The organism is Friedmanniella luteola (assembly GCF_900105065.1).
GTDB lineage: Bacteria > Actinomycetota > Actinomycetes > Propionibacteriales > Propionibacteriaceae > Microlunatus > Microlunatus luteolus.
In genome coordinates this window covers 2,550,461-2,780,297 of sequence record NZ_LT629749.1, presented here as the reverse complement: position 1 = coordinate 2,780,297, position 229,837 = coordinate 2,550,461, and the positions used below count along the sequence as shown (strand labels likewise).

At 74.3% G+C, this 229,837-nt stretch carries 203 protein-coding genes, 2 tRNA genes, 1 other RNA gene and 1 pseudogene (1 of these 207 only partly in view); 113 read left to right on the top strand and 94 right to left on the bottom strand.

From position 1 onward, the window contains the following. Positions 1-284, top strand: the final stretch of a protein-coding gene (locus BLT72_RS13055; RefSeq protein ID WP_091413336.1) for an inositol monophosphatase family protein. It extends 490 nt beyond the left edge of the window; 284 of the gene's 774 nt are visible here — the last part of the coding sequence; the start codon falls outside the window, past its left edge; its stop codon occupies positions 282-284. Positions 285-342: 58 nt separating this feature from the next. Here the strand turns inward: BLT72_RS13055 and aceE are convergent, their stop codons facing one another. Further along, complete coding sequence (gene aceE, locus BLT72_RS13050) at positions 343-3,105, bottom strand: pyruvate dehydrogenase (acetyl-transferring), homodimeric type (RefSeq protein WP_091413334.1); 2,763 nt, start codon at positions 3,103-3,105, stop codon at positions 343-345. A gap of 342 nt (positions 3,106-3,447) precedes the next feature. Between aceE and BLT72_RS13045 the strand changes: the two genes are divergently transcribed. Both BLT72_RS13045 and BLT72_RS13040 read left to right on the top strand, forming a co-directional pair. Further along, positions 3,448-3,882: a DUF3052 domain-containing protein gene (locus BLT72_RS13045; RefSeq protein WP_231930041.1), complete on the top strand. Its 435-nt coding sequence runs from the start codon at positions 3,448-3,450 to the stop codon at positions 3,880-3,882. Then, entirely contained in the window at positions 3,879-4,343 is a 465-nt protein-coding gene (locus BLT72_RS13040; protein WP_091413332.1) for a peroxiredoxin, read from the top strand. The genes BLT72_RS13045 and BLT72_RS13040 overlap by 4 nt, the downstream gene beginning before the upstream one ends. A gap of 22 nt (positions 4,344-4,365) precedes the next feature. Here the strand turns inward: BLT72_RS13040 and BLT72_RS13035 are convergent, their stop codons facing one another. Beyond that, a complete protein-coding gene (locus BLT72_RS13035) occupies positions 4,366-5,298 on the bottom strand; it encodes a serine/threonine dehydratase (protein ID WP_197677022.1) in 933 nt (310 codons plus the stop codon). A gap of 76 nt (positions 5,299-5,374) precedes the next feature. Between BLT72_RS13035 and BLT72_RS13030 the strand changes: the two genes are divergently transcribed. The 4 genes from BLT72_RS13030 (at position 5,375) to BLT72_RS13020 (ending at position 8,275) form a co-directional block, all read left to right on the top strand. Next, positions 5,375-5,851, top strand: a complete 477-nt coding sequence (locus BLT72_RS13030) for a nitroreductase family deazaflavin-dependent oxidoreductase (protein WP_091413330.1) — start codon at positions 5,375-5,377, stop codon at positions 5,849-5,851. Next, positions 5,848-6,705, top strand: coding sequence for an aldo/keto reductase (locus BLT72_RS13025; protein ID WP_091413327.1), 858 nt, complete (start codon positions 5,848-5,850; stop codon positions 6,703-6,705). Before BLT72_RS13030 ends, BLT72_RS13025 begins: the two co-directional genes overlap by 4 nt. A gap of 266 nt (positions 6,706-6,971) precedes the next feature. Then, the gene (locus tag BLT72_RS23320) at positions 6,972-7,100 is read left to right on the top strand and encodes a hypothetical protein (protein ID WP_280949221.1); all 129 of its coding nucleotides are present in this window, start codon (positions 6,972-6,974) and stop codon (positions 7,098-7,100) included. Beyond that, positions 7,094-8,275 carry a right-handed parallel beta-helix repeat-containing protein gene (locus BLT72_RS13020; RefSeq protein WP_157720477.1) on the top strand — a complete coding sequence of 394 codons (1,182 nt, stop codon included), beginning with the start codon at positions 7,094-7,096 and terminating at the stop codon, positions 8,273-8,275. Before BLT72_RS23320 ends, BLT72_RS13020 begins: the two co-directional genes overlap by 7 nt. A gap of 59 nt (positions 8,276-8,334) precedes the next feature. Here the strand turns inward: BLT72_RS13020 and BLT72_RS13015 are convergent. Next, positions 8,335-8,408: transfer RNA gene (locus BLT72_RS13015), tRNA-Val, on the bottom strand. A gap of 191 nt (positions 8,409-8,599) precedes the next feature. On the opposite strand from BLT72_RS13015, the gene BLT72_RS13010 reads away from it, so the two are divergent. Continuing rightward, complete coding sequence (locus tag BLT72_RS13010; RefSeq protein WP_091413323.1) at positions 8,600-9,049, top strand: hypothetical protein; 450 nt, start codon at positions 8,600-8,602, stop codon at positions 9,047-9,049. 189 nt (positions 9,050-9,238) lie between these two features. Here BLT72_RS13010 and BLT72_RS13005 read toward each other — a convergent pair whose 3' ends face one another. Continuing rightward, on the bottom strand, positions 9,239-10,165 hold the full coding sequence (locus tag BLT72_RS13005; protein WP_091413321.1) for an ROK family protein: 927 nt from the start codon (positions 10,163-10,165) through the stop codon (positions 9,239-9,241). A gap of 181 nt (positions 10,166-10,346) precedes the next feature. On the opposite strand from BLT72_RS13005, the gene prfB reads away from it, so the two are divergent. From prfB to BLT72_RS12970, 7 genes are all read left to right on the top strand, one after another. After that, complete coding sequence (prfB, locus tag BLT72_RS13000; RefSeq protein WP_231930634.1) at positions 10,347-11,420, top strand: peptide chain release factor 2; 1,074 nt, start codon at positions 10,347-10,349, stop codon at positions 11,418-11,420. A 135-nt stretch (positions 11,421-11,555) separates the two neighbouring features. Beyond that, positions 11,556-12,242, top strand: a complete 687-nt coding sequence (gene ftsE / locus BLT72_RS12995) for a cell division ATP-binding protein FtsE (RefSeq protein WP_091413319.1) — start codon at positions 11,556-11,558, stop codon at positions 12,240-12,242. Between the two features lie 65 nt (positions 12,243-12,307). Further along, entirely contained in the window at positions 12,308-13,222 is a 915-nt protein-coding gene (ftsX, locus tag BLT72_RS12990; RefSeq protein WP_091413317.1) for a permease-like cell division protein FtsX, read from the top strand. Between the two features lie 208 nt (positions 13,223-13,430). Further along, positions 13,431-14,948, top strand: coding sequence for a M23 family metallopeptidase (locus tag BLT72_RS12985; protein WP_091413315.1), 1,518 nt, complete (start codon positions 13,431-13,433; stop codon positions 14,946-14,948). A 31-nt stretch (positions 14,949-14,979) separates the two neighbouring features. Next, the gene (locus BLT72_RS12980; RefSeq protein WP_231930040.1) at positions 14,980-16,038 is read left to right on the top strand and encodes a Gfo/Idh/MocA family protein; all 1,059 of its coding nucleotides are present in this window, start codon (positions 14,980-14,982) and stop codon (positions 16,036-16,038) included. Positions 16,039-16,163: 125 nt separating this feature from the next. Continuing rightward, the gene (smpB, locus tag BLT72_RS12975; protein WP_091413312.1) at positions 16,164-16,643 is read left to right on the top strand and encodes an SsrA-binding protein SmpB; all 480 of its coding nucleotides are present in this window, start codon (positions 16,164-16,166) and stop codon (positions 16,641-16,643) included. After that, positions 16,640-18,508 (top strand): DUF2207 domain-containing protein, encoded by a 1,869-nt coding sequence (locus BLT72_RS12970; RefSeq protein ID WP_091413310.1) that lies wholly within the window; start codon positions 16,640-16,642, stop codon positions 18,506-18,508. Before smpB ends, BLT72_RS12970 begins: the two co-directional genes overlap by 4 nt. A 30-nt stretch (positions 18,509-18,538) precedes the next feature. On the opposite strand, the gene BLT72_RS12965 is transcribed toward BLT72_RS12970, so the two are convergent. Then, entirely contained in the window at positions 18,539-18,913 is a 375-nt protein-coding gene (locus BLT72_RS12965; RefSeq protein WP_091413307.1) for an FKBP-type peptidyl-prolyl cis-trans isomerase, read from the bottom strand. Positions 18,914-19,055: 142 nt separating this feature from the next. Between BLT72_RS12965 and BLT72_RS12960 the strand changes: the two genes are divergently transcribed. The 4 genes from BLT72_RS12960 (at position 19,056) to BLT72_RS12945 (ending at position 23,461) form a co-directional block, all read left to right on the top strand. Then, entirely contained in the window at positions 19,056-19,661 is a 606-nt protein-coding gene (locus BLT72_RS12960) for a DUF1707 and DUF4870 domain-containing protein (RefSeq protein ID WP_091413305.1), read from the top strand. A gap of 190 nt (positions 19,662-19,851) precedes the next feature. Continuing rightward, positions 19,852-20,219: a transfer-messenger RNA gene (gene ssrA / locus BLT72_RS12955) on the top strand. Between the two features lie 306 nt (positions 20,220-20,525). Then, on the top strand, positions 20,526-22,571 hold the full coding sequence (locus tag BLT72_RS12950; protein ID WP_091413303.1) for a HelD family protein: 2,046 nt from the start codon (positions 20,526-20,528) through the stop codon (positions 22,569-22,571). Positions 22,572-22,606: 35 nt separating this feature from the next. After that, positions 22,607-23,461, top strand: a complete 855-nt coding sequence (locus BLT72_RS12945; protein WP_091413301.1) for a DUF817 domain-containing protein — start codon at positions 22,607-22,609, stop codon at positions 23,459-23,461. A 12-nt stretch (positions 23,462-23,473) separates the two neighbouring features. On the opposite strand, the gene BLT72_RS22255 is transcribed toward BLT72_RS12945, so the two are convergent. Beyond that, on the bottom strand, positions 23,474-23,617 hold the full coding sequence (locus BLT72_RS22255; protein WP_157720476.1) for a hypothetical protein: 144 nt from the start codon (positions 23,615-23,617) through the stop codon (positions 23,474-23,476). Positions 23,618-23,875: 258 nt separating this feature from the next. Between BLT72_RS22255 and BLT72_RS12940 the strand changes: the two genes are divergently transcribed. Continuing rightward, positions 23,876-25,144 (top strand): uracil-xanthine permease family protein, encoded by a 1,269-nt coding sequence (locus tag BLT72_RS12940; protein WP_091413299.1) that lies wholly within the window; start codon positions 23,876-23,878, stop codon positions 25,142-25,144. Between the two features lie 33 nt (positions 25,145-25,177). On the opposite strand, the gene BLT72_RS12935 is transcribed toward BLT72_RS12940, so the two are convergent. Next, complete coding sequence (locus BLT72_RS12935; protein WP_091413297.1) at positions 25,178-26,767, bottom strand: alkaline phosphatase D family protein; 1,590 nt, start codon at positions 26,765-26,767, stop codon at positions 25,178-25,180. A gap of 343 nt (positions 26,768-27,110) precedes the next feature. Between BLT72_RS12935 and BLT72_RS12930 the strand changes: the two genes are divergently transcribed. Genes BLT72_RS12930 through BLT72_RS12920 form a run of 3 tightly spaced genes read left to right on the top strand, consistent with a single transcriptional unit; the run spans position 27,111 to position 30,812 of the window. Further along, positions 27,111-28,766 (top strand): FAD-dependent oxidoreductase, encoded by a 1,656-nt coding sequence (locus tag BLT72_RS12930; RefSeq protein WP_091413295.1) that lies wholly within the window; start codon positions 27,111-27,113, stop codon positions 28,764-28,766. Next, complete coding sequence (locus tag BLT72_RS12925; RefSeq protein WP_091413293.1) at positions 28,766-30,154, top strand: sensor histidine kinase; 1,389 nt, start codon at positions 28,766-28,768, stop codon at positions 30,152-30,154. Before BLT72_RS12930 ends, BLT72_RS12925 begins: the two co-directional genes overlap by 1 nt. Before the next feature lie 46 nt (positions 30,155-30,200). Further along, the gene (locus tag BLT72_RS12920) at positions 30,201-30,812 is read left to right on the top strand and encodes a class I SAM-dependent methyltransferase (RefSeq protein ID WP_091413292.1); all 612 of its coding nucleotides are present in this window, start codon (positions 30,201-30,203) and stop codon (positions 30,810-30,812) included. Between the two features lie 35 nt (positions 30,813-30,847). On the opposite strand, the gene BLT72_RS12915 is transcribed toward BLT72_RS12920, so the two are convergent. The 3 genes from BLT72_RS12915 to BLT72_RS23085 form a co-directional block, all read right to left on the bottom strand. Then, positions 30,848-31,333 carry a thermonuclease family protein gene (locus BLT72_RS12915; RefSeq protein ID WP_197677021.1) on the bottom strand — a complete coding sequence of 162 codons (486 nt, stop codon included), beginning with the start codon at positions 31,331-31,333 and terminating at the stop codon, positions 30,848-30,850. A 171-nt stretch (positions 31,334-31,504) separates the two neighbouring features. Then, on the bottom strand, positions 31,505-32,113 hold the full coding sequence (locus BLT72_RS12910) for a DUF805 domain-containing protein (protein ID WP_091413288.1): 609 nt from the start codon (positions 32,111-32,113) through the stop codon (positions 31,505-31,507). Between the two features lie 84 nt (positions 32,114-32,197). Continuing rightward, positions 32,198-32,548, bottom strand: a complete 351-nt coding sequence (locus BLT72_RS23085; protein WP_231930039.1) for an MmcQ/YjbR family DNA-binding protein — start codon at positions 32,546-32,548, stop codon at positions 32,198-32,200. Between the two features lie 112 nt (positions 32,549-32,660). On the opposite strand from BLT72_RS23085, the gene BLT72_RS12900 reads away from it, so the two are divergent. From BLT72_RS12900 to BLT72_RS12815, 18 genes are all read left to right on the top strand, one after another. Then, positions 32,661-34,091 carry an MFS transporter gene (locus BLT72_RS12900; RefSeq protein WP_231930037.1) on the top strand — a complete coding sequence of 477 codons (1,431 nt, stop codon included), beginning with the start codon at positions 32,661-32,663 and terminating at the stop codon, positions 34,089-34,091. 28 nt (positions 34,092-34,119) lie between these two features. Beyond that, entirely contained in the window at positions 34,120-35,019 is a 900-nt protein-coding gene (gene folP / locus BLT72_RS12895) for a dihydropteroate synthase (RefSeq protein WP_231930036.1), read from the top strand. Positions 35,020-35,126: 107 nt separating this feature from the next. Continuing rightward, complete coding sequence (locus BLT72_RS12890) at positions 35,127-36,461, top strand: SWIM zinc finger family protein (protein WP_091413282.1); 1,335 nt, start codon at positions 35,127-35,129, stop codon at positions 36,459-36,461. Continuing rightward, complete coding sequence (locus BLT72_RS12885) at positions 36,461-37,360, top strand: DUF5691 domain-containing protein (protein ID WP_157720475.1); 900 nt, start codon at positions 36,461-36,463, stop codon at positions 37,358-37,360. Before BLT72_RS12890 ends, BLT72_RS12885 begins: the two co-directional genes overlap by 1 nt. Further along, the gene (locus tag BLT72_RS12880) at positions 37,357-38,475 is read left to right on the top strand and encodes an ATP-binding protein (RefSeq protein ID WP_091413278.1); all 1,119 of its coding nucleotides are present in this window, start codon (positions 37,357-37,359) and stop codon (positions 38,473-38,475) included. The genes BLT72_RS12885 and BLT72_RS12880 overlap by 4 nt, the downstream gene beginning before the upstream one ends. Further along, entirely contained in the window at positions 38,472-40,904 is a 2,433-nt protein-coding gene (locus tag BLT72_RS12875) for a DUF5682 family protein (protein ID WP_231930034.1), read from the top strand. The genes BLT72_RS12880 and BLT72_RS12875 overlap by 4 nt, the downstream gene beginning before the upstream one ends. Beyond that, positions 40,901-42,088, top strand: coding sequence for a VWA domain-containing protein (locus tag BLT72_RS12870; RefSeq protein ID WP_091413276.1), 1,188 nt, complete (start codon positions 40,901-40,903; stop codon positions 42,086-42,088). Before BLT72_RS12875 ends, BLT72_RS12870 begins: the two co-directional genes overlap by 4 nt. An 85-nt stretch (positions 42,089-42,173) precedes the next feature. Then, on the top strand, positions 42,174-43,595 hold the full coding sequence (locus BLT72_RS12865; RefSeq protein WP_091413274.1) for an NAD-dependent malic enzyme: 1,422 nt from the start codon (positions 42,174-42,176) through the stop codon (positions 43,593-43,595). 4 nt (positions 43,596-43,599) lie between these two features. Further along, entirely contained in the window at positions 43,600-44,067 is a 468-nt protein-coding gene (locus BLT72_RS12860) for a VanZ family protein (protein ID WP_197677019.1), read from the top strand. Further along, positions 44,064-44,633: a YqgE/AlgH family protein gene (locus BLT72_RS12855; RefSeq protein ID WP_091413272.1), complete on the top strand. Its 570-nt coding sequence runs from the start codon at positions 44,064-44,066 to the stop codon at positions 44,631-44,633. The genes BLT72_RS12860 and BLT72_RS12855 overlap by 4 nt, the downstream gene beginning before the upstream one ends. A gap of 141 nt (positions 44,634-44,774) precedes the next feature. Next, entirely contained in the window at positions 44,775-45,497 is a 723-nt protein-coding gene (gene mtrA / locus BLT72_RS12850; RefSeq protein WP_280949220.1) for an MtrAB system response regulator MtrA, read from the top strand. 31 nt (positions 45,498-45,528) lie between these two features. Beyond that, positions 45,529-47,247: an MtrAB system histidine kinase MtrB gene (mtrB, locus tag BLT72_RS12845; RefSeq protein WP_091413271.1), complete on the top strand. Its 1,719-nt coding sequence runs from the start codon at positions 45,529-45,531 to the stop codon at positions 47,245-47,247. Next, positions 47,244-49,010 carry an LpqB family beta-propeller domain-containing protein gene (locus tag BLT72_RS12840; protein WP_091413269.1) on the top strand — a complete coding sequence of 589 codons (1,767 nt, stop codon included), beginning with the start codon at positions 47,244-47,246 and terminating at the stop codon, positions 49,008-49,010. The genes mtrB and BLT72_RS12840 overlap by 4 nt, the downstream gene beginning before the upstream one ends. A gap of 78 nt (positions 49,011-49,088) precedes the next feature. Then, entirely contained in the window at positions 49,089-49,847 is a 759-nt protein-coding gene (locus tag BLT72_RS12835) for a ComF family protein (protein ID WP_091413267.1), read from the top strand. A gap of 251 nt (positions 49,848-50,098) precedes the next feature. Next, on the top strand, positions 50,099-50,734 hold the full coding sequence (gene hpf / locus BLT72_RS12830) for a ribosome hibernation-promoting factor, HPF/YfiA family (protein WP_091413265.1): 636 nt from the start codon (positions 50,099-50,101) through the stop codon (positions 50,732-50,734). A gap of 205 nt (positions 50,735-50,939) precedes the next feature. After that, entirely contained in the window at positions 50,940-52,163 is a 1,224-nt protein-coding gene (locus BLT72_RS12825; RefSeq protein WP_091413263.1) for a winged helix-turn-helix domain-containing protein, read from the top strand. Positions 52,164-52,354: 191 nt separating this feature from the next. Continuing rightward, positions 52,355-55,288, top strand: coding sequence for a preprotein translocase subunit SecA (gene secA, locus BLT72_RS12820; protein ID WP_197677018.1), 2,934 nt, complete (start codon positions 52,355-52,357; stop codon positions 55,286-55,288). A 93-nt stretch (positions 55,289-55,381) separates the two neighbouring features. After that, entirely contained in the window at positions 55,382-56,407 is a 1,026-nt protein-coding gene (locus BLT72_RS12815) for a DUF3048 domain-containing protein (protein WP_157720474.1), read from the top strand. Between the two features lie 14 nt (positions 56,408-56,421). On the opposite strand, the gene BLT72_RS12810 is transcribed toward BLT72_RS12815, so the two are convergent. Further along, positions 56,422-57,156: a DUF5995 family protein gene (locus tag BLT72_RS12810; protein ID WP_091413257.1), complete on the bottom strand. Its 735-nt coding sequence runs from the start codon at positions 57,154-57,156 to the stop codon at positions 56,422-56,424. A gap of 145 nt (positions 57,157-57,301) precedes the next feature. Between BLT72_RS12810 and BLT72_RS12805 the strand changes: the two genes are divergently transcribed. Continuing rightward, on the top strand, positions 57,302-57,817 hold the full coding sequence (locus BLT72_RS12805) for an Rv3235 family protein (protein ID WP_091413255.1): 516 nt from the start codon (positions 57,302-57,304) through the stop codon (positions 57,815-57,817). Positions 57,818-57,923: 106 nt separating this feature from the next. Further along, complete coding sequence (locus tag BLT72_RS12800) at positions 57,924-58,412, top strand: phosphoribosyltransferase (RefSeq protein ID WP_091413253.1); 489 nt, start codon at positions 57,924-57,926, stop codon at positions 58,410-58,412. A 21-nt stretch (positions 58,413-58,433) separates the two neighbouring features. Here the strand turns inward: BLT72_RS12800 and BLT72_RS12795 are convergent, their stop codons facing one another. From BLT72_RS12795 to BLT72_RS22530, 3 genes are all read right to left on the bottom strand, one after another. Further along, positions 58,434-59,189 carry a GntR family transcriptional regulator gene (locus tag BLT72_RS12795; protein WP_091413252.1) on the bottom strand — a complete coding sequence of 252 codons (756 nt, stop codon included), beginning with the start codon at positions 59,187-59,189 and terminating at the stop codon, positions 58,434-58,436. Between the two features lie 79 nt (positions 59,190-59,268). After that, positions 59,269-60,579: a hypothetical protein gene (locus BLT72_RS12790; RefSeq protein WP_231930032.1), complete on the bottom strand. Its 1,311-nt coding sequence runs from the start codon at positions 60,577-60,579 to the stop codon at positions 59,269-59,271. Positions 60,580-60,587: 8 nt separating this feature from the next. Continuing rightward, positions 60,588-61,037: a hypothetical protein gene (locus BLT72_RS22530; RefSeq protein ID WP_172825991.1), complete on the bottom strand. Its 450-nt coding sequence runs from the start codon at positions 61,035-61,037 to the stop codon at positions 60,588-60,590. A gap of 199 nt (positions 61,038-61,236) precedes the next feature. Here BLT72_RS22530 and BLT72_RS12785 point away from each other — a divergent pair, with 199 nt between their 5' ends. From BLT72_RS12785 to BLT72_RS12775, 3 genes are all read left to right on the top strand, one after another. Continuing rightward, complete coding sequence (locus BLT72_RS12785; RefSeq protein ID WP_425349243.1) at positions 61,237-61,701, top strand: DUF6912 family protein; 465 nt, start codon at positions 61,237-61,239, stop codon at positions 61,699-61,701. A 122-nt stretch (positions 61,702-61,823) separates the two neighbouring features. Further along, positions 61,824-62,630: a non-homologous end joining protein Ku gene (gene ku / locus BLT72_RS12780; protein ID WP_091413249.1), complete on the top strand. Its 807-nt coding sequence runs from the start codon at positions 61,824-61,826 to the stop codon at positions 62,628-62,630. A 64-nt stretch (positions 62,631-62,694) separates the two neighbouring features. Beyond that, positions 62,695-63,075 (top strand): hypothetical protein, encoded by a 381-nt coding sequence (locus BLT72_RS12775; protein WP_091413248.1) that lies wholly within the window; start codon positions 62,695-62,697, stop codon positions 63,073-63,075. Between the two features lie 38 nt (positions 63,076-63,113). Here the strand turns inward: BLT72_RS12775 and corA are convergent, their stop codons facing one another. Both corA and BLT72_RS12765 read right to left on the bottom strand, forming a co-directional pair. Beyond that, complete coding sequence (gene corA, locus BLT72_RS12770) at positions 63,114-64,169, bottom strand: magnesium/cobalt transporter CorA (RefSeq protein WP_342587373.1); 1,056 nt, start codon at positions 64,167-64,169, stop codon at positions 63,114-63,116. A 4-nt stretch (positions 64,170-64,173) separates the two neighbouring features. Next, the gene (locus BLT72_RS12765) at positions 64,174-64,644 is read right to left on the bottom strand and encodes a DUF2505 domain-containing protein (RefSeq protein ID WP_091413247.1); all 471 of its coding nucleotides are present in this window, start codon (positions 64,642-64,644) and stop codon (positions 64,174-64,176) included. Positions 64,645-64,765: 121 nt separating this feature from the next. Between BLT72_RS12765 and BLT72_RS12760 the strand changes: the two genes are divergently transcribed. The 3 genes from BLT72_RS12760 to BLT72_RS12750 all read left to right on the top strand — a co-directional run bounded on the left by BLT72_RS12760 (position 64,766) and on the right by BLT72_RS12750 (position 71,016). Beyond that, on the top strand, positions 64,766-69,634 hold the full coding sequence (locus BLT72_RS12760) for an NAD-glutamate dehydrogenase (protein ID WP_091413246.1): 4,869 nt from the start codon (positions 64,766-64,768) through the stop codon (positions 69,632-69,634). 136 nt (positions 69,635-69,770) lie between these two features. Further along, entirely contained in the window at positions 69,771-70,616 is an 846-nt protein-coding gene (locus tag BLT72_RS12755) for a PHP domain-containing protein (RefSeq protein ID WP_091413245.1), read from the top strand. 1 nt (position 70,617) lies between these two features. Next, entirely contained in the window at positions 70,618-71,016 is a 399-nt protein-coding gene (locus BLT72_RS12750; protein ID WP_197677016.1) for a TraR/DksA family transcriptional regulator, read from the top strand. Here the strand turns inward: BLT72_RS12750 and BLT72_RS12745 are convergent. Next, positions 70,976-71,857 (bottom strand): oxidoreductase, encoded by an 882-nt coding sequence (locus tag BLT72_RS12745; protein WP_091413244.1) that lies wholly within the window; start codon positions 71,855-71,857, stop codon positions 70,976-70,978. The two genes, BLT72_RS12750 and BLT72_RS12745, sit on opposite strands and share 41 nt — an antisense overlap. 47 nt (positions 71,858-71,904) lie before the next feature. On the opposite strand from BLT72_RS12745, the gene BLT72_RS12740 reads away from it, so the two are divergent. The 3 genes from BLT72_RS12740 to BLT72_RS12730 all read left to right on the top strand — a co-directional run bounded on the left by BLT72_RS12740 (position 71,905) and on the right by BLT72_RS12730 (position 73,801). Continuing rightward, on the top strand, positions 71,905-72,252 hold the full coding sequence (locus tag BLT72_RS12740) for an MmcQ/YjbR family DNA-binding protein (protein ID WP_091413242.1): 348 nt from the start codon (positions 71,905-71,907) through the stop codon (positions 72,250-72,252). Positions 72,253-72,380: 128 nt separating this feature from the next. Continuing rightward, positions 72,381-73,154, top strand: coding sequence for a DUF4397 domain-containing protein (locus BLT72_RS12735; protein WP_091413240.1), 774 nt, complete (start codon positions 72,381-72,383; stop codon positions 73,152-73,154). A gap of 191 nt (positions 73,155-73,345) precedes the next feature. Beyond that, positions 73,346-73,801 carry a class F sortase gene (locus tag BLT72_RS12730; RefSeq protein ID WP_231930031.1) on the top strand — a complete coding sequence of 152 codons (456 nt, stop codon included), beginning with the start codon at positions 73,346-73,348 and terminating at the stop codon, positions 73,799-73,801. A gap of 42 nt (positions 73,802-73,843) precedes the next feature. Here BLT72_RS12730 and BLT72_RS12725 read toward each other — a convergent pair whose 3' ends face one another. Next, positions 73,844-75,232 (bottom strand): DEAD/DEAH box helicase, encoded by a 1,389-nt coding sequence (locus tag BLT72_RS12725; protein WP_342587402.1) that lies wholly within the window; start codon positions 75,230-75,232, stop codon positions 73,844-73,846. A 495-nt stretch (positions 75,233-75,727) separates the two neighbouring features. On the opposite strand from BLT72_RS12725, the gene BLT72_RS12720 reads away from it, so the two are divergent. Then, the gene (locus tag BLT72_RS12720; protein WP_231930029.1) at positions 75,728-76,429 is read left to right on the top strand and encodes a ferritin-like fold-containing protein; all 702 of its coding nucleotides are present in this window, start codon (positions 75,728-75,730) and stop codon (positions 76,427-76,429) included. A 109-nt stretch (positions 76,430-76,538) separates the two neighbouring features. Here the strand turns inward: BLT72_RS12720 and BLT72_RS12715 are convergent, their stop codons facing one another. From BLT72_RS12715 to BLT72_RS12705, 3 genes are all read right to left on the bottom strand, one after another. Further along, the gene (locus BLT72_RS12715) at positions 76,539-76,763 is read right to left on the bottom strand and encodes a DUF3107 domain-containing protein (RefSeq protein WP_091413236.1); all 225 of its coding nucleotides are present in this window, start codon (positions 76,761-76,763) and stop codon (positions 76,539-76,541) included. Positions 76,764-76,917: 154 nt separating this feature from the next. Next, positions 76,918-77,715, bottom strand: a complete 798-nt coding sequence (locus BLT72_RS12710; RefSeq protein ID WP_091413234.1) for an FHA domain-containing protein — start codon at positions 77,713-77,715, stop codon at positions 76,918-76,920. After that, the gene (locus BLT72_RS12705) at positions 77,712-78,998 is read right to left on the bottom strand and encodes a vWA domain-containing protein (protein WP_091413233.1); all 1,287 of its coding nucleotides are present in this window, start codon (positions 78,996-78,998) and stop codon (positions 77,712-77,714) included. The genes BLT72_RS12710 and BLT72_RS12705 overlap by 4 nt, the downstream gene beginning before the upstream one ends. A gap of 130 nt (positions 78,999-79,128) precedes the next feature. Between BLT72_RS12705 and BLT72_RS12700 the strand changes: the two genes are divergently transcribed. Further along, positions 79,129-80,181, top strand: coding sequence for a M48 family metallopeptidase (locus tag BLT72_RS12700; protein ID WP_091413231.1), 1,053 nt, complete (start codon positions 79,129-79,131; stop codon positions 80,179-80,181). Positions 80,182-80,296: 115 nt separating this feature from the next. Here BLT72_RS12700 and BLT72_RS12695 read toward each other — a convergent pair whose 3' ends face one another. From BLT72_RS12695 to BLT72_RS12640, 12 genes are all read right to left on the bottom strand, one after another. Next, on the bottom strand, positions 80,297-81,406 hold the full coding sequence (locus BLT72_RS12695) for a PP2C family protein-serine/threonine phosphatase (protein WP_091413230.1): 1,110 nt from the start codon (positions 81,404-81,406) through the stop codon (positions 80,297-80,299). Continuing rightward, positions 81,403-83,847, bottom strand: a complete 2,445-nt coding sequence (locus BLT72_RS12690) for a serine/threonine-protein kinase (RefSeq protein WP_091413229.1) — start codon at positions 83,845-83,847, stop codon at positions 81,403-81,405. The genes BLT72_RS12695 and BLT72_RS12690 overlap by 4 nt, the downstream gene beginning before the upstream one ends. Next, positions 83,844-85,091 carry a hypothetical protein gene (locus tag BLT72_RS12685; RefSeq protein ID WP_197677015.1) on the bottom strand — a complete coding sequence of 416 codons (1,248 nt, stop codon included), beginning with the start codon at positions 85,089-85,091 and terminating at the stop codon, positions 83,844-83,846. Before BLT72_RS12685 ends, BLT72_RS12690 begins: the two co-directional genes overlap by 4 nt. Then, entirely contained in the window at positions 85,088-86,083 is a 996-nt protein-coding gene (locus tag BLT72_RS12680; RefSeq protein WP_231930028.1) for a glutamate ABC transporter substrate-binding protein, read from the bottom strand. The genes BLT72_RS12685 and BLT72_RS12680 overlap by 4 nt, the downstream gene beginning before the upstream one ends. Then, a complete protein-coding gene (locus BLT72_RS12675) occupies positions 86,080-87,405 on the bottom strand; it encodes a hypothetical protein (protein WP_091413222.1) in 1,326 nt (441 codons plus the stop codon). The genes BLT72_RS12680 and BLT72_RS12675 overlap by 4 nt, the downstream gene beginning before the upstream one ends. Further along, on the bottom strand, positions 87,402-88,601 hold the full coding sequence (locus tag BLT72_RS12670; protein ID WP_231930027.1) for an AAA family ATPase: 1,200 nt from the start codon (positions 88,599-88,601) through the stop codon (positions 87,402-87,404). Before BLT72_RS12670 ends, BLT72_RS12675 begins: the two co-directional genes overlap by 4 nt. Further along, on the bottom strand, positions 88,598-89,176 hold the full coding sequence (locus BLT72_RS12665; protein ID WP_231930026.1) for a hypothetical protein: 579 nt from the start codon (positions 89,174-89,176) through the stop codon (positions 88,598-88,600). The genes BLT72_RS12670 and BLT72_RS12665 overlap by 4 nt, the downstream gene beginning before the upstream one ends. Beyond that, entirely contained in the window at positions 89,163-90,404 is a 1,242-nt protein-coding gene (locus BLT72_RS12660; protein ID WP_091413218.1) for a toxic anion resistance protein, read from the bottom strand. The genes BLT72_RS12665 and BLT72_RS12660 overlap by 14 nt, the downstream gene beginning before the upstream one ends. A gap of 128 nt (positions 90,405-90,532) precedes the next feature. Next, entirely contained in the window at positions 90,533-91,771 is a 1,239-nt protein-coding gene (gene larC / locus BLT72_RS12655; RefSeq protein ID WP_091413217.1) for a nickel pincer cofactor biosynthesis protein LarC, read from the bottom strand. Then, positions 91,768-92,478, bottom strand: coding sequence for a nickel pincer cofactor biosynthesis protein LarB (gene larB / locus BLT72_RS12650; RefSeq protein ID WP_091413216.1), 711 nt, complete (start codon positions 92,476-92,478; stop codon positions 91,768-91,770). Before larB ends, larC begins: the two co-directional genes overlap by 4 nt. A gap of 2 nt (positions 92,479-92,480) precedes the next feature. Then, complete coding sequence (larE, locus tag BLT72_RS12645; RefSeq protein ID WP_231930025.1) at positions 92,481-93,383, bottom strand: ATP-dependent sacrificial sulfur transferase LarE; 903 nt, start codon at positions 93,381-93,383, stop codon at positions 92,481-92,483. Positions 93,384-93,444: 61 nt separating this feature from the next. Further along, a complete protein-coding gene (locus tag BLT72_RS12640; RefSeq protein ID WP_197677014.1) occupies positions 93,445-94,434 on the bottom strand; it encodes a LacI family DNA-binding transcriptional regulator in 990 nt (329 codons plus the stop codon). A 226-nt stretch (positions 94,435-94,660) separates the two neighbouring features. Here BLT72_RS12640 and BLT72_RS12635 point away from each other — a divergent pair, with 226 nt between their 5' ends. The 3 genes from BLT72_RS12635 (at position 94,661) to BLT72_RS12625 (ending at position 97,704) form a co-directional block, all read left to right on the top strand. After that, positions 94,661-95,767 (top strand): substrate-binding domain-containing protein, encoded by a 1,107-nt coding sequence (locus BLT72_RS12635; RefSeq protein WP_091413215.1) that lies wholly within the window; start codon positions 94,661-94,663, stop codon positions 95,765-95,767. An 81-nt stretch (positions 95,768-95,848) separates the two neighbouring features. Next, a complete protein-coding gene (locus BLT72_RS12630) occupies positions 95,849-96,880 on the top strand; it encodes an ABC transporter permease (protein ID WP_091413214.1) in 1,032 nt (343 codons plus the stop codon). Between the two features lie 2 nt (positions 96,881-96,882). After that, the gene (locus BLT72_RS12625) at positions 96,883-97,704 is read left to right on the top strand and encodes an ATP-binding cassette domain-containing protein (protein ID WP_091413213.1); all 822 of its coding nucleotides are present in this window, start codon (positions 96,883-96,885) and stop codon (positions 97,702-97,704) included. 90 nt (positions 97,705-97,794) lie between these two features. Here the strand turns inward: BLT72_RS12625 and BLT72_RS12620 are convergent, their stop codons facing one another. Both BLT72_RS12620 and ligD read right to left on the bottom strand, forming a co-directional pair. Next, a complete protein-coding gene (locus BLT72_RS12620; protein WP_231930024.1) occupies positions 97,795-98,430 on the bottom strand; it encodes a TetR/AcrR family transcriptional regulator in 636 nt (211 codons plus the stop codon). A 5-nt stretch (positions 98,431-98,435) separates the two neighbouring features. Beyond that, entirely contained in the window at positions 98,436-99,458 is a 1,023-nt protein-coding gene (gene ligD, locus BLT72_RS12615; RefSeq protein ID WP_091413212.1) for a non-homologous end-joining DNA ligase, read from the bottom strand. Between the two features lie 32 nt (positions 99,459-99,490). Between ligD and BLT72_RS12610 the strand changes: the two genes are divergently transcribed. Beyond that, entirely contained in the window at positions 99,491-100,402 is a 912-nt protein-coding gene (locus BLT72_RS12610) for an aminoglycoside phosphotransferase family protein (RefSeq protein ID WP_091413211.1), read from the top strand. Positions 100,403-100,517: 115 nt separating this feature from the next. Further along, entirely contained in the window at positions 100,518-101,708 is a 1,191-nt protein-coding gene (moeZ, locus tag BLT72_RS12605; protein ID WP_091413210.1) for an adenylyltransferase/sulfurtransferase MoeZ, read from the top strand. A 108-nt stretch (positions 101,709-101,816) separates the two neighbouring features. Here moeZ and BLT72_RS12600 read toward each other — a convergent pair whose 3' ends face one another. The 3 genes from BLT72_RS12600 to BLT72_RS12590 form a co-directional block, all read right to left on the bottom strand. After that, the gene (locus BLT72_RS12600) at positions 101,817-102,020 is read right to left on the bottom strand and encodes a cold-shock protein (protein WP_091413209.1); all 204 of its coding nucleotides are present in this window, start codon (positions 102,018-102,020) and stop codon (positions 101,817-101,819) included. Positions 102,021-102,210: 190 nt separating this feature from the next. Further along, the gene (locus BLT72_RS12595) at positions 102,211-102,567 is read right to left on the bottom strand and encodes an MGMT family protein (RefSeq protein WP_091413208.1); all 357 of its coding nucleotides are present in this window, start codon (positions 102,565-102,567) and stop codon (positions 102,211-102,213) included. Next, positions 102,564-103,064: a DUF427 domain-containing protein gene (locus BLT72_RS12590; RefSeq protein ID WP_091413207.1), complete on the bottom strand. Its 501-nt coding sequence runs from the start codon at positions 103,062-103,064 to the stop codon at positions 102,564-102,566. Before BLT72_RS12590 ends, BLT72_RS12595 begins: the two co-directional genes overlap by 4 nt. A 49-nt stretch (positions 103,065-103,113) precedes the next feature. On the opposite strand from BLT72_RS12590, the gene BLT72_RS12585 reads away from it, so the two are divergent. The 6 genes from BLT72_RS12585 to BLT72_RS12560 all read left to right on the top strand — a co-directional run bounded on the left by BLT72_RS12585 (position 103,114) and on the right by BLT72_RS12560 (position 114,553). Beyond that, on the top strand, positions 103,114-103,848 hold the full coding sequence (locus tag BLT72_RS12585; protein WP_091413206.1) for a pirin family protein: 735 nt from the start codon (positions 103,114-103,116) through the stop codon (positions 103,846-103,848). After that, positions 103,845-105,059, top strand: a complete 1,215-nt coding sequence (gene serB / locus BLT72_RS12580) for a phosphoserine phosphatase SerB (RefSeq protein WP_091413205.1) — start codon at positions 103,845-103,847, stop codon at positions 105,057-105,059. The genes BLT72_RS12585 and serB overlap by 4 nt, the downstream gene beginning before the upstream one ends. A 392-nt stretch (positions 105,060-105,451) precedes the next feature. Continuing rightward, positions 105,452-108,739 (top strand): ATP-dependent helicase, encoded by a 3,288-nt coding sequence (locus tag BLT72_RS12575; RefSeq protein WP_091413204.1) that lies wholly within the window; start codon positions 105,452-105,454, stop codon positions 108,737-108,739. Further along, positions 108,736-112,068, top strand: a complete 3,333-nt coding sequence (locus BLT72_RS12570) for an ATP-dependent helicase (RefSeq protein ID WP_231930022.1) — start codon at positions 108,736-108,738, stop codon at positions 112,066-112,068. The genes BLT72_RS12575 and BLT72_RS12570 overlap by 4 nt, the downstream gene beginning before the upstream one ends. 68 nt (positions 112,069-112,136) lie before the next feature. Beyond that, the gene (gene nudC, locus BLT72_RS12565) at positions 112,137-113,009 is read left to right on the top strand and encodes an NAD(+) diphosphatase (RefSeq protein WP_091413203.1); all 873 of its coding nucleotides are present in this window, start codon (positions 112,137-112,139) and stop codon (positions 113,007-113,009) included. 119 nt (positions 113,010-113,128) lie between these two features. Continuing rightward, a complete protein-coding gene (locus BLT72_RS12560; RefSeq protein WP_091417338.1) occupies positions 113,129-114,553 on the top strand; it encodes a nucleobase:cation symporter-2 family protein in 1,425 nt (474 codons plus the stop codon). A 13-nt stretch (positions 114,554-114,566) separates the two neighbouring features. On the opposite strand, the gene recD is transcribed toward BLT72_RS12560, so the two are convergent. The 6 genes and pseudogenes from recD to BLT72_RS12525 all read right to left on the bottom strand — a co-directional run bounded on the left by recD (position 114,567) and on the right by BLT72_RS12525 (position 125,229). Then, positions 114,567-116,501: an exodeoxyribonuclease V subunit alpha gene (gene recD / locus BLT72_RS12555; RefSeq protein WP_231930021.1), complete on the bottom strand. Its 1,935-nt coding sequence runs from the start codon at positions 116,499-116,501 to the stop codon at positions 114,567-114,569. Then, positions 116,498-119,932 (bottom strand): UvrD-helicase domain-containing protein, encoded by a 3,435-nt coding sequence (locus BLT72_RS12550; protein WP_091413201.1) that lies wholly within the window; start codon positions 119,930-119,932, stop codon positions 116,498-116,500. The genes recD and BLT72_RS12550 overlap by 4 nt, the downstream gene beginning before the upstream one ends. Further along, a complete protein-coding gene (gene recC / locus BLT72_RS12545; RefSeq protein ID WP_091417334.1) occupies positions 119,929-123,357 on the bottom strand; it encodes an exodeoxyribonuclease V subunit gamma in 3,429 nt (1,142 codons plus the stop codon). Before recC ends, BLT72_RS12550 begins: the two co-directional genes overlap by 4 nt. Before the next feature lie 58 nt (positions 123,358-123,415). Beyond that, positions 123,416-123,993: pseudogene (locus tag BLT72_RS23080) on the bottom strand (HAD family hydrolase). Between the two features lie 86 nt (positions 123,994-124,079). After that, positions 124,080-124,346, bottom strand: coding sequence for a mycoredoxin (locus tag BLT72_RS12530; RefSeq protein WP_091413198.1), 267 nt, complete (start codon positions 124,344-124,346; stop codon positions 124,080-124,082). 28 nt (positions 124,347-124,374) lie between these two features. Beyond that, a complete protein-coding gene (locus BLT72_RS12525) occupies positions 124,375-125,229 on the bottom strand; it encodes an alpha/beta fold hydrolase (RefSeq protein WP_091413197.1) in 855 nt (284 codons plus the stop codon). 74 nt (positions 125,230-125,303) lie between these two features. Between BLT72_RS12525 and BLT72_RS12520 the strand changes: the two genes are divergently transcribed. The 4 genes from BLT72_RS12520 to BLT72_RS12505 all read left to right on the top strand — a co-directional run bounded on the left by BLT72_RS12520 (position 125,304) and on the right by BLT72_RS12505 (position 128,986). Then, positions 125,304-125,978: a TetR/AcrR family transcriptional regulator gene (locus BLT72_RS12520; protein WP_091413196.1), complete on the top strand. Its 675-nt coding sequence runs from the start codon at positions 125,304-125,306 to the stop codon at positions 125,976-125,978. 10 nt (positions 125,979-125,988) lie between these two features. Beyond that, complete coding sequence (locus BLT72_RS12515) at positions 125,989-128,118, top strand: ATP-dependent DNA helicase UvrD2 (protein ID WP_091417331.1); 2,130 nt, start codon at positions 125,989-125,991, stop codon at positions 128,116-128,118. Positions 128,119-128,275: 157 nt separating this feature from the next. After that, positions 128,276-128,521 carry a hypothetical protein gene (locus BLT72_RS12510; RefSeq protein ID WP_091413195.1) on the top strand — a complete coding sequence of 82 codons (246 nt, stop codon included), beginning with the start codon at positions 128,276-128,278 and terminating at the stop codon, positions 128,519-128,521. A 144-nt stretch (positions 128,522-128,665) separates the two neighbouring features. Beyond that, complete coding sequence (locus BLT72_RS12505; RefSeq protein ID WP_172826068.1) at positions 128,666-128,986, top strand: WhiB family transcriptional regulator; 321 nt, start codon at positions 128,666-128,668, stop codon at positions 128,984-128,986. A gap of 345 nt (positions 128,987-129,331) precedes the next feature. Here BLT72_RS12505 and BLT72_RS12500 read toward each other — a convergent pair whose 3' ends face one another. From BLT72_RS12500 to BLT72_RS22520, 3 genes are all read right to left on the bottom strand, one after another. Then, entirely contained in the window at positions 129,332-130,648 is a 1,317-nt protein-coding gene (locus BLT72_RS12500) for an ABC1 kinase family protein (RefSeq protein ID WP_091413193.1), read from the bottom strand. Further along, a complete protein-coding gene (locus BLT72_RS12495) occupies positions 130,645-131,589 on the bottom strand; it encodes a hypothetical protein (protein WP_091413192.1) in 945 nt (314 codons plus the stop codon). The genes BLT72_RS12500 and BLT72_RS12495 overlap by 4 nt, the downstream gene beginning before the upstream one ends. Positions 131,590-131,777: 188 nt before the next feature. Then, on the bottom strand, positions 131,778-131,936 hold the full coding sequence (locus BLT72_RS22520; protein WP_091413191.1) for a DUF5679 domain-containing protein: 159 nt from the start codon (positions 131,934-131,936) through the stop codon (positions 131,778-131,780). Between the two features lie 562 nt (positions 131,937-132,498). Here BLT72_RS22520 and BLT72_RS12485 point away from each other — a divergent pair. From BLT72_RS12485 to BLT72_RS12475, 3 genes are read left to right on the top strand one after another with little or no spacing between them, the layout of a single operon-like run. After that, complete coding sequence (locus BLT72_RS12485) at positions 132,499-133,092, top strand: M48 metallopeptidase family protein (protein WP_091413190.1); 594 nt, start codon at positions 132,499-132,501, stop codon at positions 133,090-133,092. After that, positions 133,076-133,732, top strand: coding sequence for a hypothetical protein (locus BLT72_RS12480; protein ID WP_091413189.1), 657 nt, complete (start codon positions 133,076-133,078; stop codon positions 133,730-133,732). Before BLT72_RS12485 ends, BLT72_RS12480 begins: the two co-directional genes overlap by 17 nt. Beyond that, positions 133,732-134,850 carry a DUF2332 domain-containing protein gene (locus tag BLT72_RS12475; protein ID WP_091413188.1) on the top strand — a complete coding sequence of 373 codons (1,119 nt, stop codon included), beginning with the start codon at positions 133,732-133,734 and terminating at the stop codon, positions 134,848-134,850. Before BLT72_RS12480 ends, BLT72_RS12475 begins: the two co-directional genes overlap by 1 nt. Here BLT72_RS12475 and BLT72_RS12470 read toward each other — a convergent pair. Together BLT72_RS12470 and BLT72_RS12465 are read right to left on the bottom strand one after the other, a co-directional pair. After that, positions 134,840-135,268 carry an SRPBCC family protein gene (locus BLT72_RS12470; RefSeq protein WP_091413187.1) on the bottom strand — a complete coding sequence of 143 codons (429 nt, stop codon included), beginning with the start codon at positions 135,266-135,268 and terminating at the stop codon, positions 134,840-134,842. The two genes, BLT72_RS12475 and BLT72_RS12470, sit on opposite strands and share 11 nt — an antisense overlap. Before the next feature lie 88 nt (positions 135,269-135,356). Continuing rightward, on the bottom strand, positions 135,357-136,937 hold the full coding sequence (locus BLT72_RS12465; RefSeq protein WP_091413186.1) for a zinc-dependent metalloprotease: 1,581 nt from the start codon (positions 136,935-136,937) through the stop codon (positions 135,357-135,359). A gap of 176 nt (positions 136,938-137,113) precedes the next feature. Here BLT72_RS12465 and BLT72_RS12460 point away from each other — a divergent pair, with 176 nt between their 5' ends. The 4 genes from BLT72_RS12460 to BLT72_RS12445 all read left to right on the top strand — a co-directional run bounded on the left by BLT72_RS12460 (position 137,114) and on the right by BLT72_RS12445 (position 142,159). Next, positions 137,114-137,554, top strand: a complete 441-nt coding sequence (locus tag BLT72_RS12460) for a molybdenum cofactor biosynthesis protein MoaE (RefSeq protein WP_091413185.1) — start codon at positions 137,114-137,116, stop codon at positions 137,552-137,554. Continuing rightward, positions 137,551-138,597 carry a YlbL family protein gene (locus tag BLT72_RS12455; protein WP_091413184.1) on the top strand — a complete coding sequence of 349 codons (1,047 nt, stop codon included), beginning with the start codon at positions 137,551-137,553 and terminating at the stop codon, positions 138,595-138,597. The genes BLT72_RS12460 and BLT72_RS12455 overlap by 4 nt, the downstream gene beginning before the upstream one ends. Before the next feature lie 56 nt (positions 138,598-138,653). Beyond that, positions 138,654-139,202: a PPA1309 family protein gene (locus tag BLT72_RS12450; RefSeq protein ID WP_091413183.1), complete on the top strand. Its 549-nt coding sequence runs from the start codon at positions 138,654-138,656 to the stop codon at positions 139,200-139,202. Positions 139,203-139,318: 116 nt separating this feature from the next. Further along, positions 139,319-142,159, top strand: a complete 2,841-nt coding sequence (locus BLT72_RS12445) for a UPF0182 family membrane protein (protein WP_091413182.1) — start codon at positions 139,319-139,321, stop codon at positions 142,157-142,159. A 100-nt stretch (positions 142,160-142,259) separates the two neighbouring features. Here the strand turns inward: BLT72_RS12445 and BLT72_RS12440 are convergent, their stop codons facing one another. Both BLT72_RS12440 and BLT72_RS12435 read right to left on the bottom strand, forming a co-directional pair. Further along, a complete protein-coding gene (locus BLT72_RS12440; RefSeq protein ID WP_091413181.1) occupies positions 142,260-143,606 on the bottom strand; it encodes a M16 family metallopeptidase in 1,347 nt (448 codons plus the stop codon). Further along, positions 143,603-144,892: a M16 family metallopeptidase gene (locus BLT72_RS12435; RefSeq protein WP_091413180.1), complete on the bottom strand. Its 1,290-nt coding sequence runs from the start codon at positions 144,890-144,892 to the stop codon at positions 143,603-143,605. The genes BLT72_RS12440 and BLT72_RS12435 overlap by 4 nt, the downstream gene beginning before the upstream one ends. 80 nt (positions 144,893-144,972) lie before the next feature. Between BLT72_RS12435 and BLT72_RS12430 the strand changes: the two genes are divergently transcribed. Next, positions 144,973-145,647 carry a GOLPH3/VPS74 family protein gene (locus BLT72_RS12430; protein WP_157720473.1) on the top strand — a complete coding sequence of 225 codons (675 nt, stop codon included), beginning with the start codon at positions 144,973-144,975 and terminating at the stop codon, positions 145,645-145,647. A 103-nt stretch (positions 145,648-145,750) separates the two neighbouring features. Here BLT72_RS12430 and BLT72_RS12425 read toward each other — a convergent pair whose 3' ends face one another. After that, on the bottom strand, positions 145,751-146,353 hold the full coding sequence (locus tag BLT72_RS12425) for a mismatch-specific DNA-glycosylase (protein WP_091413178.1): 603 nt from the start codon (positions 146,351-146,353) through the stop codon (positions 145,751-145,753). A 29-nt stretch (positions 146,354-146,382) separates the two neighbouring features. On the opposite strand from BLT72_RS12425, the gene BLT72_RS12420 reads away from it, so the two are divergent. Continuing rightward, on the top strand, positions 146,383-146,940 hold the full coding sequence (locus BLT72_RS12420) for a hemerythrin domain-containing protein (protein WP_091413177.1): 558 nt from the start codon (positions 146,383-146,385) through the stop codon (positions 146,938-146,940). A gap of 36 nt (positions 146,941-146,976) precedes the next feature. Here BLT72_RS12420 and BLT72_RS12415 read toward each other — a convergent pair whose 3' ends face one another. After that, the gene (locus tag BLT72_RS12415) at positions 146,977-148,143 is read right to left on the bottom strand and encodes a PucR family transcriptional regulator (RefSeq protein WP_197677013.1); all 1,167 of its coding nucleotides are present in this window, start codon (positions 148,141-148,143) and stop codon (positions 146,977-146,979) included. Between the two features lie 210 nt (positions 148,144-148,353). Between BLT72_RS12415 and BLT72_RS12410 the strand changes: the two genes are divergently transcribed. Together BLT72_RS12410 and BLT72_RS12405 are read left to right on the top strand one after the other, a co-directional pair. Beyond that, positions 148,354-150,183 carry an amino acid permease gene (locus tag BLT72_RS12410; protein ID WP_091413175.1) on the top strand — a complete coding sequence of 610 codons (1,830 nt, stop codon included), beginning with the start codon at positions 148,354-148,356 and terminating at the stop codon, positions 150,181-150,183. 27 nt (positions 150,184-150,210) lie between these two features. Next, positions 150,211-151,080 carry a universal stress protein gene (locus tag BLT72_RS12405; protein ID WP_091413174.1) on the top strand — a complete coding sequence of 290 codons (870 nt, stop codon included), beginning with the start codon at positions 150,211-150,213 and terminating at the stop codon, positions 151,078-151,080. Positions 151,081-151,095: 15 nt separating this feature from the next. Here the strand turns inward: BLT72_RS12405 and BLT72_RS12400 are convergent, their stop codons facing one another. Continuing rightward, complete coding sequence (locus BLT72_RS12400; RefSeq protein ID WP_091413173.1) at positions 151,096-152,076, bottom strand: proline dehydrogenase family protein; 981 nt, start codon at positions 152,074-152,076, stop codon at positions 151,096-151,098. After that, a complete protein-coding gene (pruA, locus tag BLT72_RS12395; RefSeq protein WP_091413172.1) occupies positions 152,076-153,755 on the bottom strand; it encodes an L-glutamate gamma-semialdehyde dehydrogenase in 1,680 nt (559 codons plus the stop codon). The genes BLT72_RS12400 and pruA overlap by 1 nt, the downstream gene beginning before the upstream one ends. A gap of 124 nt (positions 153,756-153,879) precedes the next feature. On the opposite strand from pruA, the gene BLT72_RS12390 reads away from it, so the two are divergent. The 3 genes from BLT72_RS12390 (at position 153,880) to pdxT (ending at position 157,128) form a co-directional block, all read left to right on the top strand. Then, a complete protein-coding gene (locus BLT72_RS12390; RefSeq protein ID WP_197677012.1) occupies positions 153,880-155,547 on the top strand; it encodes a PucR family transcriptional regulator in 1,668 nt (555 codons plus the stop codon). A 61-nt stretch (positions 155,548-155,608) separates the two neighbouring features. Then, complete coding sequence (gene pdxS / locus BLT72_RS12385; RefSeq protein ID WP_091413171.1) at positions 155,609-156,526, top strand: pyridoxal 5'-phosphate synthase lyase subunit PdxS; 918 nt, start codon at positions 155,609-155,611, stop codon at positions 156,524-156,526. Further along, positions 156,523-157,128: a pyridoxal 5'-phosphate synthase glutaminase subunit PdxT gene (gene pdxT, locus BLT72_RS12380; RefSeq protein WP_091413170.1), complete on the top strand. Its 606-nt coding sequence runs from the start codon at positions 156,523-156,525 to the stop codon at positions 157,126-157,128. The genes pdxS and pdxT overlap by 4 nt, the downstream gene beginning before the upstream one ends. Positions 157,129-157,131: 3 nt before the next feature. On the opposite strand, the gene BLT72_RS12375 is transcribed toward pdxT, so the two are convergent. From BLT72_RS12375 to BLT72_RS12350, 6 genes are all read right to left on the bottom strand, one after another. After that, positions 157,132-157,827 carry a GAF and ANTAR domain-containing protein gene (locus tag BLT72_RS12375; RefSeq protein ID WP_091413169.1) on the bottom strand — a complete coding sequence of 232 codons (696 nt, stop codon included), beginning with the start codon at positions 157,825-157,827 and terminating at the stop codon, positions 157,132-157,134. A gap of 422 nt (positions 157,828-158,249) precedes the next feature. Then, positions 158,250-158,915, bottom strand: a complete 666-nt coding sequence (locus BLT72_RS12370; RefSeq protein WP_091413168.1) for a hypothetical protein — start codon at positions 158,913-158,915, stop codon at positions 158,250-158,252. A 266-nt stretch (positions 158,916-159,181) separates the two neighbouring features. After that, a complete protein-coding gene (locus BLT72_RS12365; protein WP_091413167.1) occupies positions 159,182-160,702 on the bottom strand; it encodes an FG-GAP repeat protein in 1,521 nt (506 codons plus the stop codon). A gap of 226 nt (positions 160,703-160,928) precedes the next feature. Then, positions 160,929-161,924 carry a hypothetical protein gene (locus tag BLT72_RS12360; protein ID WP_091413166.1) on the bottom strand — a complete coding sequence of 332 codons (996 nt, stop codon included), beginning with the start codon at positions 161,922-161,924 and terminating at the stop codon, positions 160,929-160,931. 113 nt (positions 161,925-162,037) lie between these two features. Next, positions 162,038-162,382, bottom strand: coding sequence for a protease inhibitor I42 family protein (locus tag BLT72_RS12355; RefSeq protein WP_091413165.1), 345 nt, complete (start codon positions 162,380-162,382; stop codon positions 162,038-162,040). Positions 162,383-162,521: 139 nt separating this feature from the next. Beyond that, positions 162,522-165,662, bottom strand: a complete 3,141-nt coding sequence (locus tag BLT72_RS12350; protein ID WP_157720472.1) for a C1 family peptidase — start codon at positions 165,660-165,662, stop codon at positions 162,522-162,524. A gap of 612 nt (positions 165,663-166,274) precedes the next feature. On the opposite strand from BLT72_RS12350, the gene BLT72_RS12340 reads away from it, so the two are divergent. Further along, positions 166,275-166,928, top strand: coding sequence for an AfsR/SARP family transcriptional regulator (locus BLT72_RS12340; RefSeq protein WP_091413162.1), 654 nt, complete (start codon positions 166,275-166,277; stop codon positions 166,926-166,928). A gap of 311 nt (positions 166,929-167,239) precedes the next feature. Here the strand turns inward: BLT72_RS12340 and BLT72_RS23075 are convergent, their stop codons facing one another. Then, complete coding sequence (locus tag BLT72_RS23075) at positions 167,240-168,094, bottom strand: phosphotransferase (RefSeq protein WP_231930020.1); 855 nt, start codon at positions 168,092-168,094, stop codon at positions 167,240-167,242. A gap of 198 nt (positions 168,095-168,292) precedes the next feature. Between BLT72_RS23075 and BLT72_RS12330 the strand changes: the two genes are divergently transcribed. After that, positions 168,293-168,640: a helix-turn-helix domain-containing protein gene (locus tag BLT72_RS12330; RefSeq protein WP_197677011.1), complete on the top strand. Its 348-nt coding sequence runs from the start codon at positions 168,293-168,295 to the stop codon at positions 168,638-168,640. A gap of 117 nt (positions 168,641-168,757) precedes the next feature. Here BLT72_RS12330 and BLT72_RS12325 read toward each other — a convergent pair whose 3' ends face one another. The 4 genes from BLT72_RS12325 to BLT72_RS12310 form a co-directional block, all read right to left on the bottom strand. Next, positions 168,758-169,180 (bottom strand): VOC family protein, encoded by a 423-nt coding sequence (locus BLT72_RS12325; RefSeq protein ID WP_091413161.1) that lies wholly within the window; start codon positions 169,178-169,180, stop codon positions 168,758-168,760. Between the two features lie 10 nt (positions 169,181-169,190). Next, on the bottom strand, positions 169,191-169,625 hold the full coding sequence (locus BLT72_RS12320; RefSeq protein ID WP_091413160.1) for a helix-turn-helix domain-containing protein: 435 nt from the start codon (positions 169,623-169,625) through the stop codon (positions 169,191-169,193). 70 nt (positions 169,626-169,695) lie between these two features. Further along, entirely contained in the window at positions 169,696-171,687 is a 1,992-nt protein-coding gene (locus BLT72_RS12315) for an elongation factor G (protein ID WP_231930019.1), read from the bottom strand. Between the two features lie 174 nt (positions 171,688-171,861). Next, positions 171,862-172,845 (bottom strand): hypothetical protein, encoded by a 984-nt coding sequence (locus tag BLT72_RS12310; protein WP_091413158.1) that lies wholly within the window; start codon positions 172,843-172,845, stop codon positions 171,862-171,864. A 522-nt stretch (positions 172,846-173,367) separates the two neighbouring features. Here BLT72_RS12310 and BLT72_RS12300 point away from each other — a divergent pair. Further along, positions 173,368-173,778 carry a (R)-mandelonitrile lyase gene (locus BLT72_RS12300; RefSeq protein WP_091413156.1) on the top strand — a complete coding sequence of 137 codons (411 nt, stop codon included), beginning with the start codon at positions 173,368-173,370 and terminating at the stop codon, positions 173,776-173,778. 74 nt (positions 173,779-173,852) lie between these two features. On the opposite strand, the gene BLT72_RS12295 is transcribed toward BLT72_RS12300, so the two are convergent. After that, positions 173,853-175,130 carry a multidrug effflux MFS transporter gene (locus BLT72_RS12295; protein WP_231930018.1) on the bottom strand — a complete coding sequence of 426 codons (1,278 nt, stop codon included), beginning with the start codon at positions 175,128-175,130 and terminating at the stop codon, positions 173,853-173,855. Next, the gene (locus tag BLT72_RS12290) at positions 175,127-176,026 is read right to left on the bottom strand and encodes a helix-turn-helix transcriptional regulator (protein ID WP_091413155.1); all 900 of its coding nucleotides are present in this window, start codon (positions 176,024-176,026) and stop codon (positions 175,127-175,129) included. Before BLT72_RS12290 ends, BLT72_RS12295 begins: the two co-directional genes overlap by 4 nt. A gap of 102 nt (positions 176,027-176,128) precedes the next feature. Between BLT72_RS12290 and BLT72_RS12285 the strand changes: the two genes are divergently transcribed. Then, positions 176,129-176,671 carry a cyclophilin-like fold protein gene (locus BLT72_RS12285; protein ID WP_091413154.1) on the top strand — a complete coding sequence of 181 codons (543 nt, stop codon included), beginning with the start codon at positions 176,129-176,131 and terminating at the stop codon, positions 176,669-176,671. 100 nt (positions 176,672-176,771) lie between these two features. Here the strand turns inward: BLT72_RS12285 and BLT72_RS12280 are convergent, their stop codons facing one another. Together BLT72_RS12280 and BLT72_RS12275 are read right to left on the bottom strand one after the other, a co-directional pair. After that, positions 176,772-178,391 carry an ABC-F family ATP-binding cassette domain-containing protein gene (locus BLT72_RS12280; protein WP_091413153.1) on the bottom strand — a complete coding sequence of 540 codons (1,620 nt, stop codon included), beginning with the start codon at positions 178,389-178,391 and terminating at the stop codon, positions 176,772-176,774. Between the two features lie 364 nt (positions 178,392-178,755). Further along, a complete protein-coding gene (locus tag BLT72_RS12275) occupies positions 178,756-179,190 on the bottom strand; it encodes a hypothetical protein (RefSeq protein WP_091413152.1) in 435 nt (144 codons plus the stop codon). Between the two features lie 402 nt (positions 179,191-179,592). Here BLT72_RS12275 and BLT72_RS12270 point away from each other — a divergent pair, with 402 nt between their 5' ends. Next, positions 179,593-180,309 (top strand): GAF and ANTAR domain-containing protein, encoded by a 717-nt coding sequence (locus BLT72_RS12270; protein ID WP_091413151.1) that lies wholly within the window; start codon positions 179,593-179,595, stop codon positions 180,307-180,309. A gap of 77 nt (positions 180,310-180,386) precedes the next feature. Then, a complete protein-coding gene (locus tag BLT72_RS12265; RefSeq protein WP_231930017.1) occupies positions 180,387-181,136 on the top strand; it encodes a GAF and ANTAR domain-containing protein in 750 nt (249 codons plus the stop codon). Positions 181,137-182,021: 885 nt separating this feature from the next. On the opposite strand, the gene BLT72_RS12260 is transcribed toward BLT72_RS12265, so the two are convergent. Both BLT72_RS12260 and BLT72_RS12255 read right to left on the bottom strand, forming a co-directional pair. Further along, complete coding sequence (locus tag BLT72_RS12260; RefSeq protein ID WP_197677010.1) at positions 182,022-182,903, bottom strand: CPBP family intramembrane glutamic endopeptidase; 882 nt, start codon at positions 182,901-182,903, stop codon at positions 182,022-182,024. Next, positions 182,900-183,541: a CPBP family intramembrane glutamic endopeptidase gene (locus tag BLT72_RS12255; protein WP_157720471.1), complete on the bottom strand. Its 642-nt coding sequence runs from the start codon at positions 183,539-183,541 to the stop codon at positions 182,900-182,902. Before BLT72_RS12255 ends, BLT72_RS12260 begins: the two co-directional genes overlap by 4 nt. Positions 183,542-183,881: 340 nt before the next feature. Here BLT72_RS12255 and BLT72_RS12250 point away from each other — a divergent pair, with 340 nt between their 5' ends. Then, positions 183,882-185,048, top strand: a complete 1,167-nt coding sequence (locus tag BLT72_RS12250) for a sensor histidine kinase (protein ID WP_091413149.1) — start codon at positions 183,882-183,884, stop codon at positions 185,046-185,048. Continuing rightward, positions 185,045-185,728, top strand: coding sequence for a response regulator (locus BLT72_RS12245; RefSeq protein WP_091413148.1), 684 nt, complete (start codon positions 185,045-185,047; stop codon positions 185,726-185,728). The genes BLT72_RS12250 and BLT72_RS12245 overlap by 4 nt, the downstream gene beginning before the upstream one ends. Before the next feature lie 79 nt (positions 185,729-185,807). Here the strand turns inward: BLT72_RS12245 and BLT72_RS12240 are convergent, their stop codons facing one another. Further along, positions 185,808-186,479, bottom strand: a complete 672-nt coding sequence (locus BLT72_RS12240) for a hypothetical protein (RefSeq protein WP_091413147.1) — start codon at positions 186,477-186,479, stop codon at positions 185,808-185,810. Positions 186,480-186,753: 274 nt separating this feature from the next. Between BLT72_RS12240 and BLT72_RS12235 the strand changes: the two genes are divergently transcribed. The 6 genes from BLT72_RS12235 to BLT72_RS12210 all read left to right on the top strand — a co-directional run bounded on the left by BLT72_RS12235 (position 186,754) and on the right by BLT72_RS12210 (position 192,303). Next, on the top strand, positions 186,754-187,947 hold the full coding sequence (locus tag BLT72_RS12235) for a sensor histidine kinase (protein ID WP_091413146.1): 1,194 nt from the start codon (positions 186,754-186,756) through the stop codon (positions 187,945-187,947). Continuing rightward, complete coding sequence (locus tag BLT72_RS12230) at positions 187,944-188,612, top strand: response regulator (protein WP_091413145.1); 669 nt, start codon at positions 187,944-187,946, stop codon at positions 188,610-188,612. The genes BLT72_RS12235 and BLT72_RS12230 overlap by 4 nt, the downstream gene beginning before the upstream one ends. A gap of 130 nt (positions 188,613-188,742) precedes the next feature. Next, the gene (locus BLT72_RS12225) at positions 188,743-189,642 is read left to right on the top strand and encodes an ABC transporter ATP-binding protein (protein ID WP_091413144.1); all 900 of its coding nucleotides are present in this window, start codon (positions 188,743-188,745) and stop codon (positions 189,640-189,642) included. Beyond that, on the top strand, positions 189,639-190,373 hold the full coding sequence (locus BLT72_RS12220) for an ABC transporter permease (protein WP_091413143.1): 735 nt from the start codon (positions 189,639-189,641) through the stop codon (positions 190,371-190,373). The genes BLT72_RS12225 and BLT72_RS12220 overlap by 4 nt, the downstream gene beginning before the upstream one ends. An 11-nt stretch (positions 190,374-190,384) precedes the next feature. Then, positions 190,385-191,137 (top strand): hypothetical protein, encoded by a 753-nt coding sequence (locus BLT72_RS12215; protein WP_091413142.1) that lies wholly within the window; start codon positions 190,385-190,387, stop codon positions 191,135-191,137. A 14-nt stretch (positions 191,138-191,151) separates the two neighbouring features. Continuing rightward, on the top strand, positions 191,152-192,303 hold the full coding sequence (locus BLT72_RS12210; protein ID WP_091413141.1) for a serine hydrolase domain-containing protein: 1,152 nt from the start codon (positions 191,152-191,154) through the stop codon (positions 192,301-192,303). Positions 192,304-192,555: 252 nt separating this feature from the next. Here BLT72_RS12210 and BLT72_RS12205 read toward each other — a convergent pair. After that, positions 192,556-192,629 (bottom strand) — tRNA-Met (locus BLT72_RS12205). A gap of 72 nt (positions 192,630-192,701) precedes the next feature. Then, positions 192,702-193,835, bottom strand: a complete 1,134-nt coding sequence (locus tag BLT72_RS12200) for an FUSC family protein (protein ID WP_172826067.1) — start codon at positions 193,833-193,835, stop codon at positions 192,702-192,704. 56 nt (positions 193,836-193,891) lie between these two features. Between BLT72_RS12200 and BLT72_RS12195 the strand changes: the two genes are divergently transcribed. The 3 genes from BLT72_RS12195 to BLT72_RS12185 all read left to right on the top strand — a co-directional run bounded on the left by BLT72_RS12195 (position 193,892) and on the right by BLT72_RS12185 (position 197,996). Then, on the top strand, positions 193,892-194,662 hold the full coding sequence (locus tag BLT72_RS12195; protein WP_091413139.1) for a ThuA domain-containing protein: 771 nt from the start codon (positions 193,892-193,894) through the stop codon (positions 194,660-194,662). Continuing rightward, complete coding sequence (locus tag BLT72_RS12190) at positions 194,659-195,762, top strand: Gfo/Idh/MocA family protein (protein ID WP_231930016.1); 1,104 nt, start codon at positions 194,659-194,661, stop codon at positions 195,760-195,762. Before BLT72_RS12195 ends, BLT72_RS12190 begins: the two co-directional genes overlap by 4 nt. A gap of 194 nt (positions 195,763-195,956) precedes the next feature. Next, a complete protein-coding gene (locus tag BLT72_RS12185) occupies positions 195,957-197,996 on the top strand; it encodes a SpoIID/LytB domain-containing protein (protein ID WP_172826066.1) in 2,040 nt (679 codons plus the stop codon). 10 nt (positions 197,997-198,006) lie between these two features. Here BLT72_RS12185 and BLT72_RS12180 read toward each other — a convergent pair whose 3' ends face one another. Next, positions 198,007-198,852: a nucleotidyltransferase domain-containing protein gene (locus tag BLT72_RS12180; RefSeq protein WP_091413137.1), complete on the bottom strand. Its 846-nt coding sequence runs from the start codon at positions 198,850-198,852 to the stop codon at positions 198,007-198,009. Beyond that, positions 198,846-199,208 (bottom strand): hypothetical protein, encoded by a 363-nt coding sequence (locus BLT72_RS12175; RefSeq protein ID WP_091413136.1) that lies wholly within the window; start codon positions 199,206-199,208, stop codon positions 198,846-198,848. Before BLT72_RS12175 ends, BLT72_RS12180 begins: the two co-directional genes overlap by 7 nt. 64 nt (positions 199,209-199,272) lie before the next feature. On the opposite strand from BLT72_RS12175, the gene BLT72_RS12170 reads away from it, so the two are divergent. Then, on the top strand, positions 199,273-200,250 hold the full coding sequence (locus BLT72_RS12170; protein ID WP_091413135.1) for a P1 family peptidase: 978 nt from the start codon (positions 199,273-199,275) through the stop codon (positions 200,248-200,250). Positions 200,251-200,364: 114 nt separating this feature from the next. Further along, positions 200,365-201,561, top strand: coding sequence for a phosphoglycerate dehydrogenase (serA, locus tag BLT72_RS12165; RefSeq protein ID WP_091413134.1), 1,197 nt, complete (start codon positions 200,365-200,367; stop codon positions 201,559-201,561). Between the two features lie 53 nt (positions 201,562-201,614). Here serA and BLT72_RS12160 read toward each other — a convergent pair whose 3' ends face one another. From BLT72_RS12160 to BLT72_RS22755, 6 genes are all read right to left on the bottom strand, one after another. Beyond that, complete coding sequence (locus tag BLT72_RS12160; RefSeq protein WP_091413133.1) at positions 201,615-202,763, bottom strand: XdhC family protein; 1,149 nt, start codon at positions 202,761-202,763, stop codon at positions 201,615-201,617. Further along, positions 202,756-203,343: a nucleotidyltransferase family protein gene (locus BLT72_RS12155; protein ID WP_091413132.1), complete on the bottom strand. Its 588-nt coding sequence runs from the start codon at positions 203,341-203,343 to the stop codon at positions 202,756-202,758. The genes BLT72_RS12160 and BLT72_RS12155 overlap by 8 nt, the downstream gene beginning before the upstream one ends. Positions 203,344-203,356: 13 nt before the next feature. Continuing rightward, positions 203,357-204,214 (bottom strand): inositol monophosphatase family protein, encoded by an 858-nt coding sequence (locus BLT72_RS12150; RefSeq protein WP_091413131.1) that lies wholly within the window; start codon positions 204,212-204,214, stop codon positions 203,357-203,359. A gap of 10 nt (positions 204,215-204,224) precedes the next feature. Further along, the gene (gene rsgA / locus BLT72_RS12145; RefSeq protein ID WP_091413130.1) at positions 204,225-205,235 is read right to left on the bottom strand and encodes a ribosome small subunit-dependent GTPase A; all 1,011 of its coding nucleotides are present in this window, start codon (positions 205,233-205,235) and stop codon (positions 204,225-204,227) included. Between the two features lie 16 nt (positions 205,236-205,251). Next, the gene (gene aroA / locus BLT72_RS12140) at positions 205,252-206,592 is read right to left on the bottom strand and encodes a 3-phosphoshikimate 1-carboxyvinyltransferase (protein ID WP_091413129.1); all 1,341 of its coding nucleotides are present in this window, start codon (positions 206,590-206,592) and stop codon (positions 205,252-205,254) included. 68 nt (positions 206,593-206,660) lie between these two features. Beyond that, positions 206,661-207,617 (bottom strand): DoxX family protein, encoded by a 957-nt coding sequence (locus tag BLT72_RS22755; RefSeq protein WP_197677009.1) that lies wholly within the window; start codon positions 207,615-207,617, stop codon positions 206,661-206,663. 65 nt (positions 207,618-207,682) lie between these two features. Between BLT72_RS22755 and BLT72_RS12130 the strand changes: the two genes are divergently transcribed. From BLT72_RS12130 to rsrA, 4 genes are all read left to right on the top strand, one after another. After that, entirely contained in the window at positions 207,683-208,474 is a 792-nt protein-coding gene (locus tag BLT72_RS12130) for an SOS response-associated peptidase (protein ID WP_091413128.1), read from the top strand. A 17-nt stretch (positions 208,475-208,491) separates the two neighbouring features. After that, the gene (locus BLT72_RS12125; protein WP_091413127.1) at positions 208,492-209,154 is read left to right on the top strand and encodes an alpha/beta hydrolase family protein; all 663 of its coding nucleotides are present in this window, start codon (positions 208,492-208,494) and stop codon (positions 209,152-209,154) included. A 98-nt stretch (positions 209,155-209,252) separates the two neighbouring features. Further along, the gene (locus BLT72_RS12120) at positions 209,253-209,912 is read left to right on the top strand and encodes a sigma-70 family RNA polymerase sigma factor (protein WP_091413126.1); all 660 of its coding nucleotides are present in this window, start codon (positions 209,253-209,255) and stop codon (positions 209,910-209,912) included. Then, positions 209,909-210,184: a mycothiol system anti-sigma-R factor gene (rsrA, locus tag BLT72_RS12115; protein ID WP_091413125.1), complete on the top strand. Its 276-nt coding sequence runs from the start codon at positions 209,909-209,911 to the stop codon at positions 210,182-210,184. Before BLT72_RS12120 ends, rsrA begins: the two co-directional genes overlap by 4 nt. 96 nt (positions 210,185-210,280) lie before the next feature. Here the strand turns inward: rsrA and BLT72_RS23545 are convergent, their stop codons facing one another. The 3 genes from BLT72_RS23545 to BLT72_RS12105 all read right to left on the bottom strand — a co-directional run bounded on the left by BLT72_RS23545 (position 210,281) and on the right by BLT72_RS12105 (position 212,400). Beyond that, positions 210,281-210,355, bottom strand: a complete 75-nt coding sequence (locus BLT72_RS23545) for a 50S ribosomal protein bL37 (RefSeq protein WP_369797015.1) — start codon at positions 210,353-210,355, stop codon at positions 210,281-210,283. A gap of 123 nt (positions 210,356-210,478) precedes the next feature. Beyond that, positions 210,479-212,113: a monocarboxylate uptake permease MctP gene (gene mctP / locus BLT72_RS12110; protein WP_280949219.1), complete on the bottom strand. Its 1,635-nt coding sequence runs from the start codon at positions 212,111-212,113 to the stop codon at positions 210,479-210,481. Further along, positions 212,110-212,400 carry a DUF3311 domain-containing protein gene (locus BLT72_RS12105; protein ID WP_091413124.1) on the bottom strand — a complete coding sequence of 97 codons (291 nt, stop codon included), beginning with the start codon at positions 212,398-212,400 and terminating at the stop codon, positions 212,110-212,112. The genes mctP and BLT72_RS12105 overlap by 4 nt, the downstream gene beginning before the upstream one ends. A gap of 136 nt (positions 212,401-212,536) precedes the next feature. Between BLT72_RS12105 and BLT72_RS12100 the strand changes: the two genes are divergently transcribed. After that, positions 212,537-213,997: a sensor histidine kinase gene (locus BLT72_RS12100; RefSeq protein ID WP_091413123.1), complete on the top strand. Its 1,461-nt coding sequence runs from the start codon at positions 212,537-212,539 to the stop codon at positions 213,995-213,997. Positions 213,998-214,083: 86 nt separating this feature from the next. Here BLT72_RS12100 and BLT72_RS12095 read toward each other — a convergent pair whose 3' ends face one another. Next, on the bottom strand, positions 214,084-214,335 hold the full coding sequence (locus BLT72_RS12095) for a WhiB family transcriptional regulator (protein WP_091413122.1): 252 nt from the start codon (positions 214,333-214,335) through the stop codon (positions 214,084-214,086). A 248-nt stretch (positions 214,336-214,583) separates the two neighbouring features. Here BLT72_RS12095 and BLT72_RS12090 point away from each other — a divergent pair, with 248 nt between their 5' ends. Continuing rightward, positions 214,584-214,991, top strand: a complete 408-nt coding sequence (locus BLT72_RS12090; protein WP_091413121.1) for a hypothetical protein — start codon at positions 214,584-214,586, stop codon at positions 214,989-214,991. A 128-nt stretch (positions 214,992-215,119) separates the two neighbouring features. Here BLT72_RS12090 and BLT72_RS12085 read toward each other — a convergent pair whose 3' ends face one another. From BLT72_RS12085 to galK, 4 genes are all read right to left on the bottom strand, one after another. Next, positions 215,120-215,935: an amino acid ABC transporter ATP-binding protein gene (locus BLT72_RS12085; protein WP_091417303.1), complete on the bottom strand. Its 816-nt coding sequence runs from the start codon at positions 215,933-215,935 to the stop codon at positions 215,120-215,122. Positions 215,936-215,970: 35 nt separating this feature from the next. Continuing rightward, entirely contained in the window at positions 215,971-216,945 is a 975-nt protein-coding gene (locus tag BLT72_RS12080) for an amino acid ABC transporter permease (protein WP_091413120.1), read from the bottom strand. Then, the gene (locus BLT72_RS12075; protein ID WP_091413119.1) at positions 216,942-217,832 is read right to left on the bottom strand and encodes an ABC transporter substrate-binding protein; all 891 of its coding nucleotides are present in this window, start codon (positions 217,830-217,832) and stop codon (positions 216,942-216,944) included. Before BLT72_RS12075 ends, BLT72_RS12080 begins: the two co-directional genes overlap by 4 nt. A gap of 205 nt (positions 217,833-218,037) precedes the next feature. Continuing rightward, positions 218,038-219,186 (bottom strand): galactokinase, encoded by a 1,149-nt coding sequence (galK, locus tag BLT72_RS12070; RefSeq protein ID WP_172826065.1) that lies wholly within the window; start codon positions 219,184-219,186, stop codon positions 218,038-218,040. An 81-nt stretch (positions 219,187-219,267) separates the two neighbouring features. Here galK and BLT72_RS12065 point away from each other — a divergent pair, with 81 nt between their 5' ends. Together BLT72_RS12065 and BLT72_RS12060 are read left to right on the top strand one after the other, a co-directional pair. Continuing rightward, the gene (locus tag BLT72_RS12065; RefSeq protein WP_091413117.1) at positions 219,268-220,239 is read left to right on the top strand and encodes a zinc-binding dehydrogenase; all 972 of its coding nucleotides are present in this window, start codon (positions 219,268-219,270) and stop codon (positions 220,237-220,239) included. After that, positions 220,236-220,763 (top strand): GNAT family N-acetyltransferase, encoded by a 528-nt coding sequence (locus BLT72_RS12060; RefSeq protein ID WP_231930015.1) that lies wholly within the window; start codon positions 220,236-220,238, stop codon positions 220,761-220,763. The genes BLT72_RS12065 and BLT72_RS12060 overlap by 4 nt, the downstream gene beginning before the upstream one ends. Positions 220,764-220,935: 172 nt before the next feature. Here BLT72_RS12060 and BLT72_RS12055 read toward each other — a convergent pair whose 3' ends face one another. The 3 genes from BLT72_RS12055 to BLT72_RS12045 all read right to left on the bottom strand — a co-directional run bounded on the left by BLT72_RS12055 (position 220,936) and on the right by BLT72_RS12045 (position 226,128). Next, on the bottom strand, positions 220,936-221,115 hold the full coding sequence (locus tag BLT72_RS12055) for a DUF6104 family protein (protein ID WP_091413116.1): 180 nt from the start codon (positions 221,113-221,115) through the stop codon (positions 220,936-220,938). Positions 221,116-221,124: 9 nt separating this feature from the next. Beyond that, positions 221,125-225,009 (bottom strand): multifunctional oxoglutarate decarboxylase/oxoglutarate dehydrogenase thiamine pyrophosphate-binding subunit/dihydrolipoyllysine-residue succinyltransferase subunit, encoded by a 3,885-nt coding sequence (locus BLT72_RS12050; RefSeq protein ID WP_091413115.1) that lies wholly within the window; start codon positions 225,007-225,009, stop codon positions 221,125-221,127. Positions 225,010-225,189: 180 nt separating this feature from the next. Continuing rightward, positions 225,190-226,128: an N-acetylglucosamine kinase gene (locus tag BLT72_RS12045; protein ID WP_091413114.1), complete on the bottom strand. Its 939-nt coding sequence runs from the start codon at positions 226,126-226,128 to the stop codon at positions 225,190-225,192. A 373-nt stretch (positions 226,129-226,501) separates the two neighbouring features. On the opposite strand from BLT72_RS12045, the gene ngcE reads away from it, so the two are divergent. The 3 genes from ngcE to BLT72_RS12030 are packed head-to-tail and all read left to right on the top strand — an operon-like array spanning position 226,502 to position 229,805. After that, positions 226,502-227,914, top strand: coding sequence for an N-acetylglucosamine/diacetylchitobiose ABC transporter substrate-binding protein (gene ngcE, locus BLT72_RS12040; RefSeq protein WP_091413113.1), 1,413 nt, complete (start codon positions 226,502-226,504; stop codon positions 227,912-227,914). After that, complete coding sequence (locus BLT72_RS12035) at positions 227,911-228,903, top strand: carbohydrate ABC transporter permease (RefSeq protein WP_231930013.1); 993 nt, start codon at positions 227,911-227,913, stop codon at positions 228,901-228,903. Before ngcE ends, BLT72_RS12035 begins: the two co-directional genes overlap by 4 nt. Then, positions 228,900-229,805 (top strand): carbohydrate ABC transporter permease, encoded by a 906-nt coding sequence (locus BLT72_RS12030; protein ID WP_091413112.1) that lies wholly within the window; start codon positions 228,900-228,902, stop codon positions 229,803-229,805. The genes BLT72_RS12035 and BLT72_RS12030 overlap by 4 nt, the downstream gene beginning before the upstream one ends. Positions 229,806-229,837 lie beyond the last annotated feature (32 nt).

Genomic DNA, 229,837 nt, shown 5'->3' with positions numbered 1-229,837 from the left:
CGTCCTGGCAGGCGGCCACGAACGCCTCGGCCGCGGTCCGGATGCTCGGCTCCGCCTCCGTCGACCTCTCCGGGGTGGCCAGCGGCCGGCTCGGGCTGTTCCTGCAGGGGAACCTCAGCCCGTGGGACTGGTACCCCGGTGCCGCCCTGGTGCTCGGCGCCGGCGGCGTCACCGACGAGGTCGCCTTGCCGGGCATCACCTGGCAGGTGGCGGGCAACCGGCAGGCCGTCGCCGACGCCAGCGCCGCCCTGCGCGGCGCCGGCGCTCCCCGTCACGAGCCGTGAACGACGTCGGCGTCTGGTCCGACTTCGTCCACACCTTCGCGCCCAGTGCTCGGAGCCGTCAGGCGCCGGCCCCCTCCTGGGCGACGTGCGCGACGGCGGTGGGGTCGCCCAGCGAGTAGGCGTCGTAGGCCTTCTTCGCCGCGGCGGGGTCGTACTGGCCCTCGCGGGCCAGCGTCTCCAGCGTGGCGACGACGATCGACTCGGCGTCGACCTGGAAGAAGCGGCGGGCGGCGGCCCGGGTGTCGGCGAAGCCGAACCCGTCGGTGCCCAGCGAGCACCACGGCTGGTGCACCCAGGGCCGGATCTGGTCCTGGACCGCCCGCATGTAGTCGCTGACCGCGACGACCGGCCCGGCCGCGCCGTGCAGCGTCCGGGTCACGTACGGGTAGCGGCGCTCCTCGTCGGGGTGGTTGAGGTTCCACTCCTCCGACTCGAGACCGTCACGCCGCAGCTCGTTCCACGACGTCACCGACCAGATGTCGGCGGCGACGCCCCACTCGTCGGCCAGCATCTGCTGGGCCTTCACCGCGGCCGGCATGGCCACGCCCGACGCCAGCAGCTGGGCCCGCGGGTGGTCACCCTCGAGCGTCGCGTCGGCGTGCTTGTAGATGCCCTTGAGCAGGCCTTCGACGTCGAGGTCCGCCGGTGCCCCGGGCTGGGGGACCGGCTCGTTGTAGACGGTGATGTAGTAGATGAGGTTCTCGCCCTCGGGGTGGGCGTCGTCCTCGTGCCCGTACATCCGGCGCAGGCCGTCCTGGACGATGTGCCCCACCTCGTAGGCGAACGCCGGGTCGTAGTGCACGACCGCGGGGTTGGTGCTGGCCAGCAGCGGCGAGTGCCCGTCCGCGTGCTGCAGGCCCTCACCGGTCAGCGTGGTCCGCCCGGCGGTCGCGCCCAGCAGGAAGCCGCGGGCCATCTGGTCGGCCATCGCCCAGATCGAGTCACCGGTCCGCTGGAAGCCGAACATCGAGTAGAAGATGTAGAAGGGGATCATCGGCTCGCCGTGCGTGGTGTGCGCGGACCCGGCGGCGATGGTGGAACCCATCGCCCCGGCCTCGGAGATGCCCTCGTGCAGCAGCTGACCGGAGGTGCTCTCCTTCCACGAGAGCAGCAGCTTGCGGTCCACCGACTCATACGTCTGGCCGTGCGGGTTGTAGATCTTGGCCGTCGGGAACATGGAGTCCATGCCGAACGTCCGGAACTCGTCCGGGGCGATGGGGACGATCCGGTGGCCGATCTCCTTGTCCCGCATCAGGTCCCGCAGCAGCCGGACGAAGGCCTGCGTCGTCGCGACCTTGGCCTTCTCCCCGGCCGACTCCATCAGGGGTGCGTAGACCTCGTTGCCCGGCAGCTTCAGGCTCAGCGGCTTGGCGCGGCGCTCGGGCACGTAGCCGCCCAGCGCCCGACGGCGGTCCTGCAGGTAGGTGATCTCGTCGGAGTCCGCCCCCGGGTGGAAGTACGGCGGGTTGTACGGGTCCTCGAGCTGGCTGTCGGGGATGTCGAGGTACAGCCGGTCCCGGAAGGCCTTGAGGTCCTTCGTCGTCAGCTTCTTCATCTGGTGGGTGGCGTTCTTGCCCTCCAGGGCGTCGATCGTCCAGCCCTTGACCGTCTGGGCGAGGATCACCGTCGGCTGGCCCACGTGGTCCTGCGCGGCCTTGAACGCGGCGTAGACCTTGCGGTAGTCGTGGCCGCCGCGGGAGAGCAGCTTGATCTGCTCGTCGCTCATCCCCGAGACCATCTTCTGCAGGCGCGGGTCGTCGAAGAAGTTGCCGCGGATGTAGGCGCCGTCCTCGACCAGGTAGGTCTGGAACTGCCCGTCCGGCGTGGTGTTCATCTTGTTCACCAGGACGCCGTCGCGGTCAGCCGCGAGCAGCGGGTCCCAGTCGCGGCCCCAGAGGACCTTGATGACGTTCCAGCCGGCCCCCAGGAAGTAGGACTCCAGCTCCTGCACGATCTTGCCGTTGCCGACGACGGGGCCGTCGAGCTGCTGCAGGTTGCAGTTGACCACCCAGGTGAGGTTGTCCAGGCCCTCGCGCGAGGCCACGCGGATGGCGCCGAGCGACTCCGGCTCGCCCATCTCGCCGTCGCCGAGGAAGGCCCAGACGCGCTGCTCGGCGGTGTCCTTGATGCTGCGGTTGTGCAGGTAGCGGTTGAAGCGGGCCTGGTAGATCGAGTTGATGCCCGTCAGGCCCATCGAGACCGTCGGGAACTCCCAGAACTTCGGCATCAGCCGCGGGTGCGGGTAGGAGGACAGGCCCTGGCCGGCACCGCGGGAGACCTCCTGGCGGAAGCCGTCGAGGTCCTCGCTGCTCAGCCGGCCCTCGAGGAAGGCCCGGGCGTAGACGCCGGGCGAGGCGTGGCCCTGGATGAAGACCTGGTCGCCACCGCCCGGCGCGTCCTTGCCGCGGAAGAAGTGGTTGAAGCCGACCTCGTAGAGGCTGGCGGCGCTCTGGTAGGTGGCGATGTGGCCGCCGACCTCGAGGCCCTTGCGGTTGGCCTTGCTGACCATGATCGCGGCGTTCCAGCGGATGTAGGCCCGCAGCCGGCGCTCGATGTGCTCGTCGCCGGGGAACCAGGGCTCCGCCTCGGCCGGGATGGTGTTGACGTAGTCGCTGCTGCGCAGGGCCGGCAGGCCCACCTGGGCGGCGCGGGCGCGCTCGAGGAGCTTGAGCATGATGTAGCGGGCCCGGTTCTTGCCCTTCTCGTCCAGCAGGCCGTCCAGCGACTCCAACCAGTCGGCCGTCTCGTCCGGGTCGATGTCGGGGATCTGGCTGAGCAGACCTTCGGCGGTGATGGCCGGACGAGTTCCGGGCTTGGCCATGCGAGCTCCTCACGATCTCCAGCGACGGTGACGCTGGTGTTCTCCAGGGTCGTCGGGTCGACGACGACACCCCATCCTGTCACCTGGCGGCAACGGGGGCACCCATGGCCGGGCTGCCCCGCGGGGCACGCGCGGGCGCCTCGCCGGGAGCCGGGACACGCCGGGGGTTCCACCGGGTGGCCGCCTCTGGCAGGCTGGCCCCAGAGTTGTCCGTCACCGCGGCCGCTGCGTGCAGGAGATCTGCTCGGCGGCACCGCACCACATGAAGGAGCTGCGCACCGAGATGAGCGAGCTGAGCCCTCGCGTTCCGGATCCGATGCTCACGCGCTGCACGCACGCGACGTGGACCCGGGGGTCACGGTGAGCGCGCCCGAGCACGACCAGGTGGTCGTCAGCAAGCTCGGCCTGACGCCGGGCCTGGCGGTCCAGGAGATCGGCTGGGACGACGACGTCGACGACGAGATCCGCGTGATGATCGAGGACGCCGTCGACGGCGAGCTGGTCGAGGAGGCCGTGGAGCCGGTCGACCTGGTGCTGCTGTGGTGGCGTGACGGCGACGGTGACCTGGTCGACGGCCTGGTCGAGGCCCTGCCCGACCTCACCGACAGCGGCTACATCTGGCTGATGACGCCGAAGGTGGGCCGCGACGGCTACGTCGACGCCGTCGACCTGGCCGAGGCGGCGGTGACCGCCGGGCTGGCGCAGACGACGACGGCCACGGTCTCGGCGGACTGGGCGGCCACCAAGCTGGTCCGGCCCAAGGGTTCGCGCCGGTGAGCGCGGCGGTGCCCGAGGTCGGGCAGACCGCCCCGGAGTTCACCGCCCGCAACCAGCACGGTCAGACGGTCACCCGTGCCGACCTCCTCGGCGCACCGGCGGTGCTCGTCTTCTACCCCTTCGCGTTCTCGGGCATCTGCACCAGCGAGCTGGGCGCGTTCCGGGACGGCCTGGCCGAGTTCAGCGCCGTCGCCGCGCGGGTGCTGGCGATCAGCTGCGACCCGGTGTTCGCCCTCCGGGCGTTCGCCGACGCCGAGGGGCTGGCGTTCGACCTGCTGTCCGACCACTGGCCGCACGGCCAGGTGGCGCGCGACTACGGCGTCTTCGACGAGGAGTGGGGCACCGCCCGGCGCGGCTCCTTCGTGCTGGACGCCGCGGGCACCATCACCTGGTCGGTCCTCACCGGCCTGGGCGAGCCCCGGAGCATCGCGGAGCACCTGCAGGCGCTGAGCGCCGCCTGAACCGCGGTCGACCGACGACCGCTCACAGCGGCGTCCAGTCCGCGTTCGCCCCGCAGACCACCAGGCAGGGCAGCGCGCCCGGCACGTCGCCGGCCAGCCAGGCCGCCAGGGGCACCGCGGCCGCCGGCTCGGTCGCGATCCGGCACTCCTCCCACAGCCGGTCCCGCGCCGCGACGATCGCCGCCTCCGACACCAGCACCGACCGGACGGCCCCGCTGCGGGCCCGCGGGGCCAGCACGTCGAAGGGCACCCGGCCGATCCGCGTCGCCCCCAGCGCCGAGGACGCCAGCGACTCCACGGGCGCGTCCACCGGGTGCCCGGCGACCAGGGCGTCGTGGACGGCGCTGCACCGCTCGGGTTCGGCGAGCACCAGCAGGCGCTCGCCCACCGCGAGGGCGCTGCCGGCCGACAGCCCGCCGCCGCCGGCGGCCACCACCACCGTGTCGACGTCCGGCGCGTCCGCGACCACCTCGGCGGCCACGGTGCCGTTCCCGGCCACCACCAGCGGGTCGTCGTAGGCGGGGATGTAGCGGTGCCCGGGGCGGGCCGCGAGCTCGGCGGCGGCCGCCGCGGCCTCGGCGTAGGTCGCCCCGGTGCGGACGAGGGTGACCCCCTTCGCGGCGATCCGGCGGGCCTTGACCTCCGGCACCGACGCGGGGACGAACACCGTGGCGGTGATGCCGAGCAGGGCCGCGGCCGTCGCCACGCCGAGCCCGTGGTTGCCACCGGACGCCGTCACCACGTGGTCGTGGGCGTGCCCCGCGAGCACCGCGTTCAGAGCGCCGCGCAGCTTGAACGAGCCGCTCAGCTGCAGCTGCTCGAGCTTGAGCACGAGCGGCCGGCCGTCGAGGCTGAGCCGGAGCAGCGGGGTGCGGCGGACGTAGGCCCGCAGCCGGTCGGCCGCCTCCGCCACGTCCCGGGTCGTGGGTGGGAGCACCGGGGTCACCAGAGTCACCCCCTCAGTCTCGTCCGCCGTGGCCCCGGGCGCGGGCACCGCCGCACCGCGTGGTCACAGGTCCTAAGATCACAGCATGCCGCTCGCAGGAGAGTACGAGCCCAGCCCCAGCGCCTTCGTGCGCGACCAGGTCGAGCGCTACGAGGCGACCGACGGCCGGGAGGCCGGGACCCTGGCGGGCACGGGCCTGCCCGTCGTCATCTTCACGACGCGCGGCAACAAGACCGGGAAGCTGCGCAAGACCCCGCTGATGCGCGTCGAGCACGGCGGCGCCTACCTCCTGGTGGCCAGCCAGGGCGGGGCGCCGAGCCACCCCGTCTGGTACCACAACCTCAAGGCCGACCCCACCGCGCTGGAGGTGCAGGACGGCGCCGACCGCTTCGACGCGACCGCCCGCGAGCTCGACGGCGACGAGCGGGAGCTGTGGTGGGGGCGAGCCGTCCAGGCCTACCCGAGCTACGCCGACTACCAGCGCAAGACCGACCGCCGCATCCCGGTGCTCCTCGCGGAGCGCCGGGTCGATGCCGGCAACGACGCAGAGGAGCACTCATGATCGACACCACCCCGTTCGGCCGGACCGGCCACGACAGCACGCGGGTCATCTTCGGCGCGGCGGCCTTCGGTGAGGTCACCCAGGACGAGGCCGACGAGACGATGGAGCTGATCCGCCGGCACGGGATCAACCACCTGGACACGGCGGCGAGCTACGGCGAGGCCGAGCTGCGGCTCGGCCCGTGGATGGCCGAGCACCGGTCCGAGTACTTCCTGGCCACGAAGACCGGCGAGCGCACCAAGGACGCGGCCTGGGCCGAGATCAACCGGTCGCTGGAGCGGCTGCAGACCGACCACGTCGACCTCCTGCAGCTGCACAACCTGGTGGACGAGGAGGAGTGGCGGACCGCCTTCGCCACCGGCGGCGCCCTCGAGGCGGCCGTCCGCGCCCGCGACGAGGGTCTGGTCCGGCACATCGGCGTCACCGGCCACGGGGTCACGGTGGCTGCGCAGCACCTGCGCTCGCTGGGAGAGTTCGAGTTCGACTCGGTCCTGCTGCCCTACAACTTCCCGATGACCCGCAACCGCGCGTACCTGGACGACTTCGAGGCCCTGACCGCGACCTGCGACGAGCGCGGCGTGGCCGTGCAGACGATCAAGTCCATCACCCGCGCACCGTGGGGTGACCGGGAGCAGACCGCCGCCACCTGGTACGAGCCGCTGCGGGACCAGGGCGCCATCGACACCGCCGTGGCCTGGGTGCTCGGCCGCGAGGGCGTCTTCCTCAACACCGTCGGTGACATCCACGTGCTGCCGATGGTGCTGGACGCGGCCGAGCGGGCCGACGGGCGTCCGGACGAGCAGGCCATGGAGCGCTTGGAGGCCGCCTTCGGCCTGGAACCGCTGTTCGTCTGAGCGGGTCGGCGGCCCGAGCGGGCCAGGGGGGACCAGGGTGCCGCGAACGCGGAGCGCTGGGCCCCCTCCTGGCGGGGTGAGGACGAGGACGGCGTCCCGTGCCCCGCGCCACGCCGGCTCACCGACGAGGCGCAGGCGACCGGGGTGCTCATCCGGCGCTCCGGTGGGTACTTGACCTCGGGACCCCCGGGGCCGGAACCTGCCGGTGGAACGGTGCCGTGCTTCTCCGGTCCCGCCGCCGCCCCCCCTCGTCCTCAGGAGCCCCGATGACCACCGTGGAAGCCAGCCCCACCGTCCTGTCCCGCACCGCCGCGCGAGCCGGCACCTCCGGCGTGGTCGTCGGCGCCCGGTCGGTCGCTCGCGGCGCACGGACGCCCAGGAGCTCGGCGTGGTGACCCGACGCTCCGCCCTGCTGCTCCTCGCCGCGCTCGGTCTCGGGCGCGGGAGCGCGCAGGCGGCCACCACGAGCCCGGCGACGACGCTGACCGTCACCCCGACCGGCGACTACTTCGCGACGGTCCAGGCCCACCTCAACACCTTGGCGAGGCGGGCCGACACGGGCACCCGCTACACCCTGCAGTTCGCGCCGGGCACCTACCACCTGCGCAACCAGTGGACGGTGACGGGCCTGCAGAACGTCCACCTCACGTCGCAGGACCCCGCGCACCCCGCCGTCCTGACCAAGGGCGCCACCTGGGGCGGGGAGTACATCGCCCGCTTCTACTTCGGGGCGAACATCCGGGTCTCCGACCTGAGCTTCGTCGGCAACCACGTCTACACGCCCGCGGACTCCGTCGTCCACTGGGCCGACCAGGGCCTCTGGTTCGCCTCCTGCCACGACACCCGCGTCGACCACTGCACCTTCACCGACATCGGCAACGCGGCCATCCGCCACAACACCTCGCTGGACGACGCGCCCGGGGTGCACTCCTACGACCACGTCATCGAGGACTGCACCTTCAACAACTGCTGGCAGGTCACCACCACCCAGGAGGGTGGCACGAAGCACGGTGGGTCGAGGTACTGGACCTTCCAGCGGAACACGCTGAACCGCATGAGAGGAGCCGTCAAGTTCGCCTCCCGCACCCCGGGCGCGCACCACGGCAAGATCCTGGACAACACCTGGACGCCGACCACCACCAACGCCGCGGTGGAGCTGTGCTCCGTCGACGAGGTCGAGGTCCGCGGCAACACCTTCACCGGGATCCGGGGGTTCGTCGTCAACGGCTACACCAACACCGCGCAACCCGTGGGCTTCCCCTGGGGCACCAACATCACCTTCGCCGGGAACACGGTCGACGGCGCCGGGGACGTCTTCCGGCTCTCCTTCGACGCCTACCCCAACGGCGCTGATCCCACCGGGTCGAACCTGGTGATCGACGACAACGACATCTCGCACGTGAGGACGACCGACTCCGACGCGATCCGGGTGGCCAACGGGCGCGTCGTCGGCCTCCGCTTCACCGACAACCGGTTCTCCGCGATGGGCAGCAGGATCGTGCACGCGTTCGGGTCGAGCACGGGCGTCGTGATCGCGGGCAACAGCCGCGACGGGGCCCGCTACCCCTGATCGGCGGGTCCGTCGCGGCGGATGCCGGTCGCTCCCGGGTGGGCACGCACGCGCAGCGGTGGGAACAGAGGGACTCGAACCCCCGACCCCCTGTTTGTAAGACAGGTGCTCTAACCAGCTGAGCTATGTTCCCGGGTCGTCGAGCCCGCGGGTCGGACTCCGGCCCCGGGTCGGCCGCTCAGACTAGTGCCCGGCACCCGCCCCGCCAAGCGTCGGTCGACGCGGCCCGTCGCCCTCGGGCCGACGGCGCTCCTGCACTAGGTTGACCTCAGGGGTGCCGGTGTCGTGCACCGCCGCTGCCGACCGAGCCGAGAGGGGACCGCCGTGGCCACGCCGTCCGCTGCCCCCCTGGCCGGGGGGCCCACCGGGTCGCTGCGGCCGGCCGTCTCGCGGTCGACCGCCCTGCTCGCCGGTGGCCTGACGGGCCTGCTCAGCCTGACCGGCATGCTGCGCCTCACCGCCGGCGCCTTCTCCGGACAGCTCTCGCGCTTCGCACTCGTCGTCGTGCTGCTGGCCATGCTGCCGTGGGTGGCCTACGTCGCCCACCGGGCCCGGCACGGCCGGATGACCACCCGCGCGCTGGTCGTCGTGCTCGGGCTGGTCGTGGTCGGCTTCGCCGCGGTGTGGCTGGCCGTCTTCGGTCCCGTGCTCGCCCTGCTCTGCTCGCTCGGGGCCTTCGCCGTGGTGTGGGTCAGCGACTGGCCCCAACGCCGCCCGCGCGGCGACGACCGGTTCGTGAGGATCGAGGAGCTGCAGCGCGACGAGGAGGAGTAGGGGAGAGGCGGGCTGTGCCCTCTCTCCTCGCCCCGCTCGGGGGCGGGTCGGCCTGTGCCCCCGGTCGACGTCGTCGCCCGGTCGGTGTTGCCCTCACGTCTCGTGGTCGGTGACTGCCTCGGTACTGCGACCGGTGGCCGCGTGGTCACCCGCACGCCACGACCGGCACTCTCCTGGGGTGCGGCGCGCTCAGCGGTCGAGGGTGAAGGCCAGGGCTGCGGCACCGAGCAGGCCGGCGTTCTCCAGCACGGCCGGCCGGACCTCGAGGTCGCGGACGTAGTCGAGCACCGCGAACGCGCGCAGGTGGCGGCGCAGCGGCTCGAAGACCACCTCGCCGGCCTTCGACACACCACCCCCCACCACGAAGGTGCGGACGTCCAGCTCCGTCGCGGTCGTCGCGATCCCGGCCGCCAGGGCCCGCATGCCGATCTCGATCACCTCCTGGGCGACCGGGTCGCCGGCGCGGGCATCGGCCGTCAGCGCCTTCGCGTCCTCGCCGACCCAGCCCCGCTCCTGCGCCGCGGCCACCATCGCGGGCCCGCGGGCGTACATCTCGGTGCAGCCGTGGCAGCCGCAGACGCAGCGGGGCCCCCAGGCGTTGACGCTGATGTGGCCGAGGTGCACGGCGTTGCCCGTGCTGCCGGCGAACAGCCGGTTGTCGATCACCGCGCCGCCGCCGACGCCGGTGGAGAGCACGAGACCCACCATCGTGTCGACGTCGCGGGCGGCCCCCAGCCAGTGCTCGCCCAGCGCGAAGCAGTGCCCGTCGCCCGCCAGCCCGACGACCGGGCTCTCGCCGGTGACCTCCTCGACGACGGCCGCCACCCGCGCGACCACCGGGAAGCCGCGCCAGGCGCCGATGTTGACCGGGGAGATCGTGCCCGCGGGCGTGTCCACCGGACCGGCGCTGCCGATGCCCACCCGCAGCGGCGCCCCGGCCGGCCGGTCGGCGAGGACGGCCCGGATGGCCTCGGCGGCCGGGCTGAACACCTCGTCGGCGTCGTCCGAGCGCGGCGTCGGCCGGACCGTGCTCGCACCCAGCGCGCCCTGGTCGTCGACCAGCGCCACCGCGATCTTGGTCCCGCCGATGTCGACGGCCAGCACCTGCTCGCTCATGCCACGTCCTCCCAGCCTCGCCCGCCCCGGGTGGCGGGCGCCCCGGCAGCCTAGTGTCCGGCGCCCGCGCCGAGGGGGACGGCCGGCGGCGGGCCTCCCCGGCGGCGACGAGGCCACCGACTCAGTAGAGTGGAGGACCGTGGCTGGCCCAGACTTCTCCGCAGACCTCGCAACGCTCGACATGTCGTTGAGCTCGATCGAGGCCGTCATCGACCCCGCGGGGCTCAAGGTGGAGATCGCCGAGCTCCAGGAGGCGGTCTCCGCGCCCGACCTGTGGGACGACACCGACAACGCCCAGCGCGTCACCTCGCGGCTGTCCGCGCTGCAGTCCGACGTCGACCGGGTCGAGGCGCTGCGGTCCCGGCTCGACGACCTGGCCGTGCTGGTCGAGCTCGGCCAGGAGGAGGGCGACGCCGCCAGCATGGCGGAGGCCGAGACCGAGCTCACCGCCCTGCAGCGCTCGATCGAGGCCCTCGAGGTCCGCACGCTGCTGGCGGGTGAGTACGACGAGCGCGAGGCGCTGGTCACCATCCGCTCCGAGGCGGGCGGGATCGACGCGGCCGACTTCGCCGCCATGCTGCTGCGGATGTACCTGCGCTGGGCCGAGCGGCACCGCTACCCGACGGAGGTCTACGACACCTCCTACGCCGAGGAGGCGGGCATCAAGTCCGCCACCTTCGCGGTCAAGGCCCCGTTCGCCTACGGCACGCTGTCGGTCGAGCAGGGCACCCACCGGCTGGTGCGGATCTCGCCCTTCGACAACCAGGGCCGCCGCCAGACCTCCTTCGCCGGCGTCGAGGTGCTCCCGGTGACCGAGGCCACCGACCACATCGACATCCCGGAGGGCGAGCTGCGGATCGACGTCTTCCGCTCCTCCGGGCCCGGCGGGCAGAGCGTCAACACCACCGACTCGGCCGTCCGCATCACCCACCTGCCGACGGGCATCGTCGTCTCCTGCCAGAACGAGAAGTCCCAGCTGCAGAACAAGGCCGCCGCCCTCCGGGTGCTGCAGTCCCGGCTGCTGGAGAAGGTCCGGCACGACCGCGAGACCGAGATGAACGCCCTCAAGGGTGACGGCAGCAACAGCTGGGGCTCCCAGATGCGCTCCTACGTGCTGCACCCCTACCAGATGGTGAAGGACCTGCGGACCGACTTCGAGGTCTCCAGCCCGGACGCGGTCTTCGACGGCGACATCGACGGCTTCATCGACTCCGGGATCCGCTGGCGCCGCACGAGCGAGCTCGCCGCCAGCTGAGGCTGCCGCACCCCGCCCGACGCGCGCGCCCGCGCGGAACCGGGTGGGCACGGGTCGTTCACCTAGACTCGTCCCTGGCCGTCCGGCGCCGCACGCGATGCCGTCGGAGACGTCAACGGGTGCAGAGGCAGGGCAGTGATTCGTTTCGAGGGTGTGACCAAGACCTACGACGGGCAGCGGAGGTCCGCGCTCGACGACGTCAGCGTCGACATCGACAAGGGGGAGTTCGTCTTCCTCGTCGGGGCCTCGGGTTCGGGCAAGTCCACCTTCCTGCGGCTCATCCTGCGGGAGCAGCGGTCGACCCGCGGCAAGGTGTTCGTGGCCGGCCGGGAGCTGAACAAGCTGCACAGCTGGAAGATCCCCGCGATGCGGCGTCAGATCGGCACCGTGTTCCAGGACTTCCGGTTGCTGCCGAACAAGACCGTCACCGAGAACGTGGCCTTCGCCCTCCAGGTGATCGGCAAGCCCGCCTCCACGATCAAGCGGGTCGTGCCCGAGGTGCTGGAGCTGGTCGGACTGGACGGCAAGGGCGGCCGGCTGCCCGAGGAGCTCTCCGGCGGTGAGCAGCAGCGCGTCGCCATCGCCCGCGCCTTCGTCAACCGGCCGATGATCCTGATCGCCGACGAGCCCACCGGGAACCTCGACCCGGCCACGAGCGTGGGCATCATGAAGCTGCTCGACCGCATCAACCGGGCCGACACCACCGTGCTGATGGCCACCCACGACTCGACGATCGTCGACCAGATGCGCAAGCGCGTCATCGAGCTCGACGACGGACAGGTCGTCCGCGACCAGAGCAAGGGCGTCTACGGCTACCAGTGAGCCGGCCCGTCCCGGTGGCCGGCCCCCGCGCCGCCCGCACCCACCCGCACGACTGAGGACTGCAGATGCGTTTCCGCCATATCTTCTCCGAGACCGCCGCCGGTCTCCGTCAGAACCTCACGATGACCCTCGCGGTCATCATGACGATGTGGGTGTCCCTCTCCCTCTTCGGTGCGGGGCTGCTGGCCAACCAGCAGGTCGACCTGATGAAGGGCGACTGGTACGACAAGATCGAGATCTCGATCTTCCTCTGCACCCCTGACGTCCAGGGCGACAACTGCGACCCGGGCCAGGGGGCGACGGACGCGCAGAAGGACCTGATCCGCCAGACCCTCGTCGCGAACCCCGAGGTGGCGCCGGAGGGGGTGTTCTTCGAGAGCAAGGAGGACGCCTACGAGGAGTTCACCAAGGCCTACGCCGGCTCCCCGATCCGCGACTCGCTGACCGTCGACCAGATGCAGGAGTCGTTCCGGGTCAAGCTCAAGGACCCCGAGCAGTACCAGGGTGTCGTCAGCTCGGTGATCGGGCTCAAGGGCGTGCAGAAGGTGCAGGACCTGCGGCAGTACCTGGACCCCTTCTTCAGCTGGCTGAACCTGCTGCAGTGGGGCACCCTCGGCGCCTCGGCGCTGCTGCTCTTCGCGGCCGCCCTGCAGATCGGGAACACGATCCGGCTGGCCACCTTCGCGCGCCGCCGGGAGATCGGGATCATGCGGCTGGTCGGGGCGAGCAACCTCTATATCACGTTGCCCTTCCTTCTGGAAGCGCTGATCTCCGCGGTCATCGGAGCCGGGTTGGCCTGCGCAACACTGGCATCAGGCGTTTACTTCGTCATCATGCGTAAAGCTGAAGTCTCACTGCAGGCTTTACCTTGGATTGGCTGGTCCCAGGCGGGATGGGCGATGGCGGGGGTTGCCGCCGTCGGGCTCGTCCTGTCTATAGTCCCCACGCTAGTCACCACCAGGAAGTACTTGAGAGTCTGAGTTCCGAGGTAACCCTCAGTCTCAACTCGAGGGTCGGGGTCGAGGGCGAGAACGTCCTCGGGTCCTGGTTGGTGGAGACATCAACTGGGATTGGGAGATGGCTGTGGTTCCGGATCTTCCCCACGTCACCTGTGACGTTCCGGGCGACAGCGGTGCACCTCACGGTGGTCGCTTCGCACGGCTGAGGTCAGTCTTCGGACGCCTCCGCATGAGCACGCCCGCCGGATCGTCGGCGGCCTCGGCGGCCCGACGGCTGCGCGTCCACCTCTCGGTGACGGTGCTCGCGGTGTCGGTCGCGTCGGCCCTGACGGTGGCGCTCTTCGTGCCCGTCGCCGCCGCCGACAGCCTGTCGGACCGACGCGACCAGGTGGCGCAGGCGATGGCCCGCAGCAAGAGCGACCTCACCGAGTCGAGCCAGGCGCTGGCTGCCGCCGGCGCCGCTCTCTCCGCGGCCCAGGGTCGCCTGGACGGCGCCCGCGCGGAGCTGGCCCGCACCCAGGACGAGCTCGCGGCCGCCCGGGCCCGGGACGTGGCCATGGCGGCGAAGCTCGAGAAGGCGCAGGCTGAGCTCGCCAGGGCCAAGGCCGCCGTCGTCGCAGGCCAGAAGGCGCTCGACGCGAAGAAGCGGCTGGCCGGCACCATGGTGCGGGACCAGTACCAGCAGCAGACCAACCTCATGCCGATCGCGCTGCTGCTGGAGAACACCTCGACGTCGGACCTGCAGACCCGGCTGCAGTGGTCCACGACGATGTTCGACACGACCGGCAAGGCCATCGAGGAGCTCAAGGCGCTCCAGGTCGAGCTGGAGGCCGAGAAGGCCCGCCAGGCCGAGCTGGAGGCCCAGGTGGCCGCCGCCCGCAAGGAGGCCGCGGCGAACCTCCAGGTCAAGAAGACGTTGCAGGCGCAGGCCGCCGCCCAGGAGGCCAACGTGGCCGCCCTCGTCCAGCAGCAGGCGGCCGTCGAGGCCTCCGCCGCCCACGAGGTCGCCGCGGACCGCGCCCAGTACGCCAGGCTCGCGCAGGAACGGGCCTCGGTCGAGAAGCGGATCGCCGCCCGCATCGCCAGGGCCAAGGCCGAGGCGGCCGCCCGTCAGGCCGCCGAGCAGCGGGCCCGGCAGGCCGCCGCCCGCAAGGCCGCCGCCCGGGCCGCGGCCGAGGCCCGGCGGGCCGAGGAACAGGCCCGCAAGCCCGAGCGGCGCAGCCCGTCGTCCGGAGGCTCCTCCTCGGGGGGGTCGTCCGCCGCCGGCAGCAGCTCGTCGCGTGGGTCCAGCTCCGGTGGCAGCTCCTCGGGCGGGTCCAGCTCGGCCGGCAGCTCGTCGGGGGGCTCGGCCTCGCACGGCTTCAGCTACCCGGTGTCCGCCCCGATCACCTCGCCCTTCGGCAACCGGTTCCACCCGGTGCTGCACGTCTGGAAGCTGCACGACGGCACCGACTTCGGCGCCGGGTGCGGCACCGCGATCCACGCGCCCTACGCCGGCCGGGTGGCCGAGCGCTACTACAACGGCGGCTACGGCAACCGGCTGATGATCGACCACGGGATGGTGGACGGTCGCTTCGTCACCACCGGCTACAACCACGCGATCCGCTACACCGTCTCGGTCGGCCAGCACGTCAGCAAGGGCCAGGTGATCGGCTACGTCGGCACCACCGGGTACTCCACCGGGTGCCACCTGCACCTGATGGTCTGGGTGAACGGCGGCCTGACCAACCCGATGACGTGGTTCTGAGAACCCTGCACGTCGACCAGACGGTGAGATCGTGACGCTCGGGGTGGCGGTCCTGGGGGCGGGCAGCATCGCCTCCGCGCACCTCGACGCCTACCGGCGGCAGCCGGAGGTCGAGGTGGTCGCGGTCGCGGACCGGCACCGGGAGCGCGCCACCGCCCTGGCGGCGCGGCACGGCGTCGAGCGGGCGCACGGCAGCGTCGAGGAGCTGCTCGCCGACGACCGGGTGCAGGCCGTCAGCCTCTGCACGGCGAACGCCTCGCACGCCGCGCTGGCGGTGGCCGTCCTGCAGGCGGGCCGGCACGTGCTGGTGGAGAAGCCGCTCGCCACGACCCTGGCTGACGCCGTGGCCGTCGAGGAGGCGGCGGTGGCCAGCGGACGGGTGGCCCAGGTCGGGTTCGTCCGCCGGTACTCCGGCAACGTCGTGGCGCTCAAGCGGTTCGTGGACGCTGGGGAGCTCGGCGAGATCTACTACGCCCGGGCGACCAACCTGCGCCGGGCCGGTCACCCCGGCGGCTGGTACGGCGACCGCGAGCGTTCCGGCGGCGGGCCGCTCATCGACATCGGCAGCCACGTCCTGGACCTCGGCTGGTACCTGATGGGCCGGCCCCGGCCGGTCAGCGTCAGCGGGAACACCTACGCGCGCCTGGGTGAGCGGCCGGGCCTCGGGCCCCGCCGCTACCGGGCGACCGACACCGGTCGGGCCGGCTCCGTCGAGGACCTGGCCAACGCCGTCCTCCGCTTCGCCAACGGGGCCTCGATGCTGCTCGAGGCGAGCTACTCCCTGCACGCACCGGAGGACCGGCTCAGCGTGTCGGTGCACGGCGACCGGGGCGGGGCCGACGTGGAGCCCGAGTTGCGGATCGCCACGGAGCGGCACGGCACGATGGTCAACCTGACGCCGCAGATCGACCACCTCAGCTTCGACGCCGACGAGGGCTTCGGCGGCGAGATCGGGAACTTCGTCCGCGCCTGCCTGGGGCAGGAGCCCTCGCTGGCGCCGGTCGCGGACGGCGTGGCGGTGACCCGGATGGTCGAGGCCGTCTACGCCTCGGCGGCCGCCGGCCGGGAGGTCCTGCTCGACCCCGCCTGAGGTGCGAGGAGGGCGGAAAGCCCGGAGCGGCCCGGGGCGGCGCGCAGGTAGAGTGCCGGTGCCGCGGGGAGCAGGCGGTGATGGCCTCCACCACGGGCTGGACCGGCGGCGGAGAGGATGAGGACATGCCGAAGGAGAAGGGCGTCAAGCCCGTCGCGCAGAACCGCAAGGCGCGGCACGACTACAACATCCTGGACACCTACGAGGCGGGCGTGGTCCTCGGGGGCACCGAGGTCAAGTCGTTGCGCGAGGGCCGGGCCAGCCTCGCCGACGCCTTCGCGACCGTCGACGAGGGGGAGGTGTGGCTGCGCAACGCCCACATCCCGGAGTACAGCCACGGCACCTGGACCAACCACACCGCCCGCCGCACCCGGAAGCTGCTGCTCAACCGTCGCGAGATCAGCCGTCTGGAGCGCGACCTGGCCGGCGCCGGGACCACCCTGATCCCGCTCTCCATCTACTTCTCCGACGGCTACGCCAAGGTCGAGATCGCGCTGGCCACCGGCAAGCGCGAGTACGACAAGCGCCAGACCCTGTCCGAGCGGGAGGGCAAGCGCGAGGCCGAGCGCGCGCTGGCCGCCCGCAACCGGGGGGAGCGGGGTTGAGCGGGAGGGCCGGCCCCCTCGTCCCCGTCGCCCTGCGCCGCCTGCTGCTGGCCTCGGCCGCCCTCGGGCTCGCGCTGGGCGGCACCGTCGTCGCCGCCCCGCCGGCGCTGGCGGCCACCGAGGACCAGATCGACTCCTTCCGCATCGCCTACGACCTCCAGCCCAGCGGGGTGCTGCAGGTGGAGGAGACCATCGTCTGGCGGTTCGGCGCCGACTCGGGTCGCCACGGCATCCAGCGCGACCTCGTCGAGCGCGAGCCCTTCGACGACACCCAGGACGCGGTCTACGACGTGACGGACATCCGGGTCAGCAGCCCCGACCCGGTGTCGACGCAGTACTCCTCCCGCACCACCGAGGACGACGGCGGCCGGACCGAGCTGCTCAACGTCCGGATCGGTGACCCCGACCGCACCATCAGCGGGCCCACGGCCACCTATGTCCTCAGCTACCGGGTGACGGGGGCGGTGCGCGGCTCCCCGGGCTACGACGAGCTGTTCTGGGACGCGCCGGGCTTCGGCAACCCGCGGATCGAGGACCTGCAGATCACCGCGGCGGTGCCCGGCGGGGCGCAGGAGGTGAGCTGCTTCGTCGGTCCGCCCGGGCGGCAGAGCACCACGCCGTGCCCGACGGCGCGGAAGACCGCGGACGGCGCCGCGTTCGCCGCCACCGACGTGGCCCAGGGCAGCGGGCTCTCGTTCGGCGTCAAGATCGCCCCCGGCCTCGTCGCCGACAACCGCCCGCACCTCGAGCCGGACGGCTCCGAGCTGAGTGCGGGGGAGCGGGCGGGGCTGGTCGGCGCCGGCGTCGCGGGACTCGGCCTGCTGGTCGGGTCACCTCTGGTCGGGGTGCTGTGGTGGCGTCGGCACGGCCGCGACCAGCGCTACGAGGGTCTGGCCCCGGGGACCACGCCCTACGCGGGGCAGACGGCGCGGGTCGTGCCGAACGACCCCGACCTCCCCATCCCGGTGGCCTTCGCGCCGCCGCGCATCCCGGTCGCCGAGGCGGGGCTGCTCCTCGACGGCCAGGTGGACGCCCGCGAGACCGCGGCCACGATCGTCGACCTCGCGGTCCGCGGCGCCCTGCAGGTGCACAGCACCAGCGAGGACGACTTCCGCGTCACCCTGGTGGACCCGGACCGGGCCACCGCCCCCCACGAGATGGTCCTGCTGACCGACGTGTTCGGCGGCCGGCCGCCGGGCGCCACGACCGACCTCTCCACGCGCGGCAGCATGCTCAGCGCGCACCGGGCCATGACGACCTCGGTGATCAACCAGGTGACGGCGCGCGGCTGGTTCCGCAAGGTGCCCTCGGGCACGGCGACGGGCAGCGCCGGGTTCGGGCTGATCGCCGTGGTGGCCTTCGCGGCGTTCGGCCTGGGCGCCTGGGTGCTCTGGGTGGTGCTGCCGCTGCTGCCGGTGCTGGTCACCTACCTGGTCATCCGGAGCAAGCTGCGCCGCGGCCAGCGGACCGCCGACGGGCGCGCCGTGTGCGACCAGGTCGAGGGCTTCCGGACCTACCTGGCCACCGCCGAGGCCGACCAGCTGCGGTTCGAGGAGGGGGAGGACATCTTCTCGAAGTACCTGCCCTGGGCGATCGTCTTCGAGCTGGCCGACCGGTGGGCCGACCTCTGCGGCCAGCTCGCCGCCGCCGGCCGGCTGCCCGACACGACACCGTCCTGGTACACCGGCAACTTCTACGGCGGCTACTTCAACACCGCCTTCCTCACCTCGAACCTGACGGCGGCGGCCACCCCGGCGCCGTCCACCTCGGGCAGCAGCGGCACCGGTTTCGGGGGCGGCAGCTCGTTCGGCGGCGGCGGCTTCTCCGGTGGCGGTGGCGGCGGCGGGGGCAGCAGCAGCTGGTGACCGCCGCCGCCCCGGCCGGCGTGCTCGGGTCTAGCGGACCTCGACGAGGTCGACGACGAAGATCAGGGTCTCGCCGGGCTTGATGACGCCGCCGGCGCCCCGGTCGCCGTAGCCGAGGTGGGGCGGGATCACCAGCTGGCGGCGGCCGCCCACCTTCATCCCCTGGACGCCCTGGTCCCAGCCGGCGATGACGCGGCCGGCGCCCAGGGGGAAGTCGAGCGGGGCGCCGCGGTTGTAGGAGGCGTCGAACTCCTCACCGGTGCTGTGCGCCACGCCGACGTAGTGCACCAGCACCTGGTCGCCGGCCTTGGCCTCGGCGCCGCTGCCCACGGTGATGTCGGTGGCGACCAGCTCCGCGGGGGGCGGGCCGTCGGGCAAGTCGATCTCGGGCTTCTGTGCAGTCATGGTGTCCAACCTAGAGGCCGGTGCGGCCGGGTCGAGGCGGCACCCCGGCCCGCTCTCGGGGGGCCGTCGACCCGGACGGCTCGGGGTCGACCCGGGGGAGTGCCGGATGGTCGCGGCTCGCCCGGAGGAGCACTCTTGACCCATGACCGCCATGTACGAGCACCCCAGCCTGAAGATGAACGTGACGCCGGACCAGCGCGACCGTGCCGAGTCCTGGTTGAAGGACGCCTACGCCGACGGACGCGTCACCGAGCTGGAGTTCGACACCCGGATGGGGCAGGTCCTCTCCGCGGGGAACCGCAAGGAGCTCAACGAGGCCTTCTACGGACTGGTGCACGTCCCCAGCCCGTCGCAGGCCCTCGGGGTGCACCCGGCCTACCAGCCTTTCGTGCGGGCCGAGACCCGGGACAAGGCCGGGCGCGGGGTCGCAGCCGTCGCCCACTTCTCCTCGCTGCCCACCGGGGTGCTCGGCCCGGGGCTCGTCTACGCGGTCTCCAGCCCCGGGAGCTTCGCCCGCCGCGAGGCGGCCAAGGCGTTCAACTTCTCGCTGACGATGTTCCTCGGCTTCGTGGCCTTCGGCATCCTCGCCGGGATCACCGACGCCGGCATCTTCGGTCTCGTCGCGATGCTGTTCGCGGTCGCCTGGGTGGTGCTGACCATCGTCGGGGGTGCCAAGGCCGCCCAGGGCGAGGTCTGGAAGAACCCGGTGCGGCAGGTCCTCAAGCTCCAGGTCCTGTCCGAGAAGTAGCAGCTCCTCGTCTCCCGCCCCGGCGCCTGGCAGGCGCCGGGGCGGTGTCCTGCCCCGGTCCCGGTGGTCGACGCACCGGCGGGAACAAAGCGGGTGCTCAGGCGTTGTGCCTGGCGTAGACTGGGCTAGCAGCCCCGGCTGCTCCGCAGACAGGTCGAGCACGTGGACCTCTCAGCGGGACAACTTCACAGGGGGTGATCGGTTTCGACTTGGGTCGGTAGTACCAGGAGAAGCGGGCCGAGAATCCAGGGTCAACTCGTTAATGTTCCCTGGAAACCAATAAGTGCCAATTCTAAGCGCACTCAGTTCGCTCTCGCTGCCTGAGCAGTGATCGAACGGTCAGACCGGGCGTGCCTCCGTCCCGGATCCTGGCCTCATCAAGGAGGCTCACCTGCTAAGAGTCGTCTGAGGACTTAGCGGGAACATCAACTGAGACTGGGCTTGTCTGCAACGTGCTGGCGCGAGTGCAGGAGCCGAGAAAACGCCTAGCCAGCTGCGCCCGGAGAAGTCCTGGTTCGTCGTCCGAGGACGCGGGTTCGATTCCCGCCACCTCCACCCCTGGGTCCCCGCCTCAGAGCGGGGGCCGCCTTGCGTGCCACAGGCCTGCCCCGTCGGGGTGGGCCTGTCGTGCGTTCCGGCACGAGGCCGGACGACCCGCTCCCGGGCCATGGGCACCCTCGCCGGGAGCAGGGGCGCATCCCGGCGTTTCCCGCCGGTCGGGGTGTTGCCCGATGAATGGCATTCCCGGTAACCTGTCGTATTTGTCTGGACACGACAAAAGCACCGATTTCTCGGTGCTCATTCTCAAGGTAACGCCGCGTTGTCGTGTCCGTCAAGTACCCGTCGACGCCGGCAGGAGAGGCCATGACCGAGAGCGTGCTGCAGCAGGAGATGACCCAGGAGCAGGGCTACGTGACGAGGCTGTACGAGGCGCTGGACAGGGCCCGGGACCGCGCGGCGGCCGAGCTCCGTCAGGTGCACGGCGGACCGACGACCGGCACCGACCAGGCCGCGACCGAGCGCGACTCCTTCGCCCGGACCTACGGCGCCCGGACCCAGCAGCTGATGAGCGTCGAGCGGGGCCTGGCCTTCGGCCGCCTCGACCAGGTCGACGGGGACCGGTTCTACGTCGGCCGGCTCGGCCTGTTCGACGACGACCACGACCCGCTGCTGGTCGACTGGCGCGCACCGGTCGCGCAGCCGTTCTACCGGGCGACCGCGGCCCACCCGCTGGGGCTGGTGCGCCGCCGCCACCTCCGGCTGGCCGGGCGGAGCGTCGTCGGCCTCGACGACGACGTCCTCGAGCTGACCGCGCTCGACGAGGCGGAGCGGCACGCGCTCGTCGGGGAGGCGTCGCTGTTAGCCTCCCTCGCGGCGAGCCGGACCGGACGGATGTCGGAGATCGTCGCCACCATCCAGGCCGAGCAGGACGCGGTCATCCGCGCCGACCTGCCGGGCGTGCTCGTCGTCCAGGGCGGTCCCGGGACCGGCAAGACCGTCGTCGCGCTGCACCGGGCCGCCTACCTGCTCTACACCCACCGCGAGCAGCTCGCACGGCGCGGCGTCCTCGTGGTCGGGCCGAACCCGACCTTCCTGCGCTACATCGAGCAGGTGCTGCCCTCCCTCGGTGAGACGGAGGTGGTGCTGTCGACGGTCGGCCAGCTGCTCCCCGGCGTCGTCGGGGGCGCCCCGGAGCCGGCGGAGGCCAGCCGGGTCAAGGGCGACCTCCGGATGGTCGCCGTGGTCGCGCGGGCCGTCGCGTCGCTGCCGCGCGGTCGGGCCCGGCGCGACCTGACGCCCGAACACCTGCTCACCCTGCTCTGGTCGTCGCCGGAGCGGTTGGCCGCGGCCGCGCCGGAGCTCTCGACCGCCGAGCGGGAGGCCCTGCGCCGCCCGGCGGGGGAGCCCTGGAGCCGGGCCGACGTGGCCCTGCTCGACGAGGCCGCCGAGCTGATCGGCGAGACCGAGGGTGCTCGGCGGCAGCGCCGGCAGGCCGACGCCGCCCGGGCCGCGGCCCACGCCGAGCACCTGGCCTACACCCGGGAGGTGGTGCACAGCCAGCTCGCGGCGGACCAGCTGACCATCGACCCGCTCGACGTCGCCCCCTTCATCGAGCTGATGGCCGAGCGGACCGAGCACCGGGAGGCGGCCGGGACGATCGCGGAACGTGCGGCGGCCGACCGGACCTGGCAGTTCGGCCACGTCATCGTCGACGAGGCCCAGGAGCTGTCGCCGATGGAGTGGCGGATGCTGGTGCGCCGCTGCCGTCGGCGGTCGATGACGCTGGTCGGCGACCTCGCCCAGTCCGGCACGGACAGCGGCGTGCAGTCGTGGGCGGAGCTGCTCGAGCAGCACGCCCCGGGACGCTGGCGGGTCGCCGAGCTGACCGTGAGCTACCGGACCCCGGCCGAGATCATGGCGGTGGCCGCGGACGTGCTGGCCGTCGTCGACCCCGCCGCGGTGCCACCCGTCTCGGCCCGCTGGACGGGATCGGTGCCCTGGGGCCGGTCGGTGCCGTCCGAGCAGTTCGGCGCGGCCCTCGTGGCGGCCGTCGCCGAGGAGCGGGAGCGGACGGGCGACGGGCGGCTGGCGGTCGTCGTCCCGCGGTCCCGCCGCGCGGAGCTGACCGCGTTGCTCACCGCCGCGCTGCCCGGTGCCGCCTCCGGCACCGACCCGGCCCAGCTGCTCGACGCCTCCCTGGCCGTGCTCGACGTCGAGCAGTCGAAGGGTCTCGAGTTCGACGCCGTCGTCATCGCCGACCCCGGCGCCATCCTCCGCGACTCCGCCCGGGGCGGGTCCGACCTCTACGTCGCGCTGACCCGCCCGACCCAGCGGCTGGGCGTGGTGGCCGACGGGCCCCTGCCGGAGGTCCTGCACGGTCTGCTTCCCGGAGACGGCACCGTGGTCTGATTGACTTTCGATAGATATCGAGCCACGGTCGATGCATGGCAGCGGTGGTGGCCGAGAGAGCGCGGCCCGGTCGTGGTCCGGGAGGGGTGCGGGCCGGGGCAGCGCAGCTGCTGCGCTTCGGCTGGCTGCAGGTGCAGTGCTGCGTGTTCGCCGCCGCGGTCTTCGCCGGACTGGCGCTCAGCACGGTGCTGCCGCTGCCGGTCGCCCGGTACGACGCCCTGCTGGCCTGGGCGGTCGTGCTCACCGCCGTCTTCCACCTGCTCCGCCTGGAGACCGGGCGCGAGGTGGCCGTGATCGCCGGCTTCCACCTCGTCGGTCTGGCGCTCGAGCTGTTCAAGGTGCGCGTGGGCTCGTGGTCCTACCCCGAACCGGGGTGGAGCAAGGTCGCCGGGGTGCCGTTGTACGCCGGCTTCATGTACGCCGCCGTCGGCTCCTACCTCTGCCAGGCCTTCCGCCGGCTCGACCTGCGCGTCGACCGCTTCCCGTGGACGCCCGCCGTGGTCCTGGCGGTGGCGGCCTACGCCAACTTCTTCACCCACCACCGCCTGCCGGACCTGCGGTGGCTCCTCGCCGTCGGCTTCGTGGCGGTGCTGTGGCGCAGCCGCGTCTCCTACACCGTCGGCGCTCGCCGGTACGCGATGCCGCTGAGCCTGTCGTTCGTCCTGATCGGCTTCTTCCTCTGGGTGGCCGAGAACGCGGCGACCCTGCTGGGCGCCTGGCAGTACCCCGACCAGGCCGCGGCCTGGCAGCTGGTGCACGTCGGCAAGTGGGGCTCCTGGGCGCTGCTGGTGAGCCTGAGCTTCGTGCTCGTGGCCGCGGTGAAGGCGCAGGAGGGCCGGTTCTACGGCCAGGTCGGGACGACGCCGGCGGTCACCGTGACCGCCCGCTGACGGCCGCTGCTGTCAGCCCGCCGCGCCGGACGTCGGCGGGGCGGTGCGCTGGGCGTGGAGCTCGGCGACGCGCTCGCGCAGCCGGGCCCGGGCGGCGGCCGAGGCGCTGACCGCGGGGGAGGAGACGACGGTGGGGGTGGTGGCGCTACCGGTCATGGGGGACTCCTGAGGACGGGCCGCTCGGGCGGCGGGCTGGGTCGTGCGCGTGGGCCGCTCGGCTGGCGACGTCGGAGACCTTGCCGCCCGCGGCTCCGGCGCCGATCCGGACGGCACCAGCACCGGCTCAGGACCTCCTCAAGATCGTGGTGGTGCCGCCGTCCCGCGCCCGCCGCGTCGTCCCGGCGGCGTGCGGCGGCCCCGCTACGCTCCTCCCGGCCCGGGCGCGCCGGGCCGGACTCGCGGAAGCAGGCGGACATGGCCCGACAGATCTGGACCCTCCACGGCGACGGGAGGAACGTCGCGGCCAGCGCCGTCGTCGGCCCCGGTGAGCGGCTGAGCTGGGGCCGGACCGTCGGCCTGGGCCTGCAGCACGTCGTCGCCATGTTCGGGGCGACGTTCCTGGTGCCCGTGCTGACCGGCTTCCCGCCCACCACCACCCTGTTCTTCTCCGGCGTCGGGACGATCCTGTTCCTGCTGCTGACCCGGAACCGGCTGCCCAGCTACCTGGGGTCGTCCTTCGCCTTCATCGCCCCGATCACGGCCGCCACCGCCTCCGACGGCCGGGGCGGGGCGCTGGCCGGCATCGTCGCCGTCGGCCTGCTGCTGACCCTCGTCGGGCTGGTGGTGCAGGTGACGGGCACCGGTTGGATCGACGCGCTGCTGCCGCCGGTCGTCGCCGGGGCGATCGTCGCGCTCATCGGCTTCAACCTGGCCTCGGCGGCCCGCGACAACTTCGTCAAGGCGCCGCTCACGGCGGTCGTCACGCTGGCCGCCGTGATCTTGGCGACGGTGGTGTTCCGGGGCATCCTCGGCCGGCTCTCGATCGTGCTGGGCGTCGTCGTCGGCTACGTCGTCGCGCTGCTGCGGGGGGAGGTCGACTTCGCCCCCGTCGCCGCCGCCGGCTGGGTCGGCCTGCCCGAGTTCACCGCGCCGCAGCTGACGCCCGGCTTCTGGTCGCTGCTGCCCGCCTTCCTGCCCGTCGTCCTGGTGCTCGTGGCCGAGAACGTCGGCCACATCCGCGGCGTCGCCCAGATGACCGACCCGGCCGTGAACCGGCTCACCGGCCGGGCCCTGCTGGCCGACGGCCTGGCCACCACGGTGGCGGGTCTCGGCGGCGGGTCGGGCACCACGACCTACGGCGAGAACATCGGCGTGATGGCCGCGACCCGGGTCTACTCGACCGCCGCCTACTGGGTGGCCGGGGCGTTCGCCGTGCTGCTCGGGCTGTCCCCCAAGGTCGGAGCCGTGATCAACACCATCCCGGCCGGCGTGCTGGGCGGGGTGACCACCGCCCTCTACGGACTGATCGGGATCATCGGCGTGAAGATCTGGATGGACAACCGCGTCGACTTCGCCAAGCCCACCAACCAGCTGACGGCGGCCACCGCGCTGATCGTGGCCATCGCGCCGTTCACCTTCACGCTGGGCGCCGTGTCGTTCAACGGCATCGCCCTGGGCACGGTCGCCGCCGTCGTCGTCTACCACGTGATGTCCGCCGTCGCCCGGGCCCGCGGCACCGCCTGACCCCCCGTCCGGGTGGAGGGTCAGGCGGCCCGCTCAGCTGGTCCGCACCCCGGGCCGGCCGTCCTCGACGACGAGGCTGGCGCGGGTGCTCACCGGCGCGCCCTCCGTGAGCACGTAGGGCACCACGCGGAAGTCGCTGCGCCACCGGTGCCGGTCCACGGTCACCCGGACGTAGCCGCGCTGGGAGTTGGCGAACCGGAGGTGCGGGTTGGCCGCCAGCAGGTTCTCGATCTCCGGTGTCCGGTCGCCGCCGTCACCGCCGCTGGTGATCGAGGTGCCGACGAACTCGGTCCCGACCACCGGCGAGCGGGCGTCGTCGTAGTCCCGCTTCAGGTCCAGGGCGTAGTTCTGGTGCCGGTCGCCCGTGATGACCACGAGGTTCCGGACGCCGCGGTCCTGGGCCTCGCCGAGCACCTGGTTCCGCTCGGCGACGTAGCCGTCCCAGGGGTCCAGGTAGACGAGCGTCTCCGCACTCCCGGGGGTGAGGTCGGTCTGGCCCATCGGCGCCTGGTTGCCCAGCACCTGCCAGCGGGCCGGGGAGCGGGAGAACCCGTCGAGCAGCCACCGCTGCTGCTTGCCGCCCAGCATCGTCTGGTCGGGGTCGTAGCGCTCGTCGCAGCTCGCGGACTCGCCGTCGCCGCACGGCTGGTCGCTGCGGTACTGCCGGGTGTCGAGCATGGTGAAGTCGGCGAGGGTCCCGTACGGGAGCCGGCGGTGCAGCCGCACGTCCGGTCCCTTCGGCAGCTGGCTGCGGCGCAGCGGCATGTTCTCGTACATCGCCTGGAAGGCCCGCGCCCGGCGCCGGCGGAAGACGGCCGGGTCCTGGTCGGACCCGGTGTCGGCCTGGGAGCGGTCGTCGGCGAAGTTGTTCTCGACCTCGTGGTCGTCGATCGTCTGGATCCAGGGGAAGGCGGCGTGCGCGCGCTGCAGCGGGCGCTCGGACTTGTACAACGCGTACTGCAGCCGGTAGCGGGCCAGGCTGAACGCCTCGGGGTCGAACTGCGACGGCAGGTCGACGCCGCGCTTGTTCGTCTTGAGCCCCTTCTCGTAGAGGTAGTCGCCGAGGTGCACGACCAGGTCGAGGTCCTCGGCCGCCAGGTGGTCGTAGGCGGTGTAGTAGCCGTCGTGCCAGGCCTGGCAGGAGGCGAAGGCGAACCTCAGGTCACGGGGCCGGCTGTCCCGCCGGGGGAAGGTCCGGGTGCGGCCGACGGGGGACAGGTGGTCGCCGACGCGGAAGCGGTACCAGTAGCGGCGGTCGGGCTCCAGGCCGTCGACCTCCGGGTGCACCGAGTGGCCGAGGGAGGCGCTGGCCACGGCGCTGCCGCGGCGCACCACGCGCCGGAACCGCTCGTCCGCGGCGACCTCCCAGCGGACCCGGACCGGTCCCCGGCCCAGGCCGCCGTGGCCGTCGGGCTCGAAGGGTTCGGGGGCCAGCCGTGTCCAGAGGACGATGCCGTCGGGACGCGGGTCGCCGGACGCGACGCCGAGGGTGAAGGGGTTGCGCCGCAGCCGGGTGACGGCGCCGGCGTCGCCGACGTCGACGAGGCCGCTGCCGAGCAGCAGCGCGCCGGCGCTGCCGTAGCCCAGCAGGTGGCGGCGGGAGAGGGCGGGGGAAGGGGCCATGAGAACTCCGTCGGGGGGAACGGGCCCGCGGGTGCGGGCAGGGGCAAGGCCTTCCTCCCAGCCGGAGACCGCCGTCCGGCGCCCCCGTGGTGAACGGCGCGGGGAGCCTCGGCGACCGTCCGTGGACCGGGTGAACGGTCAAGACCTGCGCGGCGACCGGTGCGGGACAGTCCGTCGGCGCCCGCGCGTCGGCGGCCGCCGAACCGGTCCCGGACGGGGGTTGCCCGCGGCGGGCTCGTCCGGGCGGAGGGCTGCCGGACGGCGTCGTGCTGCGCTACGTTGCTGCCCATCGCGGGGTCGCGCGAGGACCGGGGCCACCGCCGCAGAGGCGAGGAGGCCGCTGATGGCCCGACCGGCGATCCTCACCGTGGACGACGACCCGGTGGTGTCGGCCGCGATCGCCCGTGACCTCCGGGACCGTTTCGGCGAGGAGTACCGGGTCGTCCGGGCGACGTCGGGAGCCCAGGCGCTGGACGCGTTGAACCGACTGGCGCTGCAGGGGCAACCGGTCGCGCTGGTGGCGGCCGACCAGCGGATGCCCGGGGTGACCGGCATCGAGGTGCTGGACCGGGCCCGGGAGCTCGCGCCCGGGTCCAAGAGCCTGCTCCTGACGGCGTACGCCGACACCGACGTCGCCATCTCCGCCATCAACGAGATCGGTCTCGACTACTACCTGCTCAAGCCCTGGGACCCGCCCGAGGACCGGCTCTTCCCGGTGGTCCAGGACCTCCTGGACGACTGGCGCGAGGAGCACCCCGACCACACCGCGGACGTCCGGGTGGTCGGCGACCGCTGGTCGGAGCGCAGCTATGAGGTCAAGACCTTCCTCGCCCGCAACCACGTGCCCTACCGCTGGTACGACATCGAGCGCGACGCGGAGGCGTCGCGGCTCCGCGACCTCGCCGGGGCCGGACCCACCGACCTCCCCCTGGTGCTGGTGCCCGACGGGGACACCCTGCGGTCGCCGTCGACCCTCGACCTCGCCGGCGCGCTCGGCCTGCCGACCCGGGCGCAGCAGCCGCTCTACGACCTCTGCATCATCGGCGGCGGTCCGGCGGGACTGGCCGCGGCGGTCTACGGCGCGTCGGAGGGGCTGAGCACCGTCATCGTCGAGCGCGAGGCCCCCGGGGGACAGGCGGGCCAGAGCGCGGCGATCGAGAACTACCTCGGTTTCCCCCGCGGGCTCAGTGGCGCGGACCTGACCCGCCGGGCGGTGGCCCAGGCGTCCCGGTTCGGCGCGGAGATCGTCCTCGCGCACACCGTCGAGGGACTGGACGCCCGGGGACCGGTCCGGGCGGTGCGGCTGAGCGGGGGCGTCGAGATCGAGGCGCGCGCGGTCACCGTGGCCACCGGGGTGTCCTACCGGCGCCTGCCGGCCGACGGTCTCGACGCGCTGACCGGCCGCGGCATCTACTACGGCGCGACCGCCAGCGAGGCCAGCCAGTGCGCGGGCGACGAGGTCTACCTGGTGGGCTCGGCCAACTCCGCCGGCCAGGCCGCGCTCAACCTCGCGCGGTTCGCGGCCCGGGTGGTCATGGTCGTCCGCGGCGCCTCCCTGGAGGCGTCGATGTCGCGCTACCTCGTGGACCGGATCGAGGCCGCACCCACCATCGAGGTGCTCTGCGGTCGGCGGGTGGTGGGCTGCGCGGGCGACGGCCACCTCGAGTCGCTGACCCTCGAGGACGCGTCCGGCACCCGGGAGCAGGTGAGCGCGGGCTGGCTGTTCGTCTTCATCGGCGCGACCCCGCACACCGACTGGCTGGGGGCCGACGTGGTGCGGGACGACCACGGGTTCGTCGTGACGGGGCAGGACCTGCTGCTGCCGGCCCACGCCGGGGCGTGGACGCTGCCGCGCCCCCCGTACGCACTGGAGACCAGCCTGCCCGGGGTCTTCGCCGCGGGGGACGTCCGGCTGGACTCCATGAAGCGGGTGGCCTCCGCCGTCGGCGAGGGCGCCATGTCGGTCCACCTCGTCCACCGCTACCTGGCCAGCACCTGATGGACCTCCGCGACGTCCGCCCGCTCGGCCTGTTCGACGGGCTGGCCGACGCCCAGCTGCAGGCGCTCGTCAGCGGTGGGGCGGAGGTGCGGGTCGAGCCGGGCGTCGTGCTGTTCCACGAGGGTCAGCCGGCCGACGCCTGGTGGGTGCTGGTGGACGGGGCGGTCGAGCTGGTCCGGCACGTCGGTCGGGAGGACACCGTGGTCGGCCGGATGGACGTGCCGGGCCGCTGGGCCGGGGGGTTCCGGGCCTGGGACGAGCACGGGGTCTACCTGGCGACGGGCCGCGGCGTCGCCGACGGTCGGGTCCTCCGGGTGCCGGCCGAGGTGCTGCGGGACCTCACGGGGGCCTGGTTCCCGTTCGGGGGGCACCTGATCGCCGGGCTCTACCGCACCGCCCGCTCCATCGAGTCGACGGCTCGGCAGCGGGAGGCGCTGGTCACCCTCGGCACCCTGGCCGCCGGCCTGGCCCACGAGATCAACAACCCCGCGTCGGCGGCCACCCGGGCCGTCGACGCGTTGGGCGGCGCCTCCCAGCAGCTGCTCAGCGCGCTCGGCCGGCTGGCCCGGAGCCAGATCACCGCCGAGCAGTTCACCGAGCTCGACCGGCTGCGGCTGGACCTGGAGAGCCGGACGCCTCCGGTGGACCTGCTGGCCCTCGCCGACGCGGAGGAGGCGTTGACGACCCGGCTGAGCCGGCGCGGGCTGTCCCGGGCCTGGTCGGTCGGGCCGGCGCTGGCGGGTGCCGGTGCCGACGAGGCCTGGTGCGAACGGGCGGTCGCCGTGCTGGACGGGGCTGCGCTGGAACCCGGCCTGGACTGGGTCGCGGCGACGCTCGCGGTGGACAGGCTCCTGGGCGAGGTCCGCGAGTCCACCCGGCGGGTCTCCGAGCTGGTGGCCGCGGTGCGCTCCTACTCCCAGATGGACCGCGGCTCGCTCCAGACCGTCGACCTCCGGGACGGGCTGGAGAGCACCCTCGTGATGCTCGGTCACAAGCTCGCCGGGGTCACCGTCGAACGTCGCTACGGCGCCGACGTGCCCCGCGTCCGCGCCTTCGCCGGCGAGCTCAACCAGGTCTGGACGAACCTCCTCGACAACGCCGTCGACGCGCTCGGCGGGACCGGGATGCTGGGCCTGAGCACCGCGGCGGACGGTGACCACGTCGTCGTCGAGGTCAGCGACACCGGGACCGGGATGCCCCCCGAGGTCGCCGCCCGCGCCTTCGAGCCGTTCTACACGACGAAGGAGGTCGGCCGGGGGACAGGCCTCGGCCTCGACATCGTGCAGCGGATCGTGGTGGAGCGGCACGGCGGGACCGTCACCATCGACTCCCGGCCGGGCCGGACCGTGCTGCGGGTCCGCCTCCCCGTCCGCGGCCCCGCATCCTGATCCCGCTCTCTTGCCGGGCCCCGCGCCGCGCGGCCAGGGTGAGCCCGTGGGTTTCTACCGACGGCACGTGCAGCCCCGGCTCCTGGCGGCGGCGCTCGGCGACGCGGCCACCGGTGAGATCCGGCGGCGGGTCTGCGCCGGGCTGACCGGCGACGTCCTGGAGCTCGGGTACGGCTCGGGGCTCAACCAGCCGCACCTGCCGCCGGCCGTGAGCAGCATCGTCGCCGTGGAGCCGTCCGCGGTGGCCCTGGAGCTGGCCGCCGGGCGTCGTGCGGCCTCGACCGTCCCGGTCTCGCTCGTGGGCGACGACGCGCAGCGGCTCGGGCTGCCCGACGACCACGTCGACGCGGTGCTGTGCACCTGGACGCTCTGCGCCGTGCCCGACCCGGTGGCGGCGCTGCGGGAGGTCCGCCGGGTGCTGCGGCCGGGCGGCAGCCTGCACCTCGTCGAGCACGGCCTCGCCCCGGACGCGTCGGTCGCCCGCGCGCAGCGGCGGTGCAGCGGGCTGAACCGGCGCGTCGCCGGCTGCGTCCTCGACCGCGACGTGGCCTCGCTGGTCGAACGGGTGGGGCTGACCTGGGCGTCGCTGGACCGCTACTACGAGCCGGGGCGGCCCCGCTCGGCGCGCTACTTCTACGAGGGCCGGGCGACGGCCTGACGCCGCGCCCCGCGCGCTGCCCGCCACCGCCACCGTCACCGGGGCCCCGGGGTGCAGGCCAGCGACGGGGAGTAGCGCCCGCGCTCCCGCCGCTCCGCCTCCTCCTGCGCCTCGAGGACGTCGGCGTAGAACCGCCGGTTGGGCGTGTGGACCACCGCGACGCCCAGCCCGGCCCGGGCGATCTCGGCGTTGACCAGCACGTCGTCGGCGTCGAACACCCCGGCCAGCTCGCGGTCGTAGCGGTCGAGACGGTCCTCGTCGAACTCCAGCACGACCTCGGCGCCGACTGGCAGCCGCTGCTCCAGCAAGGCGGAGGCCTCGGGGCCGAGGCACTGCACCGGCTGGCCCGGCGCCACGGTCTCCGGGGTGTCGACGTCGAGCAGCCGCACGCGGTGCTGCGCGTCGTCGTCGTCGACGACGACGGTGTCGCCGTCGACCACCCGGACGACCGTGTCGCGCTGCCCCTCGCGGCGGTCGGCCGCCAGGGCGAGCAGGCCGACGACGACCGCGACCGCGGTCACGACCGCGACTCCGAGCAGCAGGGCGCGCGTTGCAGCAGGACCGTCACGAGGGCCTCCGTCCTGACCGACGCCACGGGGGAGGAGGGCGGTCGCCGGATCCTCGGCAGCAGGTCCGGGCACCGGGGCCGGTTGCCCTCCCCGGCGCCCGGATCGTTCCCGGCCCGTGACCTCTCAGCCGCGCCGGTCGAAGCGGGCGCCGCGCGGGTCCGGCCCCAGGACCAGGAACACCAGCAGGGCGATGCTGCCGACGATCCCGACCAGGCTGAGCACCAGCCCGCCGACCAGCGGACCGAGCGCCAGGCCGCCGAGGTCGCCCGACGCCAGCCGTTGCTCGTCCAGCGCGCTGAACGCAACCAGCTGCAGGACCGAGCCGGCGAGGCCGGGCAGCACCACCAGGTACCACCAGCCGGACCGGTTGGTGTCGTGCAGCCGGCGCACGGTCAGCGCGATGCTGGGGACGAGCACCACCAGCGACCACACCAGCGCCGGGGCGAGCGGCCGCACCACCGCCCGGAGGTCGAAGGCCGGGGTGGTGCCGGCCAGCAGCAGGCCGCCGCCGGTGGCGAGGCTGCCGGCGAGCTGCAGCACCGCCGAGACGACGAACGAGATCAGCGCCCACCACCAGTACTCGCTGCGGCTGGCCCGGCCCGAGAAGACGGCGAACTTGCGCCAGAACCGGGAGGCCGCCTGGCCGATGGAGGCGTCGTACTGCGGCAGGTGGAGGGGCGCGGGGCCGGCCGGCTGCGGCACGGGCCAGGACCCGGGGGGTGGGACGGGCACGAGGGAGCTCCTGACGCGGGGAGGGTGGGGCTGCCATCGTCGGCGACGCCGGGGTCGGGGACGGGGACCGGCGCGCCCCGACCGTCAGCGCGGCAGCCGGTCCCGGCGGTGCTCGCGCAGGGCGGCCGGCGCCGTCAGCCGCCACGCCTCGTAGGTCAGCTCGGCCAGCTCGCGCCGCTCGACCCCGGCCAGGTGCACGACGACCCAGCCGAACGCCCCGGTCGTGAACTGCACCTCGAACACCTCGGGCCGCTCGGCCACCAGCGCGATCTGCTCGCTGAGCTCCTGCTTGAGCCCGACGGTCTGGGTGGGCAGCCAGAGGTAGCCGAACCCGTGCCCGTGCACCAGGAACTGGAGGTAGCGGCCGTGGTCGACGTGCTCGACGTCCTCGAGCTGCCCCGCCAGGTCCACGAAGTCGTCGCTGCTCGTCCCCACCCCGTCATGGAACCACCGACCACCGACAGGGCGCAGGTCCGCGACGGGACCGGTCCGCTCCCGTCGGTGCCGCGGCCGCACCGGCTGAACCGGTTCGGTAGGGTCGTCCCCCGTGACGGCGTCCGCTCCCTCCCGGCCCCTCCGCCGGCGCTCGGCGACGCTGAACCGGCCGCTGGCGCTGCTCGTCGCCGGGACCTTCTTCATGGAGAACCTGGACGGGACGGTCATCGCGACGGCGGCCCCGGCCATCGCGTCCGACCTGGGCGTCGCGCCGGTCGACATCAACCTGGCCATGACGGCCTACCTCGTCACCATCGCCGTCGGCATCCCGATCAGCGGCTGGCTGACCGACCGTTTCGGGGGCCGCCGGGTGCTGGTGACCGCGATCGCGGTGTTCACCGTGGCGTCGCTGCTCTGCGCCCTCAGCACGACGCTGCCCGTGCTCGTCGGCATGCGGGTGCTGCAGGGCGTCGGCGGGGCCCTGATGGTCCCGGTCGGCCGGCTGGTCGTGCTGCGCGTCACCACCAAGCAGGACCTGCTGGACGCCGTCGCCTACCTGACCTGGCCGGCGCTGGTGGCGCCGGTCATCGCGCCGGCGCTGGGCGGCTGGATCGTCAGCGTCGCCAGCTGGCACTGGATCTTCCTGATCAACCTGCCGCTCGGGGTGGTCGCGCTGGTGGTCGCCGCCCGGATCGTGCCGTCGCTGGACGGGACGCCGTCCGTCCCGCCCCTGGACCTGGTCGGCTTCGGCCTCTGCGCCGGCACCCTGGCCGCGCTGCTCGTCGGGCTCGAGCTGCTGGGCCCCCAGCACGTCGGCGGGGCTCTCGCCCCGGCCGGCACCCTCGTCGTGGCCGCGCTGCTGGGGCTCTTGACCGCGCTGTGGCTGCGGCGCACCCCGCACCCGCTGCTCCGCTTCGGCGCGCTGCGGCTGCAGTCGTTCCGGGTCAGCAACCTGGGCGGCGGGGTCTACCGGATGGTGATCAGCGCCGTCCCCTTCCTGCTGCCGCTGATGTTCCAGGTCGGCTTCGGCTGGTCGCCGGTGCAGGCCGGGCTCCTCGTGCTGCTGCTCTTCCTGGGCAACGTGGCCATCAAACCCGCGACCAGCCCGCTGATCCGCACGTTCGGCTTCCGCAGCGTGCTCATCGCCAGCATCGTCGGCGGCCTGCTGGTGTTCGTGGCGATCGCGATGCTGCGGCCGGGGACGCCGCTGGTCGTGACCGGTGCCGTCCTGGTCCTCAGCGGCGTCTTCCGCTCCGTCGGCTTCAGCGCCTACAACTCGCTGCAGTTCGCCGACCTCGACACCGCCGACATGACCGACGCCAACACCCTCGCCTCCACCCTCCAGCAGGTCGCGGTCGGGCTCGGGGTCGCCGTCGGTGCCGTCGTCCTGCGGGTCGTGGACCTGACGGCGGGACCCGGCCGGCTCGACCCGGTCACCCCCTACGCGATCACCTTCGGGGTGCTGGCCGTGCTGATGCTGCACCCGCTGGTCGAGGCACTCGTGCTGCACCGGAGCGCCGGCGACGAGGTCGCCGGACGCTGAGCGCCGGGCCAGGAGGAACACTGACCCGGTGACCGTCCTGCCCTACCTGCCGCCGCTCCGGCACCCCGTCCGCACGATCGGCCGGCGGACCTTCGACTTCGCCCACGAGATCGTCGTCATGGGCATCGTCAACCGGACGCCGGACTCCTTCTACGACCAGGGCCGCACCTACGCCCTCGAGCGGGCGGTGCAGGCCGCCCTCGACGCGGCCGCCGCCGGCGCCGGGTGGGTGGACGTCGGCGGCGTGCCGTTCTCACCCGACACCCCCGACGTCAGCGAGGCCGAGGAACTGGACCGCGTGCTGCCGGTCGTCGAGGCCGTCGCCGCGGCCACCGACGTGGTGATCTCGGTCGACACCTTCCGGCCGGAGGTGGCGGCCCGGTGCATCGCGGCCGGGGCGGCCGTCGTCAACGACACCACCGGGCTGCACCACCCGGAGATGGCCGACGTGGTCGCCGGCACCGCTGCCACCGTCGTGGTGGCGCACAGCCTGGCCGAGCCCCGCCAGCACCTGCGCCGGCCGCGCTACGACGACGTCGTCGACGAGGTGAAGCGGTTCCTCGCGGCCCGTGTGCAGCGGGCCCTCGACCACGGGGTGGGGGAGGAGCAGCTGGTCATCGACCCCGGGCACGACCTCAACAAGACCACCCTGCACACCCTCGAGCTCAGCCGGCGGCTGCCCGAGATCGCCGACCTGGGGCTGCCGCTGCTCGCGGCCGTGTCCAACAAGGACTTCGTCGGGGAGTCGACGGGGCTCCCGAAGCCCCAGCGGCTGGCGCCGACCCTCGCGGCCGCCACCGCCTGCGCGCTCGGTGGGGCGCGGCTGTGGCGGATGCACGAGGTCGGGGCGGCCGTCGCCGCCGCCCGGATGACCGAGGCCCTGCTGGGGCTGCGGGTGCCGACCGGACTGCGGCACAACCTCGACTGAGCCGGGCGACCGTGCGCCGAGCGCACGTCCGGAGCCCCGGAACCGCCGTCCGCGCCCGGTCGTCCCGCGACGGGGCGGTGTCAGCGGGGCGAACTACGCTCCTGCCCATGGTCAGCGAGGCGGCGGAGGTCTGGGACCGGCCCCGCGTGCTCCGGCTCGCCGCCGACACCGCCGCCCGGCAGGCGGCGCTCCGCGTGCCCGGTACCGCGTGGATCGGCACGGGGCGCTCCGGCGCCCAGGTCTGGGGACGCTGCCGGGGCAGCGGGGCGACCCCCTACGACGTCGTCCTCGACGTCGACGCCGCCCGCTGGCTGTGCGGCTGCCCCAGCCGCAAGGTGCCCTGCAAGCACGCGCTCGCCCTGCTGCTCCGGTGGAGCGACGGGCTGGTCGACGCGCACGAGCCGCCGGAGTTCGTCGCCCGCCGGCTGGGCGCGCCTGCCGTCGCCACGCCCGCACGACCGGCCGGCGAGCTGGCCGACCCGGCGGCGGCCGCGGCCCGCGCCGCCGCCCGGACCGAGCGGGTCGCCGGCGGGCTGGACGAGCTGAGCACCTGGATCGGCGACCAGGTCCGCACCGGCCTGGCGGGGCTGGAGCGCGGCGGCTGGAGCGCCGTCGACACCGTCGCCGCCCGGATGGTCGACGCGCAGGCGCCCGGCGTGGCCGGCCTGCTGCGCCGGATCCCGGGCGAGCTCGGCCGGGAGGGCTGGCCGGAGCGGGTGCTGGAGCAGCTCGCCGCGCTGCACCTGCTGGTCCAGGCGCACCGGCGGATCGACACCCTGCCGGCCGACCTCGCGGCCACGGTCCGGGGGCACGTCGGCTACCCCGTCAGCCGGGCCGACGTGCTGGCCGGGCCCGCGGTGGAGGACGAGTGGCTCGCCGTCGGCCAGCTCGACACCGTCGAGTCGAAGCTGGAGAGCCGCCGCGTCTGGCTGTGGGGGCGGCACAGCCGGCGGTGGGCCCTCTGGCTGACCTTCGTCCCGCCCGGCGGGGCGCCCGACACCACCGTCGTCCTCGGCGACCGGTTCGTCGGTCGGCTGCACTTCTACCCCGGGGCCGGCCAGCTGCGCGCCGTGGTCGGGGAACCGACGGCGGCCGACCCTGCGCTCGCGCACCGGGGCGAGCCCTGGCCGCCGGAGGACGGCCTCGGCACCGCGCGCCGGCGGTTCGCCGACCTGCTGGCCGCCGACCCCTGGGCCGCCCGGCTGCCCGTGCTGCTCCGGGCCGCGCCCGTGCCGCCCGACGGCGACGCCGGCTGGCGGCTGCGCGACGCCGACGGGATCTGCTGCCCGCTGCTGGTCGGCGGGGCCGAGCCCTGGCCGCTGGTCGCCCAGGGCCGCGGCCGGACCGTCGCCGTGATGGCCGAGTGGACCGCCGAGGGAGCCCGACCGCTGGCCGTGCTGGGGGCCGCCGGAACCGGGGCCGCCGTGCTGCGGGCGGCCTGATGAGCACCGCACCTCCGCGCGACCCGGCGTGGAGCGAGGTGGTCACGGTCGCCCTGCTGGGCACCGACCGCCGGCCCCTGCCGCCGGAGGTGCTGACCGCCAGCGCGGCGGACGGTGAGGCCCCCGCCAGCGCCGTGCTGCTGGACCACGCCGTCCGGCAGCGGGCACGGCACCGGGCCGCCCGCCCGCTCGGCCGCTGCCCGGCGCCGCCGCAGGCCCCCGACGACCCGGCACCGTGGGCGTCCGCGGCGGCGCAGGAGCTGCTGACGCGACTGCTCGCCCGGCCGGTGCCGGAGCTGCTGAACGCCTGGCTCGGGGCCGCCGCCGCCCGCGGGGTCCGCCCGGCCCCGGAGCACTGGACGGAGCTGGCCGCCTTCGCCGCCACCCGCCCCGACCTCGACCGCGGGGTGCTGGCGCAGGCCCTCGGCGCCCAGGGCGTCTGGTTCGTCCGCCAGAACCCGGCCTGGTCCCGGCTCGCCGAGGTCCTCGAGCGGCCGGTGCCCGGCCGGCCCGCCGACCCCCCGGTCGGCGTCCCCGACGAGGCCGCCGTGCGCGCCCGGCCGGAGCTGGCGCTCGACGTCCCCGCCCCCTGGCCGCGCGAGCTCGCGGTCGCGGCCCTGCGGGTGCTGCTCGCCGGCCAGCTGGGCTGGCGGGCCAGCCGCTACGGCGCCGCCGTCGGCGCCCGGTTGGCCACCGCCGACGCCGACCTCCTGCAGCAGGCGGCCGACGCGCTGCCCGACGGCCCGCAACGCGGCCTGCCCGGCCTGCGCCTGGTGCAGGAAGCGGTGGCCGCCGCCGCGGCGGCCGCCGCCGACCGGGCGGCCGTCGACCAGGCCTTCGACCTCGACGCCCTCCCGGGCGACCCGACCGACGCCCCCGAGCACCAGGAGCAGCCATGACCACGACCACCGAGGCCGTCCCCACGCCGGCGACCGCGGGAGAGCCGCTCCGGCCGCACGCCGAGCAGGTCTACGCCGCCGAGCTGACCGCCCTGGCCGCGGCCGACGACCGGCCCCGGCCGCCGCACTGGCGGCTGTCGCCCTGGGCCGTGGTCACCTACCTGCTGGGCGGCGTGCTGCCCGACGGCACACCGGTCAGCCCCAAGTACGTCGGCTCCCGACGTCTGGTCGAGGTCGCCGTGGCCACCCTGGCCACCGACCGCGCCCTGCTGCTGCTCGGCGTCCCCGGCACCGCGAAGTCGTGGGTCTCCGAGCACCTCGCCGCCGCCGTCTCCGGCCGCTCGACGTTGCTGGTCCAGGGCACCTCGGGGACCACCGAGGACGCCATCCGCTACGGGTGGAACTACGCGCGGCTGCTGGCCGAGGGGCCGAGCGACGCCGCCCTGGTGCCGTCGCCGGTGATGGTGGCCATGCGGACCGGGGCGATCGCCCGGATCGAGGAGCTCACCCGCATCCCGGCCGACGTCCAGGACGCCCTCATCACCGTGCTGTCGGAGAAGACGCTGCCGGTGCCCGAGCTGGGCGACGAGGTCCAGGCCCTCAAGGGCTTCAACGTGATCGCCACCGCCAACGACCGCGACAAGGGCGTCAACGACCTGTCGTCGGCGCTGCGCCGGCGGTTCAACACCGTCGTGCTGCCGCTGCCCGCCCGGGAGGAGGACGAGGTGGCCATCGTCAGCAGCCGGGTCGCGGAGATGGCGTCCTCCCTCGAGCTGCCCGCCGTGCCGACGGCAGTGGAGGAGATCCGCCGCGTCGTCACCGTCTTCCGGGAGCTCCGGTCGGGGCTGAGCGCCGACGGCCGCACCCGGATCAAGAGCCCGTCGGCCACCCTCTCGACGGCGGAGGCCATCTCGGTCGTGACCAGCGGGCTGGCGCTCTCGGCGCACTTCGGCGACGGCCAGCTGCGGGCCGCGGACGTCGCCGCCGGGCTGGTGGGGGCCGTGGTGAAGGACCCGGTCTCCGACCAGGTCGCCTGGGACGAGTACCTGGAGGTCGTCGTCCGGCCCCGGGAGGACTGGGCCGCGTTCTACCGCGCCTGCCGGGAGGTGGGGTGACGGCGAGCGCGGTCGAGCCGGCCGCGGCTCCGGCACCGGAGCGCGCGGAGGCTCCCGCCGGCCCGGTCGAGCCGCAGGTCGAGGTGTACGGCATCCGCCACCACGGCCCGGGGTCGGCGCGCTCGCTGCTGACCGCGCTGGAGGCCTTCGCCCCCGACGTGGTGCTGATCGAGGGTCCGGTCGACGCCGACCCGCTGCTGCACTTCGCCGCGGCCGCCGGCACCGCCCCCCCGGTGGCGCTGCTGGCCTACGCGGCCGACGACCCGGCCGTCTCCGCCTTCTGGCCCTTCGCCGTGTTCTCCCCCGAGTGGCAGGCGCTGCGCTGGGCCCTCGGCGCCGGCGTGGAGGTGGGGATGTGCGACCTGCCGGCCGCCCAGGTGCTCGCACCGCAGCGGGCCGACCTCTTCGACGCCGAGCCGCCGGAACCGGCGACGGACGGGCCGGGCGCGGAGGACGGGGCCGGGGTGGCGCCCGGGGGCGGGGCCCCGGGACCGGCCGTCGCGGTCGCCGACCCCGACGCCGCGCTGGACCCCCGGCGCTGGGCGCGGGCCGACCCGCTGCGGGCGCTGGCCGAGGCCGCCGGCTACGACGACCCCGAGCGCTGGTGGGACGACGTGGTCGAGGCCCGGCTGGACGGCTCGTCGCCGTTCCCGCTGCTGACCGAGGCGATGGCCGAGCTGCGCCGCGAGGTCGGCCGGCCCGCCGGCAAGGACGCCCTGCGCGAGGAACGGCGGGAGGCCCACATGCGCCAGACGATCCGCGCCGCCGTGAAGCGGGGCCGCCGCCGGGTGGCCGTCGTCTGCGGTGCCTGGCACGCCCCCGCGCTCACCTGGCCGCTGCCGCCCGCGGTCGCCGACGCCCGGGTGCTGCGCGGCGCCCCGAAGCGGAAGGTCACGCTGACCTGGGTGCCGTGGACGCACGGGCACCTGGCCACAGCCAGCGGGTACGGCGCCGGCATCACCTCGCCCGGCTGGTACGAGCACCTCTGGACCGCCCCCGACGCGCCGGTGGTGCGCTGGCTGACCCACGTCGCGCACGCGTTGCGCCGGCACGACCTCGTGGTCTCCAGCGCGCACGTCATCGAGGCCGTCCGGCTGGCCGAGACGCTGGCCGCCCTCCGGCTGCGGCCGCTCGCCGGCCTCGCCGAGGTGCAGGAGGCGACCCGCGCGGTGCTCTGCGACGGCGACGACCGCGCCGCCCGGCTGGTCACCGCCGACCTGGTGGTGGGGGAGGCCCTCGGGGCGGTCGACCCCGCCGTGCCGATGGTCCCGCTGGAGGCCGACCTCGTCGCCACCTGCCGGCGGCTGCGCGTCCGCCGGGAGCCCAAGGCCCGGGTGCTCGACCTCGACCTGCGCCGCCCGGTCGACCAGGCCCGCTCCCAGCTGTTCCACCGGCTGCGCCTGCTCGGCATCGACTGGGTGACCCCCGCCGACAGCGGCGTGGACAGCCAGGGCACCTTCCGGGAGACCTGGTCGGCGACCTGGCGGCCCGCCCTCGCGGTGGCGCTGGTCCGGGCCGCCGTCTGGGGCACCACCGTCGAGTCGGCCGCCACCGCCCGCGTGCACGACCGGCTGGAGGGCGGCAGCCTCGTCGAGCTGACCCGGACCGTCGAGCACTGCCTGCTCGCCGGCCTCCCCGACGCGCTGCAGCGGCTGTTCACCGTCCTGGCGGAGCGGGCGGCGCTCGACGCCGACGTCGTCCACCTGATGGAGGCGCTGCCGCCGCTGGCCCGCGCCCAGCGCTACGGCGACGTCCGGCGCACCGACACTGGCGCGCTCCGCCAGGTCAGCGAGGTGCTCGTGCTGCGGATCTGCGCCGGCCTGCCGCAGGCCGTCGGCAGCCTGGACGACGACAGCGCCGCCCGGCTGCGGGGGCTCGTCGACCAGGTCGGGGCGGCCGTCGGCCTGCTCGCCGAGGCCGCCGCCTCCACCGAGGACGTCGAGCTGCTGGCCGGCACCGGCCTGCGCGAGCGCTGGCTCGGCGCCCTCGCCACCGTCGTCGACCGACGGGACGTGCACGGCCTCCTGCTGGGCCGGGTGGTCCGGCTGCTGGTCGACGCGGACCGGCTCGACGACGTCCCGGCCCGGGTCGAGCGCGCGCTCTCGCACGGCGTCGACGCCGCGGCCAAGGCGGCCTGGGTGGAGGGCTTCTTCGCCGACGGCGCCCTGCTGCTCCTCCACGACGCCCAGCTGCGGGACCTGCTCGACGGCTGGGTGACCTCGCTGGACGAGCGGGAGTTCACCGACCTGCTGCCGCTGGTCCGGCGGACCTTCGGCACCTTCACCCCGGCCGAGCGGCGCTCGCTGGCCGGGCGGCTGGTGGCCCGGGGCGGGCCGGCTGCGTCGTCGCCGGTCGCGGTCGAGCTCGACGAGGAGCTCGCACACGGCGCGCTGGACACCGTCGACCTCATCCTCGGCGGGGCCCGGTGAGCGGGCCGGCGGAGGAGGAGGGGCGGCGCCGCTGGCGGCTGCTGCTCGGCGGGGCGGCCGAGGAGGAGCTGGACGCCACGCTGACCGCCGACGAGGTGGCCATGGACCGGACCCTCGCCGCGCTCTACGACGGCGGCGAGGGCGAGGGCGGCACCCGCTCCCGGCGGGCCGGCGGGCTCGGGTCCTCGGCGCCGGGCGTCGCCCGGTGGCTGGGCGACATCCGCACCTACTTCCCGACCAGCGTCGTGCAGGTCATGCAGCGGGACGCCATCGACCGGCTGCAGCTCACCTCGATGCTCCTCGAGCCGGAGCTGCTGGACTCGGTGCAGCCCGACGTCCACCTCGCGAGCACGCTGATCGGGCTCAACCGGGTGATGCCGGAGACCACCCGGCGCACCGCCCGGCTGGTCGTCGGCAAGGTGGTGGCCGAGATCGAGCGGCGGATCGCCACCCGGACGACGGCGGCGGTCAACGGGGCGGTCAGCCGGGCCGACCGCACCCGGCGGCCGCGCCCGGCCGACATCGACTGGCCGGCGACGATCAGCGCCAACCTGCGGAACTACCTGCCCGAGCACCGGACGGTGGTGCCGGAACGGCTGGTCGGCTACCGGCGGGCGTCCCGGACGGTGTCGCGGGACGTCGTCGTCGCCCTCGACCAGTCCGGCTCGATGGCCGAGTCGGTCGTCTACGCCGCCGTCTTCGCCGCGACCCTCGCCTCGCTGCGGACGGTGCGCACCTCGCTGGTGGTGTTCGACACCGAGGTGGTCGACCTCACCGAGCAGCTGGCCGACCCCGTCGAGGTGCTGTTCGGCTGCCAGCTGGGCGGCGGCACCGACATCAACCGGGCGCTGGCCTACTGCCAGTCGCTGGTCACCCGGCCGGAGGAGACGGTGCTCGTCCTCATCTCCGACCTGTTCGAGGGCGGCCTCGCCGAGGAGATGCTGCGCCGCGTGCACCAGCTGGTCGCCGACGGCGTGCTGGTCGTCGTGCTGCTGGCCCTGGCGGACTCCGGAGCCCCCGCCTACGACCACGAGCACGCCGCCGCCCTCGCCGCCCTCGGCGTCCCCGCGTTCGCCTGCACCCCCGACCAGTTCCCCGAGCTGCTGGCCGTCGCGCTCAGCCGGGGCGACGTCGGGCTGTGGGCCGAGACGACCGCCCGGGAGCAGGCGGCACCTCCGGGCTGAGCCTCGGACGCCGCCCGCGGGGAGCCGTCGGCGCCCGTGCCGCCGTCGCCGCCCGCCCGGCGGGAGGCGTGAGAGGATGCGGGGCGTGAGCGCCCTCCCCTCCGTCTCGTACTCGATCACGGTGCGGCTGGAGGTGCCCGCAGGTGGCAGCTCGGTCTCCGCCCTGACCTCGGCCGTGGAGGGCGCCGGCGGCAGCGTCACCGCCCTCGACGTCACCGCCTCCGGCCACGAGCGGCTGCAGATCGACGTGACCTGCGCCGCGCGGGACACCGACCACGCCGACGAGCTCGTCGAGATCATGCGCGCCGTGCCCGGCGTCACGATCGGCAAGGTCAGCGACCGCACCTTCCTGATGCACCTCGGCGGCAAGATCGAGATGCGCTCCAAGCACCCGATCCGCAACCGCGACGACCTGTCGATGGTCTACACCCCCGGCGTCGCCCGCGTCTGCCTGGCCATCGCCAAGAACAAGGAGGACGCCCGCCGGCTCACCTCCAAGCGGAACTCCATCGCCGTGGTCACCGACGGCTCGGCCGTGCTGGGGCTGGGCAACATCGGGCCCGAGGCGGCGCTGCCGGTCATGGAGGGCAAGGCCGCGCTGTTCAAGCGGTTCGGCGACATCGACGCCTGGCCGCTCTGCCTCGACACCCAGGACGTCGACGAGATCGTCGCGGTCGTCAAGGCCGTCGCCCCCGGCTTCGCCGGCATCAACCTGGAGGACATCTCCGCCCCGCGCTGCTTCGAGGTGGAGGCCCGGCTGCGCGAGCAGCTCGACATCCCGGTCTTCCACGACGACCAGCACGGCACCGCGATCGTCGTGCTCGCCGCGCTGTACAACGCCCTCCGCGTCGTCGAGAAGGGCATCGCCGACGTGCGGATCGTCATGTCGGGCGCCGGCGCGGCCGGCACCGCGATCATCAAGCTGCTGCTCGCCGCGGGGGTCCGGCACATCGTCGTCTCCGACATCGAGGGCGTCGTCCACCGCGGCCGTCCCGGGCTGACCGGGGAGCTGGCCTGGCTGGCCGAGCACACCAACGCCCTCGACGTCACCGGCTCGCTGACCGCCGCCGTCGTCGGGGCGGACGTGTTCATCGGGGTGTCGGCGCCCAACCTGCTGACCGGGGACGACATCGCCGGGATGGCCGACGACGCGATCGTCTTCGCCCTCGCCAACCCCGAGCCCGAGGTCGACCCGTTGGAGGCCATGCAGCACGCGGCCGTGGTCGCCACCGGCCGCTCCGACTTCCCCAACCAGATCAACAACGTGCTGGCCTTCCCCGGCGTCTTCCGCGGCCTCATCGACGCCCGGTCGAAGGAGATCACCACCACCATGCTGCTCGCCGCCGCCCGCGCGCTCGCCGGCGTGGTCACCGACGACCAGCTGAACGCCGCCTACATCACCCCGAGCGTGTTCAACGCCGAGGTGCACACCGCCGTCGCCACCGCCGTCCGCCGCGCTGCCGGCGGCCCCGCCGAGCTGCCCACCGACCCCGACGTCGTCGTCTAGGACGATGACCGACCGAGCAACGGGGGACCGGTCGCGCTGGCCGGGGGTCGCCGTGCTGGCCGGTCTGGCGGTCGCGGCCCAGCTGTGGGGCCTCTACCGCGTGAGCGGGCCGCCCAGCCCCGGCTGGTTCCCGCACGCGGACAAGCTGGAGCACGGGCTGGGTTTCGCGCTGCCCGTCGGGCTGCTGCTGCTGGCGCTCGGGCTGCGGCGGCTGGCGCGGGGCCGGCGGCCGTCCCGGCGGACGCTGCTGGTGGTGGTCGGGGTCTTCGCCGCGCACGCCGTGGTCAGCGAGGTCGTGCAGCACACCTTCTACACCGGCCGGACGGGTGACCCCCTGGACGCGCTCGCCGACGGGGTGGGCATCGCCGCGGGCGCGCTGGTGGCCGTCGGGCTGCTGCGCCGCGCCGCGCCCCGGTCCACGGCCGCGGCGGGGACCGCGGACCCGGCCCCCAGCCGCGCGGGGGTCGCATGAGCCGGCCGCCGGGCAGCCCCAGTCCCGGCAGCCTGCTGGTCTCCAGCGTGCTCATCGCCGACGGGGTCTTCGACCAGACCGTGGTGCTCGTGCTCGACTGCGACGAGGACGGTGCCCTCGGCGTGATCCTCAACGAGATCTCCCAGACCTCGTTGGACGCCGTCCTGCCCGACTGGGTGGGCTCGGTCTCGGAGCCGCGGCTGCTGTTCCACGGCGGGCCGGTCTCGCCGAACGGCGCCATCTGCCTGGCGAGCGTGCGGACGCCGGGGGAGGAGCCGCCCGGCTGGCGGCCGCTGTTCGACACGGTGGGCCTGCTGCACCTCGACACACCGATCGAGATCGTGGCCGGCGCCTACCGCGACCTGCGGATCTTCGCGGGCTACGCGGGGTGGTCCGCGGGGCAGCTGCAGGACGAGATCGCGCAGGGCCGCTGGCACCTGGCGGAGGCCACCTACGAGGACGTCTTCGGCCGCAAGCCGCTGGACCTGTGGCGGGTGGTGCTGCGCCGCCAGCCCGGTGAGACGGCCTTCTTCGCCACCTGGGTCGAGGACCCCGAGCTGAACTGAGCGGCTCCGGACGTCGTCCTCCGGAGGGGGAGAAGACCGCCACGCCCGGCCCGAGCGCACCTCGAGGTAACGGTTGGTGCATAAGATCGAGGAGCGGCGGGGAATACACCGGGAGAACCGGTAGACGGAGGTCAAGAAATCGTGTCGGAATCGGCCAGGAATAACGGCACCCGGAGCCGGGTGCTCGTGGTGGACGACGACGCGGCGCTCGCCGAGATGCTGTCCATCGTGCTGCGCAACGAGGGCTACGAGCCCATCTGGTGCGCGTACGGCGACAAGGCGCTGGCGATCTTCCGCGAGGCACGACCGGACCTCGTGCTGCTGGACCTGATGCTGCCCGGCCGCGACGGCGTGGACGTCTGCCGTGACATCCGGCAGGACTCGGGCGTCCCGATCATCATGCTGACGGCCAAGACCGACACCATCGACGTCGTCGAGGGCCTCGAGGCCGGCGCCGACGACTACGTGTCCAAGCCGTTCAAGGCCAAGGAGCTCATCGCCCGGATCAAGACCCGGCTGCGGAGGGTGCCGACGCCGGAGGAGACCGAGACCGAGACGCTGCAGATCGGCGACCTCTCCATCAGCGTCGACGGCCACTCGGTCAAGAGGGACGGCACGCCGATCCAGCTCACGCCGCTGGAGTTCGACCTGCTGCTGGCGCTGGCGCGCCGGCCCTGGCAGGTGTTCAGCCGTGAGGTGCTGCTGGAGCAGGTCTGGGGCTACCGGCACGCCGCCGACACGCGCCTGGTCAACGTCCACGTGCAGCGGCTGCGGTCCAAGATCGAGCGCGACCCGGAGCACCCCGAGATCGTCGTCACCGTCCGCGGCATCGGCTACAAGGCCGGCGAGACCGTCCGGACCTGAGATGACCACCCTCTCGAGGGCGGGCTGAGGCGTGAGCGTCCCCGGCCTGACCGCCGCCCCCAGCCGACGGACCGCCGTCGTCTGGTGGCGGCTGCCGGCCGCCCTGTGGTGGCGCTCGCTGCCGTTCCGGGTGATCGCGTCCGTGCTGGTGGCCTCCCTCGTCGTGCTGGTGCTGAGCGGGTTCCTGCTGATGCAGCAGGCGACGTCGGGGGTGATGAAGAGCAAGCAGGAGGTCGCGGAGAACGAGGCGCGGCAGGCGGTGAACCGGGCTCAGCAGACGCTGAACAACGCCAACCTGACCGGGGACGACGGCACCGTCGACACCCTGCTCTACGACCTTGCGAACGGGTTCGCGAACCGCGGGGGTGGCACCAGCCAGTACGAGGTGGTGGTGCTGGCGCGCAGCCAGACGCTGACCGCGGGTCAGGTGGCGGTCGACAGCATCCCGTCGGAGCTGGTCAAGCAGGTCAACGAGAGCAACGACCTGCTGATCACCCCCACGGAGGTCCACTGGCGCAACGGGCAACCCGCTGAGCCCGGCCTGGCGGCCGGCAGCGCTCTCACCCTGCCGGGGGTGGGCCGCTACCAGATGTACCTGATCTTCCCGCTGACCCAGGAGGTCACCACCCTCCGGGTGCTGCGGAACGCCGTCGTCACCACCGGCGCCATCCTCATCGTGCTGCTCACCCTGATCGCCGCCCTGGTCAGCCGTCAGGTGGTGACGCCGGTGCGGGCCGCCCGCCAGGCGGCCGAGAGCCTGGCGTCGGGGAACCTGCACGACCGGATGCAGGTCCGCGGCACCGACGACCTGGCCCGGCTGGCCGTCTCGATGAACTACATGGCCAGCGAGCTGCAGAAGCAGATCAACACCCTCGAGGAGCTGTCCGCCGTCCAGCAGCGCTTCGTCTCCGACGTCTCCCACGAGCTGCGGACCCCGTTGACCACCGTGCGGATGGCTGCCGAGGTGCTGCACGACGCCCGGGAGGACTTCGACCCCATCGCGGCGCGGTCCACCGAGCTGCTGCAGAACGAGCTCGACCGGTTCGAGTCGCTGCTCAGCGACCTGCTGGAGATCTCCCGCTTCGACGCGGGCGCGGCCGAGCTGGCGCTCAGCGCCGTCGACCTGCGCGGCGTCGTCGCCCGGGTGGTCGAGGCCAACGCGGCGCTGGCCGCGTCGAACCGCACGACCGTGGTCGTGCACGCCACCGGGGAGGCCATCGCCGAGGTCGACGTCCGCCGGATCGAGCGGATCCTGCGCAACCTGCTGGTCAACGCCATCGAGCACGCCGAGACCAACCCGATCGAGATCCTCATCGCCGGCGACGAGGAGGCGGTGGCCGTGGCGGTCCGCGACCACGGGGTGGGCTTCCAGGCCAGCCAGGCCAAGCAGGTCTTCCACCGCTTCTGGCGCGCCGACCCGGCGCGGGCGCGCACGGTCGGCGGGACCGGGCTGGGGCTGTCCATCTCGATGGAGGACGCCAACCTGCACGGCGGCTGGCTGACGGCGTGGGGGAGACCCGGTCAGGGCGCCCAGTTCCGGCTCACCCTGCCGCGCACCGCCGGGACGATCCTGCAGAGCTCCCCGCTGCCGATGGTGCCGCGGGACTACCTGGGGCCCAGTGACCCGGTCCGCGCCGAGGCGGCGGCCGACGCCGCGCTCCCGGGCCCGACCGTGGGAGCGCCGGAGACCCTGGTCCTCGGTGGTCCGCTGGCCACGAGCGGGAGCGACCAGGGCCGGGGCGGATCATGAGACCGGTCCAGCGCCTGCTGGTCGTCCTGCTCGGGCTCGCCCTGGCGGGGCTGGCCGGCTGCGTGAACATCCCCACCTCCGGCCCCGTGGACCGGGTCGAGGGACAGCAACCGGCGTGCCAGAGCTGCGTCAACGTCGAGGTCGCGCCCCCGACCGCGGGCGACTCGGCCAGCCAGGTCGTCGAGGGCTTCCTGCGGGCGAACGCCAACTACCAGCCCGGGTACTCCGTCGCGCGGCAGTTCATGACCCAGGCCGCCGCCGCCAGCTGGAGCACCGACCAGGGCGTGACGATCTTCAGCGGATCGACGACGCAGGAGGGGGACGACGCGGTCCGGCTCAAGGGCAAGGTGCTGGGCGCGCTGGACCAGGAGCACACCTTCCGGACCCAGGCCGTCGACCTCGACCTCGTGTTCCAGCTCGAGCGCGAGAACGGTGAGTGGCGCATCGCGAACCAGCTCTCGGGCCTGTTCGTCCGGGACAGCGCGTTCGAGACCCTGTACCGCAGCTACGACCTCTACTTCATCGGGGCCACCGGCGCCCTCGCGCCGCAGCCCATCTACCTGCCCGACCTGCGAGCACCCGGGAACGTGGCGTCGGCCCTGGTCAAGGCGCTGCTGGACGGGCCCTCGGACTGGCTCTCGGCGGCCGTCTCGACCGCAGCCCCGACCAGGACCACGCTCAGCGTCGACTCGGTCACCATCTTGAACGGTGTCGCCCAGGTGCCCCTGAGCGAGGACGTCCTGCAGGCCACCGACAACCAGCGAGGGCTGTTGGCGGCCCAGCTCGGGTACACGCTCCAGCAGGTCACCGGGGTGAAGAAGGTCCAGCTGCTGGTCAACAACCAGGCCTTCCGGGTGCCGCAGAGCGAGAGCGGCGACCTGGCCGTGCCGCTGGACGCGCTCAGCCCCGACCTCAACCCGGTGCCCCTCGTCTCCGCCGAGCAGCTGTACGTGACACGACGTGACGGCCAGGCCCTGCTGAGGATCAACACGAACACCGACGCACTGGCCGAGGAGCCGTTCCCCGGGGCGCTCGGCCAGGGTCGGTACGCCATCTCCTCCCTCGCGGTCTCCGTGCCCGGCACCGACCTCGCGGTGGTCACCGACGAGGGCACGGTCCTGCGCCGGACCCCGACCACGAGCACCACCCTCACCACCGTCCTGGACGGGGTCACCGGTCTGCTGCGCCCGCAGTTCAGCCGGGCCGACGAGCTGTTCTCGGTCGGCAACCAGGGCGGGCAGCAGCGGATGTGGGTGACCACGGAGACCAAGACCGTGAAGGTGGCTGCTCCGGAGGTGTTCGAGGCCGGACGGGTCCTCGCGTTCCGGATCTCCCCGGACGGGTCGCGGATGGCCTTGATCGTGAAGTCCGGCGGCAGCACCCAGCTGGGGGTGGCCCGCATCGTCCGGTCGGCCCAGATCTCCGTGGAGGGCTACCGGGTGCTGGACACCGACTCCCCGCTGACGAACTCGACGTTGCAGGTCGCGCGGGACCTCGCCTGGAGCAGTGCGACCGAGCTCCTGGTCCTGGCCGCCGACACCGCCCGTGGTCCCTACGCCCCCACCGCGGTGAGCATCGACGCGTCCTCGGTCGAGTCGCAGACCCTGACCGACGACTGGGACGCGGTGCAGCTGACCGCCCTGCTGCGGCCCCAGACCTCGATCCCCGTCGTCCTCGCGCGCGACGGGCGGGCGTTCCGCGACGACGGCACGCGGTGGCAGCAACTGACCTCCGACGTCGGCGCCCTGGCCTACCCGGGCTGACCCTCCGGCGAGGGTCCTCCGTCCACAGATCGACGGCCGCCCCGCTCCGTGGTCGATGCGGCCCCCGACACTGGTCCCGTGGACGCAGGACGGTGGCGCGCCCTCCGCGGGGCGGCGGCGGACCTGCTGCTGGGCTCCGTCTGCCCGGGCTGCCGCGAGCCGGGCTGGGGGCTCTGCCCGCGCTGCCGGTCGGCGCTGCACGGCCACCGCCCGGCTCTGGCGTCGACGGGCACGGGCCCGGTGACCCTCGCCTGCTGTCCCTACGACCCGCTGCTCAGCCACCTCGTGACCGCGCACAAGGACCACGGGGCGCTGGGCCTGGCGCCGGAGCTGGCCGGGCGGCTGGCGGTGGCGGTGCGGGCCCTGCTGCGCGGCTCCGGTTGGACGGGGCCGGTCGTGCTCGTCCCGGTGCCCTCGGCGGCGGCGGCCGTGCGGCGCCGCGGCTACGACGCGACGGCCACGCTGGCCCGGCTGGCGGCCCGGCGGCTCCGGCCCGTGCACACCGTCACGGTCCGGCGGCTGCTCGTGCAGCGCCTCGGCGTCCGTGACCAGGCGGGCCTCGGGGCCGCCGCCCGCAGCGCCAACCTCGCCGGGGCGCTGCGGGCCCGCCGGGGGCCGCAACGGGCCCTGCCGGAGGGGGCGGTCGTCGTCCTCGTCGACGACGTGGTGACCACCGGGAGCACCCTGGCGGAGGCGGCCCGGGCCGTGGAGGCGGCCGGTGCGGTGCTGCTCGGGGCGGCCACGGTGGCGGCCGCCGCCGACCCGCGGACCGCCCGGCCCGCCCGGTCCGGGCGGCGCTCGAGCCAGGCTCCGGCCGCTGACCTGGGTGGAGCCTGATGAGTCCCTGAGGGGAGGACCCCCCGCCTTCCGGTGCCTCGGGCACAGGACTAACGTCACGTCATGGCGCCACCGCGAGCACCGTCGGATCCCGGGTCTCCCGGGCCGGGCGCGGCCGGCGCCTTCGTCGTCTCCGCTCCACACGTCCGCAGCCGATCGGGGGCGGCGGCTGGACGGAGGTCCGGGCCCGGTGCAGCGCCCCCGGACCAGCTTCGCGTGGAGCGGGCCACCCACCACCGATGGAGGATCTGATGGATGTTGTCGTCAAGGGCCGGCACTGCTCGGTGTCGGACCAGTTCCGGCAGTACGTCGACGAGAAGATCAACCGCCTCGAGAAGCTCGACGACCGGGTGATCCGCGTCGAGGTCGAGGTGTCGGCGGAACGGAACAAGCGACAGCACGACCAGGCGGCCCGGGTCGAGATCACCCTGCGCACCAAGGGTCCCGTCGTGCGTGCCGAGGCGGCCGCCGAGGACAAGAACGCCGCGTTCGACATGGCGCTCGACCGGCTGATGGCCCAGCTGCGTCGCGCCGCGGACCGCAAGCGCGTCCACCACGGGCAGCGCGCCCCGCAGTCGCTCAAGAGCGGTCTCGACGTCGCCGAGCCTCCCCTGACCCCGGCCGACGCCGAGACCAACGGGAGCCACACCGTCGCCGGCATCGAGGTGCAGGGCGACGGCCCGCTCGTGGTCCGCGAGAAGAGCCACCCCGCCGTCCCGATGACCCTGGACCAGGCGCTGATGGCCATGGAGCTCGTCGGCCACGACTTCTACCTCTACATCGACGCCGAGCACCACACCCCGAGCGTCGTCTACCGCCGCCGCGCGTACGACTACGGCGTCATCCGCCTGACCACCGCCGACGAGCTCGCCGACGCTGTGAGCTGAGCAGCACCCCGGACACGGGCCCGCCGCGCACCCGCTCGGCGGGCCCCGCTGCGTCGCGAGCCCTCCGCGCGCAGAGGTCCCGGGGCAGGCGGTCTCCGGCGCCGGGCCGCGCGCCGACGACGAAGACGGGGGCCAGGAGCGCGGCCCGCGGTCGAGCGGAGCGAGGCCAGACAACACTGTCGGTGGTCCCCACTAGCGTCAGGGCATGCCTGCACGTGAGTCCCTGAGCGCTGCCGAGGTCCGCCGGGTCGCGGTGGCCGCGCAGGGCCTCGCCGCGCCGCGACCGGAGCGGGTGGTGGGCCTGCGGGACGTGCAGGCGGTGACCAGCCGGCTGGGCCAGTTCCAGATCGACTCGGTCAACGTCGTCACCCGGGCCCACTTCGTCCCGCTCTACTCCCGGCTGGGGCCCTACGACACCGGGTTGCTGGAGCGGGCGGCCCACCGCCCGCCCCGCCGGCTGTACGAGTACTGGGGGCACGCGGCCAGCCTGCTCGACGTCAACCTGCAGCCCCTGCTGCGCTTCCGCGCCCAGCAGGGCTACCGGGACGTGTGGAGCGGGGTGGAGCGCGCGGCCCGCGAGCAGCCGGGGCTCGTCGAGCACGTGCGGGCGCAGGTGGCGGCGCGAGGACCGGTCAGCGCCCGGCAGCTCGAGGTGGTCGAGCAGCGCGACCGCAGCCAGTGGGGTTGGAACTGGTCGGCGGTGAAGACGGTGCTGGAGTGGCTCTTCTACTGCGGTGAGGTGACCTCGGCCTGGCGGAACAGCCAGTTCGAGCGCGTCTACGACCTGCCCGAGCGCGTCCTCCCGGCCGCGGTGCTGGCCGCGCCGACCCCCTCGCCCGAGGACTCGGTGCGCGGCCTGGTGGCCCGGGCGGCACGGGCGCTGGGGGTGGCCAGCGAGCCCAGCCTGCGGGACTACTTCCGGACGCGGCCCGGGATGACGCAGCAGGCGGTGGCGGAGCTGGTCGAGGACGGGCTGCTGCTGCCCGTCCGGGTGACGGGCCGCGCCGGACGCCCGCTCTACCTGTGGCACGAGGCGCGCGTGCCCCGCCGGGTCCGGGCCCGCGCCCTGCTCAGCCCGTTCGACTCGATGGTGTTCGAGCGGGCCCGGCTGCAGGAGCTCTTCGGGTTCCACTACCGGATCGAGATCTACGTCCCGCAGGAGCGCCGGGTGCACGGCTACTACGTCTACCCGTTCCTCCTCGACGACGCGTTCGTCGCCCGCGTCGACCTCAAGGCGGACCGCGCGGCCGGGGTGCTCCGGGTGCACGGGGCGTGGGCGGAGCCCGGCCAGGCCACGCCGGAGGTGGCCGAGGAGCTGGCCGCCGAGCTGGTGTCGCTGACCGGCTGGCTCGGGCTGACGGGCGTGGTGCCGCCGACCGGCGGTGACCTGGCCGGGCTGCTGGGGCCGGCGCTGGCGCGGGCCGCGTGAGGGCGTCGACCGGGCGTCGCGCTCGTCGTCGGGTCACCCCGCGCGGTCTGGCCTACGATGGGTCGGTGCGTCTGCTCCCCAGGGGTCCTGCCCCGGAGCGGTCCGGGGGGACCGCGGCCGAGCGGGTCCGGGAACGACCGGATGGCGCTGCGCGTACATGTGGGTGACGACGAGGTGAGGGAGCCAGTTCCGTGGCTTTGATGGACAGGATGCTGCGCTTCGGCGAGGGCAAGACCCTCAAGAGGCTGAAGGGCATAGCCGAGCAGGTCAACGCGATCGAGGACGACTTCGTCGCGATGAGCGACGAGGAGCTGCGCGGCCAGACGGCCGACTTCAAGGAGCGCCTGGAGAAGGGCGAGACCCTCGAGCAGCTGATGCCCGAGGCCTTCGCCACCGTGCGGGAGGCCGGCAAGCGGGTGCTGGGCAAGCGGCACTTCGACGTGCAGCTGATGGGTGGCGCGGCGCTGCACCTCGGCAACATCGCCGAGATGAAGACCGGTGAGGGCAAGACGCTGGTCGCGACGCTGCCCTCGTACCTGAACGCGCTGACCGGGCGCGGCGTGCACGTCATCACGGTGAACGACTACCTGGCCAAGTTCCAGTCCGAGCAGATGGGTCGCATCCACCACTTCCTGGGCCTGGAGGTCGGCGCGATCCTGTCGCAGATGACCCCGGTCGAGCGGCGGGCGGCCTACGCGGCCGACATCACCTACGGCACGAACAACGAGTTCGGGTTCGACTACCTGCGCGACAACATGGCCCTCAGCCTGGACGACTGCGTGCAGCGCGAGCACCACTTCGCCATCGTCGACGAGGTGGACTCGATCCTCATCGACGAGGCCCGGACGCCGCTGATCATCTCCGGCCCGGCCGAGGACTCGCACCGCTGGTACCCCGAGTTCGCCAAGCTGGTCGAGCGGCTCCGCCGCGACGAGCACTACGAGGTCGACGAGAAGAAGCGCACCGTCGCCATCGGCGAGAACGGCATCGACGTCGTCGAGGACCGGCTGGGCATCGACAACCTCTACGAGTCGGCCAACACCCCGCTCATCTCCTACCTGAACAACGCGATCAAGGCCAAGGAGCTGTTCAAGGTCGACCGCGACTACGTCGTGGTGGACGGCGAGGTGCTGATCGTCGACGAGCACACCGGCCGCAGCCTGGTCGGCCGGCGCTACAACGAGGGCCTGCACCAGGCCATCGAGGCCAAGGAGCGGGTGCAGATCCGCGACGAGTACCAGACGCTGGCCACGATCACGCTGCAGAACTACTTCCGGATGTACGAGAAGCTCTCGGGCATGACCGGCACGGCGATGACCGAGGCCAGTGAGTTCCAGAAGATCTACGGCCTGGGCGTGGTGCCGATCCCCACGAACAAGGACATGATCCGGATCGACCAGCGCGACCTGATCTACCGCACCGAGGAGGCCAAGTTCGACGCGGTGGTGGCCGACGTCGCGGAGCGGCACGAGCAGGGCCAGCCGGTCCTCATCGGCACCGCGTCGGTGGCCAAGTCCGAGATCCTCTCCCGGCTCCTCAAGAAGGCCGGCGTCCCGCACGAGGTGCTGAACGCGAAGCAGCACGAGCGCGAGGCGGCGATCGTCGCGATGGCGGGCCGCAAGGGCGCCGTCACCGTGGCCACCAACATGGCCGGCCGCGGTACCGACATCATCCTCGGCGGCAACCCCGAGTTCCAGGCCGACCACCGGCTGCGGGAGCAGGGCATCGACCCGGTCGAGCACGTCGAGGAGTACGAGGCGCGCTACCCGGAGGTGCTGGCCGAGTTCGAGCAGCAGGGCGCGGACGAGCACGAGGAGGTCGTCGCGGCCGGCGGTCTCTACGTCGTCGGCTCCGAGCGGCACGAGTCGCGCCGCATCGACAACCAGCTCCGCGGCCGGTCCGGCCGGCAGGGCGACCCGGGCGAGAGCCGCTTCTACCTCTCCCTCGGCGACGACCTGATGCGGCTGTTCAAGTCCGACATCGTCGAGTGGGTGCTGCAGGCGCTCAAGATGCCCGACGACCAGCCCATCGAGAACAAGCGGGTGTCGGCCTCGATCGCCAGCGCCCAGGGCCAGGTCGAGTCGCAGAACTTCGAGATCCGCAAGAACATCCTCAAGTACGACGACGTGATGAACCGCCAGCGGCACGCCATCTACGGCGACCGGCGCAAGGTGCTCGAGGGGGCCGACGTCGAGGGCCGGCTGCGTGCCACCGTCGACACCGTCGTCGAGCAGTACGTGAACGCCGCCACCGAGGGCTTCGCGGAGGACTGGGACCTCGAGCAGCTGTGGACGAACATGCGCACGCTCTACCCGGTGTCGCTGTCCCGCGAGGAGTACGAGGAGCGCGACGACCTCGACCGCGCCACCCTGGTGGAGGACTTCCGGGCCGACGCCCAGGCCGCCTACGACCGGCGCGAGGAGAGCCTCGGCTCGGACGTCATGCGCGAGCTCGAGCGGCGGGTGCTGCTCACCGTGCTGGACCGCAAGTGGCGTGAGCACCTCTACGAGATGGACTACCTGCGCGAGGGCATCGGTCTGCGGGCCATGGCCCAGCGCGACCCGCTGGTGGAGTACCAGCGCGAGGGTGGCGACATGTTCGCCACCATGATGGCCGCGTTCATGGAGGAGGTCGTCGGCTTCGTGTTCCACCTGGAGGTGGAGGTCGAGCAGGCGCCGGCCGTCGGCGTGGTCACCGGTGGCGACGGTCGCGCCGTCCAGATCGGGGCCCGCGGCCACGGGGCCTCCGGCAACGGTCACCGGCCCCAGGAGGAGCACGGGCCGCTGGTCGAGTCCGGTCCCGACCCGGACGACTTCGGGGTCGCGGTCCACGCCGTCGACGCTGACGAGGTGCCGGAGGAGGCGGAGGAGCTGGTGGCCCTGGAGTCCGAGCCCGTCGCGCTGGAGCCGGAGCCCGTCAGCCGGCCGCAGGTGCGGGCCAAGGGCCTCGGGGGCGACCGGGCCCGCACCCTGAGCTACACCGCCCCGGACGAGGACGGTTCGGTCAAGACGGTGGGTCAGACCGCCGCCGCAGCCGACGAGTACGCCGGCGTCGGCCGGAACGCCCCCTGCCCCTGCGGCTCGGGCAAGAAGTTCAAGCTCTGCCACGGCCGCTCCGGCAGCTGACCTCCCGGTAGGGCCCGCTCCGCCGCCGCCCCTGACGTCGCCTCCCGCGCGTCAGGGCCGGCGGCGGCGCTGTTCTCGGGCAGGCTGGGCGGCGTGACGAGGAGACCCCGCCGACGCCGACCGGTGGTCGTGGCGTCCGGGCTGGGCGCGGCCCTGGTCGTCGGTGCGCTGGGCCTGCTCGCCGTCCAGGACCGCGGCGCGCCGACGCGGGTCGCGCCCACGGCCGCGGCCACCTCCGGCGCCGCGACCCCGTCGGCCGCTCCGACGCCCCGGCGCACCCCGCGCCCCCGCCCGGTCGACCCGCTGACCGGCCGGCAGCCGGTCGAGGCCGGCGTGCTCGCCGTCAAGGTGGAGAACATCGCCGCGGCCTGGCCGCAGCTGGGCCTCTCGGCCGCCGACGTCGTCGTCGTCGAGGAGGTCGAGGGTGCGCAGACCCGGCTCGTCGCGCTGTACCATTCCGCGTTCCCCCGGCGGGTGGGCCCGGTCCGGAGCGCCCGCAGCACCGACGTGCAGCTGCTGCCCGCCTTCGGGCGCACGGCGCTGGTCTACTCCGGCGCCAACGCCCGGGTCCAGGCGAAGATCGACGACGCCCCGATCCTGGCGCTGCAGCGGGACGACCGCGACCCCGCCCGGGTGGCCCCCCACGACGTGGTCGTCGACCTGCGCGCCCTCGCCCGGACGACGGAGCTGGACCCGCCGCGCTCGCCCGGCTGGACCTTCGACGCGGACGCCGCCGTCTGGGACGACGCCGCCCGCGCCCGCAGCGCGGCGGTGCGGATCGGGGCCGACCGGTTCGACTTCGACCACCGAGACGGCCACTACGGCGTCACCTGGAACGGCCGCCGGTACCGCGACGGCGGCACCGGCTCCGTCGAGGCGGAGAACGTCGTCGTGCTCGACGTCGAGAACACACCGGACGGCAACCGGGACGTGCTGGGCGCCGCGTCGGTGCTCTCGTCGACCGTGGGCCGGGGGAAGGTGACGGTGCACCGTGACGGGCGCACGCTCACCGGCACCTGGCAGCGCAGCCGGCGCAGCGCGCCCCTGAGCCTCCGCGACCGGGACGGCGACGCCCTCCCGCTGCGGCCCGGCCGCACCTGGGTGCTGCTGCGCGGCTGACCCCGACACCCTGGTCAGGCCGGCGGCAGCCGGACGCCGAACCCGGCGAGCGCCAGCCGCGGCAGCACGAGGCCCGGGGTCAGGACGTCGACCGCCTTGGCCGCGGCGAGCACCTCCAGCTCGGCCAGCCGCCCGCGGTACGCCTCCGGACCGGCGCCCCGGGCCTCCTGCAGGGCCAGCACGTTCTCCCACACCTTGTGCCGCGACTCGGCGAGGAAGCGGCGCGACGCCCACCGGTTGGCCGGCGTGAGCACCCGGTCGACCAGCCGGCGCGCGCCGCCGAGCGCCGTGTCCTCGGCTGCCACCCGGGCGGCCAGCACGCCGTCGACGCGGTCGTGGTCGCGCACCCGGCCGGCGAGCAGCCGGGGGTCGGCGAAGTCGTCCGCGGAGATCACGTCGAGCATCGCCTGCGGCAGGTCGTAGTTGATGTGGGTGCTGATGCCCACCAGCAGGTGGCCCAGCGGGTGCACGTCGGCGGCGAGGCCGAAGGCGATCCGCCAGGGCCGCGGGACCGGGTCGCCGGCGAGGTGCCGGTCGTGCGCGTCGGTGTAGTAGCGGCCGAACACGTCGGTCCAGCGGACCACCCAGGCCGGGTCCTCGAACCGGCCGCCCGCCACCGCCGTCCCGATGGCCGCGGTCGTCCGGCGGTAGGTGCCGAGGAACGTGCCGAGGTGGGCGTGCTCGGGCGGCAGGGCGGTCAACCGGGTGTCGAGGTCGCCCAGCAGCGCCTGGATCGTCGTGGTGCTCACCGGGCCAGTGTTCCCGCTGCGCCCCCGGCGCCGGGCCGACCGGGCCGGCCGTCGTCCACAGATCGCCGGCGGACCGGGTCCGGCGGGCGCCCGCGGCCCCAGGCTGGTGGTCTCACCCGCCCGCCCCGGACCGAGGAGGCCCGCCGTGCCGCCCACCCTGACCCGTCCGCTCGTCACCCCCGTGGTGGAGAGCCGCCCCGACGCCCGGCACTGGGCGGTGCCGGCACCGGCACCGGCCGCCGCCGCCGCCCAGCCGGCCCTGGACCTGCGGCCGGCCGGTGACCCCCTCGTCGTCCTCACCGGGCCCGACGCGGCGGCGGCGGTCCCGGCGGGGTTGCCTGACGCCCGCGCGTGGAGCGTGGCCCTGGCCGTCGCCCTGCTGGAGGTGCTGGCCGGCCGCCGGCCGTGCGCGCAGCTCGGCCGGTGGCTGGAGGCCGACGTGCTCACCGCGCTGGCCGGCCGGCTGCCCCGCCGGCGGGCCGGGGCGCCCGCCCCGGTGCCCGGCCTGCGCTCGGTGCGGGTCCAGCACCCGGCGGCGGGGGTCGCCGAGGTGGCGGTGCACGGCCGGCTGGGGGAGCGCCCGGTACCCCTCGCGCTCCGGCTCGAGGCCCGGCAGGCCCGCTGGCTGGTCACCGCGCTGGAGGTGGGGCCGCTGCGCTGAGCAGGGTGTCCGGCGGAGGGGCCGTGCGCGGCCGGCCGGCGCGGGACCGCGATGATGGGCGCGTCGGCGCAACGGCTCCGTCGACCTCGGGACACGGAGGAGCGCCATGACGCGGGAGATCTTGACCTACGAGCTGTTCGGGCAGGGCATCCGCGAGCTCGCCCAGCAGGTCGCGGACAGCGACTTCGAGCCGGACATCCTGCTCGGCATCGCCCGCGGCGGGCTGGTGCCGGCCGGCGCGCTGGCCTACGCCCTGGACTGCAAGAACCTCTTCACCATCAGCGTCGAGTTCTACACCGGCGTCGACGCCCGGCTGGACGTGCCGGTGATGCTGCCGCCCTTCCTCGACGCCCGCGACCTCGACCAGGCCAAGGTGCTCGTCGTCGACGACGTCGCCGACACCGGCAAGACCCTCGAGCTGGTGCACCAGTTCTGCGGCGGCCACGTCGCCGAGGCCCGCACGGCGGTGCTGTACGAGAAGCCGCAGTCGATCATCAAGGCCGACTTCGCCTGGCGGCGGACCGACCAGTGGATCAACTTCCCGTGGTCGACCGAGGAGCCGGTCGTCCGGCGCACGGGCGTCCGGGACGCCTGAGCGCCGGGCCCGCCGACGGGCTCAGACGACCAGGGAGGACTGGATCGAGTAGTGGGCGGCGTGGTAGACGTGCCGGCCGAACTCGACGAACTGGCCCACGTCGTCGTAGGCGATCCGGTCGACGGTGAGGCAGGCGGCGGGCGTCTCGACGTCCAGCAGCTCCGCCTCCTCCTCCGTCATCAGCCGGGCCGAGATTCGCTGGTGGGCGATCTTCAGGTTGATGCCCAGCGCGCGGAGGCAGGCGTAGAGCCCGCGGCGCTGCAGGTCCGCCTCGTCGAGCGCCAGGTGGGCCGGCAGGTAGTTGGTGAGGATGGCCAGCGGCACGTCGTCGGCCAGCCGCAGCCGGCGGATCCTGGTGAACTCCCGCTCGGTGACCTCCGCCGCGTCGATGGCCTCGCGGACGTCCCCGTCCAGGTCGCCGACGCTCATCTCCAGCAGGCGGGTGGCCGGTCGCCGGCCGGCCTGGGCCAGGTCCTCGTTGAGGCTGCTGAGCCGCTCGTCGCGGCGGAACTGGGAGCGGACCACCTGGGTGCCGACGCCCCGCTTGCGGACCAGCAGCCCCTTCTTGACCAGCTCCTGGATCGCCTGCCGGGCCGTCGGCCGGGAGAGCCCCAGCCGGCTGGTCAGCGAGAGCTCGTTCTCCAGCCGGTCGCCCGGCGCGAGCACCCCGCTGCTGATGGCCTGCTCGATCGCCTGCGCCAGCTGGTGGTAGAGCGGCACGGGGGAGTTGCGGTCCAGCGTGATGTCGAGCTCACGCATGACGGGCGGTGCGCTCATGGAGGCAGCATAGGTGCCGACCGGACGATGGTCCGGTTGTCTGCACAAGCGCCGCGGGCCCCGGCGACGGGGCGCCGGCTCAGGGTGAGAAGAGCAGCAGCAGCCCGGCGCACGTGTAGCCCACCATCACCACGAGCATCGGCCACTGGCCCCGCAGGGCCTCCCGCTCGGGGAGCAGGGCGACCGCCTTCTCGTGCGCGCAGACGATGCCCACCACGTGGCCGAGGACGATCGCGCCCGCCTGCACGACGGCGATGGCGGTCGGGTGGGCGAAGACGGCGGTGTCGACGGTCATCCCGGCCGAGCCGAAGACGTCCCAGCCCCGGCCCAGCGGGTCCGACCAGAGGGCGGCGGTCCGCTGCCCCTCGGTGACCAGCAGCGTGAAGTAGTGGGCGACCGCGTAGCCGATGACGATCGGCACCACGGAGCCGGCCATCAGCCGCGGGTAGTCACGGGCGCGCCGGTCGCCGTGACGGGCCATCCACGCCGCGGCCAGGCTGAACGTGACGAGCACGAAGAGGATCATCGCGGCCAGCCCGCCGGTGCCCCACACGACCGTGATGACGTCGGAGCTCTGCACCGTGCGGATCCACCAGGAGGTGTTGGCGAAGCTGTCGAAGGCGGTGCTGCCGAGCAGGGCGGCCACCACCCCGACCGCTCCCGGCGGCGGGCGCCACGCGGTCAGCCCGGCCAGCGGGTTGACCAGCCGGAGCGTGTCACCCACCCGCCGCCAGGGCGACAGCTGCGCGACGCTGCGGGCGTACGCCTCGAACGGGTCGGCGGCCCCGATCCAGCGGGCGCCGAAGAGGATGGCGCCCAGCACCAGCAGGACGAACCAGGCCAGCACCCAGACCCGCAGCACGGCCAGGGTGGTGCGGTCGGGCTGCACCAGTTCCAGCCAGGCGAAGGCGAACAGGCCGAGCGCCGCGGGCCAGACGCCCAGCCGGCGCGGGAGCCGGAGCACCCCCTGGTCGGGGTCCACCCGGGCGACGGCGCAGAGCAGCCGGTGGACGGTGCGGACGGGGTTGGTGGCGCGCCAGACCTGCCCGAGCAGCAGCGAGACCGGGACGAGGCCCACCCACACCCAGACGTAGACGAAGCCGAAGGCGGGGTTGGTGAGCAGGTCCTGCCCGGCCATCAGGGCGAGGCCGGCCCAGCCGAACACCGCCAGCACGAGCAGCTGGGCGACGACGCGGGTGAGCGGGGCGTCGACGACCCGGGTCAGGCGGGGGAGCTCGACGCCGCCGACGCGGGCGAACCGGGGCCGGCGCCAGGCCAGCAGCAGCACGCCGAACGAGACCGTCAGGGCCAGCGCCGCGCCGACGACGACGTAGGAGAAGGGCAGCGGCAGGTCGTGCCGGGAGGCGATGCCGTGCAGGGGGATGAGCACGCGGGCGCTCAGCGGGCGTTGAGGATGACGACGACCTTCTTCAGGTGGTGCAGCTCGACCTCGAAGCTGCCGGGGCTGGTCAGGGTGAAGCTGCCCGTGGCCGGCTGGCCGGCCTTCACCTCGAGCTCGTAGCCGTCCCCACCGGTGTGGGCGTGGACCTCGTCGTCCGCGTCCGAGGTCACGTCCAGCACGACCTGCTGGCCGACGGCCACGTCGAGCTTCTGGCCGTTCGGCGTGACGTCGCCGCCGGCGATGGTGACGTCGATCGTCAGCGCGTTCGCCGCGGGGACGCCGACGCTGCTGGCCCCGGTGGGGGCCGGGACGGCCGGCTGCTCGGTGCTCGTGCACGCCGTCAGGGTGAGACCCAGCGCCACGGCCGCCAGCAGGGCCGCGGCGCGAGCGCGGTGCCGTCGCACGGAGGGGGCGCCGGGGAGGGCGGTCGGCCGGGTGCTGCTCACGTGCTGCTCTCGCTCTCGGGTGGGGGGACGTCGCTCCCACCGTACGTGCGCCCCTGGTCCGCGGCCTCCGTCGCCGGTCGTCGGACCGCGGCGGCGCGCTACGGTGAGGGCCGGACCCGCCGAGGAGCCCTCGAGGCGACCCGGCTCTCGACCCCCCGCGCCCCGCCCGAGCCCTCGACGACCCGGAGGTCGCCCCGTGATGGTCTACGTCCCGCTCCCGCTGTCCCGCGCCCGTGCCCTGCGCGACGGTGAGCCCCTGGACGCGGTGGCGGGGCACGCGGCCACGCCGTCGCTGCGCCGGGCGCTCGACCTGGCGCCGGACGACGAGGAGGGCGACTACGCCGCGCTCAACGCCGCCGGGGTGGCCGCGCTCGCCGGGCTGGCCGGCGCACGCCGGCTGGTGCTGGCCGCGGAGGTCCCCGACGACCGCGTCGTCGACGGCCGTGGCCCCTCGGGCGAGGTGGACGTCGCCGACCTGCGCTGGCCCCAGGTCCGCTCCCTGTTCGCCGACGAGGAGGTCGCGGGCCCGGCCGTCGCGGCCGCCGCGGCGGCCGTCACCGGGACCGACCCGGCGCAGGCCTACGACCTGCCCGCCGTCGTCGCCCTGACCGACGGTCACGACCTGCTGTGGTTCGCCCCGGAGGAGCTGGACGCCCTGGGCTGAGCCGCCCGACGGTGCGTCGCGCGCGGTCCGCGGCACCGCCCCGGCCCCCTGAGCGGACCGTCGTGGCGGCTCCCCTGACCAGGAGCGGTTCCCGGCGGCGGCAGATCGGGCACACTGAGCCCATGCCACGTTCCATCTGGAAGGGAGCCATCTCCTTCGGGCTCGTCACCATCCCGGTGAAGCTGTACTCCGCGACGGAGGAGAAGGACATCAGCTTCCGGCAGGTGCACGCCGAGGACGGCGGTCGGATCAAGTACAAGCGCGTCTGCGAGCTCGACGGCGAGGAGGTGCCCTACGGGGACATCGCCAAGGGCTACGAGATGGCCGACGGGCGGATGGTCGTCCTCGACAAGGAGGACATGGACCAGCTGCCGCTGGCCACCACCAAGTCGGTGGAGGTCGTGCAGTTCGTCGACTCCGACGAGGTCGACCCGGCCTACTTCAGCAAGAGCTACTTCCTGCAGGCCGACGGCCCCGGCGTCAAGCCGTACGTGCTGCTCCGCGACGCGCTGACCAAGAGCGAGCAGTGCGCGGTGGTCAAGGTGGCCCTGCGCTCGCGGGAGGCGCTGGCGCTGATCCGGCCCAAGGACGGCGTGCTGGTCATGCACACGATGCTGTGGCCCGACGAGCTGCGGGACGGCTCCTTCGCGGCGCCGCCCGACAGCGTCACCGTCTCCGACGCGGAGGTGACGATGGCCCAGTCGTTCATCGACGCCCTCTCGGGGGACTTCGCCCCCGAGGACTTCACCGACTCCTACCGGGAGGCGGTCGAGGCGCTGGTGCAGAGCAAGGCCGAGGGTGTCGCCCCGCCCGAGGAGACGGAGGCGCCGAAGGAGGCCGAGGTCGTCGACCTGGTGGCCGCCCTGCGGGCGTCGGTCGACGCGGCCAAGAAGCGCCGCGAGGCAGCGGCGCAGGCCAAGACGGGCTGAGCGCATCCCGCACCCCCCGCCCCCGGCGCGCACGCCGCTGCCGGCCCCGACGGCGGCCCACCGGGTGGCGGGCGTCCTGCTGCCCCTGCTGGGCCTCGGCTGGTTCGTCGGTGGCGGGCTGCTGGTCCTGCGGGCCGTCGGCGAGAGCCTGACCTTCCTCGGCGAGAGCCCCACGGCCGAGGAGCTGGCGCGGTCGGCGCGCTCCCTGGCCGCCGCGGCGTGGGTGGCGGCCGGCGTGCCCGTGCTGGGGCTGGTCCTCGCCGTGCTCACCCGCAGGCGGGCCGCGACGGTCCTGTTCACGGTGCTGCTGGTCCTCGGGCTGGCGTCCGCGGGGCTGGTGGCCGCCGACCGGCACCGGGCCCGGCTGCGGGAGCCCCAGCCGCGCGCCCCGGTCACCGGCTGCCAGGAGCACAGCGGCGGCGACACCGACTGCCCGGGCGGCTGACCCGGCCGACCCGCCCGGCGGTGGGCCCGCCCGGACCGCTACAGCCAGCGCTTGTGCTTGAACACCAGGTACAGCACGAGCCCGAGGACGAACATGGCGAGCAGCGCCGCCGGGTAGCCGTAGCGCCAGTGCAGCTCGGGCATGTGGTCGAAGTTCATGCCGTAGATGCCGCCGACCAGGGTGGGGGCGAAGAGGATGGCCGCCCAGCCGGAGATCCGCTTGACCTCCTCGTTCTGGTTCAGGCTGGTCTGGGTGAGGGCGCGCATCTCCTCGTTCTGCTGCTGCCCGACCAGCGTGCTGTGCACGGTCAGCGCGTTCTGCAGCAGGGTCCGGAAGCCGTCGGCCCGCTCGGCGATCCGGATGACGTGGTCGGCGACGTCGCGCAGCAGCCGCTGCAGCTCGACGTCCACCTCGCGCTGGGCGTAGCCGGCCTTGAGCGAGTCGAGCATCTCCAGCAGCGGCCGGGTGGCCCGCTGGAACGCGACGACCTCCCGGCTCAGCTCGTAGATCCGCCGCGACACCGCCGGATCGTTGCTGAACAGCTGGTCCTCGATCTCGTCGACGTCGTTCTCCAGCCCCGCGACGACGGGTGCGTACTCGTCGACGACCTGGTCGAGGATCGCGTACAGCACCGCCTCCGGACCCAGCTGCAGCAGGTCCGGGTTGGCCTCCAGGCGGTGCCGGACCCGGGCGAGGTCGGGGGACTCGGCGTGCCGGATCGTGACGACGAAGTCCGCACCCAGGAACACGTGCAGCTCCCCGAACTCCACCTTCTCGACGGCGTCCAGGTAGCGGGCCGGCCGGAGCACGGCGAACAGCAGGTCGCCGTAGCGCTCCAGCTTCGGCCGCTGGTGCGCGGCGATGGCGTCCTCGACGGCCAGCGGGTGCACGGCGAACTCGCCGGCGACGGAGCGGATGTCGTCCGCCGTCGGCCGGTACAGCCCGATCCAGGCCATGCCCTGGCGCTGGCGCAGCAGCGCGAACGTCGACTCGAGGTCGACGGGGGTGTCGGTCCGCCGGCCGCCGACGTAGATGGCGTTGTCCACCATCCCGTGCCGGGGGCCGTCGGCCTCCACCGTGCTCAGGTCCACCACGGCGTCAGCGCGACAGCCAGCGGCTGCCGACCTCCTGCTGCTTCTCGAACCCGGCCAGCACGGCCGGCGCGGAGGACTGCTCCAGCTTCTTGCCCAGCAGCGGGATCGCCACCTTGAGGGCCCCCGTCAGCTCGACGACGGTGCCCGGCCCGCCCGGCGCCAGCGCCAGCCGGCCCCTCATGCTCACCGGCTGACCCTGCACGGTCATCTCCAGGTCACCGCTCCGGGCGCCGTCGGCGGTGGCCTCACCCCAGGCCGTCTGCTCGGTCACGGTGAGGGTGCCGCCCACGAAGCGGGCCACGGCCTCCGGCGCCGGGAACGAGCGGGTGGTGCGGGTGGTGGAGCCGGCGACGTCGACGTCGTAGCTGCTGGACTCGGTGGCCCGGCACACCTCGTCGAGGTACTGGGCGTCGGTCAGCATGGCGTAGACCTCGGGCGGGGCGGCCGCGAACTCGAGGCGCGTGGTGATGTCCATGCGCCCATGATGGCAGCGCGCCCCGCGCCCCCTGGCGAGCCGTGCCGTTGAGCCGTGGCGCCGGCCCCCCGGTACTAGGGTCGAGAGGCCGGCGCACGAGGGCGTGCGGGGCTCGACGAGGATGGTTGACGTGACGGTGGCGGACGCGGAGCTGGAGCAGGACAAGAACGAGAAGATCGCCACGGTGGCCAGCCGCGGGGCCGCCCTGGCGGCCGAGCTGGGGCAGGACCCCGCGCAGGTCGAGGGCTTCCTGCAGCACTACTTCCGCCACGTCGACGCCGTCGACGTCGACTCCCGCACCGCCGACGACCTGCTCGGCCTCGTCGCCAGCCACTACCGGGCCGCGGTGCAGCGCCGCCCCGGCGAGCCCGTCATCACCGTCCGCACGCCCCGGCAGGGCGACGACGGCTGGACCGCCGGGGGCGCGACCGTCGTGCAGGTCGTGACCGACGACCAGCCGTTCCTCGTCGACTCGGTGACCATGGAGGTGCTCCGGCAGGGCTGGAGCGTCCGCGAGGTCTTCCACCCCCAGTACCTCGTCCGGCGCGACGCCGACGGCGCCCTGGTCACCGTGGAGCGCGGGGAGGCGGCCGCCGAGCCCGGCGTGCTGGCCGAGTCCTGGATGCACCTGGAGATCCTGCCGCCGGCCCGGCCGGAGGACCCCGACGCCCTCGTGCCCGCCCTCGACCGGGGCCTGCGCGAGGTGCTCGGTCTGGTCCGGGCCGCCGTCGAGGACTGGCGGCCGATGCTCGAGCGCTCCACCGAGACGGCCGCGCTGCTGGGCGACCCGTCGCTCACCGGCGGCCGGACGGAGGAGGCGGCGCTGGCCCAGGAGCTGGTCGGCTGGCTCAACGCCAACCACTTCACGTTCCTGGGCTACCGCGAGCACGTCGCGGTCGGCGAGGGCGAGGACCTGCACTACGAGGTCGTCCCCGGCACCGGCCTGGGGATCCTGCGCGGCGACGTCGACGCCCCGGACGCCTTCCACGCGCTGCCGCAGCCGGGCACCCACCACCTGCTGATGATCATCACCAAGGACGACCAGCGCTCCCGGGTGCACCGGCCGGCCTACCTCGACTACCTGGGGCTGCGCACCTTCAACGCCGAGGGCCGCGTCGTCGGCGAGCGGCGCTTCCTCGGACTGTTCGCCTCCAGCGCGTACTCCGAGAGCATCGCCCGGGTCCCCGTGCTGCGCCAGAAGACCGAGGCCGTGCTGCGGCTGACCGGCTACGACGAGCAGAGCCACGGCGGCAAGGCCGTCGTCGACGTGCTGGAGACCTACCCGCGCGACGAGCTGTTCCAGACCCCGATCGACGAGCTCGCCGGCACCGTGGAGAAGATCGCCCACCTCAAGGAGCGCCGCCAGGTCCGGATGTTCGTCCGCCCGGACCCCTACGGCCGTTACCTCTCCTGCCTGGTCTACCTGCCGCGGGACCGCTACACCACCGCGGTCCGCCGGCGGATGGAGGACCTGCTGCTGAGCCGGCTCGGCGGGGTCAGCGTCGACTACACGGCCCGCGTCACCGAGTCGGTGCTGGCCCGGCTGCACTTCGTGCTGCGGATGCCCGTCGGCCGGCCCCTGGGCGAGATCGACGTCCGCGGCCTGGAGAAGGAGCTCACCCTCGCCACCCGGTCCTGGGACGACGCCTTCGCCGACCTCGTCGGGGCGTCGGAGCAGGCGGAGCGGCTCAGCCTGCTCGCCAGCGCCCTGCCCGAGGCGTACAAGGAGGACTACGCGCCGGGGCAGGCCCTCGACGACCTGACCGCCCTGGGGGCCCTCGGCGAGCGGGACGGCATGTCGATGGCCGTGCACCGGCCCGTCCGGACCGACGACGAGGCCGACCTGCGGCTCAAGATCTTCCGGCGCGACGCGTCCATGTCGCTCTCGCGGATCCTGCCGCACCTCACCCGGCTCGGCGTCGACGTCATCGACGAGCGGCCCTACGAGCTGACCCTGCGCGGCGACCGGGCCTTCGTCTACGACTTCGGCCTCAGCGTCCCCGGCGGTCGCGAAACCGTCCGCCGGGACTGGACCCTGGAGGCCCGCGAGCGCTTCACGGACGCGTTCGCCGCCTCCTACGCCGGCCGCAGCGAGTCCGACGGCTTCAACGCGCTCGTCCTGGGCGCCGGCCTCGACTGGCACCAGGTGAGCGTCCTGCGGGCCGTCGGGCGCTACCTGCAGCAGGCGGGCAGCCCGTACAGCCAGGCCTACCTGGCGCAGGCGCTGGCCGCGAACACCGACCTGGCCCGCCGCCTCGTGAAGCTCTTCGAGACCCGGTTCGACCCGCGGCTCGGTCTGTCCGACGAGCGGCGCACCGCCCGGGTGGAGACCTTGACGGCGGAGATCTCCGCGGCGCTCGACGAGGTCACCAGCCTCGACCACGACCGGATCGTCCGCTCCTACCTCGCGGTGGTGACCGCCGCCCTGCGCACGAACCACTTCGTGCCCGGGCGCGGCGCGCTGGCCGTCAAGCTCGCCCCCCGGCAGATCCCGGACCTGCCCGAGCCGCGGCCGCAGTTCGAGATCTTCGTCTACTCCCCGCGCGTCGAGGGCGTGCACCTGCGGTTCGGGGCCGTCGCCCGTGGCGGGCTGCGCTGGTCCGACCGCGCCGAGGACTTCCGGACCGAGGTCCTCGGCCTGGTCAAGGCGCAGATGGTGAAGAACACCGTGATCGTGCCGGTGGGGGCCAAGGGTGGCTTCTACGCCAAGCAGCTGCCCGACCCGGCCGCCGACCGCGACGCCTGGCTGGCCGAGGGGACCGCCTGCTACCGGCTGTTCATCACCAGCCTGCTGGACCTCACGGACAACCTCGTCGACGGCGCCGTCGTGCACCCCGAGCACGTGGTCCGCTACGACGGCGACGACCCGTACCTCGTCGTCGCCGCCGACAAGGGCACCGCCACCTTCTCCGACATCGCCAACGCGATCTCGGTGGAGGCGGGGTTCTGGCTGGGCGACGCGTTCGCCTCCGGCGGCTCCGCCGGGTACGACCACAAGGCGATGGGGATCACCGCCCGCGGCGCCTGGGAGTCGGTCACCCGGCACTTCCGCGAGCTGGGCCTCGACCCGGCCGTGGACGACTTCAGCTGCGTCGGCATCGGCGACATGAGCGGGGACGTCTTCGGCAACGGCATGCTGCTCAGCCGGCACCTCCGCCTCGTCGCCGCGTTCGACCACCGGCACGTCTTCCTCGACCCGCAGCCCGACCCGGAGGCCAGCTTCGCCGAGCGCGAGCGGCTGTTCGCGCTGCCGCGCTCCAGCTGGGCCGACTACGACGCCGGGCTGATCAGCGAGGGGGGCGGGGTCTACCCCCGCACGCTCAAGTCGATCCCGGTCAGCCCGCAGGTGCGGGCGGTGCTGGGGCTCGACGCCGGCGTCACCGCGCTGCCCCCGCAGGAGCTGATCAGCGCCTGCCTGAGGGCGCCCGTCGACCTGCTGTGGAACGGCGGCATCGGCACCTACGTGAAGTCGGCGCAGGAGACCCACGCCCAGGTCGGCGACAAGGCCAACGACGGGCTGCGGGTGGACGGCGGCCAGCTGCGGGCCCGCTGCGTCGGCGAGGGCGGCAACCTGGGCCTCACCCAGCGCGGCCGCATCGAGTACGCGGCCTCCGGCGGACGGATCAACACCGACTTCATCGACAACTCCGCAGGCGTCGACACCTCCGACCACGAGGTCAACATCAAGGTGCTGCTGGCCGCCGACGTGGCGGCGGGCCGGCTGTCGACGCCCGACCGCGACGCCCTGCTGGCCTCGATGACCGACGAGGTGTCCCGGCTGGTGCTGGCGCACAACCGGTCCCAGAACCTGGCGCTGGCCAACAGCGTCCAGCAGGCGGCGTCGATGGCCGGGGTGCACGAGGACTGGATCGAGCGGCTGGAGGACCAGGGCCTGCTGGACCGCCAGCTGGAGTCCCTGCCCTCGGAGGAGGAGCTGGAGCTGCGCCGGCAGAACAAGGGCGGGCTGACCGCACCGGAGCTGGCCACCCTGCTCGCCTACACCAAGATCGTGCTGGAGAGCGAGGTGGAGCGCTCCGACCTGCCCGACGACCCGTACCTGGCCCGCGACCTGGTCGGCTACTTCCCGCGCCCGCTGCGGGAGCGCTACGCCGAGCAGATGCGCGGGCACCGGCTGCACCGCGAGATCGTCACCACCGTCGCGGTCAACCGCTTCGTCGACACCGCCGGCATCACCTGCTTCCACCGGCTCTCGGGGGAGAGCGGGGCCACGGCCGCCGAGGTGATCCTGGCCCACACCGCGGCCCGCGCCGTGTTCGGGGCGGCCGAGCTGGACGCCGCCGTCGCGGCCCTCGACCACCAGGTCGACGCGTCGGTGCAGACGACGTTGCGGCTGGAGACCCGGACGCTGGTGGAGCGCGCCACCCGCTGGCTGCTCAACCGGCGCCGGCGGGTGGACGTCCAGGCCTGCGTCGACGAGATGGCCGAGGGCGTCACGGCGCTCCGGGCCGCGCTGCCCGACGTGCTGGCCGGCCGGGAGCGGGAGGCCTTCGAGAAGCGGCTGGCCCGCTACCGCGACGCGGGCGTGCCGGAGGACCTGGCGCTGCAGGTGGCCGTGCTGCCGCCGGCGTACGCGGCGCTCACCGTCGTGCAGACGGCCGCCCGCACCGGCCACGACCTGCTGCAGGTCGCGGCGGTGCACTTCACCCTCGGCCAGCGGCTGGGGCTGGACCGGCTGCTGGGCCGGGTCCTCGAGCTGCCGCGCGCCGACCGCTGGCAGACGATGGCCCGGGCGGCGCTCCGCGACGACCTGCACGCCGTGCACGCGGCGCTGACCGCGGAGTCGCTGCGGCACGCCGACCACGGCGGGGACGGGGTGACGTCGGATGCGGAGCAGGTGGTGAAGGCGTGGGAGCGCTCGGTCCCGGGCCTCGGCACGTCGGTGACCACGCTGCGGCAGATCTGCAGCGTGCGCGCCGACCTCGCCCGGGTCTCGGTGGGCCTGCGCGTCGCGAAGGCCCTGCTGCCCTGAGCTGTCGGCCCTCGCTCCGCTCGGGCGCGGACCGCGCTCCTGGCCGTCCGTGTGCCTGACCGGGTCCCTGCACCGGGACCTGGCCGCTGCTGCGGACGGGGAAGGCTCTCGCCGCGGGCCGTGGTAGGTGTGGGGCATGCGGATCGACCTCCACACCCACTCCTCGACCTCTGACGGCACCGACACCCCCGAGCAGCTCGTCGAGCAGGCGGTGCGCGCCCGGCTGGACGTGGTGGCGCTGACCGACCACGACACGTTCGACGGCCTCGACGCCGCGGTCGCCACGGGGGAGCGGGTCGGCGTGCAGGTGGTCCGCGGCCTGGAGCTGTCCTGCACCCACGGCGGCAGCAGCGTGCACCTGCTCGGCTACGGCGCCGACCCGGCCGACCCCGAGCTGGCGCGGGAGATGGCGCGGGTCCGCGACGGCCGGACCGGCCGGCTCACCGGTGTGCTGGCCAAGCTGGACGCCCTGGGCGTGGGGGTGAGCGAGGAGGCGGTGATGCGCTTCGTGGGTGACAGCCCGTCCGTCGGGCGCCCGCACATCGCCGACGCGCTGGTCGAGGCGGGCCACGTGCACGACCGCACCGAGGCCTTCGACCGCTACCTGTACGACGGCGGCCCCGCGCACGTCCACCGCTACGCCATCGATCTCGCGCACGGCATCGACCTGGTGCGCGGGGCCGGCGGGGTCGCGGTGATCGCCCACCCGTGGGGCCGCGGACGCGAGCACGTGCTGCCGGCCGAGCTGCTGGCCGTGCTGGCCGCCGAGCACCACCTCGACGGCCTGGAGGTGGAGCACCAGGACCACGACCGGGCCACCCGGCACCGCCTGCGGGTGCTGGCCCGCCAGCTCGACCTGCTGGCCACGGGGAGCAGCGACTACCACGGGACCGGCAAGGTCGACCACGACCTCGGCGTCAACACCACCGACCCGTCGGTGTTCGCCGAGATCAGCGACCGGATGGCCGCGCGGGTCCGCTGACGTGGGGGACCCGGGGCCCGAGGCCGACCCGAGCTACGCCGAGCTGCTGGACGACCGGCTCCGTCAGGCGGCGGAGCAGCGGGCGTCGCTGCTGTCGGCGATCGAGCAGATGCGGGTGGCCCGCAGCCTGACGTCGGCCGACGACGAGCACGACCCGGAGGGCTCCACCGTCTCGCTGGACCAGGCCCGCGACAGCGCCCTGCTGGTCCGGACGGAGCAGACGCTGGCCGAGCTCGTCGCGGCCCGCGACCGGCTGGCCGCGGGCCGCTTCGGGGTGTGCGAGCGCTGCGGCCGTCCGATCCCCGAGGCCCGGCTCCGGGCCCGGCCCGAGGCCCGGCTCTGCGTCGCCTGCGCCGGGCTCAGACCGCCTTCTCCAGGTCGGCGACCTGGTCCTCGGTGAGCGGGAGGGAGAGCGTCGCCATGTTCTCCTCCAGGTGGGCCAACGAGCTGGTGCCCGGGATGAGCAGGATGCTCGGGCTGTGGTGCAGCAGCCAGGAGAGCCCGACCTGCGCCTCGGTGGCGCCGAGCTCGTCGGCCAGCGCGACGACGGCGGCGTTCTCGGTGACCTTCGGCATGCCCGGGAAGGCCGAGCCCAGCGGGAAGAACGGCACGAAGGCGATGCCCTCGGCCTCGCAGCGCTGGAGCACCGGCTCGTGCGTGCGGTCCAGCAGGCTGTAGGCGTTCTGGACGCAGACGACGCCCGCCAGCCGGATCGCCGTGTCGAGCTGGTCGAGGTCCACGTTGGAGACCCCGATGCCGGCGATGAGGCCCTCGTCGCGCAGGGCGACCATCTCGGCCAGCTGGTCCTCGAACGGCGGTGGGGTGTACCCGCGGATCGGGTCCATCACCCGCAGGTTCACGGCGGCCAGCTGCTCGACGCCCAGCGTGCGCAGGTTGTCCTCGACGCCGGCACGGAGCTCGGCCGGCTGCTGGGCGGGGGGCCAGCCGCCCTTGGCGTCGCGGACCGCGCCGACCTTCGAGACCAGGGCCAGGCCCTCCGGGTAGGGGTGCAGGGCCTCGCGGATCAGCTCGTTGGCCACGTCGGGCCCGTAGTACTGCGCGGTGTCGATGTGGTCGACGCCGAGCTCGACGGCGCGGCGCAGCACCGCCAGCGCCTCGTCGCGGTCGCGGGGCGGACCCATCACGCCGGGGCCGGGGAGCTGCATCGCCCCGAAGCCCAGCCGGTGCACCGCGTGGGGGCCCAGGGCGACGGTCGCGTCGGAGAAGGTCGTGTCGGTCATGCGCCGAACCTAGCGCCCGGCCCCAGCGCCGCCGCTAGCGTGGGCCCGTGGCGACCGACGAGGACCTCCGACGCGTGGCGCTGGCCCTGCCCGGGACGACCGAGGGCACCTGGTACGGGACCCCCGGCTACCGCGTGGCCGGGAAGGGGTTCCTGCGCCTGCGGACGGAGGACGGCAGCGGCCTGCTCGTGCTGCCGGTGCCGGACGTCGGCGAGAAGGAGGCCCTGCTCAGCGCGCGACCGGCGGTGTTCAGCACGCTGCCCCACTACGGCGGGCACGCCGTCGTCCTGCTCCAGCTGGCGGCGGTCGACGCGGAGGAGCTCGCGGAGCTGGTCACCGACGCCTGGCGGCTCAAGGCACCGGCCCGGCTGCGTCGCCAGCTGGACGACGGCTGAGCGGCCCGGTCGGGTCCCCGCGCTCCCCGCCCTGGTCAGACCGGAACTGCGCACCGCCGGTGGCCGTCCGCGGGGCGGGGTAGTCTGCTCCTGCTCCTCGGGGGAGGGGCAGTCGATCGGGGGATCACATGAACAGAGCTGTTGCCCGTCGTCGGACGGCACTCGTGCTGCTCGGCAGTGCTGCACTGGGCCTGGCCGGTCTCACCGTCGCACCGGTGCAGGCCGCGGACGACGCCAAGATCTACGTGGTGCAGGGCCTGCCGGGCCGCACCGTCGACGTGGCCGTCGACGGCAAGACGGTCGCCGAGGACGTCAAGACCGCTGCCGTGACCAAGGGCTTCCCCGTCGAGGCGGGCTCGCGCAAGGTGACCTTCAGCGACGACGGCAACGTGCTGCTGGAGCGCATGTTCAAGGTCACCGCCGGCTCCAGTTGGGACGTCGTGGTGCACCTGCCCGCCGACGCCGGCCAGGACGCGGACCCGGCCGTCACCGTCTTCCGGAACGACCTCTCCGACGTCCCGCGCGGCAAGGCGTCCCTGACGGTCGCGCACACCGCCCGGGTCGGCGAGGCCGACGTCCGGGTCGACGACAAGGTGCTGTTCGCCAACATCGAGAATGGTGAGTCCCTCAACCTCGTCGTCCCCGTCGCCACCTACGAGGTGGCCATCGTGCCGGCCGGCAAGTCCTCCCCGGTGGTGCTCGGCCCCGTGGACCTCACCGTGCAGGGCGGCGCGCTGAACCGCGTCTACGCGATCGGCGACCCGTCGAAGAAGACGATGAACGTCGCCGTGCACGTCATCGAGACCGGCACCAGCGGCTCGGAGCAGCCCAGCCGGGTCGACACGGGGACGGGCGGGCAGGCTGAGCGGCTGCAACGCTCCGAGACCGCGCTCTGGTCCTGACCCGGAGCGCGCGGGCCGCAGCGGTCCCGGTCCTGCTGGGACTGCTGCTCCCGCTCGTCCTCGTCGGCTGCGCCCGACCGGCCGCCCCCGCGGCCGCGGCCGGCGGCGGAGCCGCGCCCGCGGCGACCGCACCCGCGACGGCTGAACCCGTCCCCTCGGCGCGCGTCGGCGAGCCCGCCCCCAGCAGCCGCGTGCGGTTCGTGCCCACCTCGGTGCAGCTGCCGGGTGGGGCCGCGGCCGCCGTGGAGCCGGCCTCCACCGTCGACGGCCAGCTGGTCGTCCCCGAGGAGGTCCGGCACGTCGGCTGGTGGGACGGCAGCGCCTGGGCCGGCGACCCGTTCGGGGCCACGGTGATCGCCGGGCACGTCGACTCCAAGACCGAGGGGCTCGGGTTCTTCGCCCGGCTGCTGCGCGTGGACCGCGGGGAGACCGTGACGCTGCGCGGCGGCGACCACCGGCAGACGTACCGGATCGTCTCGGTGCGCACCGTGACCAAGCAGGCGCTGGCCACGACGAGCGCGGCCTTCGCCCAGGACGGCGACCACCGGCTGGTGCTGATCACCTGCGCCGGGAACTACCGGCCCGAGCGCGGCGGGTACGACAGCAACCTTGTGGTGACCGCAGAACCCGTCGGGCTCGCCCGCTGACGCGGACGAGCCCGAGAGGTGGTGCTGCGGGGGAGCGAGCGGTCAGCTCGCCGTGCCGGCCCCGGCCGCGCTGCCGGAACGACGGCGGCGGCGCCGACGGCGGGGGGCGTCACCCGAGCCGCTCTCGGCGGGACCGCTCTCGTCGGTGGGCTGGTGGACGACCGGCTCGCTGATCGGGGTGGGCGACGCGGCGGTGGCGTCACCGTCGGTCGCACCGTGGCGGGTGCGACGACGCTCGCGCGGGGCACTCTTCCGCTGGGTGCGGCGCTCCTCCCACGACGGGCCGGCGACGTGCTCCTCGGCCTTCGGCTCGACGATCCGGCCCTTCGCGGCCGGGTCGATGCCCAGGTCGTGGAAGAGGTGCTCCGAGGTCGAGTAGGTCTCCTGCGGCTCCTCGAACGGCAGGCCCAGGGTGTTGTTGATGACCTTCCAGCGCGTCCGGTCGGCCCAGTCGACGAAGGTGATCGCGATGCCCGAGGCGCCGGCCCGGCCGGTGCGGCCGATCCGGTGCACGTACGTCTTGTCGTCGTCGGGGCACTCGTAGTTGATCACGTGGGTGACGTCGGTGACGTCGATCCCGCGCGCCGCCACGTCGGTGGCCACGAGGACGTCGGACTCGCCGCCGCGGAAGCGCTTGAGCGCCTTCTCCCGGAGCACCTGCGAGAGGTCGCCGTGGATCGAGGTGGCGTTGAAGCCGCGCTCCGCGAGGTCGTCCGACACCCGCTGCGCCGAGCGCTTGGTGCGGCAGAAGATCATCACCCGGTTGCGGTTCTCCGCCTGCAGGATGCGGGCGACGACCTCGGGCTTGTCGAGGTCGTGCGCCTGGTAGACGAACTGCGCCGTCGCCGGGACCGTGGTCGAGTCCTCGGCGGACTCGGCGCGGATGTTCACCGGGTGCCGCAGGTGGCGGCGGGCCAGGGTGACGATCGCCGCCGGCATGGTGGCCGAGAACAGCATCGTCTGCCGGAGCTCGGGGGTCTTGGCGAGGATCCGCTCGACGTCGGGCAGGAAGCCCAGGTCCAGCATCTCGTCGGCCTCGTCCAGGACGAGGACCTTGATGTGGCTGAGGTCCAGCGCACGCCGGTCGGCGAGGTCGAGCAGCCGGCCGGGGGTGCCGACGACGACCTCGACGCCCGCGGTGAGCGCGTCGAGCTGCGGCTCGTAGCCCATCCCGCCGTACAGCGTGACGACGCGCGCCTTGCGCTGGGTGGCGGCCACCGCCAGGTCCTTGCTGACCTGGCTGGCGAGCTCGCGGGTGGGGGTGACGACGAGGGCCTGCGGGGCGCCCGGCTTGGCCTGGGCCTCGAAGTCGCGGTCCTCGCGGACGACGACCCGCTGCAGCAGCGGGATGCCGAACGCCAGCGTCTTGCCGGTGCCGGTGCGCGCCTGGCCGATCATGTCGGTGCCGGTCAGCGCGATCGGGATGGCCATCGCCTGGATCGGGAACGGGTGGCTGATGCCGACCGCGTCGAGCGCGTCGGCGATCGGGTCGACCACCCCGAGGTCGCGGAAGGTCTGGGGGAGCGGGGTGGGGAGCTCCTCGGCGGCCACGGGGGCCTCCGTCGCGGAGCTGTCGTCGTCGGGCAGGAGGGGAGCGGTGGACGCCGTCGTGGGCGTCTCGGTGCTGTCGCTGGTCAGGATGGTCGCCTTCGATGAGCAATGCTGGGGATGACCCGGTGAGCTCGTCCCGGCGAGGAGCGGGTTCCGCGTCGCGCGACCCGACCCGTCAGGGTCGCTGCGCGCTGGTGCGGCGCTCTCCGCCGAGGCCTCTCGCACCGCTTCGGAGCAGCGCGTCGAGGAGCACGGACGACTAACCAGGGACGCATCACCTGATGCGTGCACGGCCATCGTAGACCCGCGGGGCCCCCGGACCGAATGACCGGCGCGCGCCGACGCGCCGACGTGCCCGCTGGCTAGGCTGCCGACGTGGACGAGCAGACGACGCCGGAGCCGGCGGTGACCGGGCCGGACGCGGCCTACAGGGAGGGCGCGCTGGACCTGCTGGGGCTGCTGGCCTACGGCGCGCTGACGGCGTTCGACCGCCTGGCGGAGGACGCCCGGATGGCGCCGGGGCTGGCCGACAAGGTGCAGCTGGCCACGATGGCGGGGCGCCAGGTGGACCACTTCGGGCGGATCCGCGACCGGCTGGCGGAGTCCGGCGTCGACGTGATGGCGGCCATGCAGCCCTTCCACGAGCCGTTCAACGGCTACCACGAGCACACCCGGCCCAAGGACTGGCTCGAGGGACTGGTCAAGGCCTACGTGGGCGACGGGATCGCGGTGGACTTCTACCGCGAGGTCGCCGCCTTCGTCGACGCCGACACCCGCGCTCTCGTGCACGAGGTGCTGGCCGACGGCGGGCACGGCGACTTCGTGGTCGGCCGGGTCCGCGGCGCGATCGAGGACGACCCCAAGGTGGGCGGCCGGCTGGCGCTGTGGGGGCGGCGGCTGGTCGGCGAGGCCCTCAGCCAGGCCCAGCGCGTCGCCGCCGACCGCGACGCCCTGACCAGCCTGCTGACCGGGACCGTCGACCGGCCCGGCCTGGACCTGGCGGCCGTCAGCCGGATGTTCTCCCGGCTCATCGAGAACCACACCCGGCGGATGGCCACGCTGGGCCTGCAGTCCTGAGCGACCCGCCCCAGCGGCCCGAGCTTGCTCACCGCGCCCTGAGCCCCTCACCGCGGCCCGAGCCCGTCGGAGGCCCTCCGACAGGCTCAGGGCGCGGCTGGGGTCCGGGTCAGAGGGTGCCGAACCCCACCTTGCGGGCGTGCTCCTCGCCGAGGTCGACGTAGGCGATCTTCGACGAGGGGATGAGCACCCGACGGCCGCGCTCGTCGGCGAGCGTGAAGACGCCCTGGTTCTCGACGGCCTCGCTGAAGGCGCGCTCGACGTCGACGGCCGTCTCGGTGGTCTCCACCACGACCTCACGGTTGACGTGCTGGATACCGACCTTGATCTCCACAGATCCTCCTGGTTGTCCTGCTGCCTCCTCGTCCCGGACGTGCCCGGGGCGTGCGGGGTCAGCGCGTGCGCCTCCACCGTGCCACACCGCACCGCGGCACCCGCGCCGTGTTCGCCGACAGCGTGGCCGGGCGGCGCCGACCGGTGCGGACCCGTCAGGCCAGCGTCGTCAGCTCGTCCTCGGTGGCGGGACGCAGGACCAGCCGCGTCCAGGCGCCGACGTAGACCCGGTCGTCGGGCTTCAGCTCCTGCCGGGTGCCCACGGGCACCGGGGCCTGCGGCAGCGCGCCGCTCGCCGGGCCGACGAAGGTGCCGTTGGCCGAGTCGAGGTCCTCGACCCACCAGCGGCTGCCGTCGGTGGTGAGCTGGCACTGCCGACGGCTCACGCCGGAGTCGGTGCCGCAGTCGACGTCGGGGTGGATGTTGCGGCTCTGGGAGACCCGTCCGACGAGCAGCGAGCGGCCCCGCAGCGGGCGCACGACCGGCAGGCCGGCCGAGGGCAGCGGGTCGGGGCTCTCCTGCTCCTGGTACCAGGACGGGTCCACCCAGATCTCCACCACCCAGGCGAACGCCGAGCCGCCGCCCGCGGTGTCGGGCAGGTGGGCCGGCGCCGCGGTGGGAGCGGCGTCCGCCGCCTCGGGTGCGGCCGGGGCCTCCGGCGCGGGCGGGCCGTCGGGCGGGGTGAGCGGGCGCGGCATGCTGCCGGTGGTGAAGTCGTAGCCGCAGGCCTCGCAGAACAGCGCGTCCTCGGGGTTCGGGGCGCTGCAGTTCGGGCAGGACTGGGCGGCGCCCGGCGCCGAGCTGGAGACCGGCACCCGGGAGCCGGTCGGGACGTCGCGGACCGAGGCCGGCCCGCTGCCCGCGGGCGCCGCGTCGGCCGTCACCGGCAGGCCGCAGACGTCGCAGTAGTCCTGCGCGACGGTCTGGTGCCCGGCCGGGCAGACGGCGGTCATCCCTGCGCCCGCACGCGGGTGGTCTTGGTGGAGGCGGTGTCGAGCGCCATCTCGTCCGCCCTGTCCACGGCGCGCCGCAGCCGGACGGTCCCGGTGTCGGGGTCGTCGATGTCGACGACCTTGCGGAGCTTGCTGGTGGCCTCCGCGTTGCCCGTCGCGGCCGCCAGCTGGACGGCCCGGCCGAGCTTCGTCGTCGCCGTCTCCGTGTCCCCGGCCGCCTTGGCGGCCAGCCCCTCCTGGATCGCGTCGGCCAGCTCGGTCTGCCCGGTGTAGTGGGCGACCTCGGGGTTGATCCGGGTGGTGAGGCTGTCGTCGTCGGACCAGCGGGCCTTGACCAGGCCCTGGGCGACGACCTGCTCGCCCACCACCAGCTGGACCCGCGAGGCCAGCTGCTCCTGGCCGATCGCCTTCGCGGCCAGCCGCACGCTCACGTGGTAGTCGCGGGACTCGTCGCCCCAGGAGCCGGTGGGGAAGGCGGAGGTCAGGGCGTTGACGGGCGTCCGCCGCGACGACAGGTCCTCCACCGTCGGCGCGACCTGCCGCACGAACATCACCTCCGCGCCCTGCGGCGCCCACACCCGCAGCTGCGCCTCCGCGACGCCGCGGGCCATCGAGCGCTGCATCAGCTCGGCGAACACCTGCTGCATCTGGCCGGCGTCGGGGATGATGTCGACCGTGCCCAGCAGGGCCTGCGCGATCCGCCGCACCTCGGCCACCTGCCAGTCGACGCCGACGCCGCGGCAGTCGCACTGGAACCGGCCGGCGACCCCCGCGATCGCGGTGCTCAGCTGCTCGGGCGTCTCGTTGTGGTTCTCGCCGTCGGTGAGCAGGATGGCGTGCCGCTGCGCGAGGGCCGGCACGGAGTCGAAGAGCCGGCCGGCCAGCGTCAGCCAGGTGCCCATCGCGGTCCCGCCGTCCGCGCGGAACTGGGCGATGGCCTGGTGGGCGGCGTGCCGGGCGGCGCTGTCCATCCGGACCAGGCCGGCGCCGCTGCGCACGGGCGGGAAGGCGAGGTAGGCCTGGTGGCTGCCGGCGACCACCGCGAACCAGGTGCCGTCGATGATCTGGTCGACGGCCGCCGCGGCGGCGATCTTGGCCGCCTCCAGCTTGGTGCGGCCCATCGACCCGGAGGTGTCGACGATGATGATCTCGCCCGCGTCGCCGCCGCCCGTCTGGCCCGCGGCCCCGGCGCCCGAGCAGGTCAGCGTGACGATCGCGTTGACGTCGGTGCCGCCGTCGGGCAGGAACTCGTTCTGGTAGACGCTGGCGCTGAACTCGGCCATCGGGTGAGGTCCTCCTCGGCTGGGTCCCGGACCTCGGTCCGGCTCGTGGCCTCAGTATGCCGGTCGAGGTGCCCGCCGGAGCCGGTGCGGGACGCCGCGGCCGGCGCGCGTCGGGCCTACGATCGCGGCCATGAGCTACGCCAGCAACCGCGAGCTGCGTCCGGGCCGGATCCGCTTCGCCGGCATCAGCCCCCGCGCCTACGAGCACCCGGCCGACCGCGGCGCCCTGGTGGCGCTGCGGGCCGTCCCCGGTTTCGACGCGGTCCTGAAGGCGGTGCTCGGCGCGGTCGGCGAGCGCAGCGAGCGGCTGCTCCACCTGGCCACCGCCGTCCGCGTCTCGGCGCGGCAGTACCCCGAGCTGCACGTCATGGTCGCCGAGTGCGCGACCGCCCTCGACCTGCCCCGGGTGCCCGAGCTCTACGTCACCCAGGACCCGCACCCGGACGCCATGACCCTCGGCACCGACCGGCCGATCATCGTGACCACCACCGGCATGCTCCAGCTGCTCGACTCCGACGGCATGCGCTTCGTCATCGGTCACGAGGTGGGCCACGTGCTGTCGGGCCACGGGCTGTACCGGATGGTGCTGACCCAGCTGGTGGCCATCTCGGCCAACGTGCAGTGGCTGCCGCTGGGTGCGTGGGGGCTGCGGGCCATCGTGCTGGCCCTGCACGAGTGGTACCGGAAGGCCGAGCTGTCGGCCGACCGGGCCGGCCTGCTCTGCACGCAGGACCCGGCCGCGGCCCTCAAGGTGCACGCCGCGCTGGCCGGGGCCCTGGACCCCGACGACATGGACGTCGCCGGCTTCCTCGACCAGGCCCGGGAGTACCAGTCCAGCGGCGACGTCCGGGACTCGGTGCTCAAGCTGCTGCAGATCTCCGGCCAGTCGCACCCGATGGCCGCGCTCCGCGCCGCCGAGCTGCAGCAGTGGGCCGCGGGCGGGGAGTACCGCGCCATCCTGGGCGGGGACTACCTGCGCCGCGAGGACGACGCGAGCGCGCCGATCAGCGACGACGTCCGGGCCGCCGCCGCGTCCTACCAGAAGACCTTCGCCAGCTCGTCCGACCCCCTGGTCAGCCTGGTCGGCAAGCTGGGCGCCGCCGTCGGCACGGTGGGGGGCTTCGCGGCCACCCGGGTGCGCGACTGGTGGCAGACCCAGGGCCGCCCGCCCGGCACCCCCTGAGCGGCGGCGCGCACGTCCGGTCCCGCGCCCTGAGCCCGTCGAGGGGCCTTCGACAGGCTCAGGCCGCGGGGGGTGGGCTCGGGCCGCGGGGGGTGGGCTCAGGCCGCGGGTGGGCTCAGGCGTGCCGGGCGAGGGCGACGCTGATGTTGTCCCGACCGCCCTGGGCGTTGGCCCAGTCGACCAGGGCCGCGGCCAGCGGGAGGGGGTCGGGACCGGTGGTGGCCTGCGTCGCCGCGACCAGGGCCTGCAGCTCGCCCGCGTCGGAGCAGTAGTTCCACAGGCCGTCGGAGCAGACCATCAGCCAGCCCGGCGCCTGCAGGGTGAGGGAGCCGGTGCGGGGCACGACGTCGGTGCTGTCGCGGCCCAGCCACTTCGTGATCGCGTGCGCCTGCGGGCCGTTCTCGGCCTCGACCCGGTCGACCCCCATCTCGATCCGCACCTGCGCCATGGAGTCGTCGACGCTGAGCTGCAGCGGGTCGCCGGCGCCGGCGTCGGGCAGCCAGTAGACCCGGCTGTCGCCGACGGTGCCGAAGACCACGAGCTCGCCCTCGAGCACCGCGGCGGCGAAGGTGCAGGAGGCGGCGTTGTCGCTGTCCGCGGCGGTGTTGGCGATCACGGCCTCGTTGGCCTGGGCCGAGGCGACGCCGAACGACTGCGCCAGCGCCGCGGCCCGGCTGGCGGTGACGCCGAGGCCGGTGGCCCGCGCCGCGACCAGCACGTCCCGGGCGCTCCGGGCTCCGGCGAGGGCGGCGACGTCGGAGTCGGTGGAGGTCGAGACGCCGTCGCAGACGACGAGCACGGCGCGGGAGCCGGGCTCGGGGTCGGCGGCGACGGCGGTCGCGTCCTCGTTGCGGTGGTGGCGGACGCCGCGGTCGCAGACGGCGGCGACCCAGGCGGCGGGCTGCTCGACGTAGTGGTCGCGGGGGCTGCGGGCCAGGGTGCCGCAGGTGGTGCAGTAGCCGTCCTCGCCGACGACACCCCCGCAGCTGGTGCAGGGCGGTGCGGCGGCGGGCTCCGGGGTGGCTGTGACGGCCGTCGCCCCCACCGGCCGGCTGAGCTCGACGGGGCTCTCGGCGCCGGTCTCGACCACGGTCACCGCCTCGGTGGTGGGGCTGAGCGGGGCGCCGCAGGCCTCGCAGAAGCGCTCGGCGTCGGTGACCTCCGCTCCGCAGGAGGGGCAGGTCAGACGGGCGGCAGCCGGTGCCGGGGGAGAGGTCTCGGTCATCGCAGGGTCCACCTTCGCACCTCGTTGGCCTGGTCCACCAGCGACCACCGGCGCTGCTCGTCGTCCTCGGTCGCCGCCCACCGCCGGTAGGCCGCCTCGAGGCCGTCCCGCAGCTCCTCCGACCGGGCGGCGTGGGCACCGATCCGGACGTCGTCGCGCGGCCCGCCCTGGTCCACCAGCGTCAGGGCCCGGGACAGGATCTGCACGCTCAGCTGCGCCTCCTCCTGGGGGTCCAGCCGCACCCCGCCGAGGCTGGCCATCGCCTGGCCCAGCGCGGGCAGGCCCTCGCCGTCCTCGGCCAGGTAGGACGCGCGCAGCCGGCGGGCGTCGGTGAAGCCGCGGCTGGTGGAGGGCACCAGGTCCAGCGCCTGCACGGCGGCGGTGACGTCGCCGCGGCCGCGCCGGATCCGGGCCAGCCCGAAGGCGGCGGGCGCGACGTAGTTGGCGTCGGTGCCGGCGCAGGTGCGGTACAGGCTCTCCGCGACCACCGACTCCCCGCCCCGCTCGCAGGCGACGGCCAGCGCCAGCTTGGGCGCCAGCTCGCCCGGCACCTGGCCGTAGACGGCGTTGAAGGCCGCCTGCGCGGCGGGGAAGTCCTCGCGCTGCAGGGCGGACAGCCCGCTCAGCCAGACGGCCCGCCACTCCCACGGGTCGTCGGCCAGCATGGCCTCGACGCAGCGCTCCACCTCCTGCGGTCGGCGGAGCTGCAGGGCCGCGCGGCCGCGCGCGAGCCAGATCTCGGGCGAGTCCTGCGGGGCGCTGGCGAGCAGCTGCAGCCGCTCGGCCGGGTCCTCGACGGCGGCATCGGCCAGCCGGCCGTACTGGGAGTCGCTCGTGTCGACCCGCAGCGCCGGCAGGGTGTCCCAGGCCAGCGTCGAGCCGAGCACGGCCGGCGCCTCGAACAGCACCGAGGCCGCCGAGGTCAGCGCCGTGCCCGGGGTCTGCTGGGCCACGACTTCGCGCAGCACGCCGAGCAGCTGGACGCGCAGCTCGTCGACGGAGGCGAAGCGGTCGGCCGGGTCGGGGGCGCAGGCCTTGGCGACCAGCCGGTAGAGCGAGTCGTGCTCGACGAAGAGGGGGGTCTCCTCGACCGGCGGCAGGCTGGCGACGTAGCGGGTCTGGTAGCCGCGGAACTCCGTCATCAGCACGACGAGGGTGCGGCCGATCGTGTAGATGTCGGAGGCGACGCTGGTGCCGAGCCGGGCCACCTCCGGGGCCTGGTAGCCGACGGTGCCGTAGATGGCGGAGTCGTCGTCGTCGAGCCGGCGGACGCCGCCGAGGTCGATGAGCTTGACCGCGTCGCCGACCTGGATGAGGTTGTCCGGCTTGAAGTCGCAGTAGACCAGGCCCAGCTCGTGCAGGTAGCTGAAGGCCGGCAGCACCTCGAGGATGTAGGCCAGCGCCTGGTCGACGGGCAGCGGGTCGAAGCTCCCGCCGTTCGCGCGCATCCGGGCCTTGAGGATCTGCTTGAGGGAGACCCCGCCGACGTACTCCATGACGATGTAGCCGGCGCCGTCGTGGGTGACGAAGTTGTAGATCTCGACGATCAGCGGGTGCTCGACCTGGGCCAGGAACTGCTGCTCCACGATCGCCACCGCCAGCGCGTCGGCGTCGCCGGTGTTCAGCAGGCCCTTGAGCACCACCCAGCGGTTGGAGACGTTGCGGTCGCGGGCCAGGTAGATCCAGCCGAGCCCGCCGTGCGCCAGGCAGCCGGCCACCTCGTACTGGCCGGCGACGACGTCCCCGGGGCCCAGCTTCGGCGTGAACGAGTAGGCGCTGCCGCAGCGCGGGCAGAAGCCTTCCGGGCGGCCGGGCCGGCCGTCGCGGGTCCGTCCGACGGCGTTGCCGCAGACCGAGCAGCTCCGCTTGTCCTCGGGGACGACCGGGTCCGTCATCACCGCCGCCGAGGCGTCGACGACGGGGGCCGGCGGGACGCGGGTCAGCCCGGCGCCGAGCCGCGCCGCCCGCATCCGCGTCGAGCTGGACCGCACCCGGGAAGTGACCGTCGAGCCCGCGGAGGCGGCGCGGCGGGAGCCGAGCGCGGTGGAGTCGAGGCGGCTCGAGCCCCGGGTCCGGGTCGACGCTGCGCCGGCCGGTCCCGTGGCGCCGCCGTCGTCCAGCGGGTGGCCTGCGCCGGCGGCGGCGGCGGTGCCGTCGGCCGTCGCCGGCCGCGGGCCGGGGCCGGCCGCCGAGGCGACCCCCGCCGGGGCCGGGGAGCCGCAGACGTCGCAGTAGCCGTCGACGTAGGACCCGGTGCAGCCCGGCTGGGTGCACCGGCCCGGCGCCAGGCCGACGGCGACCGGAGCGGCCCCGGTCGGCGCGGGGGCGGTGGTCGCAGGTGCGGGCGCCGCGGGGGCGGTGGGCGCCGCAGGGGAGCCGCAGACGTCGCAGTAGCCGTCGGCGTAGCTGCCGGTGCAGCCGGGCTGGGTGCAGGCGGTCACGGGTGCCGCTCCTCGGGTCGCGGGGTCCGGTCCAGGGTGGCGGTGCGGGGCCGCGGCGGGGCCGTCGCCGCACCCAGGTAGCTGAGGTAGAGGGCCACCAGCTGCTGCGCGATGCCCATCGGGCAGGGCCGCCGCTCCAGCGTCTCGGCGGCCAGCGCGTGACCGCGGCGGAGGTCGGGCTGCTCGGCGACGCCGAGGGCGGTGGCCTTGGCCCGCAGGGCGTCCAGCCGCGCGACCAGCTCCTCGTGGTCGCGCAGCGCCTGCCCGTAGGCGCCCTGGACCACCGACATCGCCCGGGAGACCTGCTCCAGCCGGTCGAGGTAGGCGTCCAGCGCGGCGGGGGTGTTGGGGACGGGCCCGAGGACGGAGACGTCGGGCACGGCGTACCGGGGGGCGGGGTCGACGGTGGCGACGCACTGCTGCACCAGCTGGGCCAGGGCGGCCTCCCGGGCCTCCAGCTCGGTGCGCAGCCCGCGGGCGCGCTCCAGCCGCGAGGCCGCCTCCCGGCGTCGGGCCGCGCCGACGATGAGGTCGCGCTCGGCGGTGGACGCCTCGATCTCCAGCGGGCCCAGCAGGCCGTCGACGTCGCCGCCGCGGCCGGCCTTGTCGCGCACGTCGGCCAGCCGGCGGGCCAGCCGGGCCGCGGTCGCCGCCCCCTCCTGCTGGTGCCGGCCGGCCGGCTCGGTGCCCACCTGCTCCCGGATCCGCTCCAGCTGCGCCCGCAGCGCGCGCAGCCGGGCCGTCACCTCGGCGGCGGACAGGTCCAGGCCCAGCCGGACCCGCAGCGAGGCCACCAGGGCGTCGGACAGCCGGCACGCCTCGGGCAGCGAGACGGCCAGCCCGGCGGCGGTCTCGAGGAGGCCGCTCGGGGTGCCGGGGGCGGTCACCCGGGTGTCCAGCCGCCCCCAGACCAAGGTGGACAGCCGTTCCCGCTCCACCGCGCCCACCCGGCCACCGGCCCAGGTCGCGGTCAGCAGCGCGGCGCGGTCGGCGACGGCCTTCCACAGCGCCAGGGAGAGCAGCAGGTCGGGGGTGGCCCCCGAGCCCTGCGGGGAGGCCAGCGCGGCCTTGTCGAGGGCGTCCAGCTCGGTCCGCCGGGCCGCGGACCAGCGCTCCAGGGCGGGCAGGTAGCGGGCGGCCTCCTCGACCGTCAGCGGGACGCCGAGCCGGCCCGGCGCCACGGGGGCGACGGTGACCGCGTCGGTGCCCGGCCCACCGGTCGGGGCGGCGGCCGGCAGGCTCACCGCTCCCGCCCGTACACGGCCTTCGGCGGTGCCGGGGCGGGGCCGAGCGGTTCGGCCAGCCAGCGGTCGTAGATGGCCTTCCACTCCCCGTTGCCGCGCATCTGCGCGAGCCGGGCGTTGACGAACCGGACGAGGTCGACGTCGTCGGCGTTCATGCCCAGCCCGTAGGGCTCGGCCGTGGCCGCCTTCTGCGCGGGCACGACGGCGTACGGGTCCTGGGCGGCCAGGCCGGCCAGCACGGTGTCGTCCCCGGTGATCGCGTCGACCTCGCCCTGCTGGAACAGCACCAGGCAGCCGGTGTGGGAGTCCGACTCCACCGCCACCGCCTCGGGGGCCTTGGCGCGCAGGGTGGTCAGGCTGGAGGTGCCGCGCGGGGCGCAGACCTTCGTGCCGGCCAGCTGGGCCAGGGAGGTGGCCTTGGAGCCACGGCGGACGAGGACCTTCTGGCCCGAGCGGTAGTACTCGGTGGAGAAGGCGATCTGCGTCCAGCGGTCGCAGGTGATGGTCATGTTGCGCGCGACCAGGTCGACGGCGCCGCTCTCCAGCAGCGGGATCCGGTCGGCGGCGGTGATCACCCGCAGCTGGTAGCGGTCCTCGTCGCCGAAGATCGCCTTGGCCACGGCCTTGACCAGGTCGATGTCGAACCCCTCGACGCGCCCGTTGAGCGGGTTCCGCGACCCCAGCAGGTACGTGTCGGCCGAGACGCCGGCGACCAGCCGTCCGCGCTCGCGGATCCTGGCCATCGTCGAGCCGGCGGGCAGGTCGTCCGGGCCGGGCAGCGGCCCGTCCGGGGCGTAGGACTGCAGCGCGTCGTCGCAGGCGGCGGACGCAGGCCCGGGAGCCGTGGACGGGGCCGCGGGGGCCGTCGGGGCCGGCGGCAGGGGCGTCGGGGTGTCGGACAGCACGCCGCAGGCCGGGAGCAGGGCGAGCAGGACCCCGCCGGCCAGCAGCGCCCGCACCCGGGCCCGCGGCCCCCCGCCCGGGCGCGTCACCGGTACTCCCGCAGCCGGGTGGCGATCCCGCGCCGGCCCAGCAGGGCGACGGCGACGCCGGCCAGCAGGCTCAGCACGGCCGCGGTGACCAGACCGGGGAGCCGGCCCGCGAGGGCGTTGCCGGTGGCGGCGCCGGAGCTGGCGAGCTCCTCGGCCAGGCCGGCGTCGACGACGGCGAAGCGGCCGTTGGCCTGCTCCTCACCCGTGCCGGTGGCCAGGGCCACCGCCTGGTCCCAGCGGCCTCCGTCGTCCAGCGCGCGGATCTGCTGGTGGGTCTCGGTGCACCGGCGCCAGCCGGTCTGCAGGGGACCGCTGCCCAGCACGGCGAGCTGCTCGTCGACCCGGCCGGCCGAGGCCGTCCACGCCTTCTCGAAGGCACCGCCGGAGCCGCGGGCGACCAGCGTCAGGCTCTCGTTGGCCTTGGCGTCGTTGGCGCCGATCCGGGCGCCCGCGGCGGCGTTGACGTCGGCGAACGAGCCGGCCCGGATGCTGCGGACGCCGTCGGCGAGCCGGACCAGCCCGACCACGGAGACCAGCAGCGCGACGAGGAGCACCGCGCTGGCGGCCAGCACACCGGGGTTGATGCGGCGGTGGAAGCGGCGGGCCAGCCACACCTGGGCGAGGACCAGGCCGACCAGCGCGAGCCCGACGACGACGGGGAAGACGGCCCCGCCGCCGACCCGCATCCGGCTGCCGGCCCGCTCCGCGTTGGCCGCGACGAGCTCGTCGAGCACCGGCAGCGCCGCGCTGCGGAGCTGGGCGCTGGCCCCGCGGAGGTACTGCGCGCCGACCGGGAAGCCCTGCCGGTTGTTGGCGCGGGCCCGCTCGATGGCGGCGTCGTAGTCGAGGACCTGGCGGTTGAGGACGGCCAGCGCGGCCGCGTCGGCGGGCTGGGCCTGCGCGGCCTCGGCGATCAGCCCGCTCGTGGTGCTCATCGCCTCGTCGTAGGTGGCGCGCTGCGCCGCCGGCTCCAGGCCGCCGACCAGGAACGCGTTGGTGGCCGTCGCGTCGGCGCTCAGCAGGCTCGTCTGGATGGACTGCACCCGCACCAGCTGCTCGGTGTCGGCGTCGGCGCGGTCGAGCACGACGACCAGCAGGCCGAAGGTGAGCACCCCGGCGAGGGCGACCAGCACGCCCAGGGCGACCAGCCCGCCGCTCAGCAGCTGCAGCCGCCGCGGGGTGCTCAGGGGAGCGCCGCGGCGGGGTGCGACCGGGACGGCCGCCGGAGCGGACGGCGCGGCGGTGGCCGGGGGCGCCGTCGACGGCGCGGCCGCCGGGGCCAGCGCCGTGGCGACCCCGGTGCCCGGGGCGGACTGGCTCACGGCGTCTCCTCCTGCTCGGGTCCGATGACGACGTCCACGGGGTGCTCCAGCGGGGGCACGCCGTCCGCCGTCGTCGCCTCGAAGTCCTCGGCGGTCAGCGTGCGGAGCTGCTCCAGCGTCGGCGCGCCGACCTCGCGGAGCCGCCAGGCGTGCCGGCCGACGGCGGCCTCGAGCAGGTTGCGGGCGAAGCGGCCGTTGCCGAAGGACGGTCCGCGGGGGGTGGCGGCCAGCCGGGCGGCGAAGCGGTCGAGGCAGCCCTCGCCGAGGTCGTAGTCCGCGGCCGCGGCCATGCCCTGCAGGATCGCGGTCAGCTCGTCGTCGCGGTAGTCGGCGAACTCGATCGTGGTGCGGAAGCGGCTGGCCAGGCCGGGGTTCTGGGCGATGAAGGCGACCATCGGGTCGGGGTAGCCGGCGACGATGAGCACCAGGTCGTCGCGCCGGTCCTCCATCTCCTTGACCAGGGTGTCGACGGCCTCCCGGCCGTACTGGTCGCCGGCCAGGCTGTAGGCCTCGTCGATGAACAGCACGCCGCCGGCGGCCGAGGCGACGACGTCGGCGGTCTTGGTCGCCGTCTGGCCCAGGTAGCCCGCGACCAGCTCGGAGCGGTCGACCTCGACCAGCGTCCCGGTGGAGAGCAGCCCCAGGGCGCGGTAGATGCCGCCCACCAGCCGGGCGACGGTCGTCTTGCCGGTGCCGGGGTTGCCGACGAAGACCAGGTGCCGGGTGATCGTCGGGGACTTCAGCCCCGCCTCGGCGCGCAGCTTCTCGACCCGCAGCACCGCGACCTGGCGGTGGATCTCGGCCTTGACCTCGGCGAGCCCGGTCAGCGCGTCGAGCTCGGCCAGCAGCTCCTCGAGCGGCCGGGCGGGCGGCTGCTCGGCACCACCGCCCCGCGAGCCCGTCGAGGGGCCCTCGACAGGCTCAGGCACGGTGGCACCGCCGCGCTCGGGCGACGGGGGCCGCGCTCCGCGCTCGGGCGACGAGGGCCGCGCTCCGCGCTCGGGCGCCGGCGAGCCGCCGATCCCCGGGAACGCCCCGGGCAGCAGGGGAGCCAGGGGGTCGAGGTCGAGGCTGCTGCCGCGCGGGTCCGCGGTGGTGATGCCGTCCTGCTGGGCGCGGAGCGCGGCGATCCGGTCGAGCGCCTCGGCGAGCACGGCCCGCAGGCCCGCGGGGTCGGGACGTCCCTCGCCACTCACGGCAGGTCCAGGCTGCTGCGCGGGGTGGCCGCGGGCGGTGGGTCCAGCGGGGCGGGTGCGCCGAGCCGGCCGAACTTCTCCTGCAGGAAGCGCCCGTGCGCGACCAGCGCGTCGGCGTCCACCCGGACCACGGCGTCGAGGACCTGGTCCATCGTGGCCGCGAGCAGGTCGAGCTGGTCGACCAGCAGCATCAGCGACGTCTTGCCGCCCTCGACCGGCCGGGAGTCGGCCCAGGACCGCGGCAGCCGGGTGTAGTTGCTCAACGCCTGCGGGAGGTAGTCGGTGGCCGTGGCGACGACGGTGTAGGCCTGGGCGCTGCCCGGGCCGAGGTTGGCCAGCCGGGGGACGGTGTCGCGCACCGTGCCGACCACCCGCCGCACCCGGGACTGCACCAGGGCGGGCACGGCCCCGCCGGCGACCAGGTGCTCGACCGCGTCGAGGGCCGCACCGATGTCCTCCGCGGTCGGGGTCCGTGGGCGCGGCGCCGGCTCGGCGACCGGCTCGGGCCGGCCGCCCAACCGTGCGAACCACGCCCTCAGGCCCATGACGGCCGCCCCCTGGTCAACGACCGGCACCGGGGTCCGTGTCGAGGTCGAGGGCGCCGGAGGCCAGCTGGGCGTCCTGCCGCGAGACCCGGTCGAGGTACTCGCGCGACTTCACGACCTCCGACTCGAGCGTCCCGATGGTCGTCGCCATGGTGTCCAGCGCCTGCCTCTTGAAGGTGTCGATCGAGTCCATGGTCGCGTAGATGTTGGCGAACGCGGCCTTCAGCTGGGGCAGCCCGAGGGTCGCGGAGGCGGCCTGCTGCTGGATCTGCGCCGAGTTGTCGCGCATCATCTCCGAGGTCCGCTGGATGAGGTCCGACGTCGTGGAGTTCAGCGCACCGATCTGGTCGAGCACCAGCTTCTGGCTGCTCAGCGCCTGCGCCACGATGACGGCGGTGCGCAGGGCCGAGACCGTCGTGGTCGAGGCCCGGTCGACCCCCTTGATCAGCTCGAGGTTGTTCTTGATCACGACGTCCATGGCCAGGTAGCTCTGGATCGCCACGGCCAGCTGAGTCAGCAGGTCCTGGTGCTTCTGCCGGACGTAGAACAGCACGTCCTGGCTGAGGGCCTTGGCGCGCTCCGGGTCGCTGAGCTCCAGGGCCGCGATCTGCTCGACGAGCCGGGCGTCGAGCCGCTCCGCCACGTAGATGTAGGAGTTCAACCGACCCATGGCGGCCCACAGGTTCTGCTTCTCCATGTTCAGGGCGACGTTGTCCCGGGTCAGCTCGTCCTGGCCGTTGCGGAGGCTGTGCAGGATGCCGTCGAGGTGGCTCTGGGCCGCCTGGTACTTGCGGAAGTAGTCGACGACCTTGTCGCCGAAGGGCAGGAAGCCGAGCAGCTTGCGGGTCCCGGTCGCCTGGCTGGGGTCGAGCTCCTCGACGGTGCGGCGCAGGTCCAGCAAGGTCTGCCCGACGGTGGAGCCCTCGGCCAGCCCGCCCTCCTGCAGCGCGCGGACGGGGGCCTGCAGCAGCCGGTTCGAGGTCTCGGCGGCCCGCCGGATGTCGGCGTCGCCCATCGCGCGGACGTTCTCGGCCTGGGCGGTGAACTGCGGCGACCGGGTCTGTGCGGCGGCCAGGGCGTCGAGGAAGCCGTCGACCTTCTGGTCCAGCGCGGGCACCGTGGCCGGGTCCACCTGCGGGGCCATCGCCGGCGCGGCGGTGGCGGCGACGGGACGCGGCGGAGCGGCCGCGGTCAGCGTCAGCGGGCTCGGGTCGGGCGGAGCCAGCGGCGAGGGCGCAGCGGACGTGGGCTCGGTCATCGAGGTCCTCCAGGGGAGCGGGGGGCACGGCCGGGCCGAGGGGCCGGTCGGCGGCTCTGAATGTAACCGACCGGGCGGTCCAGCGGGGGTGCTCCGAGCCCGGGTCGGCCCCTGATCTGGAGCCCGGATCAGACGGTGGGACGCAGCCCGTCGGGCAGCACCGCGCCGGGCACGAGCCCGGCCGTCGTCGCGGCGGCGACCGCGTCGGCCAGCACGTCGGGGACCGGACGTCCCGTGCGGCCGGCCAGCTGCTCGACCGCGTCGAACTCGGGGGTGGCCCGGACGACCCGGCCGTCGCGGTGGCCCACCTTGACCGGCACCACGGCGCCCCCGACGGCGACGTCCACCCAGCCGCGGGGCAGCGCGGTCCGCGTCCAGGCCGAGGCCCGGACGCCGAGGGTCGAGGTCTCGGCGAAGACGAGGTCGCGCAGCGCGGCCACCCGGTGCGGGTGGGCCAGCACGGTGAGCGTGTGCGCGGGCCGGCCCTTCTTCATCAGGATCGGCACCAGCCAGGCGTCGAGGGCGCCGCCCGCCAGCAGCCGGTCCAGCACCCCCGGCCACAGCCGCGGGTCGAGGTCGTCGACGTTCGCCTCGAGCACGGTGACGCGGTCCCCACCGCCGTCGGCGGCGGAGGCCGCCGTCGCGGCCACCGTGCCGAGCAGCACCCGCGTCAGGTTCGGCCGGTCGGGGAAGTCCTTGGTGCCCGCGCCGGCGCCCGCGCCGTCGACGACCAGGGCCGGCAGGTCCTCGTCCCGCTCGCTGAGCGCGACCACGAGCGCCATCCCCGTCGGCGTGGCCAGCTCACCGCGGCCCCCGGCCACGACCCGCTTGCCGGTGGAGAGCTGGACGACCGCGGGCACCGGGACGCCGATGTCGCCGTGGGCCGTCCGGATCCGACCCGAGCCGACCGCCACCGGGCCCGCGCTCAGCGTGGCGACGTCGAGCAGCTCGAGGGCGGCGCAGACGCCGACCACGTCGGCGATCGAGTCGAGCGCGCCGACCTCGTGGAAGTGCACGTCCTCGGGGCTGGTGCCGTGCACCCGCGCCTCGGCCTCGGCCAGCCGGCCGAAGGTGGCCAGCACCCGGGCCCGGGTGCGCTCCGCCAGCTCGGCGTCGGTGACCATCGTGCGGATCTCCCGCCAGTGCCGGTGCGGCAGGTCGTCGGTGAGCACCTCCACGTCCACCTTGGTGGCGGACTGGCCGGCCCGCAGCACCCCGCGGGCGACCAGCCGGACGGCGCCGGGCACCACGGCGTCGACGGCGTGCTGGACCTGCGCGAGGTCCGCGCCCGCGTCGACCAGGGCGCCCAGCAGCATGTCGCCCGCGACGCCGGCGGAGGCGTCGACCCAGGCGTGCCGGCCGCTCACGACGCGGCGATCTGGGCGGCCAGGTGCCCGGCGCCGTAGCCGTTGTCGATGTTGACCACCGCCACGCCCGGGGCGCAGGCGTTGAGCATGGTGAGCAGGGGCGCGACGCCCTCGAAGGCGGCGCCGTAGCCGACGGAGGTGGGCAGCGCCACGACGGGTGCGCTCACCAGGCCGGCGACCAGGCCGGGCAGCGCGCCGTCCATGCCGGCGGCCACGACGACCACCCGCGCGCTCCGCAGCAGGTCGAGGTGGCCCAGCACGCGGTGCAGGCCGGCGATGCCGACGTCGACGACCAGCTCGGTCCGCCGGCCCAGGTAGCGGGCGGTCAGCAGGGCCTCCCGGGCGACGGGCAGGTCGGAGGTGCCCGCGGCCACGACGACGACGAGCCCACCGGACGCCGGCGGCGGCTCGGGCGGCCAGGCCAGCAGCCCGGCGTCGGGGTCGTGCACGGCGTCGGGCAGCGCGGTCAGCACCGCCGCGGCGTGCTCGGCTCCGGCGCGGGTGAACAGCGTCACCTGCGCGTGCCGGCGGGCGTCGGCGGCGATCAGGCCGACCTGGGCGGGTGTCTTGCCCGCGCAGTAGACGGCCTCCGGGTAGCCGCGGCGGGCCTGCCGGTCGGTGTCGAGGGTGGCGAACGCGGCCAGCACCTCGGCCGGGGAGCCGCCGGCGGCGGGGGCGGCGGGCGGGGTGGGGGTGGTCTCGGCCATGGTCAGCGGGTCACCAGCGGCAGGGTGAAGGCCCCGGACTGGATCCCGCCGAGGTCCAGGGCGACGAAGCGGAAGCCGGCCGCCCGGACGGCCGCCTGGAGGGCGCTCCGCAGCGGCTCGACGACGGCCCGGGGCAGGTCCTCGGCCAGCAGCTCGACGCGGGCGACGTCACCGTGGTGGCGGACCCGGAGGTCGGTCAGACCCAGGCCCCGCAGCGCGCTCTCGGCCTGGTCGACCTGCCGCAGCTTCTCGGGGGTGACCGGTTCGTGGTGCGGGATGCGGGAGGCCAGGCACGGCGCCGCCGGCTTGTCGGCGACGGCCAGGTCCAGGCCGCGGGCGAGCCGGCGGACGTCGGCCTTGGTCAGCCCCAGGTCGGCGAGGGGCCGGAGGACGGCGTGGGTGGTGGCGGCCTGCGAGCCGGGCCGGTCGGGGCGACGGGCGTCGTCGGCGTTCTCGCCGTAGGCCACCGCGTCGAGCCGGTGCGCGGCCACCACCTCGTCGTCGATCCGGGTGAACAGCTCGTCCTTGCAGAAGAAGCAGCGGTCGGGGCCGTTGGCCTGGTACTCCGGCCGCTCGCCCTCGTGGGTGGTCACCTCGACGACGCCGACGCCGATCTCGCGGGCCACCTCGTGGGCGGCCACCCGCTCGTCGACGGCGAGGCTGGGGGAGACCCCGAGCAGCGCGACGACCCCGTCGGCGCCCAGCACGCGGACGGCGAGGGCCAGGAGCAGGGAGGAGTCGACGCCGCCGGAGAAGGCGACGCCCAGCCGCCGGACGCCGGCCAGCCGACCCCGCAGGTCCTCGAGCACGGTGGCGAGCTCGTCGGGGGTGGCGGCGCGGACGGCGGCGTCCCCGGCAGCGGGGGCCGCGAGGTGCCCGGGGGCGGCGGTGCGGGTGGCGGTCACGGGACCCACGCTAGCCGCGGTCGGCCGGAGCCCTGGCCCCTGCCCGGGCCGGAGCCGGCGCTCAGCGCCCGGGCGGCGCGATCTCGCCCGAGCCGCGGACGACGAGGGCGGCGGGGACGACCACCGTCTCCTCCGGTCCGCTGCTGCCGCCCAGCCGGTCGAACAGCCGCTCGGCGGCCAGGGTGCCGATCCGCGCCGGGTCCTGGGCCATCACGGTCACGCCGGGTTCCAGCAGGTCGGCCAGCAGCAGGTCGTCGAAGCCGACCAGCGCCACCTCGTGCTGGCGGCCGGTGCCGTGCAGGGCGCGCAGGGCGCCGATCGTCACCAGGTTCTGGGCGGTGAAGAGGGCGGTCGGCGGCTCGGCCAGGTCCAGCAGCGCCCGCACGGCGGCCTCGGCCTCGGCCTCGGAGCGCAGGTCGTCGACGTGGTGGGCGACGACGTCGGGCCCGGCCGCCTCCACGGCGGCGGTGAACCCCTGCCGCCGGTCCCGCGCGGTCGAGATGGTCAGCTCGTCGCCGACGTGGGCGACCCGCCGGTGCCCGGCGGCCAGCAGGTGCTCCGTCGCGGTGCGCGCCGCCGCGTGGTTGTCGGTGACGACGGCGTCGGCCAGCAGCCCGATCGGCGGCCGGTCGAGGAAGACGAGCGGCGTGCCCTGCTCGCGCTCGGCCTGGAGGTAGCCGTGGTCCTGCCCGATCATGGTCAGCAGCAGCCCGTCGACCCGACGGCGGGTGAAGACGTCGACCAGCGAGCGCTCGCGCTCGGGGTCGTCGTCGGAACTGGCCGCGAAGACCGCCGTGCCGTGCCGGGAGGCGACGGCCTCGACGGCCCGGTTGATGGTGGCGGAGAAGGGGTTGTCGACGGCGTCGAGGAGCAGGCCGAGCGTCCGCGTCTTGTGGTCGGCGCGGCGGAGCGCCCCCGCCCCCTGGTGCGGCTGGAAGTTCAGCGCCACCACCGCGGACTGCACCCGTTGACGCATCCCGGGCGATACGTTGGCCTCGTCATTGATCACCCGGGAGACGGTCTTGATGCCGACGCCCGCGAGGGCCGCCACATCGCGGATCGTCGCTCGCGTCCGGTGGGCACGGATCGGAACTGACACCGGTGTCTCCCTTCGTGTCCAGCGACTATAGCGAGCAGGACACGATCCGCCCACAAGGCTTGACGGTTTGACCGGAATCGTCTAGAAACAGTCCATGACACCGTTGTCATGTTGAGAACGGTGCAGCCTGAGGCCGCCGGCTCCAGGTGTCCCTGTGTGACCCGATGGAGAGGCATGCATGAAGCACTCGACCCGAAACCCGCGGCTGGTGGCCGGTCTGGCCATCGCCGCCGCCGTCACCCTCACCCTGACCGCCTGCGGTGGGGACACGGCTGAGCCCGGCGGCTCCGCCAGCGGCGGCGGCGAGGAGCTCGCCGTCACCCTGATCACCAAGACCGCCACCAACCCGTTCTTCATCGCCATGCAGCAGGGCGCGGAGGAGGCGGGCAAGGCCAACAACGTCACCATCACCACCGCCGCCGGCAAGGAGGACGGTGACGAGGCCACCCAGATCCAGGCCATCGAGGCCGCCATGGCCCGCGGGGACGACGGCATCCTGATCACCCCCGCGACCGACGGCGTCAACCCCGCCATCCAGCAGGCGCGCGACGCGGGCCTCTACGTCATCGCACTGGACACGCCGCCCAACCCGCCGGACGTCGCCGACATCACCTTCGCCACCGACAACTTCAAGGCCGGTGAGCTGATCGGCCAGTGGGCCGCGGCCTCGCTGGACGGCAAGAAGGCCAACATCGCCATGCTCGACCTCTTCAACGACAAGATCGCGAGCGTCGACTACAACCGCGACCAGGGCTTCCTGACGGGCATGGGCATCGACGTCAAGGACAAGGAGAAGAACGGCGACGAGGACAAGACCGGCAGCTACACCGGGGGCAAGGGCGGGGAGTACCAGATCTTCTGCAACGAGCCCACCAACGGCGCCCAGGACAAGGGGCGGACGGCGATGGAGACGTGCCTGAACCAGTCCAAGGACATCAACGTCGTCTACACGATCAACGAGCCGGCCGCCGTTGGCGCCTCCGAGGCCCTCGACGCCGCCGGGCTCGAGGACGTCACGATCGTGTCGGTCGACGGCGGGTGCAGCCCCGGCCTGGAGGCGGTCAAGAGCGGCGTGATCGCGGCGACCTCCCAGCAGTACCCGGTCAAGATGGCGCAGCTCGGCGTCGAGGCGATCGCCAAGTTCAAGGCGACCGGTGAGAAGCCGGCCGTGACGCCGGGTCTCGGCTTCTTCGACACGGGCGTGGCCCTGGTCACCGACAAGCCCATGGACGGCGTCGAGAGCATTGACGTCGCCGCCGGCGAAGCGGTCTGCTGGGGCAAGTAGCCCGTCCCCGGCCCGGTCGGTCCCGCTGCGGCGAGCCGGCCGGGCACCGTCCCCGACTCTCACCCCGGCAAGGAAGCCATCATGAGCGTAGACACCCAAGCGCCGGCGACTGCGGCTGAGCAGTTCGCCCTCCGGCGGCAGTCGCCCCTGCAACGCATCCAGCACCAGCTGCACGCCCGCCCCGCGCTGAGCCCGCTCATGGTGCTGGTCATCGCGTGCATCGTCTTCACGATCATCAACCCGCGGTTCGCCCAGCCCGGCACGATCTCCATCGTGCTGCAGCAGACGGCGGTCATCGCCGCGCTGGCCATCGGCCAGACCCTCGTCATCCTCACCGCGGGCATCGACCTCGCGGTGGGCGCCATCTCCATCCTGGCCATGCTGCTGATGGCGAACCTGTCCGCCAACAACGGCGTCCCGGGCGTCCTGGCGCTGCTGATCGGCATCCTGTTCGGGACCGCGTGCGGGTTCTTCAACGGGTTCCTGGTCACCCGGCTCAACCTGCCGCCGTTCATCGTCACCCTCGGCACCCTGAGCATCTTCACCGCGATCGGCCTGCTCTACTCCGGCGGCGCGAGCGTCGGCAAGGCGAAGATGCCGCCCATCCTCAACGTGATGGGGACCCGGTTCGCCATCGGGCCGTTCAACCTCACCCTCGGGGTGCTGGTGGTCATCCTGCTCGCCGCGGTCGTCGCCTTCGCGCTCAGCCAGACCGCGTGGGGCCGGCACGTCTACGCCGTGGGCGACGACATCGACGCGGCCCGGCTGGTCGGCATCCGCGTCGACCGGGTGCTGCTGAGCGTCTACACCGTGGCCGGGCTGATCTACGGCTTCACCGCCTGGGTCCTGATCGGCCGTGCCGGCACCGCGAGCCCCAACGCCATCGTCGGGGCCAACCTGGAGACCATCACCGCCGTCGTGATCGGCGGCACCAGCCTCTTCGGCGGGCGCGGCGGCATCCTCGGCACCATCCTCGGCGCCCTGATCGTCTACGCGTTCAACACCGGCCTGGCGCTGGCGAACGTGGACGACCAGCTGCGCATCCTGACGATCGGTGTCCTCATCATCGTCGCCGTCTCGGTCGACCAGTGGATCAGAAAGGTCAAGGGGTAGACATGTCCTCTCCCACCGACGAGAAGTACCGCGGACCGGCCGGCGACCTGGCGGACCCCAGCACCACCGTGCTGTCCGCCCGGAAGCTGATCAAGACCTTCGGCCGGGTGATCGGCCTCGACGGGGTCGACGTCGACCTGTTCCCCGGCGAGGTGCTGGCGATCATCGGCGACAACGGCGCCGGCAAGTCGACGCTGATCAAGGCCATGACGGGCGCGCTCATCCCCGACTCGGGCCAGGTCTTCGTCGACGGCCAGGAGGTGAGCTTCCGCTCGCCCCAGGACGCCCGGTCCGCCGGCATCGAGACGGTCTACCAGACGCTGGCGGTCGCGCCCGCCCTGGACATCTCGGCCAACATGTTCCTCGGCCGGGAGCGCCGGCGGCCCGGCGTGCTCGGGTCGGTGTTCCGGATGCTCGACAAGAAGGGCATGAAGGCCGACGCCGGCACGTCGATGGCCAACCTGGGCATCGCGACCGTGCAGAACATGGACCAGGCCGTCGAGACCCTGTCCGGCGGGCAGCGCCAGGCGGTCGCCGTCGCCCGGGCCGCCACCTTCGCCACCAAGTTCGTCGTCCTCGACGAGCCGACCGCGGCGCTGGGGGTCAAGGAGACCCGGCAGGTGCTCAACCTGATCAACCAGATCAAGGAGAAGGGCCTGCCGGTGATCTTGATCAGCCACAACATGCCCAACGTGTTCGAGGTGGCCGACCGGATCCACATCGCCCGGCTGGGCGGGGTGGCCGGCGTGATCACCCCGCAGTCGCACACCCCGACCGAGGCCGTGGCGATCATGACCGGCGCCACCACCCTCGAGCGCGGCTGACCCCGACCCGCGCGCTGAGCTCGTCGCAGGGACCTCGACGAGCTCAGGGCGCGGGCGGTCCGGCTCCCACCGCCGCGCGACCGGTCGTCGTCAGTGCAGGCGGGCCGGGTCGTACCCGGTCAGCGGGAAGCCGCGGATCCCCCGCCAGGCCAGCCGGCTGACCAGCGAGGTGGCCTCCTCGACGGGGATGGTCATCCCGCTGGAGACCCAGTAGCGCGCACTGACCTGGGCGTTGCCCACCAGGGAGATGGCCAGCAGCTTCGACTGCTCCCGCGGCAACGCGGTGTCGGACTCGATCACCTCGGCGATCAGGTCGGCGATCTCCTCGTTGACCTGCCACAGCCGTTTCTGCACCGACGCGTCGCCGGTGAGGTCGGACTCGAAGACGAAGCGGAACTCCCCGCTGGCGCTGGAGACGAAGGCGTAGAACGCGTCGATGGTGGCGACGACCCGGTCGGCGTTGTGGTCGTGGCTGGCCAGCGCGTCGCGGACGACCTCGACGAGGGAGTCGCAGCTGGCGTCGAGCAGGGCCAGGTAGAGGTCCAGCTTGGACGGGAAGTGCTGGTACAGCACGGGTTTCGAGACGCCGGCGGCCTCGGCGATGTCGTCCATCGCGGCCGCGTGGTAGCCCCGGCTGGTGAAGACCTCGTTGGCGGCCTCCAGCAGCGAGGCGCGCCGCTGGTCGCGGGGCATCCGGGTCGCCCGGGTGCCGGCCTGCGAAGTCACGTCCGTCACCCTACTGGGGCGCTCGGCAGCGGTGGACGGTCCTCGTCCAGCAGGTCCGCGGCCAGGTCGCCGTGCTCCTCGAGGCGGGCCAGGACGTCCTCGGGGGAGAAGCGGAGGTCCTCGGGCGCGCTGACCGCGCCCACCTCCTCCCAGGTGACGGGGGTGGCGACCGAGGGCCGTTCCCGCCCGCGGAGGCTGTAGGGCGCGATGGTGTTCCGGGCGGCGAGGTTCTGGTTGTGGTCGACGTAGATGCGCCCGCGACGCTGCTCGACCGACATCGCGGCGACGAAGAGGTCCGGGTGGCTGCGGGCCATCGTCGCGTTCAGGCGCCTGGTGTAGGCCCAGGCGTCCCTGCTGCGGCACGGGGCGATCGCCGCGTAGACCTGGATCCCCTTGCTGCCCGAGCTCTGCGGGACGGGCACCAGCCCGTCGGCCGCCATCACCCCGGCCACGAGCAGGGCGGCGCGCGCCGTCTCGACGATGCTCATGCCCGCTCCCGGGTCGAGGTCGACGACGACCCGGTCGGCCAGCGGCTCCCCGGGCCGGGGCTCCTCCGCGGGGAGGTCCAGCACGCCGTCCGCGCCCGCGGTGCCGGAGGAGATCGTCCACTGCGGCGTGTGCAGCTCCAGGGCGGCCAGGTTGGCCAGCCAGACCAGCGTGGCCGGCTCGTCGACGACGACGTAGTCGATGACCCCGTCGCTGGTCCCCACCCGCTGGCGCGGCACCCACGGCGGGGTGCCGGCCGGGGCGTTCTTCTCGTAGAACGCGCCACCCGGGGGCGGGGTGCTGCCGCCGCGCTCCTCGCGGGGCTCGTCGTAGCGAACGCCGTCGGGGTACCGCAGCCGCGTCATCGCCCGGTCGCGGACGTGGGGGAGGATCGTCGGCGCCACCTGGAGGTAGTAGCTGACGACCTCGGCCTTGGTGTAGCCGGTGGCGGGGTAGAGCACCTTGTCCAGGTTGGTGAGGCCGAGCACCCGGCCGTCGACCTCGGTGGTGACGTCCCGTGCCGGTTGCTCCGCCTGGGCCATGGCCGCAGTCTGGCATCCCCTACCGTGACGGCGTGGACCTCCCGCTGCCGGCCCCGTTGCTCGAGCACGGCTACCGCGGCGAGGACTGGGGCCGCTGGCTGGCGGCGCTGCCGCGGCTGGAGCGGGACGTGCTGGACCGCTGGCAGCTGGTGGTCGACGGTCCGGCCCGGGCCGGGGTCAGCGCCCTCGTGCTCCCGGTGCGGACCGCCGAGGGCGAGCCGGCCGCGCTCCGGCTGGGCTGGCCGCACCCCGACCAGGAGCACCTGCACCTGGCGCTGCGGGCGTGGGCGGGGGACGCCGCGGTGACCCTGCTGCGGGCCGACCCGCGCCGCGGGGTGCTGCTGCTGGAGCGGGCCGACGCGTCGCGCGACCTCGAGAGCGCGGACGTGCTGGAGGCCTGCGCGGTGATCGCCGGCCTGTACGGCCGGCTGCACCGACCGCCGCTGCCCCAGCTGGACCGGCTCTCCGACGTGGCCCGGCGCTGGTCGGGGGAGCTGACCGCGCTCGACGCCGCCGGCGTCGCCCCCCGCCGCTTCGTGGACCAGGCGGCCGGGCTCGCCCGCGAGCTGGCGACCGACCCCGGGACCGACCGCGCGCTGCTGCACGGCGACCTGCACTACGGGAACGTGCTGGCCGGGCTCGGGGAGCGCGAGGGGGAGTGGCTGGCCATCGACGGCGCGCCGCTCGCCGGGGACCCGGCCTTCGAGGTGGCGCCGCTGCTCAGCAACCGCTGGCCCGAGGCGGTGGCGTCGCACGACCTGCGGGGTGCGCTGGTGGCGCGTCTCGAGACCGTGGTCGACGCCGCCGGGCTGGACGAGGACCGCGTCCGGGGCTGGGTGGTGGTGCGCTCGATGATGGAGTTCGTGTGGGGGCTGGGCGACGGCCGCCTGGACCGCGACGAGGTCACCCGGGCCCTCACCATCGTCAAGGCCGTCCAGCGGTGAGGCTGCCGCGGGCCGGGACGCGCGTCCACGGCTCGGAATAGCCGGCCGCGGTGAGACGTTCGAGGAGAGGATCACGCGTCATCCGTGACGCCCTGACGACCGAGGAGAGACGACCGTGGCCCTGCCGCCGTTGGTGGAACCCGCTGCTGAGCTGAGCATCGACGAGGTGCGCCGCTACAGCCGCCACCTGATCATCCCGGACGTCGGCATGGACGGCCAGAAGCGCTTCAAGAACGCCAAGGTGCTGGTGATCGGCGCCGGCGGCCTGGGCAGCCCCGCGCTGCTCTACCTGGCCGCCGCCGGGGTCGGGACGCTCGGCATCGTCGAGTTCGACACCGTCGACGAGTCGAACCTGCAGCGCCAGATCATCCACGGCCAGTCCGACATCGGGAAGTCCAAGGCGCAGTCGGCCAAGGAGTCGATCGCCGAGACCAACCCGTTCGTCGAGGTGGTGGTGCACGACGTCCGGCTGGACAACGACAACGTCTTCGAGATCTTCGCCCAGTACGACCTGATCGTGGACGGCACGGACAACTTCGCGACGCGCTACCTGGTCAACGACGCCGCCGTGCTGCTGCACAAGCCGTACGTCTGGGGCTCGATCTTCCGCTTCGACGGCCAGGTCAGCGTCTTCTGGGCCGACCAGGGACCCTGCTACCGGTGCCTCTACCCGGAGCCCCCGCCCCCCGGGATGGTGCCCAGCTGCGCGGAGGGCGGCGTGCTCGGCGTGCTGTGCGCCTCGATCGGCGCCACCCAGGTCACCGAGGCGCTGAAGCTGCTCGCCGGCATCGGCGACCCGCTGGTCGGCCGGCTGCAGATCTATGACGCGCTCGAGATGAGCTGGCAGCAGCTGAAGATCCGCAAGGACCCGAACTGCGCCGTCTGCGGTGAGAACCCGACGGTCACCGAGCTGATCGACTACGACGCCTTCTGCGGCGCGATCACCGAGGAGGCCGCCGAGGCCGTCGCCGGGCACACCGTCGGCGTCCAGCAGCTCGAGGACTGGCTGAACGCCCGCGAGCAGGGCGAGAAGGACTTCGTCCTGATCGACGTCCGGGAGAAGGTCGAGCGGGACATCAACCAGATCCCCGGCTCGGTGCTGATCCCCAAGGGCGACTTCCAGACCGGCGAGGCCCTGGCGCAGCTCCCGCAGGACAAGCAGGTGGTCCTGTACTGCAAGACCGGCATCCGTTCCGCGGAGGTGCTCGCCATCGTCCGCGGCGCCGGCCTCGACAACGCCGTCCACGTCGGCGGCGGCGTGAGCGCCTGGGTCACCCAGATCGACACCACCCAACCTGCCTACTGACGGTCGAGGGCTGTCCTCGCTCGCCACGAGCACGAAGCCCCTCACACCACCGGTGTGAGGGGCTTCATGGTTCCTGCAACTACTCCTGCTGCTGCGGGTGACAGGCGCTCAAATGGCGTGGACCTGGTCAGCCTGCGGGCCCTTGGGGCCCTGCGTGGTCTGGAACTCGACGCGCTGACCTTCGTCGAGGGTCCGGAAACCCGTCGACTCGATCGCGCTGTAGTGGACGAAAACGTCCGGACCGCCGCCGTCCACGGCGATGAAGCCGTAGCCCTTCTCGGCATTGAACCACTTGACGGTTCCCTGCGCCATGTCATTCTCCCTATGATCTGGCATTCGAGGCCGCACCTCACGACCCCGACTGCTGTCGGGCACCAGGGAATGACTGACGCCCACGCAATAGTTCTGGGGGCGTAGCACGTACCACGACACAGACCACTTGCAACAGCGGGATCAGCCTGTCACACAACGCGGCGGCTTGGGAACCCCTCGGAGAACCCGATCACGCGACGTCCGGCGGCGGCCCGGGTCGGTGTCCGGCGGGTGGCTGCCGGGCCTCGACCAGCACCACGCGGCGGCCCCGCAACGGGGCCCCCTCCGCGGCCAGCCGGCGCAGCGCCTCCTGCTCGAGGCCGCGGGCCGGAGAGCCGTCCGCGCGCACCACCCGCCACCACGGGACGCCCCCGCCCCAGGTCGCCATCACGTGCCCGACCTGCCGCGGCCCGCCGCGGCCGACCGCCTCGGCGAGGTCGCCGTAGGTGGTCACCCGGCCGGCCGGGACCTGCTCCACGAGCCGCAGCACGGCCTCGACGTAGGCCTCGGGGTCCGCGGCTCCGGGCTCGAACGGCTCCCCGGTCACCAGCCGTTGCTGCCCGGGCCGCCCTTGAACGGTCCCACCACGCCCGCGGTGATCCAGCCGCCGTAGAAGCCGCCCGGCTGCGGCTCGACCCGCTCCCCGTCGACGAGGCAGAAGTCCATCATCCCGGGGTACAGCGCCACGTGCCCGCGCAGGGCGGCGAAGCGCGGGCTGGGCTGCGGGTAGTACCAGGCGGCCTGGGGCCGGACCGTGGTGCCGCCGACCACGTCGAGGTAGGACGCCTGACCCTTCCACTCGCAGAACGAGCCGCCGTGCGCCGGCACCAGCGCACCCTCGCGGAAGGCACTGCGCGGCAGGTAGTACGTCGGCGGGTGGGACGTCTCGAGCACCCGCCAGCTGGTCGAGGTCTCGCAGATCTCCACCCCGCCAAGCACGACCGTGACCAGCTCCTCGCTGGCCACCAGGGCGGGCGGGCGCGGGTAGTCCCACACGGACTCCTGGCCGGGGGCGATGGCGTCGGGGACGGGTCGGGAGGCCATGGGGTGAGCCTAGACGGCCCGACCCGGCGGTCCCCGCGATACTGGGCGGGTGAGCGACCCCCTGCTGCAGCTGCGGCGTGCCGCGGACCGCTTCCGCACCGCGGCGCCGGGGGTCGAGACGGCGCACGTCTTCTCCTTCGGCGCCCACTACGACCCGGACCACGTCGGGCACGGACCGCTGGTGGTGCTGAACGAGGAGTCCCTGCTGGCCGGCCGCGGGTTCGACGACCACCCGCACGCCGACGCCGAGATCCTGACCTGGGTGGCCGAGGGCTCGCTGGTGCACGCCGACTCCGCCGGGCACCGCGGGGTCGTCGTGCCCGGCCTGGCCCAGCGGATGAGCGCCGGGTCCGGGATCGTGCACGCCGAGCGCAACGACGCCCACACCACCGACCCGGACCGCCCACCCGCACCCGCCCGGTTCGTCCAGATGTGGCTGCGGCCCGACGAGCCCGGGCTGCCGCCCTCCTACGGCCAGGGCGAGGTGGACCGGGCCGCGCTGACCGCCGACTGGGTGCCGGTCGCCGCCGGGGGGCACGCCGACGCGGCCGTCACCGTCGCCAGCGCCGGGTCGACGCTGTGGGTGACCGTGCTCGCGCCCGGCACGTCCCGCGTGCTGCCCGCGGGACCGCTCGCCCACCTGTTCGTGCTCCGCGGCTCGCTGGACCTCGAGGTGGTCGGGGCGCTGGAGGCCGGCGACGCACTGCGGGTGAGCGGGGAGGCGGCCCTGCGGGCGACCGCCGTCACCGAGGCCGAGGTGCTCGTCTGGACGTTCGCCCCGTGAGCGAGCCGACGGCGGCCCCCGAGGCGGGGGCCGAGCGGCCGCTGCTCATCCGCGTCTACGGCGCCGACCGGCCGCGGGTGACGGCCGAGCTGCTGCAGCTGCTCGGCGACGCGGGCGCGGTCCTGGAGGACCTGGAGCAGCTCGTCGTCCGCGAGCGGCTGACCCTGGACGTGCTCGTCCGGCTGGCCGGCGCCGACGACCGGCTGCTCCGCGACATCCTCTACTGGGGGTTCACCCGCGACCTGCGGATCGAGTTCGAGCGCGTCGAGGCCCGGTCGCGCCGGGCCCAGCTGGTCCGGCACGCCGTCACCGTCCTCGGCCGCCCGCTGCCGGCGAGCGCGCTGGCCGCCGTCGCCGCGGCCGTCGCGGGCACCGGGGGCAACATCGACCGGGTCGTGCGGCTGGCCACCACGCCGGTGACGGCCTACGACCTCGTCGTCATCGCCGGGGACGTCGAGGCGATGCGCCGGGCGCTGGTCGAGGTCGCCCGCGAGCACGGCATCGACGTGGCCGTGCAGGTCAACGGGCTGGAGCGGCGGGCCAAGCGGCTGGTCGTGATGGACGTCGACTCGACGCTGATCATGGACGAGGTCATCGAGCTGCTGGCCGACGAGGCGGGCCGGCTCGAGGAGGTCGCGGGCATCACCGCCCGGGCGATGGCGGGGGAGCTCGACTTCGAGGGCTCCCTGCGGGAGCGCGTCCGGCTGCTGGCGGGCCTGGACGAGGCCGCCGTCGAGCGGGTGCAGGCGCGGATCCGGCTCACCCCGGGGGCCCGGACCTTCGTCCGCACCCTCAAGCGGCTGGGCTTCACGGTCGGCATCGTCAGCGGCGGCTTCACCCCGTTCACCGACCGGCTCCGCGACGAGCTGGGCCTCGACCACTCCTACGCCAATGGCCTGGCCGTCGTCGACGGCGTGCTGACCGGCGAGGTGGAGGGACCCGTCGTCGACCGGGCGGGCAAGGCGCGGCTGCTCGCCGAGATCGCCGCGGCCGAGGGCGTCCCGCTCTCCCAGACCGTCGCCGTGGGCGACGGCGCCAACGACCTGGACATGCTGGCCGCCGCCGGCCTCGGCATCGCCTTCAACGCCAAGCCGGTGGTCCGCGCCCAGGCCGACACCACCGTCTCCGTGCCCTACCTCGACGCCATCTTGTTCATGCTGGGCATCCGCGGCACCGACGTCGACCGGGGTGCGGAGGCCGCGCCGGCCTGAGACGCCGGGGCCGTCGGGTGCGTCCCGGCCGCTCCTCCGGCTTCGACTTCGTGCCGGTGACCCCGGAGCTGACCGCCGCGACCCTCGGCTTCCTGGCGCTGCCGGCGACCACGGTGGCCGGGACGGCAGCACGTCCTCGACGCGGCCTGGCGGGGTCGGCCGGCGGGGCTGCCGAGTGCTGGATCGGGACAGGGCCCGACCCCGCCGGGCTGTCCCCGCCCAGCACGCGCTGCTCGTCCGGGCGCTGGCTCCGCGGTGTGCTCCACCCCCGCCGCACTCCGTGTCCCGCCCGGCGACGACCGCGGCTTTGTCGGTGGCGTCTGGTCGAATAGGACTCACCGCACCCACGCCGCCCGCCCCCGGGCCCGAACCGCAGGGACGCACCGCACCGCATGTACCGCCTCGTCCGCTCCGCCGCCCCCCTCGCCGCGGGCTCCGCCGCCGCCCCGCCCCGGCTCGACGCCGCGCAGCAGGCCGTCGTCGACCACCCGGGCGGGCCGCTGCTGGTGCTCGCCGGGCCGGGCACCGGCAAGACGACCACCCTGGTCGAGTCGGTGGTAGCCCGGATCGAGCAGCGCGGCGCGACGCCGGACAGCATCCTGGTGCTGACGTTCTCCCGGCGCGCCGCGGCGGACCTGCGCACCCGGATCGCCGCCCGGCTCGGCCGCACCGTCGTGACGCCGATGGCCATGACCTTCCACGCCTTCTGCTACGCCCTGGTCCGGCGCTTCGGCGAGCGGCTGGGCGCCGAGAACGACAGCGGCGCGACGTCCGGCGCCTCGGCACCGGTCCGGCTGCTGACCGGGCCCGAGCAGGACTTCCGGGTGCGGGAGACGCTGCAGGGCAGCCTGGAGACCCACCACGCCGACTGGCCGGAGAGCCTCGCCCGCGCCTTCCCCACCCGCGCCTTCGCCAGCGAGGTGCGGGCCGTCCTCGCCAAGGCCCGCCAGCTGGGCATGGACCCCGACGACGTGATCGCCGCCGGCCGTGCGGCCGGCCGCGCCGAGTGGGTGAGCATCGGGGAGTTCTTCGAGGAGTACCTCGACGTGATGGACGCCGAGGGCGTGCTCGACTACGCCGAGCTGGTGCACCGCAGCCGCATCCTGCTGACCGACCCCGACGTCGTCGCGACGCTGCGGCGCGAGATCGGCTGCGTCTTCGTCGATGAGTACCAGGACACCGACCCGGCCCAGGTGCGGCTGCTGCAGACCATCGCCGGGGCGGGGGCGGACGTGGTGGTGGTCGGGGACCCCGACCAGTCCATCTACGCCTTCCGGGGCGCCGAGGCGCGCGGGATCCTCGACTTCCCCGACCTGTTCCGCACCCGGGACGGCGCCCCGGCGCCGGTGCTGGCCCTGCAGCAGACCCGCCGCTTCGGCCCGGCCCTGCTCGCGGCCAGCCGCAGCGTCGCCTCCCGCCTCGGCATCCCGCGCTCGCTGCCGCCCGAGGTCTACCAGGCCTTCCGGCACCCCACCACCGACCCGACGCGCCCCCGCGGCCGCGTCGAGGTGCTGACCTGCACCAGCGCGGGCGCGGAGGCGGAGCACATCGCCGAGATCCTCCGCGCCGCGCACCTGCGCGACGGCATCGCCTGGGAGGAGATGGCGGTGCTCGTCCGCTCCGGGCGCGCGAGCATCCCGCCGCTGGCCCGGGCGCTCGTCGCCGCCGGCGTGCCCGTCGAGGTGGCGGGCGACGAGATCCCGCTGTCGGCGGACCCGGCGGTCCGCCCGCTGCTGCTGGCGCTCCAGGTGGCGACCCGCAGCCGGGTGCTGGGGCCGGAGGAGGCGCAGCTGCTGCTCACCTCCCCGCTCGGGGGGCTGGACGCCATGGCCACCCGCCGGCTGGGACGCGCGCTGCGGCAGGCGGAGCGGGCCGAGCTGGCCGGGACGGCGCTGCCCCGGCCGTCGGCGGAGCTGCTGGCGCTCGCGCTGCGCCAGCCCGAGCTGCTCGCGGAGTGCGACGGCGGGGCCGACGCGGAGGCGGCGGCCGGCCTGGCCGACCTGCTCGGCCGCTGCGAGCGGGCGGTCACCGGCGGCAGCACCGCCGAGGAGGTGCTCTGGACGCTCTGGTCGCGGACCGGCTGGCCGGCGCGGCTGCGCCGGGAGGCGGCCTACGGCGGCGACACCGGCCGTCGGGCCAACCGCGACCTCGACGCCGTCTGCGCGCTGTTCGACATCGCCGCCCGCAGCGAGGAGGTCGCCGGGCTCCGCGGCGTCACCGGCTTCCTGGCCGAGGTGGAGGGCCAGCAGATCCCGGCCGACACCCTGCGCGAGTCCGAGCTGCGGGGCGGCGGCGTCCGGGTGCTGACCGCGCACCGCTCGAAGGGCCTGGAGTGGGAGCTCGTCGTCGTCGCCGGGGTGCAGGAGGGCACCTGGCCCGACGTCCGCCGACGCGGCTCGCTGCTGGAGGCCGACCGGCTGGGACGGCGCGGCGTCTCCGACGCCGTGCCCACGGCCCAGCGGATCGCCGAGGAGCGCCGGCTGTTCTACGTCGCCTGCACCCGGGCCCGCAGCCGGCTGGTGGTCACCGCCGTCGCCGGCACGGAGGGGGAGGGCGACCAGCCGTCCCGCTTCCTGCCCGAGCTGGGCGTCACCGTCCAGCTGCTGCCCGGCCGCCCCCGCCGGCCGCTCTCGCTGGCCGCACTGGTCGGTGAGCTGCGCCGGGTCAGCGTCGACCCGGAGGCGCCGCCGCCCCTGCGGGAGCAGGCCGCCCTCCGGCTGGCCCGGCTGGCCGACGCCACCGGACCCGACGGTCGCCCCCTGGTGCCCGCCGCGCAGCCGGTCTCCTGGTGGGGGATGCGCGAGCTCAGCGACGCGCCCGGGCCGGTGGTCGCGCCCGACGCCGCCGTCCGGCTGTCCGGCAGCCAGCTGGGCAACGTGCTCGCCTGCCCGCGCCAGTGGTTCCTGGCCCGGCAGGCGCACGGCGAGCCGGTCCGCACCACCGCGGCCAGCTTCGGCTCGCTGGTGCACGTGCTCGCCGAGCACGGCGCGCAGACCGACGACCCGGAGGAGCTGACCGCCCACCTGGACGCCGTCTGGAACCAGCTCGACTTCGACGCCAACTGGCTGTCGGCGGTCGAGCGGGTGGAGGCCGAGTCGGCGCTGGAGCGGTTCGCCGCCTGGCAGGCCGGCCGGCCCGGTCAGCAGCTGCTCGGCACGGAGGTGCCGTTCAGCTGCGACGTCGAGCTCGGCGACGAGCGGGTGCACCTGACCGGGACGGCCGACCGCGTCGAGCGGGACCCTGACGGCCGGGTGCGGATCGTGGACTTCAAGACCTCGCGGGCCGCCCCGGCCGCCGCCGACGTGGCCCTGCAGGACCAGCTGGGGGTCTACCAGCTGGCCGTCCAGGCCGACGCGTTCGCCGAGGTCGCCGGCCCCGGGGCCCGGCCGGCGGGGGCCGAGCTGGTCTACCTGCGGCTCCCCGACGGCACCACCGGCCACCCCAGGGTGTTCCAGCAGGCGTCGCTGGACGACGTGCCGTTCCCGCTCGGGCTGCCCGAGACCGACGACCCGGTCGGCGAGGGCGCCACCCAGCCGACCTGGGTGCACCGGCGGCTCGCCGAGGCGGCGTCGGTGATCCGCTCCGAGCGCTTCGAGGCCCGGATCGGCGCCGCCTGCCGCTACTGCCCCTTCCGTGGCAGCTGCCCCACCCAGTCCGCCGGTCAGCAGGTGGTCGCGTGAGCCTCCACCTGCTGACCCCGCCAGCCCCGACCCGTCGGCTGCGGGACACCGACGACCTCGTCGAAGCCCTCGGCATCGCCTTCTCCGCCCAGCAGCTCGACGCCATCACCGCACCGCTGGAGCCGGGCGTCATCATCGCCGGCGCCGGGTCCGGCAAGACGACGGTGATGGCCGCCCGCGTGGTCTGGCTGGTCGGCACCGGCGCGGTCCGGCCCGAGGAGGTGCTGGGCCTCACCTTCACCCGGAAGGCCGCCGCCGAGCTGTCCGCCCGGGTCCGCGCGGCGCTGCTCAAGGCGGGCGTCGTCTCCGACCGCGGGGTCGACGAGTCGGGCGAGCAGCTGGTGATGACCTACGACGCGTTCGCCGCCCGGCTGGTCTCCGAGCACGGGCTGCGGCTGGGCTACGAGGCCGACCCGACGATGGTCAGCGGGGCCACCCGCTACCGGCTGGCGTCCCGGGTGGTCAAGGCCGCCGCCGGGCCCTTCGAGTTCCTGTCCCGGCTGCGGCCGGCCACGGTGACGGAGCGGGTGCTCAAGCTCGACGCCGAGCTGCAGTCGCACCTGGTGGCCGCGGAGGCGCTGGACGCCCAGGCCCGGGAGATGCTGCTGGGCTGGGAGTCGGCGCCGCCGAACCGCTACGGCAACGTCTACGTCGACGTGAAGAAGGCGGTCATCGCGGCCCAGGAACGGCTGGAGCTGGCCAGCCTGGTGCTGGACTACCAGGAGCTCAAGCGGCGGCTGGGCCTGGTCGAGTTCGCCGACCAGATGGCCATCGCCGCCCGCCTCGCCGAGGAGGTGCCGCAGGTGTCGGCGAGCCTGCGGGCGGCCTTCAGGGTGGTGCTGCTCGACGAGTACCAGGACACGTCCGCCGCCCAGGCGATCACGCTGCGGCACCTGTTCTCGGGGCCGGTTCCCTCGCTCGGCCTGGGGCACCCGGTCACCGCCGTCGGCGACCCCTTCCAGGCCATCTACGGCTGGCGCGGGGCCGCGGCCAGCAACATCCTCGGCTTCGCCGGCGACTTCCCCCGGGCCGACCGCAGTCCCAGCCGCCGGTTCGCCCTCACCGTCAACCGGCGCAGCGGCCAGAGCATCCTCGACGTGGCCAACGAGCTCAGCCGGCCCCTCCGCTCGACGACCCTCCCCGGCGCCAGCGGCGACGCGGCCCAGGACGGGCTGGGGCTGCTGCTGGCGCCCGAGGGCACCCCGCGCGGCACCGTCCGGGCGGCGACCTTCGACACCTGGCCGGAGGAGGTCCGCTGGATCGGTGACCAGATCGTCGCCGCGCACACCGACGGCCGGGCCCCCCACTGGGCCGACATCGCCGTGCTCACCCGCCGCAACGCCGACATCGCCCCGCTCTACGCCGAGCTGAGCGCCCGGGACGTGCCGGTGGAGATCGTCGGCCTGGGCGGGCTGCTGCACCTGCCCGAGGTGGTCGACGTCACGGCGACCCTGCGGCTGGTCAACGACGTCACTGCCAACCCGGACCTGATCCGTCTGCTCGGCGGTCCGCGCTGGCAGATCGGCCCTCGTGACCTCGCCCTGCTGGGCCGTCGGGCCCGGGACCTGGCCCGCGGCGGTGACCTCCACCGGGCCGAGACGGCCGCCGACGCCGGAGCGCCGCCGGACGTCGTCGCCGCCCTGTCCGACGCCGTCGCCGGGGTGGACCCCACCGAGGTGGTCAGCCTCCTCGACGCGCTGGAGAACCCCGGCGACGCGCCGTACTCCGCGGCCGCCCGCGAGCGGTTCGCGCGGCTGGCCGCCGAGCTGGCGTACCTGCGCCGGCACAGCGACGAGCCGCTGCTCGACCTGACGCGGCGGATCATCGTGACGCTCGGGCTCGACGTCGAGCTGGTGGCCACCCGGGAGTTCGAGCAGAGCAACCGGCGTGACCAGCTGGGCACCTTCCTCGACGCCGTGGCCGACTACGTCGACGTCGACGGGGAGGCGTCGCTGTCCGGGCTGCTGGCCTACTTCCAGGCCGAGATCGACCAGGGCGCCGGCCTGGAGCAGGCGGTGCCGTCGGACCGCGAGGCCGTCAAGCTGCTGACGGTGCACAAGGCCAAGGGTCTGGAGTGGGAGGTCGTCTTCCTGCCCGCGCTGATGAAGGGCGTGTTCCCCAGCGACCGGGTGACCGACAACTGGGTGACGAACCCGGCCGTCCTGCCGGCCGACCTGCGCGGGGACGCCGGCTCCATCCCGCAGCTGGACGAGGCCTCGAACGCCGGCCTGGCCACGTACAAGGCCGAGCTGACCCGCCAGCAGCTGCTGGCGGAGGACCGGCTCGCCTACGTGGCGGCCACCCGTGCGCGGCAGCTGCTGGTGGGCACCGGCCACTACTGGCGCGCCGACCTCAGCAAGCCGCGGACGCCGTCGGGGTACCTGCAGGCCCTCCTGGCCGAGGCCGGCCGGCAGGGCGAGGTGGTCGCCGAGGCGGCGCCGTCCGGTCCTGACAACCCCCTGATCACCGCCGCGGCACCGCAGCCCTGGCCGAAGCCCCTGGACCCCGACGCCTGGGCCCGGCGGCAGGCGGCGGCCGGCCAGGTCGAGGCGGCGCGCCGGCGGAACGCCCGGACGGGCAGCTACGAGCCCGCGGGCGGGGCCGAGCAGCTCCTGCTGGACGCGGAGGAGGTGGTGGCCGGCTGGGACTCCGACACCGACAAGCTGCTGGCCGAGCTGGCCGCGGCCCGGTCGGGAGAGCAGCGCGTGCTGCTGCCGGAGAGCCTCTCGGCGACGTCGGTGCTGCGGCTGACCGCCGACCCCGACGGGTACGCCGCCGACCTCGCCCGGCCGATGCCCCGGCCGCCGTCCCGGGCCGCCCGGTTCGGCACCCGCTTCCACTCCTGGGTGGAGCACTACTTCGGTCCCCGGCTGGGCAGCGGCGGCCTGGGGCAGCAGCAGCTGGTCGACCCGGACGACCTGCCGGACCGCGTCGACGGGGGCACCGAGGACGAGACCGAGCTGCGGGAGCTGTGCGAGGCCTTCGTCGCCGGCCGGTTCGGTGCCTCCGCGCCCTACGCCGTCGAGGCCCCGTTCAGCCTGCTGCTGGGCGGCCGGCTGGTCCGGGGCCGGATCGACGCGGTCTACCGGTTGCCGGACGACGATCAGGGCCGCGCCCGCTGGCAGGTGGTGGACTGGAAGACCAGCCGGCTCGACGACGCCGACCCGCTGCAGCTGGCGCTCTACCGGCTGGCCTGGGCCGAGGTCCAGCAGGTGCCGCTCGAGCAGGTCGACGCGGTCTTCTACCACGTCCGGTCCGACCAGCTGGTGCACCCGCGCGGGCTCGGCGACCGCGCGACCCTCGAGGCGTTGCTGCTCGACCGGGCCTGACGGAGGAGGGCGCTGCGGCCCGGCGCAGGCGGGCGGGACGACGGGTGGAGGTCGCTTAGGCTGGGGCGGTGACGACCTGGGTGACGGCGAGCGACCTCGACCGCGTCGACCACCACCGGCGCTCGACCGACTGGGTCAGCGGGCTGTGGCGGGCGCCGGACGCGAAGCTGCTGAAGATCGGGGCGGACGGGAAGTTCACCACCAACCCGGGCGGCACCCGGCTCCGGATGACCAAGCCGTTCGTCGAGTTCGACAGCCAGCGCCACCGCCTGCTCGGCCTGCTCGACGGGGCACCGATCTTCGCCGTCGAGGCACTGACCGAGGGTGAGGTCCACGACCTCCGCGAGGTCGGCGGGGTGCTCGGCGAGGCCGAGCTCGACATCGCCGCCGCGGCGACGGCCGTCGCGAACTGGCACCGGATGGAGTCGCTCTGCCCGCGGTGCGGTGGCCCCACCACGGTCATCAACGGCGGGTTCGCCCGGCACTGCACGTCCTGCGGCGAGGACCACTTCCCGCGCACCGACCCGGCCGTCATCGTGGCCGTGGTGGACGAGGACGACCGGCTGCTGCTCGGCGGGCAGGAGCACTGGGGCAACCGGGTCTCGGTGCTCGCCGGCTTCGTCGAGGCGGGGGAGTCGGCCGAGCAGGCCATCCACCGCGAGATCGCCGAGGAGGTCGACGTCGCCCTCGACGAGCTGCACTACTTCGGCAGCCAGCCCTGGCCCTTCCCGCGCTCGCTGATGCTCGGCTACTTCGCCCGTGCCACCAGCACCGTCATCAACGTCGACACCGACGAGATCAGCCACGCCGCCTGGTACACCCGCGACCAGCTCACCGCCGCCCTGGACGCCGGCGAGCTCGGGCTGCCCGGCGCCAGCTCGATCGCCTCCCGGCTGATCGCCACCTGGCGCGAGGGTCAGGACCCCTTCAGCAAGCGCTGATCTCCGGCGGCGGGGACCACCGGCCGGCCGCTTCACCCGATCGACACCGCGGCGCGACCGGGCCGCAACACACCGGCCCTAGCGTGCTGGTGCTGGCCACCCACGTCCCGGGAGCTCCCATGACCGCCACCGCAGCCCCTTCGCCCGCGGCACCGGCGCCCGCCGCCCACCCCGTCGACCAGGTCCCCCCGCTGCGCCGGCTGGCCCCGCTCGGCCTGCAGCACGTCCTCGCCATGTACGCGGGGGCGGTGGCGGTCCCGCTGATCGTCGGCGGGGCGCTGGTCTCCGCCGGCCGGCTCGACGCCTCCGACATCCCCTACCTGATCAGCGCCGACCTGCTCGTAGCCGGCGTCGCCACGCTCGTCCAGTCGCTCGGCTTCTGGCGCTTCGGCGTCCGGCTGCCGCTGATGCAGGGCTGCACCTTCGCCGCGGTCTCGCCGATGATCGCCATCGGCAGCGAGTACGGCGTGACCGCGATCTACGGCTCGGTAATCGCCAGCGGGATCTTCATGATGCTGCTCGCCCCGGTGTTCGCGAAGCTGCTGCGCTTCTTCCCGCCCCTGGTCACCGGCACCGTCATCCTCGTGATCGGGCTGAGCCTGATGCCCGTCGCGGCCGGCTGGGCGGGCGGCGGCACCGGCACTGAGGACTTCGGGGCGCCCCTGGACCTGGGCTTCGCCGCGTTCACCCTGCTGGTGATCATCCTGATCGAGCGCTTCGCGCCGGCCGCGGTGAAGCGGCTCTCGATCCTCGCCGGGCTGCTGGTCGGCACGGTCGTCGCCCTGCCTTTCGGGCTCGCCGACTTCAGCGCCGTCGCCGACCAGCCCTGGTTCGGGGTCAGCACGCCGTTCCACTTCGGCCTGCCCACCTTCCAGGTGAGCGCCGTCGTCGCCATGTGCGTCGTCGCGCTGGTGATCATGACCGAGACCACCGGCGACATGCTGGCCATCGGGGAGATCGTCGACAAGCCCGTCGCCCCGCGCCAGCTCGCCGACGGCCTCCGCGCGGACGGGCTGTCGACGGTGCTCGGTGGGGTGTTCAACACGTTCCCCTACACCGCCTTCGCGCAGAACGTCGGCCTGGTCTCGATGACCCGGGTGAAGTCGCGGTACGTGGCGACCTTCGCCGGCGGGGTGCTCGTCGTCCTCGGCCTGGTCCCCAAGCTCGGCGGTGTCGTCGAGGGCATCCCGCTGCCCGTGCTCGGCGGCGCCGGCGTCGCCCTGTTCGGCATGGTGGCCGCCAGCGGGGTGCGGACGCTGTCGAAGGTGCGCTTCAACAACACGAACATCCTCGTCGTGGCCGTCGCCGTCGGCATCGGTCTGCTGCCCACGGTGGCACCGACGATCTTCGACCAGTTCCCGACGTGGTTCCAGATCATCTTCCACTCGGGCATCTCGGCCGGCGCCGTCACCGCGATCCTGCTCAACCTGCTGCTCAACTCCGACCGGCTCCAGGTGGAGCTGGCCGGGGACCCCGAGCTGGCGCCGCACGACGCCGTCCGGGGACCGGCCGCCGACCCCTCCGGGCACGCCGAGCGTCCCTGAGCGACGGGCCGGCTCAGCCCGCCAGCCGGTGCCGGAGCCCGCTCGCCCGCAGGGCCGGTCGCCGCACCGCCTGCCGGACCGCCTCCTCGGTGCCCAGCACCAGCACCCGCTCGGTGGCCCGGGTGACGGCGGTGTAGAGCAGCTCACGGGTCAGCAGCGGTGACGCCGGCGGCGGGACCACGAAGCTGACCCGGGTGAACTGGCTGCCCTGGGCGCGGTGCACGGTCATGGCGTGCACGGTCTGCACGGCGTCCAGCCGGACCGGCGCGACCAGCGACGGCTCCGCCCCGCGGGCGAAGGCCGCCCGGACGCCCTGCGGGGTGGTGACGACCACGCCCGTGTCGCCGTTGTAGAGGCCCATCTCGTAGTCGTTCGCGGTGACCAGCAGCGGCCGGCCGAGGTACCACTCGCCGTCCTCGCCGTAGCCGGGCACCGCCTCGACCAGCCAGCGCTCGGCCTCCAGGCTCCAGCGCGTCACCCCGTAGGGCCCGCGACGGTGGGCGCAGAGCAGCCGGTGCCGGTCCAGGGCGGCGAGGGCGCCGGGGACGTCCTCGCGCTGCGCCGCCTGCCGGGCCCGCCGGCCGGCGTCGCGCACGGCGTCGGCCAGCTCGGCCAGGTCGTCGGGGCCGGGCACCCGGCCCGTCTCCGGGTCCAGCTCCAGCTCGCAGAAACCCACGTCGGGGGCGCCGGAGCGGAGCACCGCGACCACCGCGTCGTCGTCGCTCGCCCGGATGGCCCGGGCCAGCACCTCGATGGAGCCGCCGAACCGCCACGGCCGGGTCAGCTGCACCACGCCGTGCACGGGCGGCGGCTCGTCCGCGACGCCCGGGAGGTCGAGCGTCGCCAGCCCGGCCCCGAGCGCGGTCGACGGGTCCCCGGGGGCCCGCGCCACGTCGGCCAGCACAGCACCGGCCTCCACCGACGACAGCTGGTCGGGGTCGCCGACCAGGACGAGACGGGCGTCGGGCCGGACCGCCTCGAGCAGCCGGGCCATCATCGTCAACGAGACCATCGACATCTCGTCGACGATCACCACGTCGTGCGGCAGGTGGTTGGTGGCGTCGTGCCGGAAGCGGCTGCGGCTGCCGGGCTGCCAGCCGAGCAGCCGGTGCAGGGTGGACGCGCTGACGTCGCCGACCCGCGCGCGGTCGTCGGGGTCCAGCCCCGCGGTCGCCGAGCGGACGGCCTCCTCCAGGCGGGCGGCGGCCTTGCCCGTCGGGGCGGCCAGCGCGATCCGCGGTGCGGGTCCCGGCTGGTCGCGCAGCAGGGCCAGCAGCCGGGCCACCGTCGTGGTCTTGCCGGTGCCGGGGCCGCCGGCCAGCACGGTCACCCGGCTGAGCAGGCTGACCGCGGCCGCGAGCTGTTGCCGGTCGACCTCACCCGCGTCCAGCCCGTCCCGCGGGAACAGCCGGGCCAGCGCCGCGCGGGCGCGCTCCTCGTCCACGGCGTAGCCCTCGGCGGCGAACCGCTGCTGCAGCTGCGTGCGGACCAGCTCCTCCTGCTGCCAGTACCGCTCGAGGTACAGCTGGCCCTCGTGCCAGCGCAGCGGGCGGCTGCCGTCACCGGCCGCGCCCACGCTGACCAGGGGGCTGGCCCGGCACGCCTCGGCCCAGCCGTCCGGCTCGGGCCAGGGCAGCCCGGCGAGGTCGACCTGCTCCTCCGCCTCGTCGAACACGGTGCTGCTGACGCCGGCGAGGTCGACGCAGACCGAGCCGTTGCGGAGCGCCCGGACGGCGAGGGCGACGGCGAGCTGCACCCGCTCGTCCGGCTCGCCGGCCATCCGGGCGACGGCACGCGCGGTGTGCACGTCCGCCGGGCGGAGCACACCCGCGGTGTTGAAGGTGCCGAGCAGGCCGGTGGCGTTCCGCACCAGCGCCGGGTCGCCCGGGCTCGGGGCCGGGGGGACGACGGCGCGCGTCGTCGCGCCCGGGTCGGTGGTGGTGCTCACCGGGTCTCCTCGGGGTCGCGGCCGTCGAGCAGGTCCGACAGGTCGGTGACCAGCCCGGCGGGCGGCCGCCAGCTGAAGACGCCGCAGGGGACGCCGTCGACCTGCGGGGTGTCCGCCCCGGCCATGCCGCGGACGAACAGGTACAGCACCCCGCCGAGGTGCGTCGCCGGCTCGTAGCCGGGCTGCCGCCAGCGCAGCAGACGGTGCACGGCGACCCCGTAGAGCAGCGCCTGCAGGGGGTAGTGCGCCGCCATCATCGCCTCCGCCAGCCGGGGCGGGGTGTAGTCGCCGACGGTGAGCGGGCGGCCGTCGAAGCTGCCCAGCCAGTTCGTCTTGTAGTCGACGACCAGGTACCGCGGCACGCCGGCCGCGTCGGGGACCCGGAGCACCGCGTCGATGCTGCCGTTCAGGTAGCCGCGCAGGGGCTGCTCGGCCAGCGTCGGGTGCTCCAGCAGCTCCGCGTAGCGGCGCAGCGGGTCGGCGGCCCCGAGGTGCCGGCGGACCAGCGGGGCCAGCCGGCCGACGGTGACCTCGCCGCGCGCCCCGCCCCCGCCCCCGCCCGCGGCATCACCACCCGCCAGGGGCATCTCGAACGTCAGCTCCGCCAGCCGGTCCCGCGGCGGGATGTCGGCCAGCCGCCGGCCGCCGGCCAGCGGGCCCAGCGGGGTGAGGAACGAGGGCAGCAGGGCGGTGGCCAGCGCGTCGACGCCCAGGCCCCCGCCGCCGCGGCCCAGCGCGACCGCGGTCGCCCGGCGGAGCTCGGCAGCGAGGTCGTCGGCCGTCGGGTCGACCAGCTCGAACACGCTGTGCACGGCGGTGCCGAAGTCGACGCCGCTCGGCAGGTCACCCATCGGGGACGGTCGGTCCAGGGCCGCGTCCGCGACGGCGCCGGGGGAGCCGTCCTCCGGGGTGCCGACGGCGGGCGCGGCCTCGTCGTCCTCGTGCAGCGGCTCGGCCTCGCTGCCGACGGCCGCGCTGACCTGCTCGACCCCGTGCACCGCCGCGGTGAGCGCCGAGTAGGAGGTGCGCCGCCACCGCAGGTCCAGCGGCCGGGTGAAGGTGCGGACCGCCATGGCCGGCACGTCGGTGGCACCGGCCTGCCACGGCGTGACGGCCCGGGGGACCAGCGGCTCGACGACGACGTCGTCCCCGAGCCCGGGCAGCGCGCTCGGGTCGCCGGAGAGCGGGTACGACGCCGCGGGAACCTCGCCCTCGCTGCTGCGGGAGCGGTAGAGGAAGCGCTGCAGCGCCGAACCGGGCGTGTTGTGCGACGGCGCCCACCAGGCGACGACCTGGCACTGGGCGCGGGTGAGCGCGACGTAGAGCAGCCGGAGGTTCTCCCCGGCGTCCTCCTCAAGGGCGGTGCGGAAGCGGTCGTGGCGGCCCGGCCCGCTCCGGCCGCCGACGTCGAGGACGGCCCGGCCGGCCTCGTGGAGCATCAGCGTGCGGCCCTCGTCCTTGCCGCTGACGTGCCGGTCCCAGGCGTCGGGCAGGTAGACCAGCGGGTACTCCAGGCCCTTGCTCCGGTGCACCGTGACCACCGTGACGGCCTCGGCGTCGGTCTCCAGCCGACGGGTGCCGTCCCCCGCCAGCCGGGCCCGGGCCTCGGTGACCCGGTCCTGCAGCCAGGCCCGCAGCGCCCCGACCCCGAGGGGCCCGGCGACCATGGCGGCGTGCAGGGCCTCGGCGAGGTGCCGCAGGTCGGTCAGCCGGCGCTCGCCGCCCACGGTGCCCAGCAGCCGTTCCGGCAGCCCGGTGTCCGCCGTCAGCGTCTCCATCAGGGCGGCGACGCCGCGGCCGGCCAGCACCCGGCTCCACCAGCGGACCCGCTGGGCCAGGTCGGTGAGCTGGTCCTCGGTCGCGTCGGCCAGCTGGGTGAAGGTCCAGCCGACGAACGGCGTCAGGGCCGCCCGCCGGGCCAGCTGCTGCCGCGGCTGCTCGAGCGCGGTGAGCAGGGTCAGCCACTCCGCCGCCATCGGGGAGGTGAACACGGAGCCGGCGCCCAGCATGACGGCGGGGACCCCGGCCGCGACCAGCGCCTCGCGGATCTCCTCGCCGCGGTCGTTGGTCCGGACCAGGACGGCGATGTCGGCGGGCCGCACCGGGCGCCAGCCGCCGCCCAGGTGCAGCTCCGCTCCGCCCGCCAGCGTGCTCGTCACGTCGGCCACCAGGTCGGTGAGGATCTGCGGGCGGACGTCGCCGACCAGCGGCGGCTCGTCCGCGTCGGCCTCGTGGGGCCGGACCCGCAGCCGCAGCGGGGCGGGGGAGGAGCCGTCGGCCGACCGGAGCCGGCGCCCGCCGTGGTGGGCCGCCACCGGCCGGACGACGATCCGGGGGTCACCCAGGGCGGCCCCGCCCATCAGGGTGCCGAGCGAGCCGACGACGGCGGCGTCGCTGCGCCAGTTGGTGGCGAGGGTGCGGACGGTGCCGGCCTCCTCGCGGGCGTCGAGGTAGCTGAACACGTCGGCGCCGCGGAAGGCGTAGATGGCCTGCTTGGGGTCGCCGATGAGGATGAGCGTCGCGTGGCCGTGGAAGGCGCGGCGCAGGATCTCCCACTGCACGGGGTCGGTGTCCTGGAACTCGTCCACCATGACGACGCGGTAGCGGGACCGCAGCCGGTCGGCGGCGACCTCCCCCCACCGGGGGTCGGCGAGGGCGTCGCGGAGCCGGGTCAGCATGTCGTCGTAGGTGAACAACCGACCGGCGAGCTTGCGCCGCTCGACCTCGGCGCGGACCTCGGCGACGAAGCCGACCCGCTCGGCCGCGTCCGTGGCCTCGTCGGGGTCGCCGGCGGCGGGCACCAGCGTGGCGTGCACGGCGGTGACGGCCCGTTGCGCGACGTCCAGCGCGTCCTCGAAGCTGGCGAACGGGCTGCGGCCCTCGGCGGCGTAGCGGCGCAGGTAGACGTCGCTGGTCACCTCGCGGACCAGGTCGCCGAGGTGCTCGACGAAGACGGCCTGCGGCTCCCGGTCCCCGAGCACGCCCAGCCCGTCGAGCATCTGCAGGCAGAACTCGTGGGTGGTGGCGATCGTGGCGGCGTCGAACTCGGCCAGGGCGCGGGCGACCCGGGCGTGCCGCGCGTCCAGCTCCGCCGGCGGCGCGTCGCAGAGCAGCGCGCCCACCTCGTCGACGGCCGGCCGCGGGTCGCCGCGGCGGACGGCGCGCAGCGCGGCCTCGGTCGCGACCAGCCGCTCCCGCACCCGGAGCCGCAGCTCGAGGCTGGCGTTGCGGCCGAAGGTGACCAGCATCAGGTCGCCGAGCTCGACCACGCCCTCGGCCAGGTAGCGCGCGGTGAGCGCGGCGATGGTGAAGGTCTTGCCGGTGCCCGCGCTGGCCTCCAGCACGGTGGTGCCGCCGGGCAGCGGGCCGCGGACGTCGAAGGCCTCGAGCTCCTCCGTGCGGTCCGGGGGCGTGCTGGTCGCGGTGCTCACCGGAGCTCCTCGTTGCTCATCAGGGGGTGGAAGACGCGACGGGCCAGGGTGCCGAACCGGCTCGGCTCGACGAGGGTGCCGCGCTCCTCCGCAGGCCGGGACGGCTCGGCCAGCAGGGCGTCGAGACCGGTCGGGCCGCTGCCGCCGGGCGGCGGGTCGAAGAACCGGGCGTACAGGTCGTCCCCGTCCTCGCGCCAGATCCCCCGCAGGAGCTTCATCCGGGGGGCCAGCGGCCGGTCGGCGGACCGGATCAGGTTGTACTCCGCCGACGTCCGGGCCGAGAAGGGCAGCGGCTCGGCCAGGCCGGTCTGCTGGAGCTCGACGAGGTCGGCCAGCACCCGGGCAGCCCACCCCGGGTCCAGCGGGCCGAGCACCGACACCCCCCGCCGGGCCACGCTGACCGCCCGCCAGGGCCGCCCCGGCCGGACGGCGGTGAGGGCCAGCAGCTCGAGCCAGGCCTGCAGCCGGTGCCTGGCGCTGAGCCGGGAGTAGCTGACCTGCACGAGGTCGTCGCCGTGCACGCCCAGGACGGTCCCGACCAGCAGCCGGTCGCCCAGCCGGCCCGCCAGCTCGACCCGACGGGGCTCGTCCTCGACAAAGGGCCCGGCTGCGGCCCGCACCTCGGCCACCTGGCCCGTGACGTCGCCGAGCACCCGCGAGCCGAAGGCCCGCGGCGGCAGGTCGCCGCGCCGCCACTCCGCCGCCCGCAGCACGTCGAGCTCGACGCCCTGGAGGTGCAGCCCCAGCATCCGCTCGCCCACCGCCCAGCGCTGCAGGCCGTCGAGGTCGGCGGGGATCTCGGGCTCGGGCCGCTCGTCCTCCCCGTAGAGGGAGACGTTGCCGCGCGCCCGCAGCAGCGCCCGCAGCGGGTGGCGGAAGAACCGGGTCAGCTCGGCGAGCTCCACGGGCCCTCCGGGCGGCAGCGGGGCCAGCGGCGTGCGGCCGAACACCCGCGGCGGTGGCCGGCGGTCCCGCAGCGAGGCCTCCGCCCCGCGCAGGGCGGCGGTGTCGAAGCTGAAGGGCCGCCGCGCCGCCGGCTCCAGCCGCCCGGTCGCGAAGTTGGCCGGGTCGAAGGGCTGCAGCCGGTGCCGGACGGTGACGTGCGCCGACGCGGGGCGCCCGTCGGCGGTGGTCACGGTCAGGTCGACCGCGTCCATCAGCTCCTTGACCGGGACGGCGGGCGGGATGTCGACGCCGGTGCGCGGGTCCATCCCGGCGAAGACGACCACCAGGTGCTCCTGGGCCGCCAGCACGGCGTCGAGCATCAGCTGGCGGTCCTCGCTGCGCGGGTCCGGGTCGCCGACCCGCTCGTCCACGGCGGTGACGTCGTCACCGTCGATCCGGCCCGGCCGGGGGAACACCCCGTCGTCGACGCCCAGCAGGCAGACGACGCGGTGCGGGACGGAGCGCATCGGGTGCATCGTGCACAGCGTCAGCGTGCCGGTGCGGAAGTTGCTGCGCCCGGGCCGGCCGCGGAAGGCCTCGGCCAGCAGCGCGCTGACCTCGGACAGCGACAGCACGGCGTCGGCGTCCTCGCCGGCGGTCTCGGTCAACCGGCCCAGCTCGGCCGAGGCGTGGGCGACCTGCCAGGTGTCGGCGGGCGTCACCGCGGTGAGCAGCTCGAGCGCGTCGCGGAAGAGGGCCACCCAGCCGGCCAGCGGCTGCGGGCGCTGGCAGCGGTCGGTCACCTCGCCCAGCCGGGCGACCAGCTCGGCCAGCCGTCCCACCAGGTCGACGTCGGCCGAGTCGACGTCGTCGAGCGGCAGCGCGGTGCCCAGGAAGTGCTGGCCCGACTCGTCCATGGCGACGCCGAGCAGCAGCCGGTCCAGGCCCGCGCTCCAGGTGTTCTGGCCGAAGCCGGCCATCCCGAAGGCGGCCCGGTGCTGGGCGTCCAGGCCCCAGCGGACCCCGGACCGGGGGACCAGGTCCCGCAGCCGCTCGAGGTCGTCGCCGGTGAAGCCGAAGCGGCGGGCGACCGGCGGCGTGGCGCACAGGTCGAGCAGGGCCGCGGACTCCATCCGGGAGCCGGCCAGCACCACCAGCCGGCTGAGCACCGACAGCAGCGGGTTGACCTGCCGCAGCGAGCGGTCGGCCAGCCGGACGCGGAGCCGGTGGCCGGGGTGCTCCGCGGTCGCCTCGTCGGTGTCCAGCCCGAACGTCGCCGCCACCAGGGGCGCGAAGGTCTCGATGTCGGGGCACATGACGAGGATGTCGCGGGGTTCGAGGGTGGGGTCGTCGGCGAGCAGCCCGACCAGCACCTCGCGCAGCACCTCGACCTGCCGGTCGGGCCCGTGCGAGCGGTGCAGCCGGATGCTGCGGTCGTCCGGCGGCAGCGCCGGCCGGCCGGCCGGCTCCGCCGGCGGCTGGTTGGCGGCGATGCCGGCCTGGAGGTGCTGGAGCAGCCGGGCCGGTGGGACGTCAGCGCCCGGGTCGACGGGGTGGTGGTGGTCCTGCAGCGGCACCCCGGCCGCCTGCAGCACCGCCTGCAGCTCGCGGACGTCGCGCCCGAGGTAGGCGAGCAGCCGGTGCCGGGCGGCGGCGTCGCTGCGGTCGTCGGCGCGGCGCGGCAGCGCCACCGCTCCGGGTGCGTCGGCGAGCGCCCGCCAGAGGTCGGGTGAGGGGTGCGGCAGCCAGAGGTGCACGTCGCGTCCCGCGGCGAGCGCGGCCAGCACGGTGACGTGCTGCGGCTCGAGGCGGGTGGCGCCGAACACCGACAACCGCTCGGGCAGATCGCTGACGCCCGGGTCGGCGACCAGGGCCGCCGTCCCCGCCGCCACCCGCTCGGCGGGGCTCGGGGCGTCCAGCTCGGCCCGGAGCCGGCGCCAGAGCTCGGCCTGCCAGGCACGGTCGGCGCCCAGCGGGCGACCCTCCCCGTCGACGTCGCGGCCCGTCGACCAGGCCTGCACCATGGCCGGACGGGCGGCGGCGTAGCGCGCGAAGAGCCCGGCGAGGTGCCGCGCCGTCGACCAGCGGCGACCGCTGCGGGCGACGTCGGTGCGGGTGCCGTCCCCGGGTCCGACCGGTTCGGCGCTGCGGGGGTCGGGCCCCGGCCGGTCGCCCAGGTAGCTCCACAGGACGGCGGCCCAGGCCTCCCCGCGGGCGGCGTCGAGGACGCGGAGCAGGGGCCAGACGGCGCGCTGCGGCCGCCAGGGGTCCTCCAGCCGCTGCGACTCCGGGGTCCCCAGCGCCCGCTCGACGAGCCGGGGGAGCGAGGGGAAGTCGACGCCGGCGCACACGCCGTCCCCGCCCGCCGCGCCGACCCCCAGCCGGCCGGCGAGCCGCTGCGCCAACCAGCGCTCGACGCCGGGCGTCGGGACGCTGACCACCTCGGTGGCGAAGGGGTCGGGCAGCGGGTCGGCGAGCAGCCCGCCGAGCGCGGCGACCAGGCGGTCGGCACGCTCGGCGCGGTGGATCTGCAGGCTCATGGTCTGCACACCCTAGGACCCGCGGCCGACAGTTCCGCGCCGCGCGGCACGGGCGCGCTCAGCCCACCAGGTCGAGCAGCTCCCGCGGCTCGTCGAGCAGGTGGTCGGCCCGGGTGGCGGCCAGCTCGGCGACCGAGCCGTACCCCCAGGTCACCGCGACCGAGCCGACCCCGCAGGCCTGCGCGGCCTCGACGTCGGTGTGCCGGTCGCCGACCATCAAGACGCCGGAGCGGTCCGGGCCGCCGAGCCGCTCGAGGGCGCGGTCGAGCGTCGCGGCCTTGGTGTGGTGGGTGGCGTCGGTGCCGTTGACGACGGCGAACCGGTCGCCCAGACCGTGCCGGTCGAGGATCGCCTCGGCCGTCGGCGTCAGCTTCATGGTGGCCGTGGCCAGGGCGACCCCCGGGCGGTCAGGCCGTCGAGCAGCTCGGGCACCCCCGGGTAGACCCGGGCCTGGTCCAACCCCGTCTCGGCGTAGTAGCGGCGGTAGGCGGCGACGGCGGCCTCGGTGGTCGCCTCGTCCAGCCCGAGCCGGCTGAAGATCACCCCGACGGGCGGTCCGAGGTCCGAGCGCAGCACCTGCTCGGCCGGCACGGGGAACCCGACGCTCTCGAGCGCGTGCCGGTAGCCCGCGACGATGCCGTCGGCGGAGTCCAGGAGGCAGCCGTCGACGTCGAAGACGACGGTGCTGACCCGCCGGCCGGACGCGTCCGGGGCTGCGGCGCTCAGCGGAGCTCGGCGAGCTTGCGCTCGACCTGGGAGGCGGACGGGTTGGTCATCGCCGAGCCGTCGGAGAACAGCAGGGTCGGCACGGTCTGGTTGCCGCCGTTGACCGCGGCGACGACGTCCGCCGCGTCGGGGTGGGACTCGATGTCGACCTCGTCCCACTCGACGCCGGCCCGCGTCAGCTGGCCCTTGAGCCGGGCGCAGTAGCCGCACCAGCTCGTCGTGAACATGGTCGGCTTGCCGGGGGTCGCCTCGTAGCTGCTCATGCCTGCTCCAACCGGGGTGACGGGGACGCTATTCCCCGTCGCGGGCGCCGCCGCGCCCGGCCCAGAACGTCCTGAGCTCGGCCGCGAGGGCCGCCGGCTGCTCGATCGAGGGGAGCACCCGCGAGCCGGCGATCGTCACCGCGCGGCCGTCGGGCATCTGCGCCGCCATGGCCGCCGCCTCCTGCGGGGTCCACTCGCCCCGGTCGTCGGTGGTCACGAGGAGCACCGGGCAGGTCGTCCGGCGGGCGGCCCACGCGAGGTCGGTCCGGTTGAGGACCGCGGTCCGGATGGCCCGCGCCATCGGGGCCCGCGCTGCCCGGTCGAGCGGGTCGAGGACGAGCGCGACGCCTCCCGGGTCGGCGGCCCGGCTGCGCTCGGTGAAGAGGGTGTCGAGGATGGCCCGGCGGACCGGGCCGCGCGGGCCGATGACCCGGTAGAGCGGCACGAGCACCGAGGCCAGCCGGCGCAGCCGCGGCCCGACGGGGTGCGTCGGTGCGCTGACGGCGACGAGGTCCCGGACCAGGTCGGGCCGCGTGGCGGCGAGGTGCAGGCTGACGTGGCCGCCCCAGGCGCAGCCCAGCCAGGACACCGGCCCGGGGCCGAGCACCTCGACCAGCCCGGCCAGCAGGTCCTCGGCGGCGGCCGCGCAGGTCCCGATGTCCACCGCCCGGCGGAGCGGGTCGCTGCCCCCGGCCGACGGCCCGTCGACGAGCACCAGGCGCCGTCCCGCCAGCAGCGGGAGCAGCCGTCGCCAGCTGCCGGAGTCGGTGAACATGCTGTGCCAGAGCACGACCGGGTCACCGGAGCCCCGGACCTGGACCTGCAGCCGGCCGAGCCGGGTGGGGACGTGCAGCGTGGTGGTGGCGTCGGCGGTGACGGCCATGGGCTCCTCCTCGGGACTGACGTGCGCACATTGGTTGGACATAGCGTAAGATCAATGTCAACTACGATGATCGCGTGGCCCGCACCTACAGCTCGGAGCTGCGGGCCGAGCGCTCGCAGCAGACCCGGGCGACCGTGCTGGCGTCCGCGCAGGCGCTGTTCCTCGAGGACGGCTGGGTCGCGACGACGATGGGTCGGGTGGCCGAGCACGCGGGCGTCTCCCGGCAGACCGTCTACGCGCTGCACGCCTCCAAGCTGACCCTGCTGGACGCCTGCATCGACGCCGCGCTGTCGGGCGGCCGGGCGCGCCGGCTGCGGGACCTGCCCGAGTACCGCCTGATGGCGGACGGCGACTTCGACACCCGGGCCCGGGCCGCGGCGCGCTGGCTGAGCGGCGCGCACGAGCGCTCGGCGCGCATCCAGCGGGTGCTGGACGAGGCGGCGGTCGGTGACCCCGCCGCCGCCGCCCGGCTGGTCGAGCGGGAGCGGAACCGGCTGGCGGAGGTCCGGTACGCCGCCGGGCTGGTGCTGGCCGACCCCGACCTGCCCGCGGCGGTCGTCGACGGGCTGTGGACGCTGACCTCCCGCGACGTCTGGCTGAAGCTCGTCGGCCAGCGGGGGTGGACGCCGCAGGCCTGGCAGGAGTGGTTCGTGCGCCTGCTCGGGACCTACCGCGGGCACGCCCGCGACGAGCCGGGGACCACGGCCGGCGCTGTTGACGACGTCGGAAGTGTCGGCGACCCGGCTTAGGCTGGGCGTCGTGCCACCCGCTCCCTCCCGCTCCGCGACCGCCGACCCCGAGGCCCTGCTGGCGGGGCTGGACCCCGAGCAGCGCGAGGTCGCGACGACGCTGGGCGGGCCGGTCGCGGTGATCGCCGGCGCCGGGACCGGCAAGACGCGCGCCATCACCCACCGGATCGCCTACGGCGTGGCCACCGGGGTCTACAACCCCACCGCGGTGCTGGCCGTCACCTTCACCACCCGCGCCGCCGGCGAGCTGCGCGGGCGGCTGCAGCAGCTGGGCGCCCGCGGCGTCCAGGCCCGCACCTTCCACTCCGCCGCGCTGCGTCAGGCGCAGTACTTCTGGCCCCAGGTGTACGGCGGGGAGCTGCCCTCGGTGCTGGACAACCGGATGTCGCTGGTGGCCGAGGCCGCCAGCCGGCTGCGGGTCCGGGTCGACACCCCGCGGCTCCGGGACCTGGTCTCCGAGGTCGCCTGGGCGAAGGTCAGCAACGTCAGCGCCGAGGACTACCCGCGGCTGGCGGCGGCGGCGGGGCGCAGCATCGCCTCGGTCGACCCGGAGACGGTGGCCCGGGTGTTCACGGCCTACGAGGCGGCCAAGCGGGACCGCGGCCGGATCGACTTCGAGGACATCCTGCTCTGCGCCGCCGCGCTGATGTCGGAGCACGAGGAGGTGGCCGACACCATCCGGCGCACCTACCGCCACCTCGTCGTCGACGAGTACCAGGACGTCAGCCCGCTGCAGGAGGCCCTGCTGACGCTGTGGCGCGGCGACCGCAGCGACGTCTGCGTCGTCGGCGACCCGGCCCAGACCATCCACTCCTTCGCCGGCGCGCAGGCCAGCTACCTCACCGACTTCGCCCGCCGGCACCGCGGCGCGACCGTGGTCAAGCTCGTCCGGGACTACCGCTCGACGCCGCAGGTGGTGGGCGCGGCCAACAAGATCATGGCCGGGGTCAAGGCCGGGGGGATCAGCGCCGTCACCCTGCAGGCCCAGCAGCCCCCGGGTCCCGAGGTCGAGTACGCCGAGGCGCCGGACGAGGCGGCCGAGGCCGCCGGCATCGCCGACTGGCTGGTGCGCCGCGCGCAGGCCGGCGTCGAGTGGCGCGACATGGCGGTGCTGTTCCGGATCAACGCCCAGTCACCCGCGATCGAGCAGGCACTCGCCGACCGCCAGGTGCCCTACCTGGTCCGGGGCGGGGAGCGCTTCTACGAGCGGCCCGAGGTGCGCCAGGCGCTGCTGACGCTGCGGACCGAGTCGCGGGCGATGACCGGCCAGGAGGGCGGCAGTGCCGTCGACCAGATGAAGGCCGTGCTGGGCAGCCTCGGCTGGACGTCGACGCCGCCCGAGGGCGCCGGCGCCGTCCGTGAGCGCTGGGAGTCCCTCGCCGCCCTGCTCACGGTGGCCGAGGACCTCAGCGCCCGGCCGGCCGGCGGCGCGCCACCGGACCTGCGCGCCGTCTCCGCCGAGCTGGACGCCCGCGCCGAGGCCCAGCACGTGCCCGTCGCCCAGGGCGTCACCGTCTCCACCCTGCACTCGGCGAAGGGCCTGGAGTGGGAGTCGGTCGCCCTGCTCGGGGTCCAGGAAGGCTCCCTGCCGTTCGTGCTGGCCACCCGTCCCGAGCAGGTGGAGGAGGAACGGCGGTTGCTCTACGTCGGGGTGACCCGGGCGCGCACGGCGTTGCGCGTCTCCTGGTCGCGCACCCGCAACGGCGGGGGCAGCACGCGCAAGCCGTCGCGCTTCCTCGACCCGGTGCTGCCCGAGAGCGCGCGCGCCGGGCAGTCCGGCCCGTCGGCCCGCCGCGGCCGCAGCCGGGCCTCGGTGCTCTCCCAGCACTGCCGCTCGTGCGGGATGGCGCTCGGCGACGCGGCCGAGCGCAAGATCGGCCGCCACCTCAGCTGCCCCGCCACCTTCGACGACAAGACGATGGCCCTGCTGAAGGAGTGGCGCAAGCAGCAGTCGAGCGAGCAGAAGGTGCCGGCCTTCGTGGTGTTCACCGACGCCACCCTCATCGCCATCGCCGAGGCCCGGCCCCGGAACCGCGCCGACCTGATCAAGGTGCAGGGCCTGGGCCCCACCAAGGCCGAGCGCTACGGCGACGAGGTGCTGGCCATCGTGGCCGACGAGGCCGGCCGCGACGGGGTCTGAGACCCGCGCAGGACACCGACGGGAACAACGGGCGACGACATCGTTAATACCGTTGCGTGCCCTCAGCGCCTCGCCTAGTGTGATCTTCGACCCCGCCAGGGATCATCCGCGCCCGGTAGCCGCACCGGTCCCGACCGCTCGAGAGGAGCTGAGTCCCATGGAGAGCACCACCACCACCCGCACCCGTGAGATTGCTCTGCTCTCGCGCGTCCTCGAGGCCGGCAACGGCTGGCGCGCCGCGGCCGATCAGCGGGGTCGCGGGGACATCTGCGTCCTCAGCGCCAAGCCGTCCTTCCAGGGCGGGGCCATCGCCGTCTTCGACATGGCTGCCGTCACCCCCGTGGTCACCGACCACACGTACTCGACCCGACCGGGATCTCCCTCCTGCAGTCCGCCGGTGTAGCACCACCCACCGACCGCCTCCAGGCCGTGAATCCCAGAACACCGGGAATCACGGCCTTCGTGTTTCCCGCCCCAGACCGAGCACCGGGACCGCCGGCGCTCACAGCAGACAGTGGGAGACATGAACGACACAGGAGGTGCCCTCATGACGGCACCGAGGTGGGACGTGGCGGACGGACCGGGGGCCCTGCCGTGCCACCTGGTCGACCCGGAGGTGTTCTTCGCGGAGAGCCCGGCCGACGTGGAGGCGGCGAAGGCGCTCTGCATCGGCTGCCCGGTGCAGCAGGCCTGCCTGGACGGTGCCCTGGACCGCCGCGAGCCCTGGGGCGTCTGGGGCGGGCAGCTGTTCATCGCCGGGGTGGTCGTGGCGCGCAAGCGTCCTCGGGGCCGCCCGCGCAAGCACCCGGTCGTCGAGCCCTACGCCCCGGCGGCGGCTCGGCAGCAGGGGAAGGAGGCGGCCGCGTGACGCGCCTCGACGAGGGGACCGGTCTGAGCCGGGGCGAGCGGGTGTTCCACGCGCTGCGGCTCTGGCTCGGCCGGGCCCTCTCGTGAGCACCCTTCGGACCGGGACCAGCCTGGTCGTCCCGTCGGAGCCCGACTGCCGCTGGTCCGCCCGACCTGCGCTGGAGGCGCACCGTCCTGGTCACCACCCCGTGGCACAGCCGCGACCCTCGCGGTCGACCGTGGACCCCGGGCGCCCCGCCCTGCGGCGTCCTGCGACCGCGACGCGGCTGTGCCACGCGGTGGTGACCCGGACGGTGCGCCTCCCGGCTCCCGGCCGACGTCCCGGCCGCCGCGGCGGACCGGGGGCTCAGACCTCGGCGTAGCCGGGCAGGAACTCCTCGAGGACGTCGACGAAGGCGGCCCGCACGCCGAGCTGGGACAGCACCGCCAGCCCGCCGAGCCAGACCCGGTGGATGAGCAGGTAGCTGGGCGGCAGGTTGATCTTCAGCCCCATGCCGCCCGACGCCGACAGGTCGCGGACGCGCAGGAACTGCTCGCGCATCCACTCCCGGTTGAACTGGAACTCGGGCACAGCGGCCGGCTCGACGAAGGGCGCCAGGTAGTCCCACAGGTCGTCGGCGTCGACGTCGGCCGCGACGAAGCCCTCGCGGTGCAGCTGGTCGGCGACCTGCCGCGCATCCCCCTGCCGGGCGATCCGCAGGATGGTGCCCATCGCCCGCGGCAGCCCCTCCGGCAGCCGGGAGACCAGCCCGAAGTCGACCACCCCGAGCCGTCCGTCGGGCGTGATCCGGAAGTTCCCGGGGTGCGGGTCGGCGTGCAGCAGGCCGACCCGGCTGGGGCCGGCGAACAGGAACCGCACGTAGAGCAGCCCGACGCGGTTCCGCTCCGCCTCGTCCCGGCCGGCCGCCACCGAGAGCGGCTCACCGTCGATCCACTCGCTGACCATCACCTTGGAGGTGCTGGTCAGCACGTGCGGGACGACGAACTCGTCGCTGCCCGCGAAGCCCTCGGCCGCCTGCTGCTGCGACGCGGCCTCCACGGTGTAGTCGAGCTCCTCGCTGGTCCGCTCGACCAGCTCGTCGACCAGCGGGGTGACGTCCATCCCGCCGGCGAGCGGGGCGAACAGCTTCGAGAGCCGGCGGATCTGCCGCAGGTCCGAGCGCAGCGCCTCGTCGGCCCCGGGGTACTGCACCTTGACCGCCACGGGACGGCCGTCCGCCCAGGTCGCCCGGTGCACCTGGCCGATGGACGCCGCGGCCGCGGGGGCGGGGTCGAAGTCGAGGAAGAGGTCGCGCCAGTCCACCCCCAGCTCGCGGCGCAGCACCGCGTGCACGCGCGACGTCGGCATCGGGGGCGCGTCCTGCTGCAGCTTGGTGAGCTGCTCCCTGTAGGGGCCGGCGATGTCGTCGGGCAGCACCGCCTCGAACAGGCTCATCGCCTGCCCGAACTTCATCGCCCCGCCCTTGAGGTCGCCCAGCACCCGGAACAGCTGCTCGGCCGCGGCCTGCTGCAGGGACGCGCTCACCTGGTCGGCGGACTGCCCGCCGATCCGCCGGCCCAGGCCGACGGTGGCCCGGCCGGCGGCCCCCAGCGGCAACGAGGCCAGCCGGGCGCCCCGCCGGAGGGACGACCGGACCAGCGGATCCCGGTCGTCGTTGCTCATGCGTGCCATTCTGTCGTGCCGGACCAAGTGCAGCCGCAGCCGGCGTGCTGCGGCCAGGCCCGCCAGCGGACCAGGTGGTCGTCCTCGTCGAGGTCCAGCGTCGCCCCGGCCGACTCCGGCACCACCCCGTCGAGGTGCGCGAGCACGTGCGCGGCGGCGACGGCCGCGCCCCAGGCGGCCGGCACCGCGGGAGCCGGCCGGTGCAGCCGCACCAGCTGGGCCAGCAGCACCGGCCAGGCCGGGTCGGCGTCGCGCCGCGTCAGGTCGGTGCAGCGCACGCAGGCGGTGCGACCGGGCAGCACGAGGGGACCGACGGTCACCCCGGTGCCGCTGCTGCGCAGCACCAGGTGCGGCTGGTCGGTCCGCAGCAGGTGCGCGGTGAGCACGCGGTCGACCTCGACGGTGTCGACCACGACCACGGTGAGCAGCAGCGCACCGTCGGGCTTGCTCCAGTGGTCCACCGGCCGCAGCCTGCCCACCCCGCTCGAGCGGGGCAGCGGACCGCCGTCGGCCACGGCTGACGCGTCGGCGGCGTCGGCCAGGTGGAGGTCGAGGCCCGCCTCGAGCAGCAGCTCCGCCAGCCGCTGACCGAGCTGGCCGGTCCCCACCAGCCGGACCGCCCGGGCGGGCGCCCGGTCACCGGGCGTCTCCAGCAGCCCCGCCACGGCCAGCCGGTCGAGGACCTCGGCCACCTCCGCCCGGCTCAGTCCGGCAGCCGCGCCGTGCTCGTCGAGCCGGGCCCGCGCGGTGGCGCCGTCGAGGTGGCGGAGCAGGGCGCGCGGTCCGGCGCCGTGCAGGACGACCGCCCGCCCGGGGTGCAGGCCGACCTGGACGGCGTCCGGGCCCCGGCGCAGCACGGGCGTCCCGGGCCGCAGCCGCGGGCCGGCGGCGCGCGGGGCCGGATCGGCCGGGGTGGGATCGACGGGCGCTGGACCGGGCACGCCAGCAGTGTGCGGGTCGCGGTGCGCTGGACGGCGGCCGTGCACAGGGCCAGGCCCCCCGGACGGCCCGGCGGGGAGGCTCCCGCTCCACGACGTCCCCCGGACGTGCGGCAGGGGCGGTCCGGAGGACCGCCCCTGCAGGGTTCACGGGTGCGGCGCCGGGCGCCGCACGGGTCGAGCTGGGTGGATCAGGCCTTGCCGAGGATGCGGTTCAGGTTCGTCCCGCAGACGGGGCACTTGGCCTTGGCCATCCGGGTGCCCTTCTCGTTGACGTGCACCTCACCGGAGGCCTCGCGCTTCTCCTTGCACTTCACGCAGTAGAACTCACCGCTGTACGTCTCCGCCATGGTCTCTCCTTGCTCGATGTGTCGTGGACGGGTGGGGTCCACGAGACGGTGCTGCCCGCCCGAGGGTCGCATCCGTTCCCGGACGCGTCGCCCGACCGCGGCTGCATCGCTTGGTCGCCGGTAACAATACGACAGGGGCCTCCCGCGTGCGCTCGGCCACGCCGGGCCTGGGCCACGGGTCGGGGAGCGGTGGACGCCCCCGGGACAGACGAAACCTCCAGGAACATCGGCGCCGCTTGCCTTCCCCTGCGAACGGACCGACCATCTGGAGGTTTCGTTCCGGGAACGCTAGTCCCCGGCCCGTGGTCCGTCAAACCCCTCCTGGGCCCGGCTGTCCACCGCCTGTGGACAGGCGTGTGGACGACGTGTGCACCACGCCCAGCGCTCCTGTGGAGGGGGCGTCGTCGCCCGCCCGACACCGTGTGGACACCGCCTCGACACCCGCCGGGCCCGCGCGGCCGTGCCGGCGGCCGACCACCGCGCGCCCGGCGTCCGCCGGTCCGGCGGTAGCGTGGGGCGCCGAGCCGCACCGTCGTCACGCCGCCGTCCGGAAGGGGAGCGCATGGAGCCCACCGCCACCCCGCCCGTGCAGGTGGAGGTCCGCCGCAGCGGACGGCGCACCCGCACCGTGACGGCCTTCCGGGAGGCCGACACCATCGTCGTGGTCATCCCGCAACGGATGTCGCGGGCCGACGAGCGCAGCTTCGTCGACTCCATGGTCGCCAAGGTGCTGGCGCGCGAGGCCCGCACGGCCGCGCCGCGGGGGGACGCCGACCTGCGGGCGCGCGCCGCCGACCTCGCGGCGCGCCACCTCGCGCCCCCGGCCGGCGCCCCGCCCCGGCCCGCGGACGTCCGCTGGGTGACCAACCAGCAGCGTCGCTGGGGCTCCTGCACCCCGGCCACCGGCGTGATCCGGCTGTCGCACCGGCTGCAGCCGATGCCCGCCTGGGTCGTCGACTACGTGCTGGTCCACGAGCTCGCGCACCTGGTCGAGCCCACCCACTCCGCCGCCTTCTGGCGCCTGGTGGCCCGCTACCCCGACGCGGACCGGGCGCGGGGCTTCCTCGAGGGCTACCTCGCCGGGCAGGGCCGCCCGGCCGTCGACGAGGCCGAGGACGACGACGTGGAGGAGCCCGACGGTGCTCGCGGAGCCTGACGGTGCGCGCGCGGAGCCTGACGGGGGGCCCCGCCGCGCGGTCCTCGTGCTGGCCCGGCACGGTGCCGGGGCCGCCGCGCCGCCGGGCGTCGACCCGCAGGACCTCGCCCGGGCCGCCCTGGCGGACAGCTACGAGGTGGTCGCCGACCTCGTCGGTGTGCGGTCGGGGATCGCGGGCGACGCCGACGCGGCCGACCTGCTCTGGCCCGGCGCGCTGCACCTCCCCGGTGCGCCGCTGGCGGCGCTCGCCGCGACGATGCGGGCCGAGGTCGACGAGCTGGTGGTCGTGCCCGGCGACGCGCCCGACCTGCCCGGCCTCGTCCTGGCGAAGGTCTTCAAGGTGCTGCACCGCAGCGACGTCGTGCTGGCCCCCGAGCGGGGCGGGCCGGGCGTCGTCGCGCTGGGCGTCCGGCTGCCGCTGGCGAGCTGGTTGCTGCCGCTCGACCTCGACCTCGACGCCGCCGACCTGCGGACCCGGCTGACGGCGGCGGCCCCCCGGCGGTCGGCCGTCCAGACCGCGCCCGACTGGCACCGGCTGCGCACCCCCGGTGCCCTCGCCCGGCTGGACCCCGGGCTGGAGGGCTGGGAGGAGACCCGGGAGCTGCTCCGGGTCGCGGGCGCGCTCGGCGTGCCCCGCTGATGGTCGACTGGGACCGCGGTGCCACCCTCGCGGTGCGCTTCCGCGCCCACGCCGGCGACCGGACGCACCTCTACGCCGTGGCCATGCGGGCGATGGCCGACGACTGGGAGGCCGGTGGGCCCGTACGGGAGGTCTGCGCGGGCCACGAGGACGCGCCGGAGGGCTCCGCGCTCCAGCTGCGGCTGCTGGCCGGGGTCTTCCGGCTGGTCCTCGAGGGGCGGGCGGATGCGCTGGCGCCCTGGTACGCCTGCCTGGGCGGGGACGCCCCGCCCTCGACGGTGTGGCCGGTGATGAGGGAGGTCGTCGCCGCGCACGTCCCCGAGCTCCGCACCGCGCTGGAGGTGGCGCCGCAGACGAACGAGGTCGGCCGGGCGGCGGCCCTGCTGGTCGGGCTCACCGACCTGGTCGCCCGGACGGGTTGCCGGCAGCTGCGGGTGCTCGAGCTCGGGGCCAGCGCCGGGCTGAACCTGCTGCTGGACCGCTTCCGCGTCACCGGGCCCGGCTGGGCCTGGGGGCCGGCCGACTCCCCGGTGGTGCTGGACGCCGCCGTCGACGGCGCGTTCACGCCGGCGCCGTTCAGGCTGGTCGCCCCGGCCGGCTGCGACGTGGCGCCGGTCGACGCCGGCACCGAGGCGGGCCGGCGGCTGCTGACGTCCTTCGTCTGGCCGTTCGACCTGCACCGGCACGCCCGGCTCGCGGGAGCGCTCGCGGTGGCCGCGCGGCACCCCGTGCGGGTCGACCGCGCCGGCGCCGCGGACTGGCTGGGGGAGCAGCTGGCGGGGACGGGTCCGGCCGCGAGCGGCCGGGACGACGACGCGGTGCTGACGGTGGTCTGGCACTCCGTCACCCGGCTGTACTGGTCACCGGAGGAGGTCGCGGCCGTCGAGCGGGTTCTGGCGGGGCACGGCCGCCGGCGACGGCTGGGCCGGGTGAGCCTCGAGTACGACGACGCGGCCGTGGAGGCCGGGGGGCACCCGGTGCTGACCGGCACGCTGTGGGACCCGTCGGCGGCCGCGGGTGCGGTGCCGCGGCGGCTCGCCACCGCGCACCACCACGGTGTCCCGGTGCGGCTGGAGCTCCCGGTGGGCCGGCCCGGCCGGTCCGGCGTCAGCCCTTGAGCAGGGCGCCCGTCAGCCCGTCGCGGATCATCCGGGCGCCGACCAGCGGCAGCAGCGCGCCGACGAGCGCGCCCTTCACGCCCTTGCCGCGACGCAGCAGCGTGACCTCGACGGTCGTGCCGCCGCGGTCCGGGGTCAACCGGTAGTCCCAGCGGCTGCCCACCGCCCACAGGTTCGAGGCCAGCGTGTCGGCGGTGACGGTGCCGGCCTCGGCGTCCCAGTGGTAGCGCTCGCGCTCCCAGCCGATCCGGTTGCCCTCCGTGACCTCCGCCCAGCCCGGCCCGCTGTCGTGCACCGTCAGGTTCGACGCGTCCACGCCCGGCCAGGCCTCGGCGCGGGCCGGCCCGAAGTCCGTGAGCACGCGGAGCACCCGGTCGGGCGGCAGCGCGGTCCAGAGGCTGGTGCGGACTTCGGGCATGCGGGCTCCTCCGGGCCGGGACGTTGCAGGCACCCTAGGGCCGACGAGGCACCCGGGGCCAGGGTCGACCCGGCCGGAGGACGCCCGCTCAGGCGGGCCGGGGACCCCGGTCGTCCGGGCCCTGCTCGTCCGGGCCCTGGTCGCCGGGCTCGCCGGGCTGCTCGCCGTCGAGCAGCTCCGCGAGCGCGGCGTCGAAGTCCTCGTCGGACTGCTCCTCGGCCGCGTCGCCGGAGACGAAGCCCAGCGGGTCGTCGAGGTCGCCGGTGGTGGGTACGAGGTCGGGGTGCGCCCACACCGCGTCGCGGCCGTCGACGCCCCGCGCCTCCCGGACCGCCGCCCAGAGGTTGGCCGCGTCGCGCATCCGACGGGGCCGGAGCTCCAGCCCGACGAGGGTGGCGAAGGTCGCCTCGGCGGGACCGCCGCTGGCGCGCGAGCGCCGGACGGTCTCGGCCAGGGCGCCCGCGGCGGGCATCCAGGGGGCGGTCGCCTGGGTGACGACGTCGTCCACCCAGCCCTCGACCAGCGCCAGCATGGTCTCCAGGCGCTCGAGGGTGGCCAGCTGCTCCGGGGTCTTCCGCGGCTCGAACAGCCCGCCCTCGAGCGTCGCGCTCAGCTCCTCCAGGTTGGTGGGGTCGATCTGGCTGACCGCCTGCTCCAGCGCCGAGGTGTCGATGGTGATGCCCGCCGCGTACTGCTCGACCAGCACGAGCACCTGCTCGCGGAGCCAGCCGGCGGAGGCGAACAGCCGCTGCCGGGCGGACTCGCGCAGGGCCAGGTAGAGGGTGACGTCGGTGCTGCTCTGCTCGAGGCCCTCGCCGAAGGCGGCGATGTTGGTGGGCAGCAGGGCGACGTGGCCGGGCTCGCTGAGCGGCAGGCCGATGTCGGTCGCGCCGACGACCTCCGCGGCGAGCTGGCCGAGCCCCTGGCCCAGCTGCAGGCCGAACATCGAGGCCCCGGAGCTGCGCAGCATCGGCCGGAGCATCTGCTCCATGCCCGCCATCCCCGGGATCGCGCCGGCCTCGTCGCCCCCGAAGCTGAGCGCCCCCTCCATCGCGTCGGCGATGTGGCTGGCCACCGGCTCGACGAGCCGGCGCCAGACGCCCATGGTGTTCTCGATCCACTCGGCGCGGCTCCAGGCGGCGACGGTCGTGCTGACCCGCGGGAAGCGGGTCGCCTCGTCCAGCCACACCTCGGCGATGGAGACGGCTTCGGTGATGGCGTGCTGCTGCGCCGAGGTCGGGGTCGGGTCCGGACCGAGGGAGGCGGCCGTCTTGCGCGCGGTGTCCTTCGTCACGTCCCAGTTGACGCCCGAGCCCGCCGCCGGGGCGCCGTGGCCGAAGAGCCCGCCCCCACCGGTGCCGGCGCCGAGCATGCCGAAGGCGTTCTGCAGCTGCTGCATGAGGGCGTTCATGTCGCCCGCGCCGCCACCGGCGCCGCCGAGGGAGGAGAAGAGGGCCTCGAACGGGTTCGGGGGCTGACCCTGACCGCCGCCCGAGGCGCTGCCGCCGGACGTGCTGCCGCCGGATGACCCGCCGCCGAGGCGGTAGCCCCGGTTGGGCGATGCGGGCCCGGTGCCCTCCGGGGTGGTGCCCCCGGGGCTCGCGTCGCCGGTCCCGCCCGGCTCGTCCTCGGGCTGGTCGGCGGATCCTGGCTGCCGGTCCTCGGCCATTCCCACTCCTGATGTCTGGCGTCACGACGGGGCACGGACGCGCTCCCTGGTCCGTCCACGGTACGCGCCCGGCTCGCCGCGGGCACGGGGAGCGGGCCGGGCCGAGGCCCGTGATCGCTCAGGGCGCAACCCCTTCCGCACCCGGTCCCGCCAGCGGGCTCGGCTAGGGTCGGGCCATGGCATCAGCAGTGCGGGAGGCGAGCATCGGCGACGCACCGATCAGCGTCGACCGGTTGCTCGGCCTGGTCCGCGAACCGGCCGTCGGCGGTGTCGCCCTGTTCGTCGGGGTGGTCCGCGACCACGACGAGGGCCAGGGCGTCACCTCCCTCGACTACACCGCCCACCCCAGCGCGCAGGCCGCCCTGGCCGCCTGCGCCGAGCGGGTGGCGCAGGCCCACGACGTCCTCACCGTCGCCGTCGAGCACCGGGTCGGGCACCTCGAGGTGGGCGACCTCGCCGTCGTCGTGGCCACCGGGGCGGTGCACCGGGCGGAGGCGCTCGCGGCCTGCCGCCAGCTGATCGATGACCTCAAGTCCGAGGTGCCGATCTGGAAGGAGCAGGCCTTCGCCGGCGGCGGCGTCGCGTGGGTCGGGCTGCCGGCGGCGGACGAGACGTGACCCGTCAGACCTGGACGGCGCTGGTCTCGGCGCTGGTCTTCGTGCTGCTCGCCGTCGCCCTCGTCGTCATCCCGGTGCCCTTCGTCACCTGGGGGCCGGGCAGCACCCGGGACACCCTCGGCGCGGTCGACGGGAAGCCGATCATCGAGGTGCAGGGCATCGCGACCCACCCGACGTCGGGCCGGCTCGACCTCACCGTCGTCTCCGTGACCCCGGCGGGAGCCCGGCTGAGCCTGCCGCAGGCCCTGCTGGCCTACTGGCTGCCGCACCGGGACGCCCTCCCGCTCGACTCGGTCTACGCGCCGGGGAAGTCGGCCGCCGAGGTGCAGGCCGAGGACGCCGACATGATGTCCACCGCCCAGGACGACGCGGTGGTCGCAGCGCTGCGGTCCGACGGCCAGCCGGTGACCGCCCTGCCCGCGATCTTCTCGGTCACGGTCGGCGGTCCGGCGCACACGAAGCTGCTGCCCGGTGACCTCGTGCTCGCCGTCGACGGCGTCCCCACGGAGGACCAGGACGCCGTCAGCCGGCAGATCCGCGCGCACAAGCCGGGGGAGAGCGTCACCTTCACCGTCGTCCGGCAGCGCCGGGAGCAGGAGGTGGCGGTGCCCACCGTCGTCTCCACCACCCAGGAAGGGGTGCCGGTCGTCGGCATCACCCTCGGCACGGGCTACCGCTACGACCCGCGGATCTCCTTCGAGCTGGGCCAGCGGATCGGCGGGCCCAGCGCCGGCCTCGTCTTCGCGCTGGCCATCTACGACAAGATCACCGCGGGCGAGCTGCTGGCCGGCCGCCACGTCGCCGGCACCGGCTCCATCACCCCCGACGGCGAGGTGGGCGGCATCGGCGGCATCCAGGAGAAGATCGCCGGCGCCGAGGACGCGGGAGCGAGCGTCTTCCTGGTGCCGGCGAGCAACTGCGACGACCTGGCCGGGGTCCGGACCGACATGACGCTGGTCAGGGTCGCCACCCTCCGCGACGCCATCGGTGCCCTGGAGACGCTGCAGCAGCCCGACGGCGCGGCCCGCGTCCCGCGCTGCTGACCCACCCGCACCCCACCGAGACCACCGGCGCCCCACCGAGCCAGGACGTGAACCCGATGAGCACCACCCCCCTCGACCCCGCCGAGCAGCACGACGCCCTGGTCGCCGCCCTCGTCGACCTGGAGCGGCACGTCGGCGCCGCCGGCTGGGACCAGCCCGCCCGGCTGTTCGCGCTGGTGCTGACCGACGTCTTCGCCGCCGCCGAGCCCGAGCTGGCGGGCGAGCTGGGGCTGCGGACCACGGCCGAGGGCGGGCCGCCGGGCGCTCTCACCGCCATCGAGCAGGAGGGCTTCGTGCCCACCGACGACCTGGTGGCCGACCTCGAGCAGCTGGAGTGGCCCGACACCGTGTTCGGCTGCGCCGTCAGCGCCGAGCGGACCTTCCTGCCCGCGGGCGCCGAGGCCGACATCCCCGACGACCCGGCGGCGGCCGCGGCCCACGTCGCCGCCCACCCGGACCGCGAGGAGATCCGGGTCGTGGTCGGCGCCGACCGCGCCGGCAACACCCACGGTGTCGCCCGGCTGGTGTCACGACCGGGTGAACTTCTCGGGGCCGAGGACCTCGTGCCGGGGCTCGGTGCGGCGCTGGCGCATACGCTGGCGTGACCGTCCAGGGGGTGGCGGGGAACCCCGCACCCTCCTCGCGCGGTTGTGCGGGCGAGGTCCACGGCGTGCCGGGGATCCCGTCCGGTGTCAGAGAACCCTAGGGAGAGTCGAGTTCGTTGAGCAGCGTACGGATCGGTGGACGCCGGAGTGCCATCCTGCCCACCCTGGTGATCGCGGCCGTCCTGGTCGTGCTCTTCGCCATCTTCACCAGCGTGTGGACCGACCGGTTGTGGTACCGCTCGTTCGACTTCGGCTCGGTGTTCAGCACCATGCTGCTGGCCCGGATCGGGCTGTTCGCGGTGTTCGGCCTGGTGATGGCGGCCTGCGTGGCCGCCAGCGCCGCGCTGGCCTACCGGTTCCGGCCCAAGGTGCGGGTCGGCGCCGCCAGCAGCCCGCTGCTGGAGCGCTACCGGGAGGTGCTCGAGTCCCGCTTCGTCTGGGTCGTGGTGGCCATCGGCGTCGTGCTGGGCCTGTTCGCCGGCGGCGCCGCCAGCGGCCAGATCTTCACCTACCTGGCCTGGCGGCACAGCACCCCCTTCGGGATCACCGACCCCAAGTTCGGCCTGGACATCGGCTTCTTCGTCTTCGGCTACCCCTGGTACCGCTTCGTGCTCTCGTTCCTGTTCGCGGTGCTCGGCTTCAGCGCCGTGGCCTCGGCCCTGGTGCACTACGTGATGGGCGGGCTGCGGTTCTCCGGCTCGCGTCGCGGCGCCAGCGGCGCCGCCCAGGCGCAGCTGTCGGTGCTGATCGGCCTGGCCATCGTCGTCAAGGCCGTCCAGTACTGGTTCGACCGCTACGGCCTGGAGATCCAGAACCAGCAGCTGCTGACCGGCATCAACTACACCGCCGACAACGCGACGGTCACCGCGAAGGCCATCCTCGCGGTCATCGCGGTCATCTGCGCGCTGCTGTTCTTCGCCAACGCCGTGCTCCGCCGCTGGGTGGTGCCGACCATCGGCCTGGTGCTGATGGTGCTGTCGGGGATCGTGCTGGGCGTCATCTACCCGGGGGCCGTGCAGTACTTCAGCGTCCGGCCGAGCGAGCCGACCCGGGAGCGCCCCTACATCGAGCGCAACATCGCCGCGACCCGGGCCGCCTACGCCATCGACGACGTCGAGATCACCAGCTACTCCGCCAAGACCACCGCGACGGCGGGCCAGCTGCGCACCGACGCCGAGGCCCTGCCGGGCATCCGGCTGATCGACCCCAGCGTCGTCGGCCCGGCCTACGAGCAGCTGCAGCAGGTCCGCGGCTACTACGCGTTCCCCGAGACCCTCGACGTCGACCGGTACACGATCAACGGCGCCGAGACCGACGCCGTGGTCGGGGTCCGCGAGCTGAACCTGGCCGGTGTGCCGGGCCAGAACTGGAACAACCTCAAGACCGTCTACACCCACGGCTTCGGGCTTGTCGCTGCCTACGGCAACCGCCGGCAGAGCGGCGGCGAGCCCGAGTGGATCGCCCAGGGCATCCCGCCCACCGGCGAGCTGGACGAGGCCGAGCCGCGGATCTACTTCGGCGAGTCCCCGTCGATCGACTACTCGATCGTCGGCGCCCCGGCGGGGACCCCGCCCGTCGAGCTGGACACCCCGGGTGGCGGTGAGGGCGGCAGCCCGAAGACCTTCACCTACGACGGCTCGGGTGGCGTCGGGATCGGCAGCCTGTGGCGCCGCGTCCTGTACGCCGCCAAGTTCGCCGACGTGAACATCCTGCTGTCCAGCCGGGTGAACGAGGCGTCCAAGATCATCTACGACCGCACCCCCAAGGAGCGCGTTCTCAAGGCCGCGCCGTGGCTGAAGGTCGACGGGGACGCCTACCCGGCCGTCGTCGACAAGCGGATCGTCTGGATCGTCGACGGCTACACGACCTCGAACTCCTACCCCTACAGCCAGCGCGTGCCGCTGAGCCAGGTGACGACCGACTCCCAGACCACGACCTCGGGCGGCGCCGTCGTCGCCCAGCCCAACTCCGACATCAACTACATGCGGAACTCGGTCAAGGCCGTGGTCGACGCCTACGACGGCTCGGTCAAGCTCTACGCCTGGGACACCGAGGACCCGATCCTCAAGACCTGGCAGAAGGCGTTCCCGGGCGTCGTGGAGTCCCGGGACGCGATCTCGCCGGAGCTGAAGGACCACCTGCGCTACCCGCAGGACTTCTTCAAGGTGCAGCGCCAGGTGCTGGCCAAGTACCACCAGACCGACCCGAACAACTGGTACCAGAACTCGGCGCTGTGGGAGGTGCCGAACGACCCGGTGAAGACCGCCGGGCAGGCGAAGGAGTCGCCGTTCTACCTCTCGGTGAAGTGGCCGGAGGACGACCGGGCGATCTTCTCCCTGACCACGGCGTTCGTGCCCCGGGGTCGCTCCAACCTCGCCGCCTACATGGCGGTCAACGCGGACGCGAGCAGCCCCGACTACGGCCGGATGCGCGTGCTGCAGATGTCGGACACCACCCAGATCGACGGCCCGGGCCAGTCCTTCAACGCCATGACGACCAACGAGACGGTGGCCGAACGGCTGCGACCGTTCCAGCAGGGCACCGCGCAGTCGTCCTTCGGGAACCTGCTGACCCTGCCCGTCGGCGGCGGCCTGCTCTACGTGACACCCGTCTACACCCAGCGCCAGGGCAGCACGGGCTCCTACCCGGCGCTGCGGTTCGTGATCGTCCGCTTCGGCCAGTCGGTGGGGATCGGGGACACGCTCCAGCAGGCGCTGGACCAGGTGTTCAAGGGTGACTCCGGCGCGTCGACCGGTGAGGACGAGCCGGCCGAGCCCACCCAGCCCGGGACGGGGACGCCGAACAGCTCGGCGGCCACCGAGGCGCTGGACGAGGCCCAGTCGGCCTTCGAGGCCGCCGACAAGGCCCTGACCGCCGGCGACCTGGGCACCTACCAGAGCCGGATCGAGGAGGCCCAGGCCGCCACGGAGCGGGCGCTCCGGGCGATGGGCCGCTAGGACCGGACCGGTCGACGACGAGCCCCCCGGGGGGACCCGGGGGCTCGTCGTGCGTCCGCGTGCGCCGACGAGCGGAGGGCCGGGCCCGGTGCCGCCGCCGTCAGCGCGGGCGGACCTCGAGGTCGGGGAACCCGACCGCCCGCAGCGGCTCCGCGACCACGTCGGCGTCGCCGACGACGACCAGGCCCAGCTCGTCGAGCCGGACCAGCTCCTGGAAGGCGCGGGTGGCGGAGGCGGGGGTGACGTCGGCGAGCGCGGCCAGCGAGCGGTCGACGTAGTCCACCGGCAGCCCCAGCAGCAGGTTGGTGCCGGCCTGCTCGGCGACGCCGTCGGCGGTGGCGTAGCGCAGCGGGGAGACCCCGACGAAGTAGGCGACGGCCTCGCGGACCTCGTCCTCGGTGAAGGGCCGCTCCGCCGTCTGCAGCAGCTCCCGGGTCAGCCGCAGCGCGTCGGCGACGACCTCGGTCCGGAACGAGCCCTGGACGGCGAAGCTGCCCCCGGACCGCATCGGCGAGAACGCCATCCGGACGCCGTAGGTGTAGCCCTTGTCCTCTCGCAGCACGGCGTTCAGCCGGGACAGGAAGGCGCCGCCCATCGCGTAGCTGGCCACGGTGAGGTCGGCCCACCGCGGGTCGGTGCGGTCGACGCTGAAGGCGCCGAACCGCACGTCGGCCTGGACGGCGCCGGGCCGGTCGACGACGACCGTGCTGCGGCCCCCGGGGGCGGGGGCCCGGTAGGGGACCCGGACCTGCGCGTCGTTGCGCCAGCCGCCCAGGTGCGTCTCGGCCAGGGCGACCGGGTCGAGGCCCGAGAAGTCGCCCGCCAGCACCAGCGTCGCCCCGGCCGGACCGTAGTGGCGCGCGTGGAAGGCCCGGACGGCGTCCGGCGTGACCGCGGCGACCGTCGCCGCCTCGCCGCCGTTCATCCGGGACGCCCGGCTGCCGGCGTCGAAGGTCACTGCCTTGAAGGTGTGGGTGGCCGTCTGCGCGGAGTTGGCCTGGGCCTGCTCGATCTCGGCCAGCCGCAGCGTGACGTGCCGGCGGACGTCGTCGTCGGCCAGGGCGGGGGTGGTGACCGCCTCGGCGAAGAGCTCCAGCGCGCGGTCCAGCCGGGAGGCCGGGACGTCCAGCACCAGCTGGGTGCCGGCCAGGGTCAGCTCGACGCCGAAGCCGGCCCCCTCGGTCTCCACCAGCTCCGCGAACTCCTCGCCCGGGTGCGCGCGGCTGCCCTCGTCGAGGACCCGCGCGGTGATCGTGGCGACCCCTTCGAGGTCGCGCTCCTCGGCGTCCAGCGGCAGGTCGAGCACCAGGTGCGCGGACACGACGTGCTGGCCCGGCCGGTCGAAGGTCAGGGTCCGGATCCCGTTCCGGAGGGCCCCCTCGACGGGCGTCGGGAAGGACCAGGCGCCGGGCGGGCCGACCGGCGGCTGGGACGGGGAGGTGGTCACGCGTGCTCCTGGCGGTAGGTCAGGGTGGCGCGCTGGTCGCTGCGGACGACCGAGCCGACGGCCTCGGCCACGTCGTCGAGGGTGAGGGCGTTCACCTCGGCGATCCGGGTGTTGACCAGCGCGGGGTTGCGGTGAAGGGTCGCGTGCTCGCCGAGCGCGTCGGCCCGCGAGTCGACCCGCGCCAGCTCGTGCAGCCAGTGCCGCTCGAACTGGGCCTGCGCGCGGCGGAGCTCGCGCTCGGTGGGCAGCGTGGTGGCCAGCCGGTCGACCTCGGCCACCAGGGCCTCCTCGACCTGCTCGACCGGGACCCCGTCGCGGGCGCGGGCGTAGGCGAAGCCGTAGGAGGTGCCGCCGATGAGGCCGAGGGCGGTGGCCCCGGAGCTCTCGGCGACCTCCGCGCCGCGCACCAGGCTCTTGTGCAGCCGCGAGGTCTGGCCGTGCCCGAGGACGGAGAAGGCCAGGTCGACGGCGTCGAAGGCCGGCGTCCCGCGGACCGGGAGCCGCCAGCTCAGGTAGACGGCCTCGGCCGGGACGTCGGCGGCGGTCTCGTCGCGCTCGGCGCCGGTGAGCGGCGGCAGCGGCGGCACGGCGGCCCGGGTCGGCTGCTGGCCGCTGTGCAGGCCGCCGAAGTAGGCGTCCGCCCGGGCGAAGGCCTCGTCCGGTTCGACGTCACCCACGATGGAGAGGACGGCGTTGCTCGGCATGTAGTGGGTGCGGAAGAACGTCTGGACGTCCCCGAGCGTGGCCGCGTTGAGGTCGTCCATGGAGCCGATGGTGGTGTGGCCGTAGGGGTGGTCGGCGGGGAAGGTCAGCGCGATGAGCCGCTCCATCACGTCGCCGTAGGGCACGTTGTCGTAGCGCTGGCGCTTCTCCTCCTTCACCACCTCGCGCTGGTTGTCCAGGCTCTCCTGGGTCATGGTGTCCAGCAGGCCCGCCAGCCGGTCGGCCTCCAGCCACAGGGCGAGGTCCAGCCCGCCCGTCGGCAGCGTCTCGAAGTAGTTCGTGCGGTCGAACCAGGTCGTCGCGTTCACCGACGCGCCCGCGGCCTGCAGCAGGCCGATGTGCTGCCCGGACGGGACGTGCGTCGAGCCCTGGAACATCAGGTGCTCGAAGAGGTGGGCGAACCCGGTGCGGCCGGGCTCCTCGTGCCGGGACCCGACGTCGTACCAGAGGTTCACCGCCACCGTCGGGGTCTGGTGGTCGGGGCTGGCGACGACCCGGAGGCCGTTGGTCAGCGTGCGCTGGACGATCGGGTAGGCGAGCGTCGCGCCGGCGCCGGAACTCATGGCCCCATCACAGCACGAGGCACCCGACCGGGCGTGCCGCAGGGCCGCGCCCGGACGGCGCCGTCGCTACCGTGGTGGCCGTGCTGATCGCCGAGGAGCTCCTGCTGCTGGCCCTGGACGACACGACTGGACGCCGGCTGGTGGGCACCGACCGGCTGGACCCGGCGCTGGGCGGCGCGCTGGTCGCCGAGCTGGCGCTGGCCGAGCGGATCGGGGTCACCAGCGACGAGGAGGGCTGGTCGCGGCGGGGCCGGGTCACCGTGACCGACCCGCGGCCGACCGACGACGCCGAGCTGGACCGCGCCCTGGCGGCCGTCGTCGCGGCCGAGGGGCGCCGGGTGAAGGACCTGCTGAGCGGGATGTCGAGCCGGCGGATCACCAAGGGCCTCCGCGAGCGGCTGGCGGAGCGGCTGGCGCGGGCGGGGGCGCTGGAGCGGGTGGAGGAGAAGGTGCTCGGGCTGTTCCCCTGGACCACCTGGCCGGCTCGGGACCGCGGCCCGGAGGACGAGGTGCGGCGCCGGCTGCACGGCGCCCTGGTCGCCGGCACCACCCCGGCCGAGCGCACCGTCGTGCTGGTCGCCCTGCTCCGGGTGGCGGGGCTGCTGCCCAAGGTGCTGCCCGACCAGGACCGGCGGCTGGTCCAGCGGCGGGCGAAGGAGCTCAGCGAGGGCGACTGGGTCGCCAAGGCGGTGAAGCAGGCCCTGGACGAGGTCGCGGCCGCGACCACGGCGGCGGCCGCCGGCGGCGCCGGCTGAGCCGGGCCGGACGAGCCGTGGACGAGCAGGGACCAGACGACGACGTCGTCCACGGCGTGGCTGCGGAACGCGTGAACGGGTGGTGGGTGCACCCACCCTTCGCTCACCCGGTGTCGGGAGCGGGAGCGGGAGCGGGAGACGGCGGCAGCAGGCCGGCGGCCCGGGCCGGCTCGGCGTAGGCCGCGGCCAGGGTCGCCGTCGTCTCGTGCGCGTTCAGCCCGCTCGGGTTGGGCACCACCCACAGCCGAGCGCCCTCCAACGGCTCGGGCTGCTCGCCCCCGCGGGCCCCCGGGTGGCCGAACGCCGTCCGGTAGGCGGTGATGCCCAGCACGGCCACCACCCGTGGGGTGTGCGTGCGGACGAAGGTGCGCAGCCGCGCGGCCCCGGCGCGCAGCTCCTCGGCGTCGAGCTCGTCGGCCCGGACGGTCGCCCGGTTCACCAGGTTGGTCTGGCCGATGCCGCGGCGGACGAAGTAGGCGCGGTCGTCCTCGGTCATCCCGGCGGCCCGGTCGAGGTCGCGGTCGATGATGCCGGCCAGCCGCAGCGCCGGGTAGAAGCGGTTGCCCGGGTGCGAGAAGTGGGTGCGGGTGCCGGCGGTCCACAGGCTCGGGTTGATGCCGACGAACACCAGCCGGACGTCCGGTCCGGCGAGGTCGGGGACCGCCCGGTCGCGGAAGCTCTCCAGCTCCGCTCGGGTGAACTTCACCGTCCGAACCTACCGGTAGCGTGACCGCCATGACCGCGACCCCGATCGACCTCGGCCGCCCCGTGGCCGGTGACGTCGTCGAGCTGATCCTCGACGACCACCGCCGCTTCGAGACCCTGCTGCGCCAGCTGCGGGACGCCAGCTCCGACCGGGACGCGGTCCGCCGGGCGCTGGCCGCCCTGCACGTCGCGCACGCCGAGGCCGAGGAGCGCCACGTCTACCCGACGCTGCGCGACGACCACGCGATCGGCGACCACGAGGCCCAGCACGGCGAGCACGAGCACGCCGAGGGCAACCAGGCGCTGCTGGACGTGCTCGAGCTGACCAGCGTCGAGGGCGAGGAGTTCGACGAGGCGGTCGAGGAGCTGTCGCGGCTGATCAACCACCACCTCACCGAGGAGGAGCTGACGATCCTCAACCCGGCCCGCGCGAAGGTCTCGGCGCCGGAGCTCGCCGAGCTGGGCACCGTGTTCGCCACCGAGCGCAACGCGCTGATCGACGGCGACTGCGGCCGGCTGGACAACGTCCGGGCGATCGTGGCCCGCGCCGAGCAGGAGGGCCTGCTCGACGAGGACGCGGAGGACTGACCCACCGGCCCCGGCCGCAGGGTCGGGCGTCCGGTCTCAGCCGGCGTCGAGCAGCGGCTGCAGCAGCAGGGCCAGGTGCAGCCAGGTCCGGTCCTGCCCGTCGCCGAAGCGCAGGCCGGTGAGCGTCTCCACCTTGGTCAGCCGGTAGTACAGCGTCTGCCGGTGGACGTGCAGCGCCTCGGCGGCCTCCTGGACGTTGCCGGCGCGGTCGAGGTAGGTGAGCACGGTGCGCACCAGCTCGGGGTCGCCGTGCTCGAGCAGCCGGCGCACCGGCGGGTCGAGCACCAGCGGGGCCAGCTCGTCGCGGGGCAGCGCGGCCAGCAGCCGGTAGAGGCCGAGCTCCGACCAGCGCGCCACCGGGCCGAGGGCCGGCACCGCCGCCCCGACGCGCGCCGCGAGCCGGGCCTCCAGCCAGCTGCCGCGCAGCTCGGCCGCGTCGGGCCGCGGGGAGCCGAGGCCGGCGACGAGCTGCCCCGGCCAGTCCGAGGGCAGCTCCGCGGCGTACAGCTCCAGGGCCCGGACCGCGGCCTCCTCCGCGAGGCCGGCGCCCTCCGCGTCCCGGACCGGGACGACCAGGGTGGTGCTGGTCGCGCCGCGCCCGGTCAGCACCGCGCGCGGCAGGCTCCACAGGTTCGGCGCCAGCGGGGCCGGGGTCGGCCCACCGAACGCGCCCACCACGACCGCCACGACCGGGGTCCCGCGCTCCAGCACCCCGGCGTCGGCCGTCCGCTCCGCCGCCAGCAGGGCCTTCTCCAGGTCGGGGGAGACGAGGTCGGCGACGGCGTAGGCGGTGTCGTCCTGCTGACGGCTGGCCGCGGCGAGGTAGGACGCGGCGTGCTCGGCGAGGGCCGCCGCCCGCCGCACGGCCGGGTCGTCCAGCGCGGTCGCCTCGTCCAGCGCCCACAGGTAGCCGTAGGTCACGCCCCGCCAGCGGCAGGGCAGGCAGAGCCGGGACCGGACGCCCTGCGCCGGGTCGGCCGGGGTGCGCAGCGGGTCGGGGCTGGTGGCGATCCCGAACTGCTCGAACCAGTCCCGGATGGGCCGGGTGGAGGTGCGCAGCAGGATGGAGCTGCGCCGGACGGCGTCGACCTCGGAGCGCTGGGTGCCGTAGCCCACCAGGTTGAAGTCACGGTCCTCGAGGGTGACGTCGGCGCGGAGCAGGCGGGACGTCTCGTCGACGATGTCCTGGAGCTCTGGTCGCACGGCGTGGCCCCCTGTCACCTGGCTTCGCCAATCGTCTGAGGATCAGCCTGATCACCGTGGCATCTGTGCGTAGACGTGTCCAGAGCCGTGCCGTTGGATGAACGGCAGGGGCCGTGCGCGCCCCGCCGCACCGCCCGGCCCGGTCGAGGACGACGGCGACCGGTCCACCCAGCAGCGTCAGGCCCGCCTGACCGGACCTCAGGGGACTCCATGCAGGCAGCACCGACCGAGCTCAAGAAGGGCCTGAAGCAGCGGCACCTGACCATGATCGCGATGGGCGGGGTGATCGGCGCCGGCCTGTTCGTCGGCTCCGGCACCGTGATCGGCGAGGCGGGCCCCGCGGCGTTCCTCACCTACGCCATCACCGGTCTGCTGATCATCCTGGTGATGCGGATGCTCGGGGAGATGGCCACGGCCAACCCGTCCACGGGGTCCTTCGCCGACTACGCCCGGCAGGCGCTGGGCGGCTGGGCGGGGTTCTCGGTCGGCTGGCTCTACTGGTACTTCTGGGTGATCGTCATCGGCTTCGAGGCGGTGGCCGGCGCGAAGGTGCTGCAGTACTGGGTCGACGCGCCGCTGTGGCTGATGTCGCTCATCCTGATGGCGCTGATGACCCTCACCAACCTGTTCTCGGTGTCCTCGTTCGGGGAGTTCGAGTTCTGGTTCGCGGGCATCAAGGTCGCGGCCATCGTGGTCTTCCTCGTCCTCGGCGGGGTGTTCGTGCTGGGCCTCTGGCCCGGCAAGGACCTCGACTTCAGCAACCTCACCCAGCAGGGCGGGTTCTTCCCCAACGGCATCGGCACGATCTTCTCCGCCGTCGTCGTGGTGATCTTCTCCATGGTCGGCGCCGAGGTGGCCACCATCGCCGCGGCCGAGTCGCCGGACCCCGGTCGCTCCATCGCCAAGGCCACCAACTCGGTGATCCTGCGCATCGCGGTGTTCTTCGTCGGCTCGATCTTCCTGCTGGCGGTCATCCTGCCGTGGAACTCCGCCGACCTGGCCGCGTCGCCCTACGTCGCCGCGTTCCAGCAGATGGGCATCCCCTACGCCGACGACATCATGAACGCCGTCGTGCTGACGGCGGTGCTGTCCTGCCTCAACTCCGGGCTGTACACGTCCTCGCGGATGCTGTTCGTGCTGGCGGCCCGCCGGGAGGCGCCGGCCGCGCTGATGGAGGTCAGCCGCAGCGGCGTGCCGCGGGCCGCCATCCTGGCCTCGACCGTCGTCGGCTTCCTCTGCGTGATCGCGGCGGCGGTGTCGCCCGAGCGGGTGTTCTCCTTCCTGCTCAACTCCTCCGGCGCGGTCATCCTCTTCGTCTACCTGCTGATCGCGATCTCGCAGATCATCCTGCGGCGGCGGACCTCGCCCGAGAAGCTGACCGTCAAGATGTGGGCCTTCCCGGTGCTGTCGTTCGTCGTGGTCGCGGCCATCGTGGCCGTGCTCGTGCAGATGGCCTTCGACGAGGACGCCCGCACCCAGCTGCTGCTGAGCCTGGCGTCGTGGGCGCTCGTCATCGCCCTGTTCTTCGCGACCCGCCGGCTGCGCAACCGGGCCCCGCGGGAGGCCGTCGACCAGGCGCCCGGGCCGGACGGCGCGGCCGCCCAGCGGGTGCTGGTGCTGGCCAACGAGACGGTCGAGGGCGCGGAGCTGATGGACGAGCTGCGGGCCATCGACCGCTCGGGCGCCGCCCGGTACTTCGTCTGCGTGCCGGCGAACCCGATCGACACCGGGCAGGCGATGCACCAGGGCGCGGCCTTCGTGTGGCAGGCGACCACCGAGGCGGCGCAGGCCCGCCTGGACCGGACCCTGGAGCTGCTGCGCCGGGAGGGCCTGGAGGCCGACGGCGCCCTCGGCAGCTACAAGCCGCTGCGGGCGCTGGCGGACGCCGTCGACAGCTTCCACCCCGACCGGCTGGTGATCTGCACGCTGCCGCCGGACCGGTCGGCGTGGCTGCGCTACGACGTGGTCGACCGGGCCCGGGAGGCCCACGACCTGCCGGTGACGCACGTCGTCGTCCAGTCCGCCGCCGTCGGTGTCTGAGCCGGCGCAGGTCCGGGGGAGCCGGCGATGACCATCCTGGTCGCCCTCGCCCCCGGTGAGCGGGGGTCGTCGGCGCTCGACCTCGGGGCGGTGCTGGCCCGCTCCGCCGGGGAGGACGTCGTCGTGGTCACCGTCGTGCCCACGCCCTGGCCGCCGAGCCCCTACCGCGTGGACGCGGAGTTCCAGGCGCTGCAGGAGCGGTCCGCCCAGGAGGTGCTCGACCAGGCCCGGACCCGGATGGGCGACGACCTCGCCGTCGAGTACCGGGTGCGGCGGGACCGCTCGGTCCCGGCGGGCCTGCTCGAGGTGGCCCAGCAGGTCGGCGCCGCCCAGGTGGTGCTCGGCTCGTCGGCGTCCAGCGGCTACGGCCGGGTCAGCCTCGGCGGGGTCGCCGACCGCCTCCTGCACAGCTCGGAGGTGCCCGTCGCGCTCGCCCCCGCCGGCTACGTCGCCCGCGACGGCACCCGCGTCCGCCGGGTGACGGTCGCCTTCGGCCGGTCCGACGGCGACACCGACCTGCTGCGGACGGCGGCCGGGGTGGCCGACCGGATCGGCGCCACGCTGCGGGTGGCCTGCTTCGCCGTGCACCCGGTCAACGTGTTCAGCGGCGCGGTCCCCGGTGGCGCGGACGCCCTGGTGGCCGGGGAGTGGCGCCGGGTGCTGCAGGACGACGTCGACCGGGCCCTGCGGGCCGGCGCGGTGGCCACCCGGGTCGAGACCGTCGTCGGCCAGGGCGACTCCTGGCCCGGCGCGCTCACCGACGTGCCCTGGGCCGAGGGCGACGTGCTGGCCATCGGGACCTCGAGCTCGGCGATCAGCCGGTTCTTCCTCGGCTCGCACGCCTCGAAGATCGTCCGGAGCTCGCCCGTGCCGGTGGTGCTGACCGCGCGCGGATGACCGGGGACCCGACGCTCAGCCGCGGCTGACCAGCGAGCGCAGGAAGAACACCAGGTTCGCGGGGCGCTCGGCCAGCCGGCGCATGAAGTAGCCGTACCACTGGTCGCCGTACGGGGTGTAGACGCGGACGTGGTGCCCCTCGGCGACCAGCCGGCGCTGCTCGGCGTCCCGGATGCCGTAGAGCATCTGGAACTCGTAGTCGTCCGGCCCGCGCCCCGTCTCGGTCACGAGGGCCAGCGCGGCGTCGATCAGGGCCGGGTCGTGGCTGGCGACCATCGGGTAGCCCGCGCCCCGCATCAGCACCTCCAGGCACCGCGCGTACGAGGCGTCCACCTCGGCCGCGCCCTGGAAGGCCACCGACGCGGGCTCGGCGTAGGCGCCCTTGCACAGGCGGACCCGCGAGCCGGTCCCGGCCAGGCTCCGGCAGTCGTCCTCCGTGCGGTGCAGGTAGGCCTGCAGCACCGTCGCCACCGTGGGGTGGTCCTCGCGCAGCGCGCGGACGACCGCCAGCGTCGCGTCGGTGGTGGTGTGGTCCTCGGCGTCCACGTTCACCCACACCCCGGCGGCGTCAGCGGCCCGGCAGAGGGTGCGGGCGTTCGCCAGGGCGACCTCGTCGCCGTTCCCCGGCAGCGCCTGGCCGAGGGCGGAGAGCTTGAGCGAGATCTCCAGCGCCGGCACCGCCGACCCGGCCGGCACGGGCAGGTCGGCGTAGGCGCGCAGCAACGACAGGTAGGCCTGCACGGTGGCCTCGGCCTGGGCGGCGTCGGTGGTGTCCTCGCCGAGGTGGTCGACCGAGACGAAGCGGCCCGACGCCAGCAGGGCCGCGGCGGCCTCCACCACCGAGCGCTCGGACTCCCCGGGCACGAAGCGGTCGACGACGCGGCGGGTGAGACCCAGCCGGCTGACGGTCCGCCCCAGCCGCGGTGAGCGACCGGCGGCCAGCAGCACGGGCCGCAGCGGGTTGGCCAGGACGGGGTGGTCGAGCAGCGCGGCCATCAGGCGGACTCCCGCCCCGCCGACTCGCGCTGGGCCCCCGTCTGCGGCCCCTGGTGGGCGTAGCGGTGGTCGGTCGCCGGGACGAACGTCTCCTTGATGGTCCGGGCCGACGTCCAGCGCAGCAGGTTCTGCGCCGAGCCGGCCTTGTCGTTGGTCCCGGACGCCCGACCCCCGCCGAACGGCTGCTGGCCGACGACGGCGCCGGTCGGCTTGTCGTTGACGTAGAAGTTGCCCGCGGCGAAGCGCAGCGCGTGGCTGGCCTCCTGCACGGCGTGCCGGTCCGTGGCGATGACCGCTCCCGTCAGCGCGTACGCCGAACCCCGGTCGACGGAGCCGAGCAGGTCGCCCCAGGCGCCCGGCGCGCGGTCGTCGTAGACGTGCACGGACAGGATCGGGCCGAAGTACTCGGTGCGGAACGCCTCGTCGGACGGGTCGTCGCCGAGCAGCACCGTCGGCTGGACGAAGTAGCCCTCGCGGTCGTCGTAGCTGCCGCCGACGGGGATGGTGATGCTGCTGGTGGCCTTCGCGCGCTCGATGGCCGCGACGTTGCGGTCGAAGGCGCGCTGGTCGATGACGGCGCCGCCGTAGTGGCTCAGGTCGGTGACGTCGCCGTAGCTGAGCCCACCCACCTTGGCGACGAGGTCGTCGCCCATCCGGTCCCAGACCGAGCGGGGGACGAAGGCCCGCGAGGCCGCCGAGCACTTCTGGCCCTGGTAGTCGAAAGCGCCCCGGATCAGCGCGGTGGTGAGCACGTCGGGGTCGGCGGAGCTGTGCGCGACGACGAAGTCCTTGCCGCCCGTCTCCCCGACCAGCCGCGGGTAGCCGGCGTAGCGGCCGATGTTGGCGCCGACCTGGCTCCACAGCGACTGGAAGGTGGCCGTCGAGCCGGTGAAGTGGATGCCGGCCAGCCGGGGGTCGGCCAGGGCCACCTCCGAGACCAGCGGGCCGTCGCCCAGGACGAGGTTGATCACCCCGTCCGGCAGGCCGGCCGCCTCCAGCAGCTGCAGCGTGAGGTACGCGGCGACCGCCTGGGTCGGCGACGGCTTCCACAGCACGGTGTTGCCCATCAGCGCGGGCGCGGTGGGCAGGTTGCCGGCGATGGCGGTGAAGTTGAACGGGGTGATCGCGTAGACGAAGCCCTCCAGGGGCCGGTACTCCACCCGGTTCCACACGCCGGGGGAGGAGACCGGCTGGTCGGCGAGGATCTGGGCGGCGAAGTGCACGTTGAAGCGCAGGAAGTCGACCAGCTCGCAGGGGCTGTCGATCTCGGCCTGGTAGGCCGTCTTCGACTGGCCGAGCATCGTGGCGGCGGCGATCGTCTCCCGCCACGGGCCGGCCAGCAGGTCGGCGGCGCGGAGGAACACCGCGGCACGCTCGTCGAAGGGGAGGTCGCGCCAGGCCGGCGCGGCGGCCTGACAGGCCTCCACGGCGTCGGCGACATCGGCGTGCGTGGCGTCGGTGTAGCGCCCGATCACCGCGGCGTGCCGGTGCGGTTGGACCACCTGCTGCTCCGCGCCGGTGGCGCGGCGGCGGCGGCCGCCGATCACCTGCTGGAGGTCCTGCGGGGTGGCGGCGAGCTCGGCGAGCCTGGCCTCCAGCCGGGCCCGCTCGGGGCTGCCCGGGGCGTAGTCGTGCACCGGCTCGTTGGTCGGAACGGGCACGACGGTGGCGGCGTCCACGGGATCTCCTCGAGGTGGGCGGGGGTGGAGGACTCCATCCAAGCCGCGAGGAGCCGCCGACGTCTCAGCCGACGGGCTGAACTCCGGCTCTAGACTTCGTCCGATCCGACAAAGGAGGAGCGTGGTGACCACGACCGACGCCGGGGCCTCCCCGGCCTGGACGCCCGGCCGGGTGCCGCTGGACGCGCTGCTCCGCGCGCTGGCACCGGCCTCGGCCGAGCTGGTCGTCCCCGGACCGGCCCCGGTGGAGGTGGCGACCGTCGCGCTGGTGGACGCCGACGACCTGGCGGACCCGGCGACGCGCCCGCGGGGACCCGCCGAGCTGTGGTTGCTGGCCGGCGTCCCGGCGGCCGACGCGGCGGGCTGGCTGGCCGGCCGGCCGGCCGAAGGGCGTCCCGCCGCGGTGCTGACCAAGGCCGCGGGCCGGGCGCCGGCGCTGGTCGCCGCGGCCCGGGCCGCCGGCGTCGCGCTGGTGGGCGTGCACCCGCAGGCGCGCTGGGAGCAGCTGCTGGCCACCGCCCGCGACCTGCTCGAGCGCTCGCTCGGCGGCGCGGACTCCCCGCTGGCCCGCGGTACCGCCGGCGTCGACACCGACCTGGCGGGACTCGCGCAGACGCTCTCCGCGCTGACCCGCGGGATGGTGAGCATCGAGGACGAGCACGCGCGGGTGCTGGCCTACTCGGCCTCCGACGACGCCGCCGACGAGCTCCGCCGGCTGTCGATCCTCGGCCGCGCCGGCCCGCCCCGGTACCTGGAACGGCTCCGGGCCTGGGGGGTCTACGACCGGCTGCGGCGCTCCGACGCCGTGGTCGAGGTGCCCGCCGACGCCGAGCTGGGCCTCCGACGGCGGCTGGTGGTCAGCATGCGCGAGACGGTCGCCGAGGTGCTGCCGGGCCGGCCGCCCCGGCCCCGGCTGCTGGGCACCATCTGGGTGCAGGAGGGCGCGGCAGCGCTCGCGCCCGACGCGGAGGCGGTGCTCCGCGGGGCGTCGGCCGTCGCGGCGCGGCTGATCACCCGCGCCCGGGACGCCCCCACGCACGAGGCCGTGCAGATCCAGCGGCTGCTCGGGGCGCGCGGCGGCGGGGTCGACGTCCCCTCGCTCGCGGCCTCGCTCGGCCTCCCGACCGGGGGCCCGGCCGTGGTCGTCGGCTTCGGCGCCGTCGGCCCGGCTCCGGCCGAGCTGCTGGGGGAGCGGGCGGACGCGCTGCGGCTGCACGCGAGCGCGTTCGCGCGCGAGTCGCTGGTCACCACCCTGGGCGACCGGATCTACCTGCTGCTGCCGCGGGCGGGGACGGCGACCGCCGTGGCGGGCTGGACCAGCGGGGTGCTCGGCCGGCTCCGCAGCCGACCGGGTGCCGGTCTGCGGGCGGCCGTCGCGGCCCCCGTGGCCTCGCTGGCCGAGGTGCCGTTGGCGCGGGCCGAGGTCGACCGGGTGCTCGACCAGACGCCGGCGGAGGAGGGCGTCACCACCCTGGCCGACGCCCGGACGGCGGTGCTGCTGGGCGAGGTCCTCGACCTGGTGGCCGCGGAGCCGGCGCTCCGCGACCCCCGGCTGGACACGCTGCTGGCCTACGACGCGCGCCACGGGTCGGCCCTGCGGTCGAGCGTCGAGGCCCACCTGCGCCACTTCGGCGACGTCCGCGCCGCCGCCACCGAGCTGAGCGTGCACCCCAACACCCTGCGCTACCGGCTGCGGCGGGCCGAGCAGCTGCTGGGGATGGAGCTGGCCGACGCCGACACCCGGCTGCTCGTCGAGCTGCAGCTGGCGGTGCTGCGCCGGTCGCCGCGCTGACCGCGGTGGCTGGCGGCTGGACGCGGTCGCGGACGGGGCGTCGAGCGACGAGGATGGTCCCATGACGACTCCGAACACCCCGGCCGACGGCACCGCAGCCCAGGTCGGCACCGACCGGGTGAAGCGCGGGATGGCCGACATGCTCAAGGGCGGCGTGATCATGGACGTGGTCACCGCCGAGCAGGCCAGGATCGCCGAGGACGCCGGGGCGGTCGCGGTGATGGCGCTGGAGCGGGTGCCCGCCGACATCCGTGCGCAGGGCGGCGTGTCCCGGATGAGCGACCCGGACATGATCGACTCGATCATCGCCACCGTCTCGATCCCGGTGATGGCGAAGGCCCGGATCGGGCACTTCGTCGAGGCCCAGGTGCTGCAGTCCCTCGGCGTCGACTACGTCGACGAGTCGGAGGTGCTGACCCCGGCCGACTACGCCCACCACATCGACAAGTGGTCGTTCACGGTGCCCTTCGTCTGCGGGGCGACGAACCTCGGCGAGGCACTGCGCCGGATCAACGAGGGCGCGGCGATGATCCGGTCCAAGGGCGAGGCGGGGACCGGTGACGTCTCCAACGCGACCACGCACATGCGGACGATCCGCGGCGAGATCCGCCGGCTGCAGAGCCTGCCCGCCGACGAGCTGTACCTCGCGGCCAAGGAGCTGGGTGCGCCCTACGCCCTCGTCGCCGAGGTCGCGGCCGCCGGGAAGCTGCCGGTGGTGCTCTTCACGGCCGGCGGCATCGCCACCCCCGCCGACGCGGCGATGATGATGCAGCTCGGCGCCGAGGGGGTCTTCGTCGGCTCCGGCATCTTCAAGTCGGGCAACCCCGAGCAGCGGGCGGCGGCCATCGTCCAGGCCACCACGTTCTTCGACGCCCCCGACGTCATCGCCAAGGTGTCCCGCGGACTGGGCGAGGCCATGGTGGGCATCAACGTCGACGACATCCCGCAGCCGCACCGGCTGGCCGAGCGCGGCTGGTGAGCGGGCCGCTCGTCGGCGTCCTCGCCCTGCAGGGGGACGTCGTCGACCACGAGCGCGCCCTCACGGCCTGCGGGGCGACGACCCGGCGGGTGCGCCGCGCCGCGGAGCTGGCCGGTCTCGACGGCCTGGTGCTGCCGGGGGGGGAGTCCACGGCCATCGACACCCTGGCGCGGGTGACCGGCCTGCGCGGGCCGTTGCGGGCGGCGCTCGCCGCCGGCCTGCCCGCCTACGGCTCGTGCGCGGGGATGATCCTGCTGGCGGCCGAGCTGCTGGACGGCCGGCCGGACCAGCAGACGTTCGGCGGCCTGGACGTGGCGGTCCGGCGCAACGCGTTCGGGCGGCAGACCGACTCCTTCGAGGCCGACCTCGACGTCTGCGGCGTGCCGGGCGGGCCCGTCCACGCGGTGTTCATCCGGGCGCCCTGGGTGGAGCGGTCAGGACCGTCGGTCGAGGTGCTCGCCTCGGTGGCCCTGCCCGCCGACGGGACGACCCGCGCTGTCGCCGTCCGGCAGGGGGTCCTGATGGCCACCTCGTTCCACCCCGAGGCCACCGCGGACCGCCGGCTGCACGCGCTGTTCCTGGAGAGCTGCGTCCGCCGCTGAGGCTCAGCCGCGGACGGCGGCGTCGCCGCCCGGCAGCCGGCGGTCCCGGACGACGTGCTCGGCGACGCTCCGCAGCTTGACGTTCCCCTCCTGCGAGCACCGGCGCATCGCCTCGAAGGCCCGGTCGACGTCCAGCCCGTAGCGCTCCATGAGGATGCCCTGGGCCAGGCCGACCGCGTGCCGGGTGCCGACCGCCTCGACCAGGGAGTACTCCGTGCGGGCGGCGGTGAGGGCCAGCGAGGCGTGCTCGGCGAACAGGCGCCCGACGTCGGCGGCCGGCTCCCCGAGGCCGCCGGCGGCGCGGGACACGAAGTTGAGCGACCCCACCGTCCGGTCCCGCTCGACGAGGGGGACGCTCAGCACGCTGAGCCAGCCGAGCTCGACCATCCGCGGGGCCCACCGTGGCCACCGACGCTCGGTGCGGAGGTCGGGCACGTCCACGACGCGCCGCTGCCGGACGACGTCCAGGCACGGGCCCTCGCCGGCCGCCACCTGCGCCTCCTCGGCGGCCCGGAGCTCCGGGGTGGACACGGCGGCGGTGTGCACGGTGCCCTTGCGCAGCAGGAAGATGCTGCAGGCGTCGGCCCCGACAGCGGCCACGGCCTCGGCGCAGACGGTGTCCAGGGTGGCCTGCAGGTCCGGCTGGTGGGCCATCGCCCGCGCTGCCCGGGCCAGGCCCCTGGCGAGGCTCGCCTCCACGCTCGTCGTCCCTCCTGCTCCTGCTGCGGTCCGGGCCCGCCCGCACCCGGCGCGCTCCTCGCCGCGGCGGCGGTCGTCGGAGGCCGGGTCGGGCGGTTCTCGGCGGGTGGTCGACCAGAGTTTACGGTGTAAACCCAGCGTTCGTCACGAGACCGCGGCCGGGTCGTGGTCCCCTGCTCGGATCGGCGCCCCCCCGCGAACGGCTCCACTGCCGTAGCCTGCAGGGGCGGCCCCCTCCGGCCGGCCCCGCTCCGGCGGTCCCGCGGTGGAGGTCGCCTGGTCGTCACCTGGGGAGGGGACGGCGAGCGGCCCCTGACGCGGCCCGATGCGGCGGGGGCCGCTCCGTCCCGCACGTGCGGCCGACCAGGCCGCACCGCCCGAGCCCTCCCGACGCACCGCCTCGAGAACCCGCGCACGCACACTCAGCGCATCCAGACCCGCAGGGACCCGGTGACGGCGAAGCCGGCGGCCCGGGCGTGCTCGAGGTCGGCCCCGCGCTCGTAGCCGACGAGGTCCGCGCCCGGGTGGCGGCGCCGGGCGAGCCCGACCAGGTCCGCCCAGAGCGCCGCGGGATCGGCCGTCCCGGGCACGGCGTAGGCGACGCCGACCACCGGACCCGTCCGGCTCAGCACGAACCCGGCGCCCACCTCGTCGGCGGCGAAGACGTGCAGACCCTCCTGCGCGAGCAGCACGGGCGGCAGCGGCGGCACGTCCAGCCGGCGGCACCACGCCGCGAGCTCGCCAGCGGCGCGGACCTCGGTCCAGGACAGCGTCGGCGGGGACGCGCTGGTCGGCGCGGGGCGCCGGATCCAGCGGGCCTCGAACAGCACCGCGAACCCGGCCGGCGCCAGGTCGAGGTCGGTGAAGCTGTCCTTGACCGAGCAGCCGGGCCCGTCCTCCACGCCGGCCAGCACGGTCCCGACCGCCAGCCCCCGCCGCAGGGTCACCGCGTCGGGGTAGCCGGCGGGGGAGCGGCGCGCGGTCGACCAGGCGTCCGCCGACCAGCGGGTGGGCAGGCCCACGCCGCGGCAGACCCCGTCGCACCAGGTGGCGTTGGTCAGCACGGCGTCGTCCACGGCTGCGGGCACCCCAGGATCGTGCCACGCACCGCGGCGCCCCGTCGACGGTCACGGCGGCCGGGAGCGAGGTCGTGTGGGCACGGCGAGTCCGGTCGCGCACGAGTAGGTTGGGTGCCACGGATCCTCGCCGCCATCCCCCCGGAGGTGAGTGGTCCCAGAGCGGCGCTGATCCTGGGGAGGATCGCTGCTCGGCTCGCCCGGGGCGGAGTGTCAGGGCGTCTCGGGCGGGTCTCCCAGGAGGCGCGGCCACGGAGCTCCGCGGCCGCCAGCGGGACTCAGCCGGCGGGCGACGCCAGCACCGAGCCGTACCGCTGGCCGCGCACGGCTCCGCGGCTGGAGCCCACGGACGGGACCCGCCGGCCGGCGACCTGCAGGGCGTGCGCATCGGCGCCGGTGCCGCTGGCCGTCACGACGACGAGCCCGGCATCGGTGACCGTGCCGCGGTCCTCCTGCGGCACGCCGACGTAGACCCGGTCGCCCGTCTCGTCGTCGTGGTCGTCGCGGACCGGCCCCAGTCCCAGCACGGCGCCGAGCCGGTCGCGGGTCTCCGCCGCACCGGCCAGCCGGTTGCTCTGGTCGTCGTAGCGGGGCGGGCAGTCCTCCTGCGCGGTCAGCGGGACCACGAGGACCGTGCCGGCGTCGACCCGGTCGACCCCGTTGGTGCGGACGTCCTCCCCGGGAGCGCCGGCGACGGCCTGGACCACCCCTTCGGTGCACCCGACGTTGGCGCCGACCAGGACGGCGGCGCCCAACTCGTCACCGGCCTCGGCGGTCCCCGGGACGCCGGGGGAGTCCTCGGTCAGCCCCGACCGCGGGACGGGGAGGCCCCCGCCGGTGGGCTCGCGGAAGATCTGGACCATGCCGGCGTCGCGCCGGCTCCCGACGTCCTCGCCCGGGACCCCGACGAGCGCGTGGCCGGAGGAGGCCGCCACCGCGGCGCCGAAGCGGTCGCCGGCCTCGGCCGAGCCGGCCACGCCCGCGCTGTCCTGGGTCCAGCTCGTGGCGTCGTCGACGCCCTCCACCGCGTCGCGGAGCTCCAGCGCGGTCACCACCCCCGCGTCCCGGCGCGACCCGACGTCCTCCTGCGGGACCCCGACGAGGACGCCGGACGGCCGCGCCGCCAGGACGGCGCCGAACCGGTCGTCGACCTCCGGGGTGCCCGGGACGCCCGGGGTGGCCTGGCCGAGCTTCTCGACCAGCACGGGGCGCTCGCCGGCCCCGGCCACGGCGAAGTGCGCGACCGAACCGGCCCGACGCACCGCGCCCGGGCTGTCGTCCGGCGAGCCGACCCAGAGGTCGGCCCCGGCCGGCTGCTCGGCCGGTCCGCGGCGCTCCGACACGCTGACCGACGCCCCGAACCGGTCGGCGGGGGAGGCGTCCGCGTCGAGAGTGAGCCGGCCGGTCGGGCGGAAGCCGTCCGGGGCGCCGAACACGACGTGCACCCGGCCGGCGTCCACGGTGCCGGGGGCCCCGATGACCAGGTCGTCGCAGCCGTCGGCGTCGAGGTCGGCCAGCGCGACCGCCGCGCCGAAGGCGTCACCCGCGTCCGGCTGCAGGCCGACGTCGGCGGGGACGAGCAGGCGGCTCGGTGCCGACGTGAGCCGCAGGTCCACCGCGCCGGTGCCGTCCCAGCCGGGGAGGCCGACGACGAGGTCGGCCAGCCCGTCGCCGTCCACGTCCCCGGTGACGGGCACCTCGGTCTGGCAGCCGGGTGGCGCCCCCTCCGCTGCCGGGAGGGGGACCAGCACGGCGGTGCCGAACGCCGCGGCCAGCAGGACCAGGTGTCGTGCGCGCATGCCCGTGCTCCTCGTCGTCGAGTGCTGCGGGGCGGACCCGGCCGTCCGGCGAGGCCGGAGCCGCCGAGGACGTCAGCGGTCCGAGCCTAGGCCCGGGAGGCCCGGTGCCGCGGCGGTCGCGGGTCACGAACGCGCACCGGACGCTCTCGTCCGCAGCCGCCGCGCCGCCACGGCCGGGACGGCGCCGAGTGCAGGTCGAAGCCGTCGGGGACCGGGAGTCGTCGGCTCAGACGGCGGTCAAGGAGTAGTGCTGGCCGTCGTCGGTGGCCGCGCGCAGGAGGACCGCGTGCTCGGACAGCAGGAACGTCTGGGCGAACCGTGACAGGGGAGCTCCCTGGAACGTCCCGGTGATGTCCACCGACATGTCGACGGCGGAGATGGGGTCGGGGATGAAGACGATCTCGCAGTCGGCCGGTCCCGGTCCGGCCAGGCCGGAGCCCTCCATCAGCTGCTGCCCCGACGCGACCACGACGCCGGACGAGGTGTGCTGCCAACGGATGAGAAGGAAGTCCCCCGGGAGCGCGGCGGGCCGCAGGTCGAACAGCAGCCTCGTCCGCTGGACCACCTGGTTGGGTTCGAACAAGAAGTTGACCCCGGTGGACTCCACATCGGCGACGAAGGCCTTCACCAGACCGTGCAGCTCGGTCTCGGGCCGGAAGTCCAACGCCACGCTGATCCGGACCGTGGCCGGGAACCGGCCCCCGCTCTCGGGGATCTGGCCTTCGACGATGCCGCCGGCGGCACCCAGCTCGGCGTGCCCGCACCCACGGGTGCTGCCGTCCGGGGCGACGTAGGAGCTGTCCACGACGTAGCGGGTGACGAGCCAGTCGGGCGCGCTGCCGATGGTGGCCCGGCAGAGCAGGTAGCGGACGGGCGGGAGGCACTCCTCCCAGCGCAGGCTCAGGTTGTAGCCGTAGCTCAGGACCTGGACCTTCACCAGCTTCCCCATCCGCGTGCGGACCGCGAGCACGGCCCCGTCCGGCAGGAAGTTGGTGCCCTCGGCGTTGGCCGTCACCGGGGTGGAGCTGTAGCTCAGGCCGCTGAGGTCGTCGTGCTGGAGCTGCTCGTAGCCGACCACCCCCAGACTGCACAGAGCGGCGCCGTTCCAGGGCACCAGCTGCCGCTGCACGGCGGTCTGCTGCTCCCACCAGACGTCGGCGCTCGCATGGTTCGCCGCCTCGCCGCCCGACTCGAAGTCGAAGGTGTACGTGCCCCTGAGCACCCCCGAACCCGACGCCGCCGTCAACGGACGGTCCTGCCGGTGGAGGTGGGCCCGTCCCCGGGTGGGACGCACCCCTGCCGTCGTCGCTGTCACTGCTCCGCCTCCTGACGAGTTCACGGGTTCCGGACGGTGATCACCGTCTGGTAGATGACGTCCTCCGCCGCCTCGACGCCACGCCAGTAGCGGAGCACGAGGTCGGCCTTGCCGGGCCGGGTGGCGCGGAAGGTGTACTCGGTCAACGAGCCTGACCCGAGGACCCGAGGTGGCCCTGACCCGGCAGGGTCCTGGGCTGCCAGCTGACTCTCGGTCACCTCCTCGAGGACCGACCCCGGCGGCAGGGCGGGCGACCAGGAGAAGCCGGTCGTGCCGTTGCCCCAGAGGGCCACCCTCACCAGGTCCCCGGGCTTCACCTCGAAGTGCTGCCCGCGCTGAGCCCAGGCCAACCGGAGTTCGCTCATGTCGGGCCCCCCTTCCGACCACCTGCTCCCGCGAGCTGGGCCTGAGGATCGGGGCCCGCCCGAGTGGTGCTCGGGCGGGCCACCTCGATGTCGCACGCCGGCACGGACGTGCGGTGCCGGTGGGATGCGGCGCTGCGGATCAGGAGATGTCGACCCCCCACATGTAGGCGTCGATCCCCACCTCGCCGTACCCGATCTTGAAGAACCCACCGTTGGCCCAGTACTCACCCCAGCTGTTCTTGCAGATCCAGCACTGCTCGGCGTCGTCGTACCCGACGACGCACACGCAGTGCCCACCGAGCAGCTGTCCGGCTGCTCCGGAGCGCCGGTAGATGGCGTCGGGATCGGAGTTGTTGCTGAAGAAGTCCAGGAAGTCCTGGTAGACGGAGAACGCCGCCACGAGGGGGCCGCCCGTGTCCGAGGAGATCCACTCCTTCATGTCCTCTGCGTAGTCGAGGACCTGCCAGTCGTCAATGGTCGTGGTGGTGCCCTGCCAGTCCGGCCCGAGGGCGCACGCCGGGGTGGCGTCGTAGGGCGACGAGGGTGAGACGTACGGGTAGTCGGACTCGTCGGCCACACCGCTCGACTGGAACGCGTCCAGGGCGCCCCCCGGCCACCAGCCGCCGTTCGCCTCCGGGCTGGGTGGTTCGCCCACCATGTTCCCGCAGGTGCGGCCCTCGTTGGCTCCGTGGCAGTAGAAGAGGTGCGCCTCGGAGAAGTCGGGCTGCAGCCAAGGATCACCCCGGCGGACCTGCAGGGTGCCCTCGACGGCCGCGCACGTCCCGAAGGCGACGCAGCTGCCGCAGTAGAGCTGGTTCTTCACCGGGGTGATGTAGCTGTACCCGTCGACGTCGCGGAGGTCATAGCTCGGCGCTGCCACCGTCGTGGCGAGACCGGCGGCGCCGGCGCTGATGAACCGCAACTGCGCGATGCTCTCCCGGGCCAGCAGGTCGGGTTCCCTCCGCTCGGGGAGGTAACCGAGGAAGCTGCCGGGTTCCCCGCGATCGCTCGGCACCTCGCCGGCTCGATCACCGCCGGCGCCTCCGCCACCACCACCGCCTCGGCCACCACCACCGCCGCCGTCCCCCCGACCTCCGCCGTCGCCGTCGCCGTCGTGCTCGCCGCCACGCCCGCCGTTGCTGCCGTGCCCGACCGCGTCGCCGCCGCCGGAGCCACCGGCTCCCTGGCCCGCGCGCGCTGACGGCCCCCGTGCGTCGTTCCGGCGCGGTGCTCCGGGCCTGCCGAACTGGGAGCGCAGTCGCTGCCGGTAGGCGGGGTCGGGTCCGGCCGACCTGGTCAGCATGGCGGGCACGTTCAGCGTCCCGCTGCCGATCGCGGCGGCCGCATCCCAGTCGACGGCGAGCGCCGTCTCCCCGATGCTGATGGTTCCCGCAGCGGTCTTGTTCTTCCACTGCCCGCTCAGCCCCTGGATCTTGTACTGGATCTTGGGGGTGGACTCGCCCTTCCAGTCGTCCGGGTGGTAGGGGAACTGCAGGTCGTAGGTCGGCAGGTTGTTGGGGTCGCCGTTGGGGTCGGGACCGACCAGGGTGTAGCCCGAGAGCTTCGGGCGTGACTCGGTGCCCGACTGCGGCGGCGTCCACTCCCACTTGAACAGCGCCTTGCTGTTCAGGTCGGCCGCTTCCATGGCCATCACGAAGAAGAGCTGGGTCCGCTGCACGAACTGATCGGGCTCGAACAGGAAGGCGGCACCGGTGTCGGACACCGGCTCGGTCTGCCGGTAGATGTACCCGGGCCCGAAGGGGGCCACGAAGTTCACGAGGAGGCTGATCTGCGCTGACGTGGGTCGCTGCGGGTAGGTGAACTGGATGGTGCCCTCACTCAGACCGCCTTCGTCGCCGCCGACGGCCTGGCAGTTGATGTTCTGCGGCCCGGAGGCGGTCGTGTAGCTGGCCGACGGCGCGATGAGCTTGACCTTGTCGCAGTTGCCGATGGCCAGCTTGAAGGGCAGCTTGATGTCGTCCTGCTCGATGAACAGGTGCTTGCGAGGATCCAGCGCGCCCACCTGCTGCTCGAAGTTGAAGGAGACCTGGTGCAGGTTCTCGTTGATGCTCGAGAAGCTCAGCGTCTGGTCGAACTGCGCGGAGTCCGAGAGCGAGACGTCCTTCATGCTCACCGACACGCCACCGAAGAACCCGCCAGGTTCGGCCGTCTCCACCGGCTTGGGATCGGGCTGGATCCACTGACCCACCTCCATCTTGACGAACATGTCGAAGATGGAGTCGAGCAGCTTCGCCTGGTCGACCCCGGCCGGCGGTGTGCCGACCACCCGCACGTCGAGTGCCTGCGCCTGGCGCAGGTCGGCGCGCACCGACTGGTAGTCGAAGGAGCCGTTGACCAACCCGAAGTAGCTGGCGCGCGCCTTGGCGTTCCAGGAGAAGTAGTCGTAGGTCTTCTTCTTCGACCCGGTCGCCTGGATCGTGCACTGGGGGATCAGGTACTGGTACTTGAAGTCGAACATGATGGACACCTGCGGCGGGAACGGCAGGGGATCGGCGCCGAGCATCGCTGCGAAGTGGTCGGCTCCATCGGGGTTGAGCTCGATGGCGAACCCGATCGACGACGAGGCGCCGACGTCGATGTTCTTCAGGACCTGCCCTTCCCGGGCGTACATGTCGAGGCCCGAGACGTTCATCTTGCCGGGCGACAGGCGGAGCGGCTGGAAGTTGAACGCCCCTGCGCTCGGCTGGAGGTTGTAGAGCGTCTTGATCAGGTCGGTCCACTTCTGGAGGTTCTCCGGCCCCGGGAGCTCCACGACCAGCTCGACCATGAAGCTCAGCACGCCGCCGACGGTCGTCTTGGACCCGTCAGGGTTGTTCCGCACCTTCTTCGTGACCAGGAAGGCGGGCGCTCCGTCGGGACCTCGGGCGATCCGGCCCCACCGGGGGGCGTAGAACCAGGTGTCGGGGTTGTAGCCCTTGAAGAGGATGAAGGGCATCTGCGGATCCGTGGCGATGGCCACCGTGCCGTCCACCAGGTTGAAGCTGGGGAGCGGGGCGGCCGTGAGGGGCAGCAGCTGGGTCTGGTTGAAGGGGTCCGGGACGAGAGCAGGGATCGGCTCGGTCGGACCGCTCGCCCGCCGCCTGTCGGGAACGCGCGGTCGTGGCCGGGAGGTGCTGCGCGTCGAGGTGATGGCCGCCGTCCGGCCGGCCGGTTGTGCCGTGGAGCTGGAAGAGGACTCGGCGTCCCCGGACCCGTCCTGCCCCGACCTGCGCACCTCGCTCTCCACCTCGGCGAGTTGCGGATAGCTGTGATCTGCCATGAAATGCTCCGTCTTCTTGAAGTGGTTCGAGTTGATCGATTCGTCGGGCGCCGAGATCGGTGTTCGTCCGCGTCGAGGGCTCAGGGTGGGGCCCCGTTCGAACGGTCTGCAGGATGGGGGCCCAGCACCTTCCGGCGGGGTGCCAGCCGAGCCGCCGACGGGTGCGGGGGTCCGCGGTCCGCGCTCGCCGGGGCGTGGTGTCTCGGTGCGAGCCCTGGGTGCACGGCCACCTCCGGAGTGCTGCAGCGCGGTAGACCGCCGACGGCGGTCCGGGGTCCGGTGGACGGATCTCCCGTCAGTCTCGACCCCGGGCGTCACGGGTCTGTCACTCGTGCGTCACGTCGTCAAACGCTGGTCGAGGCCGCCGATTGGCCAGCCGAATCACGCAAAAGATCCACAATGGAGCAGTCATTCCTGGACATATCCGCTCCTCACTCCGGCGATTGACAGTCGTGTTGGGACCCCGGGAAAATCGACGAGTTGCGGTCGGCCGGGAGGGGCAACGTGGAAGCGTCGTCAGGCACATCTCGCCGGTTCTCACCGTCCGCACGGTGGCCGGAGCCCCGAGGAGCGCCGTGCCGGCTGGGCCTGCTCGGGGGTTGGACCCTCTCCGTGTCCGACCAGACGCTCCGCACCCACGCCATGACCCAGAGGCTGCTGGCCCTCCTGGCGCTGCGACCTCGACTGCAGAGGCGCAAGGTGGCCGCGGCGCTGTGGCCCGAGGTGTCGGAGGAACGAGCGGCGGGCAACCTGCGGACCCTGCTGTGGCGACTGCAGAGCCTGCGTTCCGAGCTGCTCTGCCTCGACGACCAGACGATCGGTCTGTCGGACAACGTCTGCGTCGACGTGCACGAGCTCGAGCACCTCCAGAGCCGCCTGATCAGCTCTCCGGCTTCCGCCCCTCCGCTGGCCCGGTTGGCGGAGCTGCTGGGCCGGGAACTGCTGCCGGGCTGGTCGGAGGACTGGGTGATCTTCGAGCGCGAACGTCTGCGGCAGCGGGACCTGCACCTCTGGGAACGCCTGGCGGACTGGCAGCTGCACCACGACCAGTGCTGGGACGCCCTCGAGATGGCCCTCTCGATCGTCGAGCGGGAGCCGTTGCGCGAGAGCGCGCACCGCCTGGTCATCAAGGTCCACCTGCAGGAGGGCAACGCCTCGGAGGCGATGCGGGCCTACGCCCAGTACTGCGCGATGGCGCAGCGGGAGCTCGGGATCGGTCCCAGCTCGGAGCTGAGGGCGCTCCGGGCCCAGATGGCGGTCCTCTGAGCGCGGACGCTGATCGGCGGCGCACCCCCGGGAGTCGAGCGAGCCGGTGGAGCCCGGTGCTCGAACGCTCGCCCGGACCGGAATCCGGCTCGGTCATCGCGACCGCACCGGTCCGTCACCGACGTCTTGCCAGTCGCAGGGTCCGGCCAGTCGCAGGGTCGACCCTCCGCCCCGGTCCCGCGGCCCGTCCCGGGCCGGTCGGTCCCGGTCTGCGTCGACTCCGCGACGACGACCCCTCCGGCCAGGACGGTGGGGCCGGTCTGGACGCCGACGTGCCTGATCCCGCCGCGCTGGTCCGGAGCGCTCGACCGCTAGTCGATCCCCGCACGGCGCAGGCGCGCGCGGGCCTCGGTCTCCGACAGCGAGGTGATCGGGTGCCCGGCGACGTGCTGGTCCTTCGCGTCGTAGGCCCGTGTCCAGACGCCGGCCGCCCACGCCCGCTCGAGCCCGTGGGCGGTGAGGGCGCCGGGGCGGGCGTCCCGGTAGGCACCGAGGAAGCGGTCGGTCTCCTCGACGGTGGCCAGGGCGTGCGTGCTGACCGGTGAGTACAGCGCGGCGGCCAGCCCGACGAGGACCGCTTCGTCGGCGGCGACCGCGCTGTCCCAGTCGTGCACGACCAGGAGCTCGTCGCCCCGCCACCGCACGTTGTCGGCCAGCCAGTCGCAGTGGCCGATCACGACCTCGGCCCCGCCCACGCGCAGCCGGGCACGGGCCTGGCTGCCGGCTCGGTCGAGCCATCCCGCTCCCTCGACCGCGTCGAGGTCGACCTCGACGCCCTCGGGCCGTGGCCACGGACCGGGTCCGGCGTGGTCCCACGCCGCCCACGACGGCACCGGGACCAGCGAGGGCACCTCATCCGGCCGGGGGGCCAGCCGGATGAGCCGTGCGAACGCCTCCGCCGAGCGACGGGCCGCGTGCTCCGCGCCGGGGAGCGGGTCGCCGCCGGGCACGTGCGCCTCCGCGGTGGCCACGCCGTCCCCGAGCGGGGCTGCCCCCGTGAGCGGCTCCGGACAGGGGTAGCCGGCGGCGAACAGGCGCCGCTGGACCTCGACGCAGCCGGCGGTCCGCGACGAGGCCGGCCGCACCTTGACCACGACCTCGCGCGCGTCGGCCAGGCGCAGCCCGATCACCACCGACAGGTGGCCGGACCGGAACAGCTCCGTCACCGGAGCACTGCCGAGCTGACTCGTGCACCAGGCGGCGAGGTCGGCAGCGTCGACGGCCGGTGGACGCGGTGGCACCCGCTCATCGTCGCACCAACGGCCGCCGGGCCGGGCGGGGCGATGGGCTCCGGGCCGGACCGTCGTCCACGTGTGAGCCGGGCCCGCCGGGGGCGCCAGCGCCAGCAGCAGGAGGAGTACGCGATGACCCCGATCGCCGGCCGCATGGTCGAGCTGGTCGAGCCGACCGGGGCCGTTCCCCACCCGACCGACGAACCGAACGAGGCGATGTTCGCCCCGGGCCCCACGACGTTCGGGCACCTCCACCACCTCCCGGCGGCGCAGCTCGCCGCCGTGGTGGACGGGATGCGCGACCGGGGCCTCATCGGGGACGACGGCTGGCGGAGCGGGCCACGCGGTCGAGCAGCGGTCGAGTCGCTCACCGACGACCTCGCGGCGCGGCCCCACCAGAGCCTGGCGGCGGACGAGCTCGACGAGCTCATGGCCACGCTGGAGCCGCTCGCGACGCTGCTGCGCGCCGCCGAGGACTGATCCGGCCCGCAGCCTCGCCCCCGCCGACGAGGAGCGCGGGGTCCGGGGCGTCGACCAGCTCGTCAGATCGCACGGACCGGCTGACCGGGTCGCCTCGACCCGGTGCCGACCCCGGCGTCAGGACGACGGGGTGGGCGTCATCTGCGCGACCCGGAGGTGGTTGCCGAACGGGTCGCGGAAGCCGAAGTCGATGCCGTAGGGCTGCTCGGTCGGGGACTCCGGCAGCTCCACCCCGCGCTCCTGCAGCTCGGCGTGGGTCTTGTGGGCGTCGGTGGTGGTGAAGAAGAGGTGCCCGCCGGCCGCGCCCTTCGAGATGAGGTCGCGGACCTGCACGGCGGTGTCGTCGCTGTAGCCGGGAGGGCCCGGCTTCTCCAGCAGCACCGCGTGGCCGGGGTCGCTGGGCAGGGCGACGGTCAGGAAGCGCATCGGACCGAACTGCAGGTCGGTCTGGACCTCGAAGCCGAGCTGGTCGACGTAGAAGTGCAGGGCGGCGTCCTGGTCGGGGACGAAGATCTGGGAGATCGAGATGGTGTTCAGCATGGGGTCGACGCTAGGGGCCGGGCGTGGCGGCCGGCTTCTCCGAAACTGCGGTGTTCGACGCGGGACGCAACCAGGCCATGGCGAAGCAGCTCGGCACCGGGGCCAGCGGTCCGCGGCGGCGGTAGGCGCTGGGGGGCTCCCCGACGATCTCGGAGAACACGCGGCTGAACGTGCCCAGGCTCGAGAAGCCGACCGTCATGCAGATGTCGGTGACCGTGTCCTCCGTGCTGCGGAGCAGGAACATCGCCCGCTCGATCCGGCGCCGCTGCAGGTACCGGTTGGGCGTCTCACCGAAGGTGGCCCGGAAGGTCCGGATGAAGTGCGCCTCGGAGACGTGCGCCAGCCGGGCCAGGGTGGGGACGTCGAGCGGCTCCGCGTAGCTGCGGTCCATCGCGTCCCGAGCCCGCAGCATCCGCCGGTTGGAGTCCTCGCTCGATCGGCTCACCGGATCATCGTGGCGGCTCCGGCCGCTGTCCACGCGCTCCGGCACGCGGGCCGGACGGCCGGCGAGCGGTTCAGCTGGGACGGACGGCGGCGATGTAGGCCTCGCGGTCCCGCGGGTCGACCCGGGTGCGGCGGCGCCGTGGCGGGGTGCCCCGGACCGGTCGGTGGCCGGCCGGCTCGGCGTCCAGGAACCCGTGACCGCTGGTGAGGGTGGGCAGGGCCCGGCGGAGCCGCTGCACGTCCAGGGCGGGCAGCACGGCCTCGAGCACGACGTCGTCCCCGAGGACGGCCGGGGCGTCGATCTCGGCGGCGAGCCGGCCGAGCGCGGTCAGCAGCCCTCCGGTGGTCGCCGTCGGCGCCTGGACCCGGACCCGGCTCACCGGCGTGTGGACGGCGGTCCCCGCCTGCTCGAGGGCCGCCATCAGGACCATCGGGGTCAGCTTCCGGAAGTCGGCGGCCGTGCTGAGGGGCCCGTTGCTGGAGGGCGGGCCGTCGGGTGAGCTGTACCCGGACCGGACCAGGGTCACCGCGCAGTCGGTGACCGGCCAGCCCGACAGGCCCTCCCGCAGGGTGTCGGCGACGTGGTGCTCCATGGCGCGGGTGAAGTCCTCCATCGTCCGGTAGACGTACAGCGGCACCGCCCGGTGGTCGACCTCGGAGGAGAAGGTGACCCCTGCTCCCGGGGGGCTCGGGGCCACCCGCAGACCCACCGTCGCGCGGAACGGGTTGCCGGGCCCGAACAGCACCTCGGCGGCCGTGCCGACCCGGCGCGGCCGTTCGACGTAGAGCGGGGTGGCGGGCCGCAGCACGACGTCGAGGCCGTAGTCGTCCGCCAGGGTCGCCTGGAGCACCTCCCGCTGGACCTCCCCGTACAGCGACACGGCGAGCTCGGCGTGCCGCTCGTCCACCCGCACGTCGATCAGCGGGTCCTGCTCGGCCAGCTGGGCGAGCGCGGTGCGCAGCGCCACCTGGTCGTCCTCGTGGACCGGGTGGATGACCGACTCCAGCATCGGCAACCCGAACTCGTGCCCGGGTCGTCGGCTCTGCCGCTCGCCGACCGCGTCCCCCACCCGCGCGCCGGCCAGCCCCCACACCTTGCCGATCAGGGGCGCGGGGAGGTGGTCGCCGCCGGTCCAGCGGCCGCGCTCGAAGATCTGGATCGCACTGACCTTGTCCCCGGCGTCGTTCACCTGGTCGCGCAGCCGGACGCTCCCCGAGACCATCCGCAGGTAGCAGACCTTCTCGGCGGCGTGCCCGCGCTCGATCTTGAAGATGCTGCCGCGGACCGGGCCGTCCGGGTCGCCGCTCGCCGCCGGCAGGAACTCCCCGATCCCGTCGACGAGGGCGCCGACGCCGGTGCCGGTGAGGGCGGAGCCGACGAACAGCGGGTGGACCAGGCCCCGCCGGGTCTGCCGGACCAGCTCGGCGCGCCAGAGGGCGGGCCCGGAGCTCAGCTCGTGCTCGACGTACTCCTGCAGCAGGTGCTCGTCGAGGTCGGCGAGCACCTCGGCCAGGGGCCCGAGGAGGTCGGGATCGTCGGCGCGGAAGCCGACCGCCGCCGCCCCGGCCGTCCCCTCGCCGTCCACCCGGCCCATCGCCACGGTGCGGAGGCCGAGACGACGTCCGATCTCGGCCTGGACGCCGACCACGTCGGCGCCGCGCCGGTCCACCTTGTTGACGAAGACGAGGCAGGGGATGCCTCGGTGCTGCAGGGCGCGGAGCAGCACCCGCGTCTGGGGCTGGACCCCTTCGACGGCCGACACGACCAGGACCGCGCCGTCCAGCACGTCCAGCACCCGCTCGACCTCGGCGATGAAGTCGGGGTGGCCCGGGGTGTCGACCAGGTTGACGGCGACGCCGGCGATCTCCAGGGCGGCCACCGCGGCCCGGATGGTGATGCCGCGGCGCCGTTCGAGGTCCAGCGAGTCGGTGACGGTCGTCCCGTGGTCGACGCGGCCGACCTCCTCGATCACCCCGGCTGCGTGCAGCAGCCGCTCGGAGAGGGTGGTCTTACCGGCGTCGACATGGGCCAGGATGCCGAGGTTGAGAGCGCGTGGCAGCACGAGGGAGGTCCTTCGGTTCGACGACGGGGCGATCGAGACGGAAGCACGCTGCTCGCACGGGGACTCCTCGGAGACGGACGGGTAGCGGGCAGTCAACACCGCTGCGGCGGAGGTCCGCCACCGCATTTGACCGGTGGGCCGACCGGACGGGAGGGCCCCGGCGGCCGACCGGGGTCAGGAGGCCAGGCCGGCGAGCACCGCACGGTGGTCGGCCTCGACCGCGTCGAGGTGCCGGCGGAGCTCCGCGGGTCGGCCCAGGCCCAGGCGCCAGGGGAGCGCCTCGACCGCCTGGACGTACCGGGTCAGCCGCAGCTCGGCCCAGGTCTGGTCGTCGACGGTGGCCGCGGCGCCGGTGGGGGACAGGTGGCGCAGGTAGTCACCGAGGACCGACCGTTCGTCCTGGCCGGACAGGCGAGCGGCCGTCGCGAGCAGGTTGGCGATGTCGGCGAAGCGAGGTCGTCGACCCGCGGTCGCCAGGTCGAACATCACGAGGCGGCCGCCCGCGGTCCTGCCCACCTGCTGCGCCGCGAGCTCCCCGTGGGTCAGCGCGGTCGGCAGGTCGCGGTGCAGGGCAGCCGCCCGGCGGTAGGTGGTGAACCAGGACGCTGGTCCCCGGTCCGCCCGCGCCGGGCCGAGCTGCTCCAGGGTCTGGGCCAGGAGGTGCTCGAACTCCGCCTGGGGCCGCCCGGGCGGGGGCTGGCCCACGGCGTCCGGTACGTCGGTCAGCGCGTTGAGCGCCGCGACCAGCCGGAGGACGTCGTCGACGTCGGCCGGCCCGAGGCCGACGGACGGGAGGAACTCGAGCCCGAGGACCTCCTCGTGGGCGCGCTCGACGCACACCGCGAGGTGCGGGACGGGGACGCCACGCTCGGCCAGGAAGCGGTGGTGGTGCGCCTCACGGGAGCCGTCGCGGTTCAGCTTGAAGAAGAGCGTGCGCTGACGAGGGGGGCCGCTGGGGGCCCCGCAGGACAGCGTCATGATCACCGACGGGTGGCCGCCCCGGTGCCGGCCCCGCCGGGCGTGCGAGACGACGGCGTGACCACCGGCCGACGCCCCCGGGAGGGCGTCCTCGAGATCCGCCCAAGTGAGGCCGAACGGTAGCGGGGCGGGACGCGGCGGCGACAGTCGCCGCGGCGACAGCTGGTCGGGCGACGTCATGCGGCCATCATCCGCCGGGCGTGACCCCGGCGCGGTCGACCAGGTGACAGCGCCCACGAGGCCGGCCAGGGCAGCCGGCAGGGGCCGCCCGGCGGTGCGCGCCGTCATCGGTCCTCGGGAGACCCGTGGGTGCGTGGTGGTGGCGGGAGGGGTCAGCGCCCGATCGGGAACGCCGTCCGGCGGGCTGCCCCGGCGGCGTCCCTCGCGGCGGCACCATCTCCCGGGTCGCGGTCCTGCCGTACGAGGACGCCCCGGTCGGCCCCGCGTCGCTGTTCGGGAAGAACGCGACCCTCACCGGGGGACCGGTCACCCTCCGCGCCCACCCGGAGGCCGCCGTGCCGCGGTGATCGATGGGACGATCGACCCCGGCCGGGGGTTCGACCGCGAGCCCCTCGTCGCCGGGTCGCCGAGCCGACCGCCGGATGGACGGCCGCGAGGCGCTCGAGGTGCTCAGCCGTCCGTGCACCGCCCAGCCGTCCGGGACCCCCTGGGCGGGCCACCCTCTCCGAAGGAGCCAGCACGATGGAGCTCATCCGCAGCAGCACCGCCACCGGGACCGGGAAGGGACCGGCCGAGTGGTTCACCGGTGACGTCTACATCGACGCCGTCGCCACCGCCTCGCCACCCTCGCGGGTGACGGCCAACCTGGTCCACTTCATGCCCGGCGCCCGGACGGCGTGGCACCGCCACCCGCTCGGCCAGAGCCTGTTCGTCACCGAGGGCGTCGGCCTGGTGCAGCGCCGCGGGGGGCCCGTCGAGACGATCCAGCCGGGCGACCGCGTCCACATCGAGCCGGACGAGGAGCACTGGCACGGAGCCAGCGCGACCCGGCTGATGGTGCACCTCGCCCTCAACGAGGTCGACGACGACCACCCCGCCGCCCACTGGGGCGACCACGTGACCGACGCCGAGTACACGGCCACCTCGGCGTAGCCCGCCGCCCGCCGGGGCTCTCCCCGGGCGACGCACCGAAACCCCGACCATCGGGGAGGACCATCGGTGACGTCTCAGCGTCGCGCGAGCACCAGCAGCCCCAGCAGGGACACGGCAGCGCCGGCGATCATCAGGACGGCCATCGGGACGGCGGTCTGCTCACCGCCGAGGCCGGCCAGGGGGGCGATGGTGCCGGCGGCGACCCACTGGACGAACCCGAGGAGCGCCGAGCCGGTGCCGGGGTGGTCGGGGACCTCGGCCGAGGCCAGGGCTCCGGCGTTGCCGCCGATGAGGCCCTGGGCGGTCATCAGCACGAAGAAGCTGGCGACCACCACCGGGAGCGGCGTGTCGAACCAGAGGGCGCCGATCAACATGGCAGCGCCCGCGGCGAGGGCGGCCACCTGGCCGACCAGGATGACCGACCGGGTGGCCACCCGGCCAGCGAGGCGGGCGGCCACCAGGGCTGCGACGGTCATGCCGCAGGCGTTGGCCGCGAAGTCGACCGAGTAGGCGACGGGCGACAGGCCGTTCATCGACTGCAGCACGAACGCCGAGGTGGCGACGTAGGCGAACAGCGCGCCCATGGCCGACCCGCAGACCACCAGGTACCCCACGTAGCGGCGGTTGCGCAGCACCTGCCGTCCGGCGCGGGCGAAGGCGCGGAGCCCGCCGCCGTGGCGGCGGGCCGGCGGCAGCGTCTCGGGCACCGCGGCCAGGACGCAGCCGGTCATCAGCACGCCCAGGCTGGCGACGACCCAGAAGGACACCCGCCAGTCCGAGAGCTGCAGGATGACTGCGCCCAGGAGCGGCCCGACGATCGGGGCGATGCCGCCGACGCCGGCGATGACGTTCAGCACCCGCACCAGCCGGGCGCCGGTGGCCAGGTCGACGACGACGGCTCGGCCGATCACCATGGCCCAGCCGCCGGCGAAGCCCTGGACGAAGCGGGCGGCCATCATCACCCCGATCGTCGGGGTCAGCGCGCACGCGATCGAGGCGAGGGTCATGACCAGCACGGCGGCGAGCAGGGGTCGGCGGCGACCGCGCTGGTCCGAGACGGGGCCGCCGACCAGCTGGCCGAGGGCCATGCCGACGAAGAAGGTGGTCAGGGTCAGCTGGACCTGCGTGGCGCTCCCGCCCAGCTCGGCCGCGACGCGGGGGAACGCCGGGACGTACATGTCCGTGGCCAGCGGTGCGATGGCGGTCAGGAAGACCACGGTCGCCACCACGGCAGAGGTGAGGCGGGCCTGGCCAGGGTCGAGGCCCGGCTCGATCTCGGGGTGGTCGCCCAGGTACTCGCAGTCGGGGCAGTAGCCGAGGTGCGCCGGGGCGGTCGTCGTCGGCTCGTTCACGGCTGCAGGCCGACGACCGTCCCGTGGGTGGGCCGACCCCCCTCGTCGGTGGCGGCCCAGGAGGCCAGCAGAGCCAGGGCCTCCGCGGTCGGGGAACCCGGTTCGGCGGCGTAGATCGTGAGGCTGAGCCCGGGGTCGGCGCGGAGGTCGGAGCTCAGGTAGCTGAGCTCGAGGTCGCCGACGACGTGGTGGTGGTAGTGCTTGACGCCGGAGCCGTGGGTGCGGACGTCGTGGGAGCCCCACCGCCGGCGGAACGCGTCGCTGCAGGTGGAGAGCTCGCCGACGAGGTCGTGGAGGTCCTTGTCGTGGGGGTGCTGGCCGGCGGCGGTGCGCAGGTTGGCCACCGACATGTCGGCGGCCAGCTCCCAGTCGGGGAAGAAGCGTCGGGCCGCTGGGTCGAGGAAGGTGAAGCGGGCGAAGTTGGGCGGCCGGGTCGGGTCGGCGAGGAGATCGGCGTAGAGGGCGCGGCCCAGGTGGTTGGCGGCCAGCAGGTCGGACCGTTCGTTGCCGATGATCGCCGGGCCGGTGGTGATGGCGTCCAGCACCCACTGCAGGGCCGGCCGGACGCTCCACGCCCTCCCACCGCCACGACGTGGCCGCATGGCCGCGCTGGTGCCGTCGGCCGCCTGGGCGAGGAGGAACAGGTGGCGGCGCTCGGCGTCGTCGAGCCGCAGGGCGCGGGCCAGCGCGTCGAGGACGCCGGCTGAGACGCCACCGAGGGATCCGCGCTCGAGCTTGGCGTAGTACTCGACGCTCACCCCCGCCAGCGAGGCGACCTCGCTGCGCCGCAGACCCGGGACGCGGCGGTGCCCGAACTGGGGCACACCGGCCTGCTCAGGAGTGACCTTGGCCCGCCGCGAGGTCAGGAACTCGCGGACCTCCGTTCGGTTGTCCATGGCGACGACCCTAGGACGGCCGTCGCGGAGGAGGAATGCCCTCGGAGTACACCCATCGACGGTGACTTCTGCACCACCGGTGGACCGACTTGTCTGGACGGCATGAACACCGTCGAGCGCCGCTCCCGGGCAGACCTCTGCCGCGCGGCCGCGCTGATCCCCACCACCGCGCTGCTCGTCGTGGCCACGCTGGCGCTGGCCGCCGTCGACCGGGCGCTCCCGCCGGTCCCCGCCCCCGTCGCCGCGCCCACCGTCGGCCGTCCGGCCCCGCCACCGGCAGGTCAGACGCGGGCGGTGCTGCAGCTGGCCGACGGCCCGGTCGACATCGCGCTCGAGGACACGTCAGCAGGCCGGCAGCTCGCAGCCCTGCTGCCACTGCGGCTGACGTTCCGCGACCCGATGGGTCAGGCGAAGTCAGCCCGGCTGCCGCGCCCGCTCACCGTCCCGGGCTCCGACCGGGTCCTCGACCCCGAGGGAGGCGCGCTGTACTACTGGCCGCCCAGCCAGGACCTCGCCATCCTGTACGACGACCTCGGCCAGACCGTGCCCCCGCCCGGTCTGGTCCGGCTCGGCACCGTGACGAGCGGCCTGACCCTGACCGCCTCCGCCGGGATCCGGTTCGTCGCGCTCCTCCGACCGGCCTAGCGCGGCGGTCGGGCCCGCGGACCGGGCCGCGGGACCGGTTCCGGGTGGGCAGGAGGGGAGCGAGGCGACCATGGCGTGCCCGGTCCGGGTCCGGGCGGGCTCAGCCGGTCCCCGGCTCCGCGTCGGCTGCCGGGTCGACGGGGGTGAGCCCGCCGTCAGCGTCCAGGGCGAGCACCGTCGTGGGGTCGAGGCGTCGGACGAAGGCGTCGTCGTGGCTGACGACCAGCAGGGCTCCTCGGAAGGCGGCGAGGGCCTCGACGAGGTGGGTGACGGTGCCGACGTCCAGGTTGTTGGTCGGCTCGTCGAGGACCAGCAGCTGCGCCGGCGGCTGCCGGAGCAGGAGGCGGGCGAGGGAGACCCGGAAGCGTTCGCCGCCGGAGAGGGTGCTCACCGGCCGGTGAACGCTGTCGCCCCGCAGCAGGAGCCGGCCGAGCTGGTTGCGCACCGTTCCGGCGTCGAGGGCGGGGGCGGCGAGCCGGATGTTCTCCACCGCGGTCAGGTCGTCGTCGAGGTCGTCGAGCCGCTGCGGCAGGTAGCCGACCCGGTCGGTCTCCAGTCGACCGGAGGCGCGGCCCGGTTCGGGGTTCCGGCGCTCGACCAGCTGGCGCAGCAGGGTGGACTTGCCGACGCCGTTGGGACCGACGAGCACGACCCGCTCCGGCCCCTGCACCACGAACGTCCGGTCGCCGCCCTGCAGCGCGGCGATCCGGCGCCCCCGGGGCACGTCCGGGTCGGGCAGGACCAGGCTGACGTGCTGGTCGGTGCGGACGTGGGCGGCCGCGGCGGCGTGCGTGGCCTGCGCGTCCTGGAGCCGGTCGTCGAGGCCGGTCCGGAGCTTGCCGGCCGCGTTCTGGGCGTCGGAGGCGCGACCGTTCATGACGATCTTGGCGGCCTTCTTGTTGGCCCGGTTGGTCTGCGCGGTCCGGGCCCGCCGGGCCAGCTTCACCTCCGCCTCCTGGCGCCGCCGCCGCTCGACCTCGAGGGTCTGCTCGGCGGCGCGGACCGCCTGGGCGGCTGCGGCCTGCTGCTGGTCGAGGTGGCGTCGCCACGCGTCGTACGGGCCGCCGAAGGTGGTCAAGGACCCGGTGTGCAGCTCCGCGGTGGTGTCGAGCACGTCGAGCAGCGCGGTGTCGTGGCTGACGACGACGAGGGTGCCCGGCCAGGCCCGGACGATCGCCCGGAGCCGGGCCCGGGCGTCGCGGTCGAGGTTGTTCGTCGGCTCGTCGAGGAGGGTGACCGGGTGGCGGAGCAGCCGCAGTCCCAGGGTGGCGACGAGGACCGCTTCCCCGCCGGACAGCTGCTCGACCCGGCGGTCGAGCGCCGCGTCGGCCAGGCCGACCTCGGCGAGCGCCGCGGCCGCCCGGCTCTCGATGTCCCAGTCGTCGCCGAGGGTCTCGAAGTGCTGCTCGTCGACGTCGCCGGCCTCGATGGCGTGCAGGGCGGCCACCTTCGGCGTGATGCCGAGCAGGTCGGCGAGGGTGGCCTCGCGGGTGAGCGTCACCGTCTGCGGCAGGTGGCCGACCGAGCCGGTCGTGACGACGGCGCCGGCGGTCGGGCTCAGCCGGCCGGCGACCAGCCGGAGCAGGGTGGACTTGCCGGTGCCGTTGTCCCCGACCAGACCGGTGCGCCCGGTGCCGAAGGTGGCGTTCAGCCCGGACAGCACGACGGTGCCGTCGGGCCACTCGAAGGAGAGGTCGTGCAGGGTGATGGCGCTGGGCATGGAGCTCCTCGCGGGGGTGCGGCTCGGACGGGGTCGGTGGGACGACCAGTCCGGCGGGGCGCGCGGCAGCAGGGTCCGGGTCGGCAGGACCAGGGGGTGCAGGGTCGGGCAGGGGTGCGGCGGCTGCGGCATGGGCGCTCCGGGGTCTCGGCGGGTGCGCCGGGACCGGAGCCGGGGGGTCAGCTCAGGGCGTCGGCGCCGGGGAGTGGCGCGGAACCGGTGGTGCCCGTCATGGCTGTACCTCGTGCTCGGGGATGCTGGCGACCATCCTGGCGGCCCCGCCCCGTCAGGGCAAGCGGGTCACCCGGCACGCGCGGCGACGACGCCCTGGCGACCGCGTGCCACCGCGCCACCGCGGCGGTCCTCACGAGGACAGCCGGTGCGTGCGCAGGACCTCCAGCGGCTCCGGTTCCTCCGGGCCCGGCTCCGCGCCGTCGACGACGGCGTCGTCCTCGCGCCCGACCACCGCCACGGAGTAGCCGGCGTAGCTCAAGGTGGCGCACAACCGCACCAGGGGCGTCCCGCCGCTCGCCGACGGCAGCGTCAGCTCCGCGACGTTCAGGACCACCTCGGCGGCCTCGGTGCTCGCCAGCATCGTCGCCAGGGCCCGCGCGGCCCGTCGGCACAGGAGCCCCCGGAGGCCGACCCAGGCGGTCCCGGAGTGGTTCCAGACGGTCACCTCGAGGTCGCCGGCCCGGGCCCGGTAGACGTGCCGGCGGCCCTCGCCCCAGGTGCTGGCGTCGTAGCGAGGGGGAGCGGGCACCGAGCGGTCGTCGAACACCGACAGGAGGGCGAGCACGCGGGAGTCAGGAGGGAAGGGCAACGCAACCGCCGGGCGGTCGTCAGTCGTGGTGGTGGTGAGGGCGAGGCGCCAGGCGGCACGAGGCAGCGGCCGGGGCGAGTCCCACAGGGCTGAGGTGGTCAGCACCACGATCAGATCGCGCGCGACCGAGCACTGTCAACGCGGGCGGGATCGTCCCGTCGGTCGGGGTGCTGAGGGCCGGCCGGGCAGGGTCGCCGCCGCCGCGCCGGCCGCTCGCGCTGGTGCCCACCGGCCCCTCGAACTAGAGTCGCTCGCGGCGGCCCGGTCGATCGTGTCCTCGGTTCGACGCGGGAGCACGGACGCGGGTGACAGCACGCTCGGTGGACGACGCGCTGTCTCCCGGCGATCGAGCGGCGAAGGATGGGGAGGAACGGAGACATGGCGAACGCGGATCGCGTGGCGATGATCCTTGCCGAGCTCCAGGCGTCCGAGCCCGCGGGCGGTGGTCTCGCCGACCGCCTCGTGCGCATCGGGCGGGAGGCGATGGACGTCACCGGGGTGGGGCTGTCGGTGATGACCAGCGATGCCGCCCCCAGTGCGGTCCTGGCGGCGACCGACGGCCAGGCGGGCGCGATCGAGGAGCTGCAGTTCAGCCTCGGGGAGGGTCCGTGCGTCGAGAGCGTCCGCACGGGCCGGCCGGTCCTGCACGGCGACCTGGCCCTGACGGGCTCGTCGCTGTGGCCGGGGTTCACCGCCGGCGCCCTGGACGTCGGCGTCGCCGCCGTCTTCGCCTTCCCCCTCCAGGTGGGCGCCATCACGCTCGGGGCCATGGACTTCTCGCGCGACGCCGTCGGGCCGCTCACCGACGTCGACGTGCGGGAGGCGATGGCGCTGGCCGGCGCTGCGACGGCGGTCCTGCTGCACCTCCAGCTGAACTCCGGACCAGGGGAGGTCCACGTCGACCTGGCGGACAGCCTGGTGGACCGTGCCGTCGTCCACCAGGCGACGGGCATGATCGCCATCCAGATCGAGGCGGACCTCGCGGACGCCCTCACGGTGCTGCGCGCCCGGGCCTTCGCCGACGGACGCCCCATCGTCGAGGTCGCCCGCGACGTCGTCGCCCGGAACCTGAGGTTCAGCCATGACCACCGATGACCGCCGGAGTCACCGGAGCCCGGGCGGGAGCCTCGCGGCTCCCGCCAGCACCCCAACCCGAGGACAGGTGGACCGACATGGTGTCGCGTGAGATCCGGATCGCCCAGGTCTTCGTCCAGCTGGCCGACACCCTGGTCGGGGACTTCGACGTGGCGGAGCTGATGCTCGAGCTGGCGGAGGCCTGCATCGAGCTGCTCGCCGTGGATGCGGCCGGGCTGATGCTCGTCGACTCCAGCGGTGAGCTGCGCCTGGTCGCCTCGGCGCCCGACCTGATGCACGACCTCGAGGTCTTCGAGCTGCAGAGCGAGGAGGGCCCGTGCCTGGACACCATCCGCACCGGCAAGGCGGTCATCAACGTCGACGTCCGCCAGGCGCGGGAGCGGTGGCCGCGGTTCACGGCCGAGGCGCTCGAGGCCGGTATCAGGTCGACGCATGCCCTGCCCCTGCGGTTGCGCGGCGACCTGATCGGTGCGGTGAACATCTTCTCGAAGGCGGAGCAGCGCCTGTCCGACGGCGACGTCGCCCTCGGCCAGGCGCTGGCGGACGTGGCCACCATCTCGCTGCTGCAGCAGCGCACCGGGCGGGACCCGTCGATCCTGGCCGAGCAGCTGCAGGTGGCGCTCAACACGCGGATCCTGATCGAGCAGGCCAAGGGTGTGCTCGCCGAACGCACCGGGCTGCACCCGGCCGCCACGTTCTCGTACCTGCGCGCCCACGCCCAGCGCCACGGCGAGCCGCTGCACGCGGTGGCCCGGCAGGTGATCGACGGGCGGCTCTCCACCACCGAGGTGATCCCTGCCGAGAGCCCCAGCGAGCCCAGGACCTGACGCCACGCGGTCTGGCCGGAGCCGCCGGTCGGACCGGCCCGGCGCTCCGAGGTGCTCCAGTGCGGACGCGACGTCGACACAGCGCCCCAGCAGGTCCCCGAGTCTGCGGAACCTGCGGCCGCGCGCACCCGATCGGGCGGAGCTCCCGGCGGGATCGCTGCCCAGGACGAGATCAGGGCCAGGCTCCCCGCTGGGGAACCTGGCCCTGATCTGTCCTGCTTCGTAGCGGGGAGACCGCGCAGATCTGCGATCGCGCTGTTGGCGGAGACTGCTCTCTCGCGTGCTGTGAACCCTGCCCAGGCATCTGCCACCCCTTCGACTTCCTCCGATCGAACCACAGGGGTCGGACATCTGGGCGAGAGGAACCGAGATGGCTCAGGGATCGTCGCTGCCGGTCCGGGGCGGCCCCTGCGGGCCGCGCCGATCGTTCCTGCTGCACGTCCTCGGGTTTGATCGGCACCCGGGCAGGCACTGCTGAGTACAGGCCCTGTCCGAACTCCGGCAGACCCGGCCAGGCGGCCTGGCCCTGCCCGTCCTCCGCGCGCTCTTCTCACGAAATCCGGGCACATCCGCGGAGCAGACATGGTGAGCACCACGTCGGGATCACTCACGACGACCTGGATCGGACGCGCGCTATCGCATGGTCGGTCCGCGAACGGTGCTGCGCTGCTGCGGCTGACTGTCGTCGCTGCCCCGTCAGCGGCGACCGTCAGGTGGCTCTCCACTCTGTGCATGGTCAGGGCGTCGCACGCGACGGCCATGCCAACCGCACGATCGTGGCGGATCCAGCAGTCGTCCATGGTCGACTCTGCTGATTGGCAGGACCGCACGACAAAAGCCCGGGCCCACGTCGGAGGCGCGGCCTCCGGCGATCTCGGAGCGCGGTCATCGCAGCACGAGCGCGACGACGAGGATGCTGAAGTAGAGGCTCTGCGCACTGTGGACGACGATCCCGATCAAGGCACTGCGGTACCTCTTGGAGGGGTAGGCGACGACGAAGCTGTCGAGCAGGGTTTGGGGGATCACCCAGGGCACGTGAAGGTGGTAGAGCGCAAAGAGGACCCCGTTGGCGGCCCAGTCCCAGCGTCCGAAAACGCCTTGCATGCGGGGGAGGAGAAGGCCACGGAAGAGCAGTTCCTCCCCCAGGACCGTGTTGAGGATCTGCAGCGCGAGGATGATCGCGAGCCAGCCCCAGTTGGAGGACAGGAAGGTCTGTCCGGTGGCGGACTGCAGGAACAGGCCCATGTCGCGGGCGGCTGGCGTGGGCAAGGTAGGCAGGAACTCCTTGGCCGCGAGGCCGATGATCAAGGGGACGACGACCAGCCAGATCCAGCCGCCGCGCCTTCCGCCCTTGGGGCGGCGTGGTGCTTGGAGCCACAGCGCCTCCTTGAGGACCGACCACCGCAACGAGCCCTGCTCCCGGCGGACCAGGAAGAGCACGACCACGAACTGCCAGAACAGCCCGGCGGTCAGCGCGAGGATGAGCGCGCGGGGCAGGGCGGTGGGACCGGCGAAGCCGTGCGCGAGGAGGGGAGCCACGATCCAGGCCATGGCGGCCATCGGCAGGGCTGCGGACGCCCAGGTGGCGAGGATGCGTGTCGGGCTGTACTGCGGTAGCGGGGTGGGATCCCCGGGGGTGGGGCGGTCGGTCGGGGCTTCGACCGAGGGGGGCGTCGTGCAGGCCATGGTGGTGCTGCTCCTGATCGCGGTGGCGGGTGATTGCGCGTGAATGGGCAGGGCGGCGCGCGTGGCCTCGTCGGTGGTCACAGGACGAGGGTGAGCGTGGTGACGGCGACGAGCAGGCTCGGAGCCGTGTGGACGATGAGCCCCATCCAGGTGCTCTGGAAGCGGCGCGTGGGGTAGGCCAGGTTGAGGACGCCGTCGAGAAAGCTCTCGGGCATGCTCCACGGCTGATGGAGGTGGTAGAGGGTGTATGCGGCGCTGCTCGCCAGGATGTCGGCGCGGCCGAACACCCCGCGCATCCGCGGCAGCAGGAGTCCTCGGAACAGCAGCTCCTCCACGATGGGGGAGAGGAACGCCACGGCGATGAGCAGCGCGAATCCGGCCCAGTTGCCGTGGAAGTAGTTCGTCACCCGGTCGGTGAGGATGGCCTCGGGGAAGTCGCGGGGGAGCGGGCCGGTGGGATCCAGGGGCAGCGCGTTGACGCCCGCGGAGAGGACGACGAACGGGAGCACCCACCACCACGTGCGACCGCCGACCCGCTCGGTCTTCGGGTCGCGGGGAGCCCTGAGCCAGAGCGCGTCGCGGACGGCGGGCCAGGCGAGGGAACCCTGCTCTCGTCTGACGAGGGCCAGCACCATGACCAGCATCCACACCAGTCCGAGGTTGAAGCAGATCATGAGGGCGTCGATGAAGGGGTCGCGGCTCCGCAGCCAGTGACTCATCCACGGAGTGACGACCCAGCCGAGAAGGCCCATCGGAACGGTCGCCGCAGCCCAGATCCCCAGGATCTGGCGCAGTGAGTACTGCGGGAGGTCGCGGGTGCCGTCGTCGGTGGTCCCAGCCCCGAGAGGGGGTGCTGCCGTTGCTGTCATCGTGCTCCCCTTTGCCGTGACGGCCGGAGCGGGCTGCGGCCGAGGTGGACACTGAAAGATGCTTCGACGCTAGGAGCGGCGGGTGCGGACCACATCGCCGGAAAGCGGTGTTCGGAGTCCCCCGCGGCGACGACTCCGTCTCCTCCTCAGGTAGGAGGTGGGCGGTCGGGGCGGGCGGTACGTTCCTCTGGTGGGACGCTGGGGGTTTCTCGCGCGGAACCATGCGCTCGACGCCGTCACCGTGTTGCTGACCATCACGAGCGTTCTGGAGCTGATGATCGGTGGCGACGCGCCGACTGCGCCGGAGATGTCGCTCGGGCTCGAGGCGGTGGCCCTGGTGGCCATGGTGTTGCCGTTGTTCGTGCGACGCCGCTTCCCGTTTGGTGCGCCGGCGGCCTACTGGCTGCTGGCGGCGGCGATCTCCTTAGCTGACGGGCCGCTGATCCCGTCTGTCAACAGCGTGTTCGTGCTCGGGATGGCCGCCGCCTTCCTGCTGGGCAACGTACGCGACCCGCGGAAGGGCCGCATCGGGCTGGTCCTCGTGCTGGCGTGCATGGTGGTCGTCATCAGCAACCTGCCTGGACACACGATCAGTCAGCTGGTCTTCACGCCGCTGCCTTTTGCCATCTCCTGGCTGGCCGGCTCCATCCTCCAGGAGCGCGTCCTGCAGGCTGAAGCGGCGGAGGACCGGGCCGCCCGCGCGGAGAAGGAACGGGACATGGTGGCTCGGGTCGCCGTCGCGGAGGAGCGTGCACGGGTCGCCCGCGAGCTGCACGACATCGTCGCCCACGCCATCAGCGTGATGGTGCTGCAGGTGGGCGCTGTGCGGCACGGACTCCCCGCTGGCATGGCTGATCAGAGCGATGCGCTCCGCGGGGTGGAGCGGGTCGGGCGCACCGCCTTGACCGAGATGCGCCGACTCCTGGCCGCGATGCGTCCGGAGGGGGAGGCGCCCGAGCTCGAGCCGCAGCCGGGCCTCGACAACCTGAACGCGCTGATTGCGGAGATCGGGCGCGCCGGGCTCCCCGCCAGCTTGGAGGTGCGGGGGGAGCGGGTACCCCTGCCACAGACGCTCGACCTCTTCGCGTACCGGATCGCTCAGGAGGGCCTCACCAACGTCCTGAAGCACGCCCAGGCGCACCAGGCCGCGTTGACGCTGGACTACCAGCCCGGGGCCTTGGAGATCGAGGTGCGGGACGACGGCGTGGGGGCGTCGGCGAGCGACGGTTTCGGTCGTGGGCTCGTCGGCGTGCGCGAGCGCGTGAAGATCTACGGCGGCGAGATGAGCGCCGGCCCCGCAGGCTCTGGCGGTTTCGTCCTGACCGCCCGCCTCCCTATCGGGCCGGACCAGCCATGAGCATTCGTGTCCTCGTGGCCGACGACCAGTCCATGGTCCGCGCCGGATTCCGCATGCTGCTGGCCAACGAATCCGACATCGAGGTCGTCGCCGACGCGAGCAACGGCCTTGAGGCGGTCGCCCGCGCTGCCCGGCTGCGCCCGACCGTGGTTCTGATGGACATCAGGATGCCCGAGCTCGACGGGCTGCAGGCCACGCAGCGCATCATCGCCGCCGACCGCACCGCCCGGGTGCTCATCCTGACCACCTTCGCCCTCGACGACTACGTGTACGAGGCGCTGCGCGCCGGAGCCAGTGGCTTCGTCCTCAAGGACGACCCGCCCGAGCAGCTGATCGCGGCGATCCGTACGGTCGCCGCCGGCGATGCGCTGCTCTCGCCCGCCATCACCAGGCGCGTGATCGAGCAGTTCACACGCATCCCCCGCTCGACACCGCCACCAGAACTCGAGCACCTGACCCAGCGCGAGATCGACGTCTTCCGCTCTGTCGCGCGGGGACTGTCCAACCTGGAGATCGGCCGCGAGCTCTTCATCAGCGAGATGACCGTGAAGACCCACGTGACGCACATCCTGCAGAAGCTCAACCTCCGTGACCGCGTCCAGGCGGTCGTGCTGGCCTACCAGACCGGGCTCTTCGACGCTCGCCCGGTGGCCCACCAACCGGAGCATCCCCCGACCTGACCATCCACCTGCCTCTGCTTGCGCGCCCGCCGCCTGCCCTCACCAGGCGGCTGTGGTCGGCGAAGTCCCAGGCGCAGGGTCACCCGGCCGCCGGTCCGGAACCGCCGCCTGCGGCACCGGAACGCGGGAGCACGCCGAGAAAGCTCAGGACCGCCATCACCGCTACCAGCACCACGAACGACAGAGGGCCGATCGACTCCAGCGGGCCTCGAGGCCGGCCCATCGCCTCCAGCAGCAGCCGGGAGAGGCACGCGAGCGACACCACCGCGCCGAGGACCCCGAGTGCAGGCAGCCGACGCCCGAGGCGCCACGCCACAGCCGCCCCGAACGCCACGATGCCCAGGAACAGGAGGTCGTCGCCCCAGGGAATCAGCCCGTTCCAGGTGCCCGCGCGGCCCGGCGCGGCCGGGTTCGCCACGAGCGCGAGCACCAGCGTCAGCAGGCCCGGCGTCACGGCGCAGACCGCGACGACCATCCCGATGCCGCCGACCAGCCGATCGACGGCCCGTAGGCGCCACCCGTAGGCGCCGAGCATCACCGCACCCGTCAGCCCCAGCAGCTGGAGCGTGATGATGAAGCCGCGATGCGCGCTGTAGAAGGCAGCGACCACGGGGGCGCTGTCGCCGACATCAGGCAGGGCAGCGGCTCCTTCGGTGCCGAGGAGTAGAACGATGAAGCTGAGCGCGAACCCGGCCCCCCACCGGTCAGGCGTGCGTGCGGAGCGAGGGACGGTTGCGGTGTCGACCACCATGGTGCTGTCCTGCCTCTCGCTGGTGCGGGATCGCGACCAGGATCTCGTGAACGTTCCTCCAACGCGGCCCGCCTGTCCATGGTCGGATCCTCCGCCGACGGTGATCTCACCGTGCCTCCAGCCCAGCTCGCGGTGACGTCCGTCTCGGCCGGGTTCGAGCGTCCCGCGCGAAGTCGACGGCCCGGCGCCGCCGCCGACCGGGGTGCTGGCCGCACCGGAACCGTCATCGCCGCGGACCCGGGACAAGCCGCTCCGGCGCTGCTTTACTGAGCAGATGTCGGCCGACCGGCGGGAGGCGCTCAGGGTCGTGCCGCCGACGCGGGCGCGGCTCGTCGACCTGTTCCTGGCCGTGGTGTCCGGCTACGCCGCCTGGCTGCTGGCCTCGGAGATCACCCAGGCACTTCCGCCCGCAACGCGATGGACGGCCCACGTCCTGGCAGTGCTGCACGGGGGAGTGGTCGCCCTGCGCCGGATGGCGCCCTTGCCGTGCCTGGGCGGGCTGCTCGGCACGGCTGCCGCCTTCGGCCTAGTTCTGCGGCTGCCCGTCTACATGCTGGGGCCGGCGGTGCTGTTCGTCGCGTACGCCCTCGGCAGCGAGTTCCCGCGGCGCCGGGCGGCCGTCCTGCTGGGGTGCACCGAGGTCGCGCTCGTGCTGCTCCTCGCTCTCAGCGCCGGCTTCCCGGGGTGGGACTCCGTCGTGCTCTTCGCCGCCCTGGTGGCCGCGGCCTGGTTCCTCGGCACCCTGGCCCGCCGCTGGCAGAACCTGGCCCGCGAGAGCGCAGAGCGGGCGTCCGAGCTGGAGCAGGCGCGAAACGAGCTCGCCCGGCACGCCGTGGCGGCCGAGCGACTGCGGATCGCCCGCGAGCTGCACGACGTCGTCGCACACAGCATGAGCGTCATCGCCATGCACGCCGGGGCGGCGCGGCTGGCGGTCGGCAAGAAGCCGGAGCAGGAGCTGGCCGCCCTCGACGTGATCGAGCGCGCGAGCCGGGAGGCACTGGCCGAGATGCGACGACTGGTCACGGTCCTGCGGGACGAGGACGCCGGAGCCGCCGCACGCGGTCCCGCTCCGGGCGTCGCGGAGCTGCACACCCTCGTGTCCAGGGTCGTGGAGGCCGGCGTCACCGTCGACGTGCGGACGGAGGGCGATCTCGAGCACGTCCCGGCCGGCGTGTCCCTCGCCGCGTACCGGGTGGTCCAGGAGGCCCTGACCAACGTGGTGCGCCACGCCGGCGCCACCCGCGCGCGGCTGGAGGTGCAGGCGGGCGCCCAGCTGCTGGCGATCCGGGTGGAGGACGACGGCGCCGCGACCGGCTGGAAGCCTGCGGCCACGAGCGGCGGGGGTCACGGGGCGATCGGGATGCGCGAGCGGCTGGAGCTCTACGGGGGCACGGTCTCGGCCGGACCGCGGACGGGCGGCGGCTGGTGCGTCGAGGCGAGGCTCCCCTACGTGACGGGCGATCGATGACGCGGGTGGTGATCGCCGACGACCAGCCGCTGGTGCTGGCCGGCCTGCAGGCGATCTTCGCGCACGCCGACGACATCACCGTGGTCGGGGAGGCCGGGAACGGACGCGCAGCGGTGGACCTCGTCCGCTCCCTCGAGCCGGACGTGCTGCTCACCGACATCCGGATGCCCCTGCTGGACGGCATCGAGGCCACGCGGATGATCAAGGCCGACGCGACGACGGCTGCCGTGCGCGTCCTCATCCTGACGACCTTCGACGCCGACGAGTACGTCTACGCGGCACTTGAGGCGGGGGCGAGCGGGTTCCTGCTCAAGGACGCTCCGCCGGAGCGGGTGTTCGACGCGGTCCGGGTGGTGGCCGCGGGGGAGGCGCTGCTGGCCCCGGCCGCCACCCGGCGGCTGATCGAGGCGTTCGTCCAGGCCCGCGGGCACGCCCGGCCCGACGCCATGCGGCTGCTGGCCGGCTTGACGGACCGGGAGCGGGAGGTCGTGGCGCTCGTCGGCCGCGGCCTGTCCAACGCCGACATCTCGGCCGCGCTCGTGGTGAGCGAGGCGACCACCAAGACCCACGTGTCGAGGGCGATGGCCAAGCTGCAGGCCCGGGACCGGGCCCAGCTGGTGGTGCTGGCCTACGAGAGCGGGCTCGTCCACCCCGGCGGCAGCTGAGCATCCCCTTCCGGGATGAGACGGCTCCAACCGGTGCGGTAGGCCGAGAGCCCGCTCCGGGCTGACGAGGTTGAGCGGTCCCGTTCCTAACGTGGAGAGCACATCGCACCACCCTCGGGAAGGAAGGGCCATGGCCGCTCTCTCGGTGCACGGGCTCAGCAAGCACTTCGGCCGTGTCACGGCCGTCGACGACCTCAGCTTCGAGGTGGAAGCCGGCACCATCACCGGGTTCCTGGGCCCGAACGGGTCCGGCAAGACGACCACCCTGCGGATGCTGCTGGGTCTGGTGCACCCCTCGGCGGGCGTCGCGCTGGTCAACGGGGCGCCCTACCCCGAGCTCCGCCGGCCCGCGTTCACCGTCGGCGCCGCTCTCGAGGCGACCGGCTTCCACCCAGGACGGACGGCCCGCAACCACCTCCGGATCCTCGCCCACCCCAGCGGGATACCGACCTCCCGGGTCGACGAGGTGCTGGCCGAGGTCGAGCTGGCCGACGCTGCCCGCCGCAGGGTCGGCGGCTTCTCGCTGGGGATGCGCCAGCGACTCATGCTCGCCGGCGCCCTGCTGGGCGACCCGGCCATCCTCGTCCTGGACGAGCCGACCAACGGGCTCGACCCCGCCGGTGTGCACTGGCTACGTCAGCTCCTGCGCCGCCGCGTCGAGCAGGGCGGGACCGTCCTCGTCTCGAGCCACCTGATCGCGGAGCTGGCCTTGTCGGCGGACTCCGTCGTCATCGTGAAGAACGGACGGCTGAAGATGCAGGGCAGCGTCCGCGAGCTGACCGGCGACACCGGCAACACCGTCCGCGTCAAGACGCCGCAGGCGCAGAAGCTGCACCAGATGCTCATCTCCCGCGGCATCACCGCTGAGCTCGCCCCGCCGGACGGGGTGATCGCCCGTGGGGTCACCACGCAGCAGGTGGGGGAGGCCGTCGCGGCCACGGGCCTCGTCGTCTACGAGATGCAGGCGGAGCGGCACAACCTCGAGGACGCCTTCCTCGAGCTCACCGGGACCGGACCGAGCGCGTCATGACCACCCTCATCCGGACCGAGCTGTTGAAGCTCTACTGGACCCGGGCAACCTGGGTCTTCCTCGTCGTCGCCGTCCTGCTCGTGCTGGTCCGCCTCGAGCTCCTGCTCGCCGGCCTCGGTCGCGTCGGGGCTCCGACGCCCGGCAGCCGCGAGCTCACCCTCGCCGTCCTGGGAACCAGCGGCGTGGGGATCTTCGTCATCACCCTCCTCGGCGTGGTCAGCGTCACCCGGGAGTTCCACAGCGCGACGTGGACGTCGACCTTGCTGGCCAGCCCGGACCGGACTCGGGTCGTCGTCGCGAAGGTGGTGGCGGCAGCGCTCACCGGGGCGGCGGTGGCGGCACTCCTCCTGCTCGTAACAGTCGTCCGGGCGATGGCGGCCGGCGCGGTGCACCTCAACCCGGACGGTGCGTTGGTCTGCGCCATCCCGGGAGGGCTGCTGACCGCCGCATGGTGGGCCTGGCTCGGCGTCGCCGTGGGCCTCCTGGTCCGCAACCAGACGGCCGCCCTGATCCTGCCGTTGGGTTGGATGCTCGTCGTCGAGACCCTGCTGCCCGCCTACGGCTTGGACGTCCTGGTGCCGTGGACACCAGGCGGGGCCACTCGGGCGATCTCCGGCGACATCGCCGCCGGACTGCTACCCGTCTGGGCAGCGGCGCTGGTGCTGCTCGGGTACGGGACCGCGCTGACGCTGCTCGGCGCCCGCCGCCTCGTCCGCTCCGACGTCAGCTGAGCAGGCGCATCGTGCCCGCCCTGCGCACCCTCGTCCGCTCCGAGCTGCTGAAGCTCGGCACCACCCGGATGCCTTGGCTCCTGGTGCTCGCGACCTCGCTCGCCACCTTGGTGCTCGCGGTCCAGCCGATCGCCCGGGCCGGCCGTGGGGGCACCCCGTCCCTGGGCACCGCCGGTGCCGCGCTCGGGGTGCTCGACGCCATGGGCCAGGCTGCGCTCGGGGCACTGCTGCTCGGCGTGCTCGTGGTCACGACCGACTTCCGGCACGGGACCGTCGCCACGTTCCTCCTCCAGGCGCCCGACCGGGTCCGGCTGCTGGTGGCCAAGGTGCTGACCGCGCTCCTGCTGGGTCTTGGTCTCGGCCTCGTGTCCCTGCTGGTCGTCTCGGCCCTCGGCATCCTCAGCGGCGCGTGGGCCGGCGGTCTCGTCAACGCGTCGACCGCCCTGGCGGGCTTCGGGTTGCTGCTCACCTACCCGCTGTACGCCCTCCTCGGCACCGCCGTCGGCGCCCTGCTGCGCCGCAACCAGCCGCTCGCGGTGCTCCTTCCGCTCGTCTGGGTGTGGGGGATCGAGCCACTGGCCCTGTCCGGGCTGCCGCCCGCGTCCCTCCGCTGGTCGCTCCACGGTGTGACAGCCGCCGTCCAGAACGCTGGCACCCTGCCCTTCCTCCTCCCGGTCTGGGCGGGTGGCGCGGCCCTGCTCGGCTACACCGTCCTGCTTCTCGGCGCAGGGGCCCTCCAGCTGCACCGCAGCGACATCACCTGAAGGGAGCACCCACCATGGCGACAACACCCCGGTCGACGACCCAGCGCGTGCTCGGCGCCGTCCTGACCGCAGCACTGCTGGTCACCGCCGCAGCAGCGTGCGGCGCCGTGCAATCCGCCGGCCCCCAGCAGCAGACCCCGCAGGCGAGGCAGGCACTGCTCGACCGCTGGCGCTCCCGCGCCGACGTCCCGGCGGTCGTCGCCGGTCTCGATGACGCACACGGCACGACGTGGGTCGGGGCCAGCGGGAGCCCGGAGCGGGGGAGCGCGACCCCGGTCAGCACCTCCGCCTCCTTCCGCACCGCCAGCATCACCAAGGTCTTCGTCGCCGTGGTGACGCTGCAGCTGGTGGAGGAGGGCCGGCTGCGCCTGGACGACCCCGTCGCCCGCTACCTCCCCGACGTCAGCGCCGGGCGGGTGACGGTCCGCGAGCTGCTCAACCACACCAGCGGCCTCCCCGACTACTCCCAGGCCGCCGGCCTCGGCAAGGAGTTGCTCGAGGACCGGAACCGGCGCTGGTCGACCACCGAGGTGCTCGCCCTCGTCGCGCACGACAAGCCGCAGTTCCCCCCAGGCACCGGCTACCAGTACTCCAACACCGACTACGTCGTGCTGGGCGAGGTGATCCGCGTCGTCACCGGCACCAGCTGGGCGCGGCAGGTGCGCCAGCGCCTGCTCGACCCCTTGCAGCTCACCCACACCTTCATCGCGGGGCTAGAGCCGGCGCGCGCAGCGGTGCTGCCCGGCTACTTCGACGCCGACAATGACGGGGACGAGGAGAACGTGGAGACCGGGGGGCCTTGGCTGGCCCTGGAGACCTCGGAGGGGCCAGCGGGCGCCCTCATCTCGACAGCTGCCGATCTCCTCGCCTTCGGCGACGCGCTGTTCCGCGGCCACCTGCTGCGGCCCGCCACCCTGATGGCGATGGTGGCCGAGGGGCCGTTCCACCCTCGCAACAGCAACTACGGTCTCGGCCTGGAGATCCTCCGGCCCGACTACCGCACCGTCATCTGGGGCCACGGCGGCTTCCTGCCCGGTTTCCGGTCCGTCCTCTGGTACGTGCCCTCCCGGGACGCCGTGATCGTCGTCCTGACCAACGACTCACTGGCCAACCCGCCCGACCTGGCCGAACTGATCATGCGAACTCTCACACCGGGGAATGCCTGAACGACCACGTGCCGACGCCACTGTCCAGAAGCCGGCGAATCTCAGGGCAGCCACCCTCACCGGAGTGACCAAGACCAGGGTCGACGCCGAGGGTCCGAGGCCGAAGGACCCGCCGTCAGCCAGGCCTCGACGCCGGGGTGGGCGGTGCTGAGGGAGGCAGGAGCTCGAGGGCGGTGCGGCGCTGACCAGTGGAACCCGATTGCCGGATGCAAGAACGGCCCGCACAGTCACCTGTGCGGGCCGTTCCGTTCGTAGCGGGGACAGGATTTGAACCTGTGACCTCTGGGTTATGAGCCCAGCGAGCTACCGAGCTGCTCCACCCCGCGCCGCTGAGCAGAACACTACCCAGTCCCCACCAGGATGCCAAATCGGGGAGCCTGGGGCCTGTGGTCCGGGGCTCAGTCCACCTCCGGCACCAGCTCCCGGGCGTCCTCGGTGGGCAGGCCGGTGAGCTCGAGGAGGTCGACGATCATCGAGCGCGCCTGCGCCAGCACCGCGACGGCGGAGAGGGTGTGCGGGAGCTCCAGGTGGGAGCTGACCTCGCCGAGGGCGACCAGCTCGTCACGGGCGGAGCGGGGGAGCCGGCCCTGCTCCAGCTCGACCGACATCGACCGGGCCGCAGCGCCGAGGCGGCGCAGCAGGTCGAGGTAGCCCGGCGGCACGTGCTGCTCCCGCCAGACGAGCACGACGGCGCGGCGGGCCAGCACGCGGAGGTTGCGGCTCGCCCGGTCGAGCGGGTCGAGCAGCTGGGCGTAGGCCTGCACCTCGCTCAGCTGCCGGCGCCGGAAGGGGGAGTGCCGGATCACGGCCAGGCCCTCCCGGTTGGCCTCGGCCAGCGTCTGGAGCTGGTCCTCGGTCGCCCGGGCCCGCTCCAGCACCCGGTCGGCCGCGGCCTCGTCGTCGAGCCGGAGCGCCGTGGCGGCCTCCTCGAGCGTGGCCGCGACCTCGGCCAGGATCGAGGCGGCCAGCTTCCCGGGCCGGCGCAGCGGTGAGCTGGGGGCGATCGTCGCCACCAGCAGCGCGACGACGCAGCCCACCACGGCGTCGAGCCAGCGCTCGAGCCCCTGGTTGGGGTCGGGCAGCAGCAGCGTCACCACCAGGGACTGCACCCCGGCCTGCGTCGTCATCAGCTGGCCGGCGCCCAGCAGGGTGGCCAGTCCCATCGACACCCCGACCACCAGCACGACCTGCCAGGTGCCCTGGCCGAACAGCTGGACGAAGAGGTCGCCGACGGCGATCCCCACGGCCACGCCCAGGGCGATCTCCAGGCCGCGACGCATCCGGTGGCCGAAGGTGCCGCCCAGGCAGATGATCGCGGCGATCGGGGCGAAGAACGGGTTCGAGTGCTGGAAGAGCTCGCTGGCCAGCAGCCACGCGAGGCCGGCGGTGACCGCCGTCTGCGGGATGAGGAAGCCCCGCGAGCGCAGCCGGGACCACCGGGCGTCCAGCGACCGCCGACCCAGCCGGGTGGTCCGCTCGCTGAGGTCGAACGCACGCAGCTTCATCTGCTGGACCGAGAAACCCGACGCCATGCCCGACATGATCCCGGTGCACGAGCTGTCGGTGCGAACGGGCAGACTAGGGGACCGTGAACTCACCGATCCGCGTCACCGTATGGGGCGAGAACTTCCACGAACACAGCGACCGCGACCGCGCCGGCATGGCCGAGCGCTACCCGCAGGGCATGCACGGCGCCATCGCCGCCGGGCTGAGCGAGCTCCTCGGGGACCAGGTCGAGGTCCGCACCGCCACCCTCGACCAGCCCGAGCACGGTCTGACCGACGAGGTGCTGGCGTCCACCGACGTCCTCACCTGGTGGGGCCACGCCCGGCACGCCGCCGTCGACGACGCCGTGGTCGAGAAGGTGCACCGTCGGGTGCTGGGCGGGATGGGCCTGCTGGCCCTGCACTCGGCCCACTTCTCCAAGATCTTCATCAAGCTCATGGGCACCACCTGCTCCCTCCAGTGGCGCAACTCCGCCGACACCGAGCTGGTCTGGAACGTCTCGCCGGCGCACCCGATCAGCCAGGGCGTTCCCTCGCCGATCGTCATCGACGAGCAGGAGATGTACGGCGAGTACTTCGACATCCCCGCGCCCGACGAGCAGGTCTTCCTCTCCACCTTCTCCGGCGGCGAGGTGTTCCGCTCCGGCTGCACCTGGCGCCGCGGCAAGGGCAAGGTCTTCTACTTCTCCCCGGGCGACCAGGAGTACCCGGTCTACCACCACCCCGACATCAAGCGGGTGCTGGCGAACGCGGTGCAGTGGGCCCGGCCCGACCAGGCGGCCGACTTCGTCGCCCCGCAGGTCGTGAACGAGCCGGCCCCGTACCTCGCGGGCGGCAAGGCGATCCGCGCGTGAGCGCGGGCCCGGAGAGCCGGAAGCTCCGCGCCGGCGTCGTCGGCCTCGGTTGGGCCGGCCGCCAGCACATGGCCGCCTACGCCGGGTCCCCGGACGTCGAGCTGGTGGGCTTGGCCGGCCTGGAGGCCGAGCCGATGCAGGAGCTCGGCGACCAGTACGGCATCGCCGCCGAGCAGCGGCACGCGGACTGGCACGACCTCATCGCGCACGGGGGGCTCGACGTCGTCAGCATCGCCACGCCGACGACGCTGCACGCCCCGATCGCCGTCGCGGCGCTCGACGCCGGCCTGCACGTGCTGAGCGAGAAGCCGATGGCCGAGAACGCGACCGTCGCGCAGACGATGGTGGACGCGGCCAAGCGCAACGGCAAGGTCCTCGACGTCTCGTTCAACCACCGCCGCCGTGGCGACGTGGCGGCCCTGAAGAAGATCGTCGACGCCGGCCTGCTGGGCGACATCTACTACGCCAAGGCCGGCTGGCTGCGGCGTGAGGGCATCCCCGGCCTCGGCAGCTGGTTCACCCGGCGCGCCACCGCCGGCGGCGGCCCGCTGATGGACATCGGCGTGCACATGCTCGACATGGCCCTGCACCTCCTCCGGGAGCCGGCCGTGACCTCGGCGACCGCGGCGACCTACGCCGAGTTCGGGCCCCGCGGCCGCGGTGGGTCCCCGTACGCCTCGACCGGGAAGACGGGCGTCGAGAGCAGCGCCTACGACGTCGAGGACCTCTCGACGGCGTTCCTCCGGCTCGAGGGCGGCGGCACCCTGCTGCTGGAGTCGAGTTGGGCGCAGTGGATCCCGCGGGACCAGTGCTACGTCACGCTCTACGGCTCCGAGGGCGGAGCCAGCATCGAGTGGGGCGGCAGTCCTTCCGACCCGTACCGGTCGCTGGACATCTGGACCGAGAAGGACGGCGTCCCCGCGGTCCTGCAGCCCAACGTGCCGCCGGACGGCCAGCACACGGCGGCCGTGCTCGACTTCGTCGCCGCGGTGCTGGCCGGCGACGTCGAGGGCCACCAGGGGGACGAGGCGCTGGTCCGGGCCGCCGTGGTCGACGCGTGCTACGCCTCGGCCGAGCAGGGTTCCGAGGTCCAACTCTGAGCTGAGGTCCCGACACCCTGCGTCGCCATCGGCGCAGCCCACCCGAGCCGCCCCACCCCTGCCCCGAACGGGCAGGGACGGGCGGCTCGGGTCTTTCGTCCCGGATGTCCCCTCAGCCCCAGGAAAGTTGTTGCGCCTCTGGCGTGTCGAGTTGACCTCGGGCAGGCTGGGCCCACCCGAACGAATGGATGGTCATGTCCTCCCCGACACGCGCCGTCACCACCGTCCGGAGCCGTGCGGGGCGGCTCTGGGGCGGCGCGGTGGCTCTCAGCCTGCTCACCTCCCTGACGTTGCTCTTCCCCCCGACGGCCGCGGCCGACTCGGCGGTGGCGCCGGCCCGGGGCAGCTTCACGATCCGCGGGGCCGGCTTCGGCCACGGCCACGGGATGTCCCAGTACGGCGCCTACGGGGCGGCGCAGCAGGGCCGCACCTGGAAGCAGATCCTCGCCTTCTACTACCCCGGCACCACGCTGACGACGATGCCCACCGGCACGACGATCAAGGTGCTGCTGACCGCCGACAGCGACGGCGACCTCCGCGTGCAGCCGACGAAGGGCCTCCAGGTCAGGGACGGCGAGGGCGGCCGGTACACCGTGCCGACGGGCGCAGCCCACACTTCGTGGCGGATCAGCCGCAAGGGCGACGGCTACCAGCTGGCCTCCCTCGACGCCGCTGGTACCTGGAAGACGCGGGCCACCGGCCTCGGCGGCGGCACGTGGTCGTTCTCCTCCTCCGCGAAGGTCCTGACGCTCGTGCGGCCCGGCGGCTCGACCCGGGCGTACCGGGGATCGCTGGCGCTGGTCCGCAACGGCTCGGGTGGCCGCACGGTCAACACCGTCCTGCTCGAGGACTACGTGCGGGCCGTCGTGCCGGTCGAGATGCCGACCTCCTGGGCGGCCGACGCGGTGCGCAGCCAGGCCGTGGCCGCCCGCTCCTACGCCGTCCGCACCCGGGACTTCTCCGACCGGCCCGGCTACGACATCTGCGACACCGACACCTGCCAGGTCTACGGCGGCAAGCGCGCCGAGACCGGCGGCGGCGACGCGGCCGTCAAGGCGACGGCAGGCCGGGTCGTCAGCCAGGGCGGGCGGGTCGCCCTCACCCAGTTCGCCTCCTCCAACGGCGGCGCGCTGGCCGCCAGCAACCTGCCCTACCTCGTGGCCAAGGCCGACCCGTACGACGGCGTCATCACCTCCCAGGCCTGGTCGCGCACGCTCACCGCAGCCGCCATCAGCCGGTCGTGGCCCTCGGTCGGCACCGTGCAGCGCCTGCAGGTCACCCGCCGGGACGGGTCGGGCGCCTGGGGTGGCCGGGTCGAGAAGATCACGGTCACCGGCAGCAAGGGCTCGGTCACCGTGGGCGGTGAGACCTTCCAGTACCGCTTCGGGATGCGCTCCTCGCTCTTCACCGTCGCGGGGGCCAGCACGGGTGGCACCGCCCCGACCCCGCCGCCACCGGCGCCGACCACGCTGGAGCCGGGCCCGGCCTACGCCAGCCACCCCCGGACCTACAGCTCGGCGTCGAGGGCCGACCTGCTGCTCGTCAGCGGCAGCACCCTGCGGCGGTACCCGGTCGTCAGGGGCGTCCTGCAGCCGCCGGTCACCCTCGGCACGGGGTACGGCTCCGCCACCCACGTGCTCAACGCCGGGGACTGGAACGGCGACGGCTACCAGGACGTCATCACCCGCTCCGGCGACGGGACGCTGCTGCTGCGTCGCGGCTCCAGCACCGGTCGGCTCGCCGCCGGGGTGGACATGCGCTTCGGCGGCGGCATCCGCACCCTCGCGGCCGTCGGCGACGTCACCGGCGACCGCCGGCCCGACCTCGTCAGCATCAGCCCCGCCGGCAACCTCTGGCTGCACGCCGGCGACGGCCGCACCGGCCGGGCCCGCCTGACCAAGCTGGCCAGCGGCTGGCAGGACCGGGACGCCCTGCGCGGCCCGGGCGACCTGACCGGGGACGGGCGCCCGGACCTGCTCACCGCCCGGGGCGACCGGCTGTACCTGCACCGCGGGACGACCGGTGGGTTCGGGGCGGCGGTGTCGCTCGGCACCGGCTGGTCGGCCTACCCGGCGATCACCGCGGTCGGCGACCTGACCGGCGACGGGCGGGGCGACGTGGTGGCCCGGACGCAGGCCGGTGAGCTCATGCTGTTCCGAGGTGACGGGAAGGGCGGGCTGGGCGCGGGCACCACGCTCGCCGGCCGCTACAGCGGCACCCGCTTCGCCCTCTAGCCCCGCCCGGTCAGCGGGCGGGCGGGTCGGCGCACGCGTCGACGACCTCGGCGAGCAGAGCCGCCGCGGCGGCCACCGAGGCGCGGAGTCCGTCCGGGGTCGTGCCGAGCCCGCCGAGCAGGGTGTGCGCCCGGCGGCTGAAGTCGGTCGGCGCCCCGGCCAGCGTGCCGGTGGCGTCGACCAGGCCCTTCTCGGTGATCACCCAGCGCCCGGCCCGGGCGTGCAGGGCGTGCGCGCACAGCCCGACGACGCGGAACAGCGCCCCTGCGACGAAGGCGGCGTCCCCGCGGCCGGCCGGCTTGTCGAGACCACCCAGCAGGAACGCGGCCTCCGCCAGCCGACCCACCAGGGCCCGGGCCAGGGCCGGCGGGTAGGTCGCGACCTCCGTGCGCAGCACGGCCAGCTCGCCGGCCGGGTCGGCCAGCACCCGGCCGAGCGCCACCTCGCCGGCGTAGGCGAAGTCCGGCACCCCCAGCGGGTGCCCCACCTGGGCGTGGAACTCCGCGGAGCCCTGCTGCGCGGCCGCGCAGGAGGCGCGCACCCGGTCCAGGTCCCGGTAGATCCAGTCGACGGCCATCCCGTCGACCAGCAGCCAGCCGCCGCCGTCCACCCACCGCCCCCAGGCCCCCGGTTCGGTGACCTGCGGGACCTGCCCGTCCCGGGCCCGGGCCAGCGTGGCGGCCAGCGCCCGCAGGCCGGCGACGTCCAGCGGGGGCCGGTAGTAGAGGCCGAGGTCGACGTCGGAGTCGGGCCGCTGGGTCCCGCGGGCCCGGCTGCCGCCGAGCGTGACGGCCTCGACGCCCCCGACCCCCACCAGCGCCGCGGCCAGCTCGTGCAGGCGGACGTCGCTCAGCACGGCGGGGGCTCAGCGGCCGGTCGGGCCGGGCGGCGGCCGGGTTTCGGCGGGCGGCCGCGCCAGCGCAGGCTCTGCTCGTCGAGCCGGCGCAGCAGCGGGTCGCCCTCGGCGTCGATCCGCTCGGCCAGCCGGACCGCCGCCCCCAGCTGGACGTCGTCCAGCTGGGCGAAGGCGGGGGACCGGCGGCGGTCCAGCACGTCGTACCAGCAGCCGCCGACCGCGTGGTCCAGCACGATCCGACCGAAGCAGTGGTCGGCGGTCACCACCCAGCGCTCGGCGCGGGCGCGCGCGGGCAGCGCGTGCAGCACCAGCCGGCGGTAGCGGGCCAGCAGGTCGTCGCGGTCGTCGAGCGGCACGGCCCCTGTCTACCCGCTCGGCCGACCTCAGCGGGCGGCACGGCCGGCGCCCTAGGGTGGGCGGATGGTCGCAGGCTTCGAGATCGGGCACCACACCGCCGACGGCGACGGCTGGCTGACCGGGACCACGGTGGTGCTGGCCCGCGACGGCGCGGTGGGCGGTGTCGACGTGCGCGGCGGCGGCCCCGGCACCCGGGAGACCGACCTGCTGGACCCCAGCACCCTGGTCCAGCAGGTGCAGGCGGTGGTCCTCACCGGCGGCAGCGCCTACGGCCTGGCCGCCGCGGACGGCGTCATGGGCGGCCTGGAGGCGCGGGGGCTCGGCTTCCCGGTCGGCCCCGAGCCGGGCCAGGTCGTGCCCATCGTCCCGGCCGCGGTGATCTTCGACCTCGGTCGCGGCGGCGACTTCGGGCACCGGCCGACGGCGGAGTTCGGCGCCGCCGCGCTGGCCGCCGCCCGGCCGGGTCGCCCGGCCAGCGGCTGCGTCGGCGGCGGCACGGGCGCGAAGTGCGGCGGGCTCAAGGGCGGCTTCGGCTTCGCCGAGCAGACGCTGCCCGACGGGGCGGCGGTCGCGGCGGCCGTCGTGGTCAACGCCGCCGGGTCCGCCGTCGACCCGCGCACGGGGCGGCTCTGGGCCGACGTCGAGCACCGGCTGCCCCGGCCCTCCGCCGCCGAGCGGGCGGCGCTGGCGACCGCGGAGGCGGACCCGGCACCGTCCCTGGCCACCACGATCGGCGTCGTGATGACCGACCGGGCGCTCGTCCCGGCCCAGGCGCGCAAGGTGGCGGCGGTCGCCCACGACGGGCTGGCCCGCGCCGTCCGGCCCGTGCACTCGATGACCGACGGCGACACCGTCTTCTGCCTCGCCGCGGGCCGGCTGCCGGAGCCCGCCGACCCGGCGGCGGCGCTGGCCGGGTTCACGGCGCTGCTGACCGCGGCCGCCGACGTCTTCGCCGCCGCCTGCCTCGACGCGATGCTCGCCGCCACCGGCCGCCCTCCCTGGCCCGCGTACACCGACCTGGTGCCGGCCGCGCGGCCCTGAGCCGGCGGGCCGGCCCCGCGCGGGCGGGCAGGCCTGAGACGACCGGGCGCGCGCGGGCACCTCTTCCTAGACTGGGCCGCGCCCCGCGTGCACCCGGCCAGCTGACGAGGAACCATGAAGGCTCTCCTGCTCGAGAACATCCACCCCGACGCCGTCCACCTCCTCACCGAGCGCGGCATCGAGGTGGCCACGGTCAGGGGAGCCCTCGACGAGGCCGAGCTGGTCGAGGCGGTGCGCGACGTCCAGCTGCTGGGGATCCGCTCGAAGACCACGGTCACCCAGGCCGTGCTGGACGCCGCACCCGACCTGCTCGGCATCGGGGCGTTCTGCATCGGCACCAACCAGATCGACCTGGAGGCGGCCGCCGAGCGCGGCACCGTCGTCTTCAACGCCCCGTTCTCCAACACCCGCAGCGTCGTGGAGCTGGTGATCGCCGAGATCATCGCCATGGCGCGGCACCTGACGGACAAGAACGCCAAGATGCACGCCGGGGTCTGGGACAAGTCGGCCAAGGGCGCCCACGAGGTCCGCGGCCGCACGCTGGGCATCGTCGGCTACGGCAACATCGGCAGCCAGCTGTCCGTCGTCGCGGAGTCCCTCGGCATGCGGGTGCTCTTCTACGACGTCGCGGACAAGCTCGCGCTGGGCAACGCGCGTCGCTGCGGCTCGCTGGACGAGCTGCTGGCCGAGGCCGAGACCGTCACGCTGCACGTCGACGGCCGGGCCGGCAACACCGGGCTGTTCGGCGCCGAGCAGTTCGCGAAGATGCGCCCCCGCAGCCTGTTCCTCAACCTGTGCCGCGGCATCGTCGTCGACCACGAGGCGCTGCGGGAGCACCTGCTCAGCGGCCACATCGCCGGCGCCGCCCTCGACGTGTTCGCGGAGGAGCCGAAGACGGCCGGCGACCCGTTCGTGTCCTCGCTGCAGGGGCTGCCCAACGTCATCCTGACCCCGCACGTCGGCGGCTCGACGGAGGAGGCGCAGCAGGACATCGGCCGCTACGTCGCCGGGAAGCTGGCCGACTACGCGCTCGCCGGCACGACGACGATGTCGGTCAACCTGCCGCACGTGCAGGCCAGCGACGGTCCCGAGCGCTACCGGGTGCTGCACGTGCACCACAACGTCCCGGGGGTGCTGGCCACCGTCAACGGGGTGCTGGCCGACTTCGGGGTCAACATCGAGAGCCAGACGCTCTCCACCCGCGGCCAGCTGGGCTACGTCGTCACCGACATCGCGGCCCCGTTCAGCGACGAGCTGCTGGACAAGCTGCGCAGCCTGCCGGAGACGGTCCGGCTGCGCATCATCGCCTGACGGGCGTCCTGCGGAACCGCTGACGGGTCGCGTCCCGGGGGGCGGGCCCGACGTCAGGGCTCAGCGGTCCCGGGTCCGCCCGGCTCGTGGTGGATCCGCCCGCTGCCCTCGCTCAGCGGCCGGCCCTGCCCGCCCCACCGCCGGCTGACCAGCTCCGCGGCGATGGAGACCGCGGTCTCCTCGGGCGTGCGGGCACCCAGGTCGAGGCCCAGCGGGCTGGCCATCCGGCCCAGCTCGACGTCGGTGAGCCCCTCGGCGCGCAGCCGGGCGACCCGGTCCGCGTGCGTCCGCCGGGACCCCATCACCCCGACGTAGCCCAGCGGCAGCCGGAGCGCGGCGGCCAGCAGCGGCACGTCGAACTTCGGGTCGTGGGTCAGCACGCAGAGCGCGGTGCGCCCGTCGAGCCGGCCCGCGGCGGCCTCCGCCGCCAGGTAGCGGTGCGGCCAGTCGACCACGACCTCGTCGGCCTGGGGGAAGCGGGCCGGGGTGGCGAACCGGGCGCGGGCGTCGCAGACGGTGACCCGGTACCCCAGGAACGCGCCCATCCGTGCGAGCGCCGTGGCGAACTCGCTGGCCCCGCAGACCAGCATCCGCGGCCGCGGGGCGAGCACCGCCACCAGGACCTGCAGGCCCTCGCCCAGCCGTTCGCCGTCGGGGCCGTAGGTCAGCAGCTCGTCGCGCCCGGCGGCCAGCAGGCCGCGGGCGTCGTCGGTGACGGCGGCGTCGACGCGGGGCGAGCCCAGACCGCCGGCCAGCCGCGCCCCGTCCGGGCGCAGCACCAGCCGACGGCCCCGCTGGTCGGGGCGCGGCGCGGCCACGACGGTGGCGACGGCCACCGGCTCCCCGGCGTCGACCAGCGTGGCGAGCTCGTCGAGCCCCGGGAAGGTCGCGGGCGAGACCGCCGCGACGTGCACGTCGAGGGTGCCGCCGCAGGGCAGCCCGACGGCCAGCGCGTCCGCGTCGCTCACGCCGTAGCGGCGCAGCACGGGGACGCCGTCGGCCAGCACCTCCTCGGCGAGCGCGCAGACGTCGGCCTCGACGCAGCCGCCGGACACCGAGCCGACGACGCTGCCGTCGGGGCCCACCAGCATGGCCGCGCCGACCGGTCGGGGCGCGGAGTCCCAGGTGCCGACGACCGTGGCCAGGGCCACCGTCCGGCCCTCCCGCCACCAGCCCAGCAGCGCGGGCAGCACGTCACGCACGCCGGTTCCCGGCGGGCTCGTCGACGTCGTGGCCGCCGGCCAGGTCGTCGCAGGCCACGACCAGGGCGTCGTGGTCGCTCAGGTAGGCCTGCGCCCCGGCGTCCCCGGACACGGTCTCCCGCAGCGCGGGCAGGTGCGCCCGGCCGACCAGCACCGGGTGCCCGGGACGGCCGTGGTAGCCGGCGCGGGCCAGCGCCTCCGGTTCGGGCGGCACCACCGTGAGCAGCCGGCGGACGACGTCGGCGCCGACGTCGGGGAGGTCGACGAGGTGGACGACGACGGCCGCCGCCCCGAGGGCGGCCGCCGCGTCGAGCCCGCAGCGCAGGGAGCCCGCCAGGCCGTCGGCCCAGCCTGGGTGGGTCACCGGCCGCACGTCGGCGCCGGGCAGGGGGTGGGCGGCCAGCAGTGCGGCCGCCTCGGGGGCGGCGCAGCCGAGCACGACGACGACCGGCGCGCAGCCGCCGTCGGCGAGCACCCGGACGGCGCGGGACAGCCACGGGGTGCCGTCCGCGTCGCGGCGCAGCGCCTTCGGGCCGCCCGCCCGGCGACCGGCGCCGGCCGCGAGCAGCAGCCCCACCACGCGGGGTGCGGCCTCAGCCGGCGACCTGGTCGTCCCCGAGCTCCTCGTCCTCGTCCTCCTCCGGGCCGGGCGGCCGCAGGTGCGCGAGCACGGTGTCGTGCAGCAGCCCGTTGGTGGCGTACGCGCCGGCGCCGTGCGGGCCGGGGCGCCCGTCGAGGTCGGTGAACCGCCCGCCCGCCTCCGTGACGACGATCGCGCAGGCGGCCATGTCGTGCAGCTCCAGCTCCGGCTCGCAGGCGATGTCGACCGCGCCCTCGGCCAGCAGCATGTAGGACCAGAAGTCGCCGTAGGCCCGCGTCCGCCAGCAGCTGCGCAGCAGGTCGACGAAGCCCTGGCCCTGCCCGGACGCGACCCACTCGCCGAGCTCCGCGTAGCTCAGGGACGCGTCCGCGAGGTCGGCGACCTGCGAGACGCGGCAGGGGCTGGGGTTCATCAGCGACTTGCCGGCGTAGGCGCCGCCGCCGAGCGAGGCCCACCAGCGCCGGCCGAGCGCCGGGGCGCTGACCACGCCGACCACCGGCTCGTCGTTGACCAGCAGCGAGATCAGCGTCGCCCAGACCGGCACGCCGCGGACGTAGTTCTTGGTGCCGTCGATCGGGTCGACCACCCAGCGGCGCGGCCCCCACCCGGTGTCGGCCATCTCCTCGCCGTGCACGGCGTCGCGCGGTCGGGCCTTGCCGAGCGTGCGCCGGATGGCCTCCTCGACGGCGGTGTCGGCGTCGGAGACAGGGGAGAGGTCCGGTTTCGCCGTCACCCGCAGGTCGAGGGCCTTGAAGCGGCTCATGGTGATCGAGTCCGCGTCGTCGGCGAGCAGGTGGGCCAGCCGCAGGTCGTCGGTCAGGTTGCGGTGCAGCGGGCTCTCGGGGGGCATGGCCGCCAACCTACTGGCCGGCGTCGATCATCCGCCGGAACGACTCCAGCCGGGCCCGGGACAGCTCGCCCCGCGCGACGGCCGCGTCCAGCCCGCACTCGGGGACCCCGGTCTCGTGGGTGCAGCCGCGCGAGCAGCCCGCGGTCTGCGCCTGGAGGTCCGGGAACGCCGCGATGATGCTCTCCCGGGTGACGTGGCTCAGCCCGAACGACCGGACGCCCGGGGTGTCGATGACCCAGCCGCCGTCCTCGGCGCCCCGCGCGTCCGAGCCCGCGACCGGGGGCAGCCGCAGCGCGATCGCCGAGCTGGAGGTGTGCCGGCCGCGGCCCGTCACCTCGTTGACCGCACCGATGCCGCGGTGGGCGTCGGGGATCAGCGCGTTGACCAGCGTCGACTTGCCGACGCCGGAGTGCCCGACGAAGACGCTGGTCCGGCCGGCCAGGGCGGCCCGCAGCTCGGTGAGGTCGGCACCCGGCTGCACCGTCTGGACGAGGACGCCGAGCGGCTCGTACTGGGCCAGCAGCTCCTCGGGCCCGGCGAGGTCGGCCTTGGTCAGGCAGAGCAGCGGGTCGAGCCCGGCGTCGAAGCCGGCCACCAGGATCCGGTCGATCATCCCCGTCCGCGGCGGCGGGTCGGCCAGCGCCGTGACGATGACCAGCTGGTCGGCGTTGGCCACGATCGGCCGCTCGTAGGGGTCGTCGTCGTCGGCCGTCCGCCGCAGCACGGTCGTCCGCTCCTCGACCTCCACGATCCGGCCGAGCGTCCCCTCCTCCCCGGAGGTGTCCCCGACGATCCGCACCCGGTCGCCGACGATGACGCCCGTCCGGCCCAGCTGGCGCGCCTTGGTGGCGGTGGTCTCGTGACCGCCGAGCAGCACCCGGAAACGGCCGCGGTCGACGGTGATGACCACCCCGACCTCGGCCTCGGAGTAGCTCGGCCGGTCCTTGGTGCGGGGCCGGGTGCGGCGCCGGGGCCGCTCGAAGGCGGCGTTCTCGTCGGTGCGGAACTGCCGGGACGTCACGGGCCGACCACCCGGCTCACGGGGCCGGCCGCTCGGGGTCGACCGCGCCGACCGTCTCGATCCCCGCGTCGGTCTCGGCCACCATGGCGGCCCACAGGTCGACGAACTCCGGCATGGTCTTGCTGGTGCAGCTGACGTCGTCGACGACGATCCCGGCGACGACCAGGCCCAGCACGGCGGCGGCGTGCGCCATCCGGTGGTCGGCGTAGGTGTGGAAGACGGCACTGCCCAGCAGCTTCGGGTTGACGGTCAGGCCGTCGTCGTCGCTGCTGACGCTGCAGCCGAGCGCGGACAGCTCGGCCTCGAGGGCGGCCAGCCGGTCCGTCTCGTGACCGCGGATGTGGCCGACCCCGCTGATCCGGCTGGTGCCCTCGGCGAGCGCGGCGACCGCGGCGACGACGGGCGTCAGCTCGCTGGCCTCCCGCAGGTCGAGGTCGACGCCGTGCAGGAAGTGACGGCCGCTGACCGTCAGGTCGCCCTCGAACCAGGTGACCTCGGCCCCGAAGGCCCGCAGGATGCCCCGGATCTGGTCGCCCGGCTGCAGCGAGCCGGCCGGCCAGTGCCGGACCGTCACCATGCCGCCGGTGACGGCGGCCGCGGCCAGGAAGGGCGCGGCGTTCGACAGGTCGGGCTCGACGACGACGTCGTGGGCGTGCAGGACGCCGGGGGAGACCCGCCAGCGGCCCGGCTCGGAGTCGTCGACCGCCACCCCCCGCTCGCGGAGCATGGCCACGGTCATGGCGATGTGCGGCAGGGACGGCAGCGGGCCGCCGACGTGGCGCAGGTCCAGCCCGTCGGCGAAGCGGGCGCCGACCAGCAGCAGCGCGGAGACGTACTGGCTGGACGTGGAGGCGTCGACGGTCACCGCCCCACCCCGCAGCCCGGCCCGGCCGGTGACGGTGAAGGGCAGGCCGGGCCCGCCGTCGGTCCGGCTGTCGGCGCCCAGCGCGGTGAGCGCGTCGAGCAGCGGCGCCATGGGGCGGGAGGCGGCCTGCTCGTCGCCCTCGAAGCGGACGTCGCCGTCGGCCAGTGCGGCCAGCGCCGGCACGAACCGCATGACGGTGCCGGCGAGACCGCACTGGACGGTCCCGCCCGCGGTGAACTGCGCCGGTGGGGTCACCAGCCACTGCCGGCCGTTCTCGACGATGACCACCCCGAGGGTCCGCAGCGCCTCGCGCATCAGCACGGTGTCACGGGCGTCGAGGCCGTTGGTGATCACCGACGGCCGGTCGGCCAGGGCGGCCAGGACCAGCGCGCGGTTCGTCTCCGACTTCGAGCCGGGCACGGTGACCGTCGCGCTGATCGGGGCGGGCGCCTCAGGGGCGGCCCAGGGCTGCGGGGGTGAGGTGCTGGGCACGGGGGCGATTCTAGGGTCCCGGGCCGGCGCGCCGGGCCCGGCCGGCCCGGCGGCGAGACCCGGACGTCTCAGTTCTCGCCGCGGTGGATGTTCTTGTTGACCTTCTCGGCCTTGGCGGCGGCCTTCTTGATCTGCTGGCGGTTGCGCTTCTCGGCCACGGCGTCGCGCTTGGCGCGCTCCTTGGCGGCCACGGCGTCGCGCTTGGCCCGCTCCTTCTCCGCGACCTTGGCCCGCTTCGCGCCCTCCTTCTTGGCCACCGCCGCCTGCTGGGCGGCGACCTCGCGGGCCTCCTTGAGCTGCTTGGCGGCCGCCACCTGGGCCTGCTTGAACTGCTTGGAGGCCTGCTTGCGCGCCTTGCGGGAGCTGGCGACGGCCGCCCCGACCAGGGCCGCACCGCTGGCCAGTGCGCCGTCGGCGAGCTGGCTGGTGCCCTTGCCGACGTTCTCGGCCAGGTCGCCGGCCGCCTCCGTCAGGCTGCCGACGCCCTTGCTGAGCGCGCCCGAGGTCACCCCGGCACGACGGCCCAGCTTCTGGGTGGTGCGGCGGGTGTCGCGGGCGAGGCTCTCGCCGCCCTTGGCGGCCAGGTAGACCAGGCCCGGCCGGCCCTCGGTGTCCCGGGCCGCGAGCAGCACGCCCCCGAGCAGGCTGATGTTCTTGAGGAAGTGCGACCGGTCCTCGGCCTTCTCGACCGGGTCGGTGCGCGTCCAGTAGGGGTGCTTCGCCAGCGTGCTGGGGATCAGCGAGGTGGCGAGCACCACGGCGCCGAGCCGGCGGCCCTTGCCGGTGGCGAGCGCCAGGCCGCCGAGGAGCTGGGCGGCGCCGTTGACCCGGACGAGGGTCTGCGCGTCCTCCGGCACGTAGCCCGCCACCGAGGCGGGGGCGTACTTCTTCACGAACGGCACGAGCTTGTCGGTCACCGGCTCGGCGGCCGGGACGAGCAGCTCGGGGTGCCGGACGGACTTGAAGCCGCTCGCGACGAAGTAGGAGGCGAGCAGGGTACGGGCGGCGGCGCGCAACAACGTCATGGGCTATTCCTACCGTGCCGGCCGGGACCAGCCAACCCCGGCCCGCCCCCGGTAGCCTGCCCGGCATGTGCGGTCGCTACGCCTCCACCGCGAGCCCCCGGCAGCTGGCCGAGGAGTTCGACGTCGACGACATCCTCGACGGCCTGCCCGGCCCGGACTACAACGTGGCCCCGACCGTGGCGGTGCCCGCCGTCTTCGAACGGGTCGACCGGGCGTCGGGGGACGTCCGCCGCCGGCTCGCGCCCCTGGTCTGGGGCCTGGTGCCCTCGTGGGCCAAGGAGCGCTCGATCGGCGCGCGCATGATCAACGCCCGGCTGGAGACGGTGGCCGAGAAGCCGGCCTTCGCGAAGGCCTTCCGGTCCCGCCGGTGCCTGCTGCCCGCCGCCGGCTTCTACGAGTGGTACGAGCCCGAGACCCCGCCCGGCGGCCGGAAGCCCGCCAAGCAGCCGTTCTTCCTGCACCGGGCCGACGGCGGGCTGCTGGTGATGGCCGGCCTCTACGAGATCTGGCGCGACCCCACCAAGGACCGGGACGACGACACGGCCTGGCTCCGCACCTGCTCGGTGATCACGACCCGGGCCACCGACGCGGCCGGACACATCCACGACCGGATGCCGCTCGTCGTGCCCGCCGACGCCGTCGACGGGTGGCTGGACCCCGCGCTCACCGACCCGGAGCAGGCCCTCGGCCTGCTGTCGGTCACCGACGCGGCCGAGCTCGAGGCCTACGCCGTCTCCACCGCCGTCAACAAGGTGCAGAACAACGACCCGTCGCTGCTGGAGCCCCTCGCCGAGGCGGGGCCGACGGTGCGGGACGACGCGCCGGCCGACCCGCCCGAGCAGGACCGGCTGCTCTGAGCACCCGCGATCTGCCGGTGGTCACGGCCCAGGGTCCCGCCCACTGGCTGCTCGACGAGGCCGACGACGTCGGCGCCGCCCTGGTGCTGGGCCACGGGGCGGGCGGCGGGCCGGAGGCGGCCGACCTGGCGGTGCTGGCCCGCCGGCTGCCCCCGCTCGGGGTGACCGTGGCCCGCTTCGAGCAGCCCTGGCGGACGGCCGGCCGCCGGGTCGCCGTCGCCCCTCCGCGGCTGGACGAGGCCTGGTCGGAGGCGCTGCCCGTGCTGCGGTCCGCACTCCCGGCGGGCCTGCCCCTGGCCACCGGGGGACGCAGCTCCGGCGCGCGGGTGGCCTGCCGCACCGCCGCCGCGACGGGCGCCGCCGCCGTGGTCTGCCTGGCCTTCCCGCTGCACCCGCCCGGCCGCCCGGACCGCTCCCGGGCCGTCGAGCTGCTGGCGCCCGCCGTTCCGCGGCTGGTGCTCCAGGGCACCCGGGACACCTTCGGCGGGCCCGCCGAGGTGCGCGCTGCGGCGGCGGGGGACCCCGGGGTGGTCGTGGTCGAGCTGCCCGGCGCCGACCACGGGTACCGGCTGCCGGCCGGCGCGCCGTTCACCCCGGCGGACCTGCGGGACCGGCTGGTCGCCGAGGTGGCCGGCCTGCTCGGGGCGGGTCCGGCACGCTCGGGCGCGGACGGGGAATAGCGCCGGTCGGCTCGCGTTGTACCGGCATGCCGATGACCATGCCGGGTGTGACCGAGCAGCCGACACTGCCCGGACGCTCGCCGGTACTCTCGTACGTGATGAGCATCCCGACGAGTTCCACCCCCAGCGGGGCCGTGACCGACGCACCGGTCGCCGACCCGGTCGACCCGCGCAGCACCGAGACCGACGCCGAGCGGACGCTCCGGTTCGAGACCGAGGCGCTGCAGTACCTCGACCAGCTGTACGCGGCGGCGATGCGGATGACGCGGAACCCGGCCGACGCCGAGGACGTAGTGCAGGAGACCTTCGCCAAGGCGTACGGCTCGTTCCACCAGTTCACGCCGGGCACGAACCTCAAGGCCTGGCTGTACCGGATCCTCACCAACACCTACATCAACTCCTACCGGAAGAAGCAGCGCCAGCCGCAGCTGTCCGACGGGGAGAACGTCGAGGACTGGCAGCTGGCCCGGGCGGAGTCGCACACCTCGAGCGGCCTCAAGTCCGCCGAGACGGTGGCGCTGGAGAACCTGCCCGACTCCGACGTCAAGGAGGCGCTGCAGCAGCTCGCCCCGGACTTCCGGCTCGCGGTGTTCCTCGCCGACGTCGAGGGCTTCTCCTACAAGGAGATCGCTGGGATCATGGGCACGCCCATCGGCACGGTGATGTCGCGGCTCAACCGCGGCCGCACCCAGCTGCGGGCGCTGCTCGCCGACTACGCGCGTGACCGCGGGATGGTTCGTCAGGGGGGATCGAAGTGAGCGACCAGAGCACCACGAGCGCCGACTGCGAGCACATGCTCGCGCGGGTGCACCAGTTCCTGGACCAGGAGCTCGACTCGGCCAGCAGTGATGAGATCCGGGCGCACCTCGTGGCCTGCGAGCCCTGCCTGGACCGCTACGACGTCGAGCAGGCCGTCAAGAGCCTGGTGAACCGGTGCTGCGGGGGCGACAAGGCCCCGAGCGCGCTGCGCACGAAGGTGCTGGGCCAGCTGGCGGCGGCGCAGGCGACCGCGCACGCGCAGCAGGACTGAGCCCGGGCGCGACCGGGCGCGAGGACGACGAGACCCCCGCGGGTTGCCCGCGGGGGTCTCGTCGTCGTCAGACGAAGTGCTCGTCGGCGCGTCGCCTCAGGCGTTGGGGCGCTTGCCGTGGTTCGCGCCCTTCTTCCTGCGGGCGCGGCGCTTGCGGCCAGTCTTACCCATCCGTGCCTCCTCACATGTGCGGTCGGTGCGCGTCCCGGAGCGCGGTGGCCCGGGGCACGGCCGACCATTCTGCCACACCGGCGCCGCCCGGCCCCGCCGCCGGACGGCGGCGGGACCGGGTGGTCAGTGCAGCGGCTTGTCGGCGGCCAGCACCGGCTCCACGCCCGGGTCGCCGACGTCGGCGAAGTAGTCGGACTGGCTGGTGATGTCGGTGCCGTTGGCCACCCGCGCGCCGTTCAGCAGGGCGCTCAGCACGACGGCGACGACGACGTTCAGCGCCAGCGCCGTCAGGCCGATGTAGCCGGCGTCGCCCAGGCCCGGCACCACCGCGAGGGAGTTGCCGAACGGCCGCGTGGTGCAGGCCGTGCAGCCGCCGTAGGCGGTGATGGTGCCGTAGAGCATGCCGACCGCCCAGCCGGCCAGCAGCGCCCAGCGGTGGAACCACCGGGTGAAGAGGCCGAAGACGATCGAGGGCAGGGTCTGCAGGATCCACACCCCGCCGAGCAGCTGGAAGTTCAGCGCGTTCTGCTTGTCGAGCAGCAGCACGAACAGCAGGGCGCCGACCTTCGTGACCAGGGAGACGATCTTGGAGACCTTCGCCTCGGTGGCGTCGGTGGCCTCCGGCCGCAGGTAGGCCTTGTAGATGTTGCGCGTGAACAGGTTCGCGGCCGCGATCGACATGATCGCCGCGGGCACCAGCGCCCCGACCGCGATGGCCCCGAAGGCCACGCCGGTGAACCAGCTGGGGAAGTGGTCCTCGAACAGCTGCGGGATGACCAGCTGCGGGTTCACCTTGCCGTCCAGCCCGATCGGCTTCGTGCCGGCCTTGATCGCGACGTAGCCCAGCAGGGCGAGCAGGCCCAGCAGCAGCGAGTAGGCCGGCAGGATCGCGGCGTTGCGGCGCCCGGTGCTGCGGTCCTTGGAGCTGAGCGCCGCCGTCACCGAGTGCGGGTACATGAACAGGGCCAGAGCCGAGCCCAGGGCCAGCGAGGCGTAGGCCCAGTGCTGGGTCGGCCCGGGGATGAAGACGCCCGTGGGGACGGCCGGGTTCGCCGCCGACGGGGTGGCCATCTTGGTCTGGGCGGCGTCGAAGATGCTGCTCCAGCCGCCGAACAGGCCGGGCAGGTGGATGATCGCGACGAAGATGACGATGTAGATCAGCAGGTCCTTGACCACGGCGATCATGGCCGGCGCCCGCAGGCCCGAGGAGTAGGTGTAGGCCGCCAGGACCGCGAACGCGATCAGCAGCGGCAGGTCGCGGGCCAGCAGGCTCTGCCCGCCGACGCCCAGCACCTCGAGGATGGCCTGGATGCCGACCAGCTGCAGCGCGATGTAGGGCATCGTCGCGAGGATGCCGGTGACGGCGACGGCCAGGCTGAGGCTGCGGGTGCCGTAGCGGCCCTGCACGATGTCGGCGGTCGTGATGTAGCCGTGCCGGTGCGCCACCGACCACATGCGGCCCAGGAAGAAGAAGATCACCGGGTACAGGACGATGGTGTACGGCACGGCGAAGAAGCCGGACACCGCTCCCGTCGCCCACATGGCCGCGGGGACGGCGATGAAGGTGTACGCGGTGTAGAGGTCGCCGCCCAGCAGGAACCACGTGGTGACCGTGCCGAAGCTCTTGCCGCCCAGGCCCCACTCGTGCAGCGACTCCAGGTTCGCCGGCCGGCGCCAGCGCGCCGCCATGAACCCCATCACCGTCACCACCGCGAACAGCACGATGACGACGACCAGGGCCACCCAGTCGACGTTCACCGCTGCTCACCGGTCCCTGTGCGGCGCTCGTGGGCCAGCCGTTCACGTCGCAGCAGCCAGAAGCTGAGGGCGCAGAGCGCGGCGGCGATGAAGACCCAGAGCAGCTGGTACCAGTAGAAGAAGGGGAACCCGAACAGCCGGGGCTCCACCCGGTCGTAGGTGCCGACCAGCAGCGGCGCCACGATGCCGACCAGCAAGATCCCGGCCACGGCGATCTTGGTGGGGGTGATCCGCCACCGCGGATCCGTACCGCCGGGGTCGACCCGGCGTGCTGCTACCTCGTCCATCGTTGCCTCCTCGGGGCGGCCACGACCGCGTGACCCGAGTGCACGCTACTGCCCGCTCCGGGGGCCGGGCAGCAGCCCCGGTCCGGCGTGGCGGGGCTGGCGGGGAGGCCTGTCGTGCGCCACTAAAGTGGCGCCCATGCCGTCCATGTCCGAGATCGTCGCCGAGCACACCGACCTCTCGGACGCCGACCAGCGCTGGCTGAAGATGCTGGTGTCGGAGTGGCAACTGCTGGCCGACCTGTCGTTCTCCGACCTCGTGCTGTGGGTGCCCGACCGCGACGAGAACGTCTTCTGGGCCGCCGCGCAGATCCGCCCCAACACCGGGCCCACGGCGCTGCTCGACGACGTCGTCGGCGACCTCATCGCCTACTCCCCGGAGCACCTGGTCTCCGAGGCCTTCGGCAGCGGGCAGATCACCCGCACCAGCGCCGCCAAGCTGCAGGCGGGGATGCCCGTCGACACCCACGCCATCCCGGTGAAGCTGGCCGACCGGGTGATCGCGGTGGTCGAGCAGCACACCAGCCAGCTCGGGGTGCGCTCGCCCAGCTCGCTGGAGTCGGCCTACACCGGTACCGGCGACCTGCTGGCCCGGATGGTCACGGTCGGCGCCTTCCCGATGCCCGCCGACTCCTCCAACCTGGCCTTCAGCCCGCGGGTCGGGGACGGGTTCATCCGCGTCGACGCCGGTGGTGAGGTCGAGTACGCGAGCCCCAACGCGCTGAGCGCCTACCGCCGGCTGGGCCAGATCGGCGACCTGGTCGACGAGCACCTGCCGAGCCTGACCGCGTCCCTGGTCCCCACGGGTCCGGGACCGGTGGACGACTCGGTCACCTCGGTGCTGGCCGGCCGGACCGCCCGCCGCACCGAGCTGGTCTCCGGAGACGCGCACCTGATGGTCCGGGTGCTGCCGCTGCTCGACGGCCGCGAGCGGGTCGGCGCCATCGTCCTCTGCCGCGACGTCAGCGACATCCGCAGCAAGGAGCGCCAGCTCGTCACCAAGGACGCGACGATCCGCGAGATCCACCACCGGGTCAAGAACAACCTGCAGACGGTCGCGGCGCTGCTGCGCATGCAGGCGCGCCGGATGGAGTCGCCCGAGGCGAAGGTGGCGCTGAACGACGCGACGTCGCGGGTGGCCTCGATCGCCATCGTGCACGAGACGCTCTCGCAGGCCTTCGACGAGGCGGTCGAGTTCGACAAGGTCGCCGACGGCCTGCTCAAGATGGTCGGGGACGTGTCCTCCACCGCCGTCGGGGTGTCGGCGGTGCGCCGGGGGACCTTCGGCGTGGTGTCGGCCGACATGGCCACCGGCTTGTCGATGGTGGTCACCGAGCTGTGCCAGAACGCGGTGGAGCACGGGCTCGCCGAGGGCTCGGGCGAGGTGCTCGTGCTGCCGAGCCGGCGCGACGGCCGGCTACGGGTGGAGATCAGCGACGACGGCCTGGGGATGCCCGCCGACTTCGACTGGCGGCAGTCCCGGAGCCTCGGGCTCTCCATCGTCAACACCTTGATCGCGGAGATGGAGGGCACCTTCGAGATCGGCGCCCAGCCCGAGGGTCGACCCGGCACCCGGGCCGTTTTCGAGATCCCGGTCTGAGCGGCGTCCGCCCCCGGACGTGAGAAGGACGCCGGGAGAAGCTCTCCCGACGTCCTGGCGGTCCGCTGTGCGGGCTGCCGGTGCTCCTACGCGGTGCGGATGCGGGCCCGCGCAGCACGACGCTTCAGCGCCCTGCGCTCGTCCTCGCTGAGTCCGCCCCAGACCCCGTGGTCCTGGCCTGCTTCCAGCGCCCACTGCAGGCACGCGTCGCGCACGTCGCACCGCCGGCAGACTTGCTTGGCCTCGTCGATCTGGAGGAGGGCCGGTCCGGTGTTCCCAATCGGGAAGAACAGCTCGGGGTCCTCGTCCAGACAGGCGGCCTTGTGGCGCCAATCCATCGTTTGCTCGCTCCTTACTCGGTTACTCGGGCCGATCTCGCGCGCCCGGGAAGGTCCGGAGCCCCGTCCTCTACACTGATGAACTCGGCTTCGGATGCAACCTTTTCAAGTATCTCGGTCGCGCACAAGGGTTTGGCGCGTCGGGTGCCTCACATTTCGACCGGGTTACGGCCGAATCTCCCCCAGGTCTCCCCGGGGCGCCGCCCGTGAGAGGTCCTGCGCCCGGGCGCGCGCCGTAGGCTGGATCGGTGACGACGCCCGCCGGCCGCGCCCGGCTCCTGCTCCTGGCCGCCGCGCTGCTCGGGGTGGAGGCGCTCGCGGCCCTCGTCTTCGGGGTGCTGGAGGCGAGCAACATCTCGCCGGTCCGGGCCGTGATGGGCCTGGGCGTCACGGTGATCATGCTCGGCTACGGCGTGCTGCTCGGGCTCGTCGCCCGCGGGGTCGCCCTCGGCCGCCGGTGGAGCCGTGGCCTCGCCGTGGTCACCCAGCTGGTCCTGCTGCTGCTCGGCTACAGCTTCCGCCAGCCGCCGACCACCGCGGCCGGCCTGGTGATGGGCCTGGTGGCCCTGGCCGTGCTGGTCTGCCTGCTCGCGCCGTCCTCCACCCGGGCCTTCCTCGCCGAGGGCACCCCCCGACCGGGCGACCCCACGGCCTGAGCCGACCCCGCGCCCTGGGCCGACCCCGCGCCCTGGGCCGACCCCGCTTCCTGAGCCTGTCGAAGGGCCTTCGACGAGCTCGGGCGACGGAGTCGGGCTCCGGCGACGGTCGGCTCGGGCGAGCGACCTCAGCCCGCCTCCTCCAGGGTGGCGGCGAGCTCCGCGTCCCGCTCGGCCTCGGCCTGGGCCTCGGCCTTGACCCGCTGCAGGAAGGTGCGGGTGCGCTCCTCCCGCGGGTGCAGCAGCACCGCGTCAGGTGGGCCCTCCTCGACGACGACGCCCTGGTCCATGAAGACCACCCGGTCCGCGACCCCGCGGGCGAAGCTCATCTCGTGGGTGACGACGATCATCGTCGTCCCCTCCTCGGCCAGCCTGCGCATCACGCCGAGGACCTCGCCCACCAGCTCGGGGTCCAGCGCGGAGGTGGGCTCGTCGAACAGCATCAGCTCGGGCTTCATCGCGAGCGCCCGGGCGATGGCGACCCGCTGCTGCTGCCCGCCGGAGAGCTGGCTGGGGTAGAAGCCCGCCCGGTCGGCCAGCCCCACCAGGTCGAGCAGCCGCTCCGCCTCCTGCCGGACGGTGGCCTTCGGCAGCCGCTTGACCTGGACGGGCGCCTCCATGACGTTCTCGATCGCCGTCATGTGCGGGAAGAGGTTGAAGCGCTGGAACACCATGCCGATCCGCGAGCGCTGCCGGGCGATGTCGGCGTCCGTCCGCATGTGCAGGCGGCCACCGCGTTCCTCGATCCCGACGAGCTCGCCGCCGACCCAGATCCGCCCGCCGGTCAGGGTCTCCATCTGGTTGATCAGCCGCAGGAACGTCGTCTTGCCCGAGCCGCTCGGGCCCAGCAGGCAGACCACCTCCCCGGGGTCGACGGTCAGGTCGATGCCCTTGAGCACCTCGTTGCTGCCGAAGGACTTGGTGACGTTGACCGCCCGCACCAGGTGCTCGGCCGGCGCTCCGACCGCGCTCGCGCCGCTCACTTGGCCGACCCCGCCGCCAGGCCCTTGACCGCCTGGTCGGCGTCCGAGCTCACCGTGGTGCCGAAGCCGCGGCCGAACCGCTTCTCCAGGTAGGCCTGGCCGACCATCAGCACGCTCGAGGCGAGGAGGTAGAACAGCGTCGCCGCCACCAGCACCGGGAAGGTCTGGTAGGTGCGGCTGCCGATCGCCTGGAGCTGGAAGAACAGCTCGGTGCCGACGGGGATCGCCAGCAGCAGGGAGGTGTCCTTGAGCATCGCGATCGTCTCGTTGCCCGTCGGCGGCACGATCACCCGCATCGCCTGGGGCAGCACGACCCGCCGCATGGCCTTGCCGCGGCTCATGCCCAGCGCCTGCGCGGCCTCCATCTGGCCCTTGTCGACGCTGAGGATGCCGGCGCGCGCGATCTCGGCCATGTACGCGGCCTCGGACGCGGCCAGCCCGATCACCCCGCCGGCCAGGCCGACGAAGAGGGCGTTGGCGTCGAAGGTGGCGATGCGCCAGTCCCCGGACAGGCCGAGCCAGTCGATGATCAGCCAGTCGAACGGCACGCCGATCGCGATGCCCTGCTGGAAGAGGATGCCCAGCGCGCCCATGATCGTCAGCAGCACGTAGCGCGGGATGGCCCGGAAGAACCAGGTGTAGACCCAGGAGACCCCGCGCAGCACCGGGTTGTCGGAGAGCCGCATGACGGCCAGCAGCACGCCCAGCGCGACGCCGAACACCATCGCCAGGACCGTCACGATGATCGTGCCCTTCCAGAAGCCCTCGAGCACCGGGCTCTGGTTCATGGCCTGGAAGACGAACGGCCAGTTGAACGCCTCGTTGTTGACCAGCAGGTTGACCAGCATCAGGGCCAGCACCGCCAGCACCGCGATCGCCACCCAGCGCCACGGGTGCCGGACCGGCCGGGCCTCGATCAGGCCCGGCCGCTCCTCGGCGACCGGTGGTGCGGCCGGCGCTGTCGTGGTCATGGGTTGACGGCGAAGTCCGTGATGGCGCCCTGCTCGACGCCCCACTTGGTGAGGGCGGCCTGGTAGCTGCCGTCGGCCTCGACGGCCGCCAGGGCGGCGGCGAGCGCGTCCGCGAACTCCGTCTCCTCCTTGGGCACGACGTAGCCGTACGGGGCGGCCTCGTAGATGTCGCCCAGCGTCTCGAGCTTGCCGGCGGACTGCTTCACCGCGTAGGCGACGACGGGGGAGTCGGCCAGCATGGCGTCCGCCTTGCCCGTCACGACCGCACTGGTGGCCTGGTCCTGGCCCTTGAACTGGAGGATCTCGATCTTGTCGGCGCCGCACTGCTTCTGCCGCGCCGGCAGGTCGTCGGTCTCCTGCACGGTGCCGGTCTGCACGGCGACCGTCGTGCCGCAGGCGTTCTCGGGGTCGATGCCCTTCGGGTTGCCGGCGGCCGTGGCCCACTGGGTGCCGGCGGAGAAGTAGCTGATCATGTTGACCTGCTGCTTGCGCTCGTCGTTGATGGTGAACGACGAGACGCCGACGTCGTACTTGTTGCCCTGCACGCCGGTGATGATCGAGGAGAAGTCGGCCGGCTGGAACTCGGCCTTGACGCCCAGCTTGGCCGCCACGGCGTTGAAGACGTCGACGTCCATGCCCTGCACCGTCTTGCCGTCGCCGGCCAGGAACTCGTTGGGGGCGTAGCTGGCGTCCGTGCCCACCTTGATCACCCCGGCCTCGCGGATGTCCGCCGGCAGCTTCGACGCCAGGTCCGCGTCCGAGCTGACCGACACCGAGGGCGCTCCCGCGCCGGCGGGCTCGCCGCTCAGCGAGTCCGAGCCGCAGGCGCTCAGCGCCAGCGCCGCGATGCAGGCGGTCGCCAGGCCGAGCTTTCGACGTACGTTCACGAGTTCTCCTCCTCTGACCCCGATCCAGAAGATGTCCCGGGGTGTGGCGCTGACGCGCGCTGCTGCGATCCGACGTGGCGCACCGACCCTGGGGCGGTCGCCGACGAGGTGGGCGTTGAAGGCTCACCTCAGACGATCCTCGCACGCGCCGCGCGTGATCTGCGGCCGTGCACAGGCAGGAAACCTGATTGCAACGCGGGGCTGGTCAGCCGGCGCGGTGCGCCCCCTGGGAGGGCGAGCCGACGAAGTGCTGCGGGGCCGCGTGGCCGGCGGCGGCGAACGCCTCGGCGACGGCTGCGGCCACCGCGTCGGCCCAGCCGGACGGGACGAGGGCGATGATGCAGCCGCCGAACCCGCCGCCGGTCATCCGCGCCCCGAGCGCGCCCGCGGATCGCGCGGTCTCCACGGCGAGGTCGACGGTGGGGACGGTGATCGCGAAGTCGTCGCGCATGGAGGTGTGCGAGGCGTCGAGCAGGGGGGCCAGCTCGGCCACCCGGCCGGCCTGCAGCACCTCGGCCGCGGCCCGGACCCGCGCGTTCTCGGTGACGACGTGCCGGACCCGGCGCTGCATCACCGCGTCGGGCAGGGCGGCGAGGGCCGCGTCCAGGTCGGTGACGTCGCGCAGGGCCGGCACGCCGAGGAGCCCGGCGGCCTCCTCGCAGGTGCGCCGCCGGTCCGCGTACTCGCCGTCGACGTGGGTGTGCGGGGTGTTGGTGTCCAGCACCAGCAGCTCCAGGTCGGCGTCGCCGAGGTCGAGCGCCACCTGGGTGGCCTCGAACGTGCGGCAGTCGAAGAAGAGCGCGTGGTCGGCGGTGCAGAGCGTCGAGGCGGCCTGGTCCATCAGCCCGGTGGGGGCGCCGACGAACTCGTTCTCGCAGCGGCGGGCCAGCTTGGCCCGCTCCAGCGGGTCGATCGACAGCCCGTCGAGGTCGGCCAGCGCGGCCAGCACCGCGCACTCCAGGGCGGCCGAGGAGGACAACCCGGCGCCGATCGGCACGTCGGAGGTGAGGACGAGGTCGGCGCCGCTGACGCGGTGACCGGCCTCGGTCAGGGCCCAGACCACGCCGGCCACGTAGGCGTGCCAGCCGCTCGTCCCCGGCTCCAGGTCGGACCGGCCGAACTCCTGGGTCTCGCCGTTGCTCAGCGAGGTGACGCTCCACCGGTCGTCGTCGCGCGGCGCGGCGGCGACGGTGACGGCCTGGGCCAGCGCGAAGGGCATCACGAAGCCGTCGTTGTAGTCGGTGTGCTCGCCGATCAGGTTGACCCGGCCCGGGGCCACCCAGACCCCGGTGGGCGGGTGCCCGTGGCGGTCGGCGAAGTCCTGCGTCACGGCGTCGGCGTCGGCGGAGGTCACCTGCGGAACTCTATCGGTGGGGGCGGGCGGGGCCGGGACCACCGGCGCCCCGTCCGCGCCCGGCGGCCCTAGGCTGCCCCTGTGCTCGCTGCCCTCGCCGTCACGACCGACCCCGACGACCCGCTCGCCGGCCTCCGGGTCGCCGACGTCGACCCGCCGCCGGTGCCCGAGGGCTGGGTGCAGGTGACCGTCCGGGCCACTGCCTTGAACCACCACGACCTCTGGTCGCTGCGCGGCGTCGGTCTGCCCGCGGAGCGGCTGCCGATGGTCCTCGGCTGCGACGCGGCCGGGGTGACCGCGGACGGCCGCGAGGTCGTCGTGCACGCGGTGGTGAACGACCCCGGCTTCGCGGGCGTCGACTCCACCCACGACCCCCGGCGCTCGCTGCTCTCCGAGCGGCACCCGGGCACCCACGCCGAGGTCGTCCGGGTGCCCGCCGCCAACCTCGTCGACAAGCCGGCCGGGCTCGGTTTCGCCGAGGCGGCCTGCCTGCCGACGGCATGGCTGACGGCCTACCGGATGCTGTTCACCCAGTCGGGCCTGCGGCCGGGCGACACGGTGCTCGTCCAGGGCGCCGGCGGCGGCGTGGCCACCGCGCTCGTCGCCCTCGGCCGGCAGGCCGGCTACCGGGTGTGGGTGACCTCCCGCGACGAGGCGCGGGGCGCGCGGGCCGTGCAGATGGGAGCCCACCGCGCCTTCGCGGCGGGGGAGCGGCTCCCGGAGCGGGTGGACGCCGTGATGGAGACGGTCGGCGCGGCCACCTGGTCCCACTCGGTCAACGCGCTCCGCCCGGGTGGCACGCTGGTCATCAGCGGCACCACGTCGGGGGCGGAGCCCAGCCGGGCCGAGCTGACGAAGATCTTCTTCAAGCCACTGCGCGTCGTCGGCTCGACGATGGGCACGCGCGACGAGCTGGAGGCGCTGCTCCGGTTGCTGGAAACCACCGGGCTGCGTCCCGTCGTCGACCGCACCCTGCCGCTGGCCGACGCCGCCGAGGGCTACGCGGCGCTCGCCGCGGGTGAAGTCTTCGGGAAGGTCGTCTTCGAGCCGTGACCGGCGCCGATCCCGGCCCCGCCCCGTTGCTGCGGGGCGCGCGGCCGGACGACGCCGAGGCGCTCGGCCGCTGCCACCTGACCTGCTGGGCCGAGGCCTACGGCGGGCTGGTCGACGGCGACGCCCTCGCGGCGGCGCTGGCCGCGGTGGACCAGCGGGTCGACCGGTGGCGGCAGATCCTGGCGGGGGAGCACGGGACGACGCTGGCCGTGGCCGGCGAGGAGGTCGTCGGCTTCGTCTCGGCCGGACCGCAGCGGGACGACGACCTCGAGGGCGTGGAGCTCTACGCGCTCTACGTCCGGCGCCCGCGGTGGGGCACCGGGGTCGGCGACCGGCTGCTCACCGCCGCCGTCGGGGACGCGGCCTGCTCGTTGTGGGTGCTGCGCGCCAACGTCCGCGCACGCACCTTCTACGCCCGGCACGGGTTCCGGCCGGACGGCGCCGAGAGGGTCGACGACCTGCTGGGCGGCGTCGCCGAGATCCGGATGGTGCGAGGGGCCGGGACGAGCCCAGCCCAGGGCTGAGGACCGGTGGACCCGCTGACGCGCCCCACCGCGCGCGTAGGAGGTGCACGGGTCCTCCCGACGGCGCACCAGCGGGAACCGCTCGACAGCGTCCAAGCGGTCCCGCGCCCGGTCCAACCGTCAGCCGCAGGGCGGCGAGGGCGTGGCCGGCCGGTCGGAACCGCCCGGGCGCCTACTCGTCCTCGTCGTCGTCGAGCCGGGCCAGCCAGGTCGCCAGCCGCTCGACGGGCGTCTCGAACTCGGGGTTCAGGTCGACGAACGTCCGCAGCTGCTCGGCGAGCCAGGCCAGGGTGACCTCGTCGTCACCCCGGCGCTTCTCCAGCTCCTCGATCCCGCGGTCGGTGAAGTACACGCGCCCCGCTCAGGCGAAGGCCGCGTCGACGAGCGCACGCTGCTGCGCCTCGTGCACCTTGGCCGAGCCCACCGACGGCGCGGACGCCGCCTGGCGGGTGACCGGCAGCAGCTCCCAGCGGCGGCCCGGGGCCGCCTCGGCGAGCGCGTCCGGCAGGTTCAGCGCCATGAACGGCCAGGCGCCCTGGTTGGTCGGCTCGTCCTGCACCCAGCGCACCTCGGTCACCTGCGTGAACGGCTCGAGCTCGGCGGCGATCTCGGCGGCCGGCAGGGGGTAGAGCCGCTCGACCGGGATGATCGCCACCTTGCCGTCCAGGCCCGCCTTCGTCCGCTTGGTCACCAGGTCCCAGCGCACCTTGCCGGAGCAGAGCAGGACCCGCTCGACCTGGGCGGGGTCGGTGATGCTCGGGTCGGACAGCACCGGCCGCCAGTCACCGGAGGTGAACTCGTCCGGCTCGGAGACGGCCTGCTTGTTGCGCAGCATCGACTTCGGCGTGGCCACGATGAGCGGGCGGTGCCGCTCGCCGAGGGCCTGCGCCCGCAGCAGGTGGAAGTAGCTGGCGGGCGTCGACGGCTGCGCGACCGCGAACGCGTCCTCGGCCGCGAGGGAGAGGAACCGCTCGATCCGGGCGGAGCTGTGGTCGGGCCCCTGACCCTCGTAGCCGTGCGGCAGCAGCAGCACGACGCCGGACTTCTGCGTCCACTTGGCCTGGCCCGACGTGATGAACTCGTCGATGATGATCTGCGCGCCGTTGGCGAAGTCGCCGAACTGGGCCTCCCAGAGCACCAGCGCCTCCGGCCGGGCCACCGAGTAGCCGTACTCGAAGCCCATCGCGGCGTACTCGCTGAGCAGCGAGTCGAAGACGTGGAACTTGCCCTGGCCGTCCTCGAGGTGCTTCAGCGGCACCCACGACTCCCCGCTCACCCGGTCGACGATCGCGGCGAACCGCTGCACGAACGTGCCGCGCCGCGTGTCCTGGCCGGTGAGCCGGACCGTGCGCCCCTCGAGCAGCAGCGACCCCAGCGCCAAGATCTCCCCGGTGGCCCAGTCGATGGGTCCCTGGGTGATCGCCGCGGCGCGGCGCTGCAGCTGCGGCATGACCTTCGGGTGCACGTTGAAGGCGTCCGGGAAGGTGGTGTGCGCGTCGGAGATCTTCTTCAGCGTCTCCAGCGGGACGGCCGTGCCGTGCTTCGCGCCCGACTTGCTCGGGTAGACCGGCACCCGGCTGTAGCCCTGCTCGCGCGGGGGCAGCTCCGGGTCGCGGACCTCCTTGAACACGCTCTCCAGCCGCTGCTGGAACTTCGTCATCACCGCTTCGGCGTCCTCGACGGTGATGTCGCCGCGACCGATCAGCGCCTCGGTGTAGAGCTTGCGGGTCGAGCGCTTGCGCTCGATGAGGTCGTACATCTTCGGCTGGGTGAAGCTCGGGTCGTCGCCTTCGTTGTGACCGCGACGGCGGTAGCAGACGATGTCGATGACGACGTCCTTGTGGAACGTCTCGCGGAACTCGAAGGCCAGCCGCGCCACCCGGATGCAGGCCTCGGGGTCGTCACCGTTCACGTGGAAGATCGGCGCCGCCACCATCCGCGCCACGTCGGTGGAGTAGATGGAGGACCGGGACTCGGTCGGGGAGGTGGTGAAGCCGACCTGGTTGTTCACGATGATGTGGATCGTGCCGCCCGTGCGGTAGCCGCGCAGCTGGGAGAGGTTCAGCGTCTCGGCCACCACGCCCTGACCGGCGAACGCCGCGTCGCCGTGCATCAGCACCGGCAGCACCGGGAACTCCGCGCCGCGGTCGAGGATGTCCTGCTTGGCCCGGGCGATGCCCTCCAGGACCGGGTTGACGGCCTCGAGGTGGCTCGGGTTCGCGGCGACGGAGGTCTTGATCGTGCTGCCGCTGAGCGCGGTGAACTTGCCCTCCGCGCCGAGGTGGTACTTGACGTCGCCGGAGCCCTGGACGGTCCGCGGGTCGATGTTGCCCTCGAACTCGCGGAAGATCTGCGCGTAGGACTTGCCGACGATGTTGGCCAGCACGTTGAGCCGGCCGCGGTGCGGCATGCCGATGCAGACCTCCTCGAGGCCGGCGTCGGCCGCCTGCTCGCAGACCTCGTCGAGCAGCGCGATGGCGGACTCGCCGCCCTCCAGGCTGAACCGCTTCTGGCCGACGAACTTCGTCTGCAGGAAGGTCTCGAAGATCTCCGCCTCGTTGAGCTTGTCGAGGATGCGCAGGTGCTCCTCGCGCGGCAGCGACTCGTGCGGCCGCTCCACGCGGTCCTGCACCCACCGCCGCTGGGCCGGCTCGGAGATGTGCATGTACTCGATGCCGATCGTGCGGCAGTAGGAGTCGCGGAGGATGCCCAGGATCTTGCGCATCTTCATGACGCCCTGGCCGCCGGCGAAGGAGCCGGTGGCGAAGCCGCGGTCCAGGTCCCACAGGGTGAGGCCGTGGTTCTGGACGTCGAGGTCGGCGTGCTCGCGCTGGCGGTACTCCAGCGGGTCGGTGTCGGCCATCAGGTGGCCGCGCACCCGGTAGGCGTTGATCATCTCCATGATCCGCGCCTGCTTGGGGATCTGGTCCTCGTGGTCGGTGGTGACGTCCTGCGCCCACCGGATCGGCGCGTAGGGGATGCGGAGGGCGGCGAAGATGTCGTCGTAGAAGCCCTCCTCGCCGAGCAGCAGCGCGTGCAGCCGCTGCAGGTACTGCCCCGACTGGGCGCCCTGGATGATCCGGTGGTCGTAGGTCGAGGTGAGGGTGAGCACCTTGGAGACGCTCATCTCGCTCAGCCGGTCGGGGTCGGAACCCTGGAACTCGGGCGGGTAGTCCATGGAGCCGACGCCGATGATGGTGCCCTGGCCCTGGACGAGCCGCGGCACCGAGTGGTTGGTGCCGATGGTGCCCGGGTTGGTCAGCGTGATCGTGGTGTCGGCGAAGTCGACGACCGTCAGCTTGCCGGCCCGGGCCTTCTTCACCATCTGCTCGTACGCCGCCCAGAACTGCGCGAAGTCGAGCTTCTCGCAGTTCTTGATGCTGGGCACCAGCAGCTGCCGGGTGCCGTCCTCCTTGGGCATGTCGATGGCCAGGCCCAGGTTGATGTGGGCCGGCACCACCATGGTCGGCTTGCCGTCGACCAGCTCGTAGCTGCTGTTCATGGCGGGCACGGCCTTGAGGGCCTGCACCATCGCGTAGCCGATGAGGTGGGTGTAGGAGACCTTGCCACCCCGGGCGCGGCGCAGGTGGTTGTTGATCACGACGCGCTGGTCGATGAGCAGCTTGACGGGCAGCGAGCGGACGCTCGTCGCGGTCGGCACCGTCAGCGACAGGTCCATGTTCTTGGCCGTGCGGGCGGGCGCGCCGCGCAGCGTGGTGCGGACCGGCTCCTCGCTCGCGACGTCCGGGCGGTCGGACGGGTTCGGCGGGTCGGCCGGCACGCCGCCGCGGCTGCCCGGCGTCGCCGGCCGGCCCTCGCGGTTGGTGGACGGCTTCTCCACCGTCGGGTTCGGCTTGGAGGTGGTGGCCTTGGCGGCCGCCGGCTGCACCGGGGGACCCGCCGTCGGCGTGGCGGCCTGCTCGGCCGGGCGGGACGGTGCGCTGTGGCCGTTGGTGCCCTGGGGGGCGGGCGGCTGCGGGGCGGCGGCCTTCGGGGCGGCGGGCTGCTGCGGGGCGACGGGCTGCTGCGGGGCGGCGGCCTGGGCCCGGGCCGGCGGCTGCGACCCGGTGGCCGGCGCGGCACCGGGGGCGCCGTGCTCGGCGAAGTAGGTGGCCCAGGTCTGGTCCACCGAGCTCGGGTCGGCGGTGTACTGCTCGTACATCTCCTCGAGCAGCCAGTCGTTCGCGCCGAAGTCGGTCTCCTCGGTCGTGCCGGGGGTAGCCGTCGAGCTGGATGAGTCGGGCATGGTGGCCTGGTCGCCTTCTTCCGTGCGATTGTCGTCGTGCGTCGGTGTGCAGGTGTGCTCCGGCGCCCAGGCTCCACCCCAACACGATTCCGTACGCATTCCGGGCAAGCCCGGGACTAGGTTACCCACACACAGCAGACCAGCGGGCGACTGGTGCCAGGTGTCGTCACCCGGCCGCGGTCAGCGGTGCGGCGCCGTGGCGAGGGTCGCGACGAGCCTCGCGTGCCGGGCCTCGGAGGCCCTCCCCAGCCGGCGCAGCGCGATCCAGGTGGCTCCCACCAGGCCCGACTCCGCACTCAGCAGCGCCAGGCCGGGCGGTACCCGGGCGGCGAAGCGGTCGCGCACCGGCCCCGGGGTGGCGAGCACCGAGCCGCCCAGCACCACCGGCTCGCCGGGTCGGGGGTCGAGGCCGGCGAGCGTCTCCGCCAGCAGGTCCGCCGCCGCGTCGGCGATCGCGCCGGCCACCGGGTCGTCGTCGGCGTGCCGGCTCACGAGCGGGGCGAACCGCGCCAGCCAGGTCGGCGGGTGGGCGTAGCTGGCCTCCACGAGGCCGAGGTAGTCCTCCGCGTCCGCGTCGGCCAGGACGGCGGTGTGCAGGGCGGAGAGCGGCCGCTCCTCGTCCAGCGCCGCCAGCGTGGACCGGACGGCGGCCCGGCCCAGCCAGAAGCCGGAGCCGCGGTCGCCCAGCAGGTAACCCCAGCCGTCCCGCCGGCGGTGCAGGTCGTCACCGCTGATGCGGCCCGCGACGGCCCCGGTGCCGGCGATCACCATGCAGCCCTCCGCCGCGGAGGTCGCCGAGGAGAAGCCGACGGCGAGGTCGGAGACCAGGGCGGCGGGCACCCCCGAGGGGCCCGGCACGGCGGCGGGGAGGAACGCGGGGTCGCCCGCGGCCCGGGAGCCGCCCGCCAGCCCGATCACCACCCCGCGGACGGGGCCGGGCAGGTCCTGGAGGGCGCGCCGGACGGTGGCGCGGATCTCCGCGGCGGACCCCGCCGTGCCGACGAGGTTCGGGTTGCCGGGACCGCCCGCCGCCACGGCCAGCACGTGGCCGTCGAGGTCGGCGACGGCGACCCGGGTGGAGGTCCCGCCGACGTCCGCGCCCACCACGAGCTCGGTCATCGCGCACCCTCCTGCGGGGCCCCGCGGGCCCGAATGTGTCGGCGGTGTTGCAAGTTCGTGCAATATCTAGCCCACATACTGCAAAACTCGCGCATCTGTGTTTGAGTGTCGGTACTTCGACGGGGCGAGAGGAGTCCGGTGCAGCGCCTTCGCAGAGCTCCTGCGCGTCGCCGGCCGCCACGCCGTCCCCGCCGGTCCGGTCACCGGGCCCACGCTACCCATCCCGCCGGGGACGCAGCGGCGTCCGACGGCGTGGCGGCACCTCCTGGTCGGCGATCAGCAGGTGGAGTGGGTCACCGGATCCCGGCGGGTCGCCCTCCCTCTCCGGTCACCTCCCCGCGGTCCAGTCCCGCATCCCGATGAAAGGCAGCACATGGACACCTCACGAACCCTGCAGCGCCGGCACTTCCTGCGCATCGCGCTGACGGCGGCCGCCCTCACCCCGGTGGCCGGAGGACTGGCCTCGTGCGCGGCCGGCGGCGGCGAGCCCGCGGCCAGCTCGGGCCCGACCGGCGCGGTGTCGGCGGAGAACCCGTTCGGCGTGGCCGACGGCTCGACCGTCGACGCCGTCATCTTCAAGGGTGGCTACGGCATCGACTACGTGACGTTCGCCGCCGACAAGCTGAAGACCGTGCACCCGACCGTGACGCCGAAGGTCGCGCCGTCCACCCAGATCGCGCAGGAGCTGCAGCCCCGCTTCGTCGGCGGCAACCCGCCGGACCTGATCGACAACTCCGGCGCCAACGCCATCGGCATCAGCACGATCGTCGACCAGCTCGAGGACCTGACCTCCGTCATCGACGCCCCGAACCTCGAGGGCACGAAGATCCGCGACACCCTCTACGACGGCGTCGTCGAGCCCGGCACCTTCGACGGCAAGTTCGCGGCCCTGAACTACGTCCTCACCGTCTACGCCCTCTGGTACTCGGCGTCGCTGTTCGAGGAGAACGGCTGGACCCCGCCGAAGACGTGGGAGGAGGCCTACGAGCTGGGCACCAAGGCCAAGGCGAAGGGCAAGTTCCTCTTCGCCTGGGGCAAGGAAGCGGCCACCTACTACCAGACCCTCGCCATCGCGTCCGCGATCAAGGAGGGCGGCGACGAGGTCCGGCTCGCGCTGGAGAACCTCGAGCCCGACTGCTGGTCGAAGCCGGCCGTCCAGTCGGTCTTCGAGGGCCTGAAGAAGATCATCGACGCGGGCTACTTCAAGCCGGGCGGGTCGGGCACCCAGTTCACGGCCGCGCAGGCCCAGTGGAGCAACGACCAGGACGCGATCCTCTACCCCTCGGGCTCGTGGATCGAGAACGAGATGAAGGACACGACCAAGTCCGGCTTCAAGATGACCGGGGCCGCCGAGCCGACGGTCACCTCCGGCAGCGCGCTGCCGTACGAGGCGCTGCACAGCACCGCCGGTGAGCCGTTCGTGGTGCCGTCGAAGGCCGCGAACGTCGCCGGCGGCAAGGAGCTGCTGCGGATCATGCTCAGCAAGGACGCGGCGACCAACTTCGCCAAGGAGCTGCTGGCTCCGACCATCGTCAAGGGCACCGTGCCGGCCGACGGCTTCGGCTCCACCGCGCTGGTCAGCCAGACCACGCTGCTGGAGGCGGCCGGGACCAACATCTTCTCCTGGCAGTTCGTCGACTACTACGGCCTGAACACCGACCAGCTCGTCGTCTGGAACACCTTCCTCGACGGCAAGTCCGACGTGGCGACCCTGACCAAGGCGCTGCAGGGGATCACGGACAAGGTGGCGAAGGACGACTCGGTCAAGAAGATCGAGGTGAAGTGACCGCGGTCGTCACTCCGCTGCAGCCGGGCCGGGGCGCCGCCGCCCCTGCCCGGCCGCGCCGGCGGAAGCTGACCTTCGACCGGGTCAGCTTCATGCTGGTGTTCCTCGGGGTGCCGCTGGCGATCTACGTGATCTTCGTGGTGTCGCCGTTCCTGCAGGCGATCTACTACTCCCTGACCAGCTGGAGCGGGTTCACCCCCACCCAGACCTTCGTCGGGCTGGACAACTACGCGCGGGTGCTGACGGACTCGATCTTCCTGCGGGCGATGCGGAACAACATCATCCTGGTGCTCGTCCTGCCGCTGGTGACGATCGTGCTCGCCCTGGCGCTCGCCTCGCTGCTCACGGTCGGTGGCAGCAGCCGCGGCCAGACCCGGGGGCTGCGGGGCTCGGACTTCTACCGCGTCGTGTCCTTCTTCCCCTACGTGATCCCGGCCATCGTCATCGGCATCATGTGGAGCCGGATCTACGACCCGAGCGCCGGCATCCTCAACGGGCTGCTGACCAGGATCGGGGTGGACAGCGCCGCGTCCTTCCCCTGGCTGGGCGACGAGCGCACGGCGATGGCGGCGACGATCTTCGTCATCGTCTGGGGCTTCGTCGGCTTCTACATGGTGCTGTTCGTGGCCGCGATCAAGGGCATCCCGGCCGAGATCTTCGAGGCGGCCCGGATCGACGGTGCCGGCCGGCTGCGCACCGCGGTCGCCATCACGGTCCCGCTGATCCGCGACAACGTGCAGACCGCCTACGTCTACATGGGCATCCTCGCACTGGACGCGTTCGTCTACATGGCGGCGCTGAACCCCGGCGGCGGCCCGAACAACTCGACCCTGGTGATGTCGCAGCAGCTGCTGACCACGGCCTTCACCAAGGGCCAGTTCGGCGTCGCGTGCGCCATGGGCGTGGTGCTCGCGGTGATCACGCTGGTCTTCTCCGGCCTGGTCTTCGCCGTCAACCGGCTGCTGGGTGGCAAGGAGGAGGCGCGATGACCGCGACGCAGGTGGCCGAGCCCCGCCGCGCGGACCGGCGCCCCGACCCGCCGCGCCGCAAGACGCAGGTGCCGGCCGGGGAGAAGGCGTTCGGCGGCGTCGCGCACGCGATCCTCATCCTGTGGGCGCTGATCGTCGTGCTGCCGCTGCTGTGGACGTTCATGACGTCGTTCAAGACGACCAACCAGATCTTCTCCTCGCCCTTCACCTTCCCGACGTCGTTCAACTTCACCAACTACGTCAACGCCTGGACGACCGCCGGGATCGGCAGCGCCTTCCTCAACACGATCATCGTGGTGGGCTCGGCGCTGGTGCTCGTGATGATCCTCGGGGCGATGTGCGCCTACGTGCTGGCCCGCTTCTCGTTCCCGGGGAACCGGCTCGTCTACTACGCGATGCTGGCCGGGCTGACGTTCCCGATCTTCCTCGCGATCGTGCCGCTGTTCTTCACGCTGCGGAACTTCGGGCTGCTGAACACCCTGCCGGGCCTGACGATCACCTACGTCGCGTTCGCGCTGCCGTTCACCGTCTTCTTCCTGTTCTCCTTCTTCAAGACCCTGCCCGACGAGATCGCCGAGGCGGCCGCGCTGGACGGGGCGGGGGAGTGGAAGACGTTCTTCCTGGTGATGCTGCCGATGGCCAAGAACGGCCTGACGTCGGTGCTGATCTTCAACTTCCTCGGGCTGTGGAACCAGTTCCTCATCCCGGTGGCGCTCAACACCAACGTGCAGAACTACGTGCTGTCGCAGCGGATGGCCTCGTTCGCCTCGCAGGCGGGCTACGCCGTCGACTTCGGCGCGCTGTTCGCGGCCGTGGTGATCACCGTGACGCCGGTGCTCGTGGTCTACGTGATCTTCCAGCGCCAGCTGCAGGGCTCGGTCTCCCAGGGCACCTCGAAGTAGGTCCGCCCCGGTCTCCGGGGACGCCGCCCGCC

Coding starts and splice junctions, on each gene's coding strand:
- aceE (WP_091413334.1), bottom strand. CDS start 3,105: ATGGCCAAGCCCGGAACTCGTCCGGCCATCACCGCCGAAGGTCTGCTC.
- BLT72_RS13030 (WP_091413330.1), top strand. CDS start 5,375: ATGCCGCTCGCAGGAGAGTACGAGCCCAGCCCCAGCGCCTTCGTGCGC.
- BLT72_RS13025 (WP_091413327.1), top strand. CDS start 5,848: ATGATCGACACCACCCCGTTCGGCCGGACCGGCCACGACAGCACGCGG.
- BLT72_RS23320 (WP_280949221.1), top strand. CDS start 6,972: ATGACCACCGTGGAAGCCAGCCCCACCGTCCTGTCCCGCACCGCCGCG.
- BLT72_RS13005 (WP_091413321.1), bottom strand. CDS start 10,165: ATGAGCGAGCAGGTGCTGGCCGTCGACATCGGCGGGACCAAGATCGCG.
- prfB (WP_231930634.1), top strand. CDS start 10,347: ATGTCGTTGAGCTCGATCGAGGCCGTCATCGACCCCGCGGGGCTCAAG.
- ftsX (WP_091413317.1), top strand. CDS start 12,308: ATGCGTTTCCGCCATATCTTCTCCGAGACCGCCGCCGGTCTCCGTCAG.
- BLT72_RS12985 (WP_091413315.1), top strand. CDS start 13,431: ATGAGCACGCCCGCCGGATCGTCGGCGGCCTCGGCGGCCCGACGGCTG.
- smpB (WP_091413312.1), top strand. CDS start 16,164: ATGCCGAAGGAGAAGGGCGTCAAGCCCGTCGCGCAGAACCGCAAGGCG.
- BLT72_RS12965 (WP_091413307.1), bottom strand. CDS start 18,913: ATGACTGCACAGAAGCCCGAGATCGACTTGCCCGACGGCCCGCCCCCC.
- BLT72_RS12960 (WP_091413305.1), top strand. CDS start 19,056: ATGACCGCCATGTACGAGCACCCCAGCCTGAAGATGAACGTGACGCCG.
- BLT72_RS12950 (WP_091413303.1), top strand. CDS start 20,526: ATGACCGAGAGCGTGCTGCAGCAGGAGATGACCCAGGAGCAGGGCTAC.
- BLT72_RS12945 (WP_091413301.1), top strand. CDS start 22,607: ATGGCAGCGGTGGTGGCCGAGAGAGCGCGGCCCGGTCGTGGTCCGGGA.
- BLT72_RS22255 (WP_157720476.1), bottom strand. CDS start 23,617: ATGACCGGTAGCGCCACCACCCCCACCGTCGTCTCCTCCCCCGCGGTC.
- BLT72_RS12940 (WP_091413299.1), top strand. CDS start 23,876: ATGGCCCGACAGATCTGGACCCTCCACGGCGACGGGAGGAACGTCGCG.
- BLT72_RS12935 (WP_091413297.1), bottom strand. CDS start 26,767: ATGGCCCCTTCCCCCGCCCTCTCCCGCCGCCACCTGCTGGGCTACGGC.
- BLT72_RS12930 (WP_091413295.1), top strand. CDS start 27,111: ATGGCCCGACCGGCGATCCTCACCGTGGACGACGACCCGGTGGTGTCG.
- BLT72_RS12925 (WP_091413293.1), top strand. CDS start 28,766: ATGGACCTCCGCGACGTCCGCCCGCTCGGCCTGTTCGACGGGCTGGCC.
- BLT72_RS12890 (WP_091413282.1), top strand. CDS start 35,127: ATGGTCAGCGAGGCGGCGGAGGTCTGGGACCGGCCCCGCGTGCTCCGG.
- BLT72_RS12885 (WP_157720475.1), top strand. CDS start 36,461: ATGAGCACCGCACCTCCGCGCGACCCGGCGTGGAGCGAGGTGGTCACG.
- BLT72_RS12880 (WP_091413278.1), top strand. CDS start 37,357: ATGACCACGACCACCGAGGCCGTCCCCACGCCGGCGACCGCGGGAGAG.
- BLT72_RS12860 (WP_197677019.1), top strand. CDS start 43,600: ATGACCGACCGAGCAACGGGGGACCGGTCGCGCTGGCCGGGGGTCGCC.
- BLT72_RS12855 (WP_091413272.1), top strand. CDS start 44,064: ATGAGCCGGCCGCCGGGCAGCCCCAGTCCCGGCAGCCTGCTGGTCTCC.
- BLT72_RS12840 (WP_091413269.1), top strand. CDS start 47,244: ATGAGACCGGTCCAGCGCCTGCTGGTCGTCCTGCTCGGGCTCGCCCTG.
- hpf (WP_091413265.1), top strand. CDS start 50,099: ATGGATGTTGTCGTCAAGGGCCGGCACTGCTCGGTGTCGGACCAGTTC.
- BLT72_RS12825 (WP_091413263.1), top strand. CDS start 50,940: ATGCCTGCACGTGAGTCCCTGAGCGCTGCCGAGGTCCGCCGGGTCGCG.
- BLT72_RS12800 (WP_091413253.1), top strand. CDS start 57,924: ATGACGCGGGAGATCTTGACCTACGAGCTGTTCGGGCAGGGCATCCGC.
- BLT72_RS12795 (WP_091413252.1), bottom strand. CDS start 59,189: ATGAGCGCACCGCCCGTCATGCGTGAGCTCGACATCACGCTGGACCGC.
- BLT72_RS12785 (WP_425349243.1), top strand. CDS start 61,237: ATGGTCTACGTCCCGCTCCCGCTGTCCCGCGCCCGTGCCCTGCGCGAC.
- ku (WP_091413249.1), top strand. CDS start 61,824: ATGCCACGTTCCATCTGGAAGGGAGCCATCTCCTTCGGGCTCGTCACC.
- BLT72_RS12765 (WP_091413247.1), bottom strand. CDS start 64,644: ATGGACATCACCACGCGCCTCGAGTTCGCGGCCGCCCCGCCCGAGGTC.
- BLT72_RS12760 (WP_091413246.1), top strand. CDS start 64,766: ATGGTTGACGTGACGGTGGCGGACGCGGAGCTGGAGCAGGACAAGAAC.
- BLT72_RS12755 (WP_091413245.1), top strand. CDS start 69,771: ATGCGGATCGACCTCCACACCCACTCCTCGACCTCTGACGGCACCGAC.
- BLT72_RS12745 (WP_091413244.1), bottom strand. CDS start 71,857: ATGACCGACACGACCTTCTCCGACGCGACCGTCGCCCTGGGCCCCCAC.
- BLT72_RS12735 (WP_091413240.1), top strand. CDS start 72,381: ATGAACAGAGCTGTTGCCCGTCGTCGGACGGCACTCGTGCTGCTCGGC.
- BLT72_RS12725 (WP_342587402.1), bottom strand. CDS start 75,232: ATGGCCATCCCGATCGCGCTGACCGGCACCGACATGATCGGCCAGGCG.
- BLT72_RS12710 (WP_091413234.1), bottom strand. CDS start 77,715: ATGACCGCCGTCTGCCCGGCCGGGCACCAGACCGTCGCGCAGGACTAC.
- BLT72_RS12705 (WP_091413233.1), bottom strand. CDS start 78,998: ATGGCCGAGTTCAGCGCCAGCGTCTACCAGAACGAGTTCCTGCCCGAC.
- BLT72_RS12700 (WP_091413231.1), top strand. CDS start 79,129: ATGAGCTACGCCAGCAACCGCGAGCTGCGTCCGGGCCGGATCCGCTTC.
- BLT72_RS12695 (WP_091413230.1), bottom strand. CDS start 81,406: ATGACCGAGACCTCTCCCCCGGCACCGGCTGCCGCCCGTCTGACCTGC.
- BLT72_RS12660 (WP_091413218.1), bottom strand. CDS start 90,404: ATGACCGAGCCCACGTCCGCTGCGCCCTCGCCGCTGGCTCCGCCCGAC.
- larB (WP_091413216.1), bottom strand. CDS start 92,478: ATGGCCGAGACCACCCCCACCCCGCCCGCCGCCCCCGCCGCCGGCGGC.
- BLT72_RS12635 (WP_091413215.1), top strand. CDS start 94,661: ATGAAGCACTCGACCCGAAACCCGCGGCTGGTGGCCGGTCTGGCCATC.
- BLT72_RS12630 (WP_091413214.1), top strand. CDS start 95,849: ATGAGCGTAGACACCCAAGCGCCGGCGACTGCGGCTGAGCAGTTCGCC.
- BLT72_RS12625 (WP_091413213.1), top strand. CDS start 96,883: ATGTCCTCTCCCACCGACGAGAAGTACCGCGGACCGGCCGGCGACCTG.
- ligD (WP_091413212.1), bottom strand. CDS start 99,458: ATGGCCCAGGCGGAGCAACCGGCACGGGACGTCACCACCGAGGTCGAC.
- BLT72_RS12600 (WP_091413209.1), bottom strand. CDS start 102,020: ATGGCGCAGGGAACCGTCAAGTGGTTCAATGCCGAGAAGGGCTACGGC.
- BLT72_RS12590 (WP_091413207.1), bottom strand. CDS start 103,064: ATGGCCTCCCGACCCGTCCCCGACGCCATCGCCCCCGGCCAGGAGTCC.
- BLT72_RS12575 (WP_091413204.1), top strand. CDS start 105,452: ATGTACCGCCTCGTCCGCTCCGCCGCCCCCCTCGCCGCGGGCTCCGCC.
- BLT72_RS12560 (WP_091417338.1), top strand. CDS start 113,129: ATGACCGCCACCGCAGCCCCTTCGCCCGCGGCACCGGCGCCCGCCGCC.
- recC (WP_091417334.1), bottom strand. CDS start 123,357: ATGAGCCTGCAGATCCACCGCGCCGAGCGTGCCGACCGCCTGGTCGCC.
- BLT72_RS12530 (WP_091413198.1), bottom strand. CDS start 124,346: ATGAGCAGCTACGAGGCGACCCCCGGCAAGCCGACCATGTTCACGACG.
- BLT72_RS12525 (WP_091413197.1), bottom strand. CDS start 125,229: ATGGCCGTCACCGCCGACGCCACCACCACGCTGCACGTCCCCACCCGG.
- BLT72_RS12510 (WP_091413195.1), top strand. CDS start 128,276: ATGGAGAGCACCACCACCACCCGCACCCGTGAGATTGCTCTGCTCTCG.
- BLT72_RS12505 (WP_172826068.1), top strand. CDS start 128,666: ATGACGGCACCGAGGTGGGACGTGGCGGACGGACCGGGGGCCCTGCCG.
- BLT72_RS12500 (WP_091413193.1), bottom strand. CDS start 130,648: ATGAGCAACGACGACCGGGATCCGCTGGTCCGGTCGTCCCTCCGGCGG.
- BLT72_RS22520 (WP_091413191.1), bottom strand. CDS start 131,936: ATGGCGGAGACGTACAGCGGTGAGTTCTACTGCGTGAAGTGCAAGGAG.
- BLT72_RS12485 (WP_091413190.1), top strand. CDS start 132,499: ATGGAGCCCACCGCCACCCCGCCCGTGCAGGTGGAGGTCCGCCGCAGC.
- BLT72_RS12475 (WP_091413188.1), top strand. CDS start 133,732: ATGGTCGACTGGGACCGCGGTGCCACCCTCGCGGTGCGCTTCCGCGCC.
- BLT72_RS12470 (WP_091413187.1), bottom strand. CDS start 135,268: ATGCCCGAAGTCCGCACCAGCCTCTGGACCGCGCTGCCGCCCGACCGG.
- BLT72_RS12465 (WP_091413186.1), bottom strand. CDS start 136,937: ATGGCCGAGGACCGGCAGCCAGGATCCGCCGACCAGCCCGAGGACGAG.
- BLT72_RS12460 (WP_091413185.1), top strand. CDS start 137,114: ATGGCATCAGCAGTGCGGGAGGCGAGCATCGGCGACGCACCGATCAGC.
- BLT72_RS12450 (WP_091413183.1), top strand. CDS start 138,654: ATGAGCACCACCCCCCTCGACCCCGCCGAGCAGCACGACGCCCTGGTC.
- BLT72_RS12435 (WP_091413180.1), bottom strand. CDS start 144,892: ATGAGTTCCGGCGCCGGCGCGACGCTCGCCTACCCGATCGTCCAGCGC.
- BLT72_RS12420 (WP_091413177.1), top strand. CDS start 146,383: ATGACCGCGACCCCGATCGACCTCGGCCGCCCCGTGGCCGGTGACGTC.
- BLT72_RS12410 (WP_091413175.1), top strand. CDS start 148,354: ATGCAGGCAGCACCGACCGAGCTCAAGAAGGGCCTGAAGCAGCGGCAC.
- BLT72_RS12405 (WP_091413174.1), top strand. CDS start 150,211: ATGACCATCCTGGTCGCCCTCGCCCCCGGTGAGCGGGGGTCGTCGGCG.
- BLT72_RS12400 (WP_091413173.1), bottom strand. CDS start 152,076: ATGGCCGCGCTGCTCGACCACCCCGTCCTGGCCAACCCGCTGCGGCCC.
- pdxS (WP_091413171.1), top strand. CDS start 155,609: ATGACGACTCCGAACACCCCGGCCGACGGCACCGCAGCCCAGGTCGGC.
- BLT72_RS12365 (WP_091413167.1), bottom strand. CDS start 160,702: ATGCGCGCACGACACCTGGTCCTGCTGGCCGCGGCGTTCGGCACCGCC.
- BLT72_RS12355 (WP_091413165.1), bottom strand. CDS start 162,382: ATGAGCGAACTCCGGTTGGCCTGGGCTCAGCGCGGGCAGCACTTCGAG.
- BLT72_RS12350 (WP_157720472.1), bottom strand. CDS start 165,662: ATGGCAGATCACAGCTATCCGCAACTCGCCGAGGTGGAGAGCGAGGTG.
- BLT72_RS12330 (WP_197677011.1), top strand. CDS start 168,293: ATGACCCCGATCGCCGGCCGCATGGTCGAGCTGGTCGAGCCGACCGGG.
- BLT72_RS12325 (WP_091413161.1), bottom strand. CDS start 169,180: ATGCTGAACACCATCTCGATCTCCCAGATCTTCGTCCCCGACCAGGAC.
- BLT72_RS12310 (WP_091413158.1), bottom strand. CDS start 172,845: ATGACGTCGCCCGACCAGCTGTCGCCGCGGCGACTGTCGCCGCCGCGT.
- BLT72_RS12300 (WP_091413156.1), top strand. CDS start 173,368: ATGGAGCTCATCCGCAGCAGCACCGCCACCGGGACCGGGAAGGGACCG.
- BLT72_RS12290 (WP_091413155.1), bottom strand. CDS start 176,026: ATGGACAACCGAACGGAGGTCCGCGAGTTCCTGACCTCGCGGCGGGCC.
- BLT72_RS12285 (WP_091413154.1), top strand. CDS start 176,129: ATGAACACCGTCGAGCGCCGCTCCCGGGCAGACCTCTGCCGCGCGGCC.
- BLT72_RS12280 (WP_091413153.1), bottom strand. CDS start 178,391: ATGCCCAGCGCCATCACCCTGCACGACCTCTCCTTCGAGTGGCCCGAC.
- BLT72_RS12270 (WP_091413151.1), top strand. CDS start 179,593: ATGGCGAACGCGGATCGCGTGGCGATGATCCTTGCCGAGCTCCAGGCG.
- BLT72_RS12265 (WP_231930017.1), top strand. CDS start 180,387: ATGGTGTCGCGTGAGATCCGGATCGCCCAGGTCTTCGTCCAGCTGGCC.
- BLT72_RS12255 (WP_157720471.1), bottom strand. CDS start 183,541: ATGAGTCACTGGCTGCGGAGCCGCGACCCCTTCATCGACGCCCTCATG.
- BLT72_RS12245 (WP_091413148.1), top strand. CDS start 185,045: ATGAGCATTCGTGTCCTCGTGGCCGACGACCAGTCCATGGTCCGCGCC.
- BLT72_RS12240 (WP_091413147.1), bottom strand. CDS start 186,479: ATGGTGGTCGACACCGCAACCGTCCCTCGCTCCGCACGCACGCCTGAC.
- BLT72_RS12235 (WP_091413146.1), top strand. CDS start 186,754: ATGTCGGCCGACCGGCGGGAGGCGCTCAGGGTCGTGCCGCCGACGCGG.
- BLT72_RS12230 (WP_091413145.1), top strand. CDS start 187,944: ATGACGCGGGTGGTGATCGCCGACGACCAGCCGCTGGTGCTGGCCGGC.
- BLT72_RS12225 (WP_091413144.1), top strand. CDS start 188,743: ATGGCCGCTCTCTCGGTGCACGGGCTCAGCAAGCACTTCGGCCGTGTC.
- BLT72_RS12220 (WP_091413143.1), top strand. CDS start 189,639: ATGACCACCCTCATCCGGACCGAGCTGTTGAAGCTCTACTGGACCCGG.
- BLT72_RS12210 (WP_091413141.1), top strand. CDS start 191,152: ATGGCGACAACACCCCGGTCGACGACCCAGCGCGTGCTCGGCGCCGTC.
- BLT72_RS12200 (WP_172826067.1), bottom strand. CDS start 193,835: ATGGCGTCGGGTTTCTCGGTCCAGCAGATGAAGCTGCGTGCGTTCGAC.
- BLT72_RS12185 (WP_172826066.1), top strand. CDS start 195,957: ATGTCCTCCCCGACACGCGCCGTCACCACCGTCCGGAGCCGTGCGGGG.
- BLT72_RS12170 (WP_091413135.1), top strand. CDS start 199,273: ATGGTCGCAGGCTTCGAGATCGGGCACCACACCGCCGACGGCGACGGC.
- serA (WP_091413134.1), top strand. CDS start 200,365: ATGAAGGCTCTCCTGCTCGAGAACATCCACCCCGACGCCGTCCACCTC.
- BLT72_RS12150 (WP_091413131.1), bottom strand. CDS start 204,214: ATGCCCCCCGAGAGCCCGCTGCACCGCAACCTGACCGACGACCTGCGG.
- BLT72_RS22755 (WP_197677009.1), bottom strand. CDS start 207,617: ATGACGTTGTTGCGCGCCGCCGCCCGTACCCTGCTCGCCTCCTACTTC.
- BLT72_RS12130 (WP_091413128.1), top strand. CDS start 207,683: ATGTGCGGTCGCTACGCCTCCACCGCGAGCCCCCGGCAGCTGGCCGAG.
- BLT72_RS12120 (WP_091413126.1), top strand. CDS start 209,253: ATGAGCATCCCGACGAGTTCCACCCCCAGCGGGGCCGTGACCGACGCA.
- BLT72_RS12105 (WP_091413124.1), bottom strand. CDS start 212,400: ATGGACGAGGTAGCAGCACGCCGGGTCGACCCCGGCGGTACGGATCCG.
- BLT72_RS12100 (WP_091413123.1), top strand. CDS start 212,537: ATGCCGTCCATGTCCGAGATCGTCGCCGAGCACACCGACCTCTCGGAC.
- BLT72_RS12095 (WP_091413122.1), bottom strand. CDS start 214,335: ATGGATTGGCGCCACAAGGCCGCCTGTCTGGACGAGGACCCCGAGCTG.
- BLT72_RS12080 (WP_091413120.1), bottom strand. CDS start 216,945: ATGACCACGACAGCGCCGGCCGCACCACCGGTCGCCGAGGAGCGGCCG.
- BLT72_RS12050 (WP_091413115.1), bottom strand. CDS start 225,009: ATGCCCGACTCATCCAGCTCGACGGCTACCCCCGGCACGACCGAGGAG.
- BLT72_RS12045 (WP_091413114.1), bottom strand. CDS start 226,128: ATGACCGAGCTCGTGGTGGGCGCGGACGTCGGCGGGACCTCCACCCGG.
- ngcE (WP_091413113.1), top strand. CDS start 226,502: ATGGACACCTCACGAACCCTGCAGCGCCGGCACTTCCTGCGCATCGCG.
- BLT72_RS12030 (WP_091413112.1), top strand. CDS start 228,900: ATGACCGCGACGCAGGTGGCCGAGCCCCGCCGCGCGGACCGGCGCCCC.